Here is a 230686-nt window from a genome sequence, read left to right on the forward strand (position 1 = left end):
TTCGAAAGAAATCGAGGACTTTGGACGCTCGACACCTTCCTGAACCTGGCCCAGAATGCGATCAGCTTCATAGTCAGGGATCGGAACAGGCTTGTTGTCCGAACCGAGGAAGCCAGTCACCTTCGGTGTATTCTTGATAAGGTGATAAGCCTCATCCGTCAGGTTGGCGCGAACAAGCACGTAACCTGGAAAGAACTTGCGTTCGCTATCGACCTTGCGACCGCGACGAACCTCGACCACCTTTTCGGTCGGCACGAGGATTTTTTCGAAAAGGTGATCAAGACCCTTCTGACGGACCTTTTCTTCGATCGACTCAGCGACCTTCTTTTCAAAATTCGAATACGCCTGAACGATGTACCAACGGGCTGCCATCTTTATTCTCCGCTCAATCTGTTACCGGCCAACGCTCAGAACAAGACTGAGCAACCAGCCAATGATCTGGTCAGCCGCAAAGAAGAACAGTGCCGCGAAGATAACCATGACCAGCACCATCGCCGTGGAAATCATAGTCTCGCGGCGCGACGGCCAAGTGATCTTCGACGCTTCGGCGCGAACCTGCTGCAGAAACGTAAACGGATTGGTTTTGGATGCCATTGACTGCCCACGCAATTACGGCACGTAAAGCCGAATTAATCAGCTCCACGCACCGCGTGTCTGTTTTGTCCTACATAAACGCCGATTCCCTTTTTCACAAGAGGAAATCGACATTCGGCGAATTTGACCGGAAAACCGGCACCCCACCTGCCATGCAGCGGATGCCCCGCGCTTGCGGATGAGGAATGGCAGGGGCAGTAAGGCTCGAACTTACGACCTGCGGTTTTGGAGACCGCCGCTCTACCAACTGAGCTATACCCCTTCAACACCGTTTCAGACCGAGCAAATCGCTCAATCAATTCGGTATGCGCTCCTTTAAGACGGTGAGAAAAGAATGGCAAGTGGGTTTTTCGTTTTTTCACAGCGCAAATTGAAAAGCACTAGAATTACGATACCAGTAACACTGTATTGAGGAAGAGTTCGAACGACGGCAGCGAGATTCAACGAACGGAAATGCCCGTCAATCGCCCGCCAGCGCCATCTTGAGATACCGTCGCCATTAAGAAAACGATTCCGAACGAACGGATCGCAAGTGAACCGCTCTTGTACTTATTCGGCAGTATCCAAACATCACAACATTTCACGAACCGTGCGTGCCGCATGTTTTTACGGAGTCAAAAGACAACACTACAGCTCGATGAGACCACGCTCAACCAGAACCCGTAAATTCTCGATTTTTGGTCTTTTAGGACCCTTGAATCTAATTTGTGGGCGTATGTGAATCATGGTCGCGTTCTCAATGTCATCATCCCAACTTGACATTGCCCACTTACTGCCACCTGGCAATATGCCACCTGTGAAACGGCTGTGACGCGCCAATTGATGCATCACGCCCTCGTCCTCGAGACGACCATCGGTATATTTCATCATGTCAACAAGTGGTAGTTTTGATCTAAAGAGCTGCCTGTGCCGCCGGTCCAATTTCCAAATTGAACCATTCCAATATGGATACCGCCAATGTACGAGACCTTTCATTTTTCTTATGAAAGCCCATTTCAAGCGGCGCTGAAATTTCCCGGATACACCTATTCCTGGCTGATCAAAAAGATTCTCCGACATGCCCTTCCGGACGAACATGTCAGTATCGAGCATAACCACTACATCATATTCGTCAAATCGTTCATCGAGCATGACGAGTTTCTGCATCGGAGGTGACAGTTGATCAGAGAAAACATTCCCTTGAAGAAACTGGTAATCCGCCTGTTCTCGTACCGCGAACGCACGAATATTTTCTATCGAAAGACGCTCAACTTCTCCTGGTTCTCCGGTGTAGTGTTGGAGAATAAGCCGCTTCATTTTTCACACTCTCGTTTTTTTAACTTGCACGATTTGTTTGGTTAAAAACTTATCTAAAGCATCATATGTCAACAAAAAAGCCTCGCTGTCACCAGCGAGGCTCTGATCCATCCCTTGCGAGTAAAATTACTCGACGATGCTTGCGACGATGCCAGCGCCGACGGTACGACCGCCTTCGCGGATCGCGAAGCGCAGCTTTTCTTCCATCGCGATCGGAACGATCAGTTCGACTTCAACAGTGACGTTGTCGCCTGGCATAACCATTTCCGTGCCTTCTGGAAGCGAAACGATACCGGTCACGTCCGTTGTACGGAAGTAGAACTGTGGACGGTAGTTCGTGAAGAACGGTGTATGACGACCGCCTTCTTCCTTCGTCAGAATGTAGGCTTCGGCGATGAACTTCTTGTGTGGCTTGACAGAACCTGGCTTGCACAGGATCTGACCACGCTCAACGCCGTCACGCTGTACGCCACGGATCAGCGCGCCAACGTTGTCGCCAGCCTGGCCCTGATCGAGCAGCTTGCGGAACATTTCAACGCCGGTCACAGTCGTCTTGGTCGTGGCGCGAATGCCGACGATTTCAACTTCTTCACCAACCTTGACGATACCGCGCTCAACGCGACCCGTGACAACCGTACCACGGCCAGAGATCGAGAACACGTCTTCGATCGGCAGCAGGAATGGCAGATTGATTGGACGCTCTGGTGTCGGGATGTAGGCGTCAACAGCAGCCATCAGTTCACGAATTGCGTCTTCGCCGATCTTCTTGTCAGAATCTTCAAGCGCAGCAAGAGCCGAACCCTTGACGATTGGAATATCGTCGCCTGGGAAGTCGTAGGACGACAGAAGTTCGCGAACTTCCAGTTCTACCAGTTCCAGCAGTTCTGCGTCGTCAACCTGGTCAACCTTGTTGAGGAACACGACGATGGCAGGAACGCCAACCTGACGAGCAAGCAGGATGTGCTCGCGGGTCTGTGGCATTGGGCCGTCAGCTGCGGAGCAAACCAGGATCGCGCCGTCCATCTGCGCAGCACCGGTGATCATGTTCTTCACGTAGTCGGCGTGGCCGGGGCAGTCAACGTGTGCATAGTGACGAGCAGGCGTCTCATACTCAACGTGGGCTGTCGAAATCGTGATGCCGCGCGCCTTTTCTTCCGGTGCAGCGTCGATTTGGTCATACGCCTTGAACTCGCCGAAATACTTCGTGATCGCAGCAGTCAACGACGTCTTGCCGTGGTCAACGTGACCGATCGTGCCAATGTTGACGTGCGGCTTATTGCGCTCAAACTTGCTCTTTGCCATGTGAATTGCTTCCTGTGAACGTGAAGTCGATTTCCCGGCGAACCGGTTTGGTGTCGCCGTTTAAGGCTTTGCAAGCGAATGCGCAAGACTTAATTGTAGCCGCACTCATTGCACGGCCAAAAGCGACAGGATTGCTTCCATATGGGGTGCCGATCGGCCAAGTCAACGCGGTGGCCCACACTCATCCACGATAAAACCCCGCCTCCTCTTTACGACAGGGTGATTCCTGTCATATTGCGGCATTATCACCCGAGGCACAGGGGCGGCGGACGCAGGCCATGCCTCTCCCTCCTGCCCCGCCTTTGCAAGCCGCCGTCTCCTGCGGCATCAATTCGCATCCGTTTCAGGATTTACCATGGAAATCTTTACTGCTGCCGGTTTCACGGCATTTCTTCAGGTCATAGCCATCGACCTCGTTCTGGCTGGTGATAATGCCATCGTTATTGGACTTGCCGCGGCCGGCCTTCCCGTCCACATGCGCAAGAAAGCCATTCTCGTCGGCATTATCGCGGCCACCGTTCTGCGCATCGCCTTTGCCGCGCTCACCGTGCAATTGCTTGCCATCGTCGGCCTCCAGCTTTTCGGCGGCCTGCTGCTGGCATGGGTGTGCTGGAAGATGTGGGCCGAACTGCGCGAACAGGGCGGATCGATCGGCGATGAAGTGACGGATGAAGAGGCCGATCTGACCAAGGGGCATAAAACCTTCTTTCAGGCCGCCACGCAGATCGTCATCGCAGATGTGTCCATGTCGCTGGATAACGTTCTTGCCGTGGCAGGTGCCGCGCAGGAACACGTGACAGTGCTGATTATCGGCCTCGTGGTCTCCATCGCGCTGATGGGTCTTGCTGCCAACTTCGTTGCAAAGCTGCTGCACCGCTACCGCTGGATTTCCTATGTCGGCCTCGCGGTCATCGTTTATGTCGCATTGAACATGCTTTACCACGGCGCCGTCGAAGTCTGGCCGTATCTACAGCCTTACCTCAGCTAGGGCATTTCCGAGCCAAAAGTGCGAAGCGGTTTTGCGTCCGGATAATGCGTTAAAACAAATAGATAGAGCGTTTTCGCGTTTCGGAGTTTTCGCGTTTCGGAGAAAGGCGGAAATGCTCTAACGCCGTCAGACATTTCTGCCTTCAAACCAAGGCCCGGAAGCCATCGATGTCCGGGCCTTTTTCTGTGTAGCAAAGACAGCACAGCTGATTCCGCTTTCGGCGACGCAGCCCCGGCACAACCCGCAAGTCGTAAAATTCGCCCGTATATTTTGGAGGTTGTCGTCAGCTTGGGACAAGCCTAGAGCGTCATTAATTTAGACATGACGCATAACTATAAAGGCAGCCTGAACAATGGCTTATGATTGGTCCGGCGGGCGCACCCGCCGTTTTCGCCAACTCAAACTTGGCGTTGCACTCGGCGCGTTTCTTCTCGCAATGCTTATCGTGCAGTTCTTCATCCACACATCCAGCTGAAACTCTGCGGCAACATCCGGCCTTTAAAAGCAGCGGTTGCCGCGCCTTCCCTCAGCCTTTGAACGTGTTGCACGGTGTCGGTGCGTTCATTTCCGGGTCGCGCATCAGATCATAAAGATCAGCCTCACTCCCCTTCGACCACCAGACATAAGGCCCACCGACATATTTTGCGCCGGATGCGGAAATCACATTCGACGCAATAATAACCGCGTTGCCGATAGACAGGCGCGCCAGGTTGACGCTGCCCGCATTGATATATGTCACAGATACTTTTTCTGATCCGCACTGGTAGGTCGCATCCACATGCTCAGCCTTTGTGTCGGCAGGCATGGAAATGGTGATGTCATCCGCAAACACTGACGTCGTGATTGCCATGATAAAAACTGCCGCCGTAAAAATTCGCTTCAAAAAATCGCCCCATGTATCGCAAATGCATGATCCGGCCCACGCCGAAGGCCACCACCTTAGCGGTGAATATGGCTTCTTGCGGTTTTCAGGCTGTATTTGCGTAAAAATATCGGCGAAGGCGCCTCGTCTTACTGCGTCACAACCGGCTCATTGGCGTTGGATGCTTCCGTGCTGCTGGTGTAGGGGCAATCACCGAAAACAACACCGGTAAACAGCGTCGCGACGCCGTCCACATAACGAAAGCATTTTCCGATTTCCGTAATTTTGACAAAGCCGTCATCCCGACGAACCCGGTAGACCATTTCAAAAGAGTCGCCAGCAAGAACAGAGTTCTTGATCCCCTCCAGCACGTGCGGCAAGTCGTCCTCGTGGATCAGCGACATCATCCGTTCCGCAGGCAACCCGCCATCCAGTTCGCCTATGGAAAGCCCCATAATTTGAGCGAATGTCTCATCTGCCCAAAACAGGTTTAGCTGAACATCCCACGCATAAAACCCGCCAAGGTTCAATGCAACATAACGCTGTAGTGGGGTGTTTTTAGGCATATTCAATCCAGGATTTATTCGTCGTCAATATGCCCTATTTCACAATATCTAGAAACCGCATAATAAGGCGAAATTGTGATTATCATAGAATAATTTAATGGGTGCGAAATCGCCTGATCCGACGAATTATTGCCGGTTAAAAACCATTTCAACATCATGATAACAGGCTAAAATCATTTCATAATCCGATATTTTCAAAGGTCAAAATCATGAAGGTGAACTGCGATTTATATACAACCATAGGCAGAAATAAGTCTTAAATGAGGCGTAAAAAAGACATATTGCAGCCATAATTCAAAATCGGCCCTTATGAAAACGACCATAACTATGAGTGTTGCGGCAAAGGCGCTCGCATCCTGCGCGTCCAAAGCATCCGACATCGAAGCGGCCTATGTTTCTCCAACGCTTTATCAACAACTCAGTTCCAAGCAACTCGCAGAGGAGGCAACAACCGTTTCCTCACGCGCCATCGCCGCAGCAGGTGTTCAGGATAAAAAAGCCATCGAAGACGCCTCCCGCCGCAAGGGTTGCGGCATCACGTTCCAGACGGAAAAACCGAAGAAGAAGGCATGAAGCTCCATTGCAGCACAGAAGCAGACCTCTCGACAAAACAAAAAGCCGGGCATTGCCCGGCCTTTATACTGTTTAACCCACCATCTCTGCGTTACGCGTCACGGCGGTTTTCGTGCGATGGTACGGGAGCATCACGTCCCAGTTCCCCTGCGGCTTCAAGCCAGCAGGCAATGGCGTCTTCAACGTTGTGCCCGGCTTCTTCGTAAGTCTCCCCGTCAGACATGCAGCCGGGAAGATCAGGCACACTCACCACATATCCTCCACCGTCTTCATCTTTCAACGGTTCAATGATGACTCGGTAACCATACGTCATCTGCTTCTCCTTACCGCGTCGGCATAAGTTAAGAATCAAACATGACACAAGTGACACGAATTAAATGTAAATGATTGGAATGCTTGGAGCGGGTAGCGGGAATCGAACCCGCGTATTCAGCTTGGAAGGCTGCTGCTCTACCATTGAGCTATACCCGCGGCGGTGGTTTCGATCCGTGCAGAATGGTGGAGGAAGTTGGATTTGAACCAACGTAGGCTGAGCCAACGGATTTACAGTCCGTCCCCTTTAACCACTCGGGCATTCCTCCAGTATTCTGCGAGGATCAAGCAACCAAGCTTAACCAGATTTCCGTTGCGGCGCGTCGCCGTTTCGTCGTCTGTGGCCGCGTATATGACTGCCCTCGCCGCGTCTGTCAACACGATCTGTGACGAAAATTCAGGAAAAATTCGAACAGAGTCATAGGCCTGTGGATTACCGAGCATGTCGCACAAAACTCAGAAACGATTTTCACAATGCAGGCCACCTCCCACGCAACGGAAAGATCGTGAACCGCTGTAAGGTACTGGTGCGAGCGCTGCGCTAAAGATATAAGGCGGCATGAGCAAAGACGATCCCAACGAAAAATCCACCCGCGACACTCACTATGCAACGCTGCGCCGTCAGGTCCGCGATGCCAAGCGTGAACGTGGCGAAATTCCCACGCCCGCTTTTCAGAAGCGCAAGCCGCGAGGCGGAGAGGACTGGAAGGCGCCGCAGCTGGCGCCCGACCAGGTGCATCTCTATGGCCTGCACACCGTGCGCGCCGCCCTTGCCAACAAGGAACGCCAGATCGTCAAGCTGTCGGTGACCATGAACGCGCTGGCGCGTTTGGAAATCGGCACGGCGGAAGAACAGACGTTTCCGGTGGACATGGTATCCCCGCAGGATATCGACAAGGTTCTTGGCCCAGACGCCATCCACCAGGGCGTGATGCTGGAAACCAAACCGCTGCCGATGCGCAAGCTGTCTGCCCTGAAGGACAGCCCGCTGATTCTCGTTCTGGATCAGGTTACAGACCCGCACAATGTCGGCGCGATCATGCGTTCGGCCGTTGCCTTCAACGCTGGCGCGCTGATCACCACCATGCGCCACAGCCCCACCGAGTCAGGCGTGCTGGCAAAGTCCGCGTCCGGCGCACTGGAATTGATCCCTTATATCCAGATCACCAATCTGGCCGATGCGCTGGGCGATCTGCACAAGCTGGGCTTCACCTCCATCGGGCTTGATTCGGAAGGCCCCGCCCCCATCGAAGGCACATTCAGCGGCGAAAAGATCGCGCTGGTTCTGGGTGCCGAAGGCAAGGGTCTGCGCCAGAAGACGCGCGAGACCGTGTCCGCACTGGCGCGTCTCGACATGCCCGGCGAAATCAAATCGCTGAACGTTTCGAATGCAGCGGCCATTGCGCTTTATGCCGCCCGGCAATTCCTGACCAAATCATAACCACCACCGTATATTGGAGCACCAATGCCAGACTTGACCAAACCGACCGGCGAACTCACGCTTCGCACGCTTGCCATGCCTGCGGATGCCAATCCGGCGGGTGATATTTTCGGCGGTTGGGTCATGTCACAAATGGACTTGGCAAGCGGCATCCGCGCCGCAGAACGTGCCCGCTGTCGCGTGGTCACCGCAGCCGTCAAGGAAATGGCCTTCGAACTTCCGGTCAAAATCGGCGATACTCTGTCCATCTATACGGAGATTACCCGGGTTGGCCGCACCTCGATCACCCTCACAGTCGAAGCGTGGGCGCAGCGCTCACGCTACGAAATTCTGGAGAAGGTCACAGCCGGAACCTTCATCATGGTCGCGATGGATGAGCACGGCAAACCAACGCCGATTGCCCAGGGCTAAAAAGCACACAGGAGCGTCGTTGCCATCTGCCGCGACGCTCTTCCCCTTGCGTGTAAATTCTAGAAACACATCCTTGATTTCGGCTACACTTCGCGAGATAAAACCCCAGATTTCGACCTTGGTAAGTTACACTTATAGGCGATAAACTTGGGGAATACTGTGATTACATCACGCGTTTTAATTATCGGGACTTTGGCAGCATGTCTCGTTGGCTGCAGTTATTCGAAAACAGCAGACATTGAACTTCAGACGAACGCAAAGGGTCAACTTGTTTCCACACGGATTGTAAAACCTTCCGGATACCAAAAGGCCGACATATTGGCCGTGGAAACTGCGAAACGAAATTTTCGGACCAAAGTTCGCGATCCGAAACCCAATCAAACCTACAATCAAACCGTGAACGTCATCTATACGATGACCCCGTGAAAAAGTGGCACGGGCTCCATGAAGGGGACTTCGTCATGGTGGCGAACCCGCGGTTATTGTGACAAACTGAAATCCCCAGGTCGGCACAACAAACGCTGACCTCATCCTGAGGCGCGAAGGCGAAGCCGTAGCCTCGAAGGATCGGCCCCGGCCTCCAGATCCTTCGACAAGCTCAGGATGAGGAACCCTCTGGCACCTCACACCTTCAAATAAGCCGAAGACCGGTCGAAGCTCAGCCCCGGAAATATCCCGTTCGTCAGGGCTTCGCTGCCCACATCGAACTGCCGGTAAAGCATGGCGGCGGCGAGTTCGCGCACGTCGCCTGTTGGCATCAGGTCGCGGTCGTCGAGAAGTTTGCCGTCGCCCAGACCGGGGAAGTTGCCCAGCACACGCCCGCCATCGATGCCGCCACCGGCCAGAATGGAAACGCCGCCGGTGCCATGGTCGGTGCCACCGGTGCCGTTTTCCCGCACCGTGCGCCCGAATTCGGTCATCGCCAGCACCACGGTCTTTTTCCACACGTCCGGCCCCAGCGCGTCTTTCAGCGAGGTCAGCGCGATGGTCAGGTCTTTCACCGTGCGGGCAAATTGCCCCTTCTGGCCCGCATGTGTATCCCAGCCATCCACGGAAAAGCTGGCTATGCGGTAATCCTCGCGCAGCAAACCGCCCGCTAGCTTGGCAACATCACGGATGCCCTGCCCGCGTTTTTCATCCTGAAACAGCTGTTCGGCGGACATGTCCGTGCGCAGCGCTTCCGCCAGCACACGGCTGAAATCCGCGTCATTGGCATAAAGCCGCTTGAAGAACCCCACATCATCCGCCGCCATCGTCATGTTGGAGGTGGAGGCCCAGACATCGGCCTCATTCGGCCCCGAAAGAATCAGCTCCATCGATGTGTTGATGTCGATCGCCTTGCGGTCGGTGGAACGTGGCATGACCGAAAGCGCCCGGTTCAGCCAGCCGGTGCGTTCACCATGCACCGCTTCCGCGCCGCTTTCCAGCATATCCTGCCCATCGAAATGGCTGCGCTGGTCGCGGTACGGTGTGGACACCGCATGGACGAAGGCAAGCTCCTTGGCCTGCCACAGCGGCATCAAAGATTGTGCCGCCGGGTTAAGTCCGAAATGCCCGTCGAGATCGATCAGCCCGGTATCCGGCGTCAGCGCCAAGGTCGGGCGGAACCCGGCAAAGGCGGCATCGCCATAGGGCTGCACCAGATCCAGCCCATCCATCGCCCCGCGCAATACGATGGTCACGAAGCGGTTTTCACCCGGCATGGCGGCGAAACTGACCGGCGAAAACACCGGCACCGCTGCCGCGCAACAGGCGGTCGCCAAAAAACTACGACGGCTGATGAGCATATCCTGAGAGAAGGCCATGGGTGCTATCTCCTGTTGAATTCGGGCGAAGAAAGCGCCAGCGTCATGCCGCTCACACGGTTGGGCGCTTGGCTGACCACGCGGATGGTGTCATCACGCGCCATGTCGGCCATGGCGATTTCCAGAAGCCGTTTCGGCTCCATGTCTCCACCCAGTGAATTGGATGCCTTGCGCGCCCACAAAATGCGCTCGCTCATCTGGCTGGGGGAAAGCCAGGACGCGACACCCTCTTCAAAACCGGCGGGGCTTGGCGGTTGCCACACGGGCTGTCCCATGCGCCGCAGCGAGGCCAGCGTCAGGGTCCGCGCAAGGCTTTGCTTGGCGTTCGGCTTCGGCGCCTGCGCCGTGTCTGGCGGTGCATCCGCTTTCATGTCAGGCGCTGGCTTGTCCATCACCATCTGGTCGTTGGCGGGCTGCGCATCGCCCTGTTTCATTGCTGCCTGCGCCATGGCAAGCGCGGGCGTCACATCATCATCACCTGCTGGTGACATTTTGTCTTTCCAGTTCTTTTCAGTAATGCCGAATGCCCGAAGGCCAGACACCACATAGTCAAACGGCAGCTTCATCTTGCGCCCCGGCTCTGCCCATGCGCGTGGATGGTTCAGCATGGCGGCATAGACCTTCACCAGTTGCCCGTTGCTCGCCTTCCACTCGTCCACCATGGCGCTCACCACGTCTGGCGGCGCTTCGTCGGCAAGGAAATGTGTCGCCAGTTTGTGGCACACATGCAGCGCGGTTTCCGGCCTCGTGGCCAGATCATCCAGCATATCCAGACAGTCATCTGCCGTGCGCTTGCGCCCGCCATAAGACACACCCAGAACCTTGATCTGCCCCGGTTCCGCCATGCGTGGGCGAAACAGCATTTCATAACGGTCATCCACCGTCATGCCGGTCAGCACCAGCGCAGCGGAGCGCACGTCTGTCTGCGTATAACCGCTGCCTGCGCCCATGGTGTGCAGTTCCAGCAGCTCACGACCCAGATTTTCATTCAGCCCGCGTTTGCGGTCTTCGGCAGCAACCGATTCCGGCCCTGCGGAACGGTTCTGATCCAGATAGATCAGCATGGCAGGGTGAAGCACCGCCGCTTGCAACAAATCCCGAAACGGCCCGGCCAGATGCGGGCGGATCGCCTCCACCTCGTAGAGCGGCGTTATCGCCCGCATTGGCAGGGATTTGCGCGCATTGACGGAAAAATGGTCGACCCAGAAAGACGCCAGCCGTTCATGAAACCCATAGGGTGAAAACACTGCCTGCATCACCCGCGCCAGGCTATCGCGCTGAAAACTATGCTCGGCATTTCGCTGCAACAGCACGCGGGCATCGCGGTCCGTCTGGCCGCCATTGTTGGCGGGACGAATGGCAACCAGCCTGTCTGCAAGGTCATCAGAACGCTGCCGCGCCTCGAACACCCCACCCAATGGAAAGAACGTGTCTTTCAGCGGTGCATCGGCCAGCTGCACCAGCAAATCGTCCGGGTTTCGGTTCAGTACCTGGCCGGGTGAAAGCCCGTAACCATAGCGGATCGCCGCCATCGTTGGAGAAAAGGGAGCCATTTCCGCCACTCCTGCCAACAGAAAGATTGCCGTGAGAATCTCCGTCAATTCTGGCAAAAAAGTTGCCAAATCATGGCTTTTTCCCGACATGGACAATTTGTAATTCAAGCCCAAAACATCGTGTCGCAGTGACAGGGACAAAAAACTGTGGCACTGCCAAACCATGAGGTTCATTCGCAAAATCATGCAGGATCGCAGTTCGGCTGGCGCTATCGCCACGCTGGCGCTTTTGCTGTTTTTGCTGCAAGGCCTCGCAAATGGCGTTGCCCATGGCAGCATGGCCGCCATGGCGCTGGCAGCGGATGACATCATCTGTTCCAGCCACATGCCGGAAGGCGCCACCGGCAAACAAGACCCGGCCAGCAAGGCCGATAAGAGTTGCTGCGGCACGCTCTGTCGGCTGGCCTCCGCCTCCGCCGTCGCTCTGCTGGTGACACCCACCGAACTGGCGGGCAACGTCGTTCCAAAGGTCGACGTCACCTTCCTGCGTCATGAAGCGACGCTGCCGCCTTCCCCACCCAACCGGGACTCGCAACCCCGCGCCCCGCCCATCCCCCCGCAACGTTAAGATCACCCAACCGGCCCGCCGGAAAACCCAGAGCATTTCCAACAAAAGTGCAAAGCGGTTTTGCGTCAGAATAATCTGTTAAAACAAATAGATAGAGCATTTTCGCGTTTCGGAGAAAGGCGGAAATTCTCTCGTCACCTTGCGGAGACATTGCATGTCCGTCACCACCTCCTTCGAAGCGGAGCGCGCGCCTGCGCACTCTTCTTCCGCCAATCTGTACCGCGCCGTCTGGCGCTGGCATTTTTATGCCGGTCTTCTCGTCCTGCCGTTCCTGATAACGCTATCCCTCACCGGCGCGCTGTATCTCTTCAAGGATGAAATCGACACCATCGTCCACGCGGATTTGAAGCGCATCGAAGCCATAAAGAACGCGCCACAAGCCAATCCGTCGGATATCATCGCGGCCGCCCTCGCCGCCGTTCCCGGCACCGCCGTCAAATACACAACACCCGCAGATCCAGCCGCCTCGACGGAAATCACCGTCAACACCGCAGATGGCAAACGCGCCGTTTATGTGAACACCTACACCGGCGAAACGCTCGGCTCGCTGCCAGATCGCGGCACCGTCATGTGGACGATCCGGTATCTCCACAGCCTGAAATATTTCGGCACCTTCGCCCGCTATTTCATCGAAATCGCCGCGGGCTGGTCCATCCTTCTGGTCGCTACGGGCATCTATCTCTGGTGGCCGCGCAAACAAACCGGCGGCGTCATCACCGTGCGCGGCACGCCCAGAAAGCGCGTTTTCTGGCGCGATACCCACGCCGTTACCGGCATTTTCGTCGGCTTCTTTATCGTCTTTCTCGCCATATCAGGAATGCCATGGTCCGGCGTCTGGGGCGGTAAAGTCAATGAATGGGCCAATGGCAGCAATTTCGGATATCCCGCAGGCGTGCGCACAGACGTGCCCATGTCGGGGGAACGTCTGGATGAGGTCGCCAAAACCTCATGGTCGCTGGAACAGGCAAAAATCCCCGTTTCCGAAGGGCACGATCACGGCCAACATGTCGAGCAAGACACTGCCGAACCCACCGACACCAGCAATGCGATATCCCCCATCGGCATCGATCAAGCCATCGCCCGCTTCAACGGCCTCGGCCTCACCCCCGGTTACACGGTTGCCCTGCCCAGCAAACCCACCGGCGTCTACAGCGGCTCCATCTACCCGGACGACCTCGCACAACAGCGCGTCATCCATCTGGATCAATACAGTGGCAAACCGTTGATCGACATGAGTTACGCCGATTACGGCCCGCTGGGCAAAGGTCTGGAATGGGGCATCAACGTCCATATGGGCCAGCAATACGGCCTCGCCAACCAGATCATTCTGGCGATCGCCTGCCTTGCCATCATCCTCCTGGCCATCTCCGGCGGCATCATGTGGTGGAAACGCCGCCCAGCGGGCTCCCTCGGCGTCCCGCCCCTGCCTCAACAAAAGAACGTCCTGCGCGGATTGCTGGCACTTCTGGCGATCGGCGGCGTGCTGTTCCCGCTGGTGGGGGTGAGTTTGGTGATTATGCTGGCGCTGGATTTTGTCGTGCAGAGAATGGCGAAACGCCGCTCGGTTTGAAAACTGGGCCGGGAGCAATCCCGGCACCTCTTCCTTTCCTTCCCTCATTCCTGTGCTCGTCACAGGAATCCAGTTGGCGCGCGTCTGCGCGGCGAAGAACTCTTTTCAGCCCAAGGACTTGGGCTGGCTGGATTCCTGTGACGAGCACAGGAATGAGGAAAAGAGCGTGCAACTTGCCGTAAGGCACCTCATCCCACCCGGTAAACCTTACAAACCAATCCCTCCGGCGTGCGATACGTGCGAAACCCCATCGCCTCGTAATAGCCCTGCCCCAGCACATTATCGGCTCCAATACTCGCATCGATATTCTCGAGACCGGCGGCCTTGGCGGCTTCCAACGTTGCGCTAAACAAGGCAGAGCCAACGCCCTGCCGGGCCGCCGATGGACTGACATGGGTGCCGATGATGCCCCAGCCTTCTGCTACGCCGTAGGGGTTGTCGGGTCTCGCATAGGTGAGAGACTGAAAGCCGATAATTCGGCCCTCAGCGTTTTCAGCCACCGTGCATTTGATGTTGTCTTCGCGCTGAAGATAGACTCGGACGATCGTCTCTATATCCCGCGGCGTCTTGCGCAGGCCCGCCGCAAAAATCTCATTCTGCACCGCCGCCATGCCTTCCGCGTCTTCCGCCGTCGCAGGTCGAACTTTCATGCCATTACCTTCGGTCTGCAAGTTTATAAACCTCTCCGCGTTCACGCTTCCCCACCGCAATCACGACAACGAGTATCTCTGCATCGCGGACTTCGTAAACCAAGCGACAACCCGCACCGCGCAGCTTGATTTTATAGCGGTCATGATGTCCTGAAAGTTTGACGGACGGCACACGCGGACTGTCCAACCGTTCCGCCAGTTTCTTTTTAAACTGCTCCCGCGTGTTGCTGTCCAGCTTTCGCCATTCCTTCAACGCGGCATCCAAAAAACCTAATTCAAAGGTCATCGAGCTTTACACGAATGATAGCATCGCTGGCGCGAGCATCCGCTATGGCGTTCAGCTCCATATCGTCGAGACGTTCCATCATCGCCTCGTAAGCCTTGGCAGGCACACAATAAAAAGCTGGTTCGTTGCGGTTGAGAATTGCCACGGGCGCTCCTTCTCCTGCGGCGACAGTGCCCATCGGATTTCTCTTCAACTCGGAAACACTCGCCGTCATCTCGGCCAGAACAACATGCGCCATATCTACACCTCAACACCATAAAGAGTGCTTATAATAGCACTCTTAACAGGTCTTTCAAGACTGGCACCGAGCACTCGTCTGCAAAATCCCGATCACAGCCGAATCGCCGTTTCCTCTTTCGCCGTCCGGATGATGATCATCGTCACGAACCGGACGACATTGGTTTGATCGCTGAACAGCCGGTCGCACAGCGTGTCGAATTCTTCCATATCCCGCAAGCGCAGCATCAGAACCACGTCCGTTGCGCCTGTGACCGCATAGGCTTGCGCCACCGCCTCTTCGGCAATCGCGATGTCCAGAAAGCGGCGCATATGCTGCTCGCCGTGCAACTTCAGTTCAACCGTCACCAAAGCCTTGATACCCCGCCCAGCCTTGGCGGGATTGAGGATTGCGACGATGCGGTCGATCATGCCGGATTTGCGCAGGCGCTGCACGCGGCGCAGGCAACTGGAGGGAGACAGGCCCACCTCATCCGCCACATCGATATTGGTGCGCGATGCATCGCGCTGCATCAGGTTCAGAAGTTTGCGGTCGATCCCATCCATTCCGACAGAATAGTCAGCAACAGCATATTTGCAATAAAATTGCACAGTTGTGCAATCTTTGACCAAAAATTCGAAGCGGTCTGCGCTAGCAGATGGAGACAATTTTGAGGGAAGTCTCCGATGCAGTTTTTGAAGCCTGTTCTCCGTCAAAGCCGGGATACACTTGATATCTATTGGGTCCTCGTGCGGATCACGGTTCCCATCGCCATTCTGACGGAACTGCTATCGAGAATGGGAGTGATCGAAGCGGTCTCCCCCGTTTTCGCACCCGTCATGAACCTCGTTGGTCTGCCCCCCGAACTGGGTCTGGCCTGGTTGACAGCCTTGATCATCGGCATTTGGGGCGCTGTGCCGCTCATCTTCACGCTCGTTCCCGCGTCCTCGCTCAGCGCGGCCGACGTTACGATTTTCTCGGCGCTCATCCTGTTTGCGCACGGTCTGCCCATCGAACAAAAGATCATCCAGAAAGCCGGTCCCGGCATGATTGCAACAACGACGCTGCGCGTCGGCGGCGGTTTGCTCTACGCTTTTCTGCTGCACCATCTTTTGCAGGCCACCGGCTGGTTATCCGGCCCGGTGAACCCCGCCTGGATTCCCATGTCTGCGACACCCGATTGGCCTGACTATTTCCGCGGCCTTGGCGAAACGATGGTCTGGATGCTCATCATCCTCTTCATCCTCTGCTGGAGCCTCGAAATCCTCAAAATCACAGGGCTGATGAAGCTGATGATGACCGCCCTGGAACCCGTCCTGCGCCTTGCAGGGATCAAGGGCGAAGCGGCACATCTCACCGCGATCGGATTGTTCCTCGGGATTTCCTACGGCGGCGGCCTTCTCATTCGCGAAGCGAGATCCGGCACGATATCACCGCGCCAGATTTTCCTATCCTGCGTCTTCATGGGTTTCGCCCACAGCATCATCGAGGACACGCTTATTCTGGTCGCTTTGGGCGCAGATGTTTACGGCATTCTGATCGGAAGGCTCGTTTTCGCCGTCACCGCAACAGCAGCAATCGCCGCCGTGCTCCACCGCCTGTCCGACAAAACATTCTTCACGAGAATATTCCGCCCGCAGGTTCGAGAAGCATAACGGCGTTCACCTCAAGACTTCCGGCGATGCTGACAACACCCCAGCCGGTAATTTGTGTGACAGCCAGTATCAAAAATACGGAAACGGTGCGTGACATCCCCGCATGTTACCCATGCCGTATGTCACGCATTTGACAACAGCTTCACCGGCACGGCAGAGCAGAATCTGCCCTCAAACCCTCTCAAGACTTGAAGAGGAAAGACGCGCCGAATGCGATCAGGGCAAAGCCGATGACGTGGTTGATCGTCAGGCTTTCCTTCAGCCAAAACACCGAAAACAGTGCGAAGACGGTGAGCGTGATGACTTCCTGCATGGTCTTCAACTGCGCGGTCGAATAGACCTCCGAGCCCATGCGGTTGGCTGGCACGGCGAGGCAATATTCGAAGAAGGCGATGCCCCAGCTGGCCAGAATTGCCAGAAACAGGGCGCTGCCCTTGTGCTTGAGGTGCCCGTACCAAGCGAAAGTCATGAACACGTTGGATGCAATCAGCATCACGACAGGCCAGATGTGAGCGGGACTGATGGAAAAAGGCATGATCGACCTTTGGGAAATGGGGGGACAGGGAAGAGAAAAACCGAAACATGGAACCTGTGGCGGCTTGCGGCGTCTTGCTTAGCGCAGACGACAGAAAACCGGAACAGTATTTTAGCACGCCGACAGCCTCGCTGCTGCGGCGCGGGAAAACGCCAAAGCCCTGATCCGGTTCCAGAGCGCACAATGTTTCCTTTTTGTACTCAAATTTTCACCGCCGCCCCTTTCCTTTCAACCGGACTCTCTCCATATTCCGCCTATGGCTAAAACTCCGAAAAAATCTCCCGCCTCGCAACAACCGGGCGAAGCCCGGCAAGGGCAAGTGCCCGTCGCGGATCGTTCCGCGTCCCCTGCGGAGGCGAGCCTGAAAGGCGATCGCGCCGTGAGCAGAAAAAATGGTTTTGAGGAAGCTCCACAGGCATCGTTCGAAGGCGCACCCCTGTCAGGTTCGGTTTCCGACTGGGTGAAGCAGCTCGAAGCGGAGGCGGAGGCATCCTCGGTCGAAACGCAACGTGAGGTCGCCTCCAAGGCGGGCAAGCACCGCAAGAAAATCGAGATCGAAGCGCGCAAACAGGCCATAGACGAAGCCGCCAAGGCCAGCGCCGCCAGCGTCAACAAAAAGGCCACCGCGCAGAAAACCGCGCGTGGCGTGTCCATTGGTGCATCCAACGACCCGAAAACCCGCGCCGCCGCCGGCCTCAACCCGGTCGCGGGCATGGATGTCAGCCTTGAGGATGCCGAAAACCTCGCCACCGGCGCGGTAACTGCCACGGTCGAGGCGCTGTCCGCGCTCATCGAAAGCGGCAATCCGCTGTTCAAGGATGGCAAGTTGTGGACCCCGCACCGCCCGGCCCGCCCGCCAAAATCCGAGGGCGGCATTGCCATCCGTATGCAGTCGGATTTCGAACCGGCAGGCGATCAGCCAACGGCGATTGCCGATCTGGTCGAAGGTATCAATTCCGGCGAACGCTCTCAGGTGCTGCTCGGCGTCACCGGCTCCGGCAAGACTTTTACGATGGCCAAGGTCATCGAAGCCACCCAGCGCCCGGCCGTCATTCTCGCGCCCAACAAGACGCTGGCAGCGCAGCTCTATTCGGAGTTCAAGAATTTCTTCCCCGATAATGCGGTGGAATATTTCGTCTCCTATTACGATTATTACCAGCCGGAAGCCTATGTGCCGCGCTCGGATACCTTCATCGAAAAGGAATCCTCGATCAACGAACAGATCGACCGTATGCGCCACTCCGCCACCCGCTCGCTGCTGGAACGGGATGATTGCATCATCGTCGCCTCCGTTTCCTGCATTTACGGTATCGGCTCGGTCGAAACCTACACCGCCATGACCTTCCAGATGGCGATTGGCGACAGGCTGGATCAGCGCCAGCTTCTGGCCGATCTCGTGGCCCAGCAATACAAGCGCCGCGATATGGATTTCCAGCGCGGCTCGTTCCGCGTGCGCGGCGATACGATCGAAATCTTCCCCGCCCACTTGGAAGATGCCGCCTGGCGCATCTCCATGTTTGGCGATGAGATCGACAGCATCACCGAGTTCGATCCCCTCACCGGCCAGAAAACCGGCGATCTGCAATCGGTCAAGATTTACGCCAACTCGCACTATGTCACGCCGCGCCCCACGCTGAACGGCGCCATCCGTTCCATCAAGGAAGAGCTGAAAGGCCGCCTTGCCGAGCTGGAAAAGGCAGGACGCCTGCTGGAAGCCCAGCGGCTGGAACAGCGCACCCGCTACGATATCGAAATGCTGGAAGCCACCGGCTCCTGCGCCGGCATCGAGAACTATTCCCGTTACCTCACAGGCCGCAGCCCCGGAGAGCCGCCGCCGACCCTGTTTGAATATATCCCCGACAACGCCCTGCTGTTCATCGATGAAAGCCATGTGTCCGTCAGCCAGATCGGCGGCATGTACCGGGGCGACTTCAGGCGCAAGGCGACGCTGGCCGAATATGGCTTCCGCCTGCCCTCCTGCATGGACAACCGCCCGCTGCGCTTCGAGGAATGGGATGCCATGCGCCCGCCAACCGTCGCCGTGTCGGCCACCCCCGGCAATTGGGAAATGGAACAATCCGGCGGCGTGTTTGCCGAACAGGTCATCCGCCCCACCGGCCTCATCGATCCGCCGGTCGAAATCCGCTCCGCCCGCAGCCAGGTGGATGACGTGCTGGGCGAAATCCGCGAAACGGCGCAGGCCGGATACCGCACACTCGTCACCGTGCTGACCAAGCGCATGGCGGAAGACCTGACAGAATATCTGCATGAACAAGGCGTGCGCGTGCGCTACATGCACTCGGATATCGACACGCTGGAGCGCATCGAAATCATCCGCGATCTGCGCCTCGGCGCCTTCGACGTGCTGGTGGGCATCAACCTGCTGCGCGAAGGTCTGGACATTCCCGAATGTGGTTTCGTCGCCATTCTGGATGCCGACAAGGAAGGCTTCTTGCGCTCGGAAACGTCCCTCATCCAGACAATCGGACGTGCGGCGCGTAACGTCGATGGCAAGGTCATTCTTTATGCGGACAACATCACCGGCTCGATGAAGCGGGCGATGGAAGAAACCTCGCGCCGCCGCGAAAAGCAGGTGGCCTACAACACCGAACACGGCATCACGCCTGAATCCGTCAAGGCGCGCATCTCGGACATTCTCGATTCAGTCTATGAACGCGACCACGTCAGAGCCGATATATCAGGCACATCAGGCAAGGGCTTCGCCGATGGCGGCCATCTGGTCGGCAACAATTTGCAGGCCCACCTCAACGCGCTGGAAAAATCCATGCGCGACGCCGCCGCCGATCTCGACTTCGAAAAAGCCGCCCGCCTGCGCGACGAAATCAAACGCCTCAAAGCCGCCGAACTCGCCGCCATGGACGACCCGATTGCCAAGGAAGAAGCCAAATCGCTGGAGGGCGGAAAAAAGGGCAAAGCCAATCCTTCGAGGCTCCGCCCTTCGGGCTCCGCGCCTCAGGATGAGGACCGTGGTGCCGGTGGCCTTTATGGCGAAAACGGTACGACGCCTAACCCGAATGGTGAAGACCGTGCGGCTCTGAGCAATACTGGTGAAAACCGCGATATTCGAAGCCCTAACGGCAAAGACCACGCAACAATGAGCCCTCATGGTGAGGAGGCCCAAAGGGCCGTCTCGAACCAGGAGGGCGGCACCTCCAAATCCCTCTTCGCCAAACCCGACCTGGACAATATGGGCCCCGGCACAGACACCGCCAAACCCCTGTTCCGCAAAAACGCCTTGGACGAAATGACCGTCGGCCGCACGGAAAAACCCGTGCGGGGCAAGGCACCCGAAAAGCCATCCACCGAACCCGGCAAACGTGTCTCTCCGCTGCTCGAAGGCCAGCCCGAACGCGCGGCAGGCGGCAAAGACGACCCCCGCCCTATCGTGCGTGGCAAAGTCGGCGCAGGTTCATATGAAGACCCGGCGGATCAGAAGCGTAAGGGTAGGACGAAGGGGAAGACGGGGAGACCGGGGCGTTAGAGCCGCAGCGAAAGCATTTCTGCTATGGCAATTCATTTTTGTCATGCAATATTTGGTTGAGCACAAAATTTCCACTAGTTGTCTAGCGGCGAGCGATAACTGAGGCTGTCATACAGCATCTAGCAATCTTGCTTTACCAAACGCTCGAGGCAGACAAGCAAACTCAGCATCACCAATCGCGAATACGTCTATTTGCTATTCTTCTCGATCTGTGAAATTTCGGTTCAAACCGATAATACAGACTACAATAACGCCTCACAAATTATAGAATTAAATATTTTATTTATAATAAATATCAAGAAAGAACCACGTTTATCTCTTCAATTATCTTCACAAGCTCTCCATCTATGCTATCCTTTCGAAACTCCTCCAAAATTGTAGAGTTAGATACGCTAAAACCATATTGTTTTTGGAAATAGTTATTTAGATCAATAATGACTTGCTTACCACCTATTCTTTTCTTAGGGCCGATCTCTTTCCACTCTCTGTCGAACTCTTCTTTTGCAATTTTAAGAATCGTGGAAGTATCTCTTTTATCCCTTTTAAGGTTAGAGTATTTTGTAAATTCAGATTGCACGTTTATTAGACAATCATCCTTCACTCGATCAGTGATGTCGGATAGCACTGCTTCGAACTCTTTTTTGCTGATGACTATATTGCGCCTCAGCGCAGATTTAATAAATGCATCAGCAAGAGGATCAAGCTCCAATAAGTAATTTTCAATTTCCTTGCGTCTAAGAACTCTACACCAAACACCTGATGTGCTTAGAACACCTTCAAAATCCTCAATCTGAGCATCGCATCTGTAATCACGGTCGAATAAAGCAACGATCTTGGCATCAATCCCGAACAATTCTTTAAACATCCAGGTCAAATTATCGACGCGCTGCCAGTGTTCATAGCCACCTATTTTAAGCGATATAGTGTCGGGGTCGTTAAGAACGCCGCTCCTGATAATTTTACGCTCTATTTTCTTGTAAATGTTTCTGTCATTTCCTTCAAAGGCGATAATCCTTTTCGCGCGCGTTAGACGGGCAAAATCAGCGTTTTCTGAAGATCCAAGAAGCGCATGAGCGCTTCTATACCCTGCATCCGAAGTAATTCTTGCACCAGTAAGTAGGCCAGGTTTAATCAAAATCACGTCAGTTGCATTCGCTTCATTCATAATTTCAGATGAATGAGTTGCCAAGAATAACTGCCGAAATCTTTTTTTGGCTATATGAAATAGTCGTCGTTGTAAGTCTGCATGCAAATAAACATCAGGCTCATCTAATACTAGGACGTCGTCTTCGCTACCTCGAAGGAAGTGGGTCATCATTTGAAGCCATGCTTGGAAACCAAAGCCAGACCAATACACTTCTCTAGACTTTCCCGATTCTGTATAGAACATCTGCAAAGTGGGAGGGAATGTGCTATTGAGCTCCGTGGCGGAGATATCAACATCTGGCCAGTTTTTTACAATCAAATCTCGAAATTCTTCAAAATGCTCTTTAGGTTTATTTCGCCAGATATTTCTAAAATTCCTAGAAGCGAGTCGTGTAAACTCTATTGATCGCACATAGTCCGCGTCGTTTAATTTCTCACTCTCTTCAAACTGGCCCAGCGTAGGCACGACAACAACTTTTTCTGGAAAAGATTTTTCAAAGAACTTTTTGGTTTTTTCAATCTTATCTTCAGTTTGAATAAATATCTCAGGCTGTTTCTCAGGGTTTATTCTAATGTGGAGTTTATTACCAATCTCATTCGTAATAATTACGATCGCATAATCATCAGAATAATTTCTGCATATGTTTTCCAATGTAACGCTAAATATGGAGTTTGTCGCCTCATACAACGCGCACACACCAAAATCATCGTAGCTTTTTAAGATTGGTACGCGACGTGATGCATATCGCTGAACATCAGAAAAAATACGTAATGCATCGAGTAATGAAGACTTACCGGCATTATTGGGTCCGATAAGAACATTTCTTTCTTTACACGAAACGCTAAAGCTTGCGTGTTTGCGAAAATTAAACAGCTCAATTTTTTTTAGCATCTTGTGTCGCAATATTCCCGGTTAAAGTACTACGCTGGAGAATATTACCTTGGATGACAATCTGAGGTGTAGCTTATTCACAACTTTAAATTTACCACTATTTCGAATTATGGCTTTAGAAATCCTGGGAACCAAACCGCCCCCACCTCGTTCTTCCCCCGGACACCATGTCTGATACTGAAAAGGGAAGAAACATCATGAAAAACAAGGTTTTCGCACTGGCTGCTGCTGCAGCCATGACGGCTTCTATTGCCTATGCACAGACGTCGACGACGGCTCCGGCTGCTCCGCCTGCTGCTGGCGCCGATGCCATGCTTTCTGGTCCTGGCATTACCATGGGCACAAAGGCCAATGGTCCGCTGAAGTTCATCAATGTGCAGAAAACAGACCTCACAGCCTCGCAGCTTGAGGGTCTGGATATCTACAACGCCCAGAATGAAAACATCGGTGAAATCGAAGATGTCGTCATCGGCGATGGCAAGTCCGTCATCGGCCTCGTCGCCAGCGTCGGCGGTTTCCTCGGCATCGACAAGAGCTACGTGGTCCTCGACCCGGCTTCCGTTGCCGTGAACAACGATAACGGCGCATGGAAGGCCTATGTCGACACCACCAAGGCCGCGCTCGAAGCCGCGCCGAAGCTGGACTATGACAAGCTGGACAATTGATCCCACGATTGTTCGACGTCAGGCCCCTGCACGCAAGTGCGGGGGCTTTTTTGTGCTGTGGGTAAAGTCGTTGTCGTTGAGAGAGGGAACTTCACTCGCGATTTCTATCGCTTAGCTGAACTTGGATTAGAGCGGACGGTGCAGCTGTGGGTGCAATGGTAGCAGCCCTCATCCTGAGGTGCCCCGCAGGGGCCTCGAAGGACGAGGGATGCGGGCGACATGCGCCAACCAACGGCTGCTTCGAGGCTCCGGCTTCGCCTGCGCGCCTCTCCTTCGACAAGCTCAGGATGATGCATGAGGACGGTGGGTGAGGCCTGCCCATTAAGACACCCCGAATTCAAGCGAATTAAACATTAAATTCAACACCATAACCAGAACCCACACCCCCTTTATGAAATTTTCGCAACTTTCTCCACACGCGCCAAACCTGCGGCACACTATCCCCGTTCCGTCGCGGATACACCAGAAGGCGTTCTGGCGAGGCGGGGCCGGCGCTGGGGGTGGGAAGACGACGCACAGTCTCATCCTTCAGGGTTCGTGAGAATGGCCACCTCCGGCGACAAGGGAGGTGCAGGGGCAAAGTCGGACCTTTGACCATGCACCAGTCCCAGTCAGTGCGCCGGGTTTGCTTGCGCAGCATGCAACGGGGTGGGCAGACATGGTTTCGGTGTTTCACGTCCGGCTGGTTGGCCAGTGAAGCAGCGACGGTGCGGCAAGTGGTGTGCGGTTTTCCCGGCAGCATGTTCCCGCGCAGCAGGAACACCATGTCTGTCTGCCCCGGCAGATCGGCCGAGTTCACGAGCATAAACCGCTGAACGGGGCGCCGCGAGGTGTCATTTTTACTACCCCTTACGAGGCAGCTTGCAGCGCCCCGTCCGACATACCATGGCCGAGCGCATCGGACCGAAAAGTGTGAAGCGGTTTTCGGATAATCCGATGCGAAAATAAGGCGGTGGAAACAGAAAGAAAATCAAGCCACGGGCAAAACCTGCCGCGTGAACGGCGAAGCTCACTTAAATCACAAGGAACAATATTATGGATGATGAAGACGTGATGGTGACACGCAGGGCAATGCAAGTCCTTGGCATTCCACAAAGCACCTGCCGCCTCGGTCCATGTCGCCGCAACGGTTGCTGCCTTGGCGGTGCACAAGACGCAAACGACCTTCCCTGCCTGTCCAATCTCCCAGCTGCGCAGCGCCATACATATGAGATGCTCATGAGTGAGTTGCGCTTCGCGATGACATCACCGCGAGACTGGCTGATGTCCACCCTGTTCATGACCGATGAAAAGCTGCCATTGTTCGGACCTGTCGTGGATGCCCTGTGCATTCAGGAAAACACAAAGACCCAGCGCGATTTCCGCCGCATCGCAGGTCAGCATCTGCAAAGCAGACTTGCCCGCACTGCACCACCTGCCCTATCATCCAGCCGATAAACATTCAGGAAAACCGCGTGCCTCGATTCCATAAGCCTGCTTTCATTGCCAGCGTTATCATCGCGCTCACCGCTCCAGCCAACGCCCAGGCTCAGGTTCAAACGGGCGGCTGGAAACCCGCAGAGCAGATCAAGACCTACGCCATATCCGGCACGTCAGGCATAGAGCTTTACCGCTCCATCGGCGAGCGCGGCCCGCAGGCGGGCGTTCAGGCCGTGGCTCACACCACCTTCAAGCTCACCTGGCGGCGGGATTATCGTCCCCAGCCGGATGGCGCTTGTGTGCTGGCAACCGCCCGGCCCAACCTCACCATCATCTACACATGGCCAAAAGCGCCGGCAAAGCTGCCGACAGATGTCGCGGCAAGCTGGCAGCGCTTCATCTCCGGTGTGGAAAAACACGAGCGTGTGCATGGCGAGCATATTCTCGACATGGTGAAAAAGATCGAAGCCTATAGCACCGGACTGCGCGCCGAAAACGATCCGCAATGCCAAAAGGTCCGCGTCGTCCTGCAACAGCGGCTGGGAGAACTTTCCAACGAGCAACGCCAGCGCGGACGCGATTTCGACAGGCAGGAGCTGTCAAATGGAGGGGCGGTGCATCAGCTTATTCTTAATCTTGTCAACGGCATTTGATTATTCCGCCGCCTCGCCCTTCAGCAAAGGCTCGGTCAAGATCGCAATCTCCAGCTCGTAGGAATAACCCTCAAGCATCGTATAGGCCTGTTCGATGATCTCGATCTGGCCTTCCGCATTGCGAATGGCATCGGCAATCGACTGGCTGCGGGCCCGCAGCATGGAGCCCAGCACATCCGTCTCCGGCTTGCGGCCAAGGCGGTCCATGTGTTTGCGCACGCGGGCGCGGTGGCGCTCCAGCTCCAGAATGTGGAAACGGCTCTTGAGAATATCGTCGGTCAGCTTGCGGCGCATCGCTGCCACGGGGTCGAAACTGCCGGGTTCGCGCTCATCCAGAATGAACTCGTTGACCAAAGTTTCCAGCATCAGCAAACCGCGCAAATCCTTGGCATCCGCCAGTTGCGGATCATAACCGGTGTCATCAAACACCTTGCGGCGCACGGGGTCTTTCAACAGATCATAGGCCAGTTGCAGCTTGGCAAACTGGTCCGCATCGCCGCCGCTATCCGGGTGGGCGCTCTTGGCCACCTTGCGATAGGCAGACTTGATCGTCGCCTCATTGGCATCCCGCTCAACACCCAGCAAAACATAAGGATCGATCACCGAAACACCTGTACTCGCATTCTCGAAAAACAGCCGACGCAGGCCAAAGCCCATGTGACAGCAAGGGGATCATACCCAACTTTCAACCCGCAAGGCACCCCTGTCTCGCGGTTTTGAACGTAAAACAACACGCACACCCCGCCACCGCCACTTGCCGATACGCCATTACCCGCAAATTTGTCCAGCGCATGGCGATGCGGGATCGCTGCATGACATAATTGTGGAAAGCCGCATCGAAAATAAAAACGTCAACATTTCTCCACACCTCTCACAGCCGGTTTAAAATGCCCGACGAGATCAGCTTATGGCCTACTTTCAACGGGTTATGGCGCAGACGTGGAAAGCCGTGTATTTTAGAAACTACGTCTGGAGGGAGGGTCAGAACGATGTCCGAAACGATTAGCCAAACAGTGTCAGATTATGTGCAGGCCATGACCTATGCCGATGCCAGCCTGTTGCGGGATGTGTTCGATCCCCGCGCCAGCATCGTCGGCAATTATGAGGGCGCCACCGAATGGCTCTCGCTGGAGGATTTCATCCACCAGATCCGCTCGGCAGATCAGGGCTTGCAGGGCCAGAACCCGGATTTCAAAATCCTCGGCATAGACAAAGTCGGCGATTCCGCCTCGGTAAAACTCACCACCCATTTCGCCGGTATGGATTTTTCCGAATATCTCTCCCTGCTGGAGCGCGACAAAAACTGGACCATCATCCACAAGCTCTATTGCCTTCAGGGCTAGAAAGCCGCCTGCGCAAAAAAACAAACTTTTTTAGAGGTCCAATGCAGTTTTCACTTTACACCGAAAAAGAATCTGGTAATTCCACCCTCACTGGAATGCCCTTGTAGCTCAGTTGGTAGAGCACCTGATTTGTAATCAGGGGGTCACGAGTTCGAACCTTGTCGGGGGCACCAGTTTTCTTTCTCCACATTGATAACGCTTCGTTATTCTGTTTTACCCGCAAAAGGTTTTTCAGCTTTGGGGAACTGCGACCTCGCTCTGGGGGCTTCGCTTCAAAATCACACACCATCCTCCATCACAACGGATAGTCTTTGATGATTACGACAAATCAGTTTTTTCAGTCTGGCAATGCGCGCTTGGCATATGGTGAAGCGGGTGAAGGTGAGCCGGTTATTTTGACGCATGGCTATACCTCCAGCACCGCTGTTCAGTGGGGCGATGATGGCGTTTTGCAGTCGTTGCCGGCGGAGTTTCGTGTTATCGCGCTGGATAATCGTGGTCATGGCAACAGCCAGAGCCTGCATCGCCGTGAAGACTATGGGCGGGAAATGGCGCTGGATGCTCTGCGGTTGATGGATCACTTGAAGCTGGAGCGTGCTCATATTCTGGCCTATTCGCTCGGCGCGCATATTGCAGCCCAGACGCTGACGATTGCGCCGGAGCGCATGGCGACATTGACGTTGGGTGGTGGCGTGGGCCGCTGGAACCTGACACCAGAAGAAATTCAGGCCATGTCCGATGAAGCGGATGAAATGGCGGAAGGCGGCATGACCAAACATCTGTTGCGCATGTGGACGGGTTCTCCCAAGCCCGGCCCGGAGGAAGTGGCTCAAATTTCCCGCGAACGGATGAAGGGCAAGGATGCGCTGTCGCTGTCCGCCATCAAACGCTCCATGCCAGACCACGCCGTGACCGTGGATGAGATGGCGGCAAGTATCGAGCGCGGCAACGTGCCGACGCTTGGCATCATCGGTTCGCTGGATTGGCAGGCGGCCGATATGCGCAAACTGAAGCACGCCATTCCACGCATCGAGCATGTCGAAATCGAAGGTGCGACACATGGCAATGCCACGTCTCACCCGCTGTTTCGCGACGCCGTGACCGACTTCCTGAAACGTCATCCGATGAATGCCTGAACGGGGTGAAGACGCTTGCGCGCAACGCCCTGGGCAAAATCCAGGGCGAGCGCTCTTCATTCTAAAAAAATGATTATTTCATAAAATGACTACACAATATTATGTATTCGTCATTTAGATTTGACGTCCTTAGACTAATCAATCTTGAGATCAGTGGACGAGACTACGCATGCGGCTCAGTATTCAGCAGATGCAACTCACGGCGGCAACGGTTATCGCGACGAGTTGTTTGTTGCTCGCCAGTCTCATAATATTTCCCAGTGTCAGCAATTATCTGAAATACCGGTCCAGCACCGAGGAATTCGCCAGATATGATACGGCGTTAAAAGCGCTGTGGTCGATTTCGGCTGAGCGAGGGCCGTCCAACACCATTATGGGACGCACCGACGACGCCGAGGCGCTGACAAAGGCACTCGTGCAAGCGCGGCACGAAACCGACGATAACCTTGAAAAATTGCGCCGCGTTCTGGCGGCAGACATTGAAAAAACGCCCGCTTTGACGGACGCCTTCAAGGATGTGAAAGCACAAATCGCCTATGCGCGCGGGATGGTGGACAGGGTTGCAAGCCTTCCCGAGAAGGATCGTACGGGCTTCACGCTGTCTGTTGCCATTCGCGCCATGTTCGACGCTGCGGATGGTGGCCAACGCTTGCGAGACGCGGTTGGGCAAACTGTCGTCAAAAATGCGCCGGTCATCGGTTTGGATATCGTCATTGTCGGTGCAGCTGGCACGATGCGCGACAGAATTGGCAGACTTGGTTCCTACGTGGTCATCAGCATCGGCACAGATGAATTGACGAGAGCAAAATACCGCGCCACGTTTGAAAATGAGTTGCAGCGCGTCATGTCCATCAGGACATTGCTGAAAACCTACTCGGCCTCCTACATGCAATCGCCTGACGTTGAACAGGCCATTGCCGATGTGGAACGGATGTATTTCGATACGGCGTTGCCATACGCACAGGCGGTGATCAACCAGCGACCCGGAGAACATTCTACGGATGCCGAGGAGTTTTCGCAGAGATACGTGGACGGCATGACGTCGACGTCGACGTTGCGCGACCTTCTTGTTCAGTCGGTGCACAACAAGACGCTGAGCGAAAAGAGCCAGGCCGTTATGACGGCGATCATGTCGGTCGCTTTGACCCTGATCGCGATCACCGCGATGGCAATACTGGTCTTCATTTATCGCAAGACATTGCTTCTGCCGATGCTCAGTGCCCGACGGCAGATCGTCGCAATTGCGCATGGAGACCTGACCGACACACAGCACACACCCGACATGGCGCGGGAGATGGAACAGATGTTTCACGGGCTGGAATTCCTGAAAGAGCAATTGCGCAGCAAACAAACGCTTGAACGGGAACGCGAGGAGATGGCCGAGCAACTGTGGAAACTCTCCCGCACCGACCCACTCACCGGCACATTCAATCGCCGCGCGCTGGAAGAGGTCGCGGGCTATATTTTCACGGAAACGCGCACGGCAAGCAAGGGTATCGGCGTTATGATCGTCGATGTCGATCATTTCAAATCGATCAATGATCACTATGGCCATACTGTCGGCGACAGCGTGCTGAAGACCATAGCGGACGTATTGAGCAAAAATCTCCGCGATACCGATATTCTTGCGCGCTACGGCGGCGAGGAATTTGTGATCTTACTCCAAGACGTGACGCAAAACATGTCGACGCAAAGCGCCGAGCGTCTGCGTTACGAAATTGAGGCCGCTTCGATGGATGAGGCTGACGACCTGTCCGTGACCGCAAGCTTCGGTGTTGCCTGGCGAGACGCAAATAGCACACTCAGCTGGAAAGACCTGATGGTCATCGCAGATGAACGGCTTTACGAGGCAAAACGCGCCGGTCGAAACCGTGTCTCAGCCGGTACTCTGCAAACGGCCTGTTGACGCCGTCAAGACAGATCCAGCGTCATCACCACCGGGCAATGGTCTGACGCCTTGGGCCGGTCCCAGCCGGTGCGCGGGTATCTCTCCACCTCCTGCCCCGGCGGAAAGAGGGTGCGGTACGGCTGGCCGGCACGGACGATTTCAGGCACGCGCTGCGCGTTGGTTTCGGCCAGATGCTGGGAAAGCCAGATGTAATCCAGCTGGCACAGATGCTGTTCCTGCGGGCCGCGGGAGTGGTACAATGTCCAGCGGTCCATCACGTCGCGGCGCAGCACCGGGTTCACGGCAAAACCATCACGGCTGAAAAGATCAAGCGCGCTGTGTTCTTCCGCCGCTGGCGTAAAGCTGTAGCCGGTGCGCCGGTTGCCGGAAATCACCACCCGCTCCTGATAATCATTCATGTCACCACAAATGGCAAAGTTCGTGGATCGTGAACCGTCCGGCCCGAAGCGATTTTCGATGATGCGGCGAATGGCACTGACCTCGGCGCGCCGCACCGGCATTGTGGACAACCGCGCATCGCCCTGTTCGCGGGCATTGGTCATGGACTTCAGATGGGTGACATAAAGCGAAAACGGTTTTCCACCGATGCGCAGATCAAGCTCAAGGCAATCCCGTTTGAAAATCTTGTCATCGATGCGGTTCGTCAGGGCCAGTTCTTCGCTGAACAGACCAAAATCGCGATAGGTCAGGGCCGCATGGCTTTTGATATCGACAAGTTCGATCTTCTCACCATCCAGCGTTTCCTCACGCATGATGACGGCAACATCGATGCCCCGTCCGTCATTGCCCTCGACCAGATATTTCTGCCGATAACCATTGCCGACCATGCGGAACAGATAACCGTATTCGAAGGCCTGGAGGGCGGCCATGTTATCGATTTCCTGAAGGCAGAGAATGTCCGCATCGGCATCTGCAATGGCAAGGGCGGAAAGCTGGCGCGTGTCATCGGTGGAGGCCAACATGCGCGCACTTTCCAGCGCCTGATAGGTCGCCTCATCGCGCACATCAAACAACTGCATGGCACGGTCGCGCCGCGTCTGGTTGCGAAAACCGGTATAGTCGAAACGTGTCAGAAGATTTTCGATATTGAACGTGGCAAGCCGCAGCGACATGAATCATTCCCGGTTGATAACCGTCAGACTATCCATTTCGCGAGCAACTTGCCAAGGCAAGCTTCATAACCGCCATGCGGAGCGAATGACGACCGGGAATGTGGAGCCGATGGCGGCGGGTTCGCGGGAATAGGCGCGCAGCACCTGCCCATCCGGCAATGTCAGACGCAAGGCATAACGTTCACCTTCATAGAGGACGTTTGTGACGCGGCAGCCTATGCCCTGAGCATCGGCGATGACGTCCTGCGGACGAACGAGAATATCACTACGCGGTGATACACCCTCTCGCGCTGAGAAGGCGGGGCTTAGCGTGGCCCAATCCAGGGCGCGTGGAGCGCTTTCCGGCAAGGTCAGCGACAGGATTGTGCCCTGCCCCACCAGTGAGCCGACCAGCTTGCCTTCCGGTCTGGCATAAAGTTCGGCGGGAGCTGCCATTTGCAACACCTTGCCTTGCGACATGACGGCGACATCGGTGGCGAGAGCCATGGCTTCGGCCTGATCATGCGTGACATAAACCATCGTTGCGCCTGATGTGGCGTGGAACTCGCGGAACGTTTCTTCCATTTCCTGCCGCAAGTGACGATCAAGATTGGCAAGGGGTTCATCCAGAAGCACGACATCCGGCTCAGTGACGAGGCAACGGGCCAGCGCCACGCGCTGCCGCTGTCCCCCAGACAATTCAGATGGACGCCGATCGGCATAGTTTTCCAGCCGCACGGTGGCCAGCGCATCGGCGACTTTGCGGCGGTAACGTTCGCCGGAAATGCCGCGGACTTTGAGGGGATAACCAGCATTATCGGCAACCGTCATATGCGGCCAGAGCGCGTAGGACTGGAACACCATGGCCATATTGCGGCGTTCCGGCGGTACCATGTTTCCGGCATCTGCCAAGACCCTTTCGCCCAGCAGAATGGCGCCATCCGTTGGCTGTTCGAAACCGGCGATCATACGCAAAATCGTGGTCTTGCCGCAGCCGGAAGGGCCGAGAAGCGCCAGAAACCCGCCGTCACGCACCGTCAGGGACACATCATCCACGGCCGGTTTGCCAGTGCCAAAACTCTTGGACAGGCGGTTGAGGATCAGTTTCGCCACGGCACAACTCCTTTCGGCAATTTTCTGCCGAGCAGTTCCAGAAGCAGCATGAGAACGATCACCATCAACACCACCAGAACGGAAAGGGCTGAGGCCAGATCGAAACTACCGCTATCATCAAGATTATAAATCACCACGCCCAGCGTCTGGGTTCCTGCGGACCAGAGTAGCGCAGACACCGTCAACTCGTTGCAGGCAATGAGGAAGACGAGAATGACCGACGCCCCCGCCGCAGGCCCGACGAGCGGCAGGATGATGTCTTTCATGCGCCGCCAGAAACCGGCCCCGGCCAGCCGCGCCGCCTCTTCCAGCGCTGGATCGAACTGCATAAACGCGCTGACCATCGGCTTGAGGCTGACCGCGAAGAAGGACGAGAAATAGGCAAGCAGGATGATCCACAAAGTGCCGTACAGCGTGACCCCAAGCAGCGGGATGGGCGCGGCAAACAGCAGCACATAACACACGGAAATCACCACGCCCGGCAGCGCATAGGGAATGTCCACCAGCGCCGACAGCAGGAACATGAAGCGGCTTTTGCCACGCACGAGGAAATAGGCCGTCAGTACGGTTAAAAACAAAAGGCACAACGCCGTGGCCGTGGCGAGGAACAGGGAGTTGGTGAAGGCGGTGCGCGTGACGGTCTGCCGGAACAGGATTTCCTGATAGGCGTGCACCGTCGCGGTTTTGAGGCTGAGCGGAACGCCATAGGCCGGGGCCAGCGAACTGGCAACAAGTGCCGTCAGCGGTGCCACCAGCATGATGAAAATGCCAAGCCACAGTGCAAGCTCCGCCAGCCCGCGCCATCTGCCCAAACGGAAGGTTGCGGCTTTGCCGGACAGGCCGATGATGCGGTAATCGCGGCCCTTCAACGCCCGCTCCTGTATGGCAAGGCCGATGACGGAGATGATGGCAATCATGCCGGACAGCATGGCGATATCGCCGAAGGTGCTGCTGCCAAAACTGGCAAAGCGGTTATAAATCAGCGTTGGCAGGGTAAAGATGGAGGCTGGAATGCCCAGAATGGCCGGAATGCCGAAATTGCCGACACCCGACACGAAAGCGATCGCCGCACCGGCAATCAGGCCCGGCATGGCAAGCGGCAGAATGATGTCTTTCAGCACTCGCCAAGAGGATGCGCCGGACAGTTTCGCGGCCTCGATACCATCTTGCGGCAAGGCCAACAGCCCGGCCCGCAGCGACAAGTACACCAACGGCGCGTGCTGCACACCGAGAAGCAAAGCGATGCCACCGATGGAATAAAGCGGTTGCGGCGACCCCATGGCGGGCGCAAGGCCGATGGCTTTCAAAAGCGTGCTGGATGGCCCGGTCATGCCGATCCATGACAGCGCCGTAACCTGCGGCGGGATCATCATCGGCAGCATGAACAGGAAACTGAGGATCAATTTGCCGCGGATATCGCAAAGCGTCAGCGCCAGCGCAAAACCGGCACCGATGATCAGGGAAATCACCATGCCCAGAAACGAGGTGGACAGCGTGTTGAAAGCCGCCTGCCAGAGCGCAGGATCACCCAGCAACACCCACACATCACCGCGCAGTGCGGAGATGATGCCCGTATAGGCCAGCCGGCCCAGCGGCAGAGCGCTGAGCATGAAGACCACCGAGACGACAAAAGGAAACAGCCAGCGCGGCTGGCTGTTTCCGGTAAGTTTACGTGTTCGCATGAATGCGGATCAGCCCTTGGAGCCGAAGATATCGGAGAAGGTTTTCAGGTCCGTCTCGGAGTTCTTCAGTGCTTCTGTCGGATTGATGGACAGCACCTTGATCTTGTCACGTGCCGGGAAACCCTCTGGCAGAGCAACATCGTTGCGGGCTGGAATGTAACCGAGCTTGGCGAAACCTTCCTGTCCCTTGGTGGACAGAACGTAATCGACAAACTTCTTTGCAGCGTCTGCATGTTTGGTGTGGGCCAGAATGCCGACCGGCTCGGTGACGGCAGAAACGCCCTCTTCCGGGAACACGAATTCAACCGGAGCGCCCTTGGCCTTTTCGCGGATTGGCATGTAATCCACCACCACGCCGTAAGCCTTTTCACCGGAAGCGACGGCCTTCAGCACGGCACCATTGCCACCAGCGGCGATTGCGCCGTTGTTCTTCAGCGCCTTGTAATAATCCCAGCCGAGGCCGCTTGCGCCAGCCAGCGTCTGTGCGTGAATGAGGGCTGCACCTGATGTCAGCGGGCTTGGCATGGACACGAGGCCCTTGGCTTCCGGCTTTTCAAGGTCTTTCCAGCTGGTCGGTTTCATCGCGGCCTGCGTGTTGTACATGATGCCTGTCGTGATGAGCTTGGTGGAGTAATAATACCCATCTGCATCATACAGCGTGGCATCGTAGTGAACGGCTTCCGGCGACTTGTAGGCCAGGAGCTGTTTTGCCTGCTTCATGCGTTCCAGCGTCACGGTGTCGGCAATCAGCAGCACGTCGGCAACGGGGTTGCCCGCTTCAATTTCGGCCATCAACTTCGCCATGATCTTCGGCGTACCGTCGCGAACCCACTCGACATCAACGCCGGGATTGGCGGCCTTAAAGCCATCGACAGTGGCCTGTGCATCTTCATTCGGCTGGCTGGTGTACAGCACCAGATCGGCGGCTTGGGCGCTGCCGATCAGAACGCCGAGAGAAACAATGGCCGTGAAGGCGGAAAGAAGCGTTTTCATGAAATCCGGTCCCTGTTGTTAGGTGGGACCGCTAAAGCACACATGCATAACATGGATGTGACAGGAAGGATTTTATCAGAGGGTAACGGTGCCTTCGATCAAGGTCGTGACCGCCCCGCCGATCCAGATGTCGTCACCGATCTTATCGACGCTGACGCGCCCTGCCCGTCCAAGGACCGTGCCCTGGCTTGCGACATAGCTGGCTGGCGCAATACCGGCACCGATCAGCCATTGGGCGATCCCTGCATTCAGGCTGCCGGTGACGGGGTCTTCGACACTTTCAAAAAAGGCTCTGACCTCGAAATCTGCATCGACATCATCGTCGCTACCGCATGGCGCGACAACGCCGACCTTCAAGTCTTTGAGCACGGCGTAATCTGGCCTGATATTCAAGACATCCGCCCTCGTTTTCAGCAACACAGACAGCCAGCCGGGACCGTTATCCGTCCAGTTCGCGTCGACGATGACACTGGGCGACAGGTCAAAAGCGGCGGCGACTTGCGCAACGGCTTTAGCATCCACCGGGCCGGATTTGCGCAAGGGCGGTGCGGCGAAAGCCAGCTTTCCATCCGACACTCTGACCTTGATCAGCCCCGCCGCGCACTCCTGCACCACTTCGCTCTGGCCGGGTTTGCCGTGGCGGGAAAGCCAGACGTGGCATGTGCCGAGCGTGGGGTGGCCCGCGAAAGGAAGCTCGCCGGTGGGCGTAAAAATCCGCACGCGATAGTCGGCCTGCGGCGATGTCGGCTTTAGCAGAAATGTCGTTTCGCTGAGGTTCGTCCAGTTTGCAAAGGTCGCCATCTGCTCATCCGACAGATCATCTGCATCGCACACCACGGCCAGCGGGTTGCCTTTGAGCGGATGCGCGGAAAAGACGTCGACCTGCTGAAAGGCGTGTTGGATGGGCATAGGAAAACCTTTTCGTGAAGATCATGAAACGCGAAACTATCGTCATCCTAGGGCTTGTCCCTAGGATCTAATCACGTCTCCAAAATTGCAACGTCGCAGATCCTCGGGACAAGCCCGAGGATGACGGAAACGTTGGTTATTGGAGCTGCCGCTTATACCAGCGGCACCGTTTCTTTGGTTGCCGTATCTGCACTGGCAATCAAACGGCCGAGGCGTTTGATGCCTTCATCGATCATCTGTTCGTTGGCGCAGGAGAAGCTGATGCGCAAGGTATTGCTGCCGGAGCCATCCGCAAAGAAGGCCTTGCCGGGAACAAACGCCACGCGCTCCGTTGCCAGAGATTTCGCCAGCAATTCCGCACCATCAAGACCTTCAGGCAGGGTAATCCAGATGAACATGCCGCCTTCGGGACGCACCCAGCGGGCCGACTTCGGCATATACTTATCGAGTGCCCCCAGCATCGCATCACGGCGTGCGCTGTAAGCAGCCTTGATCTTGGCGACCTGCTTGTCGAAACCACGCGACGCGACATGCTCGATGGCCATCTGGTTGATGGTCGAGGAATGCAGATCGGCAGCCTGCTTCATCAACACCAGCTTGCGAATGACCGGCATGGCCGCAACGACAAAGCCAACACGCAGACCAGGCGCCAGCGTCTTGGAGAAGCTGCCGGAATAGATGGTGCGGGTCTTTTCGATCCCGCCGCTGCGGGCGATATCCAGCGCCAGAATAGGCGTGACAGGTTCGCCATCAAAACGCAGGTTCTGGTACGCGCCATCTTCGATGACGGCGATATCCATCTCATCGGCCAGTTCCAGCACTCTTCCACGTCCAGCAAGATCAACCGTCTCGCCCGTCGGGTTGGAGAAGTCTGCGGACAGATAGGCGAACTTGACGGCACCCCCGGCCTTGGCCGCAGTGTCGCGGTAGGTCTGCGGCGTGCGGTTGCCATTGGGGTTCAGCTGATCGTAATTCGGCTCGTAGGCATTGAAGGCCGAAAGCGCGCCGAGATAGGTCGGCCATGTCACCAGCGCCGTGTCTTTTGGCGACAGGAACAGCTTGCCAAGATAATCCAGCGCCTGCTGCGAACCCGACGTGATGAACACGTTATCGACCGAGCAGTCGATGCCTATTTTCGCCATGTCCTGCACGATCCATTCGCGCAGCGGCTTGTAACCTTCGCTGACGGAATATTGCAGGGCAGAGTTCACCTGCGGACCGGAGAAAATATCCGCGTACGCCTGCTTGAATTCCTGATCCGGAAACAGCGCAGGGTCGGGAATACCGCCTGCAAACGAAATGATATCCGGCTGCTCCAAGAGCTTCAGCAATTCACGAATTTCAGATGCCTTCATGCGCGAGGAGCGCGTGGCGAAAATTTGTTCCCAATCCAGCATGGGTTCGTTTCCTCTTGTCTGTTCTTCTGCGCATAGATGTATCGGAATACTGATAGGTCAGCAATGCTGACTTATCGATTTTCGGTACGGTTTTTGTGGGTTTTTTGCGCGTTCTCCCAAATGCCGCATAGGCAATACATCTTCGACCAAGAGTCTACAATCGGCTTCACGATGGATTGACGTGGAGACGTTTTCCGGCTGGATTGCTGACCAACTGATTTGACGCATGGAGGAGGAAAAAATGCTCAAGAACATCGACCCGGCTTTGAATGCCGATGTGTTGCACGCGCTGCGCGCCATGGGCCACGGCGATACGCTGGTGGTAACGGACACCAACTTCCCATCCGACAGCGTGGCGCAACAAACCGTCGTGGGTCAGGTTCTGCGCATGGAAAACATCTCCGCCGCCCGCGCCATGAAAGCCATCCTCTCCGTTTTGCCGCTCGACACGCCTTTGCAGCCCTCCGTGGGCCGCATGGAAGTCATGGGCGCACCAGACCAGATCGAACCCGTGCAGGCGGAAGTTCAAAAAGAAATCGACGCCGCAGAAGGCAAATCCGCCCCGATGTATGGCATTGAGCGCTTTGCGTTTTATGAGCAGGCCAAAGACGCCTATTGCGTGATTACGACCGGCGAAACACGGTTTTATGGGTGCTTTATTTTGACCAAGGGTGTGATTGCGCCGGGGACTTAAGGCTATTTCTGATAATGAAAACGGCACTGGATAATTTCCAGCCGTTGTTCATTGCCAGAACCGGATACCCGGTAAACAAAGCGGTGTTCACCCGTAATTCTTCGCGACCAATAACCCGTCAAATCCCCCTTCAACGGCTCTGGCTTTCCTAAGCCAGCGAAGGGGGTTCTCTTTGCGGTTCTGATGATTTCATTGATCTTTTCGACCATTCTAAGGTCGGTTTGCTGCCAGAACTCATAATCGTCCCAAGCGTTTACGGTCCAAACGAGCTTCATTCTTCGGTTGGATCCCGCTCGACAACGTCACCTTTGCGAAGCTGATCTACACTCTCACGCAAACGTTCTGCGTTGGCGGGGTTGGAAAGCAGATGCAACGTCTCCTGCATGCTCTCATATTCACCTTCCGCAATAACAACGACAGCTTCTTTCCCCTGTCTTGTCACGAGTAACGGCGCACGCGATTCCAGAACGCTGTCGAAATGGGTCGCGAAATTCTGGCGGAATTCTGTGAACCGGACGTTTGCCATGTGCACCTCCATGTACATATTTCTGTACACATATAACACGGTCAATGGCCTGAAACAATATAATGAGGATGCTTATAAATGAACCTCAACTCTCGCTCTCCGTCACCCCGGACCTGATCCGGGGTCCAGTGCGATCAAGTCCTTGATCGCAAAAGACTCTTTCGCGCCGCAGACCCAGCCCTGCTGGATGCCGGGTCAAGCCCGGCATGACGGAAGAAAGACTTGAGGACCGGATCAGAAACAAAAAAGGCCGGAGCTTTCGCACCGGCCTTTCTCAATTCAATTAAAGCAATGAAGCTTAGTTGACAGCCTTGTCGACCAGCTTGTTCTTGCCGATCCAAGGCATCATGCCGCGCAGCTTTGCGCCGACTTCTTCGATCTGGTGGGTGTCGTTCAAGCGGCGGATGCCCTTGAAGCGTGCGCCGCCGGCGCGGTATTCCTGCATCCAGTCCGATGTGAACTTGCCGGTCTGGATGTCGGTCAGAACGCGCTTCATTTCAGCCTTTGTTTCGGCAGTGATGATGCGAGGACCGGTGACGTATTCGCCCCACTCGGCTGTGTTGGAGATGGAGTAGTTCATGTTTGCGATGCCGCCTTCGTAGATCAGGTCTACGATGAGCTTCACTTCGTGCAGGCACTCGAAATAGGCCATTTCTGGTGCGTAACCAGCTTCGGTCAGCGTTTCGAAACCGGCGCGGATCAGCTCGACGAGACCGCCGCACAGAACGACCTGTTCGCCGAAGAGGTCGGTTTCGCACTCTTCACGGAAGTTGGTTTCGATGATGCCCGAACGACCGCCGCCAACGCCGCAAGCGTAGGACAGAGCAACTTCAAGCGCGTTGCCGGAAGCGTTCTGGTGAACGGCAACGAGGCAAGGAACGCCGCCGCCCTTCTGGTATTCGCCGCGAACCGTGTGGCCTGGGCCCTTTGGTGCGATCATGACGACGTCGAGCGACGCCTTTGGCTCGATGAGGCCGAAGTGAACGTTGAGGCCGTGTGCGAAAGCAATCGCTGCGCCATCACGAATGTTGTCGGCAATTTCTGCCTTGTAGATGTCGGCCTGAAGTTCGTCAGGTGTTGCCATCATAAGCAGGTCTGCCCACTTTGCGGCGTCTGCAACAGTCTTGACTTCGAAGCCGTCAGCTTCTGCCTTCTTGATGGTCGGAGAGCCAGCCTTCAGCGCGATGACGAGGTTCTTTGCGCCGCTGTCCTTCAGGTTCAGCGCGTGTGCGCGACCCTGAGAACCGTAACCGACGATGGCGACATTCTTCGCCTTGATGAGATTGAGATCGGCATCACGATCGTAATAGACGCGCATTTCGGTAGTCCTTCCTTGGTGTATCTTGTTGTTGAGACCGGAAATTCAGGCGACCTTTCCGCCGATTTCCGAATGTACCTTCTCCGTGCCATAGAGCGTCAAAAAGGCTGACACAGCCTTGCGCGCCCGCGCGGAGAAATCCTTTGCCTGCGCTTCACCGAGCAACATGCGAACATGCAGATCGGAAACGATCAGGCCGTAAAAACTGCGATAAGCGTCTTCGAGATCATCGAAACGCAGATAACCTGAACGGCGACCCGCCTCAATCAAACCACGCGCCCGCTTGTCGATCTGGCGGCGGCCACGCTCCAGAAGCAGGTTGCCAAGCTTGGAGCCATCACGGCTGGCCTGCCCGATGGCCAGACGGTTCAGGGCCAGCGAAACATCGCCCGCCAGAACATCCAGCAGGTCATGTGCAAAAACTTCGAGATGGTCGGTGAGCTGAGGCGCGGAAACGCGGTCCCCTGCTTTTTCGAAGGTGCGAACCTTGCTCTGCTGAAAGGTGATCATCGCGGCCAGCAGGCCATCGCGATCACCAAACCACTTATAGAGGCTTTCCTTGGAACAGTTGGCGGCGCGTGCCAGACCAGAGGTCGTCAGCGCTTTTTCTCCGCCCTCGACCAGAAGACGCAAAGCCTGCTCCAGAACAGCGTTCTGGCGCGGCGAAAATTCCTGCGCTACGATCGGATCGGTCCCCACCTTGTCCACTCCACCTGAAGAATAATGTACCGTACGGTACGGTTCGAGCGTTATTTAAGGGGAGAGATGAGAAGGGTCAAGCAATTTTTTGACGGATGAACACGAATTGACGCAATGCAACATGAGCGTGCTTCGGTCGTCTTGGCAGATCATACCTCTGCGTCGAAACGTTGGCGCGCTTCTTTGACTGCATCATGATTATCCAGCGCCCAGTTGATGACTTCCAGCAGAGGGCGGTAAAGCGCCTGCCCCAGCGGCGTCATGCTATATTCGACGCTTGGCGGCTTGGTGGGAAAAACCTCGCGGTGAATATAACCGTCCCGCTGAAGATCGCGCAGGGTCTGTGTTAACATGCGCTGGGAAATATCCGGCACCATGCGGCGAAGCTCGCCAAACCTGTAGGGCTTTTCCGCCAGAGCCTGCATCAGCAATGTCGACCACTTGCCACCAATATGGTTCAGCAGATCGCGCACCGGGCAATTGTCAAAGTCCAGATTGCTGAAATCAACCGACTTGCTCACAGAAGCGGCGGGCTTCAATCTGGAAATCGTCGCGCTCATGGTGGTTCCCTTTTGGTAACGTAGGGCGTTAAAAATGCCTTCTTTACAGTTGCCAGTCAATTCCTATTTTAGACTTACTCTCTTTTTGAGACGACCAAAACAAGGAATCATCTGATGAGCAAGACACTCGTGACAGGCGCCTCCGGCCAGCTCGGACAAGCCATTGTCCGCCACCTGCTGGACACCTACAGCGTTCCGGCCTCCGACATCGTGGCGGCCAGCCGCGACACCTCCAAGCTCGCCGCATTGGGCGCAAAGGGCGTGGAACTGCGCGTTGCCGATTTTGACGATGCCGCTTCGCTGGACAAGGCTTTTGCGGGGATCGACACGGTGCTCATCATCTCCACGGACGCGCTTGCCGTTCCCGGCCAGCGCCTGACGCAGCACAAGGCCGCCGTCGAGGCTGCTAAAAAGGCGGGCGTGACGCATCTCGCCTACACATCCATGCCGAACCCGGACAAGTCCCTTGTCACCTTCGCACCAGACCATCTGGGCACCGAGCAGGCCGTGAAGGCCAGCGGCCTTCCCTACACCATCATCCGCAATGCATGGTATAACGACAATTACCTGCACTCCATGCCGCACAACCTGCAAAGCGGCCAGTGGTTTACGGCAATGGGTGAAGGCAAGGTTCCCAACATCTCCCGCGATGACTGCGCCCGCGCCGCTGCCGCCGCACTTGCCAAGGGCAAGGCAGAAAACAAGACCTACACCGTCACCGGCCCGCAGTCTTTGAACGCAAATGAGATTGCCGCAATCGTGTCTGACGCCGCCGGCAAGCCGCTGACCGTCATTCAGGTCTCACCCGCAGATTTGCAAAAGGGCATCGAAGGCGCTGGCCTTCCGGGCTTCGTAGCGGAAATGCTGGCTTCTGCCGATGCGAACATCGCAGCTGGGAATTTCGATGCTGTGACGAATGACTACGAGACGTTGACGGGCGAAAAGCCACAGACGTCTGCGGAGTTTTTCAAGGCGCATAAGGCGGCGTTGCTCTCGGCTTGAGACGTTGGCAAGCGAGTGTAAGATGGGGTGAGCGCTTGTATCTTGAAATTGGTACTCGCCCTCACACCAAACGCGACGTCATCCTCGGGCTTGTCCCGCGGATCTAATCACGTCGCCCAAATTTCGACGGTGCAGATGCTCGGGACAAGCCCGAGCATGACGAAGGAGAGACCTGTATCGGGCCTTTAACCTGATTAAGCCTCGTCCTTCAGCGTTTCCTTCTGCGTAATCAACCGCGCGCTGTGCTGGCCGCTGAGGTAGATCCACAGCCAGCTCCATGCCACGGCGAGGCGTGAGCGGGTGCCGATGAGGAAGTAGATGTGGGCGAGACCCCAGATCCACCAGGCAAGACCGCCTTTCAGCTTGATCCTGCCGAAATCGACAACGGCAGCGCGTTTGCCTATCGTGGCGAGGTTGCCCTGGTGGCGATAGCGGAAGGGCGCGGTTGCTGATTGTCCGGCACGACGTGCCTTGATGATGCTGGCAACATAGGAGCCCTGCTGTTTGGCGGCGGGTGCGACACCCGGCACGGGTTTGCCATCGGCCTGCTTCACCGAAGCGGTGTCGCCAATGACGAATATATCGGCATCGTCGTGAATATTAAGCTGCGGGCCAACCTCTGCACGCCCTGCCCTGTCTGCCGGAATGCCCAACCATTGCGCGGCGGGCGAGGCCTGAACGCCAGCCGCCCAGACGATGGTGCAGGCCGGAATGAAGTGATCTCCAATCGTCACGCCCTCTTCCGTGCAGGAGGACACCGGCGTGCCGAGCAGAACCTCCACACCCAGCTCTTCCAGCGCCAATTTGCTGTAAGCCGACAGGTCTTCAGTGAAAGCGGGCAGAACCCGTGGCCCCGCCTCCACCAGCAAAACCCGCGCTGTGCGCGTATCGACATTGCGGAACTCGGGCGGCAGCACCTTGTGGGCCAGTTCGGCAATCATGCCCGCCATTTCCACGCCGGTTGGGCCAGCGCCGATGACGACAAAGGTGAGGAACGCCTGCTTTTCCTCTTCCGTTTTGGCAAGCTCCGCCCGCTCGAAAGCCAGCAGCAGGCGGCGTCGGATGGTGGTGGCATCCTCCAGCGTCTTGAGGCCCGGCGCGTGCTTTTCCCAAGCATCATTGCCGAAATAGGCATGGCGAGCGCCGGTAGCGAGAACGAGCGTATCAAAAGGAACGGTTTCACCGGACTTCAAAACCACCGTGCGGTTTTGCCGATCTATGCCGCCGACTTCAGACAGCAGCGTGGTGACTTCAGGCCTGTCGCGGTAAAGATGGCGAATGGGCCAGGCGATTTCGGAGGTGGCAAGTGCTGTGGTTGCGACCTGATAAAGCAATGGTTGAAACAGATGGTGGTTGCGGCGATCGATCAGCGTAATGCGAACCGGCACGCCTTTTAAACCATGAACGACTTGCAGTCCGCCGAAGCCTCCCCCAACGACGACAACGTGGTGTTCCTGCATAGAAATTTGCCCTTCTTCAAATCAAAAAACCGCGCAACGGGTGCGCGGTTGTCAATATAGGGGCAAAAATTGACGATAGTTATGAAATCGACTGACCGCAGGCGCGGCAAAAACGCCGTACCGTTTCCGCCATCCCATATTCCATCGCATCCGCCGTCAGGCCGTGACCGATGGACACTTCCGCCAGATAAGGAATGCGCTTCACCAAAGCTGGCAGGTTGGCCACCGTCAAATCATGGCCAGCATTGACCTCAAGCCCCAAAGCCTTGGCGTGATCGGCGGTGGCGCCAAGTTTGTCGAGCCATGCTTTCGCCTGTTCCGGGTCGTCATAACAGCCGCCATAAGGGCCGGTATAAAGCTCGATGCGCGCCGCGCGCGTGTCTGCCGCCAACTGCACCGCGTCCTTATCGCCATCCCCATCGGCAAACAGCGACACGCGCATTCCGCCAGCTTTGAGGCGCGCCACGGTTTCTTTCAGAAATGTCGAATGCGTGCGGAAATCCCAGCCGTGGTCGGAGGTTGCCTGTGACGGGTCATCCGGCACCAGCGTCACCTGCTCCGGCTGCGCTTCTTCACACAGCAGCAGGAAGTCCTCCGAGGGATAACCTTCGATGTTGAATTCGGCCTGCGGAAACTCATCATCGATCAAGGCCCGCAACACCGGCAAATCCGAAAAGCGGATATGCCGCTGGTCTGGTCGCGGATGAACCGTCAGCCCGCTGGCCCCCGCCTGAAGCGCGATGCGGCCAAAACCCGCCACATCCGGCCAGGGCAAATCACGGCGGTTGCGAAGCATGGCGATGGCATTGAGATTGACGGACAGTGTGGCTGGCATGATGGGGACCGCTGCGTTCGATATTGGGAGGTTTTGTTTCCTCCACTATGACGCCTCTCGCAAGCGTTTTGCACAAAATAATTGAAAAGTTTCGGAACCAATCGGAGTGGCTGGCATTGAACCGCCTATTGGGCTTGGGGACAATCATGTGTAGCGACTATTGAGCTGTGAGACACGATCTGGCGTAATTTCCAGGGTCGATATCGTAACCGACACAGGCATGGCCGAAGTCTCGCGGGGGGAATTGCTGGACAACGGCTAACAGCCGCCAGAGCCAGAAACGAGGCACGATGGAGGAAAAGACCAATGCGAAATACAGACGAACCGAACACGTCCGTACAGCTGGACGCTTCGAAGAATGTGCGCAAAGGTTTTCTTCCAGACGTTTCCCTGCCCTCGCAAGTTCCACCCGAACCGGTGGCGATTGCCGAGATGGCGAACATGTTTGGCGTAACGCACCGCACCCTTCACTTCTATGAGGAAAAGGGCATCATCGCCTCGCGCCGCGCAGGCCTGATGCGCGTCTATTCCCATGATGATGTACACCGCATGGCAGTGGTCAATTTTTGCCGCGAGATCGGCATTCCAGTCGCGGCCATTCAGGAAATCATGATCAAATTTGCAACCGCTCCCAATCAGGCGGATGCGAATGCCCTGTTCGGGAATGTTCTGAGCGCCCGCAAAAGCGAACTGGCAGCCGAAATCTCCACGGTTCGCCGTCAGATACAGCAGATCAGCGATATCCTTGTCACGGATGATAACGAACGCGAGCCCGTTGGCGCGAAAACGGAAGAAGCCGATGTTCAGCTCAGCGCGCAGGAACGCAAATGTCTGGAGCTGATGGCCGAAGGGTACGCACCTGTCCGGCTGGCCCGAACACTCGACATATCCCCCGAAGATCTGCAAAAACTTGAGGCCAGAATTATGGAAAAATTCAGCGTTAACAACCGCTTTCAGGCGGTTGCTAAAGCGGTCTTGATGGGTGTGATCAGCGCCTAAACCGTTTCCGAGCGGTAATACGAGATGATGACACGCCCCACCTCCTCATTTCTGTGCTCGTCACGGGAATGAGGGAGTTCAGACGGATGTCACTATTGTTTCGCGTGCCGCGAACAGGACTTCAGCGCACGATCGTCAGCGTTTCGGCAGCGCGGGTGATGGCCGTATACAGCCAACGCTCGCGTGAATCCCGGAACGCAAAACTCTCATCGAACAACACCACATTGTTCCACTGCGAACCCTGAGCCTTGTGCACGGTCAGTGCATAGCCATAATCGAACTCGTCGTAACGCTTGCGCGTCTGCCAGGGAATTTCGGTTTCCGTGTCTTCGAACGCCGCCTTGAGCAGCTTTATCTTGGCCGCACCACGATCCATATCGTCGTCTTCAGGGCGGACCATCAGGTTGATGCCGGGCTTGACGGTTTCACGCGATGAACTCATCACCTGCCACAAAGAACCGTTCAAAAGACCCTTGGCGGGATCGTTGCGAAGGCAGACCAGCTTGTCGCCGGACTGCGGATAATCGGCAACGAAGCCCTTCAACTCGCGAAGGCGCTGATTGTAGCGCTTGCGCGTGCGGTTGGTGCCGACCAGAACCTGATCTGCATCCAGCACCAGCGATTGCGTCACCTCATGCTTGGAAATGACCTGCGCCGTGCCATAATCGCCTCGCATGATTTCCTTGCCCTCCCGCACATCCATGGCAAGCTGGATGATGGGATTGTCCTTCGCCTGACGGTGGATTTCCGACAGAAGGTAATCCGGTTCCTGCTCGGTAAAGAACCCGCCGCCGGTGACGGGCGGCAATTGCCCCGGATCACCCAGCACGAGAATAGGCGTACCGAAGCTCATCAAATCCTTGCCAAGCTGCTCATCCACCATCGAACATTCATCGATGATGATCAGGGCAGCCTTGGCAAGCGAACTTTGGCGATTGATGGTAAACATCGGCGCGATGGACGTCTTGCCGGTTTCCTCATCTTCGACAGCCTCTTCGCCACGGGGGCGATAAATCAGCGAATGGATCGTGCGGGCGTTCTTTGCCCCACGCGACCGCAACACCTGCGCCGCCTTGCCGGTGAAGGCCGCAAACAGCACCTCGCCATCCACATTCTCGGCGAAATGTTTGGCCAGCGTGGTCTTGCCCGTACCGGCATAACCAAACAACCGGAAAACCGGCGTCCGGCCTTCCTTCAGCCAGCGCGAAACAGCCTTCAGGGCTTCATCCTGTTGCGGAGAAAATTGCATGCGTTCTCTTCGCAGGATTCGAACGCAAAGCGCAACTGAAAAAGAACGAAAGAGGAATAAAGGCGCTGACAATCCGGCATGGCCAATAGCCGCAGACGTGAAATCCTGAATAGAATACACGCATGAAGATTCTGATTCTTGGCGCGACAGGTTTTATCGGCTCTGAAATAACCCGCAGGCTGCTCGCGGATGGCCATGCTGTGACCGGCCTGAGCCGCAACACGGCAGCGGCCAAACGAAAACTGCCCTCCGCAGATTGGATCACCGCCGACCTTGCCCGCATGACGGAAGCGAAGGACTGGCAAGAATTGGCGGAACGCCACGATGCCATCGTCAATTGCGCCGGTGCGCTTCAAGACGGCCTTTCGGACGATCTTTCTGCTACGCAGGAAAAGGCGATGCTGGCGCTTTATCAGGCGAACGTGCAGGCCGGCCGCAAGCTCATCGTGCAGATATCCGCCCGCACCTCCGGCGCGGCATCGGACAAACCCTTCCTTGCCACCAAACAGCGGGCCGATGCGGCTCTCGCAGCAAGCGGTCTGCCCTCTGTCATTCTGCGCCCTGCGCTGGTCATGGGGCGCAACGCACATGGTGGGACAGCACTGTTGAGGGCGCTGGCAAGTATGCCCTGCGCCGTGCTTCTTGTTCACGCCGACAGCCCCGTACAAACGGTAGCGCTTGAGGACTTGGCTGCGCTGGTTTCCGACGCCATCAGTGGGCGAATTGCACCCGGAAGCGATCTGCATCTGGCAGCAGGCAGTATGTTGACGTTGCGCGAACTGGTTTTGCTGCATCGGCAATGGCTGGGGCTTACGGACGCAAAAACGATCTCGCTTCCCGCATGGCTGGCAAAGCCGGTGAGTTGGCTGGCGGACCTGGCCGGAGAGCTTGGATGGCGCTCGCCTCTGCGCTCGACCGCCATGGCCGTGATGTCTGAGGGTGTGACGACGAATGCTGTCCACGCCAATGGATTTGCGTTCAAGACCGCAGCACAAACGCTCTCGAATAATCCGTCTGGCGTTCAGGATTTGTGGTTTGCACGGCTGTTTTTGCTGAAACCTGTCATCATTGTATGCCTGTCCATCTTCTGGCTTTTGTCCGGCATCATCCCGCTTTTCGACATCGCCAGATCGGCAAGCCATTTCCTGCCATTCATGCCCGAAGGTACCGCAACAGTCTTGACGGTAGCGACGTGCATTGCTGACATCGCGCTCGGAACCGCAGTTCTGCTGCGCCCTTACGCACGCGAAGCCATGGTCGGAATGCTCCTCGTGACATTCGCGTATCTCGCGGGTGGAACCTTGCTGGAGCCTGCATTATGGCTCGATCCTCTCGGGCCGTTGGTCAAAGTCCTGCCCTCCATCGCCCTGACGCTTGCCGCCATGGCGATATTTGACGAACGATAGGCGACACCATGCTCGAAGATTTCATTCGCCTTGCCCACGTCATCGGCGCAACCGTTCTGTTCGGAACCGGTGCGGGCATCGCCTTCTTCATGGTCATGGCGCGCAGAACTGAAAATCCGGCGCTGATTGCCCATGTGTCGGGAACGGTAGTGATTGCCGATACGGTGTTCACGGCGACAGCGGCGATCATTCAGCCGATCACGGGTTATCTTCTGGCGCGCAGCATCGGCTGGTCTTTGACCGAGGGCTGGGTTTTCCTGTCGCTGCTGCTGTATGTTTTCGTCGGCATTTTCTGGCTGCCGGTGGTGTGGATACAGATAAAGCTGCGCGATATTGCCCGCATTTCGGTGGCGTTCAACACGCCTTTGCCATCACAATGGTTTCGGCTCTACCGCATCTGGTTCGCCTGCGGTTTTCCTGCATTTTTCGCCGTCATCGGCATTTTCTGGCTGATGTTGATGAAGCCGGATATTCCACTTTGGAATTGAAGCTGCAAGTTTTTTTACACGGCATGGAATAAACACGCCCTGTCAGGTGTCTTAGGTTCGTTGGCGGCAAAAAAGCTGCCGGGAACTCTGGAGGAGATATGATGAAACTGCGTGTTGTGATTTCGCTTGCGGCGTTTGCCATTGCAAGCTCGGCCTTTGCCGCACCCATGGTTGAAACGGTCAAGACCGACAAGGGCAATGTTCTTGCCGGTGCCAAGGGCATGACGCTCTACACCTACAAGAAGGATATGAAGGGCGAGTCCAGCTGCTACGACAAATGCGCGACGAACTGGCCGCCGTTCCTTGCATCCGATGGCGACAAGGCCGATGGTGCATATACTCTCGTCACCCGCAAGGATGGCAAGATGCAATGGGCCAAGGATGGCATGCCGCTTTATTACTGGGCAAAGGATATGAAGAAGGGCGACATGACAGGAGACGGCATGGGCGGTAATTGGGATGTCGCAAAGCCATAAGGGCAACGGCAATGAGCGGCGGGGACATTTCGCCCCCGCCAACGGCTCGTTCGAAGCGCAGATGCTGGCCCTCATGCCGGTTCTGCGGCGCTATTCCCGTAGCCTTTCGCACTGCGATGCAGACGGCGAAGATCTGTTTCAGGACTGTATCGAAAAGGCGCTGGTCAATCGGCATCAGTGGCGCGGGGGCGGGCTGAAGGCATGGGCCTATGCCATTATGACCAATCTTTACCGCAACCGGCACCGCAGCGAAAAACGCCATCCATCCGAAAGTCTGGACGGGCATGAGGAGGATATCGGCTTGCCGGATGCCCTGGGTGACACGCTGGAAAACGACCGGCTGCACAGCGCCCTGGCGCAACTGCCGCCGGATGCGCGTGCCGTTTTGATGCTGGTGACGGTGGAAGGCCACAGCTATCAGGAGGTGGCTGACATGATGCACATTCCCATCGGCACCGTCATGTCCCGCCTTTCCCGTGCACGCGAAGCGTTGCGGACACGGCTTGCGGCAGACAATATCATTCCTCTCCGGAGACCGAAATGAACAGCAATAACGCCATGACCGAAACTGATCTGCACGCCTATGTGGATGGCCACTTGGGCGAAGCGGACCGTTTGCGCGTCGAGGCATGGCTTGCCGACCACCCGGAAGATCGCACACGCATCGAGGAATGGCAGGCGCAGGCGCGCTTGCTGCGCGTGACCTTTGCGCCTTACGAAACCGGGCGCGATAACGACCGCCTGTTGCTGAAAGCTGCCCCGCGCCGCTGGGCGCCCGTGCTGATGCGGACCGCCGCCGCCTGCCTCATTTTTACCGCCGGTGCCGTGGCCGGACAGTTTTTGCCGCAGATGCGCTCGACACCGCTGCCATCATCCTCATTGACTGAAACGGTCGATATTTCCGCACAATCCAAGTCCGCCTATCTGATTTATGCCAGCGAGGTGCGTCACCCCGTGGAAGTGGGGGCGGATCAACAGCAGCATCTGGGAACATGGCTTGGCAAGCGCCTCGGCGCGCCCTTCACCATTCCGGATTTGACCGGCATCGGTTTTGATCTGGTCGGCGGGCGGCTAGTTCCCGTCAGCAACAGGCCTGGCGCGATGCTGATGTATCAAAACAAGGCCGGGCAACGGGTGACGGTGCTGATCGGTCATAACCCTGACAATCGCGAAACCAGTTTCCGGCTGGCAAGCGCCGATGGTATCGAGACGTTCTACTGGATCGACAATGGGCTGGGTTATGCGGTGTCTGGCGAAGTTGCCAAGGCCGATCTCCAGAAGATTGCCGAGGAATGTTATCGCCAGTTTCCAGCGTAATGCATTATTTCAACATCGGCCAAAGGCTGATGACCAGCAGAACGGCCATGGTGATGTTGAACCATTTCAACCGTACCGGCACGGAAAGCCACTCCCGCAGCGCCGAGCCGAAACCCGCCCATGTCGAAACGCTGGGCAGGTTGACAGCGGCAAAGGCCACACCCACGAGCATGACGGTCATCACATACTGGTTTTGATCCGTGTAGGTCGCCATGGCGGTCACGGCCATGACCCATGCTTTGGGGTTGACCCACTGGAAGGCGGCAGCACCGAGGAAGGTCATGGGTGCGGCACCGGCTTTGCCATCGCTCAACGTTCGCGACGTGCCGATTTTCCACGCCACCCACAAGAGATAAGCGCCGCCGGCAAATTTCAGCGCCGTATACAGCACGGGAATGGAATGCAGCAACGCGCCAAGCCCCAGCCCAACGCCAATCAGCAACGACAAAAAGCCCGCGCCGATGCCGAGCATGTGCGGAATGGTGCGGCGAAAGCCGAAATTCACGCCCGATGCAAACAGCATCATATTGTTTGGCCCGGGCGTTATCGATGTCGTAAAAGCGAACAGCAAAAGCGCGATAAAGGTTTCTATGGTCATGGCATCCTCTGGCCCGCAATCTACTCACGCGCATGGCTGAATGCCAGCCATTGACAGGAATGGAAATGCTCACAAGTTTTGATGGATCGACCTGCGCGGAATCTGGTTTATTCTATCGACTGAAACAGGAGCACCCGCATGTTCGACGACATTCCAACCGTCACCCTGCCCTCCGGCACCAGCATTCCCGCCTTGGGAATTGGAACGTGGAACATGGGCGAAGCACGTTCCGATGAAGCGCAGGAAATTGCCAGCATCCGCAAAGCCGTGGCGCTTGGCATGACGGTGGTGGACACGGCGGAAATGTATGCGGATGGACGCTCGGAAGAAATCGTCGGGCAAGCCATAGAAGGCCTGCGCGATCAGGTGTTTCTGGTCAGCAAGGTTTATCCCTTTAACGCCAGCGCCAAAGGCACAATCGAAGCCTGTGAACGCAGCCTGAAACGGCTGGGAACAGAGCGGCTGGACCTATACCTGCTGCACTGGCGTGGCTCTCACCCGCTGGAAGAAACAGTGGAGGCCTTCGAGACGCTGAAAGCGCAAGGCAAGATCACGGATTGGGGTGTTTCCAATTTCGATACGGACGATATGGAGGAGTTGTTTTCGGTGCCAGATGGCAGGAATTGCGCGGCCAATCAGGTGCTTTACAATCTTTCCCGCCGTGGCCCGGACTATGATCTGCTGCCATGGTGCCAGCAGCACGGCATTCCCGTCATGGCCTATTCGCCCATCGAACAGGGAAAACTGCTGAAAGACCACGAACTCATCCGCATCGCCAAAGCCTATCAGGCCACACCCGCACAATTGGCGCTGGCCTTCATTCTGGAACGCGATGGCGTCATCGCCATTCCCAAAAGCGCCAAGCCGGAACGGGTGGAAGAAAATCGCGGCGCGACCGATCTCGATATCAGCGATGCGGATTGGGCAGCGCTGGACGCAGCGTTTCCGCCGCCGCAGAAGAAGGTGTCGCTGGAAATGTTGTGAGAGTTTTCAGGTGGTTGGGATGGTTTGCGGATTCAATTTTTGAGGGGGTTGAATCCGATTGCGAACCTTGCCTCCGTCATGCCGGGCTTGACCCGGCATCCAGTTACCGCGCGTCTGCGCGGTCAAAAGACCCTTTTGCGATCAAGGACTTGATCGCGCTGGATCCCGGATCAAGTCCGGGATGACGGCATATTAATGCTTACATCCCCTGAGGACCACGGTTCATCGCAGCGATGCCGGTGCGGCAGACTTCGATAAGCCCCAGTGGTTTGATGATCGACAGGAACTGGTCGATCTTGGACGACTTGCCGGTGATTTCAAAGATGAAATGTTCCAGCGTGGCATCCACCACCTTGGCATGGAAGGCATCTGCCAGGCGCAGGGTTTCGGCGCGGTCTTCACCGCTTCCGGCAACCTTGATGAGCGCCACTTCACGCTCGATCGGGCGATCCTGTCCGTTCTGGCGGGCGCGGACGGTGAGGTCCACGACGCGGTGAACGGGAATGATGCGTTCCAGCTGTGCCTTGATCTGCTCCAGCACACCCGGCGTACCACGGGTAACGATGGTGATGCGCGAGAGGTGCGCTTCATGTTCCGTTTCAGAAACCGTCAGGCTTTCAATGTTGTAGCCACGACCGGAAAACAGGCCGATGACGCGGGCGAGAACGCCCGGCTCGTTGGCGACCAGAACCGACAGCGTGTGGTTCTCGACGGTTTCCGTTTCCTTCTGGATGAAGTAGGCCGAACCGGTGGGCTGTAGATGTGCGTTCATATCTTTGTCCTCTTCCCGTTCTTAAACTAGCTGACGGCCCTTGGCGTCGATGGCATTGGCAACGGCTTCGTCGGTGGCTTCATCCGGCAACAGCATTTCGTTATGCGCTTTACCAGACGGGATCATCGGCAAACAATTGGCGAGATTGGCCACGCGGCAATCGAAAATGACAGGCTTATCGACCGCGATCATGTGCGCAATCTTTTCGTCCAGCTCCTTCGGATCATCGCAATAAATGCCAACGCCGCCGTAGGCTTCAGCCAGCTTCACGAAATCAGGCATGGCTTCCGTGTAGGAGTTGGACAGGCGGTTGCCGTGCAGCAACTGCTGCCATTGGCGTACCATACCCATATACTGGTTGTTCAGGATGAAAATCTTGACCGGCAAATTATGCTGAATGGCGCAGGACATTTCCTGAATGCACATCTGAATGGATGCATCACCGGCAATGTCGATCACCAAGGCTTCCGGGTGCGCAACCTGAACGCCGATGGCGGCAGGCAGGCCATAACCCATGGTGCCGAGGCCACCAGAGGTCATCCAGTGGTTTGGCTCTTCAAAACCGAAGAATTGCGCGGCCCACATCTGGTGCTGACCAACTTCGGTGGTGATGTAGGTGTCGCGGCCCTTCGATGCTTCATACAGGCGCTGAAGCGCGTATTGCGGCATGATGACGTCTTTGGAGTTCTTGTAGGCGAAGGAATTGCGGGCACGCCAACGCGTGATTTCTCCGTTCCATTCTTGCGTCTGCGCCTTTTCAGGCTTGTTGGGCAGCGCCCGCCACAGACGAACCATGTCTTCCAGAACATGCGCGACATCGCCAACGATCGGAACGTCAACGCGAACGTTCTTGTTGATCGAAGATGGATCGATATCGATGTGGATTTTCTTGGAGTTGGGCGAAAACGCATTCAGACGACCGGTAATACGGTCATCGAAACGGGCGCCGACGCAGACCATGACGTCGCAATCATGCATGGCCATGTTGGCTTCGTAAGAACCGTGCATACCCAACATGCCCAGCCATCTTTCGCCGGATGCAGGATAGGAACCCAGGCCCATCAATGTCGAGGTGATCGGAAAGCCGGTCAATTCAACCAGTTCGCGCAGCAGACGTGTGGCATCCGGGCCGGAATTGATGACGCCACCGCCGGTGTAGAAAATCGGGCGCTTGGCCTTCGACATCAGCTCGACTGCCGCGTGGATGGCGTTCAGATCACCATGAACCTTTGGCGCATAGCTCTTCTGCGCAATGGCTGCGGATGGTGGCGTGTATGTGCCGGTGGCGAACTGAATGTCCTTGGGAACATCGACAACAACCGGACCGGGACGACCGGTTTGCGCAATGCGGAAGGCTTCATGAATGATGCCGGCCAGCTCGTTGACGTCCTTGACCAGCCAGTTGTGCTTGGTGCAGGGGCGCGTGATGCCAACGGTATCGCATTCCTGAAACGCATCCGAACCGATGAGCGAGGTCGGAACCTGACCGGAAATGCAAACCAGCGGAATGCTGTCCATCAAGGCGTCCTGCAAGGGCGTGACGGCATTGGTGGCACCGGGACCTGATGTGACCAGCATGACGCCGACCTTGCCGGTGGAGCGGGCATAACCTTCAGCGGCGTGGCCTGCACCCTGCTCGTGGCGCACGAGAATATGCTGGATATCGTCCTGCTGGAAAATCTCGTCATAAATCGGAAGGACCGCACCGCCCGGATAACCGAAGATATGCTCTACGCCGTTATCCTTGAGGGCCTTCAGAACGATCTCTGCGCCCGTCATGCGATTGCTGTTTTCCGTGTTGTCCTTATCCGTCATTGCCTGTTCCATCCCGATTTGGCTTTGGATATCGTGAGGGCCTTATGGCCAGTGTGAAGACATAAAAAAAGGCCCCTTGAGGAGCCTCGTTCAGCGCATGGGTGCTTTCGCCGGATGGTTACACCATCCTGCCCATGCGCCGTCCCACCACGATAAGTACGTTAAGATTTTTCATGGGCCGGAGTGTTAGACACAAAACCCAACTGCGTCAACGGACATCGCGGAAAAAAATCGTAATTCGTTCCATTTGTTGCGAGAAATAGCCTATTCGCGAAATAAAAATGCGTCGCAGCTACACCAGTTGTTAAACGCAATATTGTAGACTTGGCGCCAATAACCGGGACCAACCCATTGTGGCCAAATGAAAAAGGCCAAAGCGACCTATGACTGGGGCGACACGTGTTTAACGACGACCTTCGCAAATCGGCAAAAGCGGGCGAACAGGACCGCCGTGACGAGTTGATGGCTGGAAACCGCCTCCTCGGCCACGTTGTGTCCTGCACGGGCTCCCGCGCCACGATTTCTGCGACCACGGAACCGGGCAAAACGGACATTGCCGAACTGTGGTCCGTCGGCCGGCTTATTTCCATCGACCTTGGCGAAACCCGCGTGGCCGCCCTCACCTATGCCATGAAGACGGGCGAAGCCGCGTGGTCTGATCAAACCAGCAACACGCTGCTGATCGACGTGGAACTGCTGGGCGAAATCTCCCGTTCGCCTGACGGCACGGAGCGTTTCTCGACCGGTATCTCGCGTTATCCCTATCTCGGCTCCATCGCCCACCGCATTCGCACCAGCGACCTGATGCGTATTTACGAGAATACGGGGCAAGGAAGCTGCGTTGTGGGCCGCTTGACGCAGGATGACAGCGTGGATGCGACGATTAGCATTCCCCAGATGTTGTCGAAACATTTCGCCGTGCTCGGCTCCACCGGCGTCGGCAAGTCCACCGCCGTTTCCCTGCTGCTGCACAAGGCCATCGAAAAAGACCCGAAGCTGCGCGTGCTGATTCTTGATCCGCACAATGAATTCGCCGCCGCCTTCCCCACCACGTCCGTGGTGATCGATACCGACACGCTGGACCTGCCCTTCTGGCTGATGAAGCTGGAAGAGTTTACCGAAGTGCTGTTTCGCGGTCGCAAAGCCGTTGTCGAAGAGCTGGACATCTTGCGTGACCTGATACCGGAGGCGAAGCGCGCCTTTCGCGGCGCAGACAACTCCGTCATGCGCCGGGCCTCGGAAAAATCCTCGCTGACGTCGGAAACACCCGTTCCCTACCGCATCGCCGATCTGCTGGCGCTGATCGATGAGCGCATCGGGCGGCTGGAAGGGCGTGACGAGAAGCCGGTGCTGCGCAACCTGAAAATGCGCATCATGTCGGCCATCAATGATCCGCGTTACCACTTCATGTTCTCCAACAGCACCATCAGCGATACGATCATGGAGACCGTCGCGCATATCTTCCGGGTGCCGGGAGAAGGCAAACCGATTTCGGTTTTCCAGCTTGCGGGCATCCCCTCCGAAGTCGTCAACTCGGTGGCATCGGTGCTGTGCCGCATGGCGTTTGAACTGGCGCTGTGGAGCCAAGGCGCCATCCACACGCTGGTGGTGTGCGAAGAAGCGCACCGTTACGTGCCTGCCGACCCCGAACTCGGCTTTATTCCCACGCGTCAGGCCATCGCCCGCATTGCCAAGGAAGGCCGCAAATACGGCGTTTCGCTTGGCATCATCACCCAGCGTCCCGGTGAACTGGACCAGACGATCCTTTCGCAATGCTCCACGGTTTTCGCCATGCGGCTTTCCAACGAAAACGATCAGGACATCATCCGCTCGGCCATCCCCAATTCCTCGGTCTCCACCACCAGCTTCCTCTCCTCCATCGGCAATGGCGAGGCGATCGCCTTCGGTGAGGCGATCAGCGTGCCGATGCGCATCCGCTTCAACCGTGTGCCCACCCATATTCTCCCCAAAGCCAGCGGCGTCGCGCCACCGGTTGCCGAAGACACGCCGGATACGGTGGACCTGCGTTCCATCGTCAAACGCATGCGCGCCGTCTCCGGCCCTGATATCTCCGGCTTCCGCCAAAGCTACGAGGCAAATATCGCCAAGAACGCGGATGATGACGAGTTGGACAGTTGGAAACAGGCGTTCAACGAAGACAGCGGCAACAGCCACGAACCCTATCGGCCAGAAATGCTGCCGAGGAGTTCGGTGTTTTCACAGAAGGTGTACACGCAGGTGCCGGAACCTGCTGTCAAGGCTGAACCGGCACGTGTTTTGTTCAGCGAGGATGCAAGGCCGTCTTTACGGGATTCTCTGCTGAAGAAACCTCTGGGTAGTCTTTACAGGAAAGACTAGCTTCGGGTCGCGTAATACCACTAAGCTTGGCCTTACACTCGACGTCATCCTCGGGCTTGTCCCGAGGATCTAATCACGTCAATACAAATTCAACGTTGTCGATACTCGGGACAAGCCCGAGCATGACGTTGGAGTGTGTGGAGCCGCAGCCTCACGGCACCACCCGCTCCCAATCATCTCCCATCTGATTGCGAAACCACGTCATTTGCCGCTTGGCATATTGCCGCGTCGCCGCAGCGGCTTTCTCGATAACCTCAGCCTCGGTCATCCGCCCCGCCAGCATGTCCGCGATCTGTGAAACGCCAATTGCCTTCATGGCTGTTGCATCAGGGGAAAGATCGAGCGCCAGAAGCGCCTGCACTTCCTCCACCGCGCCGCTCTGCATCATGCCCGCAAAACGGCGGTTGATGCGATCGTGCAGCACGGCGCGTTCCGGCAGCACGACGATTTTTTGTGCCCGCGCCGGATCGATGATCATCGGGCCACTGGCATCCTGAAAGGTGCGGATGGATTTGCCGGTGGCTTCCAGCACTTCCAGCGCCCGCACGATGCGCTGGCCATCGGTGGGGCGAAGGCTGGATGCGATCTGCGGGTCGCGGCTCGACAATTCTTCATGCAGCCCAGCCGGTCCGTCTTCGAGCAGCCGCGTTCTGTAGCGCTCGCGAATCTGCGCCGGAATGGACGGCATATCCGAAAGGCCACCCGTCAGCGCCTTGAAATAAAGTCCCGTGCCACCGACGATGACCGGCAAGCGTCCCTCGCCCCGCAAAGCGCCGAGCAGTGCCGTGATTTCGCGCAGCCATTCGCCGGTCGAATACAGCCTGGAGGCGGGAACATGCCCATAAAGATGATGCGGCACGCCCTGCATGTCCTCCACGGAAGGCCGCGCCGTCAGCACCTGCAACGTGTCGTAAACCTGCATACTATCCGCATTGATGACGACGCCATTGTTCTCCCGCGCCAAACGAAGCGCAAGCGCGGACTTGCCGCTTGCCGTCGGGCCGGTTATCAGGATCGCATCGAATTCGTCATCAAGGTTTTTCATCATGGCTCTGGTTGCCACGCTTATCGCCAATCCGTCAAATCCTGTTGTGACTTCCGCACTTGCGGAAGCCGCGGCAAAAGCGCTGGACGCGTCCGGTCTCTACTGGCTGGCGGATGGCATTGCCTGTGATCTGGTGCTGCGCGATGGCACGGATGCCGCAGCGGCTGAGGCGCTTCTGCGTCAGACGGTCGCGGGCCAGCCTATCGATATCGCCATTCAGGACCAGGATACGCGCCGCAAGAAAATCCTGATTGCCGATATGGATTCGACCATGATCGGGCAGGAGTGCATTGACGAGCTGGCCGCTGAAGTCGGCCTGAAAGACAAGGTTTCCGTCATCACCGCCCGCGCCATGAATGGCGAAATCGCCTTTGAACCCGCCCTTCGCGAACGCGTGGCGCTGCTGAAAGGCCTGCCGATTTCGGTGGTGGATGAAGTAATCGAAAAGCGTATCACGCTTACATCAGGCGGCATGGAACTCATCGCCACCATGAAGGCGAAGGGCCATTACACCGCGCTGGTGTCCGGCGGCTTTACCGTCTTCACCAGCCGCATCGCAGCGACCCTTGGTTTTGATGAAAACCGCGCGAACATTTTAGGCGAGAAGGACGGTCTCCTGGACGGCACCGTGGCTGAGCCCATTCTTGGCAAACAGGCCAAAGTGGACGCGCTGAACGACATCGCCACGAAACTCGGCATTTCGCCTGAGGATGCGTTGGCCGTGGGTGACGGCGCGAATGATCTGGGCATGTTGCATCTGGCCGGTTCTGGCGTTGCACTTCATGCCAAGCCTGCTGTTGCGGCGGAAGCAAAAATTCGTATCGATCACAGTGACTTGACGGCACTTCTTTATCTTCAGGGCTATCGCAAAGCAGATTTCGTGGTCCCATGATTATACGCGGAACGCCACGGCTGATCCTTCGGGAATGGAAAGACACGGACCGCGACCTTTTTCGCGAGATCAATGCCGATCCCAAAGTCATGGAGTTTTTTCCCTGGCGCCGCAGCCACGAGGAATCCGATACGGCGCTGGAGAGTGTCAACAACATGATCCGCGCCACCGGCTACGGATTCTACGCCATGGAACTGCGTGCAACCGGGGAGCCGATTGGCTTTTGCGGCGTCGCACCCGCCAATCTGGACGGTATTTTCCCGCTCGGCACCATGGAAATCGGCTGGCGGCTGGCGACCCGGTTCTGGGGCCACGGTTATGTGACGGAAGCGGCAAAATCGCTGCTGGTCATGGCCTTCGATGAAAAGAAAACACCGGAAATCGTATCCTTCGCAGTGCACGACAATCATCGCTCAACCGCGGTGATGAGGCGCATCGGCCTCATTCGCGACCCATCTCGCGATTTCGAGCATCCGCGCGTGCCGGACACTCACCCGCACCTCAAACTGCATGTGACCTATGGGCTGACGTTGGAGCGGTGGCAGGGGAAGTGAAGCCGAACTCCGTACCTCAATTCCGTCATGCCGGACCTGATCCGGCATCCAGCAACCGCGTGTCCACGCGGTTAAAAGACTCTTGCGCGCCGCAGACGCGACGCTGCTAGACCCCGGATCAGGTCCGGGGTGACGGAAGATGGGGTAGACGTCCCGCCTCTAACGCCGATCAATGCAGCCCGAACACATTCAGCAACTCCTCGCGCTGGCGCACGAAAGCCGCCGAACTGCGATCTCGCGGGCGCGGCAGGTCGATGTCGATCATGCGGGGCTGTGCGCCCTTTTCACGCGGCAGGATCAAAATGCGGTCGGCGAGGTAAATCGCCTCTTCCAGATCATGGGTCACGAGAACGGTGGTGACATCTTCTTCGCGCCAGATGCGGGCCAGTTCCTGCTGCATACTGATCTTGGTCATCGCATCAAGGGCGCCGAGCGGCTCATCCAGAAGCAGGATTTCCGGCTGGACGGCGAGTGCGCGCGCAATGCCCACACGCTGGGCCATGCCGCCGGAAAGCTGGCGTGGATAGGCGGTTTCAAACTGTTGGAGACCAACGAGATCGATGTATCGCTGGGCGCGCTCCCTGGCTTGATCCTTGGCCACGCCCTGCGTTTCCAGCCCGAAGGCCACGTTTTCGATGACCGTCAGCCATGGCAAGAGCCGCGGTTCCTGAAAAATGACCGCACGCTCCGAACCGACGCCGTGAACTTCGTTGCCATCGATCAGCACATCGCCGCTATCGGCCTGTTCCAGCCCGGCAAGAATCCGAAGAAGCGTGGTTTTACCGGAACCGCTGGCGCCGACGATAGCGAGGCTTTCACCGGATTCGATCTTCAGATTGATGTCTTTCAACACCTGAAACGGTTTGCCATTCAGGTGGTAGAATTTGGAGAGATGGCGAACCGCCACCTCCCCACGAACAGCTTGCGCAGCGGTCATATCAAACGTCCTTAGTTGCTGGCCGTCTGGGGCGAATACAGAATGTCCTTGGCCGAAACCTGACCTTGCTTGATCTTGCCTTCACGTGTCAGCACGTCGATCCAGAACTGCAAGTCACGGTCGACAGCCTTGCCGCCGGGACGAACGCCATAACCGCGGAAGTACTGGGCGATATCCGGGTTTTCACCCCGTTCTGCGAGTGCCTTTGCAAAAATCCTCTTTGTTTCTTCTGGATGCTCGCGCGCATAGTCCAGCGCACGCTGCGACTGTTCGACGAAGATTTTCGACGCTTCGGGATGCTTCTTGGTGAAGTCACGGCGCAACACGATGAAACCGCCAGCGATATCGCCCAGGATATCTGTGTCATCGAAAATCGGGCGAATGCCGCCAGCGGCTATGGCTTTGCCCTCGAACGTGTTCTGCCAATAGCCGAACGCGGCAATATCCACCTGACCGGAACGCAGAACCTGCTCAAGCTGCGGGCCGGGAACCACAACGGGCTTTGCCGAATCGATCGGCAGGTTTACCGAATGCAGGGCTTCGCGAATGGTATAATCCAGATGCGCGCCGAGCGTGTTGACCGCGATCGTCTTGCCGGCAATGTCTTTGATCGACTTGATCGGGCTATCGTTCAGAACGTAGAACGCGGACTGAACCTGATCGTTGATACCGTTCGATGGGAACGCCGCAACAAAATCATTGCCGCCGACAATGGAATTCAGAACGGCCGACGTTGCAGCGCTGCCCAGTTCCACATCACCGGATGCCAGAGCAAACAGCGACGCAGGGCCGCCCTGCGCATAGCCCAAATTTTCAATCGTGATGCCGGTGCCTTCGAAATAACCCAGCTTGTCGGCCAGCTCATGGGCAGAAAGGCCGCCCTGGCTTGCCAGATAGCGAAATTTGACCGGATCTGCGGCAGAAGCGGCGCTGGCGAGGCCGAAGGCCAAAGCGACAGGTAGTAAAAGCTTACGGGAATGGAAGGACATTACGTTTTTCCTTTGAAAAGAGAAATTGAATTTAGCTGTTTTATTTCAACGGGATGGTTCAGACCAACGGCAGAGCCTGCGTTGCAGAACAACCAGCACCCCATTGGCCAGCAGCCCCAGAATGGCGAGCAGAAGAATGGTGGCGAACATCAGCGGGATCTGGAAATTGTACTGCGCATTCATGACCTGAAAGCCGATGCCCTTGTTTGCACCAATCATTTCAGCTGCAATCAACAGCAGCAGAGCGCTGGTGGCGGACAGGCGCAGGCCCACGAAAATAGCCGGTGTCGAGGCAGGCAAAACCACACGGCGGAAGATCGTGATGGATCCTGCGCCATAGGTTCTGGCCATTTCGATCAGCTTGCGATCCACTTCCTTCACGCCACCGATGGTGGACAGAAGAATGGGAAACAGCGTTGCCCAGAAAATCACGAACACCTTCGACGATTCCCCGAGACCGAGCAGCAAAATGAAGACCGGATAAAGCGCCAGCGCAGATGTCTGACGGAAGAACTGCAACAGCGGGTCCAGCGCCCGTTCCACCGCGGGGACCTGCCCCATGAAGAGGCCAAGCGGAATACCGACGATAACGGCAGCGGCAAAGGCAATGCCGGAGCGTTGCAAACTGATCGCTATGTCACCAATCAGGGCGCCGCTCGAAATGCCCTTCCACAGCGCAACGAGAATGGCATCCAGCGGCGGAAAAACGGCGGGATTGATCCAGCCATAAACGCTGGACACTTGCCATGCAGCCAGAAACGCCAAAACGAGGCCATAGCGCGCGAGGAACGGCCCCAGCACGCCACGGACAACTGGCCAGAGTGGTTTCGCACGGTTTTCCGTCTCTCCATAATCCAGTGATCGCGGCAGAACGGCTTTTGTGTCTTCAAACGACATGATCTTATCTCACTCCGCTGCCTGGGCAGCCGAACGTGCGGCAGACCAGCGATTGACGGGAAATGGCAGGCCGAGATTTTCACGCAGGGTTTTGCCCTCATATTCCGTTCTGAACAGGCCGCGACGCTGAAGTTCGGGAATGACGAGGTCGACAAAGTCATCCAGCGCGGTCGGAAGCCACGGCGGCAGAATGTTGAAGCCATCGGCGGCTTCATTCTCGAACCATTCCTGCAACATATCGGCAATGGTTTCAGGCGTACCGACGATGGTGTAATGCCCACGCGCGGATGCAATCCATTGATACAGCTGGCGGATGGAGAAGTTATTTTCATCGGCAATTTGACGAATAAGCGCCTGACGGCTTTTCATGCCTTCGGTTGACGGCAGTTCAGGCAGCGGGCCATCCAGATCGTATCCGCTGAGATCCAGCGTGCCGCCGGTAAACCCGTTCAGCAGGCCCACGCCATCTTCTTCCAGAATGAGCGATGTCAGCCGCTCGTATTTCTCCTGTGCTTCAGCCAGTGTGCGGCCAACGAAGGGCGAAACGCCGGGCATGACGAGAATATGGTTCGGATCGCGACCATAACCACGCGCCCTCGCCTTGATATCGCGGTAGAATTCCTGAGCGGTTTCAAGGTGTTGATGGGCCGTGAAAATGACTTCCGCCGTGGCCGCCGCAAGCCCGCGCCCGTCATCCGACTGGCCGGCCTGCACGATAACGGGATGCCCTTGGCGCGAGCGCGAGACGTTCAGCGGCCCGCGAACCTGAAAATGCTCACCGCGATGGTTCGCCTCATGCAGCTTGGACGGATCATAAAACACGCCGCTATCCACGTCCCGCGTGAATGCGTCATCCTCGAAACTGTCCCACAACGACTTTACGACTTCGACATGTTCGGCTGCACGGCGATATCGGTCTGCGTGCAGCAATTGTGTTTGGCGATTGAAATTCTGCGCCGTCAGATGACCGGTCGTGGTGACGACGTTCCAGCCAGCCCGTCCACCGGAGATCAGGTCGAGCGAGGCGAATTTGCGCGCCGTCGTGTAAGGCTCTTCATAGGTGGTGGATGACGTGGCGATGAAGCCGAGATGGGTGGTGAAGGGCGCAATGGCCGAAAACAGAGTGGTCGGCTCGAACCCCGCCACGCGTGCATTGCCACCCTCTCGCGCACCGCCGTGCCCTATCGCCAGATTGTCAGCCAGAAAATATGCATCGAACAGTCCACGCTCGGCTGTCTGCGCCAATTGCCTGTGAAACTCCAGACTCAACGCGCCATCCGTGGGCTGATCCGGGTGCCGCCACGCCGCAATATGCTGCCCGCCACCGGGCAAAAAAGCCCCAAGCCTGATCTTGCGTGTCATCTCGCCTCCCACGTCTCAAATATCTTAAAATTTCGCTCTCAGAACCAATAGGGGCGGCGCGCTCCATAGTGATCAGCGCACAGCCCGCGACATGCATAACCCTACATTGTCTATTTTATTTATATAGAAAACAGATTGCTCGATTGGGCAGAGAGAGGAATAATATTTTCGTATTTTGAGAAGAGCGCAAAATAATATCGTAATGGGGAGATTGGCGCGTGGGTGGGTTATCTTGAGGCCGGCCACCATGCCGGCTTTTGCTCGGGATATCGGGGAAGCGACGAGCCCAGACACACCCCAATCCGTCATGCCGGACTTGATCCGGCATCCAGCAGCAGCGCGTCTGCGATGCGGAGGAGTCTTTTGCGATCAAGGACTTGATCGCGATAGACCCCGGATCAAGTCGGAGGTGACGGAATTTGGGTTTAAGTGCAGGAATTGTGCCGTCAGACAGGACGCATCACGCGTCCTGATCACCCTTATCCAGCTTGCCCTGATCCAGCTGCTTGCTGGCTTTATCATTCAATGCGGATGTGAGTTTTTTTTCGGTCTTCGTGCGACCGAAAGTCAGGCGGTTCTGTTCCGCCTGCTTTTCTTTTTCCGTGCGCGCCTTTTGTTTGCGAAACTGGCGCAGATTGACGACATCACCCGTCATCGGAAATCTCCTGTCTGCGCTGGAGCATTTCCGCTTTCTCCGAAACGCGAAAACGCTCTATCTATTCGTTTTAACGCATTATCCGGACGCAAAACCGCGTCGCACTTTTGGCTCGGAAATGCTCCAGGTTACAAAGCAAAGATCACTTGTTCTTGCGGAAAGCATCCAGCGAAACGACCGAGCCGGGCTTCTTTTCTTCATCCGTCTTTTTCTCGTCAGCGGATGCAGGCTTGCCTTCGGCAGAAACCGGGTAAGCGGTGATTTCCGCTTCGACGACGTCTTCTTCGTCGGCCAGCGGTACATCGAATTCGAGTTCGAAGTTTACTGAAGGATCGTAGAAACCGCGGATGGCGTTGAAGGGAACAACCAGCTTTTCCGGGGTATCCGAGAAGGACAGGCCGATTTCAAACTGGGTTTCCGTAACCTTCATGTCCCAGAACTGGTGCTGGATAACGATGGTCATCTGCTCGGCATATTTGGACTTGAGGTGCTGCGAAATGCGCACGCCCGGCGCGCCGGTCAAAAAGGTAATGAAGAAATGATGATCGCCCGGCAAACGGGTCGTCGCTGCAACCTCGGTCAATACCTTGCGAATAACGCCACGAAGGGCATCCTGTGCGAGAATGTCGTAACGGATATGATCCTGCCCCATGCGGTCCTGTCTTTCCTTATTCGAACGTCTTTTAACCAAGTATACGCAATGTCTTACACCGCAGCAACGGAAAAGCCCTGTTCCGTGCGAGTCATTTCATCATCATAGAAGATTTCGGCGAAATGGAGAAGGTGGAGGTTTCTGTTGCCAGGTACCTCCGAACCCCGCCTTACGGGGCTAACCGTAAGGGCTTAAGTCGGAATTCCCACACCGCCATTAGGCAGCGAGAGCGTATTCCTTAGCGTTGTTGTCATTTGCAACTACACTTGTGACCCGATAACGGCGGTATCATGCCGAGCAAAAGTTCGATCTTTACGCCCTTGTCGATCCTGTTTCGCCCCCATCAAAAGCCGGCCTCTTGCCTTAAGCCGCCGGTTTTTGGTGGAGGCGCCGGGTACCGCCCCCGGGTCCAATAGGTTTATTACACCGACCGTTTATCGCCATATCCGGATTTGCATCCGGCAAGGGTCATATAGGTGTTTCTTGGCTCCGAGAAAAGGGGCTTGATGACATTTCGATGAAAGGTTGTGCGCAATTCTTGACGACATCACGCAGTTGGCACATTCTGGTTGTTAAGCGGCAGCTTAATCATGGGCCGTGCAACGCGGAGGACAGTGTATGACGGACTATCTCGCAGATGTGAAAATTTACGATGCCAATGCCGATGAGGCGGTGGTCAACAAAATCGTCAAGCATTTGGGCATTGCCCTGCGCAACCGCGATTCCTCACTTGTTTCCTCTTCCGACCCGGAAGAACTGGCGCGCGTGAAAACCAACTGGATTGGCAAGAAGCTGGGCATTACCGGCCCCGACGCCGACGCCGCCGTGGAAGAAACGGTCAAGGCGATGAAGGCAGACCGCACCAAATCCCGCGTGACATTCTATTACCTCGTCGCCAAACATCTCGGCAAACTCGAAACCCTTTAGGTTGGTCGCGTTTCCAGGCGGAAAACCGGTATCCACTTTTCCTGGAAACGCTTTAATATCTCCCAAATTCTGTGGGGTGTGATCGCTCCTCACTGGTTCCGCCGCTGCGAAGGCCTATAATAAGGTCTTTAGAGAATCGGCGGCGGAACGATATGAAGCAATATCTCGACCTTCTTGCGCATGTGATGAACACCGGTAGCGACCGGGGCGACCGCACCGGCACGGGCACCCGTTCCGTTTTCGGTTATCAGATGCGATTCGATCTGTCGGAAGGTTTTCCGGTTCTCACCACCAAGAAGCTGCATCTGCGCTCCATCATTCATGAACTGCTGTGGTTCCTGAAAGGCGACACCAACATCGCCTATCTCAAGGAAAACGGCGTGTCCATCTGGGATGAATGGGCGGATGAGAACGGCAATCTCGGCCCCGTCTATGGCGCGCAATGGCGCTCATGGCCCGCACCGGATGGTCGCCACATCGACCAGATCGCGCTTCTGATCGAAGGGCTGAAAACCAATCCCAACTCCCGCCGCCACATCGTCTCGGCATGGAACCCGGCTTTGGTGGACGACATGGCGCTGCCGCCCTGCCACTGCCTGTTCCAGTTTTATGTTTCCGATGGCAAGCTGTCCTGCCAGCTTTACCAGCGCTCGGCGGATATCTTCCTTGGCGTGCCCTTCAACATCGCCTCTTATGCGCTGCTGACATTGATGGTGGCACAGGTTACGGGCCTGAAACCGGGCGATTTCGTGCACACGCTGGGCGATGCGCACATCTATTCGAACCATTTCGAGCAGGCGGAACTGCAAATGACGCGCACGCCGAAAGCGCTGCCGACATTGTGGATCAATCCTGACGTGACGAGCATTTTCGACTTCAAGTTCGAAGACTTCAAGCTGCAAAATTACGAGGCGGATTCGTCTATCAAGGCGCCGATCGCCGTATGACCAAGCCTTATATCACGCTCATCGCTGCGGTTTCTGAAAACAATGTCATTGGTCGTGATCTCGATATGCCGTGGAAGCTGTCGACGGACCTGAAGCGCTTCAAGGCGCTGACCATGGGCAAGCCGATGATCATGGGGCGTAAGACGTTCCTTTCGGTGGGTGAACGTCCCCTGCCCGGACGCCCGCACATCATCATCAGCCGCAACCCGGATTACCACCCCCAGGGTGTGGACGTCGTAACGTCGCTGGAGGCCGCACTTTCGCTGGCCAAGGACAAGGCGCAAGCACTTGGCGTCGATGAGATTTTCGTGGCTGGCGGCGGTGAAATTTACCGGCAGGCGATGCCCTTTGCCGATCAACTTTCCGTCACCCACGTGGACGTGTCGCTGGAAGGCGATACTTTTTTCCCGTCTATCGATCTGGCCGTTTTTGAAAAAATCGAGGAAACCTTAGCGCCTGCGGGGGAAAAGGACAATTATCCGGTGAGATTTGCAACTTATCGGCGGCATCACGGCACGAAGTGAACTATTTACCGTGATTGGGTATTAAGTTACCGCCTCTGCGTTGAAACAGACAGCTCTCCTACTTATAACTGAGACTATATTCCCGCCAGATATGCGCGAGCATGTCAGGGAGGGAGCGGGAAAGTTTTTAGCATAAGAGGTATGAATGCCCTGGAGCAATCAGAATGGTGGCGGCGGTGGCCCTTGGGGCGGCGGCGGTAACGGCGGCAGCGGTGGTGGTGGAAACAACCAAGGCGGCCCTTGGGGTCAAGGACCAAACCGTCCGCGTGGTGGCGGTGGTGGAGGCGGAAACGGTGGCCCGCCGGATATCGAAGAGATCATTCGTCGCAGCCAGGACCGTTTCAGAAACGTGCTTCCGGGTGGCGTAAACGGCGGCGTTATTGCCGTTCTCGTTCTTGTTATCCTCGCTTTTGTCGGCATCCAGTCCATCTACACGGTGCAGCCGGATGAACGCGGCGTGGAACTTCGTTTCGGCAAGCCGAAGGACGAAGTCTCGATGCCGGGCCTGCATTTCCATTTCTGGCCGATTGAAACCGTCGAGATCGTCAAGGTCACGGAGCAGCAGCAGAATATCGGTGCGCGTGCAACGTCCACATCTGCCGCAACAGGCGTGATGCTGACCGGCGACCAGAACATCGTCAACGTTCAGTTTTCGGTTCTCTACACGGTCTCCGATCCTAAATCCTACCTCTTCAACGTAGACACACCTGCCGAAACACTTCAGCAGGTTTCCGAAAGTGCCATGCGTGAAGTTGTCGGCCGCCGTCCGGCACAGGACATCTTCCGTGATAACCGTCAGGCGATTGCCGCCGACGTTCGCGCCATCATTCAGGCGACGATGGACGGTTACGGCGCAGGTCTCTCCATCAATGCCGTCGCCATCGAAGACGCAGCACCGCCGCGTGAAGTGGCCGATGCGTTTGACGAAGTCCAGCGCGCCGAGCAGGATGAAGATCGTTTCGTTCAGGAAGCCAACCAGTATGCCAACCAGAAGCTGGGTGCAGCACGCGGTCAGGCAGCGCAGATCGTTGAAGAGGCGAACGCTTACAAGAGCCGCGTCGTCAATGAAGCGCAGGGTGAAGCACAACGTTTCGTATCGATCTACGATCAGTATCGCACAGCGCCTGAAGTGACCCGCGAACGCATGTTCATCGAAACCATGGAACAGGTTCTCAAGGGTTCCAACAAGGTCATCATCGATGAAAAGCAGGGAGTGGTGCCTTATCTGCCTCTGAACGAAATCATGCGCGGTAATACGGGCGCAGCACAGCAGGGAGGCAACTGATATGGGTAATCGTCTATCCGCACTCCTCGTCGGCCTCGCCGTCGTCCTGTTCTTCGTGTACTCGTCGTTCTTCGTGGTCAACGAGCGCCAGCAGGCCATCGTCGTTCGATTCGGTCAGATCCAGGACGTGAAGACCGATCCGGGCCTTTACTTCAAGCTGCCCTTCGCCTTCATGGATGCCGATCGCGTTCAGTACATCGAAAATCGCGCTTTGCGTTTCGATCATGACAACATCCGCGTTCAGGTTTCCGGTGGTAAGTTCTACGAAGTCGATGCTTTCGTGGTCTACCGCATCACCGATGCCCGCCGCTTCCGTGAAACGGTGTCTGGCGATCAGCTGTCTGCCGAAATGCGTCTTCGCACCCGTCTCGATGCATCTCTGCGTCGCGTTTACGGTCTGCGTGGCTTTGAATCGGCGCTTTCGGATGCACGCGCATCCATGATGCAGGAAGTGCGCGACGATCTGCGCCCCGACGCGGAATCGCTCGGCGTCAGCATTGTTGACGTTCGCATTCGCCGCACCGATCTGACGCAGGAAGTCTCGCAACAGACATTCGAGCGTATGAAGTCCGAGCGTCTGGCCGAAGCCGAACTGATCCGCGCACGCGGTAACGAAGAAGGCCAGCGTCGCCGCGCTATCGCGGACCGTCAGGTGGTCGAATTCGAATCCGACGCGCACCGTCAATCCGAAGTGCTGCGCGGTGAAGGCGATGCCGAGCGTAACCGTATCTTCGGTGAAGCCTTCCAGCGTGACCCTGACTTCTTCCAGTTCTACCGGTCGATGTCAGCCTATTCCACCTCGCTGACTGGCACGGGTACAACGCTGGTTCTGTCACCAGACTCAACGTTCTTCCGTTATTTCAACAACCTCAGCGGCACCCCCGCACCGGCAGCTCCGCCTGCGGCACCTGCCAACTGATAGAAACAAAAAGGGCCGGTTTAGACTGGCCCTTTTTTATTGCGCATACCAGAAACATATTTTGCTGCACGCCATACATTCCAAATCCTATTGAAAAAAGATATCACTCGGTGCTATATTTATGAGGCATTCAGAAGTGTCGCGCCGCGCGTTCAAAACCGCGTGGTTCACAAAAGCCGCCCGTAAGGCTCGTATAAAAGACAGCGATCTTTGCGAAGCGATCGAGGATGTTCTGAAAGGACAATCAGACGATCTTGGAGGCGGTGTTTTCAAGAAGCGACTGAACAACAACATGCATCGAAGCATCATTCTGGCGAAGGGCGGACAATACTGGATATTCCAGTATCTATTCGCCAAGAAAGATCGTGCCAATATCGATGCCGCTGCGTTGGAAGATTTCCGAACCCTTGCAAAAATCTATGCGGCATTGAGCGAAAAACAAATCACAAAATTGCTGGAAAACAGAGATCTGACGGAGATATGTCGTGGTGAGCAACAGCAGATTTAAGAGCGATATTTCTGAAGCCATCCACTCGGCAGCGTCCTCACTTCACAAGGTCGGCGCGCTGGACAAAACCACGATGCGTGATTTTGACTCGAGGCACTTGTCCTCACCCAAAGAGATGGACCCTGCACAAATCAAACGGCTCCGCGAGGCAAGCAAGGTCAGCCAGCCAGTGTTTGCCAGATATCTCAATACCAGTGAGAGCACGGTCGAAAAATGGGAGACGGGCGCCAAGCGACCAAGCGGCATGGCGCTGAAACTTCTCGCCATTGTACAGAAGCACGGATTGGAAATCCTGCGCTGACTGGCGATGCGCTTTCAAGCGGATCAAGGCGACGATTCCGGCTGGGCGCTGTCTTGTCTGTTTCCTTTTTACGATATGGCTTTGATTGTGGTGGATGAGCAGCGGATTTGCTACTCATTCACGAAAAGGTATTTTTACACTTCATCATTCCGCCTTATGCTTGGCTATTAAGCTTGAGCTCAGATTTGCAAGATGCGAGGACGCTGTATGCCCGTTACCACTCTTTCGCCTTTCCGCAGCAGCATTGCCGCCGTTGCAGGACTTGCAATCGTCGCAGGCGGAGTTGGCATTCCGGCACGCGCAATGGCGCAGAGCAATGGGCCCGCCTCGGTGGCCGATCTGGCCGCACCTCTGCTGGATGCGGTGGTGAACATCTCAACATCACAAAGCGTGAAAGCCGAAGGCAAAGGCCCCACCCCGCCGCGCATTCCCGAAGGCTCTCCCTTTCAGGAATTTTTCAAGGATTATTTCGACAACCAGAAGCCCGATAATGGTGGCAAGGTCAGTTCACTTGGTTCCGGTTTCGTCATCGATCCCGCCGGTTACGTGGTGACCAACAACCACGTCATCGAAGGTGCTGACGATATCGAGGTAATTTTCCCCAACGGCAACAAGCTGAAAGCCAAGCTTGTCGGCACCGATACAAAAACCGACCTTTCCGTGTTGAAGGTGGAGCCGAAAGCCCCGCTCAAAGCCGTCAAATTCGGTGATTCCCGCACCATGCGTATTGGCGATTGGGTCATGGCCGTCGGCAATCCCTTCGGTCTTGGCGGCTCGTTGAGCGTCGGCGTCGTTTCGGCGCGCGGTCGCAATATCAACGCCGGTCCCTATGACAACTTCATCCAGACGGATGCCGCCATCAACAAGGGCAATTCCGGTGGTCCGCTGTTCAACATGAAGGGCGAGGTCATCGGCATTAACACCGCCATCATCTCGCCAAGCGGCGGCTCCATCGGCATCGGCTTTTCCGTGCCGACAGAGCTTGCCCAGAATATCGTTGAACAACTCATCCAGTTTGGCGAGACACGGCGCGGCTGGCTCGGCGTTCGCGTCCAGCCCGTCACCGACGACATCGCCGCCAGCCTCGGCATGGACACTGCGCGCGGTGCGCTGATTTCCGGCGTGGTCAAGGGCGGACCGGTTGAGAACGGCCCGATCACCCCAGGCGACGTGGTTCTGACCTTCGATGGCAAGCCAATCCATGAAATGCGCGACCTGCCCCGCGTGGTGGCCGAAAGCCCCGTGGGCAAGGAAGTCGATGTTGTCGTTCTTCGCGATGGCAAGGAGCAGACGCTGAAGGTCAAGCTCGGTCAATTGCAGGATACCGCCGAAGACAAACAACCAGGCGCGGGCAGCGAAGACGGCGCACCGGACGGTGGCGAAAGCGGCGAGATGACCGAGCCGAACGATAAGGGCAGCGACCAGACGGAGCAACAGGCGCCGGAACTGCGCGAAGCACCACAAACCGTCCTCGGTATGAACCTGGTGACTTTGACGGATGAGCTGCGCACGGAAAAAGGCATTGCCGAAAGCGTCGAAGGCGTCTTCGTGGCCAATGTTGAGGCAGGCTCCATCGCCGAGCAAAAGGGCGTCAAAACCGGCGACGTGATCGTTGAAGTCGGACAGGACTTCATGGAAGTGCCCGGCGATGTGCTGGTGCGTGTGAACGGCCTGAAATCCGCTGGACGCAAAAACGCGCATATGATGGTGGCCGATGCGCAAGGCAATCTGCGCTTCGTCGCCGTGCCGCTGGAGTAGTTCGATATTGGGCAGGATGATCCGTTGCGGATCGCCCTGCCCCACCACACACAAACAAATGGGATGAGATCGCCCATACTAAAAATCGATCTGACGGACAAACGGCAGGCCATATCGCCCGTGTGTCCATTGTGATCTTGTTCCGGAACTTCATCAGCACGACAGGCGTTATTGATCGCTAGCAGCACTAAACAGATTCAAAATCATAAGCTTACGCACAAAACATGAATCAGGCTGACAGGACATTGAATCAGTTTGGAAAGCGACACATTTGATCCGTAAACATTCCACCACCCTGCACGGCCACCGCACCAGCATTTCACTCGAAGATGCCTTCTGGGACGAACTCCGCACGATCGCCGAGACGCGAAAAATGAGCTTCGCCGCACTTCTGGCCGAGATAGATGATGGCCGCCCGGAAGACAGCAATCTCTCTTCATCGCTGAGGGTCTATGTGCTGAACTGGCTGAAGAGCCAATAATGGGATCGCGGCGTTTGCCACTATGAATATTCTTCAAGTCATTGCCGCTATTATCCTGATGGTATTCACCAGCGTCACAGCGAATGCGCGTGAGTCGTTTACGCTCAAAACTCCCGAAAGCGCGCTCAAAGTCGATGTCTTTACGCAGAATGATAAGAACGCGCGCCAGGCAATCGTTATTTTGAGCGGTAGCAGAGGCTTTAACTCTGCCGTCTACGATGACATCGGAAACAAGTTAGCGGCTACCGGTTTGGATGTGTATCTCGCACATCTCATTTCGCCGGAAGATTTACATCACCTATCTGCTGCGAAGGATGCCAATTCTCGGATCAAGTATTATAGAAAGCGCCGCGCTGATTGGAGTCGTGAGATAAGCGCTGTCGTTGCTCACTTAAACGCCATGCCGCGATATGCTGGGCGCGTCGGCTTACTCGGCATATCGCTTGGTGCCGAAACGGCAGCGATTACGGCGTCGCAAGGATTGACAGTTGCTGCCGTTGTTCTAGTAGACGGAAGCCCACCTCGCGACCATGCATTTTCGTCAAAGACTCTGCCGCCTTTTCATTTGATCTGGGGAAGCGCCGACACGGTATATCCTGTGTCATCAGGGCAGCGTTTCATGGAGCAGGTTAAAAGTGCTGGCGGCACCGCAACCATGACCATTTTTCAGGGTGCTAAGCACGACTTCTTTCTTAAGTCCGAAGCCACGCAGGCGAATGAAGCCTACAAAAATGCTGCTGAATTTCTGAAATCAAAATTGAACTCGAAATAAAGCCACCCACACTAACTCATCAAGGCGTGGCCGTATTCGGTGGCGCCGAGAACTGGCGAATGACTTCTTCGGTCGGGGGCATCGTGAAAACCGGAGCGGGTTGCGGTTTAGGCTGTGCTTCCTGCTGACGCTTCAACTTTTCCTGTGCGACCTTTTCGGCTGCGGCTGCGGCTTTTTCAGCTTCGGCGCGCTCTTGCGCCATGGCGCGTAGGCGCTCTTCTTCCTGTTTGCGGGTTTGCTCGGCTGCTGCGGCGCGTTCTTGCGCTGCTTGCCGCTCAGATGCCTGAAAACGATAAAGAGCGACTTCGCGGCGCAAGCGCTGCTTCTCCATAATACTGGCCTGCAAGGCCTCAACCCGGCGGCGTTCGCGCTCGAAGGCGCGCAGGGAAAGGTATCCGGTCAGGCCGGACACATCGGTGGTCAGGGCCGGTTGCGCAAACGGGCCGATGTAATTCAGGTGAATGGAGGGCTGCGCACCCGCCAGTTCCTCAATGCCGGGGTTAAATGACAGGTCGATGGCGCCGGTCAGGGTTTCGCCTGCAAGGTCCAGTGCAAGATCACCATCGAAAGACACCTGCGCGGTAGCAGCGGTGACATTTTGCATACGCAGGCTGCCACCATTGAGCGTAAACGGCATGGTGACGTCGCCAAGCGGAATTTCACCCTGCCATAGCTGCGCATCGACAAGTGGACGCACCTTGGCGGCATCGATATTGCCCTGAAGTTCGTTCGCGGCTTTAATCCATGGCTGGAATGCATTCTGGTTCAGGCTGCGCAGTACGAGGCCACCGGTGCGGATTTCACCGGAACCGCCAGCCGAAGACAGAAGCTCGCTAACGCTTTTGCCGGTTGCTTCCGCGGTCAAATCTACGGCGAAACGGCCGGTGGCAACGGGGGTTTCGCCAGCCTTCCACATCACCGATTCAGGGTTGGCACCAGAGACGGCGATTTTGGTGCGGAAGATGCCGGCACCCTCGCCCGTTGCCATGGCAACGCGGCCAGACACTTTGCCGCCCATCCAATCACCGGTCATATTGTCGAGAGACAACGTGCCGCTGGCTTGGTTGAGGGTGAAAGCAAGACCTGTGACGGTGCCAAGCGGGCCAGCGTCGAAGTTGGCGGCCTTGACGGCAAGCGAGGCTTCGAGCTTCGGGAATGCCGGAAGCGAGACAGGCTTGGCACTCAGCGCGCCGGTTTCCGGGTCTATGACCGGCCCATAAATCGTATCGCCCAACCATGTCAGATCAAGAGCGTTGAGGGCAAGATCGCCCGTGACTTTATAGGGGGCAGCTTTCAGGGCTGCCAGATTGCCAGAAAAAGCATTGCCACCCACCTGCCCGGTGAGGCCGGAAAGTGTGGCCTTGTCCTTGTCAATGGCAAGTTTGGCATTGATCTTTGTGGACATGCCGCCGCCCAGTTGCGGCAGGCCAACGGCGTTCATGATGAGGTATGGCTCGATATCGGCACTTTCCAGCGCGATATCGGCATTGCCCTCACCGAAACTGGCCGCTGCCAGAGAGACGTTGCCATTGGCGGAAAAATGGGTGCGTTCTGTCGAAAAGCGGAAATCGGCCTGCACTGGCGACCCCAGAGTGCCGTTGAGCTTGACGGACAACAGACCCTCGCCATCCGCATCGAATGGCAACGGGTCAAGTCCCGCCTGACCGAACAGGATGGCTGTGGACTGGTTCTTGAGAACACCCTCCAGCGACACCGCCGTGTCATCACCGATGGACAAGAAATCCGGAACCTTGGCGACAGCGGACACGCGGCTGCCATTGATGGTGCCGGACACGGCAGCATTGGCCCCGCCCTTGTTGCTATCGACAGACAAATCGATGGCAATATCTGAATTCGCATACCACGGCGCGCTTTTGACCAGACGATCGACCAGCGGATGGTGGGGCAGTTTTTGCCGCAACAGATCAAATACCTGCTGCATATCGGCAGCATGAAGGTTGACGGTGCCCTTGCCCGCAAACTCGCTCAGCGAACCTTTCAACTGACCTTTGGCACGCACCTCGGCACCGGCGATATCGCCCGCCGTCATGGTGTCCAGCGACAGAACACCGCCTGCCAGCGTAAATGCCGTTTCCACGCGGTTGGCCGTCACACCGGCCATATTGAAACGATCCGCCTTGAACTTGGCGGCAATACGATGATCCAGCACCGAACTTCCGACCTGATCCCCCAGCGCCAGACCGCCGAGCGCCTTCAAGGCATCAAGATCGATCTCATCGCCGGACAGATCGATATCGATGCTCGCACCCTTGTCTTCGGCCTGTCGTGCCAGACGACCGTGCAGGGACGCCTGGCCGATGGCCAGCTCCAGATCCTCAAAACGCTGCGCCTTCGTGGTCAGCGAAACCCTGGAGGAAAAACCGGCAGCGTTCAGTTGCCGAATGGCGGGATCAACCGTGCCGGACAACCAGTTGGCAAGACCGGATGGCTGGCTGGACGCCACAAGCAGATCACCGTTGAACGCCGGGCCACCCGTCAATGTCAGAGAACCCTTCGCCTCGAGCTGGGTGCGACCGGGCAGCACAGCCACGGCATTTTCAACCTGCCAACCGGCACCATCGGGGCGAACATCCAGACGGATATCGCGAATGGTCGTATCGTCTGACACCAATGCTGGAAGCCGGATTGTTGCTTTCCCCGGCACCTGTGGCACGGGAATGCGGGCAATCAGACCCGCAAACGCCTCGATTCGCTGGCGGACCGGAACGGTGGGAGAGCGCGATGTTTTGCCGGTCTGCACCGGTGCAGGCGCAAAGCGATTGAAGTCGATCTGCTGGCCATCTGCCGTGAGCAGAAATTCCGGCGAGGCGCCCGTATCAAGCGTGGCTTCGCCGGTGATGATGTAGGGATTTTCCGTGCCGCCCAGTTCCATGCGATAGCTTGGCACACGCACGCGCCCATTCGTCAGCTCGAAGCTGCCGCGTGTGCGGGGTGCTGATGAAAGAAACTGACCGTTCTGCGGCTTCTGCTTGTCATCCTGCCGGAAATTGAAGGCGAAGGAACCGCTATAGAGCGGACGACCTTCCACGGCAGCAATCGCGCCGTCCAGATCGATTTCGACGGGATGCTCATCCGGCAACATACGCAGGCGCAAGCCCATGCGGCCCGCATTGGAATCCGGCTCGCTGCTGGACAGCGAAAATGAACCCGCATGTCCATCGACCGCTGCACGACCGTCTGCCCGCCATGGACCGGCAAGGGATTTCGCCGACATATCGGCGCTCAACCCCGTAACCGTGCGGTTGCGGCCGGATTGTTCGTCGATAAATTCGATCTGCCCGCCTTCGATGCTGACATTTTCCAGCACGACGGTTTTGGCGGGAATGACGGCGCGGCTGCCGCGCGTCCAGTCCAGCGTACCGTCTTTCAGCAGGCGAATACGGGCCTTTGGCTCTTCGATGCGCATATCGAAGATGCGCGCTTCGCCTGATATAAACGGCGCAAGCTCGGCATCCATGGAGAAACGGGCGACCTGAATCTGTGGCGAACCGTCCGCATCCATACCGGCGCGCACATCATGCAGCGTGACGGATGGGAAGGGCAGAAGGCGCGCTTCGACACGGCCGTGCACAACAACTTTCTTGCCCAGAATGCGGCTTGCCTGATCTTCGAAGTCACGACGAAAATCTGTCCAGTCGATGAAATAGGGTATGAGCAGCGCCGCAAATAGCGCCACAACAAGCAGTCCGCCCAGAAAAACCAGTATGCGTCCGAGCACGACCGTGCGTCTCCCTTAATTGAAGATGAAAACTAGCGTTTTTTCATTCCAGAGCAAGCATCAATTCAGCGCTTGTGACGGCGACTTAACTGCGTGGGTCACGAAAAATCTTGCCCGGATTAAAAATGTTATCCGGATCAAGTGACCGCTTGATGGCAAGCATGACATTCAATGCGTTTCCGGCTTCTTCTTCGAGGAAGCTCAACTTGCCCTGCCCTATGCCGTGTTCACCCGTGCATGTGCCGTCCATGGCAATCGCCCGGCGGTTCAGCCGCGCCACGAAAGCCTCGGTGTTTGCGACACTTGCCGCATCCTTGCCGTCAAACAGGACGAGAACGTGGAAATTTCCATCCCCCGCATGGCCGACGATGGGCGCAAGCAAGCCGTTTTCAACAATGTCTGCCTGCGTTTCCGTGACGCATTCTGCAAAGCGAGAAATCGGCACGCAAATATCCGTCGAAAGAACGTCGAGATGCGGTGCCAAGGCTTTCGAGGCCCAATAGGCGTCGTGGCGCGCCTTCCACAGCTTGGCGCGCTCCCGCGCATCCACGGTCCATTTGAAATCGGAACTGCCAAATTCCGCGGCGATCTCCGCAAACTGCTGGGATTGCAGCGCCGTGGTTTCTTCCGTGCCGTGAAATTCCAGAAACAGCGTCGGCTTTTCGTCATAGGACAGGCCGGAATAGGCGTTGCAGGCGCGAATCTGTACGTCGTCCAGAAGCTCGATACGCGCAACGGGAATACCCATCTGGATGGTCGTGATGACGGCATCACAAGCGGATTTGATGCTCTCGAAGGTGCAGACGCCCCCCGAGATTTTTTCGGGAATGCCCTGAAGCCGCAGTGTTACAGACGTCAAAACGCCAAGCGTGCCTTCCGCCCCGACAAACAGCCGTGTCAAATCATAACCGGCTGAAGATTTGCGCGCACGACGACCGGTACGGATTTCCTCGCCATCTGCCGTTACGACCGTCAACGCCAGCACATTGTCTTTCATCGTACCGTAACGCACGGCGTTGGTGCCGGACGCGCGGGTGGATGCCATGCCGCCGATGGATGCATTGGCACCCGGATCGATGGGGAAAAACAGGCCGGTATCACGCAGATAGGTGTTGAGTTGTTCACGCGTCACGCCCGGCTCGACCGTCACATCGAGGTCTTCAGCATTGACGTCGATAATGCGGTTCATGCGGCTGAAATCTATGGATATTCCGCCCGATGGTGCATTGACCTGCCCCTCCAGAGACGAGCCGACGCCGAAGGGAATGACCGGCACCTTGTGATGCGCGCAGGCCTTGACCACGATTTTCACATCGTCGGAATTTTCCGCAAAAACAACGCCATCCGGCAGTTGCGTGGTGAGATAGGTGGTGGTGTGAGCGTGCTGCTCCCGGAAGGATTGGCCGGTCTGGAGCTTTTCGCCAAGCTGCTGTTTCAGAACACCAAGAACGGCGGCGATGCCCGCTTCATTTCTTGTTCCAGAGACAACATCCTTCAAAGCCATGACACTCTCCACTGCAATGCAAAACCGGACTCACCTTTTAAAGTAAGCCCGGTTTGTATGTGATACGACTTTGTGTTTGTCCAGCACTGGCGTTCTCGCAAAGGCTGGCTTGTTAGCACGTCATTCCGCCGCCAGAAGCTGATTGTCTTCTTCGATCGCCCTGCGGCGAATGGCCGTTTCCAACTCGCGGTGCAGACGAATTTCATCATCCGCCTGCGGTTTGGCAAAGCGGGCGATCAAAAGGTAAGACAGCGGCGTGATATAAAGCGTCACAATCGTTGCAAAACCCAGACCGCCAACGATGACCCAGCCAAGCGCGATGCGGGCTTCCGCACCAGCGCCTTGCGCCAACACCAGCGGCACACCGCCCAGAATGGTGGCGATCATCGTCATCATGACCGGGCGCAGACGAATGCTGCACGCCTTCTCGATGGCTTCGCGAACGGTTGCGCCCTGATCACGCAAGTGATTGGCGAACTCCACGATGAGAATGCCGTTTTTCGCCATCACACCCACCAGCAGCACAAGGCCGATCTGGCTGTAAACGTTGAGGCTGGAGCCGGTGACGACGAGCGCGATGACCGCACAGGCCAGACCAAGCGGCACGGTGGACATGATGATGATGGAGCTCAGAACGCTTTCGAACTGCGCTGCCAGCACGAGGAAAATGATGGCAATGGCAAAACCGAAGGTCAGCAACATGCCGTTGGAGTTTTCCTCCAGCGTTGCGGCTTCGCCCAGCGGCAGCAGCCGTGCGCCCTGCGGCATGGCCGATTTTGCCAGTTCGTTGACCTTGGCCACCGCCTGGCCCAAGGACACACCATTCTTGAGACCGGCGGTGAAGCTGACGGATGGCAATTGCTGCTCACGGTTCAACTGAGGCGATACAGCCGATTCTTTCAATGTCGCGATGACCGACATCGGCACCATTCTTCCGTCTTTTGCTTTCAGGAAGATATTTTCAAGATCGGTCGGGTCATTGAGGGGGCGTGTGGACGACAAAAGCCGCACTGGCACCGCATCACCATCCACGAACACATCGACGATGGAACGACCCTCGAGCAGAGACTGCATGGCGCGGGACAATCCGGTGATATCGATGCCAAGATCAGAGGCGCGTTCACGGTTGATCGAAACGGACAGCTGGGCCTGCGTGGGTTCGTTATCGAAACGAGGCGTATCGAACATGCCGCTTTCTTCCATGGAAAGAAGCAGTTTCTGCGTTGCCTGCGTCAGTGCTGGATAATGCGTGCCAATCATTGCCATGCTCAGCCCGTTGCCCGCGCCGCGAATGCGCAGGCTGTTTGGCTGCGTTGCCGTGGCGCGAAGCCCCGGAACCTTTTGTGCAGCGGCATTGATATCTGCGGCAATCTGATTTTGCGTGCGTTCACGGTCTGCCCACGGTGCCAGCGTCAGCACCACGAAGCCGGTGTTGGCAGAGCCGTTCATGCCGGTGATGGAGTAGATGTTCTGGATTTCACCACTATCACGCAGCGGCTTCAAGTTTTCCTCGATGCGCTGCAACTGGTCCTGCGTATATTCAAGACTGACGCCCTGCGGTGCCGTGACGCGCAACGTGACCGAGGATCGGTCCTCTCGCGGCGTCAATTCGTTCTGGACCAGTCCGAATGCAATCCATGATGCGCCAGCAAAGCCGAGCGCCACGACGATCACGATCAGCGGATTGTTCAGACACGACGACAGCGTGCTTTTGTAGGTCGAGGCAAACAGGTTGCCGAACCAGGCCAGCGGGCCGGTTTGTTCCTTGACGCCGTTTTTCAACATGCGCGAGGCCAGCATGGGGCAGAGCGTGAGCGCCACGACCGACGACAGGCCAACGGCGAAGGCCAGCACGAAACCGAACTCACGGAACAACCCGCCCAACTGGCCGGGAAGGAAGGACAGCGGAATGAAGACCGCTGCCAGCGTTGCCGTCGTGGCGATAACCGCAAAGAAAACTTCCTGCGTCCCCAGAACGGCAGCGGCGCGTGGCCCCATGCCTTCGGCCCGGCGGCGCACGATGTTTTCCAGCACCACAATGGCATCGTCCACCACCAGACCGGTGGCCAGAACGATGGCGAGAAGTGTGAGAATATTGATGGAGAAGCCGACCATATAAATGGCGACGATCGTACCGATCAACGCCACCGGCATGGTGATGGCGGGGATGAGCGTTGCGCGCCAGTCCCGCAGGAAGAGGTAAAGCACCACAACCACGATCAGCGCCGAAAGGCCGAGCGCCAGCTCCACTTCATGAAGCGCGCCCTGAATGAACACGGCATCATCGCTGGTCACGACGATGCGCGTTCCTTCCGGCAGGTTCGGCGTCATTGCCGCCACGGCTGCCTTCACGCCCGTCGAAATATTCAGCGTGTTGGATTGCGCCTGTCGGATAACACCCAGACCGACACCCGGCACACTGTTGGAGCGCAGCGAGGTGGTGCCATCATCGGCACCCAGCATGACACTGGCCACATCGCGAAGGCGCACACGGTCCTTGATCAGCAGGTTTTCGAATTCGGCAGGTTTCGTCAGGCTGGCAGTGGCACGCACCACAATATCCTGCGTGGAGCTTTTCAGCGAACCGGCGGGAACGTCCAGCGCGGCGGTGCCCAGGGCATTCGACACGTCCGTCACGGTCAACCCACGGCTGGCAAGCGCCGACTGGTCGAGGTCAATGCGAAAAACCTTGTCCTGATCACCATACAATTCCACATCGGCAACGCCATCGACGGCAGCCAGACGGTCGATGACCTCGTCATTCACCAGCTTCGTCAGGTCTTCCATGCTGAGGCTGGAGGACGTGACGGCAAGGCGCATGATGGGCTGGCTGTCGGAATCCGCCTTGATGATCTGCGGTGCGTCCGCATCATCCGGCATCAGATTGGTCACGCGGCCGATGGCATCGCGCACATCGTTTGCGGCAACGGCAAGATCGACCTTATCGCCAAATGCCAGCGTCACGCGGCTGTTGCCGAACTGCGATTGAGAGGAAATCGTCTTCACGCCGCTGACGCGCGCGACAGCACCCTCAATGGTCTGCGTTACTTCCTGATCGATCGTTTCAGGGGCTGCACCATCATATGTCGTGCGCACGGTGATGACCGGCTGATCCACATCCGGCAATTCGCGCACTTCCACGCCCACCAGCGCCGCGAGACCCGCAACGACGAGAAGCGTGTTCAAAACCGCCGCCAGAATGGGGCGACGCACGAAAAGCGCGGTGAAGGCGAGCTTGGAATCCTGTCCGGTCGGCGGCGTCTGTGTTGTGCCCGTCATTGGCCCGTTCCCACTCACTGGCTAGCAACTTCTGGTGCTTTGGATGGATTATTGGTGCGCACGGTGCCGCCTTCGCGCACACGCTGCAAACCTTCGATGACGATGGCATCACCCTGCGCCAAATCCGCCTTTACCAGCACGGATTCCGGGTTGCGCTGCACGACCTGAACACGAACCTTGTGCGATTTATTATCGACAACGCGCCAGACATAAGAGCCTTCCGCATCCCATTGCACAGCCAGTGCATCCACAGACGGGAAGTTCTCGCCGGTAAAGCGCATGACCACATCAAACGACATGCCCGCTCTCAACTCATCCTTGGCATTGTCGAAAACGGCGCGAACACGAATGGTACGGCTGGCCTCATCCACGCGGTTGTCGACCGCCTCGACTTCACCCTTGAAGGTTTCTCCCGGACGGGAAACAGACGTCACCTCCACCGGCATACCCACACGGATGGCCGTGGTAAAACGCTCCGGTGCCCAGAAATTGACGAGGATTTTCGAGCGATCATCAAGCCCGACAATGCTGGATTGGGTGGTGGCGTTGTCGCCGATGTTCACCGCAACAATGCCGGCAATGCCATCAATCGGCGCCAGAATATTGCGGCGTTTCAGGTTCAGTTCCGCCGTGCTGAGCGCAAGCTTGGCTGCTTCTTCGGCAATCTGCGCATCCAGCACATCCAGCCGGGCCACCGATTGCAGGTTTTTATAGGAGCTGGATTTTTCGACCGCGCTCTTCAGCGATACCTGCCCCTTTTCGCGCTCGATAAGCTGCTCATCATCATCGAGCCGCGCCAGAACGTCGCCTTTTTTGACCTTCTGACCGGAGGAAACGGTAATCTCGGAAATCAGGCCCGAGGCCTGCGGGGTCACGACCACGGACTGAATGGCCTCACCATTTCCGATGGCATTCAGGCGATCATTGATGGTTCCGGTATTAACCGGCGCGGTCACAACCAGCGTTGCGTTTGCGCGTGGAGCACCGCTACCCTGTCCACCTTGGCCACCTTGCCCCTGTGCGCCGCCGCCTCTACCAGAATTTCCAGCGGTTTGCGCCGCAGGTTTTTCGGCACTCACCAGCCCTGCCTTTGCAAGCATAGCGCGGCCGTCGGACGAATTGAACGCCCAAAGACAGGCGCCCGCGCCCACAACCGCCAGACTGATACCAACCTGCTTCCAAACCCGCATACAATTCTCCGACAGATCAACCGGCGCAACGCATTCACATGGCTGCGGCCTCTTCACAATGTGCGGCAGTATCCTTGCTGAACATAAACTACGCAACGCACAAATCTGTTTCTTACGGAATTGTAATTTCCGCCTCGTCGTTGCCGCCGCATTCAAATAACCTCAGTCTACAATACTGCGCACCAAACTAAAATGGAGGAGCGATCATGAGCACCATTTCAAAAACACAGAACCCGGAAGCCAACCCGCGTGTTAAAGCGGTGTTCGATGACATCCGTACGACGCGGAAATCCGATTTCATCAACAATATGTGGCTCTATCTCGCCTTCGATGCCGATCTGCTGGAAAAGACATGGGCCGAGGTTAAAGCCGTGATGGCAACGCCGTCCGCGCTCGACCCGGTGGTGAAGGAAATGCTTTACATCGCCGTGTCCGTCACCAATGGCTGCTCCTATTGCGCCCACTCGCACACCGCAGCCGCCAAAGCGAAAGGCATGACGGATGAGCAACACGCCGACCTTTTGCGCGTCATCGCCCTGGCCGGTAAAACCAACCAGCTGGCCACAGCACTGCAACTGCCCGTGGACCCCGCCTTTGATGCAGATAGCACGGCCTAATATAGAAAATGCCTTGGAATAGGCGTTTTGGCGGTTGATACCGGAATAAAAGCAGAACACGGTTCTAGCCTTTCAGTCCCGAATCACTACATTGGGCCGTATGAGCAACAGTTTCGACGATATGCCGTTCTTCGATGAAGAACCTTCCGAGCCACGCCGTCAACCGGCAGCGGCCCCTGCCGCTGGTGGTTTGGGCATCGCGGCGCGCGCCATGGCGGCGCGGGATCAGGCGCGCCCTGCGCCCGATTATCTCGCTGGCCTGAATGCCGAACAGCGCGAAGCTGTGGAGACATTGGAAGGCCCGGTTCTGGTTCTGGCAGGCGCTGGCACCGGCAAAACGCGGGTGCTGACCACCCGCATCGCGCATATTCTCGCATCAGGTCGCGTGTACCCCAGCCAGATTTTGGCCGTGACCTTCACCAACAAAGCCGCACGCGAAATGAAGGAACGTATCGGCGTTCTGGTCGGTGGCGCGGTTGAGGGCATGCCGTGGCTTGGCACCTTCCACTCCATCGGCGTCAAACTGTTGCGCCGCCATGCGGAGTTGATCGGTCTGAAATCCGATTTCACCATTCTCGATACCGACGATGTGATACGCCTCATCAAGCAGCTTATTCAGGCCGAAGGTCTGGACGACAAGCGCTGGCCCGCCAAACAATTTGCAGGCATGATCGACAACTGGAAGAACAAAGGCCTGACACCGCCGGATATTCCAGAAGGCGACAGCCGTGCTTTTGCCAATGGCAAGGGCCGTGAACTTTACGCCACCTATCAGGCACGTCTGAAGACGCTGAACGCCTGCGATTTCGGCGATCTGCTGCTGCACCCCATCACCATCTTCCGCAAGAATCCCGATATTCTCAAAGAGTATCACCAGAAGTTCCGTTATATTCTGGTGGACGAGTATCAGGACACCAACACCTGCCAATATATGTGGCTGCGGCTTCTGGCCCAGCGCCCCAAGGGCGAGCCGCAAAATGTCTGCTGCGTGGGCGATGATGACCAGTCGATCTATGGCTGGCGCGGCGCGGAAGTGGACAATATTCTGCGCTTCGACAAGGATTTTCCCGGCGCAAAGGTCATCAAGCTGGAGCGCAACTATCGCTCCACCGAGCATATTCTCGGGGCTGCTGGCCACCTGATTGCCCATAATGAAGGCCGCCTTGGCAAAACGCTGTTTACCGACCGCGTCGACCCGAACGACGAAAAGGTCGTCGTCCATGCCGCATGGGATTCGGAAGAGGAAGCCCGCGCCGTTGGCGAAGAGATCGAACAGCTACAGCGCATCAAACATCCGCTGAACAATATGGCCATCCTCGTGCGCGCTTCGTTCCAGATGCGCGAGTTCGAAGATCGCTTCGTCACGCTTGGCCTGAACTACCGCGTCATCGGCGGTCCGCGCTTTTACGAGCGCCTCGAAATCCGCGATGCGCTGGCCTATTTCCGTCTTGTCTGCCAGTCGGCGGATGATCTGGCCTTTGAGCGCATCATCAACACACCCAAACGTGGCCTTGGCGATACCACGGTTCGCAACCTGCATGATTACGCCCGTGCGCGTGACATTCCCATGCTGGCCGCTGCCGCCGACATTATAGAGACGGATGAGCTGAAGCCGAAGGCCCGCAAGGCGCTGTTCGATGTGGTTCAGGATTTCCGCCGCTGGCAAGGCCTGCTGGAAAACACCGAACACACGGTTCTGGCCGAGCAAATTCTGGATGAGAGCGGCTACACCGCCATGTGGCAGGCGGATAAAACCGCCGAAGGCCCCGGCAGGCTTGAAAACCTGAAAGAACTCATCCGCTCGATGGAAGCCTATGAGAGCATGCGCGGTTTTCTGGAACATGTCGCGCTGGTCATGGATGCCGAGCAGAATGCCGAGCTTGACGCGGTATCCATCATGACACTGCATTCGGCAAAGGGTCTGGAATTCGAAACCGTGTTTCTGCCCGGCTGGGAAGAAGGTCTGTTTCCGCATCAGCGTTCGCTGGATGAAGGAGGTCGCTCCGGTCTGGAAGAAGAGCGCCGTCTTGCCTATGTCGGCATCACGCGCGCCAAACGCCGCTGCCACATCTGGTTCGTCTCCAACCGACGCATCCACGGCCTGTGGCAATCCACCCTGCCCTCCCGTTTTCTGGATGAGCTGCCGCCCAACCATGTCGAGGTTTCGGCATCCGAGAGCAGTTATGGTGGCTATGGCGGACGTGGCGGCTACGGCCAGTCACGTTTCGACAAGGCCGAACCTTTCACCAACAATTATTCCACGCCCGGCTGGAAACGCGCCCAAGCCAACAAGTCCGATGCCACGCGTGACAATTGGGGCACCCGCTCCGGCCACGCGGGGGAACGCATTGGTTATGGCGAAAGCGGCCCGAAAGGCCGCACCATAGATGGCGAACTCGTCGCAAAATCCGTCGCCGCCACCCCGTCGAAGTTCTTTGTCGGCGACCGGGTCTTCCATCTGAAATTCGGAAACGGCAACGTCGCCTCCGTCGAAGGCAACAAACTGACCATCGACTTCGATCGCGCCGGTCAGAAGAAGGTGCTGGATGGATTTGTGGAGCGGGCTTAAGGCTGTCCGCTCACACTTAATATGACGGCGAGGCTCGCGAAATGCTTCACGTCTCCCCCGGCGTAAATCCGATCAGATAAATAGCGGCCACCATGATGGCCAGAATGAAAATCGAAACGACGAAAATCGTCATGCGGTTGAGTGGTTTGCGGGTGGTTTTCTTCATGGCGAAATAACAGGTGGTGGCGTGTTTGGTTCCGCTGCGGTGCAATAATTTCGACCTGCTTTTCGGCAAGGTTCAGCGCAATTCAATTTCGTTTCAAAGACATATGGGCTAAAGCTGAATCACTTTCACAAGCTTGGCTTTTCAATGACAAACTCCACACATTCACGCCTCAACCCGCTGCATCTCGCTGCCGCCTTTGCCAGTGGCTGCCTGCTGACGTTGATGATCCATTTTAATGGGATGCTCGCCCATTATGGCAATGCGCTCTTCTCGTCCTGGACGGCGCACGGCACCGGCACGGTCGCCGCGCTGATTTATCTGGCTGTTCTCTACAAGAAACCAAAGGCTGGTGAGGCCGCAAAGCCAAAAGCCCCGCTCTGGGCCTATTTCGGCGGCGTTGTGGGTGCGGCGATTGTCATGCTCACATCCAGCACGGTCAACTCGCCGCTTGCTTTGTCCGGCACGATTGCGCTGGGGCTTGGCGGACAGGTCATATTCAGCCTGGCTGCGGATATATGGGGGTTCTTTGGTCTGCCGAAACGCCGCCCGGATGCCCGTGATATGTGCGCCGTGGCGCTGATCCTCGGTGGCAGCGCGCTCATTATTCTTGTGGGGAGAGCAGCATGATTGTCTGGATTGCCATGGCGTTCACGGGCGGCGTCTTCGTGTCGCTCAGCCGTCAGGTCAACGGTCGGCTCAGCCTGTCGAATTCCCCGCTGATCGCATCGTTCTGGAACCACGTCGTCGGCTTTATCGTGCTGACCCTGCTCGGCCTTGCGCTGGGTGGACTTTTGCCGCCCGGTGCAGCGGATGCGCCGTGGTACGCCTTCATCGGCGGCCCCATCGGCGTCATCTTTATCGCATCCGGCAGTTGGCTCATTCCACGCATCGGCGCGGTCAACACAGCCCTTCTGGTCATCAGCGGTCAGATGGTGTCCGGCGTGGTGCTGGATCTGTTCAGCGAACAGCCGCCGAAAATCTGGGCGAGCGCGCTTGGCATCTTGCTGATATTAGGCGGCATGGTTCTGACGCAACGCCGCAAATAGACGATATGCGGATTTACGAATCCGTATTGCGGCCAGACAACATGCCGAACAGCGTTTTGTTGCTGCCTTTCGATCCGCCGCTGGCGGTCATGGCAGGGCGTCCGGTCAGCTTTGGAACCACCACGATGCGTTTGACTTCGCCGCGTTTGAAGGCGGCGAGAAACTTGGAATAATCCTTGAACACAACGCAGCCATTGGACTCGCCGCGTCGTGCCAGCATGTAGGTGTGCGCCAGAAGGCCATCGCGACCATGGGGATTGACGCCGCTTTCCGGCGTCAGGCGAATGGCCTCGACACCATGGAAAAGCGATTCGCGCATCGTCAGCCTATAGGTGGATGGCGGTGTGGAGCCACGCATCTTCACATGCACGAACTCCGGATTATCGCGCATCTTGCCGATGCCGGAATGGGCCTCCAGCTTTTCACCACCCGGCAGATGCACGACGCCAGCGGAAATATCATAGATGGCCGTGCCATTGCCGCGATCCGGCCACGGCACCGCATCCATCTTCGTTTCGCGCATCGGATTATCAGGCCGTGCGAAAGCGACCATGGTGTTGGTGGCGGGGCTTTGCGGTGCCGGCGCACGCGAGGGTGCCGTTGCAGGTGCCGCAAGCTGTTTTTCGGCGGAGGATGGATTGGAGGGGCGTGGTGTCGGCTCCACGTCCGCTGCCTTGGCAATCTGTGGCCGGAAGCTTGGCAATGGAACGGTTTCCGGCAGCAGATCGATCTCGCTATCGGCAGTCGTCTGCGGCTTGCCGAGAGCGACCTCGAAGGCCGGATGCTCTGCCGCCTGCGTTTCCAGCATCGCCAGTTCGGTCGTTTTGCCCAATGCCGAATCAACGATGGCGGATGGACGAAGCGCTGCCAGAGCCTGAACGGTGGCCTGCGCACGGGCATCATGAGCGGCAGCTGTACCATACCGATCAGCAAAAGCTTTCGCGCCAATATGATGATCGCCTTCAAGGCGTGTCATTTTCTGACTGCTTTTGCCGTTTTCGGACAGGCGCGAAAATTTGCGGATGTGGACATTGCGCTCCACCGCATCGATGGATGCGTGTTCCAGCCGATCCAGATGTGCCACCAGCATCGTGTCGAAACGCTGCGCGCCGTGAGAGGCTTGCGCCATGCCATGCAAGGACGCAAAGGCCGTTATGGCGCAGACACTGGCCAGCACGCCACCGCCCAGCATGGCGGAAAATCCGCTCAGGCCAGCGCTCTTGCGCTTTCTGGTGAAGGAGGCGCCGCCAACGCGCATATCGTTATAGGCCACGACTGATGACGCCATGATACTTGTTACTCGAACCGTTTACGCAAAACCGGACAAGGCCGGTTACCTTATGGAAACCCCGAAGGCCGGTCGCCACGTGCGCCGGTTTCGATGTTGCCAGGTTCGAAGCATGCCGAATTATGGTAACCAAAGTCTTTACAAGTCCCCTGAAAGCACAGTTCTTTGAAGCTTGCATGCGTTTCTCTTGGTCAGCTGCCGATTTTTTATGTAATACTATTACATAGCCATTTCGGTCAAAACACTGCCAGAGATTTCGATATGGACGTTATAAAATTCTCCCCATCGACATTGCTCCCCTATATGTCGATTTTGCCGAAACTTGGCTACAAATGCGGCGGTGTTGCGGCAAAGATCACGGGCACGTGACTGAAACGCGCGTTTTGACTTGATCCAAAGCCCTGCGCGGGGCATCGTGACGTCATCCTATTGGAGAAGAAAAACATGAAGGCGCTGCTTCTGATCGACATCCAGAATGGTTTCTGCCCCGGCGGAAACCTTGCCGTTGGGGATGGTGACAAGATCGTTCCCGTGGCCAATGCACTGATTGATAATGGCGGTTACGATCTGATCGTTGCCTCTCAGGACTGGCACCCCGCCAACCACGGCAGCTTCGCCTCGCAGCATCCCGGCAAGAAGCCATTCGACATGGGCGAGCTTTCCGGCATCCCGCAAGTCATGTGGCCGGACCATTGTGTGCAAGGCACGCCAGATGCAGAGTTCCACCCGGACCTGAATACAGACGCTTTCGATTACGTGCAGCAAAAGGGTGAAAACCCTGCGGTGGATAGTTATTCGGCTTTTCGTGACAACGATCAGACAGCCACTACCGGCCTTGCCGACTATCTGGAGCGTCAAGGTGCCGCCATTCTCGACATTTGTGGGCTGGCCACGGATTATTGCGTCAGCTTCTCGGCGTTGGATGCGCTGGACATGCTGCCCGGCGTAAAAGTCCGCTTCATCGAAGATGCCAGCCGCGGCATCGCGGCAGAGGGCATCAAGGCAGCGATTGCAACGATGCGGGCCAAAGGCGTCATTATCGTCAACAGCAGCGATATTCTGAACGCTTAGAGCCGGCGCGGCACGTGCTTTTCCAACACGTCGATGTCTCCGGCAGCGTCTTCCATTCGGCGCAACACGGCGGTGTGTGCATCTTGCAGTCCCTGATTATAAAAAACCGGCGCGACGATGTCTGAAAGCTGGTCCACCAGCATTTCGGCCTGAAGCCCGCCGATATCCAGATCCAATTCAGTGGCCAAAACGGTGCGGATGGCTGAAACCATGTCGGCTTTCTGCTGTTTGTCCAGTTTCAACTCTCTCATGCACGTCTCCATTCCACAGCATCGGCCCGAAAATCGGACTCGATTTTCGGAAAGCACGATGCGTAGATTCAATAAGTTACAGCGTCCTTTGTGCGTCCGAAAGGACGCACGGCGCTCTAATGCAGCAATTCTAATTGATGGTTCAATGAAATCAATCGAAGCATTCCCGCAATTCGTTTGTCAGTAGCCTTGACTAGCGATAGGAGCAGACGAAATTCGGAGTTTTCACCCATGTCAGATGCGACCTTCCGGTCCGGCCTGAAACGCGGCCTTCCCGTTATGCTGTCCGTTATACCGTTCGGCGCGCTTTTTGGCGCCGTCGCTATCGATAACGGCCTTAATATTTTCGAAGCAACGCTGATGAGTGGCATTCTCTATGCCGGTGCCAGCCAGTTGGTGGGCATTGAACTGTTCAGTCAGAACCTGCCCGCCTGGCTGGTTATCCTGTCGATCTTCGCGGTGAATTTCCGCCATGTGCTTTATTCTGCGGCGATGGTACGCATCGTTCCGGAGTGGTCGACTGCGAAGAAGGCCATAGGCTTTTTCTTCATGGTCGATCCGCAATTTGCGGAGGCCGTTCGCCAGAAAGAGCTTACCGGCAGCGTCCGGTTTTCCTGGTATATGGGCTATGCCTGTATCGTTTATGTCGGCTGGATGATTTCCACCGTTTTGGGCGCGTCGCTGGGCAACTTGATCGGCGATCCCAAGGCGGCTGGTTTCGATGTGCTGTTGCCCATTTATTTCATGGGAATGGTGCTGAGCTTCCGCAAACGCGGTCATTTTTACCCGGTCATGCTGGCAAGCGCGACGGGTGCCATTGCGGCCTATCATCTGGTCGGCTCGCCATGGCATGTCAGCATCGGCGCGATGACCGGCATTCTTGTGGCCGTCCTTCTTGCACCCGCAGCCCCCGCCAGCAACGAGGAGGCAGCGTGATGAGCGAGCTTTTCAACTTTCACACGCTGATGATCATTTTCGCAGGCGCTGTCGCGACCTACTTCACCCGCGTTGGCGGTTATGTGCTGATGACGCGCATGAAGACCATCCCTCCCCGCGTCGAGGCCGGGCTGAATGCCGTGCCCGTCGCGGTTCTCACCACGCTCGTCGCACCCGCCTTTTTTGAGGGCGGATATGAGGTAAAACTCGGCATGGTCTTTGCGCTGATCGTCGGTCTGCGCTTTCCCGGCCTGACGATGTTATTATCAGGCTGGGCGCTTGTCGTGGCGATGCGGTACTTCTCTATCGCGTGAGTGCATCCGTGGCAGCAATGAGCCATTTCTGCACATCGGCATCCGTAATCAGCGGCATGATCTTTTCGCGCACCGTGGCATGGTAGGCATTCAGCCATTCCAGCTCTTCTTCGGTCAGAAGCGAAACGACCACCAGACGCCGATCGATCGGGCACCATGTCAGCGTTTCGAAAGACAACATCGGCTGGTCGCCGCCTTCGATGGCGTCTGCTTCGCGCACAAAAATCAGGTTTTCGATGCGAATGCCGAATGCGCCGGGGCGGTAATATCCCGGTTCGTTGGAGAGGATCATGCCCGGCAAAATTTCCTGCTGCGAAACGCGGGAAATACGCTGTGGCCCCTCATGCACCGAAAGATAGGAGCCAACGCCATGGCCGGTGCCATGGCCGTAATCCGCGCCTGCCTTCCACAGCGCGATGCGCGCCAGCGGGTCCAGATCGCAACCGCGTGTTCCCTTGGGGAAACGGGCCGCGCTGATGGCAATCATGCCCTTCAGAACCAGCGTGAAGAAACGCTTCTGTTCTTCAGGCACAGTGCCGATGGCAACGGTGCGGGTGATATCCGTGGTGCCGTTTACATATTGCGCACCGGAATCGATGAGAAACATCTCGCCGTCGTTCAAGGCGCGGTCGCTATCGGTGGTGACGCGGTAGTGCATGATGGCCGCATTTTCTCCGGCACCGGAAATGGAGTCGAACGACACGTCCTTCAGCGGATTTTGCGTGGCCTGTCCAACCCGCACACGTGCCGCTTCCAGCACCTTCACCGCCTGGATTTCCGTAATGCTGCCCGGCGTCTGCGCGTCCAGCCACGCCAGATATTCCACCATGGCCGCACCATCCTGAATGTGGGCGGCAGCGGAACCGGAAAGCTCGGCTTCGTTTTTGCATGCGCGCGGCAGTTTCACAGGGTCAACCGCTTCGATAACCTCGCCGCCGGCCTGCGTGATGGACAATGTCAGCGCCACCGGCGTCACATCCACATCGGTCAGAATGCGCCCCGCTGCGCTGGATATGGCATGTAAACGCGCTTCGATTTCAGAGGGTGGCAGCAGCGTGACCAGCGCCGCGAGATAGGCCTGTGCTTCCGCACCAACCTTGCGCTCATCCAGAAACAGATCGGCCTTGCCATCCGCATAGATGATGGCACGGGCCAGTGGATGCGGCGTGTGCGGCACGTCATTGCCGCGAATGTTGAACGTCCAGGCGATGGAGGACGGATCGGTCATCAGCACGGCATTTGCTTTTTTCGAAGAAACGATTTCGGCAATGGTCGCGATTTTTGCCTGAGCCGAAATACCGGTAACATGATCCGGCTGAATGCTGATCGGCTCCAGCGGTTCCGCCGGGCGGTCTTCCCACAACGGGTCGAGCGGGTTTGCGGCCAGAAGAACGACCGAGCCAGCCTTATCGGAAAGCGCCTTTTCGAAACGCTTCAGTTCTGCGCCGGTGTGCAGCCATGGGTCGATGCCAAGACGGAAACCGTTGGGAGCGTTATCCGCCAGCCATTTCGCAGGCGGCGCGTTGACCAGATCACCGCCCGTGAACACGGATTGATCGACCTGCATCGTCAGTTGCGTGGTGTAGCGCCCATCAACAAACACAATGGCCTGCGAGCGGGTGACGAGCACGATACCGGCAGAACCGGTGAAGCCTGTCAGCCACGCCAGCCGCTCAGCCGACAGAGGCACATATTCACCCTGATATTCATCGGCACGCGGCACCAGAAAACCATCGATTTCAAGCGCATCGAATGTTGCACGCAAGGCGTCTACACGCGCCTTGCCGAATTGCGGCGTGGATTTGTTTTCGAATGACTGGAACATGAACTGCTTTCCGAAAAGGCTGATTTCGGAACGGACCATACCTTGCTAGTCTTGCGAACGTCCAGACTAAACCACTGTCTTTACAGCCATCAATCCTTGCGAAGATGGATTGTCACCCAGCCATTGCGCCAGATGGTTCTGATATGGCTGAGGTGCATACCGTTATAGGCCGAAAGCACCTTCCAGCGTTGCGACGCCAGAATGCCCGAAAGGATGACGGTGCCGCCGGGCGCCAGATGCGTGACCAGTTGCGGTGCCATCTTGATCAGCGGGCGGGCGAGAATATTGGCGATGATGAGATCGAAAGGGCCGTATTTGCGGAAGCTGTCCGAATGGAAACCGGGGGCGGTTTCCAGCGCCATGCCGGAGACAATGCCGTTCAGCCGCGCATTTTCCTTGGCGACCTTGATGGCAATCGGATCGATATCCGTCGCCAGCACCGGCACCGGGCGCATTTTCGCAACCGCAATCGCCAGCACGCCGCTGCCCGTTCCAAGGTCCAGCGCGTTGCGAATGGTGCGCGCCCGCAAAACCTGCTCGATCATCTCAAGGCAGCCAGCCGTGGTGCCGTGGTGTCCCGTGCCGAACGCCTGCCCCGCTTCGATCTCGATGGCCAGATCGTTGATCCGCACCTTGTCCCGGTCATGCGAGCCATGAACGATAAAGCGCCCTGCCCGAACCGGCGTCAGCCCTTCCAGCGATTTGGCAATCCAGTCCAGATCAGGAATAATTTCGCGCTGGACGCTCAGATGCGGGAAAGCGGCCTTCATCGCCTCTTCAAAGCGGATGCGAACGTCTTCCTCATCATTCTCCATCAAATAGACGGAGGCTTCCCAGATATCGCGTTTCTCATCCACCTCTGATGTGGCGATGCCAATATCTTCCTCACCGAACACCTCCGACAGAAGATCAAGCACGTCTCCCGACTGAATTTCGGTGGTGGTGACATAAAGACGGATTTCGCTCACGGCTGACGCTTTCATAAGATAGTGTTCAGCCGTCAGCCTTTGCCATAAAAGCGGCAACAGTCCAATGGACTTGCGCAATGATATTGTACTGAAATCAGCTCTTGGTCAGATTTTGCAGCTTCTGCACGGCAGTATCCGGGTTTTCGCCATAAGCAATGGTGCCGGAAAAGCGGCCTTTGGCATCCAGCAGAATGACGGAGGCCGTGTGATCCATGGTGTAATCACCGCTCGGGTCTTTTTCATCCACCGGCACTTTTTTGGCGTAGATGCGATAGCCTTTCAGCGTTTCTGCAATCTTGTCCGGTGTGCCTGTTATGCCGGTAATGCGCTTGGACACATTGGAAACATACTGGTTCAAAATCTCAGGCGTATCGCGTTCAGGATCAACCGAAACGAAATAGGCCTGCATCTTGGTGCCCGCCGGGTCCACCTTTTCCATCCAGCCATTCAGCTCGAAAAGCGTGGTGGGGCAAACTTCCGGGCAATGGGTAAAGCCGAAGAAAAGCGCTGTCGGTTTGCCTTGAAACGCCTGCTCCGTAATCGGCTGGCCATTCTGCGCCACAAGCTGGAACGGGGTGCCGTAGGTCTCCTCGACCATCTGCTCGCGGCTTTTGGTCAGCTCCATCGTCAGCCAGCCCATGACACCCAGCAGGACGACCACAGCGCCCCAAAGCGCAACGCGGATATTTTTCATGCCATTCCCCGATCAGCAATCAATCAATGTTCGGCATGCTTGTAGCGCAAGGGGTTTCAACTCTGCAATTCAAGAAACGGGGATCGCAAGGAGCGCGCTGATTTGTCTCAACGCGACGACAGCGCTTAAAAACACCAGGCAATACCGCTTTGGACTGCCGAGAGAAAGATATCCGTGCCATACCGCATCCAGCCTTCAAATGTCAGAAGCACCAGCAGCAGCGCACCGCCGGTTGCGGCAGCGGCGGTAAGGATTTTCATCGGTGCTGACATTGGCGTTCTCATGGCATCATTCTACCGCGAAGCAACGGCGCAGGAAACAGCGAATTGCCCTGCAATGCGGTTGTTTATACCGATGCGTTAGGGAAAGTTTAAATTGTTTTTGAGCATTATTATCGACAGCGGTTCGCAAACGCGCACGACATGATGTCACCCGGAGCATCCTCCGACACCGCATTATCTTCAAAATCGAATTCGGCCCGCCTAGAGAGCCGTCAGGAAGACTTGCGACCATGTCGAACGCCATCAAACAATCCGGCGCATATCTCGAAATCGTATCCTTCCATCTCGGCGATCAGGAATTCTGCATCGACATCATGGCGATCCGCGAAATTCGCGGCTGGGCGCCCGTCACGCCGATGCCACACACACCGCCTTATGTTCTGGGCCTCATCAACCTTCGCGGCGCGGTTATCCCCGTTATCGACATGGCGTGCCGTCTGGGCATGAAGATGACCGAGCCTTCCGAGCGTTCCGCCATTATCGTTACCGATATCGGTGGCAAGCTGGTTGGCCTCTTGGTGGAACAGGTTTCCGACATGATGACCATCAAATCCGAAGACCTCCAGCCAGCACCGGAAATCATCCCGGAAGAGCAGCGCAATTTCTGCCGCGGCATCGTGGCGCTGGAAAAGAGCATGGTCTGCTTCCTCAACCTCGACACGGTTATTGCCGACGAGTTGTCACGCGAAGCCGCTTAAAGTTTGCACCGAGACTGGTTTTAGAAAACGGCAAGCCTCAAGGTTTGCCGTTTTTTGTTTGCCGACCACCCACTTCCGTCATGCCGGACCTGATCCGGCATCCAGCAAGCCGCGTCTGCGGCGCAGAGAGTCTTTTCGATCAAGGACTTGATCGAACTGGATCCCGGATCTAGTCCGGGATGACGGAATTTGAGGCATCAGACAGACAAAACCTCACGGCTTGCCGTTTTTCCACGTCACGGTCTGCCCATAAAGCGGCACCGTGGAAATCGCCATTTTCGCCGAACCATCGGTCAGTTCGCGGGTATGGACAAGGTAGATCAACGTATCGTTGGCCTTGTCGTAAATCCGGTTGACGACCATCTTTTTCCACACCAGCGACATGCCCTGGCGAAACACTTCCTCGCCCTTTTTACCCAGATCAATGTCGCCCACTTCGACCGGCCCGGTCTGGCTGCATGAAATGGCGTTGTTGGAAGGGTCTTCGAACCAGTTGCCGTTTTTGAGGCGATCAATCACACCACGGTCGAAATAGGTCACATGGCAGGTGACGCCCTTGACCTGCGGATCGGCAATCGCCTCCACGACGATGTCGTTGCCTGTCCAGTCAACACCCACTTCACCCACCACTTGCGCGTTGGCGGCAAACGGCAAAAGGGCAAAACCCGCAACCACCATAGAACGAAACGCTTTTACAGCCATGACCTTTACCTCCGTTGATGACCATAGAGATAGGTCGGCACAGCCTCACCACAAGATGAGCGGGTCAGCGTTTTCGCATCGTGCACGGCGCATAGCCGGTGGCGTGCAGCCTTCCGGCCACCATGCCGATCTTTTCCGGTATGTGGTGGATGTGCTCGACCTCTACCGCCTTGGCCACCGCAATCGCCGCCGCCGCACACACGACGGCATCTTCCGCCGCATTATGGTGCACGAAGCGCATTTGCAGATGATTGGCGATGATGTTGAGCCTGTGTGACGGCAGCGATGGCCAGACGCGCTGCGACATCTTCACGCTGCACAGATAAGAAAGCTGCGGATAGCTCTGGCGATATTTGTCGAAACTCGCCCGCATGACGCTGAAATCGAAAGCGGCATTGTGCGCAATCATCGTCGCATCATGAAAATCGTCGATGAACTCGTCCATCACCTCGGGAAACTCCGGCGAATCTTCCACATCGGCGGGCCGAATGCCATGCACCGCAATGTTGAACGATGAGAACCGCATATCCTTGGGGCGAATCAACCGCTCCTCGACGCGCACGATCTGACCGTTCTCGATCCACGCAAGACCGACTGAACAGGCACTGCCGCGCTCTTCATTGGCAGTCTCAAAATCGATGGCGATGGTTTTCAAAAGGCGATTCCCGTTGTCTTGTCTTCGCAATAAAGGAATTCGCTGCGAAAATGAACCGCCGACAAGAAACGGGTGGGAAACGTTTCACGGCGAGACTAGACATGAGAGCAACGCTCACTGAGACATCGCCATGACCCTACACAAACAGATGAACGCCACCGAATGGGCACTGCTCATTGCACTTTCCATTCTCTGGGGCGGCTCGTTCTTTTTCGTGGGCATCGCGGTGAAGGAGCTTCCGCCGGTTACCATCGTGACACTTCGCGTTTTCATTGCAGCCCTTGTGCTGCTCGCGGTGTGCAGGTTCATGGGCCACAGCCTTCCCAGGCGCCCGGAGGTGCTGCGCGCCTTCTTCGCCATGGGGCTGCTGAACAACATCATCCCCTTCTGCCTCATCGTGTGGGGCCAAACCCACATCGCCAGCGGCGTTGCCTCCATCCTCAACGCCACCACACCCCTCTTCACGGTCATCGTCGCACACATGCTGACGACGGATGAAAAGCTGAGTGCAAACAAGATTGCCGGCGTCGTCATCGGTTTTGCAGGCGTTGCCACCATGATCGGCCCTTCGGCTTTGACCGGCGAAAGCTCCAGCCTCTGGGGCCAGCTTGCCATTTTGGGCGCGGCCATTTCCTATTCCTTCGCCGGGATTTTCGGTCGCCGTTTCAAAGTCATGGGCGTGCCGCCTCTGGTCACCGCAACGGGCCAGATCTCGGCCTCGACGCTGATGCTCATCCCGCTGGCACTCGTCATAGATCAACCTTGGTCGCTGCCCATACCAAGCGGCCAGACATGGGCCGCCCTTTTCGGCATCGCGCTATTGTCTACCGCACTCGCCTACCTCATCTTTTTCCGCATCCTGTCTTCCGCAGGCGCCACCAATCTCGCCCTCGTGACCTTCCTCATACCCGTCAGCGCGATTCTTCTGGGATCGCTGGTTCTCGGAGAACAACTGGCAACGAAACACATCGTCGGCATGGCGATGATTGCCGCAGGGCTGGTTGCGATAGACGGTCGCTTGTTGCGCAATCGAACTCGTCGCGTGACTTGACAGCGGCGCAGCGCAACCGCATCTTCCGCCCATGATCGCAAACACAACCAACGTGATGCTCACCCTAACCACCGGCATGCTGCCGGGCGGTGGAGTATTGTCGCGTTAAGTTTGCGATTTTTCCATTCAGCCCTGCCAGTACAGCAGGGCGAGATGGGCCCTGCTCTCCGGCAAAATTCAGGAGAGACACATGACATTTCCCAAACTCGAAGAGCCGCCTTCACCGGCTGATTTCAAAGCCGATGAATTGATCATCCGCGCCTTAAGACCCAGTGATGCCGAAGCGCTGACAAAGGTACTGACCATGCCGGGTGTACGCAATGGCACATTGCGCCAACCCTTCCAGAGCATCGCGCAAACCCTGCGTTACATCGAAGGCCTGTCACCCACCGATATCGTCATCGCCGCAGAATGGCGCGGTATCGTTCTGGGCAATGCCGGGTTGCACGCGAACCAAGGCCGCAGAAAACACTCCGCTACTTTAGGCATGGGCATCCACGATGACTTCACCGGCAAAGGCATCGGCACAAAATTGCTGGAAAGCCTGATCGACTCCGCCGATAACTGGCACGCCATCACCCGCATCGAACTGACCGTGTTTACGGATAACACCAACGCAATCGCGCTCTATGAAAAATTCGGCTTCGAAAAAGAAGGCATCATGAAACAATACGCCTTCCGCAACGGCGCTTACGCCGATTGCTATTTCATGGCGCGAATTCGGTGAAAGCCTGATTGTCTTGAAAGTCATCAGAAAACACTTCCCGAATGGTCTTCCGAGACCATTCGGCAAGAAGTGCATTGTTTTGGCGGTGAGCCGCGAGCGTGATGAGAGCCTTCCATAAGGCCCACCCACGTCCGCGCTGCCACGTCTCAGCGTCAAGCGGAAGGCTCTGCCGAAATATCAGCCGACCTTCACGATCCAACAAAGTCCACGCTAATATAAGATCAGCAGAAGGATCACCCACGCCGGAGCTGCCAAAATCGAGGACTGCTGCAAGACGGCGATCTTTCATCAGCAGATTACCCTCGGCGATATCCCCATGCACCCAAACAGGCTTGCCTGTCCAACCGCTATGAAGTGCTTTCTGCCAAATGTCGCGTGCAGCCTCTGCGTCTATTTCATCGGATACAGCGATAAGAGCAGCACGTGTCTCCTCATCGTAAATAGTCAGCGATCCGCCCCGATAGAAATTATGCGGACCGGCAGCAGGCCCATCGCCAGCATCAACAGAATGAAGCGCGTTCAGAAACCTGGCAACGTCAATGGCAAGCACGTTAAGGTCCGCCCCATGAGGTTCCAAAGCCAGAGGTTGACCTTCCAACCAACGATAAATCGACCACGGCCATGGAAAGCCTTTTCCGGGCTTTCCTAGCGCAAGAGGTTCAGGAACCAGATATGGAAGATGTTTGGCGAGATGTGGCAGCCAGCGCTGTTCTTTTTCCACTTGCGCAACATAGCGCGAAGCACTTGGCAAGCGAACTAGCATCGTTTCGCCAAGACGGAAACTACGATTATCCCAACCGCTGTGTTCGACTGGCTCAACCGACAAATGCGCCCATTGCGGAAATTGCTCAGCAACCAGCGCAGCAACCGTCTCTGCCGAAACCTGTAATCGATCATCCATAACATACGTCCTCTTGGTCGCATGCCATTTACATCCCAAGCGCGAAACAAATGTGACGAAGCTACCTGCTGATCAGCGCCAGCCATTCATCCTCATCCATGGTCTGCACACCCAGTTCCCGCGCCTTGTCCAGCTTGGACCCGGCCCCCGGCCCGGCCACGACGATGTCCGTCTTTTTGGACACGGAGCCAGCCACCTTGGCGCCGAGGCTTTCAGCGCGGGCTTTGGCCTCATCGCGGGTGAATTTTTCCAGCGAGCCGGTGAAGACCACTGTTTTGCCCGCCACCGGGCTTCCTTCCGTGGAAGGCTTTTCCGCCTCTTTCGGGCGAAGCTCTTTCAGCAGTCGGTCGAGAACGTCGAGGTTGCGTGGCTCCTTGTAGAATTCCACCACGGCCCGCGCCATCACCTCGCCGATGCCTTCAACGCTGTTCAGCTCGTTCCACGCATCGCCGGTCAGATCGGCGGCTGACTTCATCGCCTCTTCGAAATGCTCGTAGGTGCCATAGGTGCGCGCCAGCAGTTTCGCCGTCGTTTCGCCCACGTGGCGAATGCCGAGCGCAAAAATCAGCCGGTGAAGATCGATCTCCCGCCTTGCATCGATAGCATCGAACAGCTTTTTCACGCTGACCTTGCCAAAACCATCGATGTTTTCCAGCTTCGCCAAGGACTTGTCCTGCCGCTCCTTCAGCGTGAAAATATCCGGCGCGGTTTTGATCGACAGTGCCGGATCATCGCTTTCAAAGAAGAAATCGATCTGCTTCGTGCCCAGCCCTTCGATATCGAAGGCGTTGCGCGAAACGAAATGTTTCAGATGCTCCACCGCTTGGGCAGAGCAGGCAAAACCGCCGGTGCAGCGTGTGACAGAATCCAGTTTGCCGGTCTTTTCGTTGCGCTCCCGCACCGCATGGCTTTTGCACACCGGGCATGTCGTCGGAAACTCGTAGCGTTTCGAACCCTCATCCCGCTTTTCCAGAACCACATCCAGCACCTGCGGAATAACATCGCCCGCCCGCTGCACGATGACCGTGTCACCCTCGCGGATATCGTGGTCTTCAGGGCGAATGCGCTCGCCATTATTGCCGATGCCTTCGATGTAATCGGCGTTGTGCAGCGTTGCGTTGGTCACGACGACACCACCAACGGTCACGGGCGTCAGCCGGGCAACGGGTGTCAGCGCACCGGTGCGGCCCACCTGAATTTCGATTTTTTCGACAATGGTAAAAGCCTGCTCGGCAGGGAACTTATGCGCCGTTGCCCAGCGCGGGCTGCGAGAGCGGAAGCCGAGCCTTTCCTGCAAATCCAGCCGGTCGACCTTATAGACCACACCATCGATATCGTAATCGAGGTCAGGCCGGGCGATGCCGATTTGCGTATAATGTTCAATGACTTCCTGCGCAGACGTGAATCGTTTCATGAAAGGGTTTACTGGCAGACCCCATTCCTTAAACTTTTCCACGATACCGAACTGTGTATCGGCAATACGCGTCGCCTGCCCGCCATTGGACACCTCACCCAGCGCATAGGCAAAGAACCGCAGCTTGCGCTTGGCCGTCACATTCGCATCCAGTTGCCGCAGCGAACCGGAGGCCGTGTTGCGCGGGTTCACATAGGTTTGCTTGCCCTCGGCCTCCATCTGCGCGTTGAGCGCCAGAAAATCGCTCTTGGCCATATAGACCTCGCCGCGCACCTCCACCACATCTGGCACGCCAGCAGGAAGGCTGTTCGGAATTTCCTTGATGGTCAGAATATTGGCCGTGACGTTTTCCCCGGTCGTGCCATCGCCACGGGTCGCCGCCGTTTTCAGTTTGCCGCCTTCATACCGGATCGACATGGAAAGCCCGTCGATCTTCGGTTCCGCTGTAAACGCAATCGAATCATCCGGCAAATGGCCAAGGAAGCGATAAACCGACGCCACGAAATCCCGCACGTCATCGTCGGAAAACGTATTGTCGAGCGAAAGCATGGGCCTTGCATGAACGATGGGCGCGAAGGTGGGCAGCGGCGCAAAACCGACCTTCCTTGAAGGACTATCCGCCCGCACCAGATCAGGAAACGCCGCTTCTATAGCATCATTACGGCGCTTGAGAGCGTCATACTCCGCATCCGAAACCTCCGGCGCGTCCTTGCCATGATACAGCGCATCATGCCGCGCCAACTCCGCGGCCAAAAAGGCAAGCTCGGCAGACGCCTCAAGCTCAGACAGTTTTTGTACCGGGGTTTGATCTTGGGACATGGGGGCCTCGCGCATGAATTAAGTTAGCTTTTAACGCAGCCTCACCACTTTTCAACGCATGTCTTTCGCGTATTCTGACAATCCAGATTGAATCACCTGCGGAGACACAATCATGGATTTTACGACACTCATTACCTTTGCCGCCGCATTCTTTGTTTTCGCGGCCAGCCCCGGTCCTGATAACATGACCATCGTTGCCCGCACCATAACCCATGGCGCGGTTTCCGGTCTTGCTTATGGCGCAGGAACTGTTGCGGGCATTCTGGTTTTTCTCACGCTCGCTGCCTTGGGCCTATCCTTCCTTGCTGGTGAGATGGGCATGGTGATGACTGTGCTGCGATATGCCGGTGCGACCTATCTGGTTTGGATGGGTATCAAATTGTGGACCGCTGAGCCTGTGGTGCCTGATTTGCAGCCGGTGAAAGGCAAGAGTGGCGTTGCTTCGATATTCGCGACAGGCATGGCGCTTAATCTCGGCAACCCGAAAATGCCCCTGTTCTACGTCGCGCTTTTGCCTAATGTTGTGGGCGCATCTTTGACGGTGGATCATCTGGCCGCGCTGGCCGCCGTCATTATGTCGGTGGAAACGGTCGTCATTGGTGGGCATGTCGCGCTGGCCGTGCGGGCGCGCACATTGCTGCGCTCGCCTAAGATCGTGCGTCGGGTCAATAGAACGGCGGGTGGGGTTATGATTGGCTCAGGCGTTGTGGTAGCGGTCAGCCGCTAGAGCATTTTCGCCTTTCTGCGAAACGCGAAAACGCCCTAACTATTTGTTTTAAAGCATTGTCCGGACGCAAAACCGCTTCGTACTTTTGCTGGAAATGCTCTAATCAATCGCCGCCAACAGGCTCGCAGCTGCCGCCCTCGCCTCGTCGGTCACAGAAGCGCCTGCCAACATGCGGGCGATTTCTTCGGTGCGGTGTTCGGGCTGCATGGTGGCCACGCGGGTGGCGATGCGCTCGCTTCCGTCGCCGGAGGGGCCTTTGGAGATCAGCAGATGTGTTCCAGCGCGTGCGGCCACTTGCGGGGCGTGGGTGACGGACAGAACCTGCACGGTTTTGGACAGGCGCTTGAGACGTTGGCCGATGGCATCTGCCACGGCACCACCGACGCCTGTGTCGATTTCATCGAAGACCAGCGTGGGGGCCGAACCGCGATCTGCCAGAGCCACCTTCAGCGCCAACAGGAAGCGAGACAATTCGCCGCCCGATGCCACTTTCATGATGGGACCGGGGCGCGTGCCGGGGTTGGTCTGAACATGGAATTCTACGATATCGATACCTTCGGCTGTGCCGGAACCTGCATCCGTCGTCACTTCGACGGTGAAACGGGCGCGTTCCAGCTTGAGGGCCGGAAGCTCCGCCATGACGGCATCTGAAAGGGCAGTGGCAGCATGGTGGCGCTTTTCGGACAGCGATTGCGCGGCGCGATCGAAATCTGCCTTTACGATGCCGAGCTGCGCTTCCAGTTTGCCGAGCTTTTCCTCGCCTGCATCCAGATCGGCCAGATCTGCGACCATACGCTCGGCCAATGCCGGAAGCTCGGTGACGGGAACGGAATATTTGCGGCCTGCGGCGCGCAGTGCAAACAGGCGCTCCTCGACACGGTCCAGCTCGCGTGGGTCGAACTCGGTGCGGCGCAGCGCCGTTTCGACTTCCATCTGCGCGTTGGACAGGCTTTCCAGCGCCGCATCCAGCAACTGCACGGTTTCTTCCAGCAGGCCCGGCGCTTCGTGGCTTTTGCGCTCCAGACGCCGCATCATCGAGGCGATGACCGGCACGGGGGATGCATTGCCATTCAGGAATTCACTTGCCTCGGCGATGTCACCCGCAATCCGCTCGGATTTCTGCATCACGGCACGGCGCTCGGCCAGTTCATCCTCTTCGCCGTCGCGAGGAGACAGAACCTCAAGCTCTTCCACGGACGAGCGCAGATAATCTGCCTCGCGGGCGGCGGCTTCCACCTTGGCGCGGTGGACTTTCAGGCCGCGCTCGGCGTCTTTCCAAATGCGATACAGACCCTGAAGCGAAACGACCTCTTCCGACAGGCCTGCAAAGGCATCCAGCAGGGTTCGGTGCGCGTCGGTGTCCACCAGCGCCCGATCATCATGCTGACCGTGGATTTCCACCATTTGCTGGCCCAGCTGGCGCATAAGCTGAACACTGACGGCTTGGTCATTCACATAGGCTTTGGTGCGGCCATCGGCGGATTGAACACGGCGGAAAATCAGATCTCCATCGTCATCCAGCCCGTTGTCGCGCAGCATGGCGCGTGCGGGGTGGTCCATGCCCACTTCAAACGTGGCCGTGACCTGTCCCTTGTCTTCGCCGTGGCGCACGAGACCGCCATCGCCGCGCCCGCCAAGGGCCAGCGAAAGACTATCCAGAAGAATAGATTTACCGGCACCCGTTTCGCCGGTGAGCACGGAAAGCCCGGCCTCGAACCCGAGGTCGAGCCTTTCGATCAGAACGATATCGCGGATCGATAGCTGGACCAGCATGGCTTACGCCCTATATTTCTAAGCTCCAATAAGCTTCTTGCCTGCGCGCGAAATCCAGGATTCCTTGTTTTCACGCGGTTCAAGACCCTGCCCCTTCAACAGTTTGTACGAATCACCGTACCACTGGCTGTCGGGATAGTTGTTGCCAAGAACGGCGGCAGCCGTCTGGGCTTCATCTGTCAGACCCATTGCGTAATAGGATTCGGTCAGACGCGCCAGAGCTTCTTCAATCTGATTGGTGTTCTGGTACTGTTCCACGACAATGCGGAAGCGCGAAACGGCGGCCAGATATTCCTTGCGCTCCAGATAATAACGGCCAACCTGCATTTCACGCCCGGCCAGTTGGTCACGCGCAAAGCGGATTTTCGCCTGTGCATCCGGCACATACTCCGACGTCGGGTAGTCGGTGACCACCTTGTTCATGGCTTCAATGGTGCGTTGCGCGGCGCGCTGGTCCTGCGTTACGTCGGCAATCTGCTTGGAGTAAGCAAGGCCGATCATGTACTGAACGTAAGCTGCATCCTTGGCGCGGGGATATTGCTTCAAGAAGCGTGTGCCGGACGAGATGGCGACATCGTTCTGGTTCTGGCGCGTTGCGATGAACGTGTTCATCACCAGTGCCTTCTGGCCCCAATCCGTGAACGGGTATTGTTTGTCGATGGCGGAGAACTTGCGACCGGCTTCGGTCATGTTGCCAGCATTCATGTTGGCAAGACCCTGCTTGTAAAGCACATCCGGTGGGTCCGTCTCAACGCCGAGCTTGGTGATGTCGATATCGGGATCAGACTGGCAAGACGTTACCAGCGTTGCGGCGCCAATCAACATGAGCGATACGAGCGCTCCGCGTACCGTTCCATTCATCGCACCAGACCCTACACGCTTCATTCGTCAGTTCCCACTTCCTGCGTAAATACAGAACATCGGCTTTTCCAGAGGCGTTTCTAGCCATAAAAGCGTCCGCAGGGCAACGCAATGATGACGCAATAACGCATTTTTATGGCACAGCCGCACGTAACCGTTGTTTATCTTAAGTGTGCAGCCGCCATTTCACTCTGTTTTTCAGCCCATATACGAAAAAGCCGCCCCAACGGGACGGCTCTAACTTTGATAAACTTCAGATCATGCAGACCAGGGCGCAAATTCCGTCTGCTTGATGGCAACGAACTCACGCGCACGCACAACGGGCTGGCGTGCGGCCGGTGCTTCGACAATCTCGTAAGCGGATGGGTCGCTGAGAAGCGCCTTGAGCGCATTGGCGTTGACCTTGTGGCCACCGCGATAAGAACGGTAGCAACCGATGAACTGCGCGCCGGCAAGGGCCAGATCACCCACGGCGTCCAGCGTCTTGTGACGAACGAATTCGTCCTTGGCGTAACGCAGGCCTTCCATGTTGATGACCGTGTGATCGTCGGAAATAACGACCGAATTTTCCAGCGAAGACCCCAGCGCGTAACCGGCAGCCCAAAGGCGCTCTACATCACGCATGAAGCCGAATGTGCGGGCACGGGACAGCTGATTCTTGAATGTCTCGGGGGTCAGATCACCCTTCCAGGTCTGGCGACCGATCAATGGCGTGTCGAAATCGATCTCGACTTCAAAACGAGTGCCGTCATAGGGGCGGAACTCGGCCCAGGATGCACCGGCGTCGATGCGAACAGGCTTGATGACGCGAATGTAGCGGCGCTTGACGCCAAGGTTCTTGATGCCGACTGATTCGATGGCTTCGATGAAAGGCATCGAGCTGCCGTCCATGATCGGAACTTCCGCTCCATCGACGTCAACGATCAGATTGTCGATGCCCATCGCGTAAATGCCAGCCATGACATGCTCGACCGTTGCAATGGACTGTGGAACCGAACGACCCAGAACCGTGCAGAGATCCGTGTTGCCAACGTTGGCGGAAACCGCCTTCAATTCGGTGACGGAACCGTTTTCATGCTGGCGGCTGAAGATGATGCCGGTGCCGGCTTCGGCTGGCTGAAAGGTCATCGAAACTGGATTGCCGAAATGAACACCAATACCTTTAAGCTGAACAGCGTGAGCGATTGTTGTCTGGAAACCGAGCAATCCGATAGTCATTGAGTCGTGCCTTTTAGAGTGAACCTGCCTGCTATACCGGCCCGGTCCGAATGTCTACCGAGGTCAACAACCATCGGCATGGCCGCGTTATTTCCTCGTCTTATCGTCATACATACGCACTGTGCAGCGCTATCTCAAATCACTGTTGATTTCGCTCTGTAACAGACTCAAAGCTTTGAAATATCTAAATTAACAGGCAACGTTGAAAGCCGTTGATATGACTATACCCGGGGTCTTTCGAGCCCGGGTATAGCTGTCACAAAGAATCGGTGGATCAGTTGGATTGGCGGCGTAGGAACGCCGGAATCTCAAGCTGATCGTCTTCATGCTGGCTGGCAGACGACGGTGTCTGACGGCCGTGATCGTCCAGATTGCCACGGCGCGGTGCGTAGAGGCTGGCTTCCTGGGACAGTGCACGGCGCTGCTGTGGAGCAGGCGCATCCATCATGTCGGAAGGTACAGTCTCTTCCTCATCGCGACGACCGAGCGAATTCGTGATCCGCTTCAGAAGTCCCATCGGGCCACGCTCTTCAGGAACAGCCGATGCCGGGTGGGCGCGGTGATCCATCTCGGCCTTTACGACCGGAGGGAAATCCTCGACCTTTGGCATACGGACTGGCTCTGGCGCACGGGCGACAGGCGCTGGCTCATGGTAAACCGGCGCTGGTGCCTGCTGCATGCGGGGAGCAGGTGCTGCCACCTGTTCATGGGCATGGTAAGCAGGCACAGGCGCGGTGTGCACCGGTGCTGCGGGGCGAGCAGCAACCGGTGCTTCCGCTGGAGCAGATGCGAACAACTTGCTCTGAGGGCGGAATTCGGCTTCTGCCTGGGCCTGACGAAGCTGCTGTTCCGCATTCGCCAGTGCCAATTCGCGTTCCATTTCAGCTTCTGCCGAACGGATCGTCTGGGCAATCGGGTCTACTCGTGGTGCCTGCGATACTGCGGCAGGCTGAACTGCGGCCGGAGCAGAAGCAACGGCCGCGGAAGGACGGATAAGCGGCTTTGCAGCAGCGGCGGCAGCAGCACGCATTTCTGCGATGTTCTGTTCCATCTGGCCCGGCAGACGGTCGATGCCGGTTGCAACGACAGACACGCGGATGAGGCCTTCGAGAGCTTCATCGAATGTCGCGCCGAGAATGATGTTCGCATCCGGATCGACTTCTTCGCGAATACGGGTCGCGGCTTCGTCGACTTCGAACAGGGTCATATCGCGGCCGCCGGTGATGGAGATCAGCAGGCCCTGTGCGCCCTTCATGGATGTTTCGTCCAGCAGCGGGTTGGCAATCGCGGCTTCCGCAGCCTGCATTGCACGGCCCTGGCCGGATGCTTCGCCCGTGCCCATCATGGCGCGGCCCATTTCGCGCATCACGGAGCGAACGTCGGCGAAGTCGAGGTTGATAAGACCTTCCTTCACCATCAGATCGGTAATGCAGGCAACGCCGGAGTAGAGAACCTGGTCAGCCATCGCAAACGCGTCGGCAAAGGTTGTCTTGTCGTTGGCAATACGGAAGAGGTTCTGGTTCGGAATGACGATCAGTGTATCGACCGACTTCTGAAGCTCTTCGATGCCCTGTTCGGCCAGACGCATACGGCGACCGCCTTCGAAGTGGAAAGGCTTGGTCACGACGCCAACCGTCAGAATGCCCTTGTTGCGGGCAGCCTGTGCGACAACCGGAGCAGCACCCGTACCGGTGCCGCCGCCCATGCCGGCAGTGACGAAGCACATGTGTGTGCCGTTCAGGTGATCGATGATTTCATCGATGCACTCTTCAGCGGCAGCGCGGCCAACTTCCGGCTGGGAACCAGCGCCCAGACCTTCGGTGACGTTGACGCCGAGCTGGATAACCCGGTCGGCCTTCGTCATCGTCAGAGCCTGCGCATCCGTGTTGGCGACGACGAAATCGACGCCCTGGAGGCCTGCCGTGATCATGTTATTGACAGCGTTACCGCCGCCACCGCCAACGCCGAAAACAGTGATGCGTGGCTTCAGCTCGGTGATATCCGGCTTTTGCAGCTGTATCGTCATTTCAACATTCCTTCTTTTTCCTGGTCGCATCGCCCCGCGACCAAATTTGTATCAACTTCACTCGTTCCCTTGCCGACACTCGAGGCAAAGGATCAGAAACTTTCCTTCAGCCATTGCCCCACACGGGCAATCCGGCCGCTACCTGTTCCGAACGGCGAGAACATTCCGCTCTGCGCCGCATGGATTTCGATGTCCGCGATCTGCGGATAAATCATCAGCCCGCAGGCTGTAGAGAAGGCCGGGCCTTTGGCCGCGACCGGCAGACCAGACACGCCCATGGGCCGCCCGATACGAACATTGCGGGCCAGAATGCGTCGTGCCGTTTCCGGCAGGCCGGTCAACTGGCTTGCACCACCGGTCAAAACCACGCGCTTGCCGACAATCGGGGAAAAACCCGACTTCTGAATGCGGTCGCGGATCAGTTCCAGCGTCTCTTCGATACGTGCCCGCACGATGCGGCTGACGAGCGCGCGAGACACCTGCGAAGGCTGGTCCCGGTCGTCTTCGCCGATGGGCGGAACTGCAATCATGTCACGGTCGTCAGAGCCATTGGCCAGCGCCGAACCGTGAACGACCTTCAACCGCTCCGCATCCTCGATGCGGGTGGAAAGGCCACGCGCCAGATCGGTGGTCACATGGTGTCCGCCAAGGCCGATGGCATCGGTGTGAACCAGACGGCCTTCAGCGAAAACCGAAATCGTCGTTGTGCCGCCGCCCATATCGATGGCTGCGCAACCAAGCTCGACTTCATCATCCACCAGGGCCGCAAGGCCGCTGGCATAAGGTGTTGCAACAATGCCTTCGACCGACAGGTGAGCGCGGTTGATGCAAAGCTCCAGGTTCTTCAGCGCAGTGCGTTCAGCCGTCACCACATGCATGTCCACGCCCAGCATATCGCCATACATGGACAAAGGATCACGAATGCCGCGTTCGCCATCCAGCGAATAACCGGTTGGCAGCGAGTGCAGAATGGCGCGGTCCTGACGCAAAGACTGCTGGCTGGCCGCAATCAGAACCTTGCGCAGATCGCCCGATTCCACTTCCTGCCCGCCCAGATCGATGCTGGCGGTATAGATATCGCTGGCCAGACGGCCCGCAGAAACGTTGACGATCAGGCTATCGACCGTCAGCCCCGCCATGCGCTCGGCTGCATCCACGGCCAGACGGATCACGCCTTCCAGCGCATCCAGATCGGCAATGACGCCGGACTTCACGCCGCGCGACCGCTGATGGCCGATGCCAATGACTTCAACCTTGTGCGTGCGACCGGGCAGAACTTCGGTTTCCTGACGGGGTGTCAGGCGACCGATCATGCACACGACCTTGGTGGAACCGATATCGAGAACCGAAACCACATGGCTGCGCTTGGACGACAAAGGCTTCAAGCGCGGCAGACCGAAATGGGAAGAACCGAAAAAGCTCATGTGTTCTTCTCCGCCAACTTGATTGCCTTGGAGCGTGCCTCGACAGCTTTTTGACGGCGTTCGGCAGCGCCTTCGGTCAGTTGCACGACCGTGCGGTCCGACAGGCGCAGATCGACGGCGGCCACATCACGCGACAGAACCTTGTCTTCCATATCCATGCGCGACAGCAGTTGCAGCGCCTTTGGAACGTTCTCTTCCGGCAGCTTGACGACAATGCCGTTTTCCAGATGCAGATCCCAGCGACGGCCAGCGATGCGAACATAAGCGCGCACGCGGCTGCGGATTTCCGGCCAGTCGGCCAGTTCATCGACGAAGCCGGCAGCACCCGTTTCAGCATCACGGCCAACGAACAGCGGCAGACCGGCATATTTGTTGTCACGCAGCGGCGCGATGACGCTGCCGCTCTTTTCGATCACCGAAAGTTCGGAGCCATGCTGCCAGATGCCGAACGCCTGACGTTCTTTCAAACGTACTTCGATGGTTTTCGGATAGACCTTGCGGATATCCACATCCTCGACCCAAGGCAATTCCGTCAGCTTCTTGCGTGCGGCATTGATGTCCAGCGCGATCAGCGATGTTGCGCCATCAAGCCCGAGAAGCTGGAACACATCGATTTCGGAGGTCTGGATATTGCCCGAGACCTTGACGTCTTCGATGGCGAAACCAGCCGCAGATGTCGTTGCCTGCGTGACCAGATTGGTGTGGCCGCCAAGCGACATGCCGTAGAGGCCGATGGCCGAGAAAAACGCGATCGTGGCAAGCGTGCCGGTGTGGGCTGGAATATGAATGCGCCCTGTCGCCAGAGAAACGCCGAAGCGAAACCCTTTGCGCAGAGGGCGCGGCAGCACCATCCGTTCATCGGCTGTCACCGAAGCGAATTGCTCGCGCTTTTTTACTGCCGACTTTTTGCCTGCTATCGCGAACACGAAGCGTCCTCCACCATCCAACGGACAAGCTCACCAAAGGAGCGGCCCGCGTAAGCTGCCATTTCGGGCACGAGGGAGGTTGGCGTCATGCCTGGCTGGGTGTTGACCTCCAGCCAGATAAGCTCGCCATCTTCTGAGAAACGGTCGTCGTAGCGGAAGTCCGAACGGCTCACACCACGGCACCCAATCACCTGATGCGCCATAACCGCCAATGATTGGATTTTTTGGTAAATTTTTGGTGAAATTTCCGCCGGAATGACATGCTTTGAGCCACCCTTGGCGTATTTAGCATCGTAATCGTAAAATGTGTGACCGAGCGGCACCACCTCTGTGACACCCAAAGCCTCACCATCCATCACGCCGCATGTGAATTCGCGACCGTGGATATAGCGCTCCACCATTACGGCATCGCCGTAACGCCATTCCGTCGACCCCAGAACCTGCGGCGGGTGCGATTGATCTTCCTTGACGATAACCACGCCAAAGCTGGAGCCTTCGCGAACCGGCTTCACAACATAAGGTGGCTCAAGCGGATGCTGATTGCCGATATCAAATCGGCTCATCAGTTTTTCCTGCGCAACAGGGATACCGGCGGCAGCTGCAACCTTCTTGGCCTGCGACTTGTTCATCGCAAGAGAAGAGGCCAGCACGCCGGAATGTGTGTAAGGAATTTCGAGATATTCAAGAATGCCCTGAATGGTGCCATCTTCGCCGAACGGGCCGTGCAAAGCGTTAAACGCCACGTCCGGACGCAGCCGGGAAAGCGTCGCGGCAACGTCACGATCCACGTCTACGCGTGTGACCTGATAGCCCTCGCCTTCCAATGCTAATGCGCAAGCTTCTCCCGACGAGAGGCTGACTGGCCGCTCTGAAGAAAACCCACCCATAAGAACAGCTACGTTTTTGCCGCCCATAACAACCTCTGACACCACATCACCTGAACGAGACCACGGGAACATCAAACCATTCCGCGATTCTCTCGCTCGCTTCGTCCCAAACACTTAAGCGTCATTAAGGTTAACGAACCGTTTACTTTCGTTAACCAATGCCACCCGCGAGGTGATTTTTGTTAAAGAATCACTCGAAGTGCGGATTCCTTCCTTGGAATCAGAGAGTTGCGACCAATGCAAGATTCAGAGTTTGAAGATAATGAAATAAAACGATTGCGCGGACGCCAAGCCCCACCCTCGAAAGCAAGATCGATTCGTTAACATTCGCCGCTTTTCCCCAACCAAATTTGGGACAGTGGGAGGCGGCCTCCCTCCCCATCAGACAATCATAACGTCGTCTTCACGGCAAAAGTCACGACGTTTTTATCACAGTGAACCCCACCTCCCTCATTCCTGTCCTTGTGACAGGAATCCAGTCGGCGCGCGCCGGCGCGGCTGAGGAAGTCTTTTCAGCCCAAGGACTTGGGCTGACTGGATTCCTGTGACGAGCACAGGAATGAGGGCGGTGGGAATGTGGTGAAGTTGACCCACCTTGCCGTATGCTGCGTCTCTTCGTTTTTCAACATCCGAGGTTTTCACCCCCACATAATCGCTCTTTTTTATGAAATATTGCGTATTTGGCGTTCCAAAAGACTGAAAATTGCGTTAACGCAACGCAATCCCTCGTCAGAGTGATAAGTGATACTTAACAACGGAATGAATACCATGACCGACGCGATATCTCCCATATCGCCGCCCACTGACAGACCGAACGATGTAAAGACAAATTCGCCTGCACGAGTTCTCACTGCCAGCGTGGTCGGCACGACCATCGAATTCTTCGATTTCTACGTCTATGCGACAGCCGCTGTGCTCGTGTTCCCGACGCTGTTCTTCCCGAACAACGATCCGATGACGGCGCTTCTGGCATCCTTCGCCACCTTCTCCATCGCCTTCTTTGCCCGCCCGCTGGGCGCCGTGGTCTTCGGCCATTACGGCGACCGCGTTGGACGCAAGACCACGCTTGTGGCTGCCCTTCTGACCATGGGTGTTTCCACCGTCATCATCGGTCTGCTGCCCTCTTATGAAACCGCTGGCGTGCTTGCGCCGCTGCTTCTGGCGCTGTGCCGTTTCGGTCAGGGCTTTGGCCTTGGTGGTGAATGGGGTGGTGCGGTGCTTCTGGCAACGGAAAACGCCCCTCCCGGCAAGCGCAGCTGGTACGGCATGTTCCCGCAGCTCGGCGCGCCTCTGGGCCTCTTCCTGTCATCCGGCGTGTTCTGGATTCTGCTGCACTTCATGTCTCAGGAATCGCTTTTGAGCTGGGGCTGGCGCATTCCCTTCGTCGCGTCGATCATCCTGATCGCCGTTGGTCTCTGGGTTCGCCTGTCGATCACTGAAACACCGGCCTTCCAGAAAGCCATCGAAAAGGAAGAGCGCGTTGCCGTGCCTGTGGCGGAACTGTTCCGCAATCACAAGCGCAGCCTGGCGCTCGGCACGTTCGTGGCTCTGGCAACTTTCGTGCTGTTCTACATCGGCACAGCCTACCTGCTGTCCTACAACGTCAAGATCCTGAAAATCCCGTTCCTCGACGCGCTGGAAATTCAGATCGTCGGCTCCATCGTGTTCGGCCTCTTCATTCCGTTTGCAGGAAAGCTGGCAGAGCGTTTTGGTCGCCGTGAAATCCTGATCCTGACAACGGTGCTGATTGCGGCGTTCTCGTTCCTGTTGCCGACCCTGATGAGCGGTGGCGAAGGTTCGATCTTCGTGTTCGCAGCTCTCTCCATGGCACTGATGGGCATGACCTACGGGCTGATCGGAACGGCACTTGCCGCGCCCTTCCCCACAACGGTGCGCTACACCGGCTCGTCCATCACCTTCAACATGGCCGGCATTTTCGGTGCCTCACTGGCACCCTACATCGCCACATGGCTTCAGGTGAATTACGGCATGACCTATGTGGGCTACTATCTCTGCGTGGCCGCATTGATCACACTGGCCTGCATTCTGCTGTCGCGGAAAGACGAAGTCTAAAGCATGTCGCGCAAAAGTGCGCAGCGGTTTTGCGATAACGACATACGCAAAACAAAAAACGCTTGAATCAAACGCACAAAAAAGCCCGCGAAGTCATTGGCTTCGCGGGCTTTTTCATGGACTGCCAATCAGCGTCCCGGATGTTTGTAGTGGTCATATGCTAACCAACATAAGCACACAGCGGAAACGAGCCACGGAAATACATACCAAAAGAATATCTGTGAGGTCATAATTTTAGGCCTCCAAGCACACGTCTTGCTGTCAAATGTAGTGCAACAGCACTAAAAATCCAACACGACATAAAGATAGCGCTGTAAATATTCATTGAAGCTGGCGTCAACGACAGTGCCTGGCCAACCACTCCCACAGCGATGAACGCCGTAGAAAGTCTGTCGAGCGCATTAGCCATAAGCTTACGGCGCTCATTGAACACAAGGTCCAACCGCCGCCGCTCCCGCTCTTCATCAATCGTTGCGCCTTCTCCGGTTATCCATCAAGCCCCGAAAAACGGCTCCACCTCTCGGCCCGGCATGAACAGTCCAAGGCGCTTGATTTCCCATTCCAGACGAATGCCTGCGTGTTCGAATACGCGCTTGCGCACCGCTTCGCCCAGATATTCCAGATCATAGCCGGTTGCATGGCCGGTGTTGATCATGAAATTGCAGTGCAGAGATGACATCTGCGCACCACCGATCACCATGCCACGACCGCCTGCCTCATCGATGAGGTTCCATGCGGAAAGGCCTTCGGGGTTCTTGAACGTCGAGCCGCCGGTCTGTTCGCGGATCGGCTGAACCGTTTCGCGGTGAAGGCGAACGGCGTCCATATCGGCGCGAATTTTCGCACGGTCTTCCGGGTGGCCTTCAAACAGGGCGCCGGTGAAAATCAGGTCTTTCGATGCTGCCGAATTGCGGTAGCTGTAGCCCATGTCGGCGTTGGACAGCACATGGCTGTTGCCCTTTCGGTCAATCGCATAGACTTCCACCACACGGTCCCGCGTTTCGCCACCGTTTGCGCCCGCATTCATGCGCAGTGCGCCGCCGATGGAGCCGGGAATGCCATAGTAAAAATGGAAACCGCCAATGCCGTTATCCATCGCCATCGCGGCGATATGCTTGTCCGGGCAGATCGCGCCCGCCTTGATGCGGTTTTCACCGGCCAGTTCCACCTGGCCGAAGCCCTTGGCGGACAAGCGCACGACGACGCCCGGAATGCCGCCATCGCGGACCAGCAGGTTTGAGCCAACGCCAACCACTGTCAGCGGCACGTCGTCAGGCAGAATTTTAAGGAATGCGACCAGATCATCCGTGTCATGGGGCTGGAACATCAGCTCCGCCAGACCACCAGCCCTGAACCACGTTACGCGATCCATCGGACTGTCCGGCGTCAAACGTCCCCTGAGTTCCTCTACTCCGTTGCCGAGCCTTTCCAGCAACTTAACCCCATCCACCTGTCTCATGCAGACTTTCCTGAAATGCTATCCAATTCCGAGGGCAGCGTCGCTGCCCATTGCGTAATATTACCTGCTCCCAACAAAACCACAAAATCACCGGGATTCGCAATGGCTGCGACGGTCTTTGCCAGATCATCGCGGGTGCTCAGATGGCGCGCATCCCGATGCCCCGCAGCCCTTGTGGCTGAAACGAGCGTTTCGGAGTTCACACCTTCGATTGCATCTTCACCCGCCGCATAGACCGGGGCAAGAAGAATTGTGTCCGCATCGTTGAAACAATGCGCAAAATCTTCAAACAGGCTGGAAAGACGCGAATAACGGTGCGGCTGGTGCACGGCGATAATGCGCCCGCTACAAGCCTCACGTGCCGCCTTCAGCACCGCTTTGATCTCGACCGGGTGATGACCGTAATCATCAAACACCTGAACGCCGTTGGATTCGCCCGTCAGCGTGAAGCGACGCTTGACGCCGGCAAAGGAGGCCAGCCCCTTCTTGATGTCTTCGACGGAGATGCCGAGACGATTGGCAACCGCAATCGCCGCCGTCGCATTCGACACGTTGTGACGACCCGGCATAGGCAGAACCAGATCGGTGAAGTTGAAGATCTTACCCGTGCGGCGGCGGCGGATTTCCACGTCGAAGATCGAGCGCGTGCCATCGATACGCACATTGAAAAAGCGCACATCGGCCTGCGGGTTTTCACCATAGGTGATGACCTTGCGGTCCTCGATCCGGCCAACCAGCGTCTGCACTTCGGGATGGTCGATACACAACACGCCGAAACCGTAAAATGGAACGTTCTCAACGAACTGACGGAACGCCGCGCGCACGGCTTCGAAATTGCCGTAATGGTCCAGATGTTCCGGGTCGATATTGGTGATGACAGCCACATCGGCGGGCAGTTTCAGGAAGGTGCCGTCCGATTCGTCGGCCTCCACCACCATCCACTCGCCCTCACCCATACGGGCATTGGTGCCGTAAGCGTTGATGATGCCGCCATTGATGACCGTCGGGTCGAGATTGCCGGCTTCCAGCAGCGTTGCCACCATGGACGTCGTTGTCGTTTTGCCATGGGTGCCGCCAATGGCAATCGCATTGCGGAAGCGCATCAGTTCGGCCAGCATTTCAGCGCGGCGAACGATTGGCAGATGCCGTTCGCGGGCGGCCATCAGTTCCGGGTTGTCTTTCTTGATCGCGGTCGAAACGACAACAACCTCGGCATCGCCAAGATTGTCCGCCGTCTGGCCAACGAAAACCTCAATGCCCTTATCGCGCAGACGCTGCACATTGGCGCTGTCTGCCTGATCGGACCCCTGCACGCGATGGCCGAGATTGTGAAGCACCTCGGCAATGCCGCTCATGCCAATACCGCCAATTCCGATGAAATGGACGAGACCTATGGCTTTCGGCATCTTCATGGATGCACTCCTTCTTGTTTTGTTTTGAATAGCTGAACGGGCTGGCCAGCGGCAACAGCTTCCACCAGATCAGCCAAGCGCTGCGCCGCATCCGGCTTGCCGGTCGCTTTCGCTGCCGCCGCCGTTTGCGCCAGACGCTCCGGCTCGTTCATGGCATCGCTCAAAAGTGCTGACAGCGTCTTGGGCGAAAGTTCAGATTGTTTGATAACACTGGCTCCACCCGCCGCCGAAAGCGAAGCGGCATTGGCGGCCTGATCATGATCCAGCGCATGGGGGTAAGGCACCAGCACCGATGGACGACCGATCACCGAAAGTTCCGAAACGGTTGATGCGCCAGAACGGCTGATCACCAGATCGGCCCCGGCAATGCGTTCGGCCATATCACCAAAGAACGGCGACACATCCGCGTTCACGCCCAGCTTCTTATAGGATGCGACGACGCTCTCCTTGTCTTCCGGGCGGGCTTGCTGCGTGACCGACACACGGCTGCGCAACTCATTGGGCAACAGGCAGATAGCGGCGGGAACCGCAGCCGAGAAAAACTGCGCACCCTGACTTCCGCCAAACACGACCAACTGAAATGGCTCACCGGCATTCGACGGCGTATAGGCCACATCGGCAGCAGCCAGCACGGCGGGGCGTACAGGATTGCCCGTCGCCACTGTCTTGTCGGCATATTGTCCTTGGGCTTCCGGCAGGAAACCACCGGCAATCGCTTTGACGCGTTTTGCCAGCGCTCGGTTGGCACGGCCCATAACGGCGTTCTGTTCATGGATGATCGAGGGAACGCCAAGCCCCGTAGACGCCAGAAGCGGCGGCACGGTGGGGTATCCACCAAAACCCACCACGGCAACCGGCTTCAATCTGGTTACAAGGCGACGCGCAGCGCGAAGGCCGGTCCAGAGCTTCAGAAGGGCTTTGACGACTGCAATAGGGTTTTTCGAGCCTATTGTGGCCGATGGAACAACGTGAATTTCATCGGCAGGAAACTTGCCCGCATAGCGTTCGGCGCGGCTGTCCGTTACCAGATGCACGGAATAACCGCGTGCCTTCAACTCGTAAGCCAGCGCCTCTGCCGGAAACACATGGCCGCCGGTTCCCCCGGCGGCAAGCAGAACGATGCCTTTAGTCATATCTTTACTCCGCAGGAAGGCCTGCATTGACCCGGAAGAAACTGCGCTCCTGCGCACGTTTTTCAGGGCGATGCCGGGTCAGCGCCAACAGGAAACCGGCGGTGACGCAAATCGCCATCATCGACGAACCGCCGTAGGAAATCAGCGGCAGGGTCATGCCTTTGGCTGGCATCAGTTCCAGATTAACGCCGATGTTGATCATCGACTGCATACCGATCTGAAGCACCAGACCAGCCACGGCAAAACGGACGAAATCGTCCTTTTCCTTGAACGCATGTGCCAGTCCGCGCAACACGATGAAAGCAAAAATCGCGACCAGCAGCATACAGAACAGAATGCCGAATTCTTCCGCCGCAACGGAAAAGATAAAGTCCGTATGGCTATCGGGAATGATGCGCTTGACGATGCCTTCACCCGGCCCCTGGCCGAACCAGTTGCCACGAATGATGGCTTCGCGGGCGGTGTCCACCTGAAACGTATCGCCCTCACCCGTCCAGAACCGGTCGATACGACCGGCAACGTGCGGCAACATCAGATAGGCGGTGACAATGCCACCGACTCCGAGGCCACCGAGCATGATGATCCAGAACCACGGCACGCCCGCCATAAAGAACATGCCGCCCCAGACAACGGAGGTCAGAATGGTCTGGCCGAAGTCCGGCTGGGCAATCAGCAGGGCAGCGACAATGCCGAAGGTGATGATGGCAAAAAGATTGCCGGGAATTTCAGGATGACGTGCGCGCTCTGCAAACAGCCACGCGCAGACAATCACAAAGGCCGGCTTCATGAATTCCGACGGCTGGATGGAAAAGGAGCCAACAGAAATCCAGCGGCGCGCACCCTTCACTTCAATGCCGAAGAACAGCGCAAAAATCATCATCAGCAGGGCAGCGATCAGCATGATGACCGCAACGCGGCGCACCTGACGCGGTGACAGGAAGGACAGACCCACCATGATCGCCAGCGATGGCACCATGAACATGGCCTGGCGCTGAACGAAGAAGAAGCTGTTGAGACCAATACGCTCGGCAACCGCAGGCGATGCGGCAAAGGACAACATCAGCCCGATGCCCATCAGCGCGATGAAGGCCGCGAGGAAAAAACGGTCGATGGTCCAGAACCATTCCGCAACCGGTCCCCGGTCAATACGGCTTACCATGTCATCAGCCTCCCTTTTCCGAGCCAACCAACATCGTCACACCGTCAAGCGCTGCAACGCGTGCGACAAACGAATCACCACGTATTTCAAAGTTCTTATATTGATCGAAGCTTGCGCAAGCCGGGGATAACATCACGACATTGCCGTCCGCACCGTCCTTTTGCGCATCTGCTGCGGCATGTTCCACGGCCTTGTCAAGCGTGCCGGAAATTTCGTAGGGCACGGCCTCACCCAGCGTGGCCGCAAATTCCGCCGCCGCTTCACCGATGAGATAGGCCTTGGCAATGCGCGGAAACAGCGGCGAGAGGCTGGCAATGCCACCGGCTTTCGGCAGACCGCCCGCAATCCAGTAGATACGCTCAAAGCTGGACAGCGCAGGCGCTGCCGCATCCGCGTTGGTCGCCTTGCTGTCATTCACGAAGGTCACATTGCCGCGACGGCCAACCGGCTGCATACGGTGCTTGAGGCCGGGGAAGGATTTTAGACCGGCCTTCACATCTTCAACAGACACACCAACCGCAAGGCAAGCGGCAATCGCCGCCGCTGCATTCTGGGCATTGTGGCTGCCGCGCAGAGTTTGAATGCCGTCGAGATCAACCAGCAGCGAGGACTTGCCGCCATCAGCTTTGAGGATGCGGCTGCCCTCGGCATAAAGCCCATCGGCCACCACACTGCGTTTGGAAATGCGCGTAACCTTGACGCCAGCCCGCGCGATGCGATCCGCAATCAGTGTGCAATGGCTGTCATCAACCCCCACAACCGCCGTATCGCTGCCCGCAACAAGGCGCTCTTTCACATCGGCATAATGCTGCATCGTGCCGTGACGGTCGAGATGGTCAGGTGTGAGGTTCAGCAGAATGCCAGCGGTCGGGTTGATCGTCGGCGCCAGATCGATCTGGTAGGACGAGCATTCGACCACGTAAAAACGTTGCGCCTTCGGCGGCTCAAGGCTCAGCACCGCGGTGCCGATATTGCCGCCAAGCTGCGTATCACGACCGGCTGATGTCAGAATATGCGCAATCAGCGCCGTGGTCGTGGATTTGCCGTTGGTGCCAGTTATCGCGATGAACGGGCAATCGGGCGCGTACGCCCGGCGCTCGCGCACGAAAAGCTCGATATCGCCGATGATCTCCACGCCAGCGGCGCGAGCCAGATCAACCGACCAATGGGGCTTGGGATGCGTCAGTGGCACACCGGGGGCCAGCACGAATGCTGCGAGTTTCGACCAGTCGAGACTGCGAAGATCGGCAGTCGGAATGCCCTCGTCTTCAGCCTTGGCAACGCTATCGGGGTTGTCATCGAATGCCGTGACCTCAGCACCGCCAGCCACAAGCGCCCGTGCCGTGACGAGGCCAGAGCCGCCCAGACCGAAGAGGGCAACTTTTTTACCGGCAAGTGTGGTGACGGGGATCATTCGATTACCTCAGCTTCAGCGTGGCAAGGCCGAGCATCGCAAGGCCAACCGAGATGATCCAGAACCGGATAACGACCTGACTTTCCGTCCAGCCCTTCTTTTCGAAATGGTGGTGGATGGGCGCCATAAGAAACACCCGTTTGCCGGTGCGCTTGAACCAGAACACCTGAATGATGACCGACAGCGTTTCCATGACAAACAGGCCACCGACGATAATCATGACAAGCTCATGCTTGATGGCAACCGCGATGGAGCCGATCAAACCGCCTAAAGCCAGCGAGCCGGTGTCACCCATGAAAATAGCCGCAGGCGGTGCGTTGAACCACAGGAAGCCAAGCCCCGCGCCGATGACGGCACCGACGATCACCGCCAGTTCGCCCGTTCCCGGCACAAAATTGATCTGGAGGTAGTTGGCGAAAATCGCATTTCCGACGAGATAGGAAATGATGCCGAAGGTCGCAGCCGCGATCATGACAGGCACGATGGCAAGACCATCAAGACCGTCCGTGAGGTTCACGGCATTGCCCGCACCGACGATGACGAAGGCACCGAACAGCACGAAGAAATAGCCAAGGTTGATCACGAATTCCTTGAAGAACGGAAAGGCGATGGAACTGCCCAGCGTGCCGCCATGCGGTGCCGTCGCCAGCGCGATTTCCATCATGAAAAACACGGCAATCGCGGCAATGACGAATTCGATGCCAAGGCGCGCCTTGCCGGAAAAGCCCTTGTCGCTCTGCTTGGTGACTTTCAGATAGTCATCGTAAAAGCCGATCGCGCCAAAGCCCAGCGTCACCATCAACACTGCAACGACATACACGTTGGAAAGATCGCCCCACAGCAGCGAACCACCGAGAATGCCCGCAAGGATCATCAGCCCGCCCATGGTGGGCGTGCCGGCCTTCTTGAAATGCGTCTGCGGACCATCGGCGCGGATCGGCTGACCCTTGCCCTGGCGGATGCGCAGCGAATTGATGATTGCCGGACCGAACAGGAAAACGATGAGGGCGGAGGTGAACAGTGCAGCACCGGCCCGGAACGTAATGTACCTGAACAGATTGAAGATTTGAACTTTATCAGACAGTTCAACGAGCCAGATCAGCATATTTGCCCTTTCAAAAGGCGTTTAAAGCGGCGGCCGGGAAACGATTCATCTGGCCGCTTTAAGTTTTTTGTTTCAGCATCGGATTGCCCAAAAACCGCTTCACACTTTTCGACGACATAGTCGCCGTTCTTGGTCCGATGCTCTAGATATTGCGCTCCGTCTCCGGGAATGCCGGATACTTGTCAAGAAGGGCGGCAACAATCTTGCCGAAACCGATGCCAAGTGACGATTTTATCATCAAGACATCGCCTGGCTGGACCCATTTCAGCACGAATTCATTGAGTTCTGCCGTCGTCGGGAACCATGCGACGTGAACGCTTTCCGGCAGCGCATCGCGAAGTGCAGCCATCGACTCACCCGCAAGCCATACATGTTCGATGCCGGAAGACAGAAGCGGACTGGACAATTCCTCATGCACTTCGGCGGCAAACTCGCCCATCTCAAGCATATCGCCCAGCACGGCCACGCGTCGTCCATTGCCCGTCACCTGAGCCTCGGCCAGCAGCGCGATAGCCGCACGCATGGAAGCAGGGTTGGCGTTGTAGCTCTCATCGATCAGCAGGAACGACCCTTCACCAACCGACAGGCGATGGCGCTGACCCCTGCCCTTGACCGCTTCCAAAGCGCCAAGCGCGGCAAAAGCCTTGTCCAGATCAGCGCCGGTCACGGCGACCGTGCCGAGTGCGGCCATGGCGTTTTCGGCAATGTGCCGGCCCGGCGTGCCGATATGCAATTCGCTGGTTTCACCGTTGATGATGGCCCAGATGGTCGAGCCGTTCGGCGTGCTTTCAAAATCCGCCAGCCGGAAATCCGCCTTCGCGTGCTGGCCAAAGGTCAGGATATGCTCGATGCCCGCATCCATTGCGGCCAGTTCCAATTGGTCGAACTGCGCATTGTCACGGTTCAGAATAACCGCGCCACCCGGCAGAACGCCCTCGAAAATTTCAGCTTTAGCAGCGGCAATCTCTTCCAGACTGTTGAAGTTGCCCAGATGCGCGGCAGCAATGGTGGTGATGATGGCGAGATGCGGTCTGACCTGCCTCACCAGCGGGCCAATCTCGCCCGCATGGTTCATGCCCACTTCAAAAATGCCGAATTCCGTATCGGCAGGCATCCGCGCCAAGGTCAGCGGCACACCCCAGTGATTGTTGAAGGACGACACAGCCGCGTGGACCTTGCCGGACGGGGCCAGAACCTGCCGCAGCATTTCCTTGGTCGTGGTTTTTCCCACCGAACCGGTGACGGCAATGATGCGCGCCGAGCTGCGTTCCCGTGCTGCAATGCCGAGCTTCACCATAGCGGCCAGCACATCGTCGACGACAATCATCGGCACGGTCAAACGACCAAGTGCCGGAAGCTTGCCCTCGGCAACCACCAGCAAGCCAGCGCCATTGGCAACGGCAAAGCTGGCATAATCATGCCCGTCCACCCGGTCGCCCTTGATGGCGAAGAAAGCTTCGCCCGCCTGCACCGAGCGGCTATCGATGGAAATGCCCGTAATGCCCTGTGGCAGATTGCCGACCGGACGTCCCGCCATAACGGCGATCATGTCCGGCACTGTCCATAACCAGTTCAAATCTTCAATCCTTCCAGCGCGGTACGCACCTGTTCATGGTCCGAAAACGGCAGCGTGACAGCGCCAATAATCTGACCTTCTTCATGCCCCTTACCCGCAACGATTAAAGTGTCTCCATTCCCAAGCAGCGAAACAGCATGGCGAATGGCTTCCGCCCTATCGCCAATTTCCAGAGCCCCCGGTGCCGCCGCCATGATTTCGGCGCGGATCGTCGTGGCCTCTTCAGAGCGCGGATTGTCATCCGTCACGATCACGATGTCGGACAGCCGGGTGGCAACCTCACCCATGATCGGGCGCTTGCCCTTGTCGCGATCTCCACCGCAACCGAAAACGGTAATGATACGGCCAGAGGTAAACGGCCGCACGGAGGTCAGCACATTTTCCAGCGCATCCGGCTTGTGGGCATAATCCACATAGGCCAATGCGCCGTTCTTGGTGTGGCCGATCAGTTCCAGACGGCCAGCCGCACCAATCAGCTTTTCGAGTGCCTTCATCGCCACGCCAGCCGGAACGCCGGTGGAGATGGCAAGGCCTGCGGCCACCAGTGCATTGGCGACCTGAAAATCACCCGCCAGCGGAATATCCACCTCGTAAATGGTGCCTTGGTGATGCACTTCGATCAGCTGCTTGTGGCGGAAATGCTCGACCCGTTTCAGGGCCAGATAATCGCCCTTGCGACCCACAGTGCGCACATCATGGCCCGCATCTGTGGCAACCTGAATGGCACGCTCAGACCACGTATCGTCAGCGAAGATGACAACAGGTGAACCCTTGGGCAACAGCGTATCGAACAGCCGCATTTTCGCGGCCATATAGTCCTCGATATCAGGATGGTAATCCATATGGTCGCGACCGAGATTGGTAAAACCGGCAGCGGCCAGTGTCACGCCATCCAGACGGCGTTGGTCCAGGCCATGGCTGGAGGCTTCCATCGCGGCATGGGTCACGCCTTCGGAGGCGAGTTCAGCCAGCAGCGCATGAAGCGAAACCGGATCAGGTGTCGTTAGCGAACCATACTCTTCACGACCCGGCGCAATCACGCCCGTGGTGCCGATCTGCGCTGCCGCATGGCCCGCAAAGGCCCAGATTTGACGAATGAAAGACGCGACAGAGGTTTTGCCAGCCGTGCCGGTAATGGCAACCATGGTTTCGGGCTGTTTGCCATAAAACCGGGCAGCAGAAAGTGCCAGATACAGGCGGGCATCCGAAACGGTCAGAACCGGCACGTCAGCATCAATAGCGTGGTTGGAAACAATGGCGACAGCGCCCTTGGCAACGGCGTCCTGCACATAGGCGGCACCATCCGCCTTGGTGCCGGCAACCGCTACAAAAAGCGATCCCGGCTGGACCTTGCGGCTATCCGCCGTAATCCCCGTAATCTCCAGCGCTCCGGCGTCAGTCCGCAGCAATTCAGTCAATTCCGGGAACGCTGCCCCGGATAAATCTCGCAAATTCATCGATGTGCCCGTCTTGTCCCCGTGCTGGTCTTGTCCCCCGGCACGAATCGCCGGTCCATCATAAGCTGTAACAATCAATAAGACACGAGCAAGGCCGAACCGTCCTTACCGAACTTCGGTTTTACCCCAAGAATTGCTGCCGAGCGGGTGATGATATCGTGCACCATCGGTGCCGCAGAAGAACCGGCCAGTGCCGCGCCATTGCCCTTGTCCGTCTTCGGCTCATCGATGAAGGACAGAACCACATATTCCGGCTTGTCCATCGGAAAAGCCGAGAGGAATGCGTTGAAGTTCTTGTCGTGTACATACCGCCCGTTCACCACCTTATCCGCCGTGCCCGTCTTGCCGCCCACGTTGAAACCTTCAACACGCGCATTGCGGCCGGAACCGTTGACGCCGTTCCATTCAAACAGGAAGCGCATGTCCTTGCTGGCACCCGGCTGCAAAACCTGCTTGGCCACCTGATCGGCCTGCGCAACCGTGCGCGGCAGGAAGGTGGGTTCGATCAGCTTGCCGCCGTTCACCAGCGCCGCACCGGCAATCGCAGTTTGCAGTGGCGTGGTTGACACGCCGTGACCGAAGGAGATGGTCACGGAGTTGATCTTTTTCCACACGCGCGGTTGCGTCGGCATGGCGATTTCAGGCAGTTCCGTCTGCATCTTGGTCAACAGACCAAGCCGCGTCAGAAATTCCTTGTGGCCTTCGATGCCAACCGTGTCGGCAATCTTGGCCGTACCGATGTTGGACGAATACTGGAAGATTTCAGGCACGGACAGGATGCGGCCCTTGCCGTGGAAATCCTTGATGGTGAAACCGCCGATGCGGATCGGGAACCGCGCATCGAACGTATCGCCAATGCGAACCTTGCCGGAATCCAGGCCCATAGCGATGGTGAAAGACTTGAAGGTGGAACCCATTTCGAACGTACCGTTCGACATGCGGTTCAACCAGCCCTCTTTGGCACCTTCCGCCGGGTGGTTGGGGTCGTAATCCGGTGCCGAGACCATGGCGAGAATTTCGCCGGTATGAACGTTGATAACAACCGCACCCGCGCCAAGCGCTTCGAACTTCTGAATGGCACCGACCACCACTTCACGCACGATGGCCTGCACGCGCAGATCGATGGACAGTTTCACCGGCTCCAGCGGCTGGTCCGATGTCATGCCCAGTGCCGTCAGGTCTGCAAGACCCTGGCTGTCCAGATAGCGCTCCATGCCCGCAACGCCACGGTTGTCGATGTTAACGTGGCCGATGACGTGCGAAGCGGTTGCACCGCCGGGATAGAAGCGGCGCTTCTCAGGCCGGAAGCCGATGCCGGGAATACCCAGCGCCAAAATCTGGCTCTGCTGCTTTGGCGTCAACTGACGGCGCAGCCACTGGAAGCGTGATTCGGATTTCAGCTTTTGATAGGTGCCGCGTGTGTCGAGATCAGGCAGAACCGTGCGCAGTTTTTCAATCGCTTCATCCACATCGACAATGCGATGCGGTTCGGCAAACAGCGAAACGGTGCGAATGTCTGTGGCCAGCACTTCGCCATTGCGATCCAGAAGATCAGGCCGAGAAGCCATCAACCGGTCCGCAGGCGCAATGCTGGACACCGTTTCCGGCTCTGTCATGCCGTATTGCACCAGACGTCCACCGACAACGCCGTAAAACGCCACGAAACCAAAAATAAGCAGACCGACGCGGGTTTTCGCCTGCGTGGCGCGTCTCTTGCGCGCACCTTCAAAAGCCGCATGGTCACCCGTTACGCCGCTCGTGCTGGCGGAAAAATGAGCCCTGCTCTTCAGAACCATGACGCGGGAAAGAAAAGACATCAGCGGTTCACCGATCCTGTAATTGTATCATCCATTTCGTCCGTCTCGTCGCCCTGCTCGACACGCGCAGCCGGCATGGGCGCTGCGGTCGGCCGCGCGGCAACACGCGCACGCGGCTGTGGCACGGGTACGGCACCCGTAGCGGCAATCTGGCCCGCAGGGGCAGATTTCGGCTTCACACCACCCAGCGTCGCGCCGGGCTTGGAACCATGAACGGCAGCGGCAATCACATCTTCCACGCTCATGCCTTGCGGCTCTGGCGGCTGCGGCAATTGCGACCGCAGCATCGGCAATTCCTTCGGCTGCGACAACTGCGTCGGCATGGTCGGTGCCAAGGCCAGATCGCCCTGATAGGCGTTGACCAGACGATGCAGACGGTTCGGCTGGGTCAGAAGCGCCCAGTCTGCCCGCAGCAGATCGATGGTGTCTTTCTCAAGCTTGATTTCGGTTTCCAGCTTGCGCACCGCATCCAGCTTCAAATCCGCCTGATGCTTGATGGAATAGGTCACGACCGCTGCCGAAACCATCACACCCATGAGGACAAGGTCAAAGGTCCGCAGCATATCAGCCTCCCATCTTTTCAAGGCTGGCAAGGTCAGGCAGTTCGAAAATCGACACATCGGCGGCCCGTGCCGGTGCGGTGCTGCGCACCCCTGCCCGCAACTTTGCCGAACGGGCACGCGGGTTGATCTCGGCTTCCTCGTCGCTCGCGGCAATCATCGGCTTGCCAATCGCATCGAAAATCGCCGGCTTGTCTGCCAGCATCGGCATGTGCCGAGAGCCAGCGGCGCGGCTGGAACGATCCGCGAAATATTTCTTCACAATGCGGTCTTCCAGCGAATGGAAGGTCACCACGACAAGCCGACCGCCCGGCTTCAACGCCCGTTCAGCGGCAAACAGCGCCTGCGCCAATTCGCCAAGCTCGTCATTGACGAAAACGCGCAGCGCCTGAAACACCCGCGTTGCCGGATGGATCTTGTCCTTGGCCTTGCGCGGCGTGACGATTTCAATCAGCCCGGCCAGATCGCGCGTGGTGCGAAACGGCTCTTCGGCACGTTTCTTTTCGATAGCGCGAGCAATACGGCCCGACTGCTTTTCTTCGCCCAGAAAACCGAAAATGCGAATGAGATCACCCACCTTGCAGCGGTTGACCACATCTGCCGCAGACACGCCTGAAGACGACATACGCATATCCAGCGGCCCGTTGCGCTGGAACGAGAAACCGCGCTCGGCCTCATCGATCTGCATGGAAGAAACGCCGATATCCAGCACGATGCCATCCAACCCTTCGGCTGGAACATGATCGGCCAGATTGGAAAATTGTGACTGGATCAGCGAAAGGCGCCCGCCATTGGCGGCCACCATGTCCTGCCCGCCCGCAATGGCGTTGGGGTCACGGTCCAGCGCGATAACGTTTGCGCCCTGGTCGAGAATGGCCTGCGTATAACCGCCAGCACCAAACGTGCCGTCGAGAATGATTTTGCCCGGCGCTGGTTCCAGCGCGGTCAGAACTTCACGGAGAAGAACCGGAATGTGGCGAACCGGTCCGCCACCGGCTTCAATAGAGTTGTCGCCAGAATTCGCCGCCATTCCGTTTCCCCGTCCTATACGGGGCGAACAGCCGAAAAACCGCGCCCCGTCCGTGCTGCCGCCTGCGCCTCGTGAAACGCTTGCGGCTGCCACAACTGAAAATGATCCGCCCGACCTACAAAAGTGACGTCCGTGGTGACTCCGGTAAATTCCCGGATGAAATCCGTCACCATCAACCGCCCTTCCGCATCGAGCTTCATGAAAACGCCGCCACCGTGAACCAGCAGCAACATTGCATTTGCTTCCGGCGAAAACGCATCCATCGATGCGATCTGCCGTTCGTAACGTTCCAGCAAGTCCGGCCCGCCAATGCTGATCGCCGGAAACGCGAAATCCTGAAGGCAATAAAGCTCCTGAATACCACGCTCCACCAGCACTGACCGAAACAGCGACGGAACCGAGACGCGCCCCTTGGCGTCGATCCTGTTCGTCACGTTCGATAAAAAGCGGCCCATTGCTCAACTCGCCCAAACCGCCCGGCCAAAGGTCTAAACCCGCATCGCCAGACAACACCGTTACGCACGACACATCGCTGACCGGCAGAACAAAATGCCCCGCAGCCCTTTGCAGGCCTTCACGTTTCAGCGATTGCGGGTCAAAAACACGACCCTTTGTGGTGTGCATTTGGGATACCATGGGACACTTTGGGCGTCAATGGGAGAAGCCAGCACGATACCGGCCTCAGATCGAATATTCATATCCCGTTAAGTTTAACGAATGGTTTACCGTGTTTGTTTCGAGGCCACTAAAACAGCACGAAAAAATCGCCGGAAAAGTGACCTTTTCCCAGCGATAACAATGAATTGGGCAAAAAACCGGAATCATTCCGGCAGGAAAGACGGAGAAAAAGGAATTTGCCAGTTGGCCTGTAAGCCGGGTTCTGTATGGCCCCGGTTTGACCCGGAACGTGGCAGCCATTCATCTGGGACGACATTTACATGCCGCCTCGCGCAACCCACCCGGATAACTCGCCCAAAAACCGGCTGTAGGTCCGCTTGCGCGCACCCCGCGTTATCCCTATTCGGTCTTGCTCCCGGTGGGGTTTACCTTGCCACCCCTGTTACCAGCGGCGCGGTGGGCTCTTACCCCACCCTTTCACCCTTACCACTCTAAAAGTGGCGGTCTACTCTCTGCGGCACTTTCCCTAGGGTCGCCCCCGCCGGACGTTATCCGGCACCGTGTTTTTGTGGAGCCCGGACTTTCCTCCCCTTACCGTCTTTCGACATTGGTAAAGCGCGGCTGCCCGGCCAACTGGCACGCGCTCCTTAGACGGGTTCAGACACGAAAGCCAATGGAAAATCCACAAATGGTTGATTAGGCCGAAAAAGATGGCGCAAAATCCGCCTCATAACCCTGGTCGATAACCGCCCCCTCAACCAACAGTTCCGCCCCCAGCCGCCCGATTTCATCACAGCTTTTGGCGGCAGCACCGCAACCGCCCGTCAAAACGGCAATATTGGGCGATGACGTATAACCGACCGCCGGAAAGCCACTCGGCGTATAGGACGTCACGCATCCCGCCATGGAAATCCGCGAGCGGTCGATGGATGGCAGTAAGGTTTCAACGATCCCTGACAAATCATCACGGACCTGCGCGCTTCCACCGGCACGGAACCAATCGCGTATTTCGCGGTCGCCGTTCAAAAGAACATCCACCGGCTCGCCGCCAATCTTCAGGTAAACCTTGCCATCCGGATAACGCACCGGCGGCAGAAGATAGATGTGTTTGCGCGGATCGGTCGGCTCATAAATCAGCGATGGCATTCCCGCATAAAGATGCAGTTCGTCATCGGGAATCTCAAAGAACGCAACGGTGCGCCCATAGACATTCATCTCCAGCGCCTGCGGCAAAAGCCCTTCCGCGACGGAGAACCCACCCGCCGCAACCAGCACCTTGTCCGCCGTATATCTGTGGCCCGAAGCGGTCGTGACTGTCGCCAAACCACCCTCTTCGCGCACACTCACGGCAATATCCTCAACGCGCGTCACACCGCGTTTTTCAGCAACAACAATCTGCGCCCGCACCAGCTCTCGCGGATTGACGTATCCGGCATTGTTCTTCTCAAACACACCTTCGCAGCCGCTTTCGAAGGAGAAATACGGGAAGCGCTCGGCAAGCGCCGCATCACCCAGAATCTCCGTCTCAACACCCAGCGCATCCGCCGCAGCACAGACATTCTCTATATAAGGAAAGCCAGTGCCCCGCGTCTTGCCGACGATGAGGCAACCCACCTCACCGTAAAACTCCACGCCGCTTTCCCGCTCGATTTCCGCGTAACGGGCAATCGAACGGTTGGCGAGACGCGCCCAATCCGCGTTGCTATCAATGGTGCGCGTAATCCGCGCTGCATCATAATGGCTGGCAAAAACACCTTCGTGGTTCTTGATATCCGCAGGCTCACCCGGACCAATCAACCCAACGCCATCGCTCTGTTCCGCCAGATGACGCGCGGCCGAAGCGCCCATCATGCCCGCACCAATCACGATATATTTGAAATCCGCCGCCATGCCCGCTCTCGCCATTTCCGATTCCGTTACAACGAGTTGTAGCGCTTTGATGAATCGATGCCAGAGTATTGGAATGAAAAATGTAGAGAGATTTCAGTCACGGTAGAAGGCGGAGCGTGTGGCTTACCCCCTTCTACTATACAGCCCACCCTCAAACAAAAACCGGCGCCACCTCCCCGGCAAAATCCTCTTCCGTCAACTGCCCATCCAGCAGCAAAACCGCACCCAGACGACCAATCTCGTCCGATGATTTGGCAGACACAAAATTGCCGCCCGTCAAAACAGCGATGTTGGAGGACTGCGTATAACCAATATAGGGATAACCAGTGCGCGTGATGGACGCGACACAAGAGCCTGATGTCACCGGGCAACCGCCAAGCTCCGGCATCAACTCCACCGCCCGTTTGACTAGAAAGGCCACTTCGCTTGCCGTGCCATCGGAGTGGAACCAGCGGACCGCCTCGTCCAGCGTTTCCAGCCTGCCCTTCTCGCTTTCGCCACCGATTTTCAAGTAAACCTTGCCATCGGGATACAGCACCGGCGGCAGAATATAGACGATGTCGTCAGCATTTTCCGCCAGCACGATGGTCGACGGCATCCCCTCAAAAGCGCGTTGTTTTTCTTCGTTCAACTCAAAAAATGCAATGGTGCGGCCCGTCGCCGCCATATCGACCTGCGAAGGCAAAAGCTCGGCCATGTTGGTGAAACCACCTGCCGCAACAATCACCTTTTCCGATGTAAAACGCTGGCCTTCCTGCGTTACGATCTCAACGCCATCAGCCGTATCTTCAATACGTATCACGGTTTCGCGAATCAGCTTCGCACCCTGGCTTTCAGCAATCGCGCATTGCGCCTTCACCAAAGCACGTGGGTTGACGTAACCGGCATTTCGGCGCTCAAACCAGCCTTGGTTATCGCCTGGCAGAGCGAACATGCCAAAGCGGTCTGCAAGACCTGCCGCATCCAGCACCTCGATCTCAAGGCCAAGCGCATCGCTTGCCGCCATGGCGCGTGACACATAAGCACCGCCCAAGCCATCACCGTTTCCGGCAAACAGGCATCCGGCTTCGTGATAGAACCGAATGCCGCTTCTGGCTTCGATCTCGCCGTAACGCCCGATGGAACGCTTCGCCAACGCAGCCCAGACCGGGTCGCCATCAAAGCCGCGTGTTATCCGCGCTTCATCATAATGGCTGGAAAAAACGCCGTTGTGGCTTTTGCGGTCCAGCGGCTCGGCAGGGCCGATCAGCGCCACACCATCCACTTGTGCAGAAAGATGCCTCGCCGCAGCGGTCCCCATCATGCCCGCACCCACCACGACATATTTGAAATCCGGCATTTTTCACATCCCCAAGGTCCTCATTCCTGTCCTTGTGACAGGATTCCAGTCAGCCCATGTCCTTGGGCTGGAAAGACTTTTTACAGCCGCGCAGAAGCGCGTCTACCGGATTCCTGTGACAAGCACAGGAATGAGGGCGGTGGAATGCATTTAGCCTGCCAGAATCGCCTGCACCTTGCCGCAATAGCGCTTGGAAACCGGGTTCATGCGCGTTGCGCCATGGCCTGCATTGTAGCGCAGAATGGTATCGCACACCTGCCCGCCGCCAAGCTGGTGGGCGGTTGCGAGATATTGCATGCCCCAGCGAATATTGGTTTCGGGGTCATAAAGCGCCTTGGTCGTGCCGCGATACCCCATCATCCGGGCCGTGGCTGGCTTGATCTGCATCAGACCGACTTCGCCGGCACTGCCCCGCGCCCTGGGGTTAAACTTGCTTTCCACCGAAACAACGGCATGGGCCAGATTGGTCGGCACGCCATAACGCTTGGCGTATTTGACGATGAGATCGGAGTAATCGTTCTTCAAAGCTGTCGGCAGGGACTTTTCTGGAATGGGATATCCGGGCTTGCTGAAATAGGTCTGCAACGTGACGGTTTTGGTTTTCACTTCATCTTTGGCAAAAACGGTTCCACCCGACGCGGCAAGCATGGCAAGGCAAGCCGTGACAGCAACAAATACTCTTCTCATTAGTAGAAATAATCTCCGGGCATGAAGATCTTATGGCCGCTGACAACAGCATGGCCAATTCGGACTATTGCTTTGAACAATCCGTCGAAAGTCCTCATCATGAATGTTTACGATCCACGTTTCACACTGAAACAGACCGCGGTTTGATGAGGCTTATAAAGGTGGCCAATAAGGATTTACTGTGGCAGAACAGAAAAAACGCTTGTCCTCACGCGTTTTCACGGAACGATTTTCCGCAAAAAGCGTTTAAGCGCCCTGAAATTTCGGCAGCGAGGAAATCAGCCGGTGCAGCGTGTCTATGGTGGAAAAATCCGCGATACCATCGACCAGAGACGGCCTGAAATGGCGCTGGAAAGCGGTCACCGCCCCTTCGGTTTTGTCGCAATATTCACCCGATATTTCAACGCCGTATCCATAGAGCGACAGCATGGATTGCAAGGCTTCCACCGGCTGGCCGCTATCGCCGCGCTGAAAGAAGCGTCCGCCGCCGATGGGTCCGGGTGAAACCCAGTGTCCCACACCGTTCTGCGACAACCTGTCCCACGGGAATTTTTCGCCCGGATCAAGCTTGCGAACCGGGGCAATATCGGAGTGCGCCAGCACGCGCTCAGGCGCGATAGACCAGCGTGCGCCGCAATCGCGACACAATTCGATCACCGCGTCAATCTGCGGTTCAGGAAAATCCGGCAATCCGGCCGGGTGACCGGAATTGGCAATCTCGATGCCGATGGAACAGGAATTGATATCCGTCACGCCATGCCAGAAACTTTTGCCAGCGTGCCATGCACGGCGGCTTTCCGGCACCAGTTGAACAACCCGGCCATCCTCATAGATGAAGTAATGGCTGGACACCTGGCTTTCGGGATTGCACAGCCAGGACAGCGCACCATCCGCGCTGTTCATGCCGGTATAATGCAGGACGATCATATCCGGCCCGGCAACATCGAGCCTTTCGCCATGGTTGGGCGAAGGCGCAACCGTGGCACCTGCATAATCCGCAGTAAAGTCTGTCATGCGACGCGGCGTTCTTTCTCAATGGCCGCATAGGCGGCGTTCAGTGCCGCCATACGCTCGTTTGCCGCCGCGTGCAATTCCATGGGAACGCCGCGGGCAATCAGCTTGTCCGGGTGGTGTTCGGCCACCAGCAAACGGTAACGCTTGCGAATATCCAGAAAATCGTCGGACGGCGAAACGCCGAGAACCCGGTAAGGATCGCGCCCTTCCATATGCACATGCCGCGCCATGATCGTTTCGAAATGGTCTTCGGTAATGCGGAAAATTTCCGCAATACGACCGAGAAAGGCCATTTCGCGCTCATGGATCAGGCCATCGGCCTTGGCAATGTGGAACAGCCCGTCGATGACACTTTCCAGCATTTCGCAATTCTGGTCGCCAGAACCGCACAGACCGGCCAGCCGTTCCGCATAGGCCTCAAACCCGGCAACATCCTGCCGGGCGAGATTATAAAGACGGGCAACGTTCTTCGCTTCCTCTTCAGGAAAATCGAAAATCTGCCGGAAAGCCTGCACCTCGGCATCATTCACCATGCCATCCGCCTTTGCCATTTTGGCAGACAGCGCAATGATCGCGATGGAAAAGGAGACCTGGCGGCGGGTTTCGGGATCACCCTCGAACACGGTGCGAACCGCTTCGACAACACGGCCCATGAGGTTTCCCGCCGCGTCGCCAATTGCGCCGAGCAGCCGCTCCCACAGGGATGAAATTTGCAGACAGCCGAAATCGAACATCATGACAGCAATCATAAAGCCCCGCTTTATGATTGCAATATACATAAAGGTCGCAGGACATTAACTTTTTTTCATCTTGCTGATCATCGTGCTCGTTGGTGGGTGTGGCTTACCCCCCTCTGCCCTGCCGGGCCTCTCCCCCACAGGTGGGGAGATTAGCAGGAAGCACACTCCTCATCTTTTCACAGCGTTCAAGATGGCCGAGAGGTCGCCACCTGCCGATCTCCCTCCTTGTTTAGGAGATGTCCGGCAGGACAGAGGGGGGTAAGCCACATGCACTGACCTATTCGGCTGAATGGCCCTCGCCGTCCAGAATAAGGTTTTCCACAGCCCCAAATGTGGCGCGGCGCGGCCTTCTGGACAGAATGGCGTTAGCTTTCGGACACCAAAACAGTTCGCCAGCTTGTTAAACAAAAAAAGGCCCGCCAGAGCGGGCCTCTACGATTATGCGTCCAAAAGACTTTCAGCGCATAAAACCTCGTTGTTCGCTCGTATTGCCATAGCTTGCTCGTCATGCTGATCAATAATCGACCCTTCGACATCAGTGCAATGTTTCAAGAACAGCCGCATGACGTGCTCGACGCCCTCCTTTCGAACTGAGCGAAGATCGTCGTCGTAATAGGCACCGCGATTGAAGTGGCCTGTTATGACCTCATACGAAGGGAAGTAAAAAACTCCATCTATTTTGGACGCTTTATCCGCCACAACACGCAGGACAGATTTGCTGTATGTCGTTGATTGTAGTACATGGCGCGGCTCGAATGTCGCCATAAGAGGCACCGGGGAAACAGTCAATATGAAGCGAACGCGGGGATTGATCGCGCGTATCTTTTGGATCGAGGACATGAGGTCAGCATACACCTCATCTACTGTGAAGTTGACGAACTCGTACTTGCTCTCGTCCATCTCACCGGCTGTAACTCCGGGGGCTATTGGAAAGACCGCACCGTCGATTTTAGATCGCCATGCTTCCGTTAGCCCTAGCGTAAATACAAAATAGTCCATCTCTTCTATCATCGAGCGTACGGACGCAAAAAGCTGGCTTTGCTGCTCCTCAATAGCTCTTGCGCTGCTTCTGTCCACCAGCGGCATCTCTGGACGGAAGGGGTCTGCAAATTGTCCCTCACGGGTTTGCCAGACGTTATCAACTGGGGTGAAGCGGCCATAAGACCGATCAATCAACTGAGAGAGTTGAGCCGTTGTGTAGATGTTTCCATAACGGGCGGAATACACCCCATATCCCTGATCTTCAGGGCCGGTTTCTGTGACGAAATAATTCAGCCCACTTGCGGACAGCGCTTTCGCAATATGCTGCGCAAAGCAGGAACCGGCTGTTGCGACCTTATCCTCTTTGGTTAGCTCGAAACCTGAGTCGACCACTGGGTCCACCTCAGAAGCCTCTACGCCAGCAAACGATTTTCGCCAATTTTGGTGCGGAGGAATATTGCGGTATGGATGCCCACCATTTCCGGTCTTCTTTCTATTCTCGAAGAAATCCCTGAAGGCTCCCTTCATCACAGCGTGGTCATTAAGAAGCGCCTTGTCCCACGTCTCGTAAATATCATACGAATGCTCGATAAACTGTTTTAGTGGGAACAATCCCGAACCGCCGCGAAGCCGTTCGTCTCGTTTATACACCGAGGAACCTCGCATCCCGTGCCGCGCCGCAATTTCGGGGAAGACTGGCGAGATTACATATCGAGCAAGATTGTGCATCAAATCGAAATCTGACCTAATAAAGTCGATCCCCGCTTTAGCAATAACGATCTGCGCCAAGTCTATTAATGGCTCGGCTTTTGGATGGTTCATCGTGAGCATGAAAGGAGATCGCCCCTTCATCCAATCCGCAAAGAGTGGCCTAAGATCGATATCGCACTGGTCGCCTTCGCTATACAAAGCTTTCACAGCCTTGTCGAAGAACTGGGAGAATTTTAGAGCTTCAAACGTCGAATTACAGAAGAGCGACTCTACGTCATCCCTTGCTATTCCGTGAAACCATGCACCAAAAATGATCTTGCTGTGTAGAGCGCCACAAGGAGAATGAGCGCGCTTTCCATTATAATTGACGTAACAGTCATCAGGATGAAATCCGTTAAATGACAATCTCGGTAGTTTCACTAACTGCGCGCTAAGGCCTTCAGCTAAGGATGCTCTCTCAAACACTGGCAACTGTGCAAAAACTACATCGTAGCCTGAAAATTCGGCTCGATAATCGAATTCAAAGCTGTGAACCTCTTTTGCCTTAACGACGGCATTTCGTGCCATGGTATCGGCTGCTCTAGCCAACGTCTCTACTTGGCAGTTTCCCGTGAATAAGATGTTCATGCAATTTCCAATTGGCTTTCAGTGGTTGCAAACATCATAAGATGAACAACCAGCGAAAGCCAAGAGCGCAGCGTTAGAAAGGGTCGTCAGTTTCGTATTCACAATCGAAGATAATTTGTGCTGCCGCACCTGAAATTGAACCTGCTGGAATGGCGCTCGCCGTACCACCATCCAGTTTTCGAAGAGCCATGTAACTCTGCGCACGTACAGAAAGTAAGAACGGTATCGAACCCTGTGAGAGTGTAACACCAGACAGGAAGCTGACTTCACCTCTGAAATCGGCTGACCGGTTTCGAACTGCGTATGGCAGCCCACTGATTGCCAAGTTTCCAGTTGAAGCAAGGGCTGCATTCAGGGTGATTTGGCCCCAAACACGAACACGTCTTCCGTTTCGTGAAAAATCGCCCGACCTTGATGAGTACGAATTCGTGCCTGCCGTGGTGAGGCCAATTAGGTCTGGTGTGAAGGAACCAAATAAATCACCATCAACAAGTACCTTGTGCCCGCCCACATTCGCCCTAACTGACGACGCTGAAGTGGTTCCTACGGTTGCGATTAGGCCATGTCCCAAACCGGACGAATACACATCTGCAAAGCAGTTGACACTAGCATCATCGAAGCTGATGAGCGTGGCACGGTCGGTAGGGTTGCTAGGAGCGTCATGTGTGACGTCGAAAATCCGTGCTCGCGTACATGACGCGATATCCACTGGATGACGCGTATTGGCTATCACACCCTTATGCACAAATCTAAAGTCCTCTAAGATCAAATCTGCTTGGTTCGAGGCAATAAAGGCAGCTTTTCCAACTCCTGTTGGAAGGGCAAAATCGTGGATGACAGTTAGATGAGTGAAAGTCTGCCCGGTATTCTGCCAGTTCTCGGAGCCGATATCGCGCCGCACTCGAACTCCCCAAGCATTACATCCCCTAATATCTATGACACCATTTTGTACCTCCAATTCTCCGCAGTCGCTGACTTCCAGCCCGTTTTGATTAGTATCTATCGAAGAAAAATCCGCGAGCTTAATCGAGAAGTTGGATATCGCACCACCGTTTTGAATGTTAGAAATCTCGATCCCTCGTCCATCTCCACTTACTACTACGTCCGAAATAGTGACCGTTTGCCCCTTGCGAAGCTTTAGAGCGCTGCTCTGTCCTCCCCGACTTTGAATACCATTGATCGTAACCAACTGCGGTTTAGCGCCGTCACGATCAGTCTGATAGAGAAAATGGCCGGGGTCTCGAAGGGTCGATCCTGAAGAGTTGATACTGTCCAGATTGTCCAAACACACACCATTCGTCATTGTCAGTTCGCGCTCCTGATGGAGCAAATGACCAAAGCAGCAGCCTTCGGTTCGAACCTGATTGCTTCTTACGCGACCGACTAAGGACTGATTATTATCGAAGTTCCCGTAGTAATTTAAGCAGACGTTGAATGATCGGAAGACGACATCATCCAGTTCAACTGTAGCTCCTCGATACTGCCTGATTGCCGCATTTGCTGCGTTTCCAAGCCCTGCAACGCCGCCACCTTTGGTAAGGACCGCTGGTTTTGCTGTATTCTGGAGAACTCCATTTTGCGAGTTATCGAAAGTTAGGTTGTGGTAGCCGATCTCGACCGCACCATCTTGGACAAACATTTCGATGCGGTTGGACGCAGGAATAAGAATTGTCCCGCGACCCACGAAGTTGACACGTCCACCAGCAGACATCGGCAAGATCAGACCTTCATCCACGCCCACAGCATATGCTTGGATAGGCGAAAATTTGTAACTGCCCGCAGGAAAGTTAATGTCGATGCGTCCAGCATTGAGCGCGCCCCATTCTGCCCATGCCGCCAACAATCTTTGTGAATTATTCACAGGGTCGGCGGTTAGGCCGGTGACGTACCTCGTGTTCAAAATAGAAAAGCTTACTCCCTCAAGGCTTTCAGCAGCTTGTTCGGCGCGTTCAGCAGCGTTCTCGGCAGCAGCAACAATTGCAGCACTCGCTTGATCACTAATGAGGCGAAGGTTATCGCCACTGACCAGCGCCAGAACCATCATCTGTTCGACCAGGCCACCCGGAATGATGTCATTGCCGGTCAGTGTTTTGATTATGAACGTTTTGCCGCCATTGACCTTCACCGTCACTGGTGTTGCGGTGGTGGTTGCCGTGATCGGCAAGACAACGATAAGTCCTTCGACCAGCGGCACTTTCGAGGTTGCGACGATGGCGTTAGGCGTTTCAGCGCCTGCATTGCGCAGTACCGAGATGGAGTACGGTAATGGCAGCGTCCAAACCCATGCCGTGCCGTCCCACGACCAGATGCCATTTTTGTCGGCACCGGGATCATCATATACCCAAGCCGAAACTTTGTTCGTCAGCACCGCAGCATTCAGCGCCGCTTCGGTCGCAAACAACGGGGCCTGAAACCCTCCCAAATCGAGCGGCGATGTTGCCGCCAATTGCACTGCAAGATCATTGGTTGTCTGGACCGCTGTGGAGCCGTCACGGTTCACCAAAAGCTCATCAGAGACGGGTACCTGATGTGAAATGTTCGTCGTCATTACGGGAGGAATAATAGCGTTCATGATGTCCTCAAAGAATGGTCACGGAGAAAGGACCAGCCACCGGGCCGGGAATGCCGTCTTCGTTTTGGGGTTCAAGCCAGAAATTGTGGATGCCCTGCGCAAGACAGGTGGATGTTTCGAGATAGACGATGGCGTTATCGACCGATCCGGCGAACGCCGAAGACGCGGCCAGCGCAAAGGCGTTGTTGCCGGTCACTGCCTGAATGCGGTCACTGAAGGTGCCGTTAGAAGCGCGGGTGGTTCCGGTGCGGGTCGATCCGCCAAGCAGCTCCGGCGTTAGGGTTCCGGCTGTCACATCAGACAGAGCGAACGAAATCCGATAGTATTTGCCACTTTCGGCGGCGAGTGGTTGCGAAAGGACGGTGGCTGTTCCTGCTGTCTTGGTCGCCTTTCCGGCAGCAATCGCCCAGCCGGTGCCAGCCGCCCAAGTTCCGGTGTTATCCATGGCACCGTTCATCAAGAGGTTTTCCCGCGTCGTGTCACCAACGGGAGCCGAATAGCTTCGGGACGGCTGGACCGTTAGAAGCGAGACGGCATCCGTCTCACGGTTTAGAACTGACGAAGTGGAGCGATAGAGCTGTACAAGGGAGATATTGGCATCGTCGCCGGTGGAGAACTGGACGACAGCCGCGCCGAGCAACGCGCCGACAGTGATCATGCTGGACGGCAAGGCCGTTGGAATTCCGATATCGTCCGCACCCACGGTAAAGGTGATAACCGTTGTGTATGCTCCCGGCGCTCCATTGCTTGAGAGTGCGCGGGCGCGCATCTGGACGGATGCACCATTCAGATACATCAGGAGCGAACCGCCACCATCGGCCACCGGGATGGAGATCGTATTCCAGACGGTTGCGCCATTGGCACGATGCTGGATTTCGAAAGTGGCACTTGTGACGAAGCCGCTGCCCGGCTCTATCAGATAGTTGATCCGGTTGATTTCATCTGTGCCGGAAAAGCCGGAACGAATAGAGGTGAAGCGCGGCGCTGGAGGCAACAAAGCGGTTTCAGGGATTTCAGCGCCAGCGCGTCCGGACCAAGGCGGAACCACTTCTTCATCCAACAACTCGTCAATGATAGGGGCAGCGTCGATCAGTCGAAGATGCGAGGAGAAATCCTCGCCCGCCTCGACACCAGTTACCACCAGCGGATAATCCACGGTGGATGCCTCACCAAAATGAATGAGGTCGCCAGCCATCGGCATTTCATCGTCACGAGTGAGCAGAAGAGCCTTTGTTTCACCGGGTGTTTTTGCCAAGGTTCTAACGATAGACGTGCCGATTGTGTCCTCTGCGGTAATGCCGGTGCGGAACCGGACTGCGTAGGATTTGCCGCTCTCCATCGTCACGGCCTCATCGATCTCGATCAGTCGGCCGGAAACGGACTGCACACGCGCTGCGACCTGCACGCGGTTGATGACGTCGCTGGAAAGGTGGACGAGATCGCCACGGGTTGCGACTTGGATAGGGCCATCCTGCGAGACTGTGTAAACGTCAGGCCGGTGGGTCGCCTCGTACATGCGGCGGCGTGCTTCCAGATAGATTTCGCGGGGATCGGTCTTGCCGGGCAGCTCCAGTTCTTCCAGCAGCGAAAGATTGCCGCTTTCTTTGCCCGGCCAAGGAACGATGCGTTCCGCTGCCTTGTAATCGTTGGTCGCATCCAGAAAGGACACGCGGAAACCGTCTGGCGGCTCCACATAAGACCGCGACACGCGCAGATCGTAGCTGTTGCGTGGGCTGATGTGGTCCACCAGCAGCTTGTCTGGACGGTCAACGGTGACGGACCATTTCAGGCCATCGTGGCGCGGGCTGGCACGGCCTGCGGCGGCGATCTCGGTTAGGAGATCACGAAGTGTCGTGGACTTCTCTTCTATCACGCGATCATATTTGAGGTTCTTCAGGCGGCAGAAATTGTGCCAGTCCGCCAAGGCTTCAAGATCGAGTGCGGTATCGGAAACGGCTTTTGGATTAGCCGGAGATTGAAGCGCATAGCGGTAGAGCGAAGCCGGGTTGCTGGTCTCCTGTTCGATCCACTGGCCGCTTTCGTGGTCAAAGTCGAGACACATGCGTGATCCCAGAGCGTTGAAATTGTCGAGCTGGCCGTTGAGCTGATGCGTTGCCTTGATACGCAGTGCGACCACGGCAAGCGGATGCGGAAAGTTCAAAGGATATTCCGGCCTGATCGTCTGCAATCCAGCCCAGCTCGTGCGCTGCTGGACTTTCGAGTCACTGGTTTCCGCCGTCATCATGACGCAGCTCACCTGCCAGCGGCCACGGGTCGGGAATGTCCATGTATGCTGACGATAAAACGCTTCCAGCTTGCGGGCGCGAACGGTGATGGTTTTCACGGCCTGCCATTCGTCGGCATCAATACGGCGCTGATCGATGCGAATGGTCACGGTGTGATTGACCGGATTTCCCTTGTCGTTGTAGCGGACCAGACCGGCAGGCCATGCGAGAATTACGCTGGCACCAGATGCATCGGCACCCGTGGTTCTAACGACACGATCTTCTTCAGGGGAACTTCCGCCAATGATTTCGCCGAGATCGTCGCGGGGATAAGGCATCAGAAGCTCAGCGCCGACCGTCTCTTCCACGATTTGACGTGGGAACATCGACAGCGGCGCATCATCGGCGCGACCTTCACGAACCTGAATATCCACCTCGTCATATTCAGAGAGCGACGTGTCACCGATCTGAAAACCAGAGAGCGACAGAGGGCCGTAGCCGAAGCAGAACAGGCAGCGCAAATACTGCCAGTCACCAACAATTTCGCTGTAGGTGTAAGCTGCGAAAGGCGGCGCATAACGCATTGTGCCGAGCGGCAAAGGCACTGCTGCATCTGGTTCCAGCCGATTGCGCCAACCAGTGATGCTGTAGCGGTTTTCTGCCTCCAAACCTTGCTGCTGTTTGGGCGGCGGTATCAGCGCGTTGATTAGCAGATTGCCGATAACAGTAACGCCAAGTCCGATCAGGCCCGCTGCCAAGCCGGTGGAAATACCAAGTGCGCCTGCAAGTCCAACTGCCCAGAACTGACCGAGTGCCACGGCTGCGATGGAAACAACGATAGACAAGATCGAACGCAGTGCATTCTTTCCCGGCACGATGCGAATGACGACGCGGACGCCCTCACGCGGGCGCACCGAGCGCCAGTATTCGGCAGCAATGATGATGGAGCCGCGTTCACTTACGATGGCAACGCGAAGATGATGCCAATCGTTAGAAGATAAATCGGGCAGTGTAGTTCTAACGATTTCGGCAAGTGTCGCACCGGCAGGCACGGTTAAGTCAATCCGGCCTACTGCGGGGTCGATCATCGGGACTGCAAGAACAGGAATGAGAGCCGTTTGAGCGGGCATCAAGCGGCCCTCGAAATCATATCGACATGGCGATAAGTGCCTGCCAGCCGATGACCCCATTTGCCTGCCCGATAGCTTTCTACCTTGGAGCAATCGTCATCAACCATGTGGATCATCAATCCATGATGGACAACGATGCCAACATGCGTATCGAGGCGACCGCGACGGAAGACTGAAATATCGAAAGCGATGGCTGTGCCGCTGACAGGCATCCAGAGCGGTGATGATGTTGCACCGGAAACGAGCGCGGCAATTTCGCCATGCTCTTCGACGGAGCCGTAACCGAGATAGTCCGGCAATCGAATGCCAAGCTCTTCGCGATAGATCGTGCAGGCAAGCCCCCAGCAATCGCAACCATCTCGCTCGCGCCCGAACTCGTGGTATGGCAGGCCCACGAAACGGTCGCTCCAGTGCTGAATATTTTTGTGACTTGCTTGGATCATCTGTGCAGCCCCGGAAAGGTTCTTGCCGTCATGCGGCCACCCGGCACGTATTCCAGTTCGATTTCCTCCCGGCTGATGGAGAGCGAAATCTCACCGGCATTGATGTCGGCGGAAGTGATGTTGAGATCGGTAAATTCGGCTTCGATCAGGTTCGCAGATGACGCCATGACCACTGCCATGTGAATCGATGCGGGCGTCGTGAACGAGCGCACCAGATTGACCATTTCCTGATCCAGATTTTCGAGAACGAGCGACGCGGTCGCTGGTGCATCATCCAGATCGGACGGCATGACAGCAGACGCCACGATCCATAAAAAGGGTTCTTTGATAGGATTGGCACCACGCCATGTGGAGCGGGTGCCATAATAAAGTGGGTCGCTCGAAAGACGTTCGGTGTTGTCGGTCGAAAGCCGGATTGGCTTTTCCAGTTCGGGATGCTCGATCTGAAACAAAGCGACATAGATTTCCGCTGACGCCTGCGCGTCCTGTGCCAAGCGGGCATTGAGGCTCACTCGTCTCATGAGCGCTTATCCAACAGGATCACACCATCAGGGTTGCCATTCCGCCCAAGCTTTGGGCAGGCCTCGTAGTTGTGGTTTCCGCTGCCGCAGTATGAGCAGCGAAGATGCAGGCGGGCAGAACTGCCGCCCCATGTTTTCGGGCAATATTCGTATGGATGCTGGTTTGAACCGCAGTATGTGCATCTCATGGCATCACCTCGACTGAAAATGAAAAACGAAATTCCACGCCCTGCACGGTTTCCACCGGCAGATTGCCGCCGAATGTGACGAGCCAACGCCGGGCCATAAGGATGCGTGCGCCGTCACCGGTCAGCAGTGCAGCACCGTCACTGGTGCCGAGCGCCCAGCCTTGCGTGGTCGGATCGGGCATCCAGAACAGCAGCGATCCGCCTTTGGTGTCGCGCTGGAAGAAGCGGTCGAACCGTTCCTTGCCATTGCGATTGACGACGATAGACAGAGACACTGTGCGAGAAGCCGACGAGAAGCGACGGCGATAGCTGGTTGGACCGGCATCCGAACGGCGCTTCAGGCGCGCATCCTGGGGTGTGGATTGCCATGTTCCGCGTTCCGGTTTCGGAAGCTCTACGGGCCAGACGGGGTGCGTCATCGTCTGATCCCTCGTGGCTTGAGGCCGAATTCGCTCTGCATCGTGCGGCGCATTGGATTGCCGCGCTGGCCCACTGTTGCCGCAACCTGCTGACCTATAGCCATCGTGATCTGACGATTGCCTTTGGCGTCGGTACTTTCTTCGGTGCTGACCTCCTGACCGGAGTAATTGTTGATCGCAATGGAAACGCCAGAAGGCGCGTTAGAATTGGCGGCAACAGCAGACGGATAAACAGCACCGGCGCTGACGTAACCGCCAGTGTCGTAACCGCGCAGCAGCCCCTTGTGCATCGCGTCCAGCTTGGGAACGCCAATCTTCTGCACGGCCTTTTTCGAAAACACGAACTCATCGGCATGGACCACGCCTGCAATGTCCTTGGTCTCGCCGGGGCCGGTCCAACCGCCGACATCAAAAAGGCCGGCGCTTCCAGATGCGATGGCGCTGGCAGTCTGCGGTGAAGCGTTGAGAATGGACTGATTGAGACCACCGCCAAACATGCCGCCGAAAAGCTTGCTGAAGAAACCACCGATACCGCCGCCGCCAGCGCTGGGAGCGGATGGGAAGAAGCTGGTGAGGTTCTGGCCGAACTGGCTGAAACCGGTTCCGAGATTGCCAAGACCTTGCGCCGCGACATTGGTGCTTTGTGTTGCAGTGCCAAGTGCAGCGTTGAATTTCTGGACATAGGCAGTGCCAGACGTGCCGAGCATATCCTTTGCCGCGCCACCGCCGCCGACAGAGCCGGGACCACCGAACCACGCCTGCGCAGCACCTGACGCGCCATATTTCGAAGCGTAGCCGCCGAATATCTTCTTAAAAACGCTATCCTGCGCAGCCGAGTTACCAAGGAACTGCTCTGGTGTAAGCGACTGGCCTAGCGCCTGTTTCGTCCACGATGGTATGTTTGCGCCCATGACCTGATAGGCACCATAGGCGCGGTCGCCAGAAGCGGTGATTGGACCAAGTGCAGAATACCCGCCGCTCCCATCACTTTCTATGGACTTGATTGCCTTGGCGTAGGCATCCATCGAACCGGGAAACTGCAAAATGTTGGAATTGTCGTTCGCGGCTGTATTGCCGAGGAGGCCACCAAGACCGCCTGCCATGCCACCATTGATCATGACCGTGGCCGCGTTGACGGACATTGTGCCGACAGATTGACCGAGCGCCTGGCTAACGAGAGAAGCCGGGTCTTTATCGCCACCGCCACCAAACAGCCGCGTAAAAATACCGCCAAGCCCACCGGCATCAGACAAAGTGCTGAAGTCGGTTCCCATGATTGCGTTCTTCAGCGGGTTTTTAATCGCCAGCTCGGAAAACATGCCGGTGATATCCTTGGCAACACTTTCCAGCGCGCCGTCGATATCGCCGTTCAGAAGGCCATCAACAAGACTGTCGATGGATTGTTCGCCCGCCAGTGAAACGCGGTCCCAAGCCGCACCTTGCTTTTCAATTTCGCGGGTAAGGTTCGCCTGTTCTAACGCCAGCGCACGAATTTGACCGGCTTCACGGCTTGAGGCGGAAAGCCCCATGCTGCGAACTTTCTGTTCCGCCTCAAGCAATGCCATGGCGCGGCCACGGGTCGTTTCGTTCTCGGTGATCAGAACTTTTTCAAGCCGGAGCTGCTCCAGTTTGTCATTCTGGCCACGCATATATTCCATGACGGATGCGCGCTTTTCCTCTGCGGCCAATCCGGCATAACCGCCTTTCAGGTCGGCAATCGTCTTATTAAGTCGCTCTTTTTCCGCGCCTTCAGCAGCGGCAGCAGCGGCGATCAATGGGCGAAGCGTGGCTTCTTCCTGAAGCATCCGGTTTGCGTCGGCAGACGTAATTGCACCGGATGCCACCAGAGAATTGAGCCGCCCACGCGTCTCGACTTCCGTTTTCATATCGGAAGCCTGCGAAGATGCAGTCGCTATGGTTTCTTCCACGATGCGATTGCGGGCGCGGGCAGCTTCTATCGCGATGGTTTCGGCTGAAACTTCCTGTTCCGCCATTTGCAGGCGTGTGCGGCGCGCATCCAGTTCGGCACGCAGCAGCGGATTGCGCTCGTTAGAAATCTGGATTTCAAGGCGATCCAGTTCAGTTGAACGTTGCTGGCGATTGATCAGCGCTTCGAGCGCACGGGTCTTAGCGTCAATGGCAGTGTCGATCTGGCCGCGCTGGAAATCATCAACGCCGGTGGCATTGCGCCCGGCCCGCAGAGCCTCAATCTGATTTTGTAGTTCCTGTTGGCGCTGGCGGGAGTTATTGGCCGGTGAACTTTCAGCGACAGACAAAGCAGCGCGACTGCGGGCAGCATCTTCCGCCACCCGTTTGCGCTCTGCTGCCGCCTCATCCCGAAGGCGCTTTTCCTCGCGCAACTGATCCAGTCGCGCCGGGCTGACGAGGTTCGCGGTGCTGCCGGGATTGAGCAAGTCGAGGAAACCAAGGCCTGAAGACAGGCGTTTTTGTGCCTCTTCAGCTTCGGCAATCTGTTCGTCCAGCGTCGGGCCGGAAATACGTCGATCCAGAAAACTGCCAACGCTATCAAACGCGTTGCTGGCACCACGGGCAACCGCGTCCCACGCACGACCAAGCGCGGTTGTCGCTTCGCTGGCGTCCGCGAGCTGGTCTGGCAGCGCCTTCAGCAACACGGCCTGCGCTTCGGACTGGCGGTTCTGCGCGGCGAGATTGGTGGCATGACGGGCGGTTGCCGCGTCGATCAGGCCGTATTTCTGATAAAGTGTTTCTGCGGCTTTCGCAGGATCAGCGAACATTTCCGCAAGCATCGACCCGGCTTCAGCCGTGGTGATACCCATGGTCGCGCCAAAATCCTTGGAAATGCCGATGAGCGCTTCAAAGTTCTGCGAACCGATACGACCCGTGCGCAGAAATTGTGCTTCCATGGTTCGCGCAGTTGAAACCGAAATCCCGGCCACGCTGGCACCAGCCTGTGCGGCGGCTTCCATATCGGAGGCACTACCGGCAACTGCCCGGCCAAGGCCGGAAGCCGCTGTTTCAACTTCCTTGGAGGAGCGGAGATAACCGCTATAGGCAATCGCACCCAAGGCAACAACCGTGGTTAAACCAGCAATACCAACCGTCAACGGCGTGATGGCACGGGCAGCGCCACCGGCGATGACACGGAAATCCTTCAGTGCTTCATTCATTCCACCTTGACCGGTGTAGAGCTGAAGAACCTGCGGCAATTGCTGCGCCGCAATCATCGGCAAAGGCATTCCGCCGAAAATACCCTGTCCGATATCAAAACCCTGATAAGTCAGGTTTTGGCGGCGGTTGCGGTCACGACGCTCATTATCGTTCGCAGGTGGAACGGGCGGGACCGGTGGCGTGGGCGGAACGGGCGGTGTCGCGGGGTTCTGCGGTGATTGCGGTTGCGTCTGGCGCGGCCTGCGGCCCGGCGCTGTGGGCGTGACCGCGCCAGAGGCTTCTAGTGCACCCTGCCGTGCTTTTGCTTCCGCCTTTGTCAGCGCATTCGTGGCATCGGCATTTTTGCGGGCGGCTTCGGTGTCGCGGTTCATTGCCGCCGCTTCCTTATCGAAGGCAGCGGCGGTTTTCGTGACCTCATTTCCTAACGCGGCAACATCGTTGCGCAGTTCGTTGGTGGCATTCTTCGCAGCAGCGGCTTGCGCCCGGAAGATCAGTTCGAATTCCATTTGTCTGTTCATGCGTTGGCACCCTTCAGAACAGACAGCGCTTCAAGTTCCATCACCTGAAGATCGGCAAAGACAGCATTAGGGAATTCATAGCGGCGAAGAACGATATCGACGGCGACGTAATCCAAGCCGAGCCAAACCAGCTTTGCGGCACCCGCCAGCACCCGCCACTGCGTTTCGCAGGCGAGAAATGCGGTCACACTTTCCCAATTGGGCGCAAACACCTTGAATGCCTCGTCTTCTTCTGAAGTGATTTCGGAAGGGTCGAATTCCACGCCCATCAGCTCAAACTGAACCGCTACGTCCTCATCGAGACTTGTGACGAGGGCAGGATCGGCGCGGCCAAGTTGGGCAAAGGCCCATGCTCGCGCCGCCGTTTTCAGTTTCCCAAGCGGGCTTCGTCGCCCCTGAGACTTTCCGAATAGGCCTGATAGACACCTTGGCGGAACCAACCGATGTTGAGCGCTTGCGTCAGGGTTTCAGGAGTGAAAGCGATAGCGCCGCCGTCCTTGTCCACGACATCATCCCAATTCTTGCAGACCACAACGAGCTGCTTGACCTCGTGAGCTTCACGCTCGCGCTGTGTCGTCAGCTTTTCGTATGCTTCCTGTGCGGCGATGGCATCTTCACGAGGCTGGGGTTCGAACTGCATCTTCAGAGTGCGTTCGAGGATTTTGCCGGGTTCCTCTGGATGCGGAGCGCGAACAGTAACGGGCCACCAGTAGCTGTAGGTTTCTGCAAGAACGAATTTCATGTGGTTTCTCCTGAAGGACTTCGAAGGGTGAAAGAGGCGGACGGCTACTTGAAGGTGATTTTCAGTTCATCCAGCCCGTTGATTGCGCAGAGATCGAGCGGCAGCGAATAGTTCAGGATGCCGTCCGTCTGGCCTTGCGTCGGTTCACCGACTTCGACGGCTGGCGCGGTGATCTCGACAATGTTTCCGGGAACCGTGCCATGCGTGATCGAGAGTTCGCCGCTTTCACGGGTCAGCGCCTTATCGAACCAATTCACGGTCGCTAGCGAGCGCGCCTCGACAACGGCAGTGCCGGTGGAGGAGCGGTTGGAAATGATGACCTTTTCGTCACCGATCAGGAAGCGAGGTGTCAGCGTGTTGCCGACATCGAGCGACAGGCTCTCAGCGACAGACGGCCAGTCGTGCAACGACATTTGCGTGTTCGCTTTGCTGACATGCACGGGCTTGGCCCAACCGGCCTTGCTGACAACGGGCATAACGCCAACATCGGTAATGGTGCCAAGCATACCAACAATGGTCACGCGCCATTTCGGGTAGCTCTTCGGCTGATAGTTGGGCGCGAAATTCGCCTTGGCACCAACGAAGATGTGCTGCACCTTATCAGAGATGAAGTGGACGGATGCAGCCTCCGCGCCGTCCTCGACGATGGTGTAATCGACTTTGGTGTTGGCTGTGACGGTCTGGGCGAAGTTGGCGGCACGAAGGAGCGAGCCGTATTTAGGCGGCGTACCTGCGACCCCGGAGCCTGCCAACTCGATATCGCCTTCAAGGCGACCATAGATGCCAGCAAGAATTACACCCTGATTGCCGAGATATGGCAGCATCAGGTCACGCGATACACGTTCGCCGGTCAGTGGCGTGAACGTGACGTTAGACATGATGATGGCATCGGCAGCAGCCGGTTCGGCGTCTTCGCCCTGGGTGGTCTCAATCTTCGCAAGAATGGCGAGCTTGCGGAAAAAACGTACGTCAGACATTGCGGCCTCTTTTTACTGGAGCGGCCTTTTCGACCGGTTGCGGGATTTCAGGTTCAAAGGAGGTGACGGAAGGCTGAATGGCGGCTTCCGTAACTTTGGTGATCGCCCCGGTTTCAGGGTCGCGGACGTACTGCCCGCCGCTGGTCGGCTGGTTCATGGTGTGTCCTTGGCTGTGAGGTAACGGGACGTTTCCCAGATGCCGACGAAGATCGTCACGCCGTTCGGCATAGGGGTCGGTTCGGTGCCCACCAGTTCGCAAGGGTCGCTGCCATCGGTCGGCTCCCAGCCGGTCAGGGCGTCTTCGATTTCACCTTTGAAACGGTCAAATTCTTCAGCGCGCATCTTGCCGGTGTTATCGCTGTGATAACGGAGGATGGTCGCCACAAGGAAGCGTACCTGGACAAGCTGACGGTGGCCGGTCGCAAGTCTGTTCGGGCTGGCCTTTTCAGGCTGCGGGACAACAAATGTCGTGGTGCTTGTGCGTTGGACGCCCTTGGCAACTACGTCCAAATCTTCTGCAAATTCCACGCTATCCAGCGACGGTGCGTTAGATTTCAGGCGCTCGATAATGCTTACGAACATTTCCAGCCCCTCAAACCATGAGCGGTGAAAACTTCTTCAGGCGCGGAAAACATCACGGTGCCAGAACTGGAGGCAGGCGTTTCGACACCAGCAACCGGCAGGGAAATCAAACCTTTTGCAACGCGCTCAAGCGATGCAATGGCGCGTTTATAATCCTCTTCAACGTATTCCGGTGGACCCTGAAAGTGCAGGCGGTGGCGCGCAATATCGATTGCCCAAGTTGTGACGAGATCGGGAACGGCGACAAATGGCAGGCTGTATTTCGTGCCGACATAGCCGTTCACCAGATTGTCGGCATGTTCTAACGCTTCAGCAATCACACCGGCGTCGATCTCGCCGTCGCGGTCGCGGTCGGCAATCTGCTTGATTTCGGCCTCACCGGCGCGGGCAATCAAATCGTCAAGCGTGGCATAGGTCACGGGCGGCACCAGAGCGTTAGGAAATGGGGTGAAAAACGAGCGGGCAGATTGATTTGGCAGTCTGCCCGCTCGAAAGGTCCGGCTTGCGAGGCTTCGGAGCGGACCTTATTTCGCGGTTTTCGCAGGCTTCGGCGCGGTCGCGTCTGCCAGTTTTCGTTCGGCTTCAGCGCGGGCGGTCTTTTCGGCGGCGAGATCGGCGGAGATTTCGGCGGCAGCTTCCTCCGCCGTTTCGTAACGGCGTCGAGCCGCAGCCAGATCGCCTTCGAGAACAGCAGCTTTTTCGCTGACTTCAGTGAGCTGGTCGGTGATTTCCCGCTGTTCGGTGGCGTAACTATCAATGAGCTTTGCGTGCTCAAGGTCATATTTGACCTTGAATACCTCGATCCGATCAACGGCGGCATTTTCAACGGCTTGCTGGAAATCGCTCTCCAGAAGCGTGTCGGACATATCCAGTGCCTGCGAAAGCTGCGCGGCCAGTTCGGGGTTGATTGCCCCTGAAGCCGCGAGCTGGAGCGCAAGCGTGGCGCTGACTGTGACGGTTTTCCCTGCGGGTTCACGAACGCCATTGACCTTTGCAGGGGCAATCAACGACACCGATACGTTTTTATCGTCCATGGTCATCATCCCCTATCAGGCCGGAGCCGCGCCAGCGTTTTGGAAGAGGAAGCCGCCTTCAGCGCCGACGAGGATCGGGCGGCGCTCGACCTTGATCGGATAAATCCACGAGTCCGTGGTATTTTCGAAGTAAGGCTGGTTGACCTGCGGATAGCCGCGAAGCTCGTAGGTGTAGGCGTAGGACGGCACTTGGAAGTTGTCGCCCGTTTCCGGCACGTAGGCCAGAATGGCGTCATCACCCCAGACATCGTTTGCCAACGCGTTGTCAGCGGAGGTCTCCGGTAAGTAGATCGCAGCGCCGACTACGACTTTCTTCACTTCGAAGTAGGCCGCGAGCATGTCGAGGCTGATGCTGTCTTTCGACGTATATTTGAACTGCTCTTTGATCTTCGGGTGATTGGAAAGAGCATTCTTGGCGCCGGGGCCGAGGACGAGCGTGTTGGGATAACGCCCGATGGACTGGCGGATCACCTCTTTCGCCTCGTCAAAATCGGCCTTGGGGTTGCTCGTATCGCTCTTCCAGCGATCCGTTCCCGTCAGCGCAACTTTGTGGTTGTTGTCGTAGTTCGCGGCATTGCGGGCCAACGTCGATGCTTCAATCTCAAGATTGAGATCAACAACATCCAGCGTCATGTTGATGGCACCAGCAGCAAGGTCGATACCCGGAACACTTTGGGCTTCTTCCTGATGTTCTTCCGGCACGACGCCTTCAAGCGCATCCTGCGACAGCGACACAGGATCGGAAGCATAACCGTATTGGACACGCTTTTTGTTGGTGCCGGGAGCACGCCGCGTATTGAGAGCGCGGAAAGACTCCTTGCCGAACTTGATGACTTTCATCGAGCGGTTCGGGATGGAAACGCGGGGAAACAGTTCCTGCGAAATGAAGGTGCTGTTGCGGTAGCCGCGTGCATGGGTGGAGAGGATCGGATCAACGACCGCAGCCGTTTTGGTATTGAGAGCAGACATTCAAAGCGGTCCTTATCGAACGAGGTAGGAAACGAATTCGCCGTTTGCTGCGGCAGTGAGCGCCGTTGCGAAAGCGTTAGCGGGGGTCGCACCGGCAGCTTTGACGCCGCCGCCAGCAGCGGAAATCAGTTTTGCTCCCTTGGTGATGGCACCGCTTGCGCGGGAACGGCCCACGCCGATGGCCACCAAGGCGACGCTCATGCCGACTTCGGTAGCAGGATGCTTCGCAACGCCCTTGACCGGCTGATCGTCAGTCACGATCTTGGCGTCGTTGAAGTCGACCAAATCGCCTTCATCAAAGAGCGTGGTTGCCGTGGCAGTCAGCGACAAGATGTCGATAAAAAAGTTCATTCGGAAATCCTTCAGGTCAGGAAACGGCCTTCACGGCGTCGAGATAGGCCGTGCCGGGGTTGGACTTCTGGTAGGCTTTCGCCTTGTTGTGGGTGTCGAGCTGGTCGCGGTCCACGGTCTGGCCGTCCGCTGCGAAGGAAGCATCGCCGTCCTTGGGCAGTTCAGGGAGATCGTCGGCACCGAAGGAAACGACTTTCGGCTGTGCGGCCAGAATGTCGCGAAGTGCCTGAACAACAGGAACTTCCGCTTCGCCTTCAGCAAACGAGACGGCGGTTTCAACCGGCAAGGCGTTGAGGATCGAAACGACCTTGTCTTTCGAAACCGGCAAAAGCTTGCCGTCCGTCACCAGCGTTTCCGCAAAGGCGGCGTTATCGGCGTTGGAAAGTTCGCGTTCGCGCTTCTGGAGGTTTTCGAAACGGGTTTTGAATTCAGCTTCGCGGGCGGCGATAGCCGGATCGGGCTGTGTCACGGGCGGTTCCTTGGGTTTGGGTGATGGTGCGGAAAAGGATGGCTGGCGAACCGGCTTTTCGATTTCCATCTCCTGAAGCCATTCGATGCTGTAGGAAGGCAAAGCCTTGTCGGCGTCTTCCCTGCCAAACTTCTCGATAATGAAATCGCGCAGACCGCGCAGGAGAGAAGCGGTCTCTTCGAAACCGCGTTCGCCAAAATCAGCGCTGATCACAACGCTATCGTCGTCATTCGAAAACTGAACGTTGGTCAGACCGGTGACCGCAGGTGCCGCGCCGCCAAGGAAGCCAACATGTTTCGGATACCAAGTGCCGGGAACGGGGTTGGCGGCATGGTCAGGGCGATGGAAAGACAGAGACACCTTTTTATAGGTGCCGTTTTTGACCGCATCGGCAAAGGCAGGCGAGATTTCACCGACATTGGCAAACAGGCGATCAGCGGTGGCGTCATATTCAAAGCTCTGCGCCCAACCAAATGCCGGGGCGTCTGTCTTTGGGTGTCCAACAACCACCGGCGCTGGTGCCGTTTTGTAATCATAGGCGTCGGCCATCGCCTTCAGGTCGGCAGCAGAAAACGAAAGCTGCTGGCCATTCATCGGAATGAATGTGCCGCTGCGAAAAACCTCAATACGTGCGGTGATGGGCTTGGCGTCTGCCATGTGAACCTTCCAGTGCGATAACTGAAAGCCACATTGGGCCAAGCGAGAATTTTAAAAGAAAGGCAGTTAGTTCCGTCCCGATGTCGTGGGAGGCGCAAAAGCAGATTGCGCCATCTTATAGCGTCAATCAAGGCCGGAGCGCAATCGGAAGGCCAGACACAGGCCGCAACCACGCCGCAATCGATTTCTAACGCGCCTCTAACGCTAGGGTAGCCCGAATTCGGTATATCCGCCGCTCACAGCTAATCCAAACGTGTGAGAGGGCCGTTTGTTCGACCGTCATTCTAGTAACAGCCATTCCTCTGCCATGCGCCCGATTTCGCGTTCGTCGTCGCTCGAAACACCCACTTGCGGGCGGGCCGGAACAGTGACTTTCCGGTTTCGGCCAGCCTGACCGCCGAAGTGCAAAAGTGCCGCCTGTATCTTCGACGTGCCGATCCGCACATCGTCGTCGCTGGCGACATAATTGTAAGAACCACGCAAAGCGCCAGTGACGCGCAGAATGGTCAAAGGGCTGTTTCCGTACTTGCGCTGACGAAGTTCCCGCGTCACTGGCGACAGAGGAACCCACCGCCTGCCATCCGGGCCGCGCTCATTGTCGAAGTTGTCACCGACAGAATTCAGCAGCAGCTCACCCACGTTCTTGTAGAAGCCACGCGGATTGTTCATGCGCTCGACAAGTTCAACCAGCCGCAGCCGTGCCGCCTCGTCATCCAATGTAACCTGAAAACTGACGCCACTCATCTGTTGCCTCGCCTATTTCTTCGACCGCTGGAAAACCAGCTTGCCATTGCGTCGCACATCCATGGCCGTCATCTGATCTTGACCACGAGCAATAACCGCATTCCAGACGCGCTCACCCATTTCGACAACAAGCATGAGGCCGGATTTCCGATCAGCGCGCACATAACGGCGGGTCACAAACAGCTCGTCACCTGCATCGCCGTTATCGTCCAGCTTGCGGGCTACGCCGATCCAGATTTCGTCAGGGTCCATCATTGCTTCAGCCAAAAGCGGCGCAAGGGTGTAGTTGTCACCGGGCAGCACGGCATCGACACCACGGAAAAGCTGATCCGAGATTGAAAGCTTGTGACCGGCCTTATCCTCAAACAGCCCGGCTTGACCGAGATCGGCACCAAACGGCGTTAGGAATGAGCGGATATTTTCATCACGCGACACGCCTTCAGCCAGAGACTTGGCCTTGAAGGGCTTGGAACGCTTCAGCAGAGCATCAACCGTTTCAGCCGCGTCGATCTCGACCAGATGGAACGGGTTATCCAGCGCCACGCCGCTTTCGTTCATCAAAGCTGACGGCACAAGGCCACGCTCCCAGAGATCACCGGGCATGTAATCCCAACCGTAGCCGATGCCCTGCGGTTGCTCGATCAGCTTGCCGGAGGTCGGATCGATCAAAGGCACGGTTAGATCACCGGGAGCCGTATCAGGGCCGGTTTTGCCCCGGCGCTTCAGATCGGCAAGAGACAGTGACCGGACACCGCAGGAGCAAAGCCAATCATTCGGCGGGAAATGGGTATTCCACCACGGATGGTCATATCGCAGAATAAGACCATGCCAAGCCTGATGTAGCGGGCGAGGAATTTTCGGCTGGCGTGTTTCACCATGACGGTATTCCATAAATGGCCGGAGCTTCACAACATCCGGGTCGCGCATCTGCTTCAGGCGACCGGCCATATAGGCGGTGCGCATATTCGTTTCGAAAATGACACGGGTGCGCCAGCCGCGCTCACCCTTATATTGCCAACCGTATTGCGTGACGATCCGGTCAAAATCCTTGCGGAACTGTTCAAGTCCCGTGCCTTCTTCCATCGCCCTGGCTATGGCGTTCTGGAAGTCCGTCAGCATGTCGGTATCGGTCGCACCAGCAATGACAAAGGCGCGGTCATGGACACCACGCAAAGCATCGGTCCACGCCTTTGTGGGCTTTACGCGCTTCTGGCGGAAATACTCGATCTGTTCGCGGAACGGCTGATTGATGACATCGGCATCCGCGAATTCGGCGTCTGTCTCACCATCCAGAAAGGCGGCTTCACGCCCCTGCAATGCCGCCAGTTCTAGACCATCACCGATCTGTGTCGCCAGCGCTGAAGGAGACCAGACGGCGGCAAGGGCTAGAACCGCCCTTTGCGCTGATGCGAAGTCTGGCGCATTAAGCGCCTTGCGGATCGCCTCGAAACGGCGATTGAAATGATTCTCTACCGCCGCTTCGAGCTGATCAGATAAGGTTTCCGTCCGGCCATTTTCTTCGGCAAAACTTACGTCTTCATCATGCCGCTGGAGTTTTTTTTTAGGCTGGCCGTCAAACAGATCGTTAAACAATGAATTGCCATTGGCAGCTTTTCGGACATCGCGACCAGCCTTGCCGCCTTCCATGAAAGCAAAACGAGCTTCCACCAGCGCATCTATGGCCTTGTTCGACAAATGATCCGTAAGGCCGAACGACGTGATGAATTCGCGGGCAAACTCATCATCATCGATCTGCGAGGCAGTTTTCAACAGGCTTATCAATGCCGAGTTGATTGCTGTTGCAGCATCCGCCTTGGCTTTGCCAACGTCAGCAGCATCCTTTTCGTTCTTGGCCCGCACCCGCCAGATTTGCGGAACGCCTGCACCGGGGAAGTTGTAGTCGACAAGCCACGTCAACAAGGTTTCGCGAACCGTGCCAGACAAAAGGTCAGCATCGCTATCGACCAATAACTCCAGCATTTCGGCATGGGTTTCGGACGCTGCCCGCGAACCACTAGAGCCGATATCAGTCGTTAGAGTTTCGCCGGTGACGCGGATCGAAATCTGCTTGTCCCAGTAAGCTAAGAATTCCTGATAGCTGACAGAACCGCCACGGGCCGCTTCCAGAAACTTGATATCTGTCCCGATTGGAGCCGTCAGCGCCGAGCTGCTGCGCAATTGGCGCAACGTGTTCATCAGCTTGTTTTGCTCTTCTGGCAAAGTGCCGTAGGGCGTGAAGCCAATCACGGTCGGGCTGGCAAATTTCTCAAGGAAGTGCAGCCAGAAGGTAATCCCCTCGCGCTTGAACAACACCGGCCAAAACAAGCTGGAGCCGAGGCCAAGGCCGTACGGGTTGTTTCCCTTCACGCCAAAACGGTGGACGATGTATTTGCGCTCTGGCAGCTCCATGCCGTCGCGCATGTTCGTCCACGTCAAAAGGCGCGGTCGCCAGTCTTCACCAAATGCAAATCTGCGCTGATCGTGGGCAATTACTTTGTCTGGCACGATCCGGTTGTCTTTGCGCTTCCAGACGATTTCAGAAACCGCGAAGCCCTTCAGCGTGGCGTCGAGCAAATCTTCGCAGATGCGATCAAACGGCAACTCGCTGATAACCTCACGGCAGAAGTCGGCGGCAGCAATATCTAACGGCTTGTCAGACGCCGCCTTGATTTCCCAATTTCGGGCTACCAAGGTTTTCTTGCGCTTGTCCAGCATGGCACCAGCATGGGTGTCGCGTGCCACCTCGTCATAAATCTTGAGGCCTTTGCCGCCGCCGCGCTGAAGCAGCGTGTCATCCTGATGCTGGAGAGCGCCGCTGTAAAACGGAATGGTGATGTCGTTCTTCGCGTCGGCAATGAGCTGCGTTGCCGTGGCAGCGAGGTTCTTGCGTGGCTCAGGCGGCTTGGATTTGGTCGTGGATTTCATAGGCGGTAGTCTCCATAGCCATCGGAGCTGGTGTGATCGGAATATGCGGACTGGATGCCAAGCCCGCCCGCGCCAGCCATGCCACCGGCGTAATGCAAAGTGTTCTGCCAGAGCATGTCTAAGCAGTCCGGGCCGTCATCGTGCGCGGCGTTCGGCCATTGCTGGAGCTGGTCGATCAGGGTTTGCTGTGTGCTGTTGAGGCGGATCAAACCGGCAGCAACGGGCGGCTGAAGCCGCTCGATGCGCAAATCCTTGTCGGAAATCGGATTGATCGGAACGGCAGAAATGCCGACACCCTGCTTGGCTGCGGTCGCCATTAGCGTCGTGCGCAAGAATTCCTGAAACTGGATCGCTTCCACGAACCACAACATGCAGTGATATTGCCGCTGCATTGCGATCACGTCTGCAATAATGATGTCCGGCAGGCGCTTGCGAATAGAAGCTTCCAGCACGTCCATCGTGCCGTGCAGCCGATTGAAACCGCCAACAAGAATAGCGCTCGGATCGCGGCCCTTGCTCTTCTTTCCGAGCGACGGATCGACAGCGCCAAAATGCACGAGGTCGGGCAACCTCTGCACCCAGAAGGTCAAATCCTTGAACGGGCTGGCCTCGTTGATCGGCTTGTTCTGATACTCGGTTGCAAAGCTGTCAGGGTCGGAAGCACGTTCCAGCATGAGCTTGATGAGCGGCTGCACGGCAGGCCAGTTGACAACAGCGCCTGCGTCCATGGCGGGTTTGTTCTCGCCATAAAACGCGATTGCCGCCTCTTCGCCGTCATTATGATAAACTTCCTCGAACTGGTCCCAAAGGTCCATTCGGTCGGGAAAGCTGATAACAGCCTGAAACTCGGCAACACGCCACATGGGCGTTTTCGCAGCCCGTACAAGCACAGCATCGTAGTGCAGAACCGTTCCAACCCAAACCACGTCCATGGAACCGTCAGGCGGACCAACCTTCAAGGCGGCGCGGTTGATCCATGTTTCCAGCTTCTTGCGCTGCTCTGGTGAGCGCACGGCTTCGTCGTTCTCCAGATCGTCAAAGAACATCAGGTCGGGACGATAGGGACCATGGCGACGGCCACGGATTTTCTTGGCAGCGCCTAGACCCTCGATACGGATATTGTTGGTGGTGACGATCTCGCCTTCGCGCCAGACGCGGCCTTGCCCGGTGACTTCGGGGAAATCGTTAGAAAGACGCGGGTTTTCGGTCAGCTCGGATTTGATCGCTTCGACAAGCAAAGCCGCCTGTTCGTAAACGTCGCAGATTTCCAGAATATAACGCTTGTATCCGAGGCAAATGCAGTAGAGCGCCATGCCGAGCGACAGGTGTGTGGATTTCGAGGATCCGCGTGGCGCAATGAAAAGGTCTCTAACGCCCTTTTCGCTGGCGATGATTTCGGGGACACGGGCAAAGATCGCATGATGAAAAAGGCTATGTTCGCCTTTGACATAGTGCGGCAGATAGGTTTCGAGGAAATACTGAAAGCCGGTTTCCGGGTCTTTCACCTTTGCCAAACGTTCGGCCTTGGCCTTCGGATCGGCAGAAAAAGCCGTAACCGAAAGCTCAACCCATCTGGCGAGATCATCCGCCAGCTTGGCAAGGTTATCCTTGAAATCCTTGCTGCTGACTTTGCCCTTCAGTACCGGCCTTCTGATCATGATGCGTAACGTCTCGCGAGGCTTGCACCAAACGGCTCGATGATTTCAAGGATGGCCGCAACATGCTGCGGGAAGTTTTCGCGGACGAATTCGACCAGGTACTGCATCACGTCCTGCGCGACACCCAACTCCGAAATCTTCGGCGCGAGCTTTCCGGCGCTGGCAGTCATCTTGGTCATAGCATCGGCCAGTGCGACCAGGTGTTTGACCTTCTGATCCAATGAAAGCGCACCGGTCTTGATTTCTTCAAGCACAGCCTGCGCCATGATCATGAAATCTTCGATGACGGTCGAAACAACGGTTTCGATGCCTTCACCAGCGATGATGGAAGCGGTGCGGGCAATATCCCAATCGTCGCCAGCTTCCTTGGCGATCTTCTTCCAGCGCCCGAACGTCGCCTGACTGATATTCAAGGTCATGGCAATCGTCGCACCGGTCATACGGCGATAAACGTAGTCGGCGCGGGCCTTGCGGCGCTTATCCTGTTCACTGGACATTGAGGCCACCTTTCACAAGAAATGTCATAACAGCGAGAATGATGCCGCCGATAATCAGGCGGACAATCCAGCTCGTGTCGCTGTTGATCTTGCCAAGCGACTCCTGAATGCTGTTCATGCGCTCGTCTGTGACGGCGCTCTTTAACTCCAGATCGTTGACGCGCTTTTCGACCACATCAATCCTGTCATGGGCCTTTTCGGTACGAACACTTTGCAGATTGAGTTCCGTCACTTGGCGGCATTCCCCTGATGCGTTTTGGGAGCATCGACAGCCGCCACGGCAGCTTTTCGACGCTCCTCACAAATATTCCGGGCCGTGCGATCTGCGGCCCAATTGTCGAAAACCTGCTGTTGCGGCATGTCACCGGGAGGCTTGGCAGAAAGCTTCGGGCATTCTTCCCGCGCTTCCGGTGGCAAGGTCGGCGTTAGGTAAACCGTGCGAATGGCAGGTGGTGGCGGTGGGTTAGTCTGGGAGCAACTGGACGCGGCCACTATCAAGGCCAACAGCAGTGCCGTTCGGTAGAGCCGCATTGGCCTTCTCCAAGGTGAGTAATCTTGCGCGCTGATTGGCAATGGTCTGTGAAGCTTCTGCACTAATCCGCATGGCCTCAACCGCTTGCGTTGTTTCCCGGCGCGCCTGCATGGCGTTAGATTTTTCAATCTGCGCAGTCCAATGATTGTCCCGTTCATTGGCAGCGGCTCGCCGTGCATCGGAAATCATCGTTGCGATCTTTTCCATTCCCTTATCGAAGCTGTAGAAGCCCGCCAGAACGAGCACTGCGAAAATAAGGAAAGGCAAAAAGACCTTTGAGAAAACCGGCGCGACCGCCTTCATAAGCCACGCCGGTATCATGGGGTTTCTCCCGAAACAGCATTCGGATCGGCGCGGGGATCGAAGCCAAGAGGGGAAGGCGAAAGGTTTGCAGGCGGCGGAAACGACTGCTGCGAAGCGGCGTAGTCAAGGCTTCCGGCAAAACGGTGGACGCCAAGAAGGGTGGCAATCAGGATCATCATGGACGGAACAACGGTTCCTGCCAGTGAAACAGCATGATCGCTGCCGTTCGCGCCTTTCCAGACGAGAAAGAGAACGATGAGCCAAGCCAACCAGAACGAAGCCCAAATCTGGCGCTTGGTCATACGATAAGAGGGTTTTTCTCTCACAGATCACGCCTCATTGCGCGAGGTCGGCGCGCCGTTGGTGGAAAGCTGGACGCGACCGGGAACCGGAGCTTCACCCGTTTTCGGCCATCGCGTACCGCGAAGGCGATCTTTTTCAACTCGTGTAATTGAAACCGAGTTTTGCTGGTTGCCTCCGAGAACGTGAAAGTGCGTGCGATCTTCACCGACATAGAAGCCCACATGACCACCACCGGGCCGCTCAAAAACGAGTATCGCACCCACACATGCAGGAACATCGCGACCGAACGTTTTCCAGTTCAACGCGCCAAGCGGATTGGATGGCAGCAATTCTTCAGGAAGCGGGGTGGAAATCCAGTTTGCCATTGCCAGACCGCACCACGGAATATCATCGTCGGTGTAGTAATTGGCAATCCAGCCACCAAGCTTCTTCGCCCAACCCATAATAACGGGATTGGACTTTGGCCCTGCGATTTCCTTCAGGCCCATATAACGGCGGGCTTCGCGCATCCACACCGGTTCGACCGGCATCTTTGGCGCTTCGACCGTCTGGCTGACAAGGCCGGGCTGCTTGCGCAACGCTTCGACCGTTGCTGCATCAGCCTTGCCGGACTGCGGAAGTTTCTCCGCGAACTGGAATTTCTTGAGGGCGTCGATGACACCGCGACCATGCGCGCCGTCCATGCTGCCCGCGTAGGCACCATGGGTGCGCAGGCGAAAGATCAACCATTGATCAAAAGTAAGAGCCATTCATTTCCCCTGTCAGTGAGGGCAAACTAGGCGTAGCTCAACCATATAAAGTGAGGAATTCAGTTCCGGTCGTTAGAAAACAGGTCCGGCTCTTCAGGGGGATTTTCGTTTGCAACTTCGCGAACCCAACGCTGCGATATGCCAAGCACACGAGCGATTTCAGAGCGGGTCTTGCCTTGGCGTTCCAGCTCCAACACGTCGCTGCGAACAGACTTGCGCGGGCGACCATGCGGAATGTAGATGAAATCACCAGCGAGATATTCACATACAGCTTTTCCATCCTCTTTGCCAAGGGCCACGAGGATGACGTGATCATCTGCCGGATTTTTGGGAAACTTGATCTCGGTTCCGCCGAAATGCGCGATCAGCTTCAGGGCGATGCCGATACCCAAAGTATCGGCAACATCCTGAAGGCTGGAAGGCAAATGTTTGACGGAGGTAATAGCCATAATCAGCCACGGGCCTCCATGGCTTTTAGGGCGTCGATAATTGGATTGGCTTGCGTAAACGTTAGAAAATCGGGATCGTCCACGCCGGAACGCTTCTTGACGAATGTGCGTAGAGCGTGCCGGGAACCGTCTTCAATGACGCCCTTCCGATGGCATGATTTCCAGAGGGCATGCACCAGCCGGATATAGGGCTTGGATGCTACCGGCAGCTTTTTAGTCGTGGCCGTAACCTTGAAGCCAAGGCGCTTGAATTCCTCGACAACGGCAAGGCGCTGGCTCTCCGACATCTTCCGAAGTGAATCGACCTTGGTAACGCGCACGAGCAATTCTCGATAATGGTCTTCGTCCATATCAAGCTGCTTTTTCGCGATATTTATGATGGCAAAAGCGTTCATTTCGAGCTACCTGCGTTCAAGCATACAGAGCGTAGGCCCGTTAAATTACCTTGGAGGATTGGCGTCTTATGATCACAAGATGGTGGCCTGAAATATGTATTGTTTTGGCAATTTCTATTGCATTGAGGGAAGCTCAACTTTTCGCAGCCAGATTTCCGTATGGCAATTTTCTGTATCATTATCAGACACTTATTACGGGCGTTCTCGCTGTGGGGGCTGCTTGCATAACTATTCGGCAAATGCTTCGGATTGATATGGAGCAGGGAGAGAGACATCGACAGACATTGTCTTTTGCAATTCGTAGCGAGTTGCGAACAATGGATCGCGCCCTTTATCCCGCACTTCAGCAGGTCAACGAGATTTCCAAGCAAGTTGAGCTGATCAACTTCAGTTTTGAAAATGAGAACGCTGGGGACACTCAACGATGGATTTGGTACTCTGAGGTAGCGAGGCCACTGAACAAGGCTATTAGCTCCACTCTCGCAGTAATAGAACACGACCCCTTCAAGGGAGGCGCTGACTATTTCGACGGTCAGTTGCTCGGAGCTTTTCTTGCGTTGCAAAGGTCGGCGTCTCGTGCTGAAAAACAATTGACTAAGCACATTGAGGTTTTGGACACTGATCCTTACACCGACTACAGTGGCGTATCGCACTACGAACATCGGGTTTTTGAGGATCACGGAATGCACTTTGTCGAGAGTGCGTTTATCTATTTCCGCGATCTCGCTACATTCTGTCAGGCTCTTGAAACAGCTAGTATCAAGCACCGGAAACTGAAAGATATCTACGCCGATTGAAATCATTGGATTGGCTCTGGCGTAGCTCGAACTTGATATTTCGAGAAGAATATTGGTGCAAATATCCGTGCGTATACAAACTCAACAGTCATGCCGTGCTGGGTCGCTGCCTCCCAGTAGCTGTCCCTTGTCGTAGGATCAGTGAAAACGGAGGCTATTGCCTCCGTTTCCGTGCGGCGAAAGCTGTGTGGCAATAGTGTTCCTTCAGGCGAGCAAATCGCATAGCCCTGCGCAAACGAGGATTGTAGGGTGCGATCAGATGCCAATTGTCAGCCCGCCGCCTTGACCGCAGAGACTTCCAGCTCCAGCGGTTCGATTGCGAACACTTCACCCTCTGACTTGATCGTGACGCCCGCGACTTTGCGCGCTGTATCAGGATCATTCAGCATGGCTTCCTTGTTGATTTCCTCTTTCTCGCGGATGAAGGCTTTCAGGCCGAGAGCCTTCAGAGCCTCAAGAACGACTTCACCACCACGGATGGAGACGCTGGCAGGAAGTGAGCGCCACCGGACGCTTCCGGTGCCAAAGTCATGGAATTTCACCTTGTCATTGTTGGTGAGGATCATGCGATTGGCTTCGCACCACGCCTGCACGCCGCGCTCATGTTCCGCCAGCTCTTCGGCCATCATCGCCGTGTCAGCTTCAAATTTCTCACCGGCAAGCCTGATGGCTTCGTCAGCAAGACCCTTTTGCGCGAGGATGGCGCGACGAAGGTCGCCAATACGACCAACAGCCCAAACCGCATCGTGACGGCTCTGCGGCACGCGGGAAATGGCCATTGGTTTTATTTTCTTTGCAGTTTTCATTCTAGTAGTTTCCTTGGTTTCAGTTTGTGTCGGTAGGTTTGGAAAGACGGCTTTCCGCAAAAGCGGCAAGCGAAACGACATTTTTGGAAAGGAGGGTGTTGAGATTGACGGGATCAGGATCAGAGCCGTAAAGCTTGTCCTCCATGCTTCTCACTTCCGCCTGACATGTGGACAAAAGGCGGGCGACCGTTCCAAGAGCATCCGGTGGCATCGCTGCACCTCCGGCCTCATGGGCCAAAAGATGGGTTTTCAGCAGAGACAACAAAGCAGACGTCTTAAGCATGGTGTGGCTCCCGCTGGAGATCGATAATCGGAGAGGACACCAGCCGCCCTTCAAGCGGGACATGCGGACGGCCTGTGAGATATTCGATGGTGGTTTCCATGTGCCGCGCCTCCATTTCCATGAGGCGAAGCGTTAGAAAAAGCTCTGAAGCATCGACCGTGCTAACGAGCGGCAACAGGCGATCACGCAATTGCGTGGTCACGTCAGACAGCATTCTTCACCTCTGCTTTCTTCTGGTTTTCAGGGTTTTGCGGGCATTGGCGGCAGGCCAGCCAATGCTTCAGCTTCGTTGGATCGCTCTTGGCCATCGGCGCTGTATGGTGGGTTACGCAAATACCTGGGGCAATCGCGTCACGCAGATGCGGGCACCAGACTTGCTGCCCGTAAAGCGCCATGACCTTGGGTGCGAGTTTGGCTTGCACCTTGTTCATGCCAGCGCTGTATTTCCCCGCGCAGATGAGAGAGATCGCAGTGCGCGACACGCCCAACTCTTCGGAAATCACCTGCTTTGAACGATCCGGTTTTGCCGCTTCCGCACGCAGAACGTCCACCCATGCAGGATCGACAAGAGGCATCAAGCTTGCTTGGCGCATGATACGACCTCGTCAGTGTTGGGGTCATGGAGCAGACCCTTTTTCGTTATAACCACCGGTGCGAGTTGCCCCGAATTGCGGACGAGCCGGAAGCGTTGTTTGCGTTTATTTTGAGTGGGTAGCTCCACCACGTAACCAGCCCGCTTCAGAGCGCAGATGTATCTGTGGGCGTTGTTTTCCGGGTATTCCAAAGGCCAATCAGCAACCATGACGATGTCACGGACCGCGAACGGTCCAGACATTCGCATGACTGTCCAAAGACGTTGGCGGAACCCATCAGCAGGGGGCTTCACTTGCACAGGCGGCTTAGGCGGTGCCGGGATGACACCACTCTTCTTTGCCTTCCGCCCTAACCTCGTCAGTTGATAGCAACCAACCTTGCGCCGCTCTATCAAGCCAGCGGACACCATCCTGCCCAAAGCTGGCGTGAGTACATGTCTTGGCAGGCGGGTTGCCTCTAACAACGCCTCCATCTTGAGACATGCTCCTGCGGGCAAAAGATCAAATATGGTTTCAAAATGAGCTGGAGGTTTATCGAGCATGATCAAGCAAGCTCCGGCACCAGAATGGGCTTATTGGTGCGACGGTCGTTCAAGACCGTCTGCCCGCCCATATCCGCCATGGTGATACCCTGCGGGCCGGGATCGATGCGTAAACCGAACCGCTCAATATTGGCGATAGCTTCCAGAACTTCGCGGTTGTAGCCGCCAGAAACCTTCAGAACGAAGTCAATGAGATCGTCTGCGACCTTCACTTCGCATTTCTGGTCAATGAGAAGTCTAACGTCATCCCGGTTGGCCTTCTGGAAAGTCACGCGCTGGCTGATGCGGCTCGAAATCTGCGGGAAACGAGAAATATTGTCGTTTACCTTGCCCATACCGACGAGGATCACGGGCAGCTCAAGCATGTCGGAAATGTCGCGAACCGTTTCCAGCAAGGATGCCTTGCTGGAAATATGGTCCGCTTCGTCGATGACGATACCGAAGCTGCGGCGGGCCATCTGTGCGGCGGTTTGGCGGCTTCCAAGCTCACGCAGGATCGTTTCGTACTTCTTTTCGATGCTGTGCGGCGGGCGAACCGGCAGGCTCTCCAACAGTTCATTCATGAACCATGCTGGCTTCCATTCCTGCTTTGCACGCAGGTAAATCCAGCCGGTTTTTCCCACCCAATATTTCAATGTGGTAGTTTTTCCCAAACCGGGAACACCGTCCACAACGGCAAGGCACGCCTCCTGCGCCCCGCGATCTTCCAGCGCTGATAGAGCTGAGAGAAGGCGTTTTACGTTGCTGGTCTCGACAAATACGTTTTTCATGCGTAGTTTTTCCTCGTGTGAATGTTGGGTGTCAGGCAGCGGCGCGGATGATGTGTAGGAGCTGATCCACGTCGATGCCGGACATTCGAAACAGGTCAATCGTGGTTTGCCTCTGGAGGCATCGACGCAAAACACCCACTTGATTGACCGTCAGTTTTTCCGGATTTTCTAACGCCCATGCCGCCAGAGCTTCGTCTGTTGCGAATGTCTGTCTGCGGGCGGTTTCAACGGCTCCGGTCGCCGCTTGAACGGTTTGGCCGTCACTGGTGACAAGCACGGGACCAGCAGAAACCGGCTCCGGCTCATGCTCGATGATCGGCATGAATGTTTGAATGGAAGCGTCGATAAATGCGCCGGGTGACAACTCGGCTTCGACTTCCGCGAGATGGTCGTTGAGGCGACGGGCGCGGGCAGTGGCCCGCTTCTCAATGGCAGCACGTTCCATCGTAAGCGGAATGTATCGCTCTTCATTGCCCGCGAAGATCGCAACGCAGATCAAACGGCCCATAAGCTCTTCGCCGGATTTCCGGTCGATCTCACGCACCCAAACCTTGCTGGCGTCGTGGATATCGTAGCCAACCAGCACGTCTTCGCCGTGGAATTCTTCCAGCGCCAAATTGAAATAGGTGTTGGTCAGCCATTCAATCATAGAACGGCGAGTGCGGCGCTTCACATAAGGGCGGAACAGGTCGTTCTTTTCATGCTCCAGAACCGGGACGATCTCGAAGCCCGTGGAAACGTGATATTCCCAATATTGGTCAGGCGACATTTTGCCCGGCAACGACGAATGCGGTTTGGCGTTGTAGGAGGCGACGGCGTTGACACATGCCGTTAGAAAATCCTGCCAAGATGGCAGGCGGCTGGATGCACCAAATTCCCTGATGTCCTTGCGGGTTTCCTTGAACGACTTCTGGCGCGCCTGACGGTCCATATCTTCGCCAATGTATGTGGCGTATTCTTTCGACAGCGGGTTCCAAACCGATCCATTGAAACGCTCAATGATGCCGCGTGCCTGCGAATTCTGCGGCAAGGAATGCAGCTTCGTAACGCCAAGCCGTTCGGTGACACCGGTTAGCTGGTTGTCCAGCACGTCATTCTTGAAGCCCGGTCCACGGTCCACATAGAAGATTGCCGGAATGCCATTCTGTTCGCAGGCATGACGAAGGGCATCGACCACGCCAATGGTATTTTCCGCCAGACCGAACGAGAAGCCGACGCAACGGCGCGTGGCGACATCAACGATGCTGGTGATTTCCGGGCGGAAGGGCTGGCCGTGGATCGGGTGCGCAACTTCGGCGTCGAACGTCTTGCCGTCAGCAGTATAAACGCAACCCGGCAACAGATCGTCCGTGGAACGCAAAGTGTAAGCCATGCGGCTTTTCAGGGTCAGAGAACCTTCACGGCCACGATGTTTCTCGACATTGCCAAGCCGCGCCATAAGGCGGCGAACCTGATCGTAATTCGGTGGCATGATGTGCGCGGGCAGAGCCTTCTTGAACTGCTCAAGGGCTTCCGTTAGGCAAGGCTTTTGCGGCTGCGCGTAGAACCGCAGATACTGCCAAAACCATGATGGCACGTCCTGCTTTTCTTTGGTCGGCAAAGGTGCCAGCGCGCCGACACCAACTGTGTCGCGCAGCTTGAACCAATCATAAAGCGTGGCACGGCTGACGCTTGCCTTGGTGGCGCGATCATTTGCAGCCCGAAGGATCGCTTCCGAAATTTGTACCGCTGCCGGATCGGCAAGGAACGATTGGATAGCCTGTCGTTGCGACATGCCGTTAGAAATCTGGTGCATGTCTATGGCAGACAACACGGCAGAACGTGCATTCATCACGTCGCGCTGACGAGCAGAGAGGTTGGCAGTCGAGAGCTTTTCTCGGCGTGCAATCTCTTGGGTCTTCTTCGCCTGTTGGCTGACCAGTACAAGTTCGCGGCTGTATTCGCCATGCAAAGCAGCTTGCAAAGCTTCTGGCAGAAGCGAGATATGGTATTCATATCCGCCACCGCCTTCACGGCCTTGGCGCTCCCGGCAAAGCGGGCTTGCATTCCAGCCTTCGCGCTTGATGCAATCCTGTACACCGCGCTTGCTGTGGGGCATGGCTTTCAGCTTGAGGCGAACACCGGCGTCCGCGATTTCCTGCGCTGAATAATAGCTCATTTGAACCCTCCGATACGACCGGCAAGGGCATCACGGCGGCGGGTGCGCGCTTCAATCTCTCGATCTTCGCGCCAAATTTCGATGATGTCGGCATAGCGTTCTGGAACCGCGACGTAGCCAGAGAAACCACAAACGAACGCCAGCAGCTCGTAGCGCCCAGTCACTTCCAGCAAGGCGATAAAGCGCTCAAGGGTGATCTTGTGGTCCCGGCGCGCCGGGCTGGCATAGCAATCCAGCATGTTTTCCGTCACGCGCTGACCAAGATGCTCGGACATCGCATCCGCAATTTGAGCGCGGGACATCTCGGATTTTTGCATGGCGTGAGCGAGAACGCGGGCAATCTTGACGTCCAGCGTTCCGCCTTTCGATACTTCAGGATCGATGTGCGCCGCGACTTCAACCGGCTCGTAGTCGAGGAAGATATCCAGAGTGAGTGTGTCGCGGCGCTTCTTCATCAGATACGGCCCCGGCGCTGGAGGGACGCAATAATCCGGTCTTCATGCTCAATGATGACGTTATCCAGCTCGTCATCCTTCAAGCCACCCAGAAACTTGCTCATGGTGGCGATGCTTTTTTGCAGTTCCGCAATGCGGGCATCGACCTGCGCAGCAACGATATCGTTCGCACCCGGCAAGGACTTCAGCGTTTTGTTAACGGCGGCAACCTTGCGCTCCGTATGCGTCAAAGCACGGCCATTCGTTATGATGGCAAGAGCGTCAGGCAAGTTGGTTGCCTTCGGCGGTTGCGCGAACAGAATGTCCAGCACTTTGATCTGATCGCTGTGCGACTGTTCCGCAAGCTGCTTCAATCCAGCCTGATGATCGGCGAGCCAAGTGCCAGCGCAACGCTTGCGGGATGCTTCGGAAAGTTCAGTCCAGATTTTCACGGCAAGTTCGATCGAACGGCGCGACATGCCGATTTTCTCGGCTGTTGCAGCGGCAAAGCCGAAAATCTCCGCGCCCTCTGGATCAGAACGCAATTCTTGCGTTCTGATTTTGGACTTGCGATCACCACCATTTTTCGCCTGCGGATAAAGGCGTTCATACACCTTTTTCATCTCATAAAGATGGTGGAAACGGTCGAGTGCCTTCAGCTCATGGCGTCCGAGGTTTTCGATAACCTCTTCCATGCGGGCGTCATCATCCGATGCGGCAGCGGAAATTCGTGTCGGTATGGTATCCCAACCGAGGAGAGAGAAAGCGGCGTGGCGATGCAGGCCGGTCACGAGGCGCTTGCGATCATCGACGATGCGGACAGTGACTGGATTGATAAGGCCGTGAGCCGCAATCATAAGCGAAAGCGCTTCTGCCCAAGCCGCATCCAGATCACGAGCGCGGTTTTCGGGAATGTCGATGTCAGAAAGTTTGACGTCTTCTACGGGCGTAACCCGGAATTCAGGGATAGTGATATTGACGTGCGCGGTCATGCTGAACCTGTGTCGATAAGTGATGTTCGATGCGGAGCCGCCTCATGGGGGCGGCGATGCTGCGGCTCCGCTGGATCGCGCCGGACGCAAGACCGGATCGGCGCAATGGAAAAGGAAATCAGGCCACTAAGGCGTCGTATTTGTCCGCGATTTCGCGCAGGCGACTGGCAACAAGCTTCGCAGCTTTGGCCGTCGCCTCCTGCTGGATTTCAGCAAGTGTGGCGTCGAACAACTTTGCCGCAAAAGCGTCCATGTCACCTACGGATTTAGACCCTACGGGCGCGATGCCGAGAATGTTGATGCGTCGGGTTTTTGGATCGACTTCGGCAGCTAATACTGGGCGGATTTGATCACCGTTCGAAGTCGATACCAACGCATCAACCGGTCGAGTGGATGGGGTTTCCTGCTCTACGTGAACATCCGGGAGCATATCCATTGACAGAATTTCATTGTAGCCAAGCCATGTAGGCTCTGGACCACCGGGGCGCTTGATCAACTTCGCCTGCACACCTGCAATCCAACGCTTCGCGATGGCGCGTGGTGGTGGCTCAATATTCAAGTAGCGCAGCTCCAGTGCGAAATCTTGATAGGCGGTTTGACCGTTGTAGTTCGGGGAAACCGCTTCGTCCCACAGCCGGGCGGCCAAAGGGATGACCTGTTCAGGCATGTTGTCAAAGAAAGGGATGATGTCAGCAGCCGCGCGATGGTTTGACATTGGCGTCCTCATGCTGCCACCAACTTGTCAACAGCCGCGTTAGAATTTTGACTTTCTAACGATGGGTATTTCGCGCTATCAAGGATACGGGTTTTCCGAATGGGATACCGATCCGGGAAGAGTTCTTCGACTTTCGCGCCGAGGAAATTAGCAAGCGCCCTTTCAGCCGGGCGTACGGTTCGGGACCAAACGGCCCGGAAGGTGTTGGGGTTTAGGCCATTCATTTCAGCAAGACCGGTTAGCGTCATACCACGCTCTTCGAGCTGCTTCTTGATTTCCGGCTTCGTCCACTTTTTGGGTTTAGACATTTGGACCTCCTGCGACTGAAAGCGGATGTTGGCGCATCCGCTTTTTGTTGGTGTTTGAAACGCATCAGCGCCCCGCAATAGCGCGGCGCATCAATAGGAGTATTCCAAATATGGTTGAGTCGCAATCCCAAATTTGGAATTAGGTCCACATATGGAAGATAAAGAGCCGCTTGGATTTCGCGAACGCGTAAAAGACGCGATTAAACAGGGCGGTGGCCCATCTGCCATGGCTTCCAAAACTGGAATTCCAGTTGGGACAATCAATAAGTATGTCGCCATGTCGAGCGCTGCGTCGCTCTCGAATGTCGTTCGTATATGCCGAACTATTGGACTGACGATTGACGAATTGATTTCCGGGCAATCCGTTAACCTTCAGCACGGCGCAGACGATGCGTCTGGGCAAATGCACTCACAGACTTTGGGTGTAGAGGTCGCGGATTTTATTGCGTTGCCGTTTTTAGATATTCATGCTTCGGCAGGATATGGCGCAGTCGCGCCGATACACGAAGAAGTGCGGACGGTCATATCTTTTGAGCGCGCATTTCTTCGAAGTCTTGGCGCGATGCCAGATGGGTGCAAAATCATCGCCGCTCGTGGTGACAGCATGGTGCCAACCATACCAGACGGTGCTCTGATCGTTGTCGATCATAGTCAATGTGATGTGGTCAACGGTTGGATCAGTGTCGTTAATGTAGGCGGCGATCTGCTCGTGAAGAGAATTCGTCGGCGTTTAGACGGCACCGTAGAACTCGTATCCGACAATCCGATCTATCCGGTGGAAACAATTGGCTCTGATCGTATCGACCAACTGACAATAATCGGTCGCGTCGTTTATTTCTGCCGCGCACCGTAAGGCTTCATCAAAACCAAAATCGAAATTTCTAACGGCTCAAAGGCTGTTTTGACACTTCCCACCTTGGCTTTAACCGAGGTCGAAAGTCGTTGGCATTTTTTCAAGCAAAATCAGTGATGTAATTAAGGTGGGAAGTTTTTGTATCAGGTGGGCAGTTTCTTCCCACCTCGCGAGGCTCCGTGCATCGCGCCGTCGCGTGCTCTTAACCCCGCAATCACAGTTTCTTTCTGGCGAAGCTGCATTACCCGCTCAATTTTCCCTTTTCTTTTCAGAATGTTGTTCTTGTCAGCGCCGTTGGCAGAACAATGCGAGAAGAATGCGCGAATCTGTCCAGAAGAATGCGCGGTTTATCGCCACTTTTGATAGGCGACTTTCATCGGACTCCCCGCCATCGTTAGAGGCAGGGAGCTAGATTTCCCTTATTCCATAAGCGTTTGCGGGTTTGACTGGCCGGATAGCTCGTGTCCAGAAGTTAACACCCCCCCACACCAAACCCCAACCTCACGATTGAATCGATTATATCGCCCAACCCACCCAACCGCTTTGAACATCACCACGAAATGCCCGATTTTTCTTGAGAAATTCACTTTACATGGCGGGTTCACTATCGCATCCATTTGCCACTGAATAAACCAAAGGAGAGCCACGATGGCCAAACAGAAAGTTGCAATGTTGACCGCAGGCGGTCTTGCTCCCTGCCTCTCTTCGGCTGTGGGCGGGTTGATCGAGCGTTATAGCGACATCGCGCCGGACATCGACATTGTGGCTTATCGCTCCGGTTATCAGGGCGTGCTGTTGGGTGATAGCGTCGAGATCACCAAGGCCATGCGCGAAAAAGCGCCGCTTCTGCATCGTTATGGCGGCTCGCCCATCGGCAACAGCCGCGTGAAGCTGACCAACGCTGCCGATTGCGCCAAGCGTGGCCTCGTCAAAGAAGGTGAAAACCCGCTGAAGGTCGCGGCAGAGCGTCTGGCAAAAGACGGCATCACCATTCTGCACACCATCGGCGGGGATGACACCAACACCACGGCTGCCGACCTTGCCGCCTATCTCGGCGCAAACGGGTATAACCTCACCGTTGTCGGCCTGCCGAAGACGGTCGATAACGATGTCGTGCCGATCAAGCAGTCGCTCGGCGCATGGACTGCCGCCGAAGTCGGCGCGAACTTCTTCGATAACGTCAGCAACGAACAGAGTGCTGCACCAAAGACATTCGTGATCCACGAAGTCATGGGCCGCCACTGCGGCTGGCTGACGGCGGCAACCGCCCGCGCCTACATTCAAAAGACCAAGGGCAATGACTATGTCGAAGGTCTTTTGATGGACGAAAAGCTGAAAAGCATCGATGGCCTCTATCTGCCGGAAATGGCTTTCGACATCGAAGCCGAAGCGGAACGCCTGAAAAAGACCATGGACAAGAACGGCTTCGTCACTCTCTTCGTGTCTGAAGGCGCCGGTCTGGATTCCATCGTTGCCGAGCGTGAAGCCGCTGGCGATACCGTCAAGCGCGATGCCTTCGGTCATGTCAAGATCGACACGATCAATGTCGGCGGCTGGTTCCAGAAGCAGTTTGCGGGCCTCATCGGCGCAGAACGCACCATGGTGCAGAAGTCCGGTTATTACGCCCGCTCCGCCCCTGCCAATGGTGAAGACCTTCGCCTCATTCAGAGCATGGTCGATCTGGCGGTGGAAAGCGCGCTGAACAAAGTTTCCGGCGTGACCGGCCATGACGAAGATCAGGGTGGCAAGCTGCGCACCATCGAATTCCCGCGCATCAAGGGCGGAAAACACTTCGATCTGTCGACCCCATGGTTCGGCGACGTCATGAACCACATCGGCCAGCCCTATAAGGCCGCATGAAAATTCGATTTCTCTAAAATACTGTGGCGCAAACACACCTATATAAAGTTATGGTGACATTGACCCAGAAACCCGTTTCGGTTTCTGGGTCAATGTTGTAGTCTCAAAGAAAATGACGTCGGGGAGGGCAAGGAGGAAAACACATGTCCGCACAAGTCTGGCTGATCTTCTGTACAGCCTGTGCCATTCTGTTTGCACTTCCCTCGCCCATTTCCTTCAAAGTTGCGAGCTATGCCGCCATACGCGGAAAACGCGGTTTCACCGCGTCCATCATGGGCGCGACATTAGGCATCGTCACCACCGTCACCGCAGCCTCCATCTTCGTCACCGGCGCAGAATTTCTGCCGTCATCCTTCCTTGAAGTCGTGCAGTGGGCCGGCACGGGCTGGCTGATGCTGTTCAGCCTGTGGACAATTGCCACACCGGCCGCGCGGGAAGCCAATGCCGACAACGACAATCTGCGCGGAAAAAGCTTCGGCAGCATTTTTGCGGATTGTTTCATCCTTGCGGCGCTTCGGCTGCGCTACTTCGGCTTTTTCATCGCGTTCCTTCTGCAATTCCTCAACGGCACGCGCAATGTCATTGAAATGGTGTTGCAAATGCAGGCCGTCGTTTTGCTCGTCGCGTTGGTTTGCCTCTGCGCACAGGCATCATTTGCGCGCTTTACCATCGCGTCGGTGCGCCGCATGTCGGCCACCAAAAAGGTGCGCAATCCCAGAAGAACGCACTTTATCGCAGGCCGCGCCGTGACCGCCGGATATCGCCGAATCGCGGCCTGAAAATCCCGTTAAAAGTCGCGGCTTGCCGCTAACATGACAATAGGTTAATGATCGCCCAATAGGGACTGCCTGCTTCGTTCGGAACGGGGGTATCGAACGACAGGCGCACTCAAAGGCGGCAGAATGAAAATTTCAGGCAATTTTCGCCGAAAATCGGCGCTATTTTTGTCGTCCACCGTGGGCATTGCGCTCACACTGGCAGGATGCACAAGCGTCGAAGTCTCATCCAAAGCGGATATCGAATCGCCTAAAATCGCAGCCGCCCCGGCAAAACCGGAGGGTACGGCAACCGAAACGGCCAATGCAGCGACCACAGTAAATGCATCAACCGCAGTACCGGGCGTAGAATCGGCCACCGCCGCTCCCCAGGTCGCCGCGGCAACGGCCCAGGAACTTCCCTCGACAGCAGCCGTCAAAGGCGGTCGCGTCGCTCTTCCCCCCGCATCGGAAATTGCAGCCGCAGCAGCCATCTCCACGCAGATGCAGCCGCCGCAGCCGCAAGTGCAACAGGTCGCACTCGCCGCGCCCGCGCCAACCGCCACCACAGCCCTCGTTCCAACAACAACAACGGCATTAGCCAAACCAACCGGTGCCGCAGCACTTCCGCAGGTCGTCGCGCTCAAAGGCAGCTTCCCGCCAGCACCGGGCGCGCCCGGCACACCCTCCGCCGCAGCCATACCGCTGACGGAAGAAATGATGAAGCAGCAGAGCGTCATTCCCGTGCCGAAGCCACAGGGCGCAATGCTGGCCTATGCTTCTGCACCGCAAAACGCCGCCCTTGCCGCCATAGGCACACGGGAAACCCTCACCGCGCCGTTGGATGCCCCATCCATGATGGGCCGCCAGAAGCTGAGCGGACTGATTACCAAATACGCCACCATGTATAATGTGCCGGAAGATCTGGTCCACCGCGTGGTCATGCGTGAAAGCCGCTATAATCCCGGCGCGGTCAATGGCGGCCATTTCGGCCTGATGCAGATCAAACACGCCACCGCCCGCTCCATGGGCTTCGACGGCCCCGCCTCCGGCCTGTTCGACGCCGAAACAAACCTGAAATACGCCGTCAAATACCTGCGCGGCGCATGGCTCGTCGCCGACAATGACCGCGACAACGCCGTGCGGCTCTATGCCCGCGGCTATTATTACGACGCCAAGCGCAAGGGCATGTTGCACGTTCTGCGGAAGTAAGACGAGCGGACATCAAAATTCCATCATACCGAGCCCTCCCTCCGTCATCCCGGACATCTCCCCCTCAAGGGGGGGAGATCGGATAGACGCATGCTTTCCACGTCATCCGCAGCGTTGAAGATGGCCGAGAGGTCGCCACTTGCCGATCTCCCCACCTGAGGGGGAGATGTCCGGCAGGACAGAGGGGGGTGAGCCACGGGCGATGACGTTTAATGTGCTCCGCAAGCCAGCTTAGCAATGGTCCAAAGCCCCCGTCATCAAACTGTTGCGTCACAGCGCTAAACGCCTCTCACCCGAACGAGAGGTGGAATCAGATGACGAACGCCGCACCCGACACCGGCTTCAGCAAGAACGCCAAGCTCAAGAATGCCCTTCTCCAGCATAAGGCATTGTCCACCAGCGGATTGTCGGAGCGCCTGTTCGGCGTGCTGTTTTCCGGCCTCGTCTATCCGCAAATCTGGGAAGACCCGGAAGTGGACATGCAGGCGATGGAACTGGCTGAAGGCCACAGCATCGTTACGATAGGTTCCGGCGGCTGCAACGTGCTGGCTTACCTTTCGCGCAACCCCTCGCATATCGATGTGGTTGATCTGAACCCGCACCACATCGCGCTCAACAAGCTGAAACTCGCCGCCTTCCGCCACCTGCCGAATCACGGCGATGTCGTGCGCCAGTTCGGCATCGCCAACGTCCGCTCCAACAGCGAAGGCTACGACCGCTTCATCGCGCCAAACCTGGATGCCCAGACCCGCGCCTACTGGTCGAAACGCACCATGTCAGGCCGTCGTCGCATCTCCGTGTTCAACCGCAATATCTATCGCACCGGCCTTCTCGGTCGTTTCATCGGCGTTGGACATGTGCTGGCGCGCCTGCACGGCGTCAAGCTTCAGGATATTGCCAAGACGCGCTCGATGGATGAGCAGCGCCAGTTCTTCGACGAGAAGGTCGCCCCCCTTTTCAACAAACCGATGATCCGCTGGCTGACGAAGCGCAAAAGCTCCCTGTTCGGCCTCGGCATTCCGCCGCGCCAGTATGACGAGCTTGCCAGCCTCTCGGACGGCAACACCATTGCCCCGGTGCTGCGCCAGCGTCTGGAAAAGCTCGCCTGCGATTTTCCGCTGAAAGACAATTATTTTGCGTGGCAGGCCTTTGCCCGCCGTTACCCGCAAGAGCAGGAAGGCACTCTGCCCGATTATCTGCGGACCGATTATTATCAGGCGATCCGCGAAAACGCCTCTCACGTTTCCGTGCATCACGCCACCTTCACCGAACTGCTGGCCTCCAAGCCCGCCTCCTCCGTCGATCGTTATGTGCTGCTGGATGCGCAGGACTGGATGAGCGATGTGCAGATCAACGAACTTTGGTCGCAGATCAGCCGCACCTCGGCACCGGATGCCCGCGTCATTTTCCGCACGGCTGCCGAAAAAAGCGTGATCGAAGGCCGTCTTTCGCCCGATATCCGCGCCCAGTGGTCCTATCTCGCAGAGCGCTCCCACGAACTGAACGCCCGTGACCGCTCGGCCATTTATGGCGGCTTCCATATTTACCAGAGGACATCGGCATGAAGAGCGTCGGCGACAATATCAGCCTCGGCAATGCACACCACGCGGGCCTGATGGACCGCATGTACCGTCACCAGCGGCACATTTATGACATCACCCGCAAATATTACCTTTTGGGCCGCGACCGCACCATTCAGAAGCTGGATATCCCGGACGGTGGCAGCCTGCTGGAAGTCGGCTGCGGCACGGGACGCAATCTTCTGCTGGCGTCTAAACTCTTTCCGACCGCAAAACTTTATGGTCTCGACATTTCATCCGAAATGCTGACCACCGCCAGCGAGAATTTCGGCGGACGTAAAGAACGCCCTATCCTGCGCGTGTCCGACGCCACCACCTTCAAGCTCAGCGAGTTTGCCCGCGGCAGTGGTTTCGACCGCATCATGATTTCCTATGCCGTATCGATGATCCCGGAATGGGAAAAAGCGGTCGAACGCGCCCTCCTGTCGCTCGCGCCCGGCGGCTCGCTGCACATCGTGGATTTCGGCCAGCAGGAAGGAATGCCGCGCTGGTTCCGCAATCTGCTTCAGGCATGGCTCACCAAATTCCACGTCACACCCCGCGCCAATATGCGTTACGTGCTGGAAAACCTGGCCGGAAGCCACAATGCAAGGCTGGAGTTCGAGCCGGTTGCACGGGGCTATGCCTGGCGCGCGGTTTTGACGCTGTCAAAAGGTTAGAACGTCGAACACAATACACGGCAGTGCGTGTGGCCTACCCCCCTCTGTCCTGCCGGACATCTCCCCCACAAGGAGGCAGATCGAATCGTGGCGATGTCTCGCCCATATTGACCGTTGCCGATGACGTGGGGTGCTTGCGTCTTGCCAATCTCCCCACCTGTGGGGGAGATGTCCGGCAGGACAGAGGGGGTGAACCACACACTCAGCCGTGTACGATGATCGAAGCCGCACAGAAGCGCAGATTTCCCGCCACCCCATCTTGCTATAACATCTCGTTTACCCTGTTATGGTAAACAGGGGATTACGGCACCCTTTCGAGGGTGGCGGCGAGAATTTCATTCGTTTCAACTGGGTTCATCATGCGGCGGCTTCTTCCGGCTCTTTTCACGACCATGCTGATGCTCAGCGGCTGCACATCCACCAGCTATGATTTTCTGGAAACGGCATCCGTCGCCAAGCCGCGCTTCAAGGATAATGATCCGCAGAATTTCGGCTCCAGATCACCGCACAAACATGAAGTCCACGGCATCGACGTGTCCAAATGGAACGGCGATATCGATTGGGCTGCCGTGCGCAAATCCGGCGTCGCCTTCGCCTTCATCAAATCGACCGAAGGCACCGACCGTGTGGATGCGCGATTTGATGACTATTGGCGGCAGGCCGCAGCCGCAGGCGTGCCCCACGCGCCCTACCATTTCTATTATTTCTGCGCGCCAGCCGATGCGCAGGCCGACTGGTTCATTCGCAACGTGCCGAAGGAAGCCATGAAGCTTCCGCCGGTTCTCGACGTCGAATGGAACCCGGCCTCCCCCACCTGCAAAACGCGCCCCTCGCCCGACGTGGTGCGCTCCGAAATGCAGCGGTTCCTCAGCCGCATCGAAGCCCATTACGGCAAACGCCCGATCATCTACACCAGCGTCGATTTCCACCGCGACAATCTGGTCGGCCAGTTCAAGAACTACCATTTCTGGGTCCGCTCGGTGGCTGCCCATCCGGCAGAAATCTACAGCGATCGCCAATGGGCCTTCTGGCAATATACCGGCACCGGCGTCATTCCCGGCATCAGCACGCCAACGGATATCAACGTGTTTGCAGGCAGCGAGAAGAACTGGCGCACATGGGTGGCCTCTGCCAACCAGCCCCGAAATTAATCACAGCAATTCAACTTGATTTTTCTGCCGATTCCGGCAGATGTGCTGCGAAATAATCGCATGGCCATGGAAACAAACCACTCGGTTATGCTTTTCCACGGTCTCGCCCACGCTTCCGCCACAAATCTTCAGGAACGCATGGGGTAAATCGCACATTTGAGGAATTCCAATGTCCAGCTTTTCGCCTCGCAGCCTCGTTCTTGCTGCCACCCTGTTCACATTGTCTTGCGGCTCTGCACTTGCGGTCACGCCCGCTGTTTCTCCGGATGATCCAAAGCAGGTTGCCTGCGGTGGTGATCTTGCTGCATTTCTTCAGGGCGTGAAAACCGAGGCTGTTGGCAAGGGCGTTCCCGCGCAAGCCGTGGACAAGGCTTTGGCCGGCGCGCAAATCGACCAGAAGGTGCTGTCGCGAGACCGCGCCCAAGGCGTGTTCCGCCAGACGTTTGTTGAGTTCTCGCAGCGCACGGTCAGCCAGGGCCGCCTTGATCTTGGCCGCAAGAAGATTCAGGAGTTCGCCTCCACCTTCAAGCGTGCGGAAGATGAATTCGGCGTCCCAGCAGGCGTCATCGCCGCGTTCTGGGCCATGGAAACCGATTTCGGCGCGGTTCAGGGGGATTTCAACACCCGCAACGCGCTCGTCACGCTGGCGCATGATTGCCGCCGCCCGGAACTGTTCCGCCCGCAGCTGATTGCGCTGACTGAAATGGTGCAACATGGCGATCTCGACCCGGCCACCAACACCGGCGCATGGGCGGGTGAAATCGGCCAGGTGCAGATGCTGCCAAAAGACATCATCGCATTCGGCGTGGATGGCGATGGTGATGGCCATGTCAACGTCAAAAGCAGCTCCCCCGATGCCATACTGACAGCCGCAAAGTTCATCCAGCATCTCGGCTTCAAAAAAGGCGAGCCGTGGATTCAGGAAGTCTCCGTGCCGGAAAACCTGCCATGGGAAAAATCCGGCCTCGGCGGCACGCTGACAGCGGGGGATTGGTTCAAGCTTGGCGTCACCCCGCGTGATGGCAACACCAACTTCGCCGCCCTGCCCGCCGCCCTCATCATGCCACAGGGCCGCAAGGGCGCGACCTTCATCACCTACCCCAACTTCAACATCTATCTGGAGTGGAACCAGTCCTTCATCTACACGACGTCTGCCGCTTATTTCGCAACGCGCTTCGCGGGCGCGCCGGTGTATAACAAGGGCAACCCCGATCCCGGTTTCGACGATGCGACCATGAAGGAACTCCAGACCAAGCTGGATGCCAAAACCCATGATGTCGGCAAGATCGACGGCATCCTCGGGTCCGGCACCCGCATCGCCGTTCAGCGCGAACAGCAGCGCCTCGGCCTGCCCGCCGATGGCTGGCCAACCCGCGAGCTGCTGGAAAAGCTCTGATTGGTGGGTCGATCAACGCCAACCTCCACCGTCATCCCGGACTTGATCCGGGATCCAGCGCGGTCAAGTCTTTGACCGCAAAAGACTCTCTCGCGCCGCAGACGCGGCGACTGGATGCCGGATCAGGTCCGGCATGACGGAAAGTGACCAAACGGCTGTGGAATTAACCACAGCCATTTACTTTTTCCACACTCCGCACCGATTTTTTCAGACTGTAATATAAGTTGTTTTTCAACGGATTGGCGTCATCGCCTCATATGCACATGCCGCTTTTGTGTGCAGCGCATCATAAAATCTGCTTTTCAACAGACACAAAACGGTCATAATGGTTACTGTCAACGTAAGGAGGCAGAGCATGGGACTTACAAATTCTCTTAATGCCTTGGCAGTCGGTGTGGCGTTTGCATTTGTCGGAGTGATGCTGTTCATCTGACAGAAGCTTGGGGTTTATCACGCACACCAGGTAGTTGATCATCATAAGCCATTAAAAAAGCGCAGGTTTCTCGAAACCTGCGCTTTTTTCATATCAGTGAATCGATGCAAGAGTCGGCGGCAGTGGGCGTGGCTACCCCCCTCTGCCCTGCCGGGCATCTCCCCCACAGGTGGGGAGATCGGCATGTGGAAAGCCTTCGCACATCTCAAACGCTGCGGAGGGAGTGGGAGCGTTCCGCTGGCCGATCTCCCTCCTTGTGGGGGAGATGCCCGGCAGGGCAGAGGGGGGTAGCTCCACCCAGCGGCCGCCTACGATCATCCGAGGCGACGCATAACCGTTTCAAAAAATCACGCAGCCGACCGTCTCAAATCCCGAAAGCCGACACTCTCCAGAACCGCATTCACCAGGGGTGCACGGTTCATGGTGTAAAGGTGGAATTCGTTAATGCCACGACGGCGCAGGTCGATGATCTGTTCGGCGGCAACGTCAGCCGCCACTTTCGCACGCTCGATCGGGTCTTCATCAACGCCGGCAAAGCGCTCATCCAGAAATGCCGGCACGCTGGTGCCGCAACGAGCCGCAAAACGCTTCAACAGCGTCAGGTTCTGGATCGGCATAATCCCCGGCACGACAGGAATGGTAATGCCCGCCTTGGTGACGCGCTCCATGTAACGCTCGAAAATGTCATTATCAAAGAAGAACTGCGTCAATGCGCGCGTGGCACCATTGTCCGCCTTGCGCTTCAGCATGTCGATATCGACACCGTCATTTTCGCTTTCCGGGTGTTTTTCGGGATAGGCCGACACCGAAACCTCGAAATCTGCAATGTCGCGCAATCCACGTACCAGTGCGGCAGCATTCTCATAGCCTTGCGCGTGCGGCTTATAGGCCGTGCCGATGCCCGTGGAAGGGTCGCCGCGCAGCGCCACGAAATGCTTCACACCGGCGGCGCGGAACTCCTCCACCACATCGTGAACCTCCTGCCTGCTGGCATCCACGCAGGTCAGGTGCGAGGCGGTCGAAAGACCGGCGCTGGAAATCATCCGGCGCACGGCATCCAGCGTCGGTGCCTTGGTGGTGCCACCCGCGCCGTACGTCACGGAGACAAAATCCGGATTCCAGCGGGAAAGCTCTTCCACCGTTTCCCAGAGCTGCACGTCCATATCCGCATTTTTCGGCGGAAAGAACTCGAAGGACAGCTTGATGTCTCCGGTCACGTGGCGGTCGGTTTCGGTCTTTGTCATGTCATGCCCTCCCGGCGGCAAGAAGCGGGGCGTCAATCACATCCGCGCCTGCAATCAACAAGCGGGGATCGCGCGCGACCCATATGGTTACGTCGAGAGACTGGGCAGACGTCTTGCCGGAATGCAGATCGACAGACTTCTCGGGCGACAGCCCGGTTTTTTTCAGCCACTCTTCCATGGTTTGATGAGAGAAACCGAGGCGAACATGCGCATGGTCCTCCCGCAGATATTCCAGCGCGTGCGGAGCCAGATCGATAATCACCAGACGACCATTCGGGCGCAGCATCCGTGCCGCCTCGGCGATCGCCATTTCCGGGTGGTCTAGAAAGTGCAGAACCTGATGCACTACGACAAGATCGAAATCCTGCCCCTCAAGCGGCAGGTTCAAAATGTCGCCGTGCCGCACCGAGGCATGTGCCACGCCTGCACGGTCCAGATTGGAGCGAGCAACCGCCAGCATGTCGCGGCTGGCATCGATGCCGATTGCGCGGCGATAAATGCCGCTGAACAATTGCAGAATACGGCCCGTACCCGTGCCAAGGTCCAGCATGGAATCAACCGGCGTTGTGCCGATGAGTTTCAAAAGCGCGCTTTCCACCGCATCGTCACTGACATGCAGACGGCGAAGCTCGTCCCACGCAGACGCATTGCGGCTGAAATAATCCTGCGCCCGCTCCGCCCTCACCCGTTTGACGGCGGACAGACGCTCGCTATCGCGCAAAAGAACCGAATCTGTCGGGGATGCAATCGCCAGAAGCTGTTTGACCATCTCGGCAGACTTGCCATCCTGCTTCAAACGGAAGTATGCCCAGGCACCTTCCTGATAACGGTCGATCAGGTCTTCTTCGGCCAGCAGTTTGAGATGGCGCGAAATGCGCGGCTGGGACTGACCGAGGATTTCAGTCAGGTCGGTCACGGTCAAATCGCCCGCAGCCAAAAGCGCCAGCAACCGAAAGCGTGTCGGCTCGCCCGACGCCTTCAAAAGCCCCACCAGATTATCAAGCCCTAGAGCCAATGCACCAACCTCAACCTAATTAACATATAAAGATATCTTTATACGATTAGTGAGAAAGTGCAAGATGAGATGGAGTCGATCACCAGAAAATCGTATCATGTTGAGAAACAAACAAGGAGCCGTCAGGCCCGCTCACTCAAGCAGAACTGCACCTCTACCCTGTGCGCCAAGCACATCGCCAGGATTGCGCAAAGGACAGTCCTCGACGGAAAGACATCCGCACCCAATACAACCCTCCAAATCATTTTTCAGTTGTGTAAGCTTATCTATGCGCTTTTGAAGCGAAGCCTTCCAGGCGCCTGAAAGATTTTTCCAGTCTCCCGCATTGGGAGTTCGCCCATTAGGAAGTGACGACAAGGCCTCTCGAATTTCCGCAAGTGGAATACCCGCCTGCTGGGCAATTTTGATGATGGCGACACGGCGCAAGACTTCCCGAGGATAACGCCGTTGATTACCGGCATTACGTGAAGCCGATAACAGTCCTTTTGCCTCATAAAAGTGGATCGTGGACACCGGCACACCGCTGCGCGTAGCAACCTGCCCGACTGAAAGTTCACGATGAATATCCAATTGTGCCGTCACGCCTCTTGACCTCAACTATAGTTGAGGTCGTATGAACCCGATCAACTCATCGATCAAGCGCCAAATGTGGCGTTCGAGTTCCCAACAAGGAGTTGACCATGATTTCCGTTAAGGGCCTTTACGAAACCCATTTGACCGTTTCCGACCTCAATCGTTCGATCGATTTCTACCGCGATGTCGTTGGGCTGGAATTGGCGCACATTATTGAGGAGCGTAACGTCGCCTTCCTGTGGATCGGCGGGCGCGAGAAATCCATGCTCGGCCTTTGGTCGATCCAAAGCTCTCCAATGCGCATGCGGCTGCATATTGCTTTTCATACAACGCTTGATCAAGTCGTTGAGGCACCCGCTTACCTGCGCTCAAAGGGCATTGTCCCTCGAAGCGGCGGCGGCGAGAGGGAAATCCATGAACCTATCGTGTTCCCTTGGATGCCAGCAGCGAGCGTTTATTTCGATGATCCTGATGGCCACTCGCTGGAATATATAGCGATCTTGCCGGGGGAATCTCGCCCCGAGATTCCCGGAATCATGGCGTTCTCGGAGTGGAACCGGTTGGTGAAAGACTGAACCTAAAAACCTTGCTAGCAATCACATAAAGGAAAAGCCGTTGCATCATTCTATGCAACGGCTTTTCCGAAAATCGGTAGTTTAGAGACAGATCAGCGTGTCAGACGCTTGTAAGACTGGCTACCGGGGTTGAGCGCATCTGCGCCCAGGCGGCGGACCTTGTCCTGTTCGTAGTCTTCGAAGTTGCCTTCGAACCATTCCACATGGCCATCGCCTTCGAATGCGAGGATGTGTGTGGCAAGACGGTCAAGGAACATGCGATCGTGGCTGATGATGATGGCGCAGCCGGCGAAGTTTTCGAGCGCTGTTTCCAGCGCGCCCAGCGTTTCCGTATCAAGGTCGTTGGTCGGTTCGTCGAGGAGCAGAACGTTGCCGCCAGCCTTGAGCATCTTGGCCAAGTGAACGCGGTTACGCTGACCACCGGAGAGGTTGCCCACCTTCTGCTGCTGGTCTCCGCCCTTGAAGTTGAACGCGCCGCAATAGGCGCGGGAGTTCATGTCGAACTTGCCCAGCTTGATGACTTCCGCACCGCCGGAAATTTCTTCCCACACGGTCTTGTCGGCGGCAAGCGCATCACGGCTCTGGTCGACATAACCAAGATGCACCGTCTCACCAATGCGGACCGAGCCGCTATCCGGTTTTTCCTGACCGGTGATCATCTTGAACAGTGTCGTCTTACCGGCACCGTTGGGGCCGATGATGCCGACGATACCGCCCGGTGGCAGCTTGATCGACAGATCGTTGATCAGCGTGCGGCCCTCAAAGCCCTTGGTGATTCCCTGCATCTCGATAACCACCTGGCCCAGACGCTCGGAAACCGGAATGATGATCTGCGCATCGCCGGGACGCTGCTTGTCGGCGGCATCCACCAGTTGTTCGTACGACTTGATACGCGCCTTGGACTTGGCCTGACGGGCCTTCGGGCTGGATGCAATCCATTCCTGTTCGCGCGAAATCGCCTTCTGGCGGCCTGCATCTTCACGGGATTCCTGCTGCATACGCTTGGCCTTGGCCGTCAGATACGCAGAATAGTTGCCCTCGTAAGGAATGCCACGGCCACGGTCGAGCTCCAGAATCCAGCCGGTGACGTTATCCAGGAAGTATCTATCGTGGGTAATCATCATCACGGCGCCGGGGTAATCGCGCAGGTGCTTTTCCAGCCATGCGATGGTTTCGGCGTCAAGGTGGTTGGTCGGTTCGTCGAGCAGCAGCAGGTCCGGCTGCGACAAAAGCAGGCGGCAGAGTGCGATACGGCGGCGTTCACCACCAGACAGCAGCGTCACGTCACTGTCCTTTGGCGGGCAGCGCAGCGCTTCCATCGCCATCTCGACCTGCTGTTCCAGATCCCAGAGGTTCTGACTGTCGATGATGTCCTGAAGCTTGGCACCCTCATCCGCAGTTTCGTCGGAATAGTTCATCATCAGTTCGTTGTAGCGCTCAAGCACAGCGGTCTTGTCAGCCACGCCAACCATGACGTTTTCGAATGCGGTCTTGGCAGGGTCGAGATGCGGTTCCTGCTCCAGATAACCAACCGTCGCACCTTCGGCCAGCCACGCTTCGCCGGTGTAGTCCTTGTCTTGCCCTGCGATAATGCGCAGCACTGTCGACTTACCGGCGCCGTTGGGGCCGAGAATACCGATCTTCGCATCCGGGTAGAAAGACAGGTTGACGTTTTCGAGGATTTTCTTCGCGCCGTAAGACTTGTTCAGCCCCGACATGTGGTAGATGAATTGACGTGCCATTGTAGCAAACGCTCCGCGTCAGATTTGAAAATTCAAATGGGAAATTTGCCGCTATGTAAGGTAAATAGGGGCACGGGGCAACCTCTTGCCCCACAATAAGGACGGCAACCTCTTGCCCAACAATAAGCATGTGCGCGGAGACACTGATGGACGATATGGCATTTGGCGAAATCAACCGGCTGACAAGTGCATCCGGCGCTTCCATCGCTTATCGGTACGAGCCTGCGCAGGGCCAGCCGCGCGGCGTTCTGATGATTTGCCATGGCCTTGTGGAACATGCAGGCCGCTACCGCCGCTTTTCCGATGTCATGGCGAAACAGGGTTTCGAAGTCTACGCCCACGACCATCGCGGCCATGGCCGCACGAAAGCGGATGACGCCCCCATCGGCCGTTTCGCATGGAAAGACGGCGTCGCCAAGGTTATATCAGATGTGATGGCGATGCGCACTCTGGTCGGCGAACGCCACCCCGGCCTGCCCGTCATCCTCTTCGGCCACTCGATGGGCGGCCTCATCGCGCTCAACACCGCCGTCAGCCACCCGGAAAGCTTCGATGGCCTGTCCATCTGGAACTCCAACCTCAACACCGGCTTTATGGGCCGTTTGGCGCAAGTCATTCTCAGACTAGAAAAAATGCTGAAAGGCTCCGACGTCCCAAGCGCCATCCTGCCCAAAGCCACCTTCCGCATCTGGAACAGCAAAATGCCGGAAAAGCGCACGACAGCGGATTGGCTCAGCCATGACACACACGCGGTCGATGCCTATGTCAATGACCCGCTCTGCCAGTTCGAAGCCAGCGTATCGCTCTGGCAAGACGTCTTCGACATGTCCTATCGCGGCCCCAAACTCATTTCCCGCCTGCCGAAAAATCTCCCGCTGCTCCTCGTCAGCGGAGACGAAGACGCCGCCACCAATGATGGCCGCGAGATTGTCTGGCTGGCAAAGAAGTTCCGCGAAGCGGGCTTCACCAACGTCGAAGACAAAATCTACCCCGGAATGCGCCATGAGACATTGAATGAGATTGGTTGGGAGGTTCCGGCGGCTGATTTTGCGGCTTGGGCGAGGAAGGTGGCAGCCTAACCGCACGCCCCTCCCTCTCTTCCGTCATCCCGGACTTGATCCGGGATCCAGTCAGCCCAGTCTTGGGCTGGAAAAAGTCTCTCGCCTTGCAAACGCAAGGCGGCTGGATCCCGCATCAAGTGCGGGATGACGGAGGGTGGCGAGGTATGCGAGCCCCACACATACCCCTCACTCCCTTATTGCCAAAACGGAATGACGCCATGAGATTATTTCACATGCGCGCAGAGGTTCGCCCGTTTATAAACCTCTGAAAAATGTGAGAAAGACATGGACGAAGCTTCCAGCAAAAAACAGCCGCCCCTTGCGGGCATTCGTGTGATTGAGCTTGCGCGTGTTCTGGCCGGTCCATGGGCCGGGCAGATGCTTGCCGATATGGGGGCTGATGTCATCAAGGTGGAAAGCCCTGAAGGCGGCGATGATACCCGCGCTTGGGGGCCGCCCTTCGTGGAAAGCAAGGATGGCGATAATCTTTCCGCCGCCTATTACCACGCCACCAATCGCGGCAAGCGCTCCATCACCGTCGATCTGAAAAGCGATGAAGGCCGCGAGACCGTGCGCCGTCTGGTCAAAACCGCAGATGTCGTCATCGAAAACTTCAAGCGCGGCGGGCTGGAGAAATACGGGCTGGATTACCAGAGCCTGAGGGCGCTTAACCCCAAACTGGTCTATTGCTCCATCACCGGCTTCGGCCAGACCGGCCCCTACGCGGATTTCGCCGGTTACGATTACATCGTGCAGGGCATGTCCGGCTTTATGTCGATTACCGGCGAACCGGATGGCCAGCCGATGAAGGCGGGTGTGGCGGTCGCCGATATTTTCACCGGCATTTACTCCGTCACTGCCATTCAGGCGGCCCTCATTCACGCCATGCGCTCCGGCCATGGTCAGCATGTGGATATGGCGCTGATGGATGTGCAATCCGCCGTGCTGGCCAACCAGAACATGAATTACCTTATATCAGGCAAGGCACCCGTGCGGCTGGGCAATGCCCATCCCAATATCTCGCCTTATGAAGTGGTGCCGACGGCAGACGGCTTCTTGATTCTTGCCGTTGGCAATGACGGCCAATTCCGCCGCCTCTGCAAAATCCTGGGCATCGAATCCACCGCAGATGATGACCGTTTCGCCACCAACAAGGCGCGTGTCGCCCATAAGGTCGAAGTGCGCCAGATCGTCTCCACCGAAACATTGAAATGGCAAAAGCGCGATCTGCTCACCGCCTGCGAGAGCAATGCGGTTCCGGCTGGCCCCATCAACTCCATCGAGGAAATGTTTGCCGATCCGCAGGTGCAGGCCCGTGGCCTGCGCGTTGATCTGGAAGCAGCCGATGGCACCGTCATTCCCGGCGTTCGTACGCCCATCGTGCTGTCGGAAACACCCTTGCGTTACGAGCGCGCCAGCCCGCGTCTGGGCGAACATCAGGCTGAAGTTTTGGCCGAACTGGCTGATATTGAAAGGAACATCGCGCAGTGACAAATCTTGGGAAAAGAACCGGCGGACAATTGATTGTCGAAGCCCTGAAAGCCAATGGCGTGTCCCGCGTATCCTGCGTGCCGGGCGAAAGTTATCTGGCCGTGCTGGATGCGCTGTATGAAAGCGGCATCGAAACCGTGGTCTGCCGCCAAGAGGGTGGCGCTGCAATGATGGCCGACACATGGGGCCGCCTCACCGGCGAACCCGGCATCTGCATGGTCACACGCGGCCCCGGTGCCACGAACGCCTCTGCCGGTCTGCACATCGCACGGCAGGATTCCATTCCGATGATCCTGTTCATCGGTCAGGTCCAGCGCGATGCGCGTGAACGCGAAGCCTTTCAGGAAGTCGAGTATCGCCGCGCCTTCACCGAATTTGCCAAGTGGGTTGGTGAAATCGACGATCCAAGACGCATTCCGGAATTCGTCACCCGCGCCTTTGCCGTCGCCACCTCCGGTCGCCCCGGCCCTGTGGTGTTGAGCCTGCCGGAAGACATGCTGGTGGAACTGGTGGATGCGCCGGAAGCCAAGCCTTACACCCCGGTCGAAAACCACCCCGGCCCCAAGCAGATCGAAAAGTTCGGCGAGCTGCTGAACGGCGCAAAACGCCCCTTCTTCATTCTCGGCGGCACGCGCTGGACGGAACAATCCGTCGCGCAGTTCAAAGCCTTTGCGGAAAAGTTCAAGCTGCCCGCCGGCTGCTCCTTCCGCCGCCAAGCGCTGCTGGATCACCTCAGCCCATCTTATGCGGGCGATGTCGGCATCGGCATCAATCCGGCGCTGGCGAAGGAGATCAAGGAGTCCGACCTCATCGTTCTATTGGGCGGTCGCCTCTCGGAAATGCCGTCCTCCGGTTACACGCTGCTGGACATTCCCTACCCTTCGCAAACGCTGGTGCATGTCTACCCGGAGGCCGAAGAGCTTGGCCGCGTTTACCGGCCAGACCTCGCCATCTGCGCCTCACCAACCGAATTTGTTGAAGCCCTCGTCACGCTGGAAGCACCAGTCAACCCCGTCTGGGCGGACCGCACCGCCAGCATTCACGATGCCTACCTGAAATGGTCCACCCCGCCGAAGACCGGCCCCGGCCCGGTGCAGATGGGGCCGATCATGGAGTGGATCGAAGCCAACGTGCCTCAAGACACCGTCTTCACCAATGGCGCGGGCAACTATGCCACATGGCTTCATCGCTTCCACCGTTTCCAGCGTTTCAACACCCAGTCCGCCCCCACATCCGGCTCCATGGGTTACGGTCTGCCCGCCGCCGTCGCTGCCAAACACCTGTTTCCGGAACGCGAAGTCGTCTGTTTTGCCGGTGACGGCTGCTTCATGATGCACGGGCAGGAATTCATCACCGCCGTGCGTTACGGCCTGCCGATCATCACCGTGCTGGTCAACAACGGCACTTACGGCACCATCCGCATGCACCAGGAGCGCGAATATCCCGGTCGCGTCAGTGGCACCGACCTCGTCAACCCGGACTTCGTCGCCTTCGCCAAAGCCTATGGCGGCCATGGCGAAATCGTCGAGAAAACCGAAGACTTCGGCCCGGCCTATGAACGCGCCCGCGCCAGTGGCAAGCCTTCGATCATCGAAGTGAAGCTCGATCCGGAAGCCATTACGCCTGCGCGCACGCTGACGCAGATTCGCGACAGGACGTGATGTTTGGCGGTGGACAAGTCTCTGGCATGATGTAAATCTTGACGCAGATTTCGGGCAAAGACTCCACACTCGCCGTCATCCTCGGGCTAGTCCCGAGAATCTGATCACGTCTCCGCAAATGCAACGTAGCAGATGCCCGGGACAAGCCCGAGCATGACGACGGAGAGGTTTTACGCTCCTTTACGCACAGTTAGATCAAGAAACGACATGCCAGACGCCACTCTCCCCGTCATCACCCCACGCACCGCAAACATCGAATCCTCCGCCGGAGCACCTTTCGAAGCCGTGCGTGTGGCCCGCGATGTTCTGCACACCAGCCGAACCGCCGGTCTCGCCACGCTCGATCCACAGAGCGGCTACCCCTACAACACCGCCACAAACATCGCCGTAGAACCAGACGGCACCCCCTTCTTCTTCACCGCCCGCCTCGCCCTGCACGCCCGCAACATCGAAGCAGACCCACGCATTTCCCTCGTGCTTGCACCCTTCAACAAGGGCGATGCGCTGACCCTGCCCCGCCTGACATTGGTTGGAAAAGCTGTTCTCATTGCTGACGAAGACGTGCCGCTTGCCAAGGCGCGCTACATCGCCCGTTATCCCAAAGCCAAGCTCTATCTCGCGCTGCCGGACACGCAGCTGTATCGCCTCCACATCGAAGGCCTGCAAATCAACGGCGGCCCTGCCCGCAACGCCAGCAACATCACGCCAGCAGATTTGCGCACGGACCTTGCCGGCGCAGAAGGACTGGAGGCAGAAGTCTCCCGCCTCAACGCCATCAAGGGCGAAGCATCCCGGCTGGCGGCGTTAACGGGCAAGAAGTCTGGCGCTTGGAAAATCACGTCGATCGACCCGGATGGGGTTAATTTGGCGTCGGCGGGTGATCTTGTGCGGCTGTGGTTTGAAAGCCGGGTGGTGAGTGTGAATCAACTTGGCAAGGCATTGAATCAGCTTACTAAGTGATGATGCTAAAGCGTTGAAAAGGTAGCGCTCCTCATCTTGAGGCGGGAGCAAAGCGACCCTCGAAGGACGAGGCGTGCGGGACGCATACGCCAACCAACGATGCTTCGAGGGCGCTGCGCGCCACCTCAGCATGAGGGCGGAGCAAGTGGCAAGGGGAGCGCAACGGTAGCAGGCGGAGCAAGCGCTACACCGCGCCCCTTAACCAGTTGAACCACCAATAAAAAAAGCCGGCCACAAGGACCGGCTTTTCTCACAAACTCAAATCACTCAGATCGCCGCAGTCACGATAAACTCGACCTTGTAATCCGGCGTCGCCAATGCGGCTTCGCTGGTCGCGCGCGCTGGTGGGTTTGCTGGGTCGATCCAGGCTTCCCACACGGCGTTCATTTCGCCGAATGTGGACATGTCCGAAACGTAGATAATCGTCTGGAGGATCTTCGACTTGTCGGAACCGGCCAGAGCCAGCAGGCGGTCGACTTCGGCGAGAGCGGACTTGCTCTGGTCGGTCACGGATGTGCCTTCGCCAACCTGACCGGCGAGGTAAACGGTGTTGCCGTGAACGACTGCGCCGCTCATGCGCTTGCCGGGTTCGATACGCTTGATGCTCATGCCAAAAACTCCTGTTAGGCTAAATAAATGCGGGTGCGACTTAATCAGCCGCGCAGGTGGTGTGACTTTTCGTAAATCGCGGTGGAACGGGCGCCGGAACGGCAGAACCCAAGCAGCGGGCGCTGAAGTTCGTCCAGCGCATCCACCATGCCTGCAACGGCATCGGCATCCACGCCAAAACGGCCAACCGGCACATGCACGATGGCAAGGCCCAGCGCTTCCGCACGTTCGGCAATATCTGCAAACAGCGGCTGGCCTTCTTCTTCACCGTCCGGGCGATGGCAGACAAGCGCCTTGAAACCCAGCGCCTTCACCTCATCCAGATCGGCAACGCTGATCTGGCCGGTTACGGAATACTCGTCGTCGATACGCCTGATATCCATGTTCATGTTCTCCGATAACGACGGCCACCGAGCCTTAATCAGCCGTGCCGTGCCAAAATCCGCATTCGATGTAAGACGTTAAACCGGGTGCGTCAATGACACGGCTTTCCAATTCAAACGCAGTTTAGAGAATAGAAAAGCGCAAGCCGTAGGTCCTGAACTCGCCGGGGTTCAGCATGTGGAATTCACCCGCCGCTTCAAGCTCGGCACGGCCAACCCAGCGATGCGAAACCGGCTCGATGCCCATCACATGCGCCGGTGCCTGCTGGTTTCGCCACATCTGAAGATAGGGCAGCGTCTCCGTGTGGAAAGCCACCTTCAACGTCCGTCCACCAATCGCCGCAATCGGCCCCAACGTCATTTCCGCCCAGCCTTCACCCGCAGGCACACAGAAAACCCCACCCGGTTCTTCGCCAAACCGCCAGCCGAAGCCGCCGTCCTCAAACATCGCGCCTTGCAGCCGCACGCCGTCATCAAACAGCCGCGCGCCCACATTCATGTGGTACATATGAAAGACAGGTCGGGCCGTATCGCTGGTGTTCGTCACGCGGTCTTCAAGGCTCACAATCCCGGTCGCGCCATCGATGCGCCATTGCCGCTCCAGCAGTGCCGTGCCGCCATCGGCCAGGGTTAGGGGAACCCGCACGGCTGCATGGGCATTATCATCAGAGACCTCCCAGGTGGTGATCTCCGCCGGGTGCGAGGAGAATGAGCCATGCAGAGGATATGTCCGGCCAGCCGCATCGTTTTCAATAGGTTCCGGGTGGCGAATGTGGTCCGGTCCGCACGTAAACAGAAAGCCTTCCAGAGAATGATCGATTCGGGCATCGCCATCGTCGGGAATGGCACGACCCGGAGCAATGTTGATACCGTCCACAACGCAGGCACCGATATCGAAAACGGATGTCTCATCCAGAAAGATCGCCGGGGACTTTCCGGCTTTAAACTCTCGCATACATGCTCCTCCACTCAGGCATTGACGCGCCGATCACGCAAAAGCTATCGCAACGGCGAGAAATTAAGATTGCATTAACGTCGAATTCATCTTTTTCACAATAGGGTCAAGATTAACGTGTGTGTATTGGGAAGAACCCAAGGGATCGCAGAATCGTGAAACTTTTTCTTAATGCAATGTTCGGTCTGGTCGTCGCGGTTTCACCGGTGTTTGCACCTGTGGAAGCCAGTGCGCAACAGAGATATGGCGATCAGGACCAGCCCGTTCTGGTGTCCCCAGACGGGCGTGTGCTGGATTACATGCCGCAGCGTGGCGATATCGTCATCAGCCGCGACCGCATGGGCCGCACGGTATATTACGACCGTTACGGCAACCTCGTGGCAACCGAAATGCCCGGCGGCGCACAGCGTCGGGACGTGCAGCGCGAGACCTACAACAATCAGAATAGTGGCTATTACCCGCCACCACCCGGCCAATACCGGGAGCCGCAGCGTGATTACGGATATCAGGGCGGCAATCGCGATGTGCAGGATTACCGGCAGTATCGTGGCGATGGCAGCGACCCGGATGTCTACACCGGTTCGGTTTCCCGCCCCGGCGCGGTTGAGCGCGAACCGCTGAACCAGCCGATGCCCGGCGAAAGCACCACCGCTGCCGTGCCGCAGCCGGACCACCTGATCGAGCGCAACCAGCCTGTGACAGCGCCGGTCAATCGCTCGCGTCAGGAAATCGTCGCACTTCAGGTGTTTCTGGACCGCGAGGGCATTTCGCCCGGCGTCATCGATGGCAAAATGGGCGATAACGTCAATAAGGCCATCGCCGCATGGCAGGAAATGACCGGCGAGAAGCTGGATCCGAACAACACAGACGACATTCTGGAGCGCCTGCGCAACACCGGCGGTATGGCGATTGTGGATTACACCATCACCGCAGCAGACGCGGCTGGCCCTTACGTTGCCTCCATTCCGGATGATTATTCCGAAAAAGCCCAGCTTCCAGCCATGGCCTTCACCTCCACGTCAGAAGCTCTGGCAGAGCGGTTTCACATGGATGAAACCTACCTGAAGGAACTGAACGCGGGTGTTGATTTCACCGTGCCCGGCACGATCATCAAGGTCGTCAACCCTGGCGAAACGAAGAAGGGCCAAGTGGCCCGCATCGTTGCGCACAAGGGCATCAAGCAGGTTTTCGCTTATGACGAAAGCGGCGTTCTGATTGCGGCCTACCCGGCCACCATCGGTTCTTCGGATACGCCGTCCCCAAGCGGCACGCATACGGTGGAGCGCATCGCGCTCAATCCGGGCTACACATACAATCCGAAGATCAACTTCCAGCAGGGCCAGAACAACCAGATCCTGCAAATTCCACCCGGCCCCAACGGCCCTGTCGGTACGGTCTGGATTGCCCTTTCCAAGCCGACCTACGGCATTCACGGCACACCGGAACCATCCAAGATCGGCAAGACCAACAGCCACGGCTGTATTCGCCTGACCAACTGGGATGCCACGGAACTCGCCAAAATGGTCCGCCCCGGCGTGGTTGTGGAGTTTGCGGAATAGGCTATTGATAGGGGAAGAGATGTTCACCGAAGCATCCACCTCTCACACCGTCATCCCGGACCCGATCCGGGATCCAGTTCGATCAAGTCCTTGATCGATAAAAGACTCTTCCGATGCGCAGACGCGCATCTGCTGGATTCCGGCTCAAGGCCGGAATGACGGAGGAGGAGTGTGGCTTCTCCTCCAGCAACACCACTTCACCCAAGCTTAGGCTTTCTCTTTTCACCGCCGCGCTCCGTCAGGAAAAACACAAAGCCAGCAGCCGGAAGTGCAAAGCCAAGCCATGATGCGGCAGCCCAGTGGCCTTGCGAATAGGCCCAGCCACCAAGCGCAGATCCTGCGGCACCGCCCATAAAGAAGGTTGCCATGAAGATGCCGTTGAGGCGGCTGCGGAATTCCGCGCCCAGCGTGAAGATGGCGCGTTGGCCAAGCACGAGGTTGGTCGTAACGGCAAAATCCAGCACGATGGCGGCAACCACCAGCAATGCCAGTGACAGGTGTGATCCTTCCGGCGCGATATGGGTGATGAGGAAGGCGGACGCTCCCGCCAGCAAAGCGCCAAACGTGGCAACCCATGTCCAGCCGCGGTCTGCCAGACGCCCGGCGATGGGTGCCGCAACCGCACCGGCCGCACCAGCCAGCGCAAAAAGCGCGATTTCACTCTGAGACAAACGGAACGCAGGGCCGCTGAGATACAGCGGCGTCACCGTCCAGAACAGGCTGAACGCGGAAAACATGCTGGCCTGATACAGCGCGCGTCTTTGCAGCAGGCGCGTGTTGGCCGCAAGCTTGGCCATGGAGGCCAAAAGCGCGGAATAGGGAAGCTTCGCATCCGGCACCCGGCGCGGCAGCAACTGGTAGAGAACCACCGCCAACACAGCCATAACAGCCGCCGATATCCAGAACACGCCGCGCCATGAAACGAATTCAGACAGCACGCTGGAGATTGGCCGCGCCAGCATGATGCCGACCATCAGCCCGCTCATGATGCTGCCGACGACACGACCACGTATGGCGTTGGGCGTCATATGGGCCGCCAAAGGCACGATCATCTGCACCGCAACCGAGCTTATGCCGACCAGAAAAACGGCGATGAGAAACGGCGCCGCGTGCGGTGCCATGGCAGCCGAAACCAGCGCCAGGACTGCCATCGCCACAGTGGTGACGATCAGCTTTCTGTTTTCGATGAGATCGCCCAGCGGCACGACAAAGAGCAGGCCAAGCCCGTACCCGATCTGCGTCAGCGTCACGATTAACCCCGTTGCCCCGGCGGAAAGGCCAAGCTCTGCCCCGATGACGCCCGCCAGAGGTTGGGCATAATAAAGATTGGCGGCGACCAGACCACAGGCACTGGCCAGCAGAAAGATCATGGCGGAAGAGATCGTCTCTTCCTGTGCAGGCTCAGAACCAAGCACGTTCGATGTCATTGTTATCACTCCAAAATTCGGAAATGATCATTTCCGAAATACGTAAAAAATCAGTCGAAAACCTTCATGGCGGTATCGACCACAGCAGCCAGTTGAGCGCGCGACAGGCCCGTTTTGCCAACGACACGCATTCCATACAGAATACACAGGGCCGTTTTGGCCAAAGCATCCGCATCTGATGTTTTTGAAACGGAACCATCCGCCTGCCCTTCGCGCGCAAACCGCGCCAGAGCCTTCTCACGCGCCTCGATGGCACCACGCACCACCCGCGCCATATCGTCATCCAGCGAGACAAGATCGGCAACGGCACCGACGATAAGGCACCCCTGCCCGCCGGATTGTCCAGCGGACGCGTCCGCATAAAAGTTCATGGCAGCCCGCAGCTTTTCGCGCCCGGTCTTGCCTGTTTGGACAGTGGCATCGAAACGGCGCGTCTGCACCAGTTTGTAGCGCTCGACAGCGGCGATATAGATGTCCTTCTTATCCTTGAACGCCTTGTAAAGACTGCCCTGCGTCAGCTCCATCGCCTGTGTCAGATCACCGACCGAGGTGGCGTGATATCCGCGCTCTGAAAACACGCGAATGGCCTTATCGACGGCCAAATCGACATCGAACTCACGCGGACGACCGCGCTGGCGTGTGGAAGCAGAGGATGAAAATTGCTGTGTCATGGACGCAATATAGAAAACGATCATTTCCAAATCAAGCGAAAAATACTGCGCCCGGTTCGCGAGACTGCCGGGCGCACTATAAGCTGTTGTTTTAAGCGGCTTTACGGGCGAACGATTTCAGATCACGGCCAGAACGAACGACCCGCACCGGCATCAGCCGCATCACTTCATTGGTGAAATGACGGGCGTTTTCCAGTGCCTTGTCGATGTTGCTGACCTTGTGACAGTCCAGCCCGGCAAGCGTGCCGCCGTAATCGAAAATATCGCGGAACGCGGCGCGCTCGGCAATCGGCGTATCGAGTACGCGCACGTTCTTTTGCGCCAGCAGCGCTTTGACCAGCAGCAGGGAGCGTGTGTTGACCATGGCATTCACGCGGGTCAGCACAACCGAATGATCGATTTTCATGCCCATTTTGCGGTTGAGGAATTCGATATGCTCCAGCACTTCGGCAGCGCCGCGGGCATCCATGGCAGAGCCCTGAACGGGGATGAGGACATGATCGGAAATGCCGAGCGCCATCGTCAGAAGCGGGTTTTTGGTGCCGGGCAGATCGATGATAAAACAGTCGGTATTGGCGCGGTTTTCGCGGATGTGCGTTTCCAGCGATGCCATCGTCACATGGGAAATGACCGAAAGATTGTGCACCGTGCCCGACAGTTCAGCCCAATGCGAAATCCACAATTGCGGATCGGCATCCAGAATGGTGACGCGGTGGCCGGTGCGCGCCAGTTCGGTGGCAAGCAGCAGCACAGCGGTCGTCTTCCCCGCCCCGCCTTTGGTGTTGGCAAATGTGATGACTGGCATGTAGCCCCCAATAATTCAGAGCCACCGTCATTGCTCCTGCACGCACCGCAACATTCATGGCGCTGCGCATATTCTTAACGAAGATGGTTAATGAAATGGAAACAGCGAGGGGTTTGTTATGGGGTAAAATCGATATGCGGGCTGTAATTGTTGGTGTGAGCTTGCCCCGGCCTCTACCGCCTCCCGCCCTTCCACACCCTCCAACCTCATGCATTATCCTGAGCTTGTCGAAGGACAAAGCCTCGAAGCATCCGTGGTTGGCGAATTCCTCCCGCATCCCTCGTCCTTCGAGGGTCGCTTTGCTCCCGCCTCAGGATGAGGGATGCTGCCGTTGTATTCCAATTTCCGCTCCCACTCATACCCGCAGCGGTTAAGTTAAATCCGAGCCACACCCTCCGTCCTCATGCTGAGGTGGGAGCGAAGCGACCCTCGAAGCATCCAGCGACGCACTCCACGGTCAAATTCCCTCCTGTCAAAAACCCCGGCCCGCTTAGACCCAAGCTTCGCCGTTCACGCGGCGCCATGCGCCCGTGCTTTGCTTCAACCTCAACCCGGAGAACACACGCAAATGCGGAAATGTCTCTGGTATGGTGTAGTTCACTGGCTCCGCATTTGCGTGGCCTCTGGCATTTCGTTCATTCCGTTCCATGTCTTGCCCAGGCCGGACCTTTCGGAAACCGGCCTGAGCGTGACAGGCAGTGTCCGATCGAGCCGTTTCGCCTCGGACTTTCCGAAAGCCTTTCAGGGGCCTTTCGTGTCGAGGAAATCGGGTTCCACCGGGCTTACCCTGACATGGCAGTCCTGATGTCTGGCCACACGTCTGCGGCAAGCCACCAGCCTCCAACGCCTTTGATGTCTCGCGAAACATCCGGGCGACGGAAGTGGGAACATTATGCGGGAGGTTTTTGGGGTGTGGAGAAAGTTGCGAAAATAAATTTTTGATATTTTTGCGGATCAGGTCTGGCCGGAACTCCACACCTATCCCAGAATGACGTTGGAACGGGTGGAACGGGCTGCGAGCAGCCGAAACCGCAGAGGCAAGAGTCTTTGCTGCGCAGACGCGCGACACTGGATGCCGGATCGGGTCCGGCATGACGGAGGGTGGGTGGTGTCAACCTCAAAATTGGACGCCCCCATCTCTTGAAGGAGACAGGGGCATTTTCCCTTAAAAGCACTCCAGAAACAGCGCCTTGGTATTTTCCGCCGTCATCGCAACCGGGTTGCCGCCGCAACTTGGGTCTTTGATCGCCTCAGCGGTCAACTCGTCCACGCGGTCCGGCTTGATGCCCAAGGCCGTGAGGTTCTCCGGCACGCCGAGTTCCTTGCGAAGCTCCAGCACGTAATTGTAGAAGCCATCAAACCCGCCTTCGATGCCGAGATAGGCGGCGGCGCGGGCGATTTTGTCTTCGATGGCGGGGCGGTTGAAGCGCAGGACGGCGGGCATGACGACGGCGTTGGTCATGCCGTGGTGGGTGTTATACACCGCGCCGATGGGGTGGGACAGCGAGTGGATTGCGCCGAGACCCTTCTGGAACGCGACCGCACCCATGGCAGCGGCGGCCATCATGTTGGACCGGGCTTCGATGTCCGTGCCGTCCTTATAGGCACGCGGCAGGAATTCCTTGACCAGCCGCAAACCCTCAAGCGCGATACCGGCGCTCATGGGGTGATAGAACGGCGAGGAATAGGCTTCGAGGCAATGGGCGAAGGCGTCCATGCCGGTGCCGACGGTGATGGCCTTGGGCATACCGACCGTCAGTTCAGGATCGCAGATCACCACGCCGGGCAGGAATTTCGGGTGGAAAATGATCTTCTTGACGTGGGTTTTGGAGTTGGTGATGACGCTGGCGCGACCGACTTCCGAGCCGGTTCCGGCGGTTGTCGGCACGGCAACAATCGGCGCGATGCCTTCCAGATTGGCGCGGGTCCACCAATCGTCAATATCTTCGAAATCCCAGACGGGGCGGGTCTGGCCAGCCATGAAGGCAACCGCCTTGCCCAGATCGAGCCCGGAGCCGCCGCCGAAAGCGACGACGCCATCGTGGCCGCCGTCTTTGAAGGCCTTGACGCCTGCTTCGAGATTGATCTCGTTGGGGTTCGGATCGACATCCGCGAAAATAGCGCGGCCAAGCCCTGCGGCCTCAAGAATGTCGAGCGCGTGTGCGGTGATGGCCATATCGGCCAAGCCGCGGTCCGTCACCAGCAGCGGCTTTTTGATGCCGAGCGTTTTGCAGGCGTCCGCCAGTTCCTTGATCCGGCCCCGGCCCATCTTGATCGGGGTTGGATAGCTCCAGTTTGCGACGATGTTCATTTCGTGACTTTCTTCAGATGGTAGGATTTTGGACGTGTCAGGTTCTGAAAGCCGATGACGGAGAGCGATCCGCCACGGCCGGTTTCCTTCACGCCGGTCCAGCACAAGGCCGGATCCAGATAATCGGCGCGGTTCATGAACACGGTGCCGGTTTCAATCTCGCGGCCAATGCGCCCTGCCCGCTCCGCGTCCTGTGTCCAGAGCGATGCGGTGAGGCCGTATTTGCTGTCGTTCATCAGATGCAGGGCTTCTTCCTCGCTCTTCACCTTCATGATGCCAACGGCAGGACCGAAGGTTTCTTCCTTCATGAACTCCATCGTATGATCGACATTGATGAGGATCTGAGGCGCGACATAGGCGCTTTCGCCATCATCCGCGGCAAAGAGTTTTGGATCGACCAGCGCTTTCGCGCCCTTGGCGACAGCATCGGCCACCTGCTGGCGCACCACCTTGGCAAAACGCTTGTTGGCCATCGGTCCGAGTGAGGTTTCCTGTTCAAGCGGGTTGCCGAGCTTGTAGTTGGACACCCAGGCAACGGACTTTTCAACGAAAGCATCGAACAGCGCTTCGTTGACGTAAATGCGCTCGATGCCACAGCAGCATTGGCCGGAATTGAAGGTCGCGCCATCCATCAGCGTATCGACCGCCGCATCCAGATCGGCATCTTCCATCACATAACCGGGGTCTTTGCCGCCGAGTTCCAGCCCAAGGCCAGTGAAGGTGCCAGCGGCGGCGCGCTCAATGGCGCGTCCACCTTCGACCGAGCCGGTGAAGTTGACGAAGTTGAACAGGCTTTCGGCAATCAGCGCAGATGTCGTCTGGTGATCGAGGAACAGGTTGATGAACACATCATCCGGCACGCCCGCTTCCACGAAGGCGCGCACCATGCGCTCACCCACCAACAGCGTTTGGGCGGCGTGTTTGATGACCACCGTGTTGCCCGCCATCAAGGCAGGCGCGATGGTGTTGATGGCCGTCATGTAAGGATAATTCCACGGCGCGATGACGAAGACGACGCCATGCGCTTCACGCTCGATACGGCGTTCGAAATTGCCGCTTTCTTCGATGACGAGAGGAGCCAGCGCATCTGCGGCGATGGAGGCGACGTAATTGGAGCGCTCGTTAAAGCCCTTGAACTCGCCGCCGTAGCGCACCGGACGGCCCATCATATGCGCCAGTTCCGGCACGACGTCGCCGACCATTTCATTCAGGCGTGCGACGCCTTTCAGCACCAGTTGAACGCGCTCTTCCAGCGGGCGTTTTGCCCAAGACTTTTGCGCAGCACGCGCTTTACCGACGGCACCGCGCGCCGCCTCCAGCGACATCGCCTCGCGTTCGGCGTAAACCGAACCGTCGATCGGCGAAATATTCTGGATCATGACCATAATTTTTTCCTGACTTTTTTCCTCACATCGGCTTATCCGAAAACCGCTTCACACTTTTCGGTCCGATGTTGTTTATGCCCGTTCGAACCCACGCGCGACTTCCCAATCGGTCACGCGGCGATCATATTCTTCCTGTTCCCACTGTGCGGCGCGGACATAGTGATCGATCACGTCATCACCGAATGCGCTGCGCAGCATCTTGGAGCCGTTGAGGTGGTCCGTCGCATCCCGCAGAGTTTTGGGGATTTCCCGGACTTCCTTGCCGCCATAGGCATCTCCTACGAACTGGCCCTCAAGTTCCAGCTTATTTTCGATGCCGTCAATGCCCGCCGCGAGCAAAGCTGCCATGGCCAGATGCGGATTGAGGTCCGAGCCGCCAACGCGGCATTCGATGCGGATGCCCTTGGTATCTGCACCGCAGAGACGATAACCGGCCGTGCGATTATCCGGGCTCCACACGGCCTTGGTGGGCGCGAATGTGCCGGCCATAAAGCGCTTGTAGGAGTTGATATAAGGCGCGAGGAAATAGGTGATTTCGCTGGCATGGGCCAGAAGACCGGCCACGTAATGGCGCATCATATCCGACATGCCGTGTTCGCCATTCTTGTCGAGGAACACGGGTGTCTTGCCATCCAGGCTCCACAGCGACTGGTGGATGTGGGACGAACTGCCCGCGGTGTTATAATTCCACTTGGCGAGGAAGGTCACGGACTTGCCTTTGGCCCATGCGATTTCCTTGATGCCATTTTTAATGATGGCGTGGCGGTCGGCCATAACAAGCGCGTCGGCGTAACGCACGTTGACCTCCTCTTGCCCTGCCGATGCTTCACCCTTGGAATTTTCCACCGGAATGCCCGCGCCCTGCAAACCATTGCGAATGGCGCGCATCACCTCTTCTTCCTTGGTGGTCTGGAAGATGTGGTAATCCTCATTATAGGGACCGGCCAGTTGCAGGTTGCGATAACCGCTGGCACGGGCTGATTCAAAACTCTGGTCGAACAGGAAGAATTCCAGCTCGCTGGCCATATAGGCTTTCAGCCCCATGGCTTCGAGGCGGGCGACCTGTTTCTTCAGCAAAGCGCGGGGAGAATGGGCCACTTCGGCATGGGTGTGGTGATCGAAGGCATCGCACAGAACAAGCGCCGTCCCTTCCAGCCAGGGCACGCGGCGCAGCGTCGAAAGGTCTGGCTTCAGCGTATAATCGCCATACCCTTTTTCCCAGCTGGTGGATTTGTAACCGGGTACGGTTTCCATTTCCATGTCGGTGGCCAGCAGGTAATTGCAGGTGTGGGTTTCTTCGTAAGCGCTTTCCACGAAGAACTGCGCCTGAAAACGCTTGCCCATCAAACGACCCTGCATATCCACGAGGCACGCCAGAACCGTGTCTATGCGTCCTTCCGCGACATCTTTTTTAAGCTCGTCGAATGTGTAGGTCGTCATGATTTTTTCGTTCCCTTTGTTTTATGGGGCGACCGTTGCCGGTCGCCCTTGTTTTTATCAATGTCAGGCCTTTGCAGCCGCCGCATCGAGGGCGGCCTGCTTATGCTCCAGCGCAAACTCCTCTTCCGGTGACAGGATGAGGCGGTGACGACCCACCAGCGCGAAATAGGCTATCGCGATGGCAAACCACAGCGCAACCCAGATGACGCCCTTGGTGAAATTCGGGTCCTGAACCTGATAGAGCAAGGTTATGACAGCGATGATGATGGTCAGCACAGCACCGGGAATGCCGAGCGGCGAACGGAAGGGCCGTTCGATGTTCGGCAGGTTACGGCGCAGCATGATGAACGAGATCGCCTGCATGATGTAGGAGAACATCGCGCCGAAGACCGCCATGTTCAGCAACACGCTGCCGATGATGCTGCCGCCCTCGGTCGCACCCAGTGCGAACCAGATGGTCATCATCACCGCAAGGCCGACGATGGCACCCGTCAACATCGCAACATGCGGTGTCTTGAACTTGGGGTGCGTGATGGACAGCGCCGTTGGGAAATAACCCGCACGCGACAGCGAGTAGATCTGGCGACCCTGCGCATAAAGAATGGTGTGGAAGCTGGCGATAAGACCCGTCAGCGCGACGAAACCAAGCAGAACCACGCCGCCATCACCGTAAACCGCCTTGAAACCATCCAGCAAAGGCTCCAGCGAAGAACCGAGATGGAAGGCACCAATGCCCGGAAGCGATGGGTTGAGCAGCACGATCATGAAGGCGGAAATCATCAATGTGATGATGCCAAGAATGATGCCCTTGGGCATATCCCGCTTGGGATCGACCGACTCTTCCGCCGCCAACGGCAACTGTTCGATGGCAAGGAACAGCCAGACGGCGAAAGGCAGGGTGGCCAGAACGCCAGAGAAGCCGAAGGGGAAGAACGAGCCATTGCCTTCAGGCAGTTCCACCGCCGTGCCATCCGGTCCAACGCCGATGTTCAACGCCCAGCGGGAGAAATCGATATTGGGAATGGCGCTGATCCAGAAGAACACCAGAACGCCGAGTGAAATCAGCGTGATGACCAGCGTTACCTTAAAGGAAAGTTCAAGTCCGAAGACGTTGAGCGCCAGGAAGATGACGTAGAACAACACCCATAAGAACGGTGAATAGACCGGATCTAAACCGAGGATGGAGTTCACGTATGCCGTGATAAACGTGACGATGACGGCGGGTGTGAGGACGTATTCCACATTCTCGCACAGCCCGGTGATGAAGCCGCCCCACGGCCCCATGGCGGTGCGGGCGAAGGAATAGGCAGCACCCGTGTGCGGCAGTGCCGGGCTCATCTCTGCAATCGAGAATGTCAGCCCCAGATACATGACGGCGATGATGATGCCAGCAACCAACATGCCGCCCCAGCCGCCGGTGGCGAAGCCGAAGTTCCAGCCGGAAAAGTGGCCTGATATAACCGCGCCGACGCCCAGCGCCCACAGCGACCAGACGCCCGCGTAGCGCGAAAGTCCTCGTTTTTCAAAGTAGGTCGCGTCTGCTTTTTTATAGCTGACGCCTGATGATGAACTGTCCATGCCGTTCTCTCCTGATCAAGAAAAACAGGCTGTCAGCCGGAAATGGCCGATTTTGCCCCAGTCTCGGCATGAGCGGCGGTGCCGGTCACGCCATGCGCATCTGCTGTTCCCACGCTGCACCTGTGCCTGTTTTCGGCATTCTTGACGGTGCGGCGGCATGCGTGTTCCACGGGCAACCCGCCCACGGAACGAATTTCGGAGCATTTCCAGCAAAAGTGCGAAGCGGTTTTGCGTCCGGATAATGCGTTAAAACAAAGACTCTATAAGCCGTGGACGGCGATTGCTCTCCTCAAAAGCCCGTCCAGAACATCGGCAGCGGCTCTCTGCCCCTCCTCATCTCGAATAAGGTCGTTTCGAACCTCGATCATCACGTTCAACAACCCATTTGGCAGGGCGTGCAGGCGCAGCGTGTGGGTCACGCCATCCTGCGGTCCGTAAGGCTCGTTGCGCTGAACATTGAAGGCTGTATCGCCAGCATTATCCAGCATCGCATCGGCAAGTCGTGAATCCGCATCATGCAAAATACCGATTTCGACCTCTCTGTGTGCGCCATGATAGATGGGCGTGAAGCTGTGCATCGTCACCAGAACCGTGTTGCGGCCTGCGGCTTTCCGCTCGGAAATGAGGTCGCTGATGCGGTCATGAAACGGAACGTAGAGCGCGGACGTGCGGGCAAAACGCTCCGCATCGCTGAGATCACGATTGCCGGGAATGTCGAAAATCTCGCTCGTCACCGGCATCGCGGATGTTGATTCGGGCGGTCTGTTGCAATCATAAATCAGGCGAGAATAGTTCTGGTAAATGATTGTTGCATCAAGACTTTTCGACAACAGGCGAGTGACGTCAAGCGCACCGGGATCCCACGCGATGTGGCTTGTCCGCACGTCATCGCCGAGGCCCAGCGTGCCGAAACGGGCGGGCAGCGTGCGGGATGCATGTTCGCAGACCAGCAGCACCTCACCCTTTCCATCGGCGTTTTCCACCATGACGGGCTCTGCCTCGTCAGACGTGAAAAACTGCGAACGCACCATCATGGCTGAACCCCGTTTTTAATTTTTCCGTTCCCCAACGGTTAAGAAAAGAATTCTTCACATAAGCGGAAGTGTCAAACGGTATTTTGAAATTATCTCTTCATTTTTTCCATTGACTCCGTTTGCGCCCCGTATCTTAATCAAAACCAACAGACCGGCGAAAAGACCGGAAAGGGGAAAAGTTTGCACAGTTCGGCAGCGACCGTTTCGGACGTTATCCAGGCTCATTACGAGAGCCTGACGCGTGCGGAAAAGAAGCTGGCGGAAAGTCTTCTCGGCAATTATCCGGTCTCGGGCCTCGGCAGCATCACTATCGTTGCGGAAAACGCGGGTGTTTCGACGCCAACCGTTGCCCGCATGGTGCAAAAGCTTGGTTTCAAAGGTTATGCGGAGTTTCAGGCACGGCTGCATCAGGAACTGGAAGCCACCATTTCCAACCCGATTGCCAAGCATGACCGGTGGGCCAGCAATGCACCCGGCCTGCATATTCTCAACCGCTTTGCCGACGCGATTACCGGCAATCTTCGCGATACGCTGAGCGATCTGGATACGGCGTCATTCGACAATGCGGCAATCCTGCTGGCGGACAGAAAACGCAGCATCTACTTCGTTGGAGGGCGCATCACCGGAGCCATTGCCGAATATTTCTTCACGCATATGCAGGTCATCCGGCCCAAAACGGCACTGATGTCCTCCAATTCCAGTTCATGGCCGCAATATATGCTGAACATGAACGCTGGCGACATTCTGGTGATCTTCGATATCAGGCGTTACGAGCAGGACATGGTGACGCTGGCGCAGGTGGCGCATGACAACAATGTCCGCATCCTGCTGTTCACCGACCAGTGGACCTCGCCGGTTTCGCGCTTTGCCGAACACACGTTTCGCGTCAGGATCGAGGCACCATCGGCCTGGGATAGCTCGGTGGTGACGCTTTTCGTCGTCGAGGCGCTGATCGAAGCGGTGCAAAACAACAGTTGGGACGAGACCCGCCAGCGCATGAACTCGCTGGAAGGTCTGTTCGAACAGACCCGCCTTTTCAGAAAACCGGGAAAAGGGGAGACATAAATCACCGGCAATGTTGCGAATAATCAGGAGAAGGACGCAACACGAATTTTTTATGTCGTTTCTCAAATATCATGGCGACGACAGGGCGCAATGATGGCAAGAAAACGGCAGGGACCATGATGAGGGCGAATATTCGTCCGAAAAATCGTCACATAACATTCATGCAACCCACGTATCAGCGTCTTTCGACGCATGAGACACAAGAGGAGAACTAAACGTGATCTCGCACAGCCGCCGACTTCTATCGCTCACCACTGCAATGGTCATCGCGTCCACCGCGATTGCCTCTGCCGCGCCAAGCGCCGAACTGATCGCAGCCGCCAAGAAAGAAGGCTCGCTGACAACCATCGCCCTGCCACACGACTGGTGCGGTTATGGCGACGTTATCGCCTCTTTCAAAGCCAAGTATCCGGAAATTCAGATCAATGAGCTGAACCCGGACGCCGGTTCTGCCGACGAAGTCGAAGCCATCAAGGCCAACAAGGACAACAAGGGCCCACAGGCTCCTGACGTGATCGACGTTGGTTTGGCATTCGGCCCACAGGCGAAAAAAGAAGGCCTTCTCCAGCCTTACAAGGTCTCCACATGGGACGAAATTCCTGACAATGTGAAGGACGCTGAAGGTTACTGGTACGGCGATTATTACGGGGTCATGTCCATTCTGGTGAACAAGGATCTTGTATCCAACCCGCCGAAAGAATGGGCTGACTTGCTGAAGCCGGAATATTCCGGTCAAGTTGCACTCGCGGGCGACCCGCGTGCATCCAGCCAGGCTATTCTCAGCGTTCTCGCCTCTGGTCTTTCCACGGGCGCCAAGTCCGGCAAGGAGGCTGGCGAAGCGGGTCTGAAATACTTCGCAGAACTGAACAAGGCTGGTAACTTCCTGCCTGTTATCGGCAAGGCTGGCACCGTGGCTCAGGGCGCGACACCGATCGTCGTTACCTGGGACTACAACGCTCTGTCTTGGGCAAAGACGCTGAACGGCAACCCGCCGACAGAAGTTGTCGTGCCGACAAAGGGCGCTCTGGCAGGTGTTTATGTTCAGGGCATCTCCGCTTACGCCCCGCATCCTAATGCTGCGAAGCTCTGGATGGAGCACCTTTATTCCGACGAAGGCCAAATTGGCTGGTTGAAGGGCTTCTGCCACCCAATCCGCTTCAACGCTTTGGCCAAGGCGAACAAGATTCCAAAGGATCTTCTGGACGCCCTGCCACCAGCAGCAGCCTATGAAAAGGCAATCTTCCCGACGCTTGAAGAGCTGGATGCCAACAAGGCAGCCGTAACCGCTGGCTGGGACAGCGTCGTTGGCGCAAACGTGAAGTAAAGTAAAAGCTGGAAACAGCCGCCCCCACTCTTTTCGAAGGCTGAGGCTTTCCAAAAGCCGGGGCGGCTGATTTTATAAAAATGAGAAGACCGCGATCATCGCGGCGTTTGGGAACATCATATGTCATCAAACACCAATGGCGCGCCAATGCGACCAGCAGCGGGGCGGCCAGCAGCAGGCCGTCGTCTGAAGCTGGAGTGGCTGGGCATTCTGCCGTTCACAATTTTTATTCTTCTTTTCCTGATCATGCCGACGATGAAAATCGTCATTGGCGCTTTTCAGACGGCTGACGGCAGTTTTACCCTTGAAAACATTGGCGGTCTGTTCACGCCATCGATTCTTGCTGCCTACTGGATTTCCATCAAGATCAGCGTTGCCTCGGCATTGCTCGGCTGTCTGATCGGCTTTGGCGTGGCGACAGCGGTGGTGCTGGGTGGTCTGCCGCAGAAAATTCGCGGTCCTCTGCTGACATTTTCCGGCGTTGCATCGCAGTTCGCGGGCGTGCCACTGGCCTTTGCCTTCATCGCAACGCTTGGTCCGGTCGGCCTTGTCACGGTGTTTCTGAAAACCCAGCTTGGCCTTGATCTACGCCTGCTGGGCTTCAACATCCTGTCCTTCTGGGGACTGACCGTTACCTATCTGTTTTTCCAGATCCCGCTGATGATCCTCATCATCACCCCTGCACTGGACGGCCTGAAACGCGAATGGCGCGAAGCTGCCGAAATTCTCGGTGCAACCGGCGGGCAATATTGGCGCATGGTGGCCTTCCCCATTCTGCTGCCGTCCATTCTCGGCACTTTTTCGCTGCTGTTTGCCAATGCCTTCGGCGCTGTTGCTACGGCCATTGCGCTGACCGGCTCATCGCTCAACATCGTGCCTATTCTGCTGTTTGCGCAAATTCGTGGCGACGTGTTGGGCAATCCTAATCTGGGTTACGCACTGGCCTTCGGCATGATCTTCGTCACCTGTATTGCCAACACGCTCTATATCTGGATGCGCACGCGCAGCGAAAGGTGGCTGAAATGAAGCGTATTTTCGCTTGGGGCGCACTCCTGTTCGGCGTGATGTATTTCGCCCTGCCACTGATCGGCATGACGAATTTCTCGCTGAAAATGCGGCGCGGTGAATATTCCTTCGATGCCTATGGCAAGGTTCTGAGCGATCCGCGCTTTCAGGAAACCTTCAGCTTCTCTATCATGATGGCGCTGTGCACCATCGTTTTCGGTGTATTGCTGGTGGTGCCGACGGCCTATTGGGTGCGGCTGAAACTGCCGGCGCTGCGACCGGTCATCGAGTTCATCACGCTGCTGCCGCTGGTCATTCCGGCCATCGTCATCGTGTTCGGTTACATCAGGCTTTACAACACGTCGAGCTGGCTGCCGCTGACCGGCACGACCTGGGGCACCAACCTGCTTTTGATATTCGGCTACACCACACTTGCCCTGCCCTATATGTACCGTGCCGTCGATACCGGGCTTCGCACCATCGATATCACCACGCTGACAGAGGCAGCGCACAGCCTGGGCGCAGGCTGGACGACCATCCTTGCCCGCATCATTCTGCCGAACGTGCTGGTGGCGGTTCTGTCCGGTGCATTCCTGACATTTGCCATCGTCATCGGTGAATTCACCATGGCCGCGCTTCTCAACCGCCCGGCCTTTGGCCCTTACATGCAGTTGCTGGGTGCCAACCGCGCCTATGAACCGGCAGCACTCGCCGTGATTTCCTTCGGCATCACCTGGGGCTGCTTGGGTCTCATTCAACTCGTCTCGCGTTACCAAAAAGGCGCGCCTCCCAAGGCCTGAGGATTATTTATGAGCTTTTTGACACTCCACAACATCAAAAAATCCTTCGGTCAGGTTCAGGTCGTTCATGATTTCAACATGGCGATTGAACAGGGAGAATTCGTTTCTTTTCTCGGGCCATCGGGCTGCGGCAAGACCACCATTCTGCGCATGATTGCGGGCTTTGAAACGCCAAGCGACGGCTCCATCGTCATTAATGGCAAGGACCAGACCACGCTGAAACCCAACCAGCGTAATATCGGCATGGTGTTTCAGGCCTATGCGCTGTTTCCCAACATGAATGTGTATGAAAACGTCGCATTCGGACTGAAAGTGGCTGGCAAACCGAAGGCGGAAATCGATGCCCGCGTGAAGGAAATGCTGGCGCTGATCCATCTGGAACATCTGGCAGATCGCTACCCCTACCAGATGTCGGGTGGCCAGCAGCAGCGCGTTGCGCTGGCGCGCGCACTGGCACCCAAGCCGCAGGTTCTGTTGCTGGACGAGCCTCTGTCTGCGCTGGACGCCAAAATCCGCGTGTCGCTGCGCGAAGAAATCCGCCACATACAGCGCAAGCTCGGCATCACCACCATTTTCGTGACGCATGATCAGGAAGAAGCGCTCTCCATTTCCGACCGCATCGTGGTGATGAACTCCGGCCATGCCGACCAGATCGGCTCGCCGTTCGAAATCTATAACAAGCCCGCCACCCGTTTCGTGGCGTCCTTCGTTGGAACGCTGAACCTGATCGACGCGACGGTGTTGGATGCGTCCACCAACACAATTCAAATCGGAAATCAACAGGCATCGCTGAAACAGCCAATCGGCAAAGGCAATGGTGAAAAAGTCACCGTTGCCCTTCGCCCGGAAGCAGGTTCGCTTGGTGAAGCGGTCATTGGTGACGTCGCCATCTCCGGCACCGTCACCGCCAGCCACTTCTTGGGCTCGGTCATCCGCACCCGTCTGGATGTTGGCGGCGCGACCCTGTCGTTTGATATGTTCAACGACCCCGGCACGGCACCACCGGCCATCGGCGAACGGGTAACACTCAAGTTTGCATCAGAAGATTTGATGATTGTAGCAGAGTAACGGGCTTTTTCCTCCTGAGCGAACACGCTAGTCAAAGCTGATCTCAGGAGAAAATTCATGCGCGCTTTGTTTTACGAACTGTTTGGTGAAGCACCAAAAATCGCGAACTTGCCCGACCCGGAACCAACACCGGATGGCGTGGTGATTACGGTGAAGGCAACCGGTCTTTGCCGCAGCGACTGGCACGGCTGGATGGGCCATGACAGCGACATTCGCCTGCCGCATGTGCCGGGCCATGAATTTGCCGGCGTTATTTCCGGCCTCGGCAAAAATGTGCGCCGGTTCAAAGTCGGTGATCGCGTCACCGTTCCTTTCGTGTCCGGTTGCGGACATTGTCAGGAATGCCGCTCCGGCAACCAGCAGGTTTGCGAAACACAGTTCCAGCCCGGTTTCACCCATTGGGGTTCCTACGCCGAATATGTGGCGATCGACTATGCCGACCAGAACCTCGTGCTGATGCCGGAAGACATGGGCTTCGACACCGCAGCCAGCCTCGGTTGCCGTTTCGCCACCTCCTTCCGCGCCGTTGTCGATCAGGGTCGCCTGAAAGGCGGCGAGTGGCTGGCGGTGCATGGTTGCGGCGGAGTGGGCCTGTCCGCCATCATGATTGGTGCCGGGCTTGGTGCGCAGGTGGTGGCCATCGATATTGCCGAGGACAAATTGGAACTGGCAAGGCAGCTGGGCGCAACAGCCACCATCAACAGCCGTGAGGTTGCGGACGTGGCCGAGGCCGTGCGGGACGTGACCGGCGGCGGCGCGCATGTGTCCGTCGATGCGCTGGGCCATCCGCAAACCTGCTGCAATTCCATCAGCAATCTGCGGCGGCGCGGACGCCATGTTCAGGTGGGTTTGATGCTGGCCGACCATGCCATGCCTCAAATCCCGATGGCGCGTGTCATTGCGCATGAGCTGGAAATCTATGGCAGCCACGGTATGCAGGCGTGGCGTTATGACGACATGCTGGCAATGATCAAAACCGGCAAGCTTTTCCCGGAAAAACTGATCGGCCGCCACATCTCGCTGTCAGAAGCCGTCACCGCCCTGCCCGCCATGGACAGCTTCAAAGACAGCGGCATCAGCATCATCGACAGGTTCGAGTGACGCGTTACGCCACCGCGACCGCTGTAAGGATGGTCATCAGCGCGGAAAGACAGTTGATCTTGCTTCCGGTGTAAGACGCGACTCCATCTTTTCCGCGCAGAAGACGCAGGGCGAAATACAGGATGGTGTGGACCACGAAGAAGACAATAATCGGCCCGATGAACAAAGCTCCAATGGTGCCACCCCAATGTTCGTTATTCGTCGCTGCGGTTGCAAAACGCGCGCTGACAATGGCGAGAATCATAAAAACCGTGATGAGAGAAGAGAGCTGCTGCACGTTAATATCCTTCTGACGCCCCTGTGCATGGTTAGCGGTGCGGTAAATTAACAACCTAAAGATACATTTATAAAACCTAATATTCTGTAAAAGCAGGGTGTTGATGTTGATCGTTTTGGGGGGTGGAATGGTGGCCCGTCGTAAAGGTTAATGGGTGTGGCTTACCCCCCTCTGCCCTGCCGGGCATCTCCCCCTCAAGGGGGGAGATTTGGCAAGACGCAGGCTCTTCACTCTTCCCGCAGCGTTTGAGATGGGCGAAACATCACCACATATCGATCTCCCCACCTGTGGGGGACATGTCCGGCAGGACAGAGGGGGGTGTGCCACACACGCAAACGCATAAAGCAGACTACCGACGCAAACAAAAAAGCGCGGCATAAACCACGCTTTCTTTTATCTTTTCAACACTTAAAGCCACCAACCGGAATCAAGCCCGCAACGACCTGAATCGTATTATCAGGCTGCCGTTTCGACTTCTTTCTCCACATCCGTCGGCACATAGTTCAGCACCGGGCCGAGCCAGCGTTCGATTTCTTCCACCGCCATGCCCTTGCGGCTGGCATAATCGTGGACCTGATCGCGCTCGACCTTAGCGACGCCAAAATAATAGCTGTCCGGGTGGCCGATGTAGATGCCTGACACGGACGAGCCGGGCCACATGGCGTAGCTTTCGGTGAGTTCCACGCCTGCGGCATTGGTGGCGTCCAGCAGGCGGAAAAGCGTTTCCTTTTCCGTGTGGTCCGGCTGGGCAGGATAACCGGGGGCTGGGCGAATGCCGGCATAGGCTTCGCCAACAAGCTGCTCGTTGCTGAGCTGTTCGTCGGTTGCGTAACCCCAATAATCCTTGCGCACCTCTTCGTGCATCCGCTCGGCAAAGGCTTCGGCAAAACGGTCGGCCAGCGCTTTGACGAGGATGGAGGAGTAGTCGTCATTGGCGCGCTCAAAGCGCTCCGCAATCGCCACTTCTTCAATACCCGCCGTGACCACGAAGCCGCCGACATAATCGGCAAGGCCGGTGTCTTTGGGTGCGACGAAATCCGACAGCGCGACATTGGGGCGGCCATCGCGCTTGGAAAGCTGCTGGCGCAGCGTAAAGAATGTCGCCAGCTCTTCGGTGCGGCTTTCATCCGTAAACAAGCGGATATCATCCCCCACCGCATTGGCAGGCCAGAAGCCGATGACGGCGCGGGGGCGGAACCACTTTTCGTCGATGATCTTCTTGAGCATCGCCTGCGCATCGGCAAAGAGTTGACGCGCCGCTTCGCCCTGCTTTTCGTCTTCGAGAATGGCGGGGTAACGGCCCTTCAATTCCCATGTCTGGAAGAACGGCGTCCAGTCGATATATCGCGCCAGCTCTTCCAGTGGATAATCCTCGAATACCTTGGTGCCGAAGAAGGATGGCTTGACCGGCTTATAAGCGGACCAATCCACCTTATGGGCATTTGCGCGGGCACGAGCCAGCGGCAGTCGCAGCTTTTCGCGCTCGTTGCGAGCGTGCGCTTCGGCCACCTTGGCATATTCAGCGCGGATGCCTTCAATGTATGCTGGCTTCTGATCTTCGGACAGCAGAGCCGACACGACACCCACGGCACGCGAGGCGTCTGTCACATAGATCGCCTGGCCCTTTTCATAACGCGGGTGAATCTTGACGGCGGTGTGCACACGGCTGGTCGTTGCGCCGCCGATCAGCAGCGGAATGTCGAAGCCCTGCCGTTCCATCTCTGCGGCCACATGCACCATTTCATCCAGCGATGGCGTGATGAGGCCGGAAAGACCGATGATATCGACCTTTTCGGCAATCGCCGTTTCGAGAATTTTTGTGGCGGGCACCATGACACCAAGATCGATGATTTCGTAATTGTTGCAGGCCAGCACGACGCCGACGATGTTCTTGCCGATATCGTGCACATCGCCCTTTACGGTCGCCATCAAAATCTTGCCGGCAGAACTGCGCTGTTCGCCACCGCTCAGGCGCTTTTCCTCTTCCATGTAGGGCAGAAGAATGGCCACGGCCTGCTTCATGACGCGGGCGGATTTGACCACTTGCGGCAGGAACATCTTGCCCGAGCCGAACAGATCGCCCACCACATTCATACCCGCCATCAACGGGCCTTCGATGACATGGAGCGGACGGGCGGATGCAAGCCGCGCCTCTTCCGTATCAGCCTCGATATATTCGGTGATGCCGTTGACCAGCGCATGTTCGATGCGCTTTTCGACCGAACGCTCGCGCCATGACAGATCCTGAACCTTGGCCTCCTTGGCACCGGAACCGCGAAAACGCTCGGCGATTTCAAGCAGGCGCTCGGTGGAATCCTCGCGGCGGTTGAGGACCACGTCCTCGCAGGCATCGCGCAATTCCGCATCGATATTGTCATAGACCGCCAGCTGACCGGCATTGACGATGCCCATGTCCATGCCAACCTGAATGGCATGGTACAGGAACACGGCGTGCATGGCTTCACGCACCGTTTCATTGCCGCGGAAGGAGAAGGACAGGTTGGAAACGCCGCCGGAAATATGCGTCAGCGGCATGGTTTCGCGGATGGTTCTGGTGGCGTTGATGAAATCCACGCCGTAATTATTATGCTCTTCGATGCCGGTTGCGACCGCAAACACGTTCGGGTCGAAGATGATGTCTTCTGGCAGAAGACCGGCCTTTTCCGTCAGCAGCTTGTAAGCGCGTGTGCAAATCTCGACCTTGCGCTCATAGGTATCGGCCTGCCCCACCTCATCGAACGCCATCACAACCACGGCGGCACCGTAATTGCGCACCAGCTTGGCCTGCGCCAGAAACTTCTCTTCGCCCTCTTTCAGCGAAATGGAATTGACGATGGATTTGCCCTGCACACACTTCAGGCCAGCCTCGATGATCTCCCACTTGGAGCTGTCGATCATGATAGGCACGCGAGCGATATCCGGCTCGGCAGCGATGAGGTTCAGGAACTCGACCATGGCCTTCTGGCTGTCGATCAGGCCTTCATCCATGTTGATGTCGATGATCTGCGCGCCGCTTTCGACCTGATCGCGGGCAACGGCCAGTGCCGCCGTATAATCGCCAGCGGTGATCAGCTTGCGGAATTTGGCAGAGCCGGTGACGTTGGTGCGCTCACCCACGTTGACGAAGGGAATGTCCTTGGTCAGCACGAAAGGTTCAAGGCCGGACAGCGACATGAAGGAGCGGTGTTCCGGCACCTTGCGCGGCTCGTATTTCGCAACGACATCCGCGATGGCGCGAATATGCTCCGGCGTGGAGCCACAGCAGCCGCCCACCACGTTGATGAGACCCTGACGGGCGAATTCCTCGACCTGCGCCGCCATCATGTCCGGCGTTTCGTCATACTGACCAAACTCGTTCGGCAGACCGGCATTGGGGTAAGCGCAGATAAAGGTATCGGCAACGCCGGACAGTTCCTGCAAATGCGGAAGCATGGCATTGGCACCCAAAGCGCAGTTGAGGCCAATCGTGTAGGGATTGGCGTGGCGCACGGAATTCCAGAAGGCAGACGGCGTCTGGCCGGAGAGCGTGCGGCCAGACAGGTCGGTAATCGTGCCTGAGATCATCACCGGCAGATGAATGCCCTTGGCCTCGAACCGTTCTTCACAGGCAAAAATCGCCGCTTTGGCGTTCAGCGTATCGAAAATGGTTTCGATGAGGATGAGATCGGCACCGCCATCGATGAGGCCGTCGATCTGTTCGCCATAGGCGATGCGCAGATCGTCAAAGCTGACGGCGCGGTAACCGGGATTGTTGACATCCGGCGAAATGGAGGCCGTGCGGTTGGTCGGGCCAATGGCACCGGCCACAAAACGGCGGCGGCCATCTTCACGCTCGGCGCGCTGGGCAGCACGGCGCACGATGAAGGCACCTTCGCGGTTCAGATCGTAAACCGCACCTTCCATCTCGTAATCCGCCTGCGCGATGCGGGTGGAGGAAAACGTATTGGTTTCGAGAATATCGGCACCCGCCATGGCGTAGCGATAATGAATCTCTTCAATCGCATCCGGTTGGGTCAGAATCAGCAGGTCGTTATTGCCCTGCTGATGACAGGCGCAGCCAATGAAACGATCACCACGGAAGTGATCTTCATCAAAGCCAAGCCCCTGAATTTGCGTGCCCATGGCACCATCGAGAATAAGAATGCGTTCCTGCGCCGCCTGACGCAGTGCTTTCAGGATTTCCGCGCCGTCACGCTGGGCACCAACAGGGCCAAACAGATTATCCAACATCGGCACACTCCTTATTCTCTTTATTGATTTGTGCGTTCTCAGTCACATAAAGATATCTTTATGTCAATATATCGTCGATTTCCAGCGATGGTATTGCGTTCTACCCCAAGGGTACGAAATTTCCGTTATGGATGACACCTTTACGTCCCAAAGATATAGAGAATCGCGCAAACGTTTTACGAGGAGGAATCGATGACTGAGGCGGAACACACAAAAGCGAACTGGAGCACCCTGCCCTGGCATCGGCAATGGCTGGCAAAACAGGCCGAAGGCCTTTTCGATTTCTTCCAATACCGCGCCATCAATCCCAAGGGTGGCTTTTTTGATCTGAACCGTCAGGGCGAACCACTTGTCCCGGACAATCCGGTGCGTGGCATTCACGCATCCGCGCGCATGGTGCATTGCTTCTCCATCGGCCATTTGCTGGGTCGCCCCGGCTGCGGTGATATCATTGACCACGGCATGACTTATCTGTGGAACAACCACCGCGATGGCGAGCATGGCGGTTATTTCTGGCAGGTGGATGAAAACGGCCCGGTGGATGCCACCAAGCAGGGTTACGGCCACGCCTTCGTGCTGCTGGCCGCGTCTTCCGCCAAGGCGGTTGGTCATCCGCTGGCTGATAAAATGCTGGCCGACATTACCGAAATTCTCGAAACGAAATTCTGGGAAGACCAGCACGGCGCCATCAACGAGGAATTTTACCGCGATTGGTCGCCGATTGAAAATTACCGCGGCCAGAATTCCAACATGCATCTGACCGAAGCCCTGATGGCTGCGTTTGAAGTGACCGGCGACAAGACCTATCTGACCAAGGCCGAACGCATCGCCGACCTCGTCATCCGCCGCTCTGCCGGGGCTTTGGACTTCCGCGTCCCGGAACATTTCGATGAGAACTGGGTGCTGGACAAGGAGTATCGCGGCAACGAAATGTTCCGCCCGTCCGGCTCCACCCCCGGCCACTGGCTGGAATGGTCACGCCTTGTCCTTCAGCTTTGGTTGCTGGGCGAGCGCAAACACGACTGGATGCCGCTGGCGGCGAAAGCACTGTTCGTACAATCCATGTCGCTGGGCTGGGACCGCGAAAAGGGCGGCTTTTTCTACACGCTGGATTGGGACAATGTGCCGACCAAGACGGAAAAGCTCTGGTGGCCTATGTGCGAAGCTGCCGGTGCAGCGCATTTCCTGAACGAACACCTGCCTGCCGACGAATTCTACGAAGACAGCTATCGCCGCATCTGGAGCACGATTGCCAACAGCTTCCTCGACCACCAGCATGGTGGCTGGCATGAGGAACTGACGGAAACGCTCTCTCCGGCCAACACGCTGTTTCCCGGCAAGGGCGATATCTACCACGCGCTACAAGCTTGCCTCATTCCGCTGTTTCCGGCGGATGGCAGCTTGACGAAGGTGATTGCGGAAAAGGGTGGCCGGTTTTGAGGCTGACACGGATGGAACGCTTTCAGTTCTTTCCGTTATGCCGGGCTTGACCCGGCATCCAGCAGCCGTGCGTCTGCGCGGCGGGAAAAGAGTCGTCTTGCGCCGCAGACGCGGCGCAGGCTGGATCCCGGATCAAGTCCGGGATGACGGCGTAAAAAGTCAGCCCTTCTTAAAAACCCAACGTCTCTTCGAAATCATCCCAGGACTGGTACATTTCATAGCGTCCGACACCGCGGATCGGCACGTGGCCGTAATAGGGTGAAAGCTGGAACTCGGCGGCCTGCTCAGTCTTTTTCGCAACAGCACCGACATAGATCGCAGACGCGAGCCCTGTGCGGTTGGCGCCGTGTTCGCAATGGATGAGGAGCGGCTTTGGTGCGTCCCTCATGATCTGCGCCAGTTGCTCGGCGCGCTCCTGGGAAAGAACCTTGCTGGAACTGAGCGGAAAGTCGATGAGCTTTATATTGCTCTCGTCCGTGGCATTTTTCTCATCGTGATACCAACCGCCCTGATCTTCATCACGAAGATTGAGGATGGTCTTGATGCCGAATTGCTCCGCGTATTTCTTCACGTCTTTGCCGCTGGGCTGCGCGGAACGATAAAGTTCGCCGGGCAAAACCTCGTGGAAATTTCCGGTCAACTGGTTGATGCCCATGTGGGCGCCGACCGATGCGGGCAAAGCGATGAGGCAAAGAATGCCGATTTTCAACACACGCGATACAGAAACCAAAACGCAGACCTTTTGAGCAGTTCAACATCGCTCAAATGGCATCGCATACCATCACATACAACATCTGCAAGGTTGCATCCCTGTCTCAATGGGTGGATTTGTCTGATGCGAGGTCGGGAGAAAAGCGCTGTGTTCCAGCCCATATTAGCAGATTTTTCGGTGTAGAAATTTCTCTTCAAAAAACTGTGAGGTCCAGCTTTTGGACCCTATTCGAACTCTGCCGAGTTGACGGTGACGCGCCATTCCAGATTGGCGGGATCGACATTTTCATTGTTGCGCAGCCGGAACGGACGGCAGGCGGCGTAACTCTCGTGCGGCTCCAGCCGTCGTTCGCTGACCTGATAGGGATCGAACGAGACGGAAGCCCGGAACGCGGCTTCGAACCCTTCCAGCGTGTAGGTCAGCCGGTTGACGGCGACGTTGTTGGTGTTTTGAAACGTGACGCGAATGGGAGCATTGGCTTCGGTGCAGGACGGATCAAAGGACGCTGTGGCGATGATGGCTTCCAGCCGCTCTCCAGAGCGCAGCCAGTCAAACACGACCCAAGCCGCCATGGAGGACCAGACCAAGGCAAGGCCGATGACAATCAGCTTCAAGTGTTTTGGATATGTCATGAGAAAAACCAGCAAAATTGCTGTCAGTACGACGCCAACAATCATGCCGTCGCCTCGGTCGTGCAGATACCCGTATTATGCGTCAATCAGTGCCTCCCAGCAGAGCGTCGAACCAAAGTCACAAATGGACGTCAGCGTGTCTTAATCTACCGCTCTATCATACGCAGACTGTAGGTCCGCACACCACCAAGTCAAGGCAGGCGCACCATCACTTACCCGTTAAGCGCGCACGGCGCTTAACGAATTTGTGTGCAGGTCGTTACCGCCAAACCGCAAAACACGTTTGCGCGACATGCATTAGAAATCCCAATCGTCATCCTCGGTCGCAACAGCCTTGCCGATGACATAGGACGAGCCGGAGCCGGAGAAGAAGTCGTGGTTTTCGTCGGCGTTGGGAGACAGCGCCGAGAGGATGGCCGGGTTGACCTTGCAGGCGTCTGCCGGGAAAAGGGCTTCGTAACCGAGGTTCATCAGCGCCTTGTTGGCATTATAGTGCAGGAATTTCTTGACGTCTTCGGTCAGGCCGACGCCGTCATACAGCGCTTCGGTGTACTTGGCTTCGTTGTCGTAAAGTTCCAGCAACAGATCGAAGGCGAAGTCCTTGATTTCCTGCTTTCGGGCATCGCTCACATGCTCCAGCGCGCGCTGGAACTTGTAGCCGATGTAATATCCGTGCACCGCTTCATCGCGAATGATGAGGCGGATGAGGTCTGCGGTGTTGGTCAGCCGGGCGCGGCTGGACCAGAACATTGGCAAATAGAAGCCGGAATAGAACAGGAAGCTTTCCAGAAAGACGCTGGCGACTTTCATTTTCAGCGGATCGCCACTGTCATATTCGCGCATGATGAGCGCGGATTTGCGTTGCAGGAACTCGTTTTCCTCAGACCAGCGATAGGCGTCGTCCACATCTGGCGTCGAGCACAGGGTGGAGAAAATCGAGGAATAAGAGCGGGCGTGAACAGCCTCCATGAAGGAGATGTTGGACAGCACCGCCTCCTCATGCTGGGTTGCCGCATCCGCCATCAACCTGATCGCGCCGACACCGTTCTGAATGGTGTCAAGCAAGGTCAGACCGGTGAAAACGCGGATGGTCAGCTGCTGCTCTTCCGGCTTCAACGTGGCCCATGACTGGATATCGTTGGACAGAGGCACCTTTTCCGGCAGCCAGAAATTGGAGGTCAGACGGTTCCAGACCTCCAGGTCCTTGTCGTCTTCCATGCGGTTCCAGTTGATGGCGCGAACACTGTTGACCGGCTTGATTTGCATATTCATTTTTTTGTTCTCATCATCACAGTGTGCAGGAAACGCAGCCCTGCACTTCCGTGCCGGACAAAGCCATCTGGCGAAGACGAATGTAATAAATCGTCTTGATGCCCTTTTTCCACGCATAGATCTGGGCGCGGTTGATATCGCGGGTCGTGGCGGTATCGCGGAAGAACAGTGTCAGCGACAGACCCTGATCCACATGCTGCGTGGCCGCCGCATAGGTATCGATGATCTTTTCCGGCCCGATTTCATAGGCATCCTGATAATATTCGAGATTATCATTGCTGAGATAGGCGGCGGGATAATAGACGCGGCCGATCTTGCCCTCTTTACGGATTTCGATTTTCGAAACAATGGGATGGATCGAAGAAGTCGAGTGATTGATATAGGAAATCGAACCCGTTGGCGGCACGGCCTGAAGGTTCTGGTTATATAGACCCCCTTCCATCACCGCCTGTTTCAACGCGCTCCAGTCTTCCTGCGTCGGAATGGAGATGCCAGCCTTTTCGAACAATTCCGCCACACGCGCTGTCGCCGGCTTCCACTCCTGCGTCACATATTTTTCGAAATATTCGCCGGACGCATATTTGGAGTTCTCAAAGCCCTTGAAGCTCTGCCCACGCTCCACAGCCAGCCGGTTCGACGCACGAATGGCGTGATAGGCAACCGTGTAGAAGTAGATGTTGGTGAAATCGATGCCTTCTTCCGAGCCGTAATAAATCCGCTCGCGGGCCAGATAGCCGTGCAGGTTCATCTGGCCAAGCCCAATGGCGTGGCTGTCGTCATTGCCCTTTTCCACCGATGGAACGGAGGAAATGTGGCTCATGTCGGACACGGCGGTCAGCGCGCGGATGGAGGTTTCGATGGTCTTGCCGAAATCCTGCGAATCCATGGTGGAGGCGATGTTCAGCGAACCCAGATTGCAGGAAATATCCTTGCCCATCTGGTCATAGGACAGGTCTTCATTGTAGGTGCTGGCTTCGCTGACCTGCAAGATTTCCGAGCAAAGGTTGCTCATGGAAATACGTCCGGCAATCGGGTTGGCCCGGTTTACCGTATCTTCGAACATGATGTAGGGATAACCGCTTTCGAACTGGATTTCGGCAATCACCTGGAAGAAGTCACGCGCCTTGATCTTCTTCTTGTGAATGCGGCTGTCCGCCACCATTTCGCGGTACTTTTCCGTCACCGAAATTTCCGTGAAGGGCACGCCGTAAACACGCTCGATATCGTAAGGCGAAAAGAGGTACATATCCTCATTGTTCTTCGCTAGCTCGAACGTAATGTCGGGAATGACGACGCCTAAAGACAGCGTCTTGATACGGATTTTTTCATCCGCATTTTCGCGCTTGGTATCCAGAAAACGCATGATATCGGGATGATGAGCGTTAAGATAAACAGCCCCTGCCCCCTGTCGCGCACCCAGCTGGTTGGCGTAGGAAAACGAATCTTCCAGCAGCTTCATGACCGGAATAATGCCCGAAGACTGGTTTTCGATCTGCTTGATCGGCGCACCGGCCTCACGAATATTGGTGAGAGACAGCGCCACACCGCCGCCGCGCTTGGAAAGCTGCAAGGCAGAATTGATGCCACGCGAGATGGATTCCATGTTGTCTTCAACGCGCAGCAGGAAGCACGACACGAGTTCGCCGCGCTGCTTTTTTCCGGCATTGAGGAAGGTCGGCGTCGCGGGCTGGAAACGGCCTGCGATGATCTCATCCACCAGATCCCGCGCCAGTTGCTCATTGCCCTGCGCCAGCGCGAACGCCACCATGCAGATGCGGTCTTCATACCGCTCCAGATAGCGTTTTCCATCAAAGGTCTTCAGCGTGTAGCTGGTGTAATATTTGAAGGCACCGAGGAAGGTCGGGAAGCGAAACTTCTTCGCATAGGCGTAATCGAACAGATCGCGCACGAAGTTGAAGGAATATTGATCCAGCACCTGCTGTTCGTAATATCCTTCGCTGACCAGATAATCGAGCTTTTCCCGCAGGTTGTGAAAGAACACCGTGTTCTGGTTCACATGCTGCAAGAAGTATTGCCGCGCCGCCATGCGGTCCTTTTCGAACTGGATATGTCCCTGCTCGTCATAGAGGTTCAGCATGGCGTTCAGCGCGTGGTAATCCACCGTCGCGTCGGCGGGGCTCACCTGCCGCTCGTTGACGGAACTGCGGGTGGAAGCATTGGTCTTTGCTCCCTCGTCCTTTGCGGTGGTGGTGGTCAGCGTATCCAAAATCGTTCCAGTCCATGTTTGACGTTGGCGACATCATCGGGCGTGCCTAAAAGCTCGAAGCGATAAAGAAACGGCACCGCGCATTTGCGCGACACGATATCCCCCGCCGAGGCATAGCCCGCGCCGAAATTCGTATTGCCCGCGGCGATGACGCCGCGAATGAGGTTGCGATTGGCAACGTGGTTGAGAAACTGGATGACCGGCTTGGGTACGGCACCCTTCATTCCCCCGCCACCATATGTGGGCGTAATCAGCACGTAAGGCTTATCGACTTCGGGTGCGGCTTCATCCGCCGACAAGGGCAGACGCAAGGCCCGCACGCCCAGTTTTTCAACAAAGCGATGGGTGGTTTCAGACCGGCTGGAATAATAAACGATCAGACCCATCAGACCCATCACATCCTCAAATCACGAAGCGAGAGCGCCAATCATATCCGGGCGGAAACCGGCCCAATGCCGCTCTCCGGCGATGACGACCGGAACCTGACGATACCCCAGACCCTGAACCAGCGCATAGGCATCTTCGTCGGCAGAAACGTCCACGATGTTGTAGGTGATGCCCTGTCGGTCCATCGCGCGGGTGGTGGCTGTGCATTGGACGCAGGCTGGTTTGCTGTAAACGGTAATGGTCATAATGTCCTCGTGGGAGTGGGCAAGCGATGGCGACCGCGCACCGCGTGATGCGCGTTGATGGACGTGGAATGAATGCGAAGCTGGATGCGTCACCCGCCCGAAGAGGTGGCGACGCTATCCTTCATGCTCAAAAGTTTCCGCACTGCTGACGCAAGGCGGCACAACATTCAGGCGGGCGTATACCACTCTCGGGGCAAGGTACTGAAACTGGACAACAAACTGGACATGGATTTACCCCGAAGTAGCTCATGCAGGACATTCGGGAACACGGTATGTTCGGCCCCTATGCCGCAACAAACCCTTCAACTCCCGGACACCCCGCCCGTTAATGTAACTGCTCTAGGCAGGTCTCCTGGCTCACGGGTCAAAACCTCCGCCCCGCCTTCCCGGATCAACATGACCCAGTGACATAGTGGAACAGACACTCGCCGCTTACAGTTGCGGGGGCAGCTACGGCATTGAAGCGCTCATCATGAGCGCCAACGCACCGTATTCCCGTCTTAGCCTCACAAGCCTTGCGACTCGAAGGAACCTAGAACACTACATATAGTAGACGAGGTTAATTTCCCGTCAACACTTATTACAATTCAAACGAAAACATCTGTGGGAAAGTGTGGCGACACCAAGGCGTGAAACGGACAGCCCCGGAAAACAATGACTTATCGCTTCCGCCTGCACCAAGCTGTGAAATGCGCAGCATTTTAAAGCGAGAGCAATTCCTTCAGCGATGCCGTGATCAGCGCATGATCCTCGACATCGGGCAGTCCACTGACGGCCACGGAGCCGATCAGCGTTCCGCCCCGCAATGCGAGAGGAAAGCCGCCGCCGCTTGCGACGAAGCTGCTCACCGGCAGTCCGAACTTGACGTTGAAGTCATATCCCTTTGCTTCCGCCTCGAGCCGAACCCGCAATGAACTGCGGTGGAAGCGATGAACCACGGCGCATTTGCGGCTGGTCCAGCCAAAATTATCGATGGTTGCGCCCGGAAGAAGACTTGCGAAAACGACATCTGCGCCATGCCTGACTTCGATGGCGACTGGCAGTTTCAAAGACGCCGCTTTTTCCCTGAGATGGCTGCCCAATCCCCAGGCAAAATCATAGTCGAATCGGTCAAGTTTAAGGGCATCTTCTTCAGCTCTTAAAGCGTCCAACGTCGGTGTCTCTATTGCCATGGCATCCTCTGTCCAATCCGTGGAATTCCCGTTTCAACCTCCATGGAGATGCACGAAAAGTCAAAGGCTTGGACGCGCCTTTCGAGCGCCATACACAGCCGCCGACATGAGCCCGCCGGGCCGCGCCCCTATTGTGGTTTAGAAGGGCGTTGTGTTGGAGTTGGCACTTCGACCACATGTTCGCTCTGCCACGTGGTTATGGCATGGACCTGCCCTGCAATCTGGTCGTTCAGAAACGTTTCCTTGCCCGGCAAGCCCATCGGATAGAGTGCTTCGCGTTCGGCTTCATAAGCCACGCTTTTGTCCGTGCAGAGGCGGATACGCATATCCTGTGGCGCAACGTCGCTACGGTTTTGCACCGCGTCCACTGGGCCAGAGGCATTCAACTGCCCATCAAACGCCTGCGTCAAATATTGTGCAGATCGCTCATCCCGTTCCCGCTCTGTCGTCGCGCCCATCATCACCACCATCACACTTTTCCCGTTGCGGGTGGCAAGGCCAACGTAATTTCGGCCCGATGCACAGAGAAAGCCGGTCTTCATGCCAACCGTGCCGCTGAAACGGGTCAGCAATGTATTGTTGGATTTGATCTCTTTCCCGTCAATCGTGACGGCAGACCCCTGAAAAAAGCGGTGGTAATCCGGAAACGTCCGTTCGATCTCCATTCCAAGGACCGCAAGGTCGCGTGCGGTCGTGTAATTTGTTCGGTTGAACAGGCCGTTGGGGCTGGAAAAATGCGTTCCCGTCATGCCAAGACGCGCGGCGGCGTCGTTCATCCGCTGAATAAACGCAGCTTCATTGGGTGCCACCGCCTCTGCCAAGGCCACGGCAACATCGTTGGCCGAGGCGGTCAGCGTGGCAAAAAGCGCGTCTTCGAGCGTCATCGTGCGCCCGAAGGTCAGGCCTGATTCCAGAAAAGCCTGTTTCGTCGCGTTGCGCGTCATCGTGACCGGCGTGGTCAAAGTCACTTGACCGGCGCGAAGCGCTTCAAACACTACCAGCGCCGTCATCAGCTTGGTTGTCGACGCCGGATACCAAGGCACCCCGGCATCTTCCTGATAAAGAACCTGACGACTTGCCGTATCGACCACCAGCACCGGCGTCGCATTGGCCGTGCCCCATGCGAACAGGGACGCTCCAAATGCTATTCTTCTCGATAGCTGTCCGGCCAATAGGGTTTTCATCATCTGTCAGTCTCCACGCAACATTGTCCTCATGACATGGGAGGCATTGCGGACACAAGCGCCTGCTAAGAGACAACTTTGGCAAGTCTGGGACAAGATGGCCGGTTATTGGCTTGTGAGCGGAGAAATGGTGCGTCGCCATATAAGTCCGGCCTCTCCAGTCGCAGTCGTGATACCCTGATGGAATACACACTCTTGCAGGGCTTGCGCCCATTCGAACAGAGGTCGAGCATTACGCCTTTATCGATGACCGATCGTTAATATTGGTTGATGGCAGCTTATCAAAAATCGCCTTGATGACACGAACCGGCCTGTTCTCAATAGGCACGCTCATCTTCATGTAAAGCTGGCCGTCGGTCAGGGTAAAATGGACATTAAACGAAGCACTGCTGTAGCTGCCACCGTGTCCCGGTTTCCATCGTCCGATGCCACTAAAGGTCGTGGACTGTCCGCCCTTCCCAATCTCCGCAACAGCAAACCAACCATTGTTTGACGTTATGCGCAGGACGGAGCCTTGCTCTTTAATGGCGATACGGCATTTGTCGCATTGCCCGGCGTTGGAGACAATTTGTTGCCAGTTTCCTGTAAAATTCGATTGCTCGGCCCGCATTTGGGTCAACGAGCAGAATGTGAATGCCATAAAGCAAAAGAGACCAATGATACGTCGCAATAGCTTGTCCTCTATAATTGTCATCTCTACGCTTTTCGCCAGCAAGCCACACGCGCCGCTTCCTCAGAACAAAACCACCGCTCGCCATACTGGGTGCAAATGATTGTCGTGTCGTCGTAGCCACCTCCCGCAAGAAAGGCAGTCGCTGAAGAAGCGACAACAAAACGCGAGAGACTACTCATGCCGCAATCATAGGTCGTAGAAATTTATGGCGCCTTTTCAAAATCGTTAAATTTCGAGCCAACGTGCGAATTGTCCCTCGTGTTGGCGGCTGTTCTGTCGAATAACCTGAACGTCAGGCCAATCTGCGAAGCCCCGTAGTCACTGTCAAAGGATGAACCTTGTACACTGGAGCGATATCTCGGACTGATTTGCTGGCAGGGGAAATGGTGGGCCCGGAGAGACTCGAACTCCCAACCAAGCGGTTATGAGCCGCCGGCTCTAACCATTGAGCTACAGGCCCTTTCGAACGCTGAAAAAGCGTGTCGAAATGCGGGGTTGCAATGGTTCAACCGGACGCGGATTTGGCTTTAACGCAAATTTTTGGATGCGACAAGCCGTTGTAGCATTGGACATGCAAACTATGCCGTATTAGCCACATAATCTCCTGCGACATCCACAACTGGGACGCTAACAAAGAGGAACCTCAATGACATCGAAACTCGCACGCTCCTTGGCGCTTTGCGCTTTTACCGCTCTTGCCGTTTTGCCCATGGCAGCCTCCGCGCAGGACAACGCAAAACGTGATTCTATCATCAGCGTTTCAGGCGAAGGCGATGCGGCAGTGGCGCCGGATTTGGCTATCCTGTCTTTCAGCGTGGTAAAGCAGGCAGAAACGGCGGCGGCAGCCCTCACCGAAAACAGCAAGGCCATGAAAGAAGTTCAGGCCGCGCTGAAATCCGCGGGCATCGCGGACAAGGATTTGCAGACCAGCAATTTTTCCGTGCAGCCGCTTTACAAGCAATTCGAGCCGAAGGATGGCGTTTACATCGCACCTGAGATCACCGGCTATCAGGTGACGAACGGCCTGACAGTGCGGGTGCGTGACCTCGCCAAGCTGGGCGACATTCTCGATAGCTCCGTGAAGCTGGGCATCAACCAGGGTGGCGACATAGCGTTTACGAATGACAACCCTGCAACGACGGTCACGCAGGCGCGCAAGGCCGCCGTTGCCGACGCGATTGCGAAAGCGAAAACACTGACGGAGGCGGCAGGCGTAAAACTCGGTCGCGTGATCGAGATCAGCGAAAACATGCAGCGGCCAATGCCTGTTCCGATGGCGATGATGCGCGCATCCGCCATGGAGAAATCGGACAGTGTGCCGATTGCTGCTGGTGAAAACACCTACAAGGTGTCGGTCAATGTGACATTTGCGTTGGAGCAATAAACGGCGAGAGGCGCGGAACCCGCGCCTCAACCACCTGACAAAAATTCTGTATAGAGGAGCGTCCATTTTTCCGTCATTCCGGCCTTGAGCCGGAATCCAGCTGCGCCGCGTCTGCGGTGCAGAAGACTCTTTTGCGATCAAGGAGTTGATCGCACTGGATCACGGATCAAGTCCGGGATGACGGAATAAACGGTGCGTTTCACAACAAAAATCCCCTCGCCGCACGACGCGACGAGGGGATGAATTTAAACAGTGATCTTTCGGTCATCCGTGCTGTTAACGGCGGATAACCGGGCAGCCGCGAACATTGGCGAATACGATACGGTCGCGACCCCGGCGGTCGAAGCCTGCCACGACGACGCGGCGTGGCGAGACGTCAACGACCTGGGCGCGGCGCAAGCCCATGCGGCTGGCTTTTTCCTCAGCCATCCAAGGGGCGCAACGGTCGCGGCCACGGTCCGGGCGATCCCAACCGGGACGGCCTCTGTCTGGACCGCCATGGCGATACCCATCCTGCACGTAGATGCCGTAACGAACATCCGGTCCGGCAGACGCCGTGGATGCCGTTGCAGAAAGTCCGCTGAGGGCGATGAGGGCTGCGACGCCTGCTTTTGCAAATGTGCTGATCATGGTCATACTCCGTTTCGTGATATTCGCCGCAAGGCCAGATGGCCGGGTCGATTGAGGCGACAATAATCAGCGTCTGGTGAACGGTTTCAGAACCGCACGTTCAGACTGCATTCATGCCGCTAATATGCATTTTCAAACAGAAAGATGCATGACGATCTGCCGTTGGTGGGGCTGGTTTCTGTGCTCGAACAGGTAAATGCCCTGCCATGTTCCCAACACCAATCTGCCGCCGGAAACGGGAATACCGAGCGACACCTGCGTCAACGCGGACTTGATGTGCGCAGGCATATCGTCCGGTCCCTCCATGGTGTGGATGACCCACGACATCGACGGATCACTGGAAGGCGGAACAAGGCGCGCGAAGAAGGTTTTCAGATCGCGCTGAACATCCGGGTCAGCATTTTCCTGGATCAGCAGCGAGCAGGAGGTGTGGCAAACGAACAGGGTGAGCAAGCCTTCGTCAACCGCGCAGGATTTTACGAAAGCCGCTGCGGCGTCCGTAAATTCATAAAGCCCCTGCCCGCGGGTTGCGATCATGATGGATTTTTGCGGCAAAAATTTCTCGCTTTCATGTGTGGAACCAAACGGCAAATACCGCGTTTGATGCGATCAGGCAGAGTTATGCGCATTGTGTTTTACGTGAGCAAACACAAACGTAAATCAGGGTCCAGGGGAAAAACCATAAGAATGCGCAAGTATGATGATGTGCAAAAAGGCTGCTTCTATTCAAAAAGCACAACGGCGTCTTTCGATGCGGATTTTTTAACGGCCAGTCAGTTATCAGAGATGATAATTAGCAGCTCATTCGCCCTATCTTGCCACCGAAAGACCAATCCATGACGCCGCCAGTGCAGCAGGTCGATCTTACGAACTGCGACAAAGAGCCTATCCACATTCCCGGTTCCATCCAGCCACACGGCTGTCTCATCGCTTGTGACAGCGCCATGCGCACGGTTCTGCGGCATTCTGCCAATTGCCAGAGTATCTTTGGTTTGTCCGGCGATATGCTTGGCAAACCCATCGAGGATTTTCTCGGAAATCACACCGTCCACGACTTGCGAAATGCACTGACCGTGACAGCAAACAGCAACCGCCCGGCCATGCTGCCGAATGTGACGCTGGAGTGTGGCAAATCCTTCGATATCTCTGTCCACCGGTTCAAATCAGTGGCGATCATCGAACTGGAGCCTGCCAGCAACGAGGCCCAGCCGCTTCACACCGCGCAGTTGATGATCGACCGCATTCGTGAAGCCGACAATGTCGATAGCCTCATTTCCCGCACCACGCGGCTCATCAAAGCAATGCTGGGGTATGACCGTGTGATGATCTACCGGTTTGAGCAGGATGGGGCCGGCAAGGTTATCTCCGAGGCCAAGCAGAGTGAGCTGGAAAGCTTTCTTGGGCAATATTTCCCCGCAACCGATATTCCCCAGCAGGCACGGGCGCTTTACCTGAAAAACACGCTGCGAATCATCTCGGATTCGAATGGCGAACGTATTCCGGTCGAGCCGGTGCTGGATGCTTCCGGCGAACCGCTTGATCTTTCGTTCGCCCATCTGCGCAGCGTTTCGCCCATCCACTGCGAATATCTGCGCAATATGGGTGTTGCGGCCTCCATGTCGATTTCCATCATAATCGATGGGGAATTGTGGGGACTGGTGGCCTGCCACCATTATTCGCCCCGCGTATTGCCCATGGCGATGCGCATCGCGGCGGAAATGTTCGGGGAGTTTTTCTCCCTCCATCTTCAGGCGCTCAAACAGAAGAAAAAGCTGGCGACGACACAGGATGCCCATGCATCGCTGGACAAGTTTCTGCGCCTTGCCGCCCACCACAACAACATCGACGAACTTTTGGTCGAAAGCCTGCCGGATTTCAGCACGCTTCTCCCTTGTGACGGCGTCGGCGTGTGGATGAACGAGCGCTGGTACAGCCTCGGCACCGTGCCGACAGAAGCACTCACACCGCAGCTTGCACGGTTGCTCGGCTCCGTGTCTGAAGGTCGCGTCTGGGCAACCCATGCTTTGTTCAATCATCTGCCGGAGGCGGAGGATCTGGGCGGTGAGATCGCTGGTATGCTGGCCGTTCCGCTGTCTCTCGTCAAAGACGACTATCTGATGTTTTTCAGACGGGAACTCGTGCAGACGCTGAACTGGGCGGGCAACCCGGATAAATCCTATGAAACCGGCCCCCTTGGCGACCGGCTGACACCGCGCAAAAGTTTCGCGATCTGGAAAGAAACCGTCCACAAACAGGCGCAGCCCTGGACCGAAGAAGACCGGCAGATTGCCGAGGCTGCCCGCGTGGCTCTGGTGGAAGTTGCCTTCCGCCACAGCGAATTGATGGCGGGAGAAAGGGCGCAGTCGGAAGTGCGCCAACGCATGTTGAACGAAGAGCTGAACCACCGCGTTAAAAACGTGCTGGCCATCATCAAATCACTGGTGGGCAATCCCACGCAGGAAGGCCGCACTCTTCAGGACTATGTCGGCGCATTGAAGGGCCGCATTCAGGCGCTTTCTTTTGCGCATGACCAAGTGGTGCGCGGCGAAGGCGGCGGATTGCTACGCGACCTTCTGGATGCCGAATTGTCTCCGCATCGCTCTCCCGACAACGCGATCAATCTGCAAGGTCCGAATATCGTTCTGGATTCCCGCGCTTTCTCGGTGATGGCGCTGGTGCTGCACGAGTTGGCAACCAATGCCGCGAAATACGGCGCCCTGGCGCAACCCGGTGGCAGGCTATCCATTTCGTGGGATCTGAATGATGTGGGTGACTGCGTTATCGCATGGCGTGAAACCGTGCCCGGTACAGTCACGCCACCGACCAGAACAGGCTTCGGCTCGGCACTGATTACCCGCAGCGTGCCTTACGATCTGGGCGGAAAAAGCCGCATCAGCTATTTGCCGCATGGCATCGAAGCCGAAATCGTGCTGCCGTCTCGCCATGCAACAGCCGGTCCAACAGAGACAGATCAGGACATGTCATTAGGCAACCCGGTCGCTTACAGCCCCTATTCCGTGGAGGAACCCTTGCGCGTCTTTCTCGTCGAAGATCAGATGCTGATCGCCATGGATGTCGAATATATGCTGGAAGCACGCGGCATCACCAATATCGAAACAGCCACCTCCTCCACCATGGCGCTGGATAAGCTGAAAAATCTGAAACCGGATGTCGCCATTCTCGACATCAATCTCGGCTCGGACACGTCGATCCCCGTCGCCTACGAACTGCTGCGC

The 230686-nt window shown here is 56.8% G+C and carries 220 protein-coding genes, 5 tRNA genes, 2 other RNA genes and 1 riboswitch (2 of these 228 only partly in view); of the genes, 74 read left to right on the plus strand and 153 right to left on the minus strand.

What is annotated here, in order from left to right; all coding sequences use genetic code 11:
• From nusG to tuf, 5 genes are all read right to left on the minus strand, one after another.
• Positions 1 to 372, minus strand: the 5' portion of a protein-coding gene (gene nusG / locus RMR16_RS07940; RefSeq protein WP_320202219.1) for a transcription termination/antitermination protein NusG. 159 nt of this gene lie to the left of the window's left edge; 372 of the gene's 531 nt are visible here — the first part of the coding sequence; its start codon is at positions 370 to 372; its stop codon lies beyond the left edge, outside the window.
• Positions 373 to 393: 21 nt separating this feature from the next.
• The gene (gene secE, locus RMR16_RS07945) at positions 394 to 594 is read right to left on the minus strand and encodes a preprotein translocase subunit SecE (RefSeq protein ID WP_320202218.1); all 201 of its coding nucleotides are present in this window, start codon (positions 592 to 594) and stop codon (positions 394 to 396) included.
• Between the two features lie 186 nt (positions 595 to 780).
• Positions 781 to 856: transfer RNA gene (locus tag RMR16_RS07950), tRNA-Trp, on the minus strand.
• 365 nt (positions 857 to 1221) lie between these two features.
• Entirely contained in the window at positions 1222 to 1890 is a 669-nt protein-coding gene (locus RMR16_RS07955; RefSeq protein WP_320202217.1) for a hypothetical protein, read from the minus strand.
• A 126-nt stretch (positions 1891 to 2016) separates the two neighbouring features.
• Positions 2017 to 3192, minus strand: coding sequence for an elongation factor Tu (gene tuf / locus RMR16_RS07960; protein ID WP_432353368.1), 1176 nt, complete (start codon positions 3190 to 3192; stop codon positions 2017 to 2019).
• A gap of 355 nt (positions 3193 to 3547) precedes the next feature.
• Between tuf and RMR16_RS07965 the strand changes: the two genes are divergently transcribed.
• Both RMR16_RS07965 and RMR16_RS07970 read left to right on the plus strand, forming a co-directional pair.
• Positions 3548 to 4180 carry a TerC family protein gene (locus tag RMR16_RS07965; RefSeq protein ID WP_320202215.1) on the plus strand — a complete coding sequence of 211 codons (633 nt, stop codon included), beginning with the start codon at positions 3548 to 3550 and terminating at the stop codon, positions 4178 to 4180.
• Between the two features lie 352 nt (positions 4181 to 4532).
• Complete coding sequence (locus RMR16_RS07970) at positions 4533 to 4655, plus strand: hypothetical protein (protein ID WP_320202214.1); 123 nt, start codon at positions 4533 to 4535, stop codon at positions 4653 to 4655.
• A 51-nt stretch (positions 4656 to 4706) separates the two neighbouring features.
• Here RMR16_RS07970 and RMR16_RS07975 read toward each other — a convergent pair whose 3' ends face one another.
• Both RMR16_RS07975 and RMR16_RS07980 read right to left on the minus strand, forming a co-directional pair.
• Positions 4707 to 5030 carry an MliC family protein gene (locus RMR16_RS07975; protein WP_320202213.1) on the minus strand — a complete coding sequence of 108 codons (324 nt, stop codon included), beginning with the start codon at positions 5028 to 5030 and terminating at the stop codon, positions 4707 to 4709.
• A 161-nt stretch (positions 5031 to 5191) separates the two neighbouring features.
• On the minus strand, positions 5192 to 5608 hold the full coding sequence (locus RMR16_RS07980) for a PAS domain-containing protein (protein ID WP_320202212.1): 417 nt from the start codon (positions 5606 to 5608) through the stop codon (positions 5192 to 5194).
• 309 nt (positions 5609 to 5917) lie between these two features.
• Here RMR16_RS07980 and RMR16_RS07985 point away from each other — a divergent pair, with 309 nt between their 5' ends.
• On the plus strand, positions 5918 to 6181 hold the full coding sequence (locus RMR16_RS07985; RefSeq protein WP_320202211.1) for a hypothetical protein: 264 nt from the start codon (positions 5918 to 5920) through the stop codon (positions 6179 to 6181).
• A gap of 91 nt (positions 6182 to 6272) precedes the next feature.
• Here the strand turns inward: RMR16_RS07985 and RMR16_RS07990 are convergent, their stop codons facing one another.
• The 3 genes from RMR16_RS07990 to RMR16_RS08000 all read right to left on the minus strand — a co-directional run bounded on the left by RMR16_RS07990 (position 6273) and on the right by RMR16_RS08000 (position 6762).
• Positions 6273 to 6494, minus strand: a complete 222-nt coding sequence (locus tag RMR16_RS07990; protein ID WP_320202210.1) for a type II toxin-antitoxin system HicB family antitoxin — start codon at positions 6492 to 6494, stop codon at positions 6273 to 6275.
• Positions 6495 to 6578: 84 nt separating this feature from the next.
• Positions 6579 to 6652: transfer RNA gene (locus RMR16_RS07995), tRNA-Gly, on the minus strand.
• A 25-nt stretch (positions 6653 to 6677) separates the two neighbouring features.
• Positions 6678 to 6762, minus strand: a tRNA-Tyr gene (locus RMR16_RS08000).
• A gap of 290 nt (positions 6763 to 7052) precedes the next feature.
• On the opposite strand from RMR16_RS08000, the gene RMR16_RS08005 reads away from it, so the two are divergent.
• A complete protein-coding gene (locus tag RMR16_RS08005) occupies positions 7053 to 7934 on the plus strand; it encodes a TrmH family RNA methyltransferase (protein ID WP_320202209.1) in 882 nt (293 codons plus the stop codon).
• A gap of 24 nt (positions 7935 to 7958) precedes the next feature.
• Positions 7959 to 8345, plus strand: a complete 387-nt coding sequence (locus tag RMR16_RS08010) for an acyl-CoA thioesterase (protein WP_320202208.1) — start codon at positions 7959 to 7961, stop codon at positions 8343 to 8345.
• Between the two features lie 623 nt (positions 8346 to 8968).
• Here the strand turns inward: RMR16_RS08010 and RMR16_RS08015 are convergent.
• Both RMR16_RS08015 and RMR16_RS08020 read right to left on the minus strand, forming a co-directional pair.
• The gene (locus RMR16_RS08015; RefSeq protein ID WP_320202207.1) at positions 8969 to 10150 is read right to left on the minus strand and encodes a DUF1501 domain-containing protein; all 1182 of its coding nucleotides are present in this window, start codon (positions 10148 to 10150) and stop codon (positions 8969 to 8971) included.
• 5 nt (positions 10151 to 10155) lie between these two features.
• The gene (locus tag RMR16_RS08020; protein ID WP_320202206.1) at positions 10156 to 11703 is read right to left on the minus strand and encodes a DUF1800 domain-containing protein; all 1548 of its coding nucleotides are present in this window, start codon (positions 11701 to 11703) and stop codon (positions 10156 to 10158) included.
• Positions 11704 to 11866: 163 nt separating this feature from the next.
• Here RMR16_RS08020 and RMR16_RS08025 point away from each other — a divergent pair, with 163 nt between their 5' ends.
• Together RMR16_RS08025 and RMR16_RS08030 are read left to right on the plus strand one after the other, a co-directional pair.
• A complete protein-coding gene (locus tag RMR16_RS08025; RefSeq protein ID WP_320202205.1) occupies positions 11867 to 12271 on the plus strand; it encodes a DUF2946 family protein in 405 nt (134 codons plus the stop codon).
• A 154-nt stretch (positions 12272 to 12425) separates the two neighbouring features.
• Positions 12426 to 13841 carry a PepSY-associated TM helix domain-containing protein gene (locus RMR16_RS08030; protein WP_320202204.1) on the plus strand — a complete coding sequence of 472 codons (1416 nt, stop codon included), beginning with the start codon at positions 12426 to 12428 and terminating at the stop codon, positions 13839 to 13841.
• Positions 13842 to 14029: 188 nt separating this feature from the next.
• Here the strand turns inward: RMR16_RS08030 and RMR16_RS08035 are convergent, their stop codons facing one another.
• From RMR16_RS08035 to RMR16_RS08050, 4 genes are all read right to left on the minus strand, one after another.
• Positions 14030 to 14491: a GNAT family N-acetyltransferase gene (locus tag RMR16_RS08035; protein WP_320202203.1), complete on the minus strand. Its 462-nt coding sequence runs from the start codon at positions 14489 to 14491 to the stop codon at positions 14030 to 14032.
• 4 nt (positions 14492 to 14495) lie between these two features.
• Positions 14496 to 14777, minus strand: coding sequence for a type II toxin-antitoxin system RelE family toxin (locus tag RMR16_RS08040; protein WP_320202202.1), 282 nt, complete (start codon positions 14775 to 14777; stop codon positions 14496 to 14498).
• Positions 14767 to 15015 (minus strand): type II toxin-antitoxin system Phd/YefM family antitoxin, encoded by a 249-nt coding sequence (locus RMR16_RS08045; protein WP_320202201.1) that lies wholly within the window; start codon positions 15013 to 15015, stop codon positions 14767 to 14769. The genes RMR16_RS08040 and RMR16_RS08045 overlap by 11 nt, the downstream gene beginning before the upstream one ends.
• Before the next feature lie 92 nt (positions 15016 to 15107).
• Entirely contained in the window at positions 15108 to 15560 is a 453-nt protein-coding gene (locus tag RMR16_RS08050) for an Lrp/AsnC family transcriptional regulator (protein ID WP_320202216.1), read from the minus strand.
• Positions 15561 to 15680: 120 nt separating this feature from the next.
• On the opposite strand from RMR16_RS08050, the gene RMR16_RS08055 reads away from it, so the two are divergent.
• Positions 15681 to 16649: a nucleoside recognition protein gene (locus tag RMR16_RS08055; RefSeq protein WP_320202200.1), complete on the plus strand. Its 969-nt coding sequence runs from the start codon at positions 15681 to 15683 to the stop codon at positions 16647 to 16649.
• A 181-nt stretch (positions 16650 to 16830) separates the two neighbouring features.
• On the opposite strand, the gene RMR16_RS08060 is transcribed toward RMR16_RS08055, so the two are convergent.
• The gene (locus tag RMR16_RS08060) at positions 16831 to 17184 is read right to left on the minus strand and encodes a DMT family protein (protein ID WP_320202199.1); all 354 of its coding nucleotides are present in this window, start codon (positions 17182 to 17184) and stop codon (positions 16831 to 16833) included.
• A 379-nt stretch (positions 17185 to 17563) separates the two neighbouring features.
• Here RMR16_RS08060 and uvrB point away from each other — a divergent pair, with 379 nt between their 5' ends.
• Positions 17564 to 20686: an excinuclease ABC subunit UvrB gene (gene uvrB, locus RMR16_RS08065; RefSeq protein ID WP_320202198.1), complete on the plus strand. Its 3123-nt coding sequence runs from the start codon at positions 17564 to 17566 to the stop codon at positions 20684 to 20686.
• Between the two features lie 295 nt (positions 20687 to 20981).
• Here the strand turns inward: uvrB and RMR16_RS08070 are convergent, their stop codons facing one another.
• A complete protein-coding gene (locus tag RMR16_RS08070; RefSeq protein WP_320202197.1) occupies positions 20982 to 22724 on the minus strand; it encodes an ATP-dependent nuclease in 1743 nt (580 codons plus the stop codon).
• A gap of 197 nt (positions 22725 to 22921) precedes the next feature.
• Between RMR16_RS08070 and RMR16_RS08075 the strand changes: the two genes are divergently transcribed.
• Entirely contained in the window at positions 22922 to 23389 is a 468-nt protein-coding gene (locus tag RMR16_RS08075) for a PRC-barrel domain-containing protein (protein WP_320202196.1), read from the plus strand.
• Between the two features lie 849 nt (positions 23390 to 24238).
• Here the strand turns inward: RMR16_RS08075 and RMR16_RS08080 are convergent.
• On the minus strand, positions 24239 to 24592 hold the full coding sequence (locus RMR16_RS08080) for a hypothetical protein (protein WP_432353377.1): 354 nt from the start codon (positions 24590 to 24592) through the stop codon (positions 24239 to 24241).
• A 15-nt stretch (positions 24593 to 24607) separates the two neighbouring features.
• Here RMR16_RS08080 and RMR16_RS08085 point away from each other — a divergent pair, with 15 nt between their 5' ends.
• Positions 24608 to 24826 (plus strand): hypothetical protein, encoded by a 219-nt coding sequence (locus RMR16_RS08085; protein ID WP_320200389.1) that lies wholly within the window; start codon positions 24608 to 24610, stop codon positions 24824 to 24826.
• 56 nt (positions 24827 to 24882) lie between these two features.
• Positions 24883 to 25461, plus strand: coding sequence for a DUF922 domain-containing Zn-dependent protease (locus RMR16_RS08090; RefSeq protein WP_320200593.1), 579 nt, complete (start codon positions 24883 to 24885; stop codon positions 25459 to 25461).
• Here RMR16_RS08090 and RMR16_RS08095 read toward each other — a convergent pair whose 3' ends face one another.
• The gene (locus RMR16_RS08095) at positions 25462 to 26118 is read right to left on the minus strand and encodes a J domain-containing protein (protein WP_320200390.1); all 657 of its coding nucleotides are present in this window, start codon (positions 26116 to 26118) and stop codon (positions 25462 to 25464) included.
• Positions 26119 to 26450: 332 nt separating this feature from the next.
• Here RMR16_RS08095 and RMR16_RS08100 point away from each other — a divergent pair, with 332 nt between their 5' ends.
• The 4 genes from RMR16_RS08100 (at position 26451) to RMR16_RS08115 (ending at position 29846) form a co-directional block, all read left to right on the plus strand.
• Positions 26451 to 26804, plus strand: a complete 354-nt coding sequence (locus RMR16_RS08100) for a nuclear transport factor 2 family protein (protein WP_320200391.1) — start codon at positions 26451 to 26453, stop codon at positions 26802 to 26804.
• 97 nt (positions 26805 to 26901) lie between these two features.
• Positions 26902 to 26977 (plus strand) — tRNA-Thr (locus tag RMR16_RS08105).
• Between the two features lie 141 nt (positions 26978 to 27118).
• A complete protein-coding gene (locus tag RMR16_RS08110; RefSeq protein ID WP_320200392.1) occupies positions 27119 to 27940 on the plus strand; it encodes an alpha/beta fold hydrolase in 822 nt (273 codons plus the stop codon).
• Between the two features lie 169 nt (positions 27941 to 28109).
• Positions 28110 to 29846, plus strand: a complete 1737-nt coding sequence (locus RMR16_RS08115) for a GGDEF domain-containing protein (protein WP_320200393.1) — start codon at positions 28110 to 28112, stop codon at positions 29844 to 29846.
• Positions 29847 to 29851: 5 nt separating this feature from the next.
• Here RMR16_RS08115 and RMR16_RS08120 read toward each other — a convergent pair whose 3' ends face one another.
• The 6 genes from RMR16_RS08120 to RMR16_RS08145 form a co-directional block, all read right to left on the minus strand.
• The gene (locus tag RMR16_RS08120) at positions 29852 to 30961 is read right to left on the minus strand and encodes an endonuclease/exonuclease/phosphatase family protein (protein WP_320200394.1); all 1110 of its coding nucleotides are present in this window, start codon (positions 30959 to 30961) and stop codon (positions 29852 to 29854) included.
• A gap of 63 nt (positions 30962 to 31024) precedes the next feature.
• Entirely contained in the window at positions 31025 to 32053 is a 1029-nt protein-coding gene (locus RMR16_RS08125; RefSeq protein WP_320200395.1) for an ABC transporter ATP-binding protein, read from the minus strand.
• Entirely contained in the window at positions 32041 to 33735 is a 1695-nt protein-coding gene (locus RMR16_RS08130) for an ABC transporter permease (protein ID WP_320200396.1), read from the minus strand. The genes RMR16_RS08125 and RMR16_RS08130 overlap by 13 nt, the downstream gene beginning before the upstream one ends.
• 9 nt (positions 33736 to 33744) lie before the next feature.
• Entirely contained in the window at positions 33745 to 34728 is a 984-nt protein-coding gene (locus RMR16_RS08135; protein ID WP_320200397.1) for an ABC transporter substrate-binding protein, read from the minus strand.
• A 75-nt stretch (positions 34729 to 34803) separates the two neighbouring features.
• The gene (locus RMR16_RS08140) at positions 34804 to 35637 is read right to left on the minus strand and encodes a PhzF family phenazine biosynthesis protein (protein WP_320200398.1); all 834 of its coding nucleotides are present in this window, start codon (positions 35635 to 35637) and stop codon (positions 34804 to 34806) included.
• 152 nt (positions 35638 to 35789) lie between these two features.
• Complete coding sequence (locus RMR16_RS08145; RefSeq protein WP_320200399.1) at positions 35790 to 37034, minus strand: PLP-dependent aminotransferase family protein; 1245 nt, start codon at positions 37032 to 37034, stop codon at positions 35790 to 35792.
• A gap of 241 nt (positions 37035 to 37275) precedes the next feature.
• Here RMR16_RS08145 and RMR16_RS08150 point away from each other — a divergent pair, with 241 nt between their 5' ends.
• Positions 37276 to 37728, plus strand: a complete 453-nt coding sequence (locus RMR16_RS08150; protein ID WP_320200400.1) for an RbsD/FucU family protein — start codon at positions 37276 to 37278, stop codon at positions 37726 to 37728.
• 2 nt (positions 37729 to 37730) lie between these two features.
• Here the strand turns inward: RMR16_RS08150 and RMR16_RS08155 are convergent, their stop codons facing one another.
• From RMR16_RS08155 to RMR16_RS08175, 5 genes are all read right to left on the minus strand, one after another.
• Positions 37731 to 38003: a Txe/YoeB family addiction module toxin gene (locus RMR16_RS08155; RefSeq protein WP_320200401.1), complete on the minus strand. Its 273-nt coding sequence runs from the start codon at positions 38001 to 38003 to the stop codon at positions 37731 to 37733.
• Positions 38000 to 38254, minus strand: a complete 255-nt coding sequence (locus RMR16_RS08160) for a type II toxin-antitoxin system Phd/YefM family antitoxin (protein WP_320200402.1) — start codon at positions 38252 to 38254, stop codon at positions 38000 to 38002. The genes RMR16_RS08155 and RMR16_RS08160 overlap by 4 nt, the downstream gene beginning before the upstream one ends.
• Before the next feature lie 298 nt (positions 38255 to 38552).
• On the minus strand, positions 38553 to 39572 hold the full coding sequence (gene ilvC / locus RMR16_RS08165; protein ID WP_320200403.1) for a ketol-acid reductoisomerase: 1020 nt from the start codon (positions 39570 to 39572) through the stop codon (positions 38553 to 38555).
• Positions 39573 to 39617: 45 nt separating this feature from the next.
• Entirely contained in the window at positions 39618 to 40271 is a 654-nt protein-coding gene (locus tag RMR16_RS08170; protein WP_320200404.1) for a TetR/AcrR family transcriptional regulator, read from the minus strand.
• Between the two features lie 149 nt (positions 40272 to 40420).
• Complete coding sequence (locus RMR16_RS08175; protein ID WP_320200405.1) at positions 40421 to 40831, minus strand: winged helix-turn-helix transcriptional regulator; 411 nt, start codon at positions 40829 to 40831, stop codon at positions 40421 to 40423.
• Between the two features lie 114 nt (positions 40832 to 40945).
• Between RMR16_RS08175 and RMR16_RS08180 the strand changes: the two genes are divergently transcribed.
• A complete protein-coding gene (locus tag RMR16_RS08180; RefSeq protein WP_320200406.1) occupies positions 40946 to 41833 on the plus strand; it encodes an SDR family oxidoreductase in 888 nt (295 codons plus the stop codon).
• A 194-nt stretch (positions 41834 to 42027) separates the two neighbouring features.
• Here the strand turns inward: RMR16_RS08180 and RMR16_RS08185 are convergent, their stop codons facing one another.
• Both RMR16_RS08185 and RMR16_RS08190 read right to left on the minus strand, forming a co-directional pair.
• Positions 42028 to 43293 (minus strand): NAD(P)/FAD-dependent oxidoreductase, encoded by a 1266-nt coding sequence (locus tag RMR16_RS08185; protein WP_320200407.1) that lies wholly within the window; start codon positions 43291 to 43293, stop codon positions 42028 to 42030.
• 79 nt (positions 43294 to 43372) lie between these two features.
• Complete coding sequence (locus tag RMR16_RS08190; RefSeq protein WP_320200408.1) at positions 43373 to 44128, minus strand: pyridoxine 5'-phosphate synthase; 756 nt, start codon at positions 44126 to 44128, stop codon at positions 43373 to 43375.
• A gap of 306 nt (positions 44129 to 44434) precedes the next feature.
• On the opposite strand from RMR16_RS08190, the gene RMR16_RS08195 reads away from it, so the two are divergent.
• On the plus strand, positions 44435 to 45127 hold the full coding sequence (locus RMR16_RS08195; protein ID WP_320200409.1) for a MerR family transcriptional regulator: 693 nt from the start codon (positions 44435 to 44437) through the stop codon (positions 45125 to 45127).
• A 121-nt stretch (positions 45128 to 45248) separates the two neighbouring features.
• Here RMR16_RS08195 and RMR16_RS08200 read toward each other — a convergent pair whose 3' ends face one another.
• Positions 45249 to 46376: an ATP-dependent DNA helicase gene (locus RMR16_RS08200; protein ID WP_320200410.1), complete on the minus strand. Its 1128-nt coding sequence runs from the start codon at positions 46374 to 46376 to the stop codon at positions 45249 to 45251.
• 122 nt (positions 46377 to 46498) lie between these two features.
• Between RMR16_RS08200 and RMR16_RS08205 the strand changes: the two genes are divergently transcribed.
• The 5 genes from RMR16_RS08205 (at position 46499) to RMR16_RS08225 (ending at position 50063) form a co-directional block, all read left to right on the plus strand.
• Positions 46499 to 47782 carry an SDR family oxidoreductase gene (locus RMR16_RS08205; protein WP_320200411.1) on the plus strand — a complete coding sequence of 428 codons (1284 nt, stop codon included), beginning with the start codon at positions 46499 to 46501 and terminating at the stop codon, positions 47780 to 47782.
• Between the two features lie 8 nt (positions 47783 to 47790).
• Positions 47791 to 48270: a DUF2269 family protein gene (locus RMR16_RS08210; protein ID WP_320200412.1), complete on the plus strand. Its 480-nt coding sequence runs from the start codon at positions 47791 to 47793 to the stop codon at positions 48268 to 48270.
• Between the two features lie 98 nt (positions 48271 to 48368).
• Positions 48369 to 48746, plus strand: coding sequence for a COG4315 family predicted lipoprotein (locus tag RMR16_RS08215; RefSeq protein WP_413786014.1), 378 nt, complete (start codon positions 48369 to 48371; stop codon positions 48744 to 48746).
• Complete coding sequence (locus RMR16_RS08220) at positions 48730 to 49290, plus strand: RNA polymerase sigma factor (RefSeq protein ID WP_320200414.1); 561 nt, start codon at positions 48730 to 48732, stop codon at positions 49288 to 49290. The genes RMR16_RS08215 and RMR16_RS08220 overlap by 17 nt, the downstream gene beginning before the upstream one ends.
• Complete coding sequence (locus RMR16_RS08225; protein WP_320200415.1) at positions 49287 to 50063, plus strand: anti-sigma factor family protein; 777 nt, start codon at positions 49287 to 49289, stop codon at positions 50061 to 50063. Before RMR16_RS08220 ends, RMR16_RS08225 begins: the two co-directional genes overlap by 4 nt.
• Positions 50064 to 50067: 4 nt before the next feature.
• Here RMR16_RS08225 and RMR16_RS08230 read toward each other — a convergent pair whose 3' ends face one another.
• Positions 50068 to 50661 (minus strand): LysE family translocator, encoded by a 594-nt coding sequence (locus RMR16_RS08230; RefSeq protein ID WP_320200416.1) that lies wholly within the window; start codon positions 50659 to 50661, stop codon positions 50068 to 50070.
• A gap of 138 nt (positions 50662 to 50799) precedes the next feature.
• On the opposite strand from RMR16_RS08230, the gene RMR16_RS08235 reads away from it, so the two are divergent.
• Positions 50800 to 51645: an aldo/keto reductase gene (locus RMR16_RS08235; RefSeq protein WP_320200417.1), complete on the plus strand. Its 846-nt coding sequence runs from the start codon at positions 50800 to 50802 to the stop codon at positions 51643 to 51645.
• 199 nt (positions 51646 to 51844) lie between these two features.
• On the opposite strand, the gene ilvN is transcribed toward RMR16_RS08235, so the two are convergent.
• Positions 51845 to 52417 carry an acetolactate synthase small subunit gene (gene ilvN, locus RMR16_RS08240; protein WP_320200418.1) on the minus strand — a complete coding sequence of 191 codons (573 nt, stop codon included), beginning with the start codon at positions 52415 to 52417 and terminating at the stop codon, positions 51845 to 51847.
• Between the two features lie 21 nt (positions 52418 to 52438).
• On the minus strand, positions 52439 to 54232 hold the full coding sequence (locus RMR16_RS08245) for an acetolactate synthase 3 large subunit (RefSeq protein WP_320200419.1): 1794 nt from the start codon (positions 54230 to 54232) through the stop codon (positions 52439 to 52441).
• Positions 54233 to 54631: 399 nt separating this feature from the next.
• Between RMR16_RS08245 and RMR16_RS08250 the strand changes: the two genes are divergently transcribed.
• Positions 54632 to 56590 (plus strand): ATP-binding protein, encoded by a 1959-nt coding sequence (locus RMR16_RS08250; RefSeq protein WP_320200420.1) that lies wholly within the window; start codon positions 54632 to 54634, stop codon positions 56588 to 56590.
• Positions 56591 to 56741: 151 nt separating this feature from the next.
• Here RMR16_RS08250 and miaA read toward each other — a convergent pair whose 3' ends face one another.
• Positions 56742 to 57638 (minus strand): tRNA (adenosine(37)-N6)-dimethylallyltransferase MiaA, encoded by an 897-nt coding sequence (miaA, locus tag RMR16_RS08255; RefSeq protein WP_320200421.1) that lies wholly within the window; start codon positions 57636 to 57638, stop codon positions 56742 to 56744.
• On the opposite strand from miaA, the gene serB reads away from it, so the two are divergent.
• On the plus strand, positions 57637 to 58527 hold the full coding sequence (gene serB, locus RMR16_RS08260) for a phosphoserine phosphatase SerB (protein WP_320200422.1): 891 nt from the start codon (positions 57637 to 57639) through the stop codon (positions 58525 to 58527). The two genes, miaA and serB, sit on opposite strands and share 2 nt — an antisense overlap.
• Positions 58524 to 59081, plus strand: coding sequence for a GNAT family N-acetyltransferase (locus tag RMR16_RS08265; RefSeq protein ID WP_320200423.1), 558 nt, complete (start codon positions 58524 to 58526; stop codon positions 59079 to 59081). The genes serB and RMR16_RS08265 overlap by 4 nt, the downstream gene beginning before the upstream one ends.
• 169 nt (positions 59082 to 59250) lie before the next feature.
• Here RMR16_RS08265 and RMR16_RS08270 read toward each other — a convergent pair whose 3' ends face one another.
• From RMR16_RS08270 to ssrA, 7 genes are all read right to left on the minus strand, one after another.
• Positions 59251 to 60018, minus strand: coding sequence for an ABC transporter ATP-binding protein (locus RMR16_RS08270; RefSeq protein ID WP_320200424.1), 768 nt, complete (start codon positions 60016 to 60018; stop codon positions 59251 to 59253).
• 11 nt (positions 60019 to 60029) lie between these two features.
• The gene (locus RMR16_RS08275) at positions 60030 to 61007 is read right to left on the minus strand and encodes an ABC transporter substrate-binding protein (RefSeq protein WP_320200425.1); all 978 of its coding nucleotides are present in this window, start codon (positions 61005 to 61007) and stop codon (positions 60030 to 60032) included.
• Positions 61008 to 61052: 45 nt separating this feature from the next.
• Positions 61053 to 61904, minus strand: coding sequence for an ABC transporter permease (locus RMR16_RS08280; RefSeq protein WP_320200426.1), 852 nt, complete (start codon positions 61902 to 61904; stop codon positions 61053 to 61055).
• 9 nt (positions 61905 to 61913) lie between these two features.
• Positions 61914 to 63266, minus strand: a complete 1353-nt coding sequence (locus tag RMR16_RS08285) for an LLM class flavin-dependent oxidoreductase (protein WP_320200427.1) — start codon at positions 63264 to 63266, stop codon at positions 61914 to 61916.
• 460 nt (positions 63267 to 63726) lie between these two features.
• Positions 63727 to 63921 (minus strand): DUF4169 family protein, encoded by a 195-nt coding sequence (locus tag RMR16_RS08290; protein WP_320200428.1) that lies wholly within the window; start codon positions 63919 to 63921, stop codon positions 63727 to 63729.
• A 142-nt stretch (positions 63922 to 64063) separates the two neighbouring features.
• A complete protein-coding gene (locus RMR16_RS08295) occupies positions 64064 to 64573 on the minus strand; it encodes an SspB family protein (RefSeq protein WP_320200429.1) in 510 nt (169 codons plus the stop codon).
• 130 nt (positions 64574 to 64703) lie between these two features.
• Positions 64704 to 65075: a transfer-messenger RNA gene (gene ssrA / locus RMR16_RS08300) on the minus strand.
• Positions 65076 to 65191: 116 nt separating this feature from the next.
• Here ssrA and RMR16_RS08305 point away from each other — a divergent pair.
• The 10 genes from RMR16_RS08305 (at position 65192) to RMR16_RS08350 (ending at position 72995) form a co-directional block, all read left to right on the plus strand.
• Positions 65192 to 65500 carry a DUF2853 family protein gene (locus RMR16_RS08305; RefSeq protein WP_320200430.1) on the plus strand — a complete coding sequence of 103 codons (309 nt, stop codon included), beginning with the start codon at positions 65192 to 65194 and terminating at the stop codon, positions 65498 to 65500.
• Between the two features lie 152 nt (positions 65501 to 65652).
• On the plus strand, positions 65653 to 66447 hold the full coding sequence (locus RMR16_RS08310) for a thymidylate synthase (RefSeq protein WP_320200431.1): 795 nt from the start codon (positions 65653 to 65655) through the stop codon (positions 66445 to 66447).
• Complete coding sequence (locus RMR16_RS08315) at positions 66444 to 66971, plus strand: dihydrofolate reductase (protein ID WP_320200432.1); 528 nt, start codon at positions 66444 to 66446, stop codon at positions 66969 to 66971. The genes RMR16_RS08310 and RMR16_RS08315 overlap by 4 nt, the downstream gene beginning before the upstream one ends.
• Positions 66972 to 67116: 145 nt before the next feature.
• Positions 67117 to 68256 (plus strand): FtsH protease activity modulator HflK, encoded by a 1140-nt coding sequence (gene hflK / locus RMR16_RS08320; protein WP_320200433.1) that lies wholly within the window; start codon positions 67117 to 67119, stop codon positions 68254 to 68256.
• Between the two features lies 1 nt (position 68257).
• Positions 68258 to 69175, plus strand: a complete 918-nt coding sequence (hflC, locus tag RMR16_RS08325) for a protease modulator HflC (RefSeq protein WP_320200434.1) — start codon at positions 68258 to 68260, stop codon at positions 69173 to 69175.
• Between the two features lie 136 nt (positions 69176 to 69311).
• Entirely contained in the window at positions 69312 to 69683 is a 372-nt protein-coding gene (locus RMR16_RS08330; protein ID WP_320200594.1) for a type II toxin-antitoxin system RelE/ParE family toxin, read from the plus strand.
• Complete coding sequence (locus tag RMR16_RS08335) at positions 69661 to 69984, plus strand: helix-turn-helix domain-containing protein (protein WP_320200435.1); 324 nt, start codon at positions 69661 to 69663, stop codon at positions 69982 to 69984. Before RMR16_RS08330 ends, RMR16_RS08335 begins: the two co-directional genes overlap by 23 nt.
• Before the next feature lie 207 nt (positions 69985 to 70191).
• Positions 70192 to 71742 carry a Do family serine endopeptidase gene (locus RMR16_RS08340; protein WP_320200436.1) on the plus strand — a complete coding sequence of 517 codons (1551 nt, stop codon included), beginning with the start codon at positions 70192 to 70194 and terminating at the stop codon, positions 71740 to 71742.
• A 271-nt stretch (positions 71743 to 72013) separates the two neighbouring features.
• A complete protein-coding gene (locus tag RMR16_RS08345) occupies positions 72014 to 72223 on the plus strand; it encodes a ribbon-helix-helix domain-containing protein (RefSeq protein WP_320200437.1) in 210 nt (69 codons plus the stop codon).
• Between the two features lie 22 nt (positions 72224 to 72245).
• A complete protein-coding gene (locus tag RMR16_RS08350; RefSeq protein ID WP_320200438.1) occupies positions 72246 to 72995 on the plus strand; it encodes a dienelactone hydrolase family protein in 750 nt (249 codons plus the stop codon).
• Positions 72996 to 73014: 19 nt separating this feature from the next.
• Here RMR16_RS08350 and RMR16_RS08355 read toward each other — a convergent pair whose 3' ends face one another.
• From RMR16_RS08355 to RMR16_RS08370, 4 genes are all read right to left on the minus strand, one after another.
• A complete protein-coding gene (locus RMR16_RS08355; protein ID WP_320200439.1) occupies positions 73015 to 76734 on the minus strand; it encodes an AsmA family protein in 3720 nt (1239 codons plus the stop codon).
• Between the two features lie 85 nt (positions 76735 to 76819).
• Complete coding sequence (locus tag RMR16_RS08360; protein ID WP_320200440.1) at positions 76820 to 78238, minus strand: FAD-binding oxidoreductase; 1419 nt, start codon at positions 78236 to 78238, stop codon at positions 76820 to 76822.
• 120 nt (positions 78239 to 78358) lie between these two features.
• Positions 78359 to 81517: an efflux RND transporter permease subunit gene (locus RMR16_RS08365; RefSeq protein WP_320200441.1), complete on the minus strand. Its 3159-nt coding sequence runs from the start codon at positions 81515 to 81517 to the stop codon at positions 78359 to 78361.
• Positions 81518 to 81531: 14 nt separating this feature from the next.
• Positions 81532 to 82707 (minus strand): efflux RND transporter periplasmic adaptor subunit, encoded by a 1176-nt coding sequence (locus RMR16_RS08370; protein WP_320200442.1) that lies wholly within the window; start codon positions 82705 to 82707, stop codon positions 81532 to 81534.
• A 206-nt stretch (positions 82708 to 82913) separates the two neighbouring features.
• On the opposite strand from RMR16_RS08370, the gene RMR16_RS08375 reads away from it, so the two are divergent.
• Together RMR16_RS08375 and RMR16_RS08380 are read left to right on the plus strand one after the other, a co-directional pair.
• Positions 82914 to 83324 carry a carboxymuconolactone decarboxylase family protein gene (locus RMR16_RS08375; protein WP_320200443.1) on the plus strand — a complete coding sequence of 137 codons (411 nt, stop codon included), beginning with the start codon at positions 82914 to 82916 and terminating at the stop codon, positions 83322 to 83324.
• A 100-nt stretch (positions 83325 to 83424) separates the two neighbouring features.
• The gene (locus tag RMR16_RS08380) at positions 83425 to 85893 is read left to right on the plus strand and encodes an ATP-dependent helicase (protein ID WP_320200444.1); all 2469 of its coding nucleotides are present in this window, start codon (positions 83425 to 83427) and stop codon (positions 85891 to 85893) included.
• Between the two features lie 46 nt (positions 85894 to 85939).
• Here the strand turns inward: RMR16_RS08380 and RMR16_RS08385 are convergent, their stop codons facing one another.
• Positions 85940 to 86104, minus strand: a complete 165-nt coding sequence (locus RMR16_RS08385) for a hypothetical protein (RefSeq protein ID WP_320200445.1) — start codon at positions 86102 to 86104, stop codon at positions 85940 to 85942.
• Between the two features lie 99 nt (positions 86105 to 86203).
• On the opposite strand from RMR16_RS08385, the gene RMR16_RS08390 reads away from it, so the two are divergent.
• Together RMR16_RS08390 and RMR16_RS08395 are read left to right on the plus strand one after the other, a co-directional pair.
• Positions 86204 to 86686, plus strand: coding sequence for a DMT family transporter (locus RMR16_RS08390; protein WP_320200446.1), 483 nt, complete (start codon positions 86204 to 86206; stop codon positions 86684 to 86686).
• Positions 86683 to 87105, plus strand: a complete 423-nt coding sequence (locus RMR16_RS08395; RefSeq protein WP_320200447.1) for a DMT family transporter — start codon at positions 86683 to 86685, stop codon at positions 87103 to 87105. The genes RMR16_RS08390 and RMR16_RS08395 overlap by 4 nt, the downstream gene beginning before the upstream one ends.
• A 13-nt stretch (positions 87106 to 87118) precedes the next feature.
• Here RMR16_RS08395 and RMR16_RS08400 read toward each other — a convergent pair whose 3' ends face one another.
• The gene (locus RMR16_RS08400) at positions 87119 to 88393 is read right to left on the minus strand and encodes a tlde1 domain-containing protein (RefSeq protein WP_320200448.1); all 1275 of its coding nucleotides are present in this window, start codon (positions 88391 to 88393) and stop codon (positions 87119 to 87121) included.
• A gap of 444 nt (positions 88394 to 88837) precedes the next feature.
• Between RMR16_RS08400 and pncA the strand changes: the two genes are divergently transcribed.
• Positions 88838 to 89464, plus strand: coding sequence for a bifunctional nicotinamidase/pyrazinamidase (pncA, locus tag RMR16_RS08405; RefSeq protein WP_320200449.1), 627 nt, complete (start codon positions 88838 to 88840; stop codon positions 89462 to 89464).
• On the opposite strand, the gene RMR16_RS08410 is transcribed toward pncA, so the two are convergent.
• Complete coding sequence (locus RMR16_RS08410; protein WP_320200450.1) at positions 89461 to 89715, minus strand: DUF2164 domain-containing protein; 255 nt, start codon at positions 89713 to 89715, stop codon at positions 89461 to 89463. The genes pncA and RMR16_RS08410 overlap by 4 nt on opposite strands.
• 231 nt (positions 89716 to 89946) lie before the next feature.
• Here RMR16_RS08410 and RMR16_RS08415 point away from each other — a divergent pair, with 231 nt between their 5' ends.
• Together RMR16_RS08415 and RMR16_RS08420 are read left to right on the plus strand one after the other, a co-directional pair.
• Positions 89947 to 90651, plus strand: coding sequence for an AzlC family ABC transporter permease (locus RMR16_RS08415; RefSeq protein ID WP_320200451.1), 705 nt, complete (start codon positions 89947 to 89949; stop codon positions 90649 to 90651).
• Positions 90651 to 90965: an AzlD family protein gene (locus RMR16_RS08420; protein ID WP_320200452.1), complete on the plus strand. Its 315-nt coding sequence runs from the start codon at positions 90651 to 90653 to the stop codon at positions 90963 to 90965. Before RMR16_RS08415 ends, RMR16_RS08420 begins: the two co-directional genes overlap by 1 nt.
• On the opposite strand, the gene RMR16_RS08425 is transcribed toward RMR16_RS08420, so the two are convergent.
• From RMR16_RS08425 to RMR16_RS08440, 4 genes are all read right to left on the minus strand, one after another.
• Entirely contained in the window at positions 90955 to 92790 is a 1836-nt protein-coding gene (locus tag RMR16_RS08425; protein WP_320200453.1) for an aminopeptidase P family protein, read from the minus strand. The two genes, RMR16_RS08420 and RMR16_RS08425, sit on opposite strands and share 11 nt — an antisense overlap.
• 89 nt (positions 92791 to 92879) lie before the next feature.
• The gene (locus RMR16_RS08430) at positions 92880 to 93758 is read right to left on the minus strand and encodes a 50S ribosomal protein L11 methyltransferase (protein WP_320200454.1); all 879 of its coding nucleotides are present in this window, start codon (positions 93756 to 93758) and stop codon (positions 92880 to 92882) included.
• Between the two features lie 94 nt (positions 93759 to 93852).
• Positions 93853 to 94452, minus strand: coding sequence for an SCO family protein (locus RMR16_RS08435; protein WP_320200455.1), 600 nt, complete (start codon positions 94450 to 94452; stop codon positions 93853 to 93855).
• A gap of 125 nt (positions 94453 to 94577) precedes the next feature.
• The gene (locus tag RMR16_RS08440) at positions 94578 to 94736 is read right to left on the minus strand and encodes a hypothetical protein (protein ID WP_320200456.1); all 159 of its coding nucleotides are present in this window, start codon (positions 94734 to 94736) and stop codon (positions 94578 to 94580) included.
• Positions 94737 to 94963: 227 nt separating this feature from the next.
• On the opposite strand from RMR16_RS08440, the gene RMR16_RS08445 reads away from it, so the two are divergent.
• Positions 94964 to 95431: a chemotaxis protein CheW gene (locus RMR16_RS08445; RefSeq protein ID WP_045228851.1), complete on the plus strand. Its 468-nt coding sequence runs from the start codon at positions 94964 to 94966 to the stop codon at positions 95429 to 95431.
• A gap of 213 nt (positions 95432 to 95644) precedes the next feature.
• Here the strand turns inward: RMR16_RS08445 and RMR16_RS08450 are convergent, their stop codons facing one another.
• Together RMR16_RS08450 and RMR16_RS08455 are read right to left on the minus strand one after the other, a co-directional pair.
• Positions 95645 to 96133 carry a CreA family protein gene (locus tag RMR16_RS08450; protein WP_320200457.1) on the minus strand — a complete coding sequence of 163 codons (489 nt, stop codon included), beginning with the start codon at positions 96131 to 96133 and terminating at the stop codon, positions 95645 to 95647.
• A gap of 64 nt (positions 96134 to 96197) precedes the next feature.
• Entirely contained in the window at positions 96198 to 96788 is a 591-nt protein-coding gene (locus RMR16_RS08455) for a 3'-5' exonuclease (protein WP_320200458.1), read from the minus strand.
• A gap of 130 nt (positions 96789 to 96918) precedes the next feature.
• On the opposite strand from RMR16_RS08455, the gene RMR16_RS08460 reads away from it, so the two are divergent.
• Both RMR16_RS08460 and RMR16_RS08465 read left to right on the plus strand, forming a co-directional pair.
• Positions 96919 to 97839: a DMT family transporter gene (locus RMR16_RS08460; RefSeq protein ID WP_320200459.1), complete on the plus strand. Its 921-nt coding sequence runs from the start codon at positions 96919 to 96921 to the stop codon at positions 97837 to 97839.
• A 190-nt stretch (positions 97840 to 98029) separates the two neighbouring features.
• Entirely contained in the window at positions 98030 to 98566 is a 537-nt protein-coding gene (locus RMR16_RS08465; RefSeq protein ID WP_320200460.1) for a GNAT family N-acetyltransferase, read from the plus strand.
• On the opposite strand, the gene RMR16_RS08470 is transcribed toward RMR16_RS08465, so the two are convergent.
• A complete protein-coding gene (locus tag RMR16_RS08470; protein ID WP_320200461.1) occupies positions 98547 to 99467 on the minus strand; it encodes an aminoglycoside phosphotransferase family protein in 921 nt (306 codons plus the stop codon). The genes RMR16_RS08465 and RMR16_RS08470 overlap by 20 nt on opposite strands.
• Positions 99468 to 99528: 61 nt before the next feature.
• The gene (gene ligA, locus RMR16_RS08475; protein WP_320200462.1) at positions 99529 to 101700 is read right to left on the minus strand and encodes an NAD-dependent DNA ligase LigA; all 2172 of its coding nucleotides are present in this window, start codon (positions 101698 to 101700) and stop codon (positions 99529 to 99531) included.
• 112 nt (positions 101701 to 101812) lie between these two features.
• Between ligA and RMR16_RS08480 the strand changes: the two genes are divergently transcribed.
• Positions 101813 to 102427 (plus strand): LysE family translocator, encoded by a 615-nt coding sequence (locus RMR16_RS08480; RefSeq protein ID WP_320200463.1) that lies wholly within the window; start codon positions 101813 to 101815, stop codon positions 102425 to 102427.
• 99 nt (positions 102428 to 102526) lie between these two features.
• Here the strand turns inward: RMR16_RS08480 and recN are convergent, their stop codons facing one another.
• The 7 genes from recN to RMR16_RS08515 form a co-directional block, all read right to left on the minus strand.
• The gene (recN, locus tag RMR16_RS08485) at positions 102527 to 104200 is read right to left on the minus strand and encodes a DNA repair protein RecN (protein WP_320200464.1); all 1674 of its coding nucleotides are present in this window, start codon (positions 104198 to 104200) and stop codon (positions 102527 to 102529) included.
• A gap of 18 nt (positions 104201 to 104218) precedes the next feature.
• On the minus strand, positions 104219 to 105085 hold the full coding sequence (locus RMR16_RS08490; protein ID WP_320200465.1) for an outer membrane protein assembly factor BamD: 867 nt from the start codon (positions 105083 to 105085) through the stop codon (positions 104219 to 104221).
• A 234-nt stretch (positions 105086 to 105319) separates the two neighbouring features.
• Positions 105320 to 106279: a UDP-3-O-acyl-N-acetylglucosamine deacetylase gene (lpxC, locus tag RMR16_RS08495; protein ID WP_320200466.1), complete on the minus strand. Its 960-nt coding sequence runs from the start codon at positions 106277 to 106279 to the stop codon at positions 105320 to 105322.
• 274 nt (positions 106280 to 106553) lie between these two features.
• The gene (gene ftsZ / locus RMR16_RS08500) at positions 106554 to 108305 is read right to left on the minus strand and encodes a cell division protein FtsZ (protein ID WP_320200467.1); all 1752 of its coding nucleotides are present in this window, start codon (positions 108303 to 108305) and stop codon (positions 106554 to 106556) included.
• A 92-nt stretch (positions 108306 to 108397) separates the two neighbouring features.
• Positions 108398 to 109729 (minus strand): cell division protein FtsA, encoded by a 1332-nt coding sequence (gene ftsA, locus RMR16_RS08505; RefSeq protein WP_320200468.1) that lies wholly within the window; start codon positions 109727 to 109729, stop codon positions 108398 to 108400.
• Positions 109726 to 110655, minus strand: a complete 930-nt coding sequence (locus RMR16_RS08510) for a cell division protein FtsQ/DivIB (RefSeq protein WP_320200469.1) — start codon at positions 110653 to 110655, stop codon at positions 109726 to 109728. Before RMR16_RS08510 ends, ftsA begins: the two co-directional genes overlap by 4 nt.
• Positions 110643 to 111569 carry a D-alanine--D-alanine ligase gene (locus RMR16_RS08515; RefSeq protein ID WP_320200595.1) on the minus strand — a complete coding sequence of 309 codons (927 nt, stop codon included), beginning with the start codon at positions 111567 to 111569 and terminating at the stop codon, positions 110643 to 110645. Before RMR16_RS08515 ends, RMR16_RS08510 begins: the two co-directional genes overlap by 13 nt.
• Positions 111570 to 112310: 741 nt before the next feature.
• On the opposite strand from RMR16_RS08515, the gene RMR16_RS08520 reads away from it, so the two are divergent.
• Positions 112311 to 113615 carry an MFS transporter gene (locus RMR16_RS08520; RefSeq protein ID WP_320200470.1) on the plus strand — a complete coding sequence of 435 codons (1305 nt, stop codon included), beginning with the start codon at positions 112311 to 112313 and terminating at the stop codon, positions 113613 to 113615.
• A 493-nt stretch (positions 113616 to 114108) separates the two neighbouring features.
• Here RMR16_RS08520 and murB read toward each other — a convergent pair whose 3' ends face one another.
• The 46 genes from murB to RMR16_RS08750 form a co-directional block, all read right to left on the minus strand.
• A complete protein-coding gene (gene murB / locus RMR16_RS08525) occupies positions 114109 to 115074 on the minus strand; it encodes a UDP-N-acetylmuramate dehydrogenase (protein WP_320200471.1) in 966 nt (321 codons plus the stop codon).
• Positions 115071 to 116486 carry a UDP-N-acetylmuramate--L-alanine ligase gene (murC, locus tag RMR16_RS08530; protein WP_320200472.1) on the minus strand — a complete coding sequence of 472 codons (1416 nt, stop codon included), beginning with the start codon at positions 116484 to 116486 and terminating at the stop codon, positions 115071 to 115073. The genes murB and murC overlap by 4 nt, the downstream gene beginning before the upstream one ends.
• On the minus strand, positions 116483 to 117619 hold the full coding sequence (gene murG / locus RMR16_RS08535; protein ID WP_320200473.1) for an undecaprenyldiphospho-muramoylpentapeptide beta-N-acetylglucosaminyltransferase: 1137 nt from the start codon (positions 117617 to 117619) through the stop codon (positions 116483 to 116485). The genes murC and murG overlap by 4 nt, the downstream gene beginning before the upstream one ends.
• Before the next feature lie 4 nt (positions 117620 to 117623).
• Positions 117624 to 118778: a putative lipid II flippase FtsW gene (gene ftsW / locus RMR16_RS08540; RefSeq protein WP_320200474.1), complete on the minus strand. Its 1155-nt coding sequence runs from the start codon at positions 118776 to 118778 to the stop codon at positions 117624 to 117626.
• Between the two features lie 4 nt (positions 118779 to 118782).
• Positions 118783 to 120192, minus strand: coding sequence for a UDP-N-acetylmuramoyl-L-alanine--D-glutamate ligase (gene murD / locus RMR16_RS08545; protein WP_320200475.1), 1410 nt, complete (start codon positions 120190 to 120192; stop codon positions 118783 to 118785).
• Between the two features lie 4 nt (positions 120193 to 120196).
• Positions 120197 to 121297, minus strand: a complete 1101-nt coding sequence (mraY, locus tag RMR16_RS08550; RefSeq protein WP_320200476.1) for a phospho-N-acetylmuramoyl-pentapeptide-transferase — start codon at positions 121295 to 121297, stop codon at positions 120197 to 120199.
• Positions 121298 to 121439: 142 nt separating this feature from the next.
• Positions 121440 to 122873, minus strand: a complete 1434-nt coding sequence (locus tag RMR16_RS08555) for a UDP-N-acetylmuramoylalanyl-D-glutamyl-2,6-diaminopimelate--D-alanyl-D-alanine ligase (RefSeq protein ID WP_320200477.1) — start codon at positions 122871 to 122873, stop codon at positions 121440 to 121442.
• A complete protein-coding gene (locus RMR16_RS08560) occupies positions 122870 to 124330 on the minus strand; it encodes a UDP-N-acetylmuramoyl-L-alanyl-D-glutamate--2,6-diaminopimelate ligase (RefSeq protein ID WP_320200478.1) in 1461 nt (486 codons plus the stop codon). The genes RMR16_RS08555 and RMR16_RS08560 overlap by 4 nt, the downstream gene beginning before the upstream one ends.
• 74 nt (positions 124331 to 124404) lie before the next feature.
• Positions 124405 to 126147, minus strand: coding sequence for a peptidoglycan D,D-transpeptidase FtsI family protein (locus tag RMR16_RS08565; RefSeq protein ID WP_320200479.1), 1743 nt, complete (start codon positions 126145 to 126147; stop codon positions 124405 to 124407).
• On the minus strand, positions 126147 to 126710 hold the full coding sequence (gene ftsL / locus RMR16_RS08570) for a cell division protein FtsL (RefSeq protein WP_320200480.1): 564 nt from the start codon (positions 126708 to 126710) through the stop codon (positions 126147 to 126149). Before ftsL ends, RMR16_RS08565 begins: the two co-directional genes overlap by 1 nt.
• A gap of 1 nt (position 126711) precedes the next feature.
• Complete coding sequence (gene rsmH / locus RMR16_RS08575) at positions 126712 to 127737, minus strand: 16S rRNA (cytosine(1402)-N(4))-methyltransferase RsmH (protein ID WP_320200481.1); 1026 nt, start codon at positions 127735 to 127737, stop codon at positions 126712 to 126714.
• A gap of 14 nt (positions 127738 to 127751) precedes the next feature.
• The gene (gene mraZ / locus RMR16_RS08580) at positions 127752 to 128192 is read right to left on the minus strand and encodes a division/cell wall cluster transcriptional repressor MraZ (RefSeq protein ID WP_320200482.1); all 441 of its coding nucleotides are present in this window, start codon (positions 128190 to 128192) and stop codon (positions 127752 to 127754) included.
• Between the two features lie 398 nt (positions 128193 to 128590).
• An RNA gene (gene rnpB, locus RMR16_RS08585) (RNase P RNA component class A) lies at positions 128591 to 128992 on the minus strand.
• 59 nt (positions 128993 to 129051) lie between these two features.
• Complete coding sequence (locus tag RMR16_RS08590; RefSeq protein ID WP_320200596.1) at positions 129052 to 130245, minus strand: NAD(P)/FAD-dependent oxidoreductase; 1194 nt, start codon at positions 130243 to 130245, stop codon at positions 129052 to 129054.
• Positions 130246 to 130396: 151 nt separating this feature from the next.
• Positions 130397 to 131584, minus strand: a complete 1188-nt coding sequence (locus RMR16_RS08595) for an NAD(P)/FAD-dependent oxidoreductase (protein WP_320200483.1) — start codon at positions 131582 to 131584, stop codon at positions 130397 to 130399.
• A gap of 150 nt (positions 131585 to 131734) precedes the next feature.
• Positions 131735 to 132271 (minus strand): lytic transglycosylase domain-containing protein, encoded by a 537-nt coding sequence (locus RMR16_RS08600; RefSeq protein WP_320200484.1) that lies wholly within the window; start codon positions 132269 to 132271, stop codon positions 131735 to 131737.
• A gap of 246 nt (positions 132272 to 132517) precedes the next feature.
• Positions 132518 to 133285 carry an N-acetylmuramoyl-L-alanine amidase gene (locus RMR16_RS08605; RefSeq protein WP_320200485.1) on the minus strand — a complete coding sequence of 256 codons (768 nt, stop codon included), beginning with the start codon at positions 133283 to 133285 and terminating at the stop codon, positions 132518 to 132520.
• Positions 133282 to 134022, minus strand: coding sequence for a DnaJ family molecular chaperone (locus tag RMR16_RS08610; RefSeq protein ID WP_320200486.1), 741 nt, complete (start codon positions 134020 to 134022; stop codon positions 133282 to 133284). The genes RMR16_RS08605 and RMR16_RS08610 overlap by 4 nt, the downstream gene beginning before the upstream one ends.
• A gap of 441 nt (positions 134023 to 134463) precedes the next feature.
• A complete protein-coding gene (locus tag RMR16_RS08615) occupies positions 134464 to 136344 on the minus strand; it encodes a GSCFA domain-containing protein (RefSeq protein ID WP_320200487.1) in 1881 nt (626 codons plus the stop codon).
• Between the two features lie 73 nt (positions 136345 to 136417).
• Entirely contained in the window at positions 136418 to 138916 is a 2499-nt protein-coding gene (locus tag RMR16_RS08620) for a hypothetical protein (protein WP_320200488.1), read from the minus strand.
• A gap of 7 nt (positions 138917 to 138923) precedes the next feature.
• A complete protein-coding gene (gene gpJ, locus RMR16_RS08625; RefSeq protein ID WP_320200489.1) occupies positions 138924 to 142271 on the minus strand; it encodes a TipJ family phage tail tip protein in 3348 nt (1115 codons plus the stop codon).
• Complete coding sequence (locus RMR16_RS08630; RefSeq protein WP_320200490.1) at positions 142271 to 142714, minus strand: NlpC/P60 family protein; 444 nt, start codon at positions 142712 to 142714, stop codon at positions 142271 to 142273. Before RMR16_RS08630 ends, gpJ begins: the two co-directional genes overlap by 1 nt.
• Positions 142711 to 143235, minus strand: coding sequence for a hypothetical protein (locus RMR16_RS08635; RefSeq protein ID WP_320200491.1), 525 nt, complete (start codon positions 143233 to 143235; stop codon positions 142711 to 142713). The genes RMR16_RS08630 and RMR16_RS08635 overlap by 4 nt, the downstream gene beginning before the upstream one ends.
• Before the next feature lie 184 nt (positions 143236 to 143419).
• Positions 143420 to 143842, minus strand: a complete 423-nt coding sequence (locus RMR16_RS08640) for a hypothetical protein (protein ID WP_320200492.1) — start codon at positions 143840 to 143842, stop codon at positions 143420 to 143422.
• On the minus strand, positions 143839 to 147510 hold the full coding sequence (locus RMR16_RS08645) for a phage tail length tape measure family protein (protein ID WP_320200493.1): 3672 nt from the start codon (positions 147508 to 147510) through the stop codon (positions 143839 to 143841). The genes RMR16_RS08640 and RMR16_RS08645 overlap by 4 nt, the downstream gene beginning before the upstream one ends.
• The gene (locus RMR16_RS08650; RefSeq protein WP_320200494.1) at positions 147507 to 147773 is read right to left on the minus strand and encodes a DUF1799 domain-containing protein; all 267 of its coding nucleotides are present in this window, start codon (positions 147771 to 147773) and stop codon (positions 147507 to 147509) included. The genes RMR16_RS08645 and RMR16_RS08650 overlap by 4 nt, the downstream gene beginning before the upstream one ends.
• Positions 147774 to 147877: 104 nt before the next feature.
• Positions 147878 to 148252, minus strand: coding sequence for a hypothetical protein (locus RMR16_RS08655; protein WP_320200495.1), 375 nt, complete (start codon positions 148250 to 148252; stop codon positions 147878 to 147880).
• Positions 148253 to 148296: 44 nt separating this feature from the next.
• On the minus strand, positions 148297 to 149229 hold the full coding sequence (locus RMR16_RS08660; RefSeq protein ID WP_250972419.1) for a phage tail tube protein: 933 nt from the start codon (positions 149227 to 149229) through the stop codon (positions 148297 to 148299).
• Positions 149222 to 149386 carry a hypothetical protein gene (locus RMR16_RS08665; protein ID WP_320200496.1) on the minus strand — a complete coding sequence of 55 codons (165 nt, stop codon included), beginning with the start codon at positions 149384 to 149386 and terminating at the stop codon, positions 149222 to 149224. The genes RMR16_RS08660 and RMR16_RS08665 overlap by 8 nt, the downstream gene beginning before the upstream one ends.
• Complete coding sequence (locus tag RMR16_RS08670; protein WP_320200497.1) at positions 149383 to 149811, minus strand: phage tail terminator protein; 429 nt, start codon at positions 149809 to 149811, stop codon at positions 149383 to 149385. The genes RMR16_RS08665 and RMR16_RS08670 overlap by 4 nt, the downstream gene beginning before the upstream one ends.
• Entirely contained in the window at positions 149802 to 150230 is a 429-nt protein-coding gene (locus RMR16_RS08675; RefSeq protein ID WP_320200498.1) for a gp436 family protein, read from the minus strand. The genes RMR16_RS08670 and RMR16_RS08675 overlap by 10 nt, the downstream gene beginning before the upstream one ends.
• Before the next feature lie 105 nt (positions 150231 to 150335).
• Positions 150336 to 150845 carry a hypothetical protein gene (locus RMR16_RS08680; RefSeq protein ID WP_320200499.1) on the minus strand — a complete coding sequence of 170 codons (510 nt, stop codon included), beginning with the start codon at positions 150843 to 150845 and terminating at the stop codon, positions 150336 to 150338.
• 15 nt (positions 150846 to 150860) lie between these two features.
• A complete protein-coding gene (locus RMR16_RS08685) occupies positions 150861 to 151814 on the minus strand; it encodes a major capsid protein (RefSeq protein WP_320200500.1) in 954 nt (317 codons plus the stop codon).
• A gap of 12 nt (positions 151815 to 151826) precedes the next feature.
• Positions 151827 to 152165 carry a capsid cement protein gene (locus RMR16_RS08690; RefSeq protein ID WP_320200501.1) on the minus strand — a complete coding sequence of 113 codons (339 nt, stop codon included), beginning with the start codon at positions 152163 to 152165 and terminating at the stop codon, positions 151827 to 151829.
• 16 nt (positions 152166 to 152181) lie between these two features.
• Positions 152182 to 153291: a hypothetical protein gene (locus RMR16_RS08695; protein ID WP_320200502.1), complete on the minus strand. Its 1110-nt coding sequence runs from the start codon at positions 153289 to 153291 to the stop codon at positions 152182 to 152184.
• Between the two features lie 279 nt (positions 153292 to 153570).
• The gene (locus RMR16_RS08700) at positions 153571 to 154035 is read right to left on the minus strand and encodes a phage virion morphogenesis protein (protein WP_320200503.1); all 465 of its coding nucleotides are present in this window, start codon (positions 154033 to 154035) and stop codon (positions 153571 to 153573) included.
• Between the two features lie 12 nt (positions 154036 to 154047).
• Positions 154048 to 156960 carry a phage portal protein family protein gene (locus RMR16_RS08705; RefSeq protein WP_320200504.1) on the minus strand — a complete coding sequence of 971 codons (2913 nt, stop codon included), beginning with the start codon at positions 156958 to 156960 and terminating at the stop codon, positions 154048 to 154050.
• Positions 156957 to 158618, minus strand: coding sequence for a phage terminase large subunit (gene terL / locus RMR16_RS08710; protein ID WP_320200505.1), 1662 nt, complete (start codon positions 158616 to 158618; stop codon positions 156957 to 156959). Before terL ends, RMR16_RS08705 begins: the two co-directional genes overlap by 4 nt.
• Positions 158615 to 159115, minus strand: a complete 501-nt coding sequence (locus RMR16_RS08715) for a DUF1804 family protein (RefSeq protein WP_320200506.1) — start codon at positions 159113 to 159115, stop codon at positions 158615 to 158617. The genes terL and RMR16_RS08715 overlap by 4 nt, the downstream gene beginning before the upstream one ends.
• Complete coding sequence (locus RMR16_RS08720) at positions 159105 to 159347, minus strand: hemolysin XhlA family protein (protein WP_320200507.1); 243 nt, start codon at positions 159345 to 159347, stop codon at positions 159105 to 159107. The genes RMR16_RS08715 and RMR16_RS08720 overlap by 11 nt, the downstream gene beginning before the upstream one ends.
• On the minus strand, positions 159344 to 159607 hold the full coding sequence (locus tag RMR16_RS08725) for a hypothetical protein (protein WP_320200508.1): 264 nt from the start codon (positions 159605 to 159607) through the stop codon (positions 159344 to 159346). The genes RMR16_RS08720 and RMR16_RS08725 overlap by 4 nt, the downstream gene beginning before the upstream one ends.
• Positions 159579 to 159968: a hypothetical protein gene (locus tag RMR16_RS08730; RefSeq protein ID WP_320200509.1), complete on the minus strand. Its 390-nt coding sequence runs from the start codon at positions 159966 to 159968 to the stop codon at positions 159579 to 159581. Before RMR16_RS08730 ends, RMR16_RS08725 begins: the two co-directional genes overlap by 29 nt.
• Positions 159965 to 160276: an NAD(P)+ transhydrogenase beta chain gene (locus RMR16_RS08735; protein WP_320200510.1), complete on the minus strand. Its 312-nt coding sequence runs from the start codon at positions 160274 to 160276 to the stop codon at positions 159965 to 159967. The genes RMR16_RS08730 and RMR16_RS08735 overlap by 4 nt, the downstream gene beginning before the upstream one ends.
• A 3-nt stretch (positions 160277 to 160279) precedes the next feature.
• The gene (locus tag RMR16_RS08740; protein WP_320200511.1) at positions 160280 to 161002 is read right to left on the minus strand and encodes a TIGR02594 family protein; all 723 of its coding nucleotides are present in this window, start codon (positions 161000 to 161002) and stop codon (positions 160280 to 160282) included.
• A gap of 59 nt (positions 161003 to 161061) precedes the next feature.
• On the minus strand, positions 161062 to 161451 hold the full coding sequence (locus RMR16_RS08745) for a helix-turn-helix domain-containing protein (RefSeq protein ID WP_320200512.1): 390 nt from the start codon (positions 161449 to 161451) through the stop codon (positions 161062 to 161064).
• 2 nt (positions 161452 to 161453) lie between these two features.
• Complete coding sequence (locus RMR16_RS08750; RefSeq protein WP_320200513.1) at positions 161454 to 161846, minus strand: regulatory protein GemA; 393 nt, start codon at positions 161844 to 161846, stop codon at positions 161454 to 161456.
• Positions 161847 to 161914: 68 nt separating this feature from the next.
• Here RMR16_RS08750 and RMR16_RS08755 point away from each other — a divergent pair, with 68 nt between their 5' ends.
• A complete protein-coding gene (locus RMR16_RS08755; protein ID WP_320200514.1) occupies positions 161915 to 162643 on the plus strand; it encodes a hypothetical protein in 729 nt (242 codons plus the stop codon).
• 269 nt (positions 162644 to 162912) lie between these two features.
• Here RMR16_RS08755 and RMR16_RS08760 read toward each other — a convergent pair whose 3' ends face one another.
• The 11 genes from RMR16_RS08760 to RMR16_RS08810 all read right to left on the minus strand — a co-directional run bounded on the left by RMR16_RS08760 (position 162913) and on the right by RMR16_RS08810 (position 170244).
• Positions 162913 to 163449 (minus strand): host-nuclease inhibitor Gam family protein, encoded by a 537-nt coding sequence (locus tag RMR16_RS08760; RefSeq protein WP_320200515.1) that lies wholly within the window; start codon positions 163447 to 163449, stop codon positions 162913 to 162915.
• Positions 163450 to 163468: 19 nt separating this feature from the next.
• Positions 163469 to 163732: a hypothetical protein gene (locus tag RMR16_RS08765; protein WP_320200516.1), complete on the minus strand. Its 264-nt coding sequence runs from the start codon at positions 163730 to 163732 to the stop codon at positions 163469 to 163471.
• Positions 163725 to 163946, minus strand: coding sequence for a hypothetical protein (locus RMR16_RS08770; RefSeq protein WP_320200517.1), 222 nt, complete (start codon positions 163944 to 163946; stop codon positions 163725 to 163727). The genes RMR16_RS08765 and RMR16_RS08770 overlap by 8 nt, the downstream gene beginning before the upstream one ends.
• Complete coding sequence (locus tag RMR16_RS08775; protein WP_320200518.1) at positions 163936 to 164325, minus strand: MarR family transcriptional regulator; 390 nt, start codon at positions 164323 to 164325, stop codon at positions 163936 to 163938. The genes RMR16_RS08770 and RMR16_RS08775 overlap by 11 nt, the downstream gene beginning before the upstream one ends.
• Complete coding sequence (locus RMR16_RS08780) at positions 164307 to 164867, minus strand: hypothetical protein (RefSeq protein ID WP_320200597.1); 561 nt, start codon at positions 164865 to 164867, stop codon at positions 164307 to 164309. Before RMR16_RS08780 ends, RMR16_RS08775 begins: the two co-directional genes overlap by 19 nt.
• A gap of 2 nt (positions 164868 to 164869) precedes the next feature.
• Positions 164870 to 165637: an AAA family ATPase gene (locus RMR16_RS08785; RefSeq protein ID WP_320200519.1), complete on the minus strand. Its 768-nt coding sequence runs from the start codon at positions 165635 to 165637 to the stop codon at positions 164870 to 164872.
• A 31-nt stretch (positions 165638 to 165668) separates the two neighbouring features.
• Entirely contained in the window at positions 165669 to 167795 is a 2127-nt protein-coding gene (locus RMR16_RS08790; RefSeq protein WP_320200520.1) for a Mu transposase C-terminal domain-containing protein, read from the minus strand.
• Positions 167792 to 168250, minus strand: a complete 459-nt coding sequence (locus RMR16_RS08795; RefSeq protein WP_320200521.1) for a hypothetical protein — start codon at positions 168248 to 168250, stop codon at positions 167792 to 167794. Before RMR16_RS08795 ends, RMR16_RS08790 begins: the two co-directional genes overlap by 4 nt.
• The gene (locus RMR16_RS08800; RefSeq protein WP_320200522.1) at positions 168250 to 169221 is read right to left on the minus strand and encodes a ParB/RepB/Spo0J family partition protein; all 972 of its coding nucleotides are present in this window, start codon (positions 169219 to 169221) and stop codon (positions 168250 to 168252) included. Before RMR16_RS08800 ends, RMR16_RS08795 begins: the two co-directional genes overlap by 1 nt.
• Positions 169222 to 169339: 118 nt before the next feature.
• On the minus strand, positions 169340 to 169936 hold the full coding sequence (locus tag RMR16_RS08805; RefSeq protein WP_320200523.1) for a hypothetical protein: 597 nt from the start codon (positions 169934 to 169936) through the stop codon (positions 169340 to 169342).
• 8 nt (positions 169937 to 169944) lie between these two features.
• A complete protein-coding gene (locus RMR16_RS08810; RefSeq protein WP_320200524.1) occupies positions 169945 to 170244 on the minus strand; it encodes a helix-turn-helix domain-containing protein in 300 nt (99 codons plus the stop codon).
• A gap of 151 nt (positions 170245 to 170395) precedes the next feature.
• On the opposite strand from RMR16_RS08810, the gene RMR16_RS08815 reads away from it, so the two are divergent.
• The 8 genes from RMR16_RS08815 to RMR16_RS08850 all read left to right on the plus strand — a co-directional run bounded on the left by RMR16_RS08815 (position 170396) and on the right by RMR16_RS08850 (position 179710).
• Positions 170396 to 171097 carry a LexA family transcriptional regulator gene (locus tag RMR16_RS08815; protein WP_320200525.1) on the plus strand — a complete coding sequence of 234 codons (702 nt, stop codon included), beginning with the start codon at positions 170396 to 170398 and terminating at the stop codon, positions 171095 to 171097.
• Positions 171098 to 171745: 648 nt separating this feature from the next.
• The gene (locus tag RMR16_RS08820) at positions 171746 to 172957 is read left to right on the plus strand and encodes a pyrophosphate--fructose-6-phosphate 1-phosphotransferase (RefSeq protein WP_320200526.1); all 1212 of its coding nucleotides are present in this window, start codon (positions 171746 to 171748) and stop codon (positions 172955 to 172957) included.
• A gap of 143 nt (positions 172958 to 173100) precedes the next feature.
• Positions 173101 to 173736, plus strand: a complete 636-nt coding sequence (locus tag RMR16_RS08825; protein ID WP_320200527.1) for a LysE family translocator — start codon at positions 173101 to 173103, stop codon at positions 173734 to 173736.
• A gap of 123 nt (positions 173737 to 173859) precedes the next feature.
• Entirely contained in the window at positions 173860 to 174924 is a 1065-nt protein-coding gene (locus RMR16_RS08830; RefSeq protein WP_320200528.1) for a lytic transglycosylase domain-containing protein, read from the plus strand.
• 314 nt (positions 174925 to 175238) lie between these two features.
• Positions 175239 to 176489 (plus strand): DUF3419 family protein, encoded by a 1251-nt coding sequence (locus tag RMR16_RS08835; protein ID WP_320200529.1) that lies wholly within the window; start codon positions 175239 to 175241, stop codon positions 176487 to 176489.
• Positions 176486 to 177163 (plus strand): class I SAM-dependent methyltransferase, encoded by a 678-nt coding sequence (locus RMR16_RS08840; RefSeq protein WP_320200530.1) that lies wholly within the window; start codon positions 176486 to 176488, stop codon positions 177161 to 177163. Before RMR16_RS08835 ends, RMR16_RS08840 begins: the two co-directional genes overlap by 4 nt.
• A gap of 359 nt (positions 177164 to 177522) precedes the next feature.
• Positions 177523 to 178314, plus strand: coding sequence for a glycoside hydrolase family 25 protein (locus tag RMR16_RS08845; protein ID WP_320200531.1), 792 nt, complete (start codon positions 177523 to 177525; stop codon positions 178312 to 178314).
• 169 nt (positions 178315 to 178483) lie between these two features.
• The gene (locus RMR16_RS08850) at positions 178484 to 179710 is read left to right on the plus strand and encodes a lytic murein transglycosylase (protein ID WP_320200532.1); all 1227 of its coding nucleotides are present in this window, start codon (positions 178484 to 178486) and stop codon (positions 179708 to 179710) included.
• A gap of 780 nt (positions 179711 to 180490) precedes the next feature.
• Here the strand turns inward: RMR16_RS08850 and metF are convergent.
• The 3 genes from metF to soxR form a co-directional block, all read right to left on the minus strand.
• Entirely contained in the window at positions 180491 to 181387 is an 897-nt protein-coding gene (metF, locus tag RMR16_RS08855) for a methylenetetrahydrofolate reductase [NAD(P)H] (protein ID WP_320200533.1), read from the minus strand.
• Position 181388: 1 nt separating this feature from the next.
• Complete coding sequence (locus RMR16_RS08860) at positions 181389 to 182402, minus strand: ArsR/SmtB family transcription factor (protein ID WP_320200534.1); 1014 nt, start codon at positions 182400 to 182402, stop codon at positions 181389 to 181391.
• Between the two features lie 132 nt (positions 182403 to 182534).
• On the minus strand, positions 182535 to 182984 hold the full coding sequence (soxR, locus tag RMR16_RS08865) for a redox-sensitive transcriptional activator SoxR (RefSeq protein WP_320200535.1): 450 nt from the start codon (positions 182982 to 182984) through the stop codon (positions 182535 to 182537).
• A 98-nt stretch (positions 182985 to 183082) separates the two neighbouring features.
• Here soxR and RMR16_RS08870 point away from each other — a divergent pair, with 98 nt between their 5' ends.
• On the plus strand, positions 183083 to 183550 hold the full coding sequence (locus tag RMR16_RS08870; protein WP_320200536.1) for a VOC family protein: 468 nt from the start codon (positions 183083 to 183085) through the stop codon (positions 183548 to 183550).
• A gap of 92 nt (positions 183551 to 183642) precedes the next feature.
• On the opposite strand, the gene ettA is transcribed toward RMR16_RS08870, so the two are convergent.
• On the minus strand, positions 183643 to 185292 hold the full coding sequence (gene ettA / locus RMR16_RS08875; protein WP_320200537.1) for an energy-dependent translational throttle protein EttA: 1650 nt from the start codon (positions 185290 to 185292) through the stop codon (positions 183643 to 183645).
• 146 nt (positions 185293 to 185438) lie between these two features.
• On the opposite strand from ettA, the gene RMR16_RS08880 reads away from it, so the two are divergent.
• The 4 genes from RMR16_RS08880 (at position 185439) to RMR16_RS08895 (ending at position 190465) form a co-directional block, all read left to right on the plus strand.
• Positions 185439 to 186371 (plus strand): alpha/beta hydrolase, encoded by a 933-nt coding sequence (locus tag RMR16_RS08880; RefSeq protein WP_320200538.1) that lies wholly within the window; start codon positions 185439 to 185441, stop codon positions 186369 to 186371.
• Between the two features lie 267 nt (positions 186372 to 186638).
• Positions 186639 to 187844 (plus strand): CaiB/BaiF CoA transferase family protein, encoded by a 1206-nt coding sequence (locus RMR16_RS08885; protein WP_320200539.1) that lies wholly within the window; start codon positions 186639 to 186641, stop codon positions 187842 to 187844.
• Positions 187841 to 189505, plus strand: coding sequence for a thiamine pyrophosphate-binding protein (locus RMR16_RS08890; protein ID WP_320200540.1), 1665 nt, complete (start codon positions 187841 to 187843; stop codon positions 189503 to 189505). The genes RMR16_RS08885 and RMR16_RS08890 overlap by 4 nt, the downstream gene beginning before the upstream one ends.
• Positions 189506 to 189712: 207 nt before the next feature.
• Entirely contained in the window at positions 189713 to 190465 is a 753-nt protein-coding gene (locus tag RMR16_RS08895) for a HugZ family protein (RefSeq protein ID WP_320200541.1), read from the plus strand.
• Positions 190466 to 190732: 267 nt separating this feature from the next.
• Here the strand turns inward: RMR16_RS08895 and RMR16_RS08900 are convergent, their stop codons facing one another.
• From RMR16_RS08900 to RMR16_RS08910, 3 genes are all read right to left on the minus strand, one after another.
• Positions 190733 to 191074: a RidA family protein gene (locus RMR16_RS08900; protein WP_320200542.1), complete on the minus strand. Its 342-nt coding sequence runs from the start codon at positions 191072 to 191074 to the stop codon at positions 190733 to 190735.
• A 44-nt stretch (positions 191075 to 191118) separates the two neighbouring features.
• Positions 191119 to 191457: a TIGR01244 family sulfur transferase gene (locus RMR16_RS08905; protein ID WP_320200543.1), complete on the minus strand. Its 339-nt coding sequence runs from the start codon at positions 191455 to 191457 to the stop codon at positions 191119 to 191121.
• A gap of 124 nt (positions 191458 to 191581) precedes the next feature.
• A complete protein-coding gene (locus tag RMR16_RS08910) occupies positions 191582 to 192412 on the minus strand; it encodes an aldose 1-epimerase family protein (protein WP_320200544.1) in 831 nt (276 codons plus the stop codon).
• Between the two features lie 155 nt (positions 192413 to 192567).
• Between RMR16_RS08910 and RMR16_RS08915 the strand changes: the two genes are divergently transcribed.
• Positions 192568 to 193971, plus strand: coding sequence for a L,D-transpeptidase family protein (locus tag RMR16_RS08915; RefSeq protein ID WP_320200545.1), 1404 nt, complete (start codon positions 192568 to 192570; stop codon positions 193969 to 193971).
• Positions 193972 to 194168: 197 nt separating this feature from the next.
• Here RMR16_RS08915 and RMR16_RS08920 read toward each other — a convergent pair whose 3' ends face one another.
• The 8 genes from RMR16_RS08920 to RMR16_RS08955 form a co-directional block, all read right to left on the minus strand.
• Positions 194169 to 195398 (minus strand): MFS transporter, encoded by a 1230-nt coding sequence (locus RMR16_RS08920; protein WP_320200546.1) that lies wholly within the window; start codon positions 195396 to 195398, stop codon positions 194169 to 194171.
• A 50-nt stretch (positions 195399 to 195448) separates the two neighbouring features.
• Entirely contained in the window at positions 195449 to 196093 is a 645-nt protein-coding gene (locus tag RMR16_RS08925; RefSeq protein WP_320200547.1) for a TetR/AcrR family transcriptional regulator, read from the minus strand.
• Positions 196094 to 196160: 67 nt separating this feature from the next.
• Complete coding sequence (locus RMR16_RS08930) at positions 196161 to 196874, minus strand: ParA family protein (RefSeq protein ID WP_320200548.1); 714 nt, start codon at positions 196872 to 196874, stop codon at positions 196161 to 196163.
• 1165 nt (positions 196875 to 198039) lie between these two features.
• A complete protein-coding gene (locus RMR16_RS08935; RefSeq protein ID WP_320200549.1) occupies positions 198040 to 199185 on the minus strand; it encodes an iron-containing alcohol dehydrogenase in 1146 nt (381 codons plus the stop codon).
• Positions 199182 to 200570, minus strand: a complete 1389-nt coding sequence (locus RMR16_RS08940) for an aldehyde dehydrogenase family protein (RefSeq protein ID WP_320200550.1) — start codon at positions 200568 to 200570, stop codon at positions 199182 to 199184. Before RMR16_RS08940 ends, RMR16_RS08935 begins: the two co-directional genes overlap by 4 nt.
• A 72-nt stretch (positions 200571 to 200642) precedes the next feature.
• Positions 200643 to 202010, minus strand: a complete 1368-nt coding sequence (locus RMR16_RS08945; RefSeq protein ID WP_320200551.1) for a glutamine synthetase family protein — start codon at positions 202008 to 202010, stop codon at positions 200643 to 200645.
• Positions 202011 to 202073: 63 nt separating this feature from the next.
• Positions 202074 to 203588 carry an amino acid permease gene (locus tag RMR16_RS08950; protein ID WP_320200552.1) on the minus strand — a complete coding sequence of 505 codons (1515 nt, stop codon included), beginning with the start codon at positions 203586 to 203588 and terminating at the stop codon, positions 202074 to 202076.
• Between the two features lie 260 nt (positions 203589 to 203848).
• Positions 203849 to 204622: an N-formylglutamate amidohydrolase gene (locus RMR16_RS08955; RefSeq protein WP_320200554.1), complete on the minus strand. Its 774-nt coding sequence runs from the start codon at positions 204620 to 204622 to the stop codon at positions 203849 to 203851.
• Between the two features lie 180 nt (positions 204623 to 204802).
• Here RMR16_RS08955 and RMR16_RS08960 point away from each other — a divergent pair, with 180 nt between their 5' ends.
• The 6 genes from RMR16_RS08960 (at position 204803) to RMR16_RS08985 (ending at position 210985) form a co-directional block, all read left to right on the plus strand.
• Positions 204803 to 205687 (plus strand): MurR/RpiR family transcriptional regulator, encoded by an 885-nt coding sequence (locus RMR16_RS08960; protein WP_320200555.1) that lies wholly within the window; start codon positions 204803 to 204805, stop codon positions 205685 to 205687.
• 217 nt (positions 205688 to 205904) lie between these two features.
• The gene (locus tag RMR16_RS08965; RefSeq protein ID WP_320200556.1) at positions 205905 to 207011 is read left to right on the plus strand and encodes an ABC transporter substrate-binding protein; all 1107 of its coding nucleotides are present in this window, start codon (positions 205905 to 205907) and stop codon (positions 207009 to 207011) included.
• Positions 207012 to 207158: 147 nt separating this feature from the next.
• Entirely contained in the window at positions 207159 to 208037 is an 879-nt protein-coding gene (locus RMR16_RS08970) for an ABC transporter permease (RefSeq protein WP_320200598.1), read from the plus strand.
• Entirely contained in the window at positions 208034 to 208816 is a 783-nt protein-coding gene (locus RMR16_RS08975; protein ID WP_320200557.1) for an ABC transporter permease, read from the plus strand. The genes RMR16_RS08970 and RMR16_RS08975 overlap by 4 nt, the downstream gene beginning before the upstream one ends.
• Before the next feature lie 9 nt (positions 208817 to 208825).
• The gene (locus RMR16_RS08980; RefSeq protein WP_320200558.1) at positions 208826 to 209884 is read left to right on the plus strand and encodes an ABC transporter ATP-binding protein; all 1059 of its coding nucleotides are present in this window, start codon (positions 208826 to 208828) and stop codon (positions 209882 to 209884) included.
• 57 nt (positions 209885 to 209941) lie between these two features.
• On the plus strand, positions 209942 to 210985 hold the full coding sequence (locus tag RMR16_RS08985) for a zinc-dependent alcohol dehydrogenase family protein (RefSeq protein ID WP_320200559.1): 1044 nt from the start codon (positions 209942 to 209944) through the stop codon (positions 210983 to 210985).
• Positions 210986 to 210989: 4 nt separating this feature from the next.
• Here RMR16_RS08985 and RMR16_RS08990 read toward each other — a convergent pair whose 3' ends face one another.
• Complete coding sequence (locus tag RMR16_RS08990) at positions 210990 to 211262, minus strand: hypothetical protein (RefSeq protein ID WP_320200560.1); 273 nt, start codon at positions 211260 to 211262, stop codon at positions 210990 to 210992.
• Between the two features lie 456 nt (positions 211263 to 211718).
• The gene (gene metH / locus RMR16_RS08995) at positions 211719 to 215492 is read right to left on the minus strand and encodes a methionine synthase (RefSeq protein WP_320200561.1); all 3774 of its coding nucleotides are present in this window, start codon (positions 215490 to 215492) and stop codon (positions 211719 to 211721) included.
• A 192-nt stretch (positions 215493 to 215684) separates the two neighbouring features.
• Between metH and RMR16_RS09000 the strand changes: the two genes are divergently transcribed.
• Entirely contained in the window at positions 215685 to 216932 is a 1248-nt protein-coding gene (locus RMR16_RS09000) for an AGE family epimerase/isomerase (RefSeq protein ID WP_320200562.1), read from the plus strand.
• A gap of 169 nt (positions 216933 to 217101) precedes the next feature.
• Here the strand turns inward: RMR16_RS09000 and RMR16_RS09005 are convergent, their stop codons facing one another.
• The 10 genes from RMR16_RS09005 to RMR16_RS09050 all read right to left on the minus strand — a co-directional run bounded on the left by RMR16_RS09005 (position 217102) and on the right by RMR16_RS09050 (position 225896).
• A complete protein-coding gene (locus RMR16_RS09005; protein WP_320200563.1) occupies positions 217102 to 217662 on the minus strand; it encodes a dual specificity protein phosphatase family protein in 561 nt (186 codons plus the stop codon).
• A gap of 206 nt (positions 217663 to 217868) precedes the next feature.
• Entirely contained in the window at positions 217869 to 218276 is a 408-nt protein-coding gene (locus tag RMR16_RS09010; protein WP_432353441.1) for a hypothetical protein, read from the minus strand.
• Between the two features lie 297 nt (positions 218277 to 218573).
• The gene (gene nrdF / locus RMR16_RS09015; RefSeq protein ID WP_320200565.1) at positions 218574 to 219548 is read right to left on the minus strand and encodes a class 1b ribonucleoside-diphosphate reductase subunit beta; all 975 of its coding nucleotides are present in this window, start codon (positions 219546 to 219548) and stop codon (positions 218574 to 218576) included.
• Between the two features lie 16 nt (positions 219549 to 219564).
• A complete protein-coding gene (nrdE, locus tag RMR16_RS09020; RefSeq protein WP_432354633.1) occupies positions 219565 to 221646 on the minus strand; it encodes a class 1b ribonucleoside-diphosphate reductase subunit alpha in 2082 nt (693 codons plus the stop codon).
• Positions 221647 to 221762: 116 nt separating this feature from the next.
• Positions 221763 to 222161, minus strand: a complete 399-nt coding sequence (gene nrdI / locus RMR16_RS09025) for a class Ib ribonucleoside-diphosphate reductase assembly flavoprotein NrdI (protein WP_320200600.1) — start codon at positions 222159 to 222161, stop codon at positions 221763 to 221765.
• 21 nt (positions 222162 to 222182) lie between these two features.
• A complete protein-coding gene (nrdH, locus tag RMR16_RS09030) occupies positions 222183 to 222407 on the minus strand; it encodes a glutaredoxin-like protein NrdH (RefSeq protein ID WP_320200566.1) in 225 nt (74 codons plus the stop codon).
• A 325-nt stretch (positions 222408 to 222732) separates the two neighbouring features.
• Positions 222733 to 222958: riboswitch (cobalamin riboswitch) on the minus strand.
• Between the two features lie 150 nt (positions 222959 to 223108).
• Positions 223109 to 223579: a heme-degrading domain-containing protein gene (locus RMR16_RS09035; RefSeq protein WP_320200567.1), complete on the minus strand. Its 471-nt coding sequence runs from the start codon at positions 223577 to 223579 to the stop codon at positions 223109 to 223111.
• Positions 223580 to 223707: 128 nt separating this feature from the next.
• Positions 223708 to 224766, minus strand: coding sequence for a D-alanyl-D-alanine carboxypeptidase family protein (locus tag RMR16_RS09040; RefSeq protein ID WP_320200568.1), 1059 nt, complete (start codon positions 224764 to 224766; stop codon positions 223708 to 223710).
• Positions 224767 to 224995: 229 nt separating this feature from the next.
• A complete protein-coding gene (locus tag RMR16_RS09045) occupies positions 224996 to 225433 on the minus strand; it encodes a hypothetical protein (protein WP_320200569.1) in 438 nt (145 codons plus the stop codon).
• A 387-nt stretch (positions 225434 to 225820) separates the two neighbouring features.
• Positions 225821 to 225896 (minus strand) — tRNA-Ile (locus RMR16_RS09050).
• A gap of 186 nt (positions 225897 to 226082) precedes the next feature.
• Here RMR16_RS09050 and RMR16_RS09055 point away from each other — a divergent pair.
• Entirely contained in the window at positions 226083 to 226820 is a 738-nt protein-coding gene (locus tag RMR16_RS09055; protein ID WP_320200570.1) for an SIMPL domain-containing protein, read from the plus strand.
• Positions 226821 to 227096: 276 nt separating this feature from the next.
• Here the strand turns inward: RMR16_RS09055 and RMR16_RS09060 are convergent, their stop codons facing one another.
• The gene (locus RMR16_RS09060; RefSeq protein WP_320200571.1) at positions 227097 to 227450 is read right to left on the minus strand and encodes a hypothetical protein; all 354 of its coding nucleotides are present in this window, start codon (positions 227448 to 227450) and stop codon (positions 227097 to 227099) included.
• 132 nt (positions 227451 to 227582) lie between these two features.
• Positions 227583 to 228005, minus strand: a complete 423-nt coding sequence (locus RMR16_RS09065; RefSeq protein ID WP_320200572.1) for a secondary thiamine-phosphate synthase enzyme YjbQ — start codon at positions 228003 to 228005, stop codon at positions 227583 to 227585.
• A 281-nt stretch (positions 228006 to 228286) separates the two neighbouring features.
• Between RMR16_RS09065 and RMR16_RS09070 the strand changes: the two genes are divergently transcribed.
• Positions 228287 to 230686, plus strand: partial view of an HWE histidine kinase domain-containing protein gene (locus tag RMR16_RS09070; protein WP_320200573.1) — the 5' portion only. 153 nt of this gene lie beyond the right edge of the window; only the first 2400 of its 2553 coding nucleotides appear in the window; its start codon is at positions 228287 to 228289; its stop codon lies beyond the right edge, outside the window.

It is taken from the genome of Agrobacterium sp. rho-13.3 (genome assembly GCF_033957765.2).
Lineage (GTDB): Bacteria > Pseudomonadota > Alphaproteobacteria > Rhizobiales > Rhizobiaceae > Agrobacterium.

Bases quoted from the DNA above. Each gene is read 5' to 3' on its own strand.
- secE (WP_320202218.1), bottom strand. From the start codon at position 594: ATGGCATCCAAAACCAATCCGTTTACGTTTCTGCAGCAGGTTCGCGCC.
- RMR16_RS07955 (WP_320202217.1), bottom strand. From the start codon at position 1,890: ATGAAGCGGCTTATTCTCCAACACTACACCGGAGAACCAGGAGAAGTT.
- tuf (WP_432353368.1), bottom strand. From the start codon at position 3,192: ATGGCAAAGAGCAAGTTTGAGCGCAATAAGCCGCACGTCAACATTGGC.
- RMR16_RS07965 (WP_320202215.1), top strand. From the start codon at position 3,548: ATGGAAATCTTTACTGCTGCCGGTTTCACGGCATTTCTTCAGGTCATA.
- RMR16_RS07970 (WP_320202214.1), top strand. From the start codon at position 4,533: ATGGCTTATGATTGGTCCGGCGGGCGCACCCGCCGTTTTCGCCAACTC.
- RMR16_RS07975 (WP_320202213.1), bottom strand. From the start codon at position 5,030: ATGGCAATCACGACGTCAGTGTTTGCGGATGACATCACCATTTCCATG.
- RMR16_RS07980 (WP_320202212.1), bottom strand. From the start codon at position 5,608: ATGCCTAAAAACACCCCACTACAGCGTTATGTTGCATTGAACCTTGGC.
- RMR16_RS07985 (WP_320202211.1), top strand. From the start codon at position 5,918: ATGAAAACGACCATAACTATGAGTGTTGCGGCAAAGGCGCTCGCATCC.
- RMR16_RS07990 (WP_320202210.1), bottom strand. From the start codon at position 6,494: ATGACGTATGGTTACCGAGTCATCATTGAACCGTTGAAAGATGAAGAC.
- RMR16_RS08005 (WP_320202209.1), top strand. From the start codon at position 7,053: ATGAGCAAAGACGATCCCAACGAAAAATCCACCCGCGACACTCACTAT.
- RMR16_RS08010 (WP_320202208.1), top strand. From the start codon at position 7,959: ATGCCAGACTTGACCAAACCGACCGGCGAACTCACGCTTCGCACGCTT.
- RMR16_RS08015 (WP_320202207.1), bottom strand. From the start codon at position 10,150: ATGGCCTTCTCTCAGGATATGCTCATCAGCCGTCGTAGTTTTTTGGCG.
- RMR16_RS08020 (WP_320202206.1), bottom strand. From the start codon at position 11,703: ATGGCTCCCTTTTCTCCAACGATGGCGGCGATCCGCTATGGTTACGGG.
- RMR16_RS08025 (WP_320202205.1), top strand. From the start codon at position 11,867: ATGAGGTTCATTCGCAAAATCATGCAGGATCGCAGTTCGGCTGGCGCT.
- RMR16_RS08030 (WP_320202204.1), top strand. From the start codon at position 12,426: ATGTCCGTCACCACCTCCTTCGAAGCGGAGCGCGCGCCTGCGCACTCT.
- RMR16_RS08035 (WP_320202203.1), bottom strand. From the start codon at position 14,491: ATGAAAGTTCGACCTGCGACGGCGGAAGACGCGGAAGGCATGGCGGCG.
- RMR16_RS08040 (WP_320202202.1), bottom strand. From the start codon at position 14,777: ATGACCTTTGAATTAGGTTTTTTGGATGCCGCGTTGAAGGAATGGCGA.
- RMR16_RS08045 (WP_320202201.1), bottom strand. From the start codon at position 15,015: ATGGCGCATGTTGTTCTGGCCGAGATGACGGCGAGTGTTTCCGAGTTG.
- RMR16_RS08050 (WP_320202216.1), bottom strand. From the start codon at position 15,560: ATGGATGGGATCGACCGCAAACTTCTGAACCTGATGCAGCGCGATGCA.
- RMR16_RS08055 (WP_320202200.1), top strand. From the start codon at position 15,681: ATGCAGTTTTTGAAGCCTGTTCTCCGTCAAAGCCGGGATACACTTGAT.
- RMR16_RS08060 (WP_320202199.1), bottom strand. From the start codon at position 17,184: ATGCCTTTTTCCATCAGTCCCGCTCACATCTGGCCTGTCGTGATGCTG.
- RMR16_RS08070 (WP_320202197.1), bottom strand. From the start codon at position 22,724: ATGCTAAAAAAAATTGAGCTGTTTAATTTTCGCAAACACGCAAGCTTT.
- RMR16_RS08075 (WP_320202196.1), top strand. From the start codon at position 22,922: ATGAAAAACAAGGTTTTCGCACTGGCTGCTGCTGCAGCCATGACGGCT.
- RMR16_RS08080 (WP_432353377.1), bottom strand. From the start codon at position 24,592: ATGGCGCTGCGCAGCTGGGAGATTGGACAGGCAGGGAAGGTCGTTTGC.
- RMR16_RS08085 (WP_320200389.1), top strand. From the start codon at position 24,608: ATGAGTGAGTTGCGCTTCGCGATGACATCACCGCGAGACTGGCTGATG.
- RMR16_RS08095 (WP_320200390.1), bottom strand. From the start codon at position 26,118: ATGGGCTTTGGCCTGCGTCGGCTGTTTTTCGAGAATGCGAGTACAGGT.
- RMR16_RS08100 (WP_320200391.1), top strand. From the start codon at position 26,451: ATGTCCGAAACGATTAGCCAAACAGTGTCAGATTATGTGCAGGCCATG.
- RMR16_RS08110 (WP_320200392.1), top strand. From the start codon at position 27,119: ATGATTACGACAAATCAGTTTTTTCAGTCTGGCAATGCGCGCTTGGCA.
- RMR16_RS08115 (WP_320200393.1), top strand. From the start codon at position 28,110: ATGCGGCTCAGTATTCAGCAGATGCAACTCACGGCGGCAACGGTTATC.
- RMR16_RS08120 (WP_320200394.1), bottom strand. From the start codon at position 30,961: ATGTCGCTGCGGCTTGCCACGTTCAATATCGAAAATCTTCTGACACGT.
- RMR16_RS08130 (WP_320200396.1), bottom strand. From the start codon at position 33,735: ATGCGAACACGTAAACTTACCGGAAACAGCCAGCCGCGCTGGCTGTTT.
- RMR16_RS08135 (WP_320200397.1), bottom strand. From the start codon at position 34,728: ATGAAAACGCTTCTTTCCGCCTTCACGGCCATTGTTTCTCTCGGCGTT.
- RMR16_RS08140 (WP_320200398.1), bottom strand. From the start codon at position 35,637: ATGCCCATCCAACACGCCTTTCAGCAGGTCGACGTCTTTTCCGCGCAT.
- RMR16_RS08145 (WP_320200399.1), bottom strand. From the start codon at position 37,034: ATGCTGGATTGGGAACAAATTTTCGCCACGCGCTCCTCGCGCATGAAG.
- RMR16_RS08150 (WP_320200400.1), top strand. From the start codon at position 37,276: ATGCTCAAGAACATCGACCCGGCTTTGAATGCCGATGTGTTGCACGCG.
- RMR16_RS08155 (WP_320200401.1), bottom strand. From the start codon at position 38,003: ATGAAGCTCGTTTGGACCGTAAACGCTTGGGACGATTATGAGTTCTGG.
- RMR16_RS08160 (WP_320200402.1), bottom strand. From the start codon at position 38,254: ATGGCAAACGTCCGGTTCACAGAATTCCGCCAGAATTTCGCGACCCAT.
- ilvC (WP_320200403.1), bottom strand. From the start codon at position 39,572: ATGCGCGTCTATTACGATCGTGATGCCGATCTCAATCTCATCAAGGCG.
- RMR16_RS08175 (WP_320200405.1), bottom strand. From the start codon at position 40,831: ATGAGCGCGACGATTTCCAGATTGAAGCCCGCCGCTTCTGTGAGCAAG.
- RMR16_RS08180 (WP_320200406.1), top strand. From the start codon at position 40,946: ATGAGCAAGACACTCGTGACAGGCGCCTCCGGCCAGCTCGGACAAGCC.
- RMR16_RS08185 (WP_320200407.1), bottom strand. From the start codon at position 43,293: ATGCAGGAACACCACGTTGTCGTCGTTGGGGGAGGCTTCGGCGGACTG.
- RMR16_RS08190 (WP_320200408.1), bottom strand. From the start codon at position 44,128: ATGCCAGCCACACTGTCCGTCAATCTCAATGCCATCGCCATGCTTCGC.
- RMR16_RS08195 (WP_320200409.1), top strand. From the start codon at position 44,435: ATGCGAAATACAGACGAACCGAACACGTCCGTACAGCTGGACGCTTCG.
- RMR16_RS08200 (WP_320200410.1), bottom strand. From the start codon at position 46,376: ATGCAATTTTCTCCGCAACAGGATGAAGCCCTGAAGGCTGTTTCGCGC.
- RMR16_RS08205 (WP_320200411.1), top strand. From the start codon at position 46,499: ATGAAGATTCTGATTCTTGGCGCGACAGGTTTTATCGGCTCTGAAATA.
- RMR16_RS08210 (WP_320200412.1), top strand. From the start codon at position 47,791: ATGCTCGAAGATTTCATTCGCCTTGCCCACGTCATCGGCGCAACCGTT.
- RMR16_RS08215 (WP_413786014.1), top strand. From the start codon at position 48,369: ATGATGAAACTGCGTGTTGTGATTTCGCTTGCGGCGTTTGCCATTGCA.
- RMR16_RS08220 (WP_320200414.1), top strand. From the start codon at position 48,730: ATGTCGCAAAGCCATAAGGGCAACGGCAATGAGCGGCGGGGACATTTC.
- RMR16_RS08225 (WP_320200415.1), top strand. From the start codon at position 49,287: ATGAACAGCAATAACGCCATGACCGAAACTGATCTGCACGCCTATGTG.
- RMR16_RS08230 (WP_320200416.1), bottom strand. From the start codon at position 50,661: ATGACCATAGAAACCTTTATCGCGCTTTTGCTGTTCGCTTTTACGACA.
- RMR16_RS08235 (WP_320200417.1), top strand. From the start codon at position 50,800: ATGTTCGACGACATTCCAACCGTCACCCTGCCCTCCGGCACCAGCATT.
- ilvN (WP_320200418.1), bottom strand. From the start codon at position 52,417: ATGAACGCACATCTACAGCCCACCGGTTCGGCCTACTTCATCCAGAAG.
- RMR16_RS08245 (WP_320200419.1), bottom strand. From the start codon at position 54,232: ATGACGGATAAGGACAACACGGAAAACAGCAATCGCATGACGGGCGCA.
- serB (WP_320200422.1), top strand. From the start codon at position 57,637: ATGGCTCTGGTTGCCACGCTTATCGCCAATCCGTCAAATCCTGTTGTG.
- miaA (WP_320200421.1), bottom strand. From the start codon at position 57,638: ATGATGAAAAACCTTGATGACGAATTCGATGCGATCCTGATAACCGGC.
- RMR16_RS08265 (WP_320200423.1), top strand. From the start codon at position 58,524: ATGATTATACGCGGAACGCCACGGCTGATCCTTCGGGAATGGAAAGAC.
- RMR16_RS08270 (WP_320200424.1), bottom strand. From the start codon at position 60,018: ATGACCGCTGCGCAAGCTGTTCGTGGGGAGGTGGCGGTTCGCCATCTC.
- RMR16_RS08275 (WP_320200425.1), bottom strand. From the start codon at position 61,007: ATGTCCTTCCATTCCCGTAAGCTTTTACTACCTGTCGCTTTGGCCTTC.
- RMR16_RS08280 (WP_320200426.1), bottom strand. From the start codon at position 61,904: ATGTCGTTTGAAGACACAAAAGCCGTTCTGCCGCGATCACTGGATTAT.
- RMR16_RS08285 (WP_320200427.1), bottom strand. From the start codon at position 63,266: ATGACACGCAAGATCAGGCTTGGGGCTTTTTTGCCCGGTGGCGGGCAG.
- RMR16_RS08290 (WP_320200428.1), bottom strand. From the start codon at position 63,921: ATGACGGGTGATGTCGTCAATCTGCGCCAGTTTCGCAAACAAAAGGCG.
- RMR16_RS08295 (WP_320200429.1), bottom strand. From the start codon at position 64,573: ATGGGGCAGGATCATATCCGTTACGACATTCTCGCACAGGATGCCCTT.
- RMR16_RS08305 (WP_320200430.1), top strand. From the start codon at position 65,192: ATGACGGACTATCTCGCAGATGTGAAAATTTACGATGCCAATGCCGAT.
- RMR16_RS08310 (WP_320200431.1), top strand. From the start codon at position 65,653: ATGAAGCAATATCTCGACCTTCTTGCGCATGTGATGAACACCGGTAGC.
- RMR16_RS08315 (WP_320200432.1), top strand. From the start codon at position 66,444: ATGACCAAGCCTTATATCACGCTCATCGCTGCGGTTTCTGAAAACAAT.
- hflK (WP_320200433.1), top strand. From the start codon at position 67,117: ATGCCCTGGAGCAATCAGAATGGTGGCGGCGGTGGCCCTTGGGGCGGC.
- hflC (WP_320200434.1), top strand. From the start codon at position 68,258: ATGGGTAATCGTCTATCCGCACTCCTCGTCGGCCTCGCCGTCGTCCTG.
- RMR16_RS08340 (WP_320200436.1), top strand. From the start codon at position 70,192: ATGCCCGTTACCACTCTTTCGCCTTTCCGCAGCAGCATTGCCGCCGTT.
- RMR16_RS08350 (WP_320200438.1), top strand. From the start codon at position 72,246: ATGAATATTCTTCAAGTCATTGCCGCTATTATCCTGATGGTATTCACC.
- RMR16_RS08360 (WP_320200440.1), bottom strand. From the start codon at position 78,238: ATGGCTTTGAAGGATGTTGTCTCTGGAACAAGAAATGAAGCGGGCATC.
- RMR16_RS08365 (WP_320200441.1), bottom strand. From the start codon at position 81,517: ATGACGGGCACAACACAGACGCCGCCGACCGGACAGGATTCCAAGCTC.
- RMR16_RS08370 (WP_320200442.1), bottom strand. From the start codon at position 82,707: ATGCGGGTTTGGAAGCAGGTTGGTATCAGTCTGGCGGTTGTGGGCGCG.
- RMR16_RS08375 (WP_320200443.1), top strand. From the start codon at position 82,914: ATGAGCACCATTTCAAAAACACAGAACCCGGAAGCCAACCCGCGTGTT.
- RMR16_RS08380 (WP_320200444.1), top strand. From the start codon at position 83,425: ATGAGCAACAGTTTCGACGATATGCCGTTCTTCGATGAAGAACCTTCC.
- RMR16_RS08390 (WP_320200446.1), top strand. From the start codon at position 86,204: ATGACAAACTCCACACATTCACGCCTCAACCCGCTGCATCTCGCTGCC.
- RMR16_RS08395 (WP_320200447.1), top strand. From the start codon at position 86,683: ATGATTGTCTGGATTGCCATGGCGTTCACGGGCGGCGTCTTCGTGTCG.
- RMR16_RS08400 (WP_320200448.1), bottom strand. From the start codon at position 88,393: ATGGCGTCATCAGTCGTGGCCTATAACGATATGCGCGTTGGCGGCGCC.
- pncA (WP_320200449.1), top strand. From the start codon at position 88,838: ATGAAGGCGCTGCTTCTGATCGACATCCAGAATGGTTTCTGCCCCGGC.
- RMR16_RS08410 (WP_320200450.1), bottom strand. From the start codon at position 89,715: ATGAGAGAGTTGAAACTGGACAAACAGCAGAAAGCCGACATGGTTTCA.
- RMR16_RS08415 (WP_320200451.1), top strand. From the start codon at position 89,947: ATGTCAGATGCGACCTTCCGGTCCGGCCTGAAACGCGGCCTTCCCGTT.
- RMR16_RS08420 (WP_320200452.1), top strand. From the start codon at position 90,651: ATGAGCGAGCTTTTCAACTTTCACACGCTGATGATCATTTTCGCAGGC.
- RMR16_RS08425 (WP_320200453.1), bottom strand. From the start codon at position 92,790: ATGTTCCAGTCATTCGAAAACAAATCCACGCCGCAATTCGGCAAGGCG.
- RMR16_RS08435 (WP_320200455.1), bottom strand. From the start codon at position 94,452: ATGAAAAATATCCGCGTTGCGCTTTGGGGCGCTGTGGTCGTCCTGCTG.
- RMR16_RS08440 (WP_320200456.1), bottom strand. From the start codon at position 94,736: ATGAGAACGCCAATGTCAGCACCGATGAAAATCCTTACCGCCGCTGCC.
- RMR16_RS08445 (WP_045228851.1), top strand. From the start codon at position 94,964: ATGTCGAACGCCATCAAACAATCCGGCGCATATCTCGAAATCGTATCC.
- RMR16_RS08450 (WP_320200457.1), bottom strand. From the start codon at position 96,133: ATGGCTGTAAAAGCGTTTCGTTCTATGGTGGTTGCGGGTTTTGCCCTT.
- RMR16_RS08460 (WP_320200459.1), top strand. From the start codon at position 96,919: ATGACCCTACACAAACAGATGAACGCCACCGAATGGGCACTGCTCATT.
- RMR16_RS08465 (WP_320200460.1), top strand. From the start codon at position 98,030: ATGACATTTCCCAAACTCGAAGAGCCGCCTTCACCGGCTGATTTCAAA.
- RMR16_RS08470 (WP_320200461.1), bottom strand. From the start codon at position 99,467: ATGGATGATCGATTACAGGTTTCGGCAGAGACGGTTGCTGCGCTGGTT.
- ligA (WP_320200462.1), bottom strand. From the start codon at position 101,700: ATGTCCCAAGATCAAACCCCGGTACAAAAACTGTCTGAGCTTGAGGCG.
- RMR16_RS08480 (WP_320200463.1), top strand. From the start codon at position 101,813: ATGGATTTTACGACACTCATTACCTTTGCCGCCGCATTCTTTGTTTTC.
- recN (WP_320200464.1), bottom strand. From the start codon at position 104,200: ATGCTGGTCCAGCTATCGATCCGCGATATCGTTCTGATCGAAAGGCTC.
- RMR16_RS08490 (WP_320200465.1), bottom strand. From the start codon at position 105,085: ATGAAGCGTGTAGGGTCTGGTGCGATGAATGGAACGGTACGCGGAGCG.
- lpxC (WP_320200466.1), bottom strand. From the start codon at position 106,279: ATGACTATCGGATTGCTCGGTTTCCAGACAACAATCGCTCACGCTGTT.
- ftsZ (WP_320200467.1), bottom strand. From the start codon at position 108,305: ATGACGATACAGCTGCAAAAGCCGGATATCACCGAGCTGAAGCCACGC.
- ftsA (WP_320200468.1), bottom strand. From the start codon at position 109,729: ATGAGCTTTTTCGGTTCTTCCCATTTCGGTCTGCCGCGCTTGAAGCCT.
- RMR16_RS08515 (WP_320200595.1), bottom strand. From the start codon at position 111,569: ATGGGCGGCAAAAACGTAGCTGTTCTTATGGGTGGGTTTTCTTCAGAG.
- RMR16_RS08520 (WP_320200470.1), top strand. From the start codon at position 112,311: ATGACCGACGCGATATCTCCCATATCGCCGCCCACTGACAGACCGAAC.
- murB (WP_320200471.1), bottom strand. From the start codon at position 115,074: ATGAGACAGGTGGATGGGGTTAAGTTGCTGGAAAGGCTCGGCAACGGA.
- murC (WP_320200472.1), bottom strand. From the start codon at position 116,486: ATGAAGATGCCGAAAGCCATAGGTCTCGTCCATTTCATCGGAATTGGC.
- murG (WP_320200473.1), bottom strand. From the start codon at position 117,619: ATGACTAAAGGCATCGTTCTGCTTGCCGCCGGGGGAACCGGCGGCCAT.
- ftsW (WP_320200474.1), bottom strand. From the start codon at position 118,778: ATGGTAAGCCGTATTGACCGGGGACCGGTTGCGGAATGGTTCTGGACC.
- murD (WP_320200475.1), bottom strand. From the start codon at position 120,192: ATGATCCCCGTCACCACACTTGCCGGTAAAAAAGTTGCCCTCTTCGGT.
- mraY (WP_320200476.1), bottom strand. From the start codon at position 121,297: ATGCTGATCTGGCTCGTTGAACTGTCTGATAAAGTTCAAATCTTCAAT.
- RMR16_RS08560 (WP_320200478.1), bottom strand. From the start codon at position 124,330: ATGAATTTGCGAGATTTATCCGGGGCAGCGTTCCCGGAATTGACTGAA.
- RMR16_RS08565 (WP_320200479.1), bottom strand. From the start codon at position 126,147: ATGTCTTTTCTTTCCCGCGTCATGGTTCTGAAGAGCAGGGCTCATTTT.
- ftsL (WP_320200480.1), bottom strand. From the start codon at position 126,710: ATGCTGCGGACCTTTGACCTTGTCCTCATGGGTGTGATGGTTTCGGCA.
- rsmH (WP_320200481.1), bottom strand. From the start codon at position 127,737: ATGGCGGCGAATTCTGGCGACAACTCTATTGAAGCCGGTGGCGGACCG.
- mraZ (WP_320200482.1), bottom strand. From the start codon at position 128,192: ATGGGCCGCTTTTTATCGAACGTGACGAACAGGATCGACGCCAAGGGG.
- RMR16_RS08590 (WP_320200596.1), bottom strand. From the start codon at position 130,245: ATGGCGGCGGATTTCAAATATATCGTGATTGGTGCGGGCATGATGGGC.
- RMR16_RS08595 (WP_320200483.1), bottom strand. From the start codon at position 131,584: ATGCCGGATTTCAAATATGTCGTGGTGGGTGCGGGCATGATGGGGACC.
- RMR16_RS08600 (WP_320200484.1), bottom strand. From the start codon at position 132,271: ATGAGAAGAGTATTTGTTGCTGTCACGGCTTGCCTTGCCATGCTTGCC.
- RMR16_RS08605 (WP_320200485.1), bottom strand. From the start codon at position 133,285: ATGACAGACTTTACTGCGGATTATGCAGGTGCCACGGTTGCGCCTTCG.
- RMR16_RS08610 (WP_320200486.1), bottom strand. From the start codon at position 134,022: ATGATGTTCGATTTCGGCTGTCTGCAAATTTCATCCCTGTGGGAGCGG.
- RMR16_RS08615 (WP_320200487.1), bottom strand. From the start codon at position 136,344: ATGAACATCTTATTCACGGGAAACTGCCAAGTAGAGACGTTGGCTAGA.
- RMR16_RS08620 (WP_320200488.1), bottom strand. From the start codon at position 138,916: ATGAACGCTATTATTCCTCCCGTAATGACGACGAACATTTCACATCAG.
- gpJ (WP_320200489.1), bottom strand. From the start codon at position 142,271: ATGCCCGCTCAAACGGCTCTCATTCCTGTTCTTGCAGTCCCGATGATC.
- RMR16_RS08630 (WP_320200490.1), bottom strand. From the start codon at position 142,714: ATGATCCAAGCAAGTCACAAAAATATTCAGCACTGGAGCGACCGTTTC.
- RMR16_RS08635 (WP_320200491.1), bottom strand. From the start codon at position 143,235: ATGAGACGAGTGAGCCTCAATGCCCGCTTGGCACAGGACGCGCAGGCG.
- RMR16_RS08640 (WP_320200492.1), bottom strand. From the start codon at position 143,842: ATGACGCACCCCGTCTGGCCCGTAGAGCTTCCGAAACCGGAACGCGGA.
- RMR16_RS08645 (WP_320200493.1), bottom strand. From the start codon at position 147,510: ATGAACAGACAAATGGAATTCGAACTGATCTTCCGGGCGCAAGCCGCT.
- RMR16_RS08655 (WP_320200495.1), bottom strand. From the start codon at position 148,252: ATGAAATTCGTTCTTGCAGAAACCTACAGCTACTGGTGGCCCGTTACT.
- RMR16_RS08660 (WP_250972419.1), bottom strand. From the start codon at position 149,229: ATGTCTGACGTACGTTTTTTCCGCAAGCTCGCCATTCTTGCGAAGATT.
- RMR16_RS08665 (WP_320200496.1), bottom strand. From the start codon at position 149,386: ATGAACCAGCCGACCAGCGGCGGGCAGTACGTCCGCGACCCTGAAACC.
- RMR16_RS08670 (WP_320200497.1), bottom strand. From the start codon at position 149,811: ATGTTCGTAAGCATTATCGAGCGCCTGAAATCTAACGCACCGTCGCTG.
- RMR16_RS08680 (WP_320200499.1), bottom strand. From the start codon at position 150,845: ATGGACGATAAAAACGTATCGGTGTCGTTGATTGCCCCTGCAAAGGTC.
- RMR16_RS08685 (WP_320200500.1), bottom strand. From the start codon at position 151,814: ATGTCTGCTCTCAATACCAAAACGGCTGCGGTCGTTGATCCGATCCTC.
- RMR16_RS08690 (WP_320200501.1), bottom strand. From the start codon at position 152,165: ATGAACTTTTTTATCGACATCTTGTCGCTGACTGCCACGGCAACCACG.
- RMR16_RS08695 (WP_320200502.1), bottom strand. From the start codon at position 153,291: ATGGCAGACGCCAAGCCCATCACCGCACGTATTGAGGTTTTTCGCAGC.
- RMR16_RS08700 (WP_320200503.1), bottom strand. From the start codon at position 154,035: ATGAGTGGCGTCAGTTTTCAGGTTACATTGGATGACGAGGCGGCACGG.
- RMR16_RS08705 (WP_320200504.1), bottom strand. From the start codon at position 156,960: ATGAAATCCACGACCAAATCCAAGCCGCCTGAGCCACGCAAGAACCTC.
- terL (WP_320200505.1), bottom strand. From the start codon at position 158,618: ATGATCAGAAGGCCGGTACTGAAGGGCAAAGTCAGCAGCAAGGATTTC.
- RMR16_RS08715 (WP_320200506.1), bottom strand. From the start codon at position 159,115: ATGTCCAGTGAACAGGATAAGCGCCGCAAGGCCCGCGCCGACTACGTT.
- RMR16_RS08730 (WP_320200509.1), bottom strand. From the start codon at position 159,968: ATGATACCGGCGTGGCTTATGAAGGCGGTCGCGCCGGTTTTCTCAAAG.
- RMR16_RS08740 (WP_320200511.1), bottom strand. From the start codon at position 161,002: ATGGCTCTTACTTTTGATCAATGGTTGATCTTTCGCCTGCGCACCCAT.
- RMR16_RS08745 (WP_320200512.1), bottom strand. From the start codon at position 161,451: ATGGCTATTACCTCCGTCAAACATTTGCCTTCCAGCCTTCAGGATGTT.
- RMR16_RS08750 (WP_320200513.1), bottom strand. From the start codon at position 161,846: ATGAACGCTTTTGCCATCATAAATATCGCGAAAAAGCAGCTTGATATG.
- RMR16_RS08755 (WP_320200514.1), top strand. From the start codon at position 161,915: ATGATCACAAGATGGTGGCCTGAAATATGTATTGTTTTGGCAATTTCT.
- RMR16_RS08760 (WP_320200515.1), bottom strand. From the start codon at position 163,449: ATGAAAACTGCAAAGAAAATAAAACCAATGGCCATTTCCCGCGTGCCG.
- RMR16_RS08765 (WP_320200516.1), bottom strand. From the start codon at position 163,732: ATGCTTAAGACGTCTGCTTTGTTGTCTCTGCTGAAAACCCATCTTTTG.
- RMR16_RS08770 (WP_320200517.1), bottom strand. From the start codon at position 163,946: ATGCTGTCTGACGTGACCACGCAATTGCGTGATCGCCTGTTGCCGCTC.
- RMR16_RS08775 (WP_320200518.1), bottom strand. From the start codon at position 164,325: ATGCGCCAAGCAAGCTTGATGCCTCTTGTCGATCCTGCATGGGTGGAC.
- RMR16_RS08780 (WP_320200597.1), bottom strand. From the start codon at position 164,867: ATGCTCGATAAACCTCCAGCTCATTTTGAAACCATATTTGATCTTTTG.
- RMR16_RS08785 (WP_320200519.1), bottom strand. From the start codon at position 165,637: ATGAAAAACGTATTTGTCGAGACCAGCAACGTAAAACGCCTTCTCTCA.
- RMR16_RS08790 (WP_320200520.1), bottom strand. From the start codon at position 167,795: ATGAGCTATTATTCAGCGCAGGAAATCGCGGACGCCGGTGTTCGCCTC.
- RMR16_RS08795 (WP_320200521.1), bottom strand. From the start codon at position 168,250: ATGAAGAAGCGCCGCGACACACTCACTCTGGATATCTTCCTCGACTAC.
- RMR16_RS08800 (WP_320200522.1), bottom strand. From the start codon at position 169,221: ATGACCGCGCACGTCAATATCACTATCCCTGAATTCCGGGTTACGCCC.
- RMR16_RS08805 (WP_320200523.1), bottom strand. From the start codon at position 169,936: ATGTCAAACCATCGCGCGGCTGCTGACATCATCCCTTTCTTTGACAAC.
- RMR16_RS08810 (WP_320200524.1), bottom strand. From the start codon at position 170,244: ATGTCTAAACCCAAAAAGTGGACGAAGCCGGAAATCAAGAAGCAGCTC.
- RMR16_RS08815 (WP_320200525.1), top strand. From the start codon at position 170,396: ATGGAAGATAAAGAGCCGCTTGGATTTCGCGAACGCGTAAAAGACGCG.
- RMR16_RS08820 (WP_320200526.1), top strand. From the start codon at position 171,746: ATGGCCAAACAGAAAGTTGCAATGTTGACCGCAGGCGGTCTTGCTCCC.
- RMR16_RS08825 (WP_320200527.1), top strand. From the start codon at position 173,101: ATGTCCGCACAAGTCTGGCTGATCTTCTGTACAGCCTGTGCCATTCTG.
- RMR16_RS08830 (WP_320200528.1), top strand. From the start codon at position 173,860: ATGAAAATTTCAGGCAATTTTCGCCGAAAATCGGCGCTATTTTTGTCG.
- RMR16_RS08835 (WP_320200529.1), top strand. From the start codon at position 175,239: ATGACGAACGCCGCACCCGACACCGGCTTCAGCAAGAACGCCAAGCTC.
- RMR16_RS08840 (WP_320200530.1), top strand. From the start codon at position 176,486: ATGAAGAGCGTCGGCGACAATATCAGCCTCGGCAATGCACACCACGCG.
- RMR16_RS08845 (WP_320200531.1), top strand. From the start codon at position 177,523: ATGCGGCGGCTTCTTCCGGCTCTTTTCACGACCATGCTGATGCTCAGC.
- RMR16_RS08850 (WP_320200532.1), top strand. From the start codon at position 178,484: ATGTCCAGCTTTTCGCCTCGCAGCCTCGTTCTTGCTGCCACCCTGTTC.
- metF (WP_320200533.1), bottom strand. From the start codon at position 181,387: ATGACAAAGACCGAAACCGACCGCCACGTGACCGGAGACATCAAGCTG.
- RMR16_RS08870 (WP_320200536.1), top strand. From the start codon at position 183,083: ATGATTTCCGTTAAGGGCCTTTACGAAACCCATTTGACCGTTTCCGAC.
- ettA (WP_320200537.1), bottom strand. From the start codon at position 185,292: ATGGCACGTCAATTCATCTACCACATGTCGGGGCTGAACAAGTCTTAC.
- RMR16_RS08880 (WP_320200538.1), top strand. From the start codon at position 185,439: ATGGACGATATGGCATTTGGCGAAATCAACCGGCTGACAAGTGCATCC.
- RMR16_RS08885 (WP_320200539.1), top strand. From the start codon at position 186,639: ATGGACGAAGCTTCCAGCAAAAAACAGCCGCCCCTTGCGGGCATTCGT.
- RMR16_RS08895 (WP_320200541.1), top strand. From the start codon at position 189,713: ATGCCAGACGCCACTCTCCCCGTCATCACCCCACGCACCGCAAACATC.
- RMR16_RS08900 (WP_320200542.1), bottom strand. From the start codon at position 191,074: ATGAGCATCAAGCGTATCGAACCCGGCAAGCGCATGAGCGGCGCAGTC.
- RMR16_RS08905 (WP_320200543.1), bottom strand. From the start codon at position 191,457: ATGGATATCAGGCGTATCGACGACGAGTATTCCGTAACCGGCCAGATC.
- RMR16_RS08910 (WP_320200544.1), bottom strand. From the start codon at position 192,412: ATGCGAGAGTTTAAAGCCGGAAAGTCCCCGGCGATCTTTCTGGATGAG.
- RMR16_RS08920 (WP_320200546.1), bottom strand. From the start codon at position 195,398: ATGACATCGAACGTGCTTGGTTCTGAGCCTGCACAGGAAGAGACGATC.
- RMR16_RS08925 (WP_320200547.1), bottom strand. From the start codon at position 196,093: ATGATCGTTTTCTATATTGCGTCCATGACACAGCAATTTTCATCCTCT.
- RMR16_RS08930 (WP_320200548.1), bottom strand. From the start codon at position 196,874: ATGCCAGTCATCACATTTGCCAACACCAAAGGCGGGGCGGGGAAGACG.
- RMR16_RS08935 (WP_320200549.1), bottom strand. From the start codon at position 199,185: ATGAACATCGTCGCAAACTGGAGCTATCCAACCCCGATCAAGATGGGC.
- RMR16_RS08940 (WP_320200550.1), bottom strand. From the start codon at position 200,570: ATGGTCATGATCCAGAATATTTCGCCGATCGACGGTTCGGTTTACGCC.
- RMR16_RS08945 (WP_320200551.1), bottom strand. From the start codon at position 202,010: ATGACGACCTACACATTCGACGAGCTTAAAAAAGATGTCGCGGAAGGA.
- RMR16_RS08950 (WP_320200552.1), bottom strand. From the start codon at position 203,588: ATGGACAGTTCATCATCAGGCGTCAGCTATAAAAAAGCAGACGCGACC.
- RMR16_RS08955 (WP_320200554.1), bottom strand. From the start codon at position 204,622: ATGATGGTGCGTTCGCAGTTTTTCACGTCTGACGAGGCAGAGCCCGTC.
- RMR16_RS08970 (WP_320200598.1), top strand. From the start codon at position 207,159: ATGCGACCAGCAGCGGGGCGGCCAGCAGCAGGCCGTCGTCTGAAGCTG.
- RMR16_RS08975 (WP_320200557.1), top strand. From the start codon at position 208,034: ATGAAGCGTATTTTCGCTTGGGGCGCACTCCTGTTCGGCGTGATGTAT.
- RMR16_RS08980 (WP_320200558.1), top strand. From the start codon at position 208,826: ATGAGCTTTTTGACACTCCACAACATCAAAAAATCCTTCGGTCAGGTT.
- RMR16_RS08985 (WP_320200559.1), top strand. From the start codon at position 209,942: ATGCGCGCTTTGTTTTACGAACTGTTTGGTGAAGCACCAAAAATCGCG.
- metH (WP_320200561.1), bottom strand. From the start codon at position 215,492: ATGTTGGATAATCTGTTTGGCCCTGTTGGTGCCCAGCGTGACGGCGCG.
- RMR16_RS09000 (WP_320200562.1), top strand. From the start codon at position 215,685: ATGACTGAGGCGGAACACACAAAAGCGAACTGGAGCACCCTGCCCTGG.
- RMR16_RS09010 (WP_432353441.1), bottom strand. From the start codon at position 218,276: ATGACATATCCAAAACACTTGAAGCTGATTGTCATCGGCCTTGCCTTG.
- nrdF (WP_320200565.1), bottom strand. From the start codon at position 219,548: ATGAATATGCAAATCAAGCCGGTCAACAGTGTTCGCGCCATCAACTGG.
- nrdE (WP_432354633.1), bottom strand. From the start codon at position 221,646: ATGCTGAACCTCTATGACGAGCAGGGACATATCCAGTTCGAAAAGGAC.
- nrdI (WP_320200600.1), bottom strand. From the start codon at position 222,161: ATGGGTCTGATCGTTTATTATTCCAGCCGGTCTGAAACCACCCATCGC.
- nrdH (WP_320200566.1), bottom strand. From the start codon at position 222,407: ATGACCATTACCGTTTACAGCAAACCAGCCTGCGTCCAATGCACAGCC.
- RMR16_RS09035 (WP_320200567.1), bottom strand. From the start codon at position 223,579: ATGGCAATAGAGACACCGACGTTGGACGCTTTAAGAGCTGAAGAAGAT.
- RMR16_RS09040 (WP_320200568.1), bottom strand. From the start codon at position 224,766: ATGATGAAAACCCTATTGGCCGGACAGCTATCGAGAAGAATAGCATTT.
- RMR16_RS09055 (WP_320200570.1), top strand. From the start codon at position 226,083: ATGACATCGAAACTCGCACGCTCCTTGGCGCTTTGCGCTTTTACCGCT.
- RMR16_RS09060 (WP_320200571.1), bottom strand. From the start codon at position 227,450: ATGATCAGCACATTTGCAAAAGCAGGCGTCGCAGCCCTCATCGCCCTC.